The organism is Ruegeria sp. AP11 (assembly GCF_056535865.1).
The window spans coordinates 110392-336979 of record NZ_JBQFJB010000001.1; the positions used below are offsets into that span (position 1 = coordinate 110392).

Below are 226588 nucleotides of genomic sequence, written 5' to 3' on the forward strand. Positions count from 1 at the left end.
GGTCCAACTCATACGCGCGGCGTCCGTCGCGGGTGCGGAACACCAGCACACCATCGCGCTCAATCGCGTCGAACCCATAGCGCAGCATCAAAGGCTGCAAGGCCTGACGCGCGTTCATCACATCCTCGACCGCATAGCCGCGCACCATTCCATACAGAGCCGAAACATCGATCTCCGTCACCCCCGCCTCATGGCAGATCTCGGTCACCACAGAGGCCAGCGTCCGCGACCCGGACCGCCCGTTCAGCCAATGCCCGCGCGCATAGTTCTCACCATCCGTCCATTGCGAACGCAGGTTCGGAAAGGTCGGGTAAGGCCGTGCGTCCCAGGCCCAGACAAAGGCGTTCGACATATCAACCATCGGACCGTCATAGATATCCGACACCGGGTTGACCTGCGGATTGCTCCAATATCCCAGCATCGCCCTGAGATATTGGACCAGTATAAAATCGTCCCGCATCCCGCTGGAATACTTTGGCAACTCCGATTCCGACGATTTCGGATCCAGAAACTTGTTCGGCTGGTTGGTGCCCTTGTCGATGGCCGCGCAACCCAGCTCAGTAAACCAGATCGGCTTGGACCCCGGCACCCAGCCCGTCGGATTACCCTGCCTTACGCCCCCGATGCGCTCGTGATGCCGGTTGGCCCACCAGTTGCGCAGGTCCTTATAGCGCCAGACCCAGGGCTCGCCATGGGCGTCATCGGTGATCGGCGTCCGCACCTGCGCCTCGGCCTCTTCGGGCGAGGCATAATACCAGTCATAGCCCTCACCGCCCTCGATATTGCCGCGTAGATAATCCAGATCGTAGATCGATCCGGCTTCGGCATCCAGATGCGCCTCGCCATCCCGCCAGTCAGAAAGGGGCATGTAATTGTCGATGCCCACGAAATCGATGTTGTCATCGGCCCAAAGCGGGTCCAGATGGAAATAGCGATCACCGCTGCCATCCTGCGGCTGATAACCGAAATACTCGGTCCAGTCGGCAGCATAGCCGATCCTGGTGCGTGTTCCCAGAATATCGCGCACCTCTGCCGCCAGTGCGCGCAACTGCGCAACAGCCGCAAAGCCCGATGCGCCCCGGATCTGTGTCAGGCCACGCAACTCGGACCCGATGCAGAACGAGTCCACCCCGCCTGCCGCCTTGCACAGGGCGGCATAGTGCAAAATGAACCGGCGCAATCCCCATTCCTGCGGACCGCTATAGGTCACCTCGCCGCCACCCGTCGAAAAATGCGACGCGCGGGCGGTGCCGAAAAACGCCGCCACCTGAGCATCTGCGTCGGCAGTCTGATCCGGCGAGCCTTCGCGTCCGGGTGCCACGTCCAACGTGATCCGGCCCCGCCAAGGCAGATGAGGCTGATCCGCAGCATCCGACCATGGATCGGGCAGGCCGTTCGACTGTAGCTGTTCCATCAGAATGAACGGATAGAACATGACACGCTTTTCAGTGTCTTTCAGACGTTTGATCGCCTGGACCACCGACGCATCCGCTGGCGTGCCGCCATAGACCGGTCGCCCATCGACCTTTCGCACCGTACCGGCCTGCTCCCGCGAGACACCGGAAACGCTCCAGGGCATGTTCTTGCCGTCGGCGCTCTTGCGTTCGACCTTCGGGCGTATCTGACACTCACCACAGCGCAGATCATCCCCAAACCACGACACGATCAACGAGGCCGACTCGCACCCCGGCAGTTCACGTTGCAAAGCCCGCGTCGATGTCCACAGGTCGGACCGGCCGGATGGTGAGTTCACATTCGCCGCCCAGCTGCGCCCCTGCCCCTTGGAATAGTTCACCTGAGACGACGCCAACGCATATTCGCCCGTGCCCGGCATCAGCGCCACGCCCTTGATGATCCGCGACAGCGCGTCCTCGGCGTCGGGCATTCCATCCTGTTCCTGTCGCACCACCTCGAACGAGAATTGCGGTACGCGATTGCCATATGGACCCAGTTGCAGATCCTCGATCACCACATAGGCTGTACCGCGATAGGCGGGCACTTTGCCCGCACCTTCAATGGCTTCCATCAGTGGATCGGGCAGCTGCGAGTGGCTGCCGCGATAGATGCGCATATTCAGCGATCTGCGCTCAACTTCTTCCCCATCCGCCCAGACACGTGTGATATCGGCAACTTTGCCTGCCCCCACCGCAATCGCCAGAGAGATGGAATAGCTGTAGCTATGTGTCGTCGTTTCCACCTCGGATGGTTTCGGCGCGCTCCCTTTGCCGCCACCGCCGGTGGTCTGGGTCGTGGTCGAGGTGCTGCGCGTTTCCAGAAAGTCCGACGCCCAGATCACCTGACCGCCCACGCGCATCCGGCCGAATACCGTTGCAACTGGCGCACCCTCGCCGGTTTCGGTCAGGCGAAAGCGATCCAGACGACCGGTCTCGACCACTTCGCTGCCACCGCCCATGACGGATTGTCCCATCAGCCGGTTGTCGATCACCCGGCCCAGCGTGGCCCCCACCGCACGGCCGATAACAGCCGCTGACAGGCCCGCGACCGATCCACCGATCGAGCCACCAATCGCAGCCCCTGCCGCGGACAACAGAATAGTAGCCATCAGAGATCCTCCTGCGGGAATGCGAAGCAGGCAACGACACGGCGGCGCCAGGGCTCGCTCAGCGTGTTTTCGACAACGCCATGGCCGGAATAGGCGTGGATAAAGCGCGCCGGGCTGCACGCGCTGACAATGCCCAGATGCTTGGCCACCGCCGCATCGCGCATCCGGAACAGCAGCACATCGCCCGGAGCCATATCTTCGGGCGGTTTCTCGATCAGGTGGCGGCGGGCAGCGGCCCACATCCGCTCTTCGCCCTGCGGCTCGGACCAGTCCATGCTGTAGACCGGCACCGCCTCGGGCTCATGCCCTTTCACGGCGCGCCACACGCCGCGCAGCAGGCCCAGACAATCCGCACCCGCACCCCGGACCGAGGCTTGGTGCACATAAGGTGTCCCCAGCCAGCGCCGCGCCTCATCAACAATGTTCTGATGTGCCTGCATCACCGCCTGCTCCCCCCTTTGTTGCGATTGCTTCTCTTGGGTATGGCCATCACCCAGTCTTCGTGTGGAAGATCAGGAAAGCCTTGAAAGTTCATGATATTATTAAATTTTAACCGACAGGTGTTCATGCGCTTGTCACACCCCGCCGTCAGTTGGACGCGGTCGCCCACCGCCAACCCGCCTGCGATCGCAGACCACAACGTGACGCTGCGCCCGCCGCTCTCTCGCTGGTCCTGCTTGATCGTGGCCCAAAGCCCACTGGCCGCACCGGTCAGCACACCCAGCCTGCCTCGTTCGAACCATGCCTTGTCGGCACTCTCTGCCCCCCGCAAGCGCAAGACTGTACCTTCCAGACCGACAATCTCGGCCTCTGCACGATATCCCGGCGTATCCAGAGCGAACCGGCAGGCGCGATCCCCCAGAACGGCGGTGCAGGGCTTTTGATAGATCCGGCCCAAAGGACGGTTCAGCAGATCGGTCAGCCCGCGCAATTCCGCATGAAACGCTCCGCCTGCGCGGCGCAATTCCCCGATCGAGCCGCGAAATTGCAGCATCCGCTGCTCGGTCGCGGCCCAATTGACCAGCCAGGCCCGCACCTCGGCCCCGTCAAACCGCCCCGCCTCGATATCCTCTTCCCGAACCGAGGCATCAGACAGCGCGCCCATCGCCTCGGTGTTGTCGATGGACAGGCCCGTCGCCTGCTCGATCGCCGCAGCAGTCAGGCCGGTGCTGGCCTTGAAGGTCAGCCCGTCAAAACTCAGCTCCAAATCATGATCGGTAAAACCGAAAATCTGCCCGTCGCGGCGCGTTATCGCCCAACAACGGCAGGTCGTGGTCAAACCGCTTTGCAGATGCGCCTGCAGCGCCTGTTTGTCCCCGCTCATCAGACCCGCACCTCAACCACCGGCACGTTCGGCGCATCCCCCGCCTGAAAGCTGGCGACGCTGGTCTGGATCTTGTCCGTGTCGAACCGCACCGGCACATCGAATTCGAACCCTGCGGTAATCTCGACCTGCTCCAGCGGCGGCGTGGCGAAGGTCACCCTCCCCGAAGCAAGATCGACCTCAAAATCGACGCCCTCGCGCAGCGTGTCCTGATCCAGCCCCAGCGTAACGGTGCCCAGCACCGGCTTCAGGATCGGTCGGACATAGCTGAACCCGCCCGAGCTGTAGGTCTTGACCAGTTGAAACGAGACCGTCTCACCATCGCCGCGCGCAATCACCTGATCGCCCTTGTCCACCTCAGCTGTCGCCGCAGCGGATTTGAAATCCGACCAGTCCTTCCAGCGAAAGCCGAACATCTGACCCTGCCGCGCCTCGAAGAACGAAATCAGTGTCTCGATATCGTCCAAAGACCGCAGCCCCAGCCCAGCGTCATAGCGTCTGCGCGAATGCGCCCAAGGGGTGTTGCGTTCTTCAAACCCGTTGGCCAGCGTCACGATATCCGTGCGCCGTTCCGGTCCCCCGACTGAGCCGAAACTCAGGCTGGCCGGAAATCTCACCTCGTGGAAATTCATCACCTGCTCCCGTTATCTGTTGCGATTGCCGCGACCCAGCGCGCGGCTCATCTGCGCCGCGATCTGCCCCTGAGAGCGTCGGAATCCCTGCACGTCCGGCGTGGTGATATTCATCACCACATTCACCGCGCGCCCGCCGCCCTGCGTCCGCACGCCCAGCTTGCCGTCCGCGCCGCGCGCCAGCGGCATGATCGCCTCGGGGCCCGCCTCGCCCATCAACCCGGTGCCGCCGCGCATCGGGAACATGGTCGGGCTGCTGACGATGCCGCCATTGGCAAAAGGCATCACGCGGCCCTGAGAAAAACTGCCACCATCGGCGAACGGAAGAATGCCCTGCACAAGGCTGCCAACCCCATTGGCCAGCATGCCGCCGAAATGATCCGTCACCGGCTTGATCGCCGCCGAATAGGCGGTCTGGATCATCGAGTTCTTCAGTACATCCAGCGCACTGGACAGGTTCATCCCGTCCAGCACCACGCCATCAAACGCCTTGCGCAAGCCGCCGGACATGCCACGCTCCAGCGTCGCCACATCCTTGCTGGTTTCTTCAAACGCGGCGCTGATCCGCTTCATCTGGCCATCGAACGCCGATGCCATGGTGGCGGCGTCGCCCAGCGCATCGCCCAGCGCTTCTCCTCGCTCCTGCAGGTCATCAAACCCTTCATGATCCGCCATCGCACTCTCCTTGTGTCTTGTCCGGGTAGGCGGCCAAAAGCGCATCCAACCCGGCCCGGTTCATCGCCGGCATCCCCGCACCCTGCCCCAGCATCAGCCGCAGCTCGGCCGGGGTCAGACGCCAGAACTGCTCGGGCGTCAGGCGCAGGCCCAGAAACCCGGCCCGCATCAGCGCAGGCCAGTCGAACCCGCTCACCCCGGCACCATGAAGGCGCGCGCCAGCAGTTCTGCCGCCGCCTTGGCCCCGGCCATCGGTCCGCCCGCGATCTCGGCATGCAGCAGGTCAGCGCGGGTCACCTGAGACCCGCCGCCGCGCAGCCCCGCAACAAGCAAGGCCAGCACATCGCCGCTGGAATACCCGCCGCCTTCAAACCGCTGCACCAGTTCGACCAGAGACCCGGCCTGCAGCTCCTGCTCCAGTTCTGCCAAAGCACCCAATGTCAGCTTGAGCACCCGCTGCTCCCCATCGATGGTCAGCGCCACCTCGCCCGTCCACGGATTGACCATCAGAGCGCCGTAAAGCTCAGCGCACCGGCGCTTGCCATGCTCATCTCATAGGTCGCCTCACCGTTATGCGAGCCCGCATATTCGATGCTGCTGACCTGAAACGGCCCTTCGACAATGCCGAAATCGGGGATGATCACCTGAAACCCGGGCGTCTCGCCATCAAAGAACAGCTGACGCGCACGCTCGTCCGTGCCCGCGTCCTTGAACACGCCGGACCCTGAGATCGAGGCCGACTTGACCCCCGCCCCCGACAACAGCTCGCGCCACCCGCCCTGACTTTCCAGGCTGGTGACATCCACACTTTCCGCGTTGAAACTGATCCGCGTGGCGCGCAGGCCCGCGATGGTTTCGAACAGGCCCGTGCCGTTCATATCCACTTTGACCAACAGGTCTTTTCCGTTCTGGGCAGCCATATGCTCTCTCCGTTGATTGCTTAGTCGTCTTCCACGCGGGCGCGGAATTTCAGGTCGATCTGGCGGATCGCGCCGCCGGTTCCCGTGCGGCGGGCAGAGGCGCGTTCAAACCACAGCCCCACCAGATGGCCCCGGTCCAATGTCAGCGCCGCACCTTCCAGCGCATCACACACCGCGCCGGCCAGCGTCTTGGCCGCGCCGAAACCCGCCGCCTCCGACACCACCGAGACCGTGAAGCGATGTACCGCACCTGCGCCTGACCGGTCCGATGCCTCACGCACCTCCTCCGGCCCCAAGGTCACGTAAGTCTGAGGCAACACCCCCGAGGGCACCGCGTCATAGATTGCGCCGCCGGAAAGCGAGCCGACCTGCGCATCCCCCGAAAGCTGCTGAAACACCGCCGCCTGCAAAGCGGCTGAAACGCCATAGCTCATGGCGCCACCTCTTCATCTGCAAAACAGGTCAGGTACTGGCCACGCCCATCGCGTTCAGCCACTGCGCGGATCACGAAGCGCCGCGCGCCTTCGCGAAACCGCTGATCCGGCGCGGGGCGCATGGTTGATCCCTCGGGCGCACCCCGCACCACGATGCGATAGCCAACCCGCGACACCGAGGCGCCGCCCACAGCCCGTTCCGCCCCACTGCGCGCCGTCACCTCGGCCCAAAGCGTGCCCAGCGCGGCCCATGTCTCGGTATAGCCCCCTGCGCCATCGGCGCTACGTACCGGAGCCTCCAGCACCAGCCTGCGGTTCAATCGCGGCGCGCTCATTGCGTTACCCCTGCACCGAAGCGCACCGTGCGATAGCGCTGGATCAGGCTGGTCACGCCGAACGGCATACACCCCGCGCCCAGCGCCGTCTCATCGCGATATTCATAGTAATGCGCCGCCAACAGCAGCACTGCCTGCCACAGATCAGCGGGCAAGCCGCCCCAATCCGATGCCATTCCAGCCGTGAAGACAATCTTCACCGAACCACCTGTCTGCACCTTGGGCAAACATGAGCTCGCCGGACGCAACCGAGGGCGCTGCGCATCACGTTCCAGCCGATAAGCCGCCGCATCCATCACCGTCTCGGCCCCTGCCGCATCCGCCACCATCACCGCGTCAATCGCACCGACCGGGGCCACCGGCAGCACCTCACCCGCCGGGTCGCGCCAGCCGTTCAGGCTCCACGAAAATTCCCGCTCGATCAGCACCTTGCCGGTCCGCGCCTCGATCGCCGCAATGGCCGCGCGCAAAAAGCCGTTCAGCACCTCGTCCTGCACGGCATCTTCGGCAAACCCCGTGCCCAGCCGCAGATGCGCCTTGAACTGATCCACCGGCAGCGCCGCATCCGCGATGGCGGTTTCTTCGATCAACATCATCCATTCACTCCGCAATCTCGGACCCCTCCGGGGGCCTCACTCAAGAAAATGACGGGCACGCGCCGCCCCACGTTGCTCGGACGGAGGGGAGCAGCTAGACAACGCAGGGGATCTCACCCCGGCCCGCGCCCGCCGCCCGAGGGGCGCAAAGCCCCCCGGATTCAGCCCGCTTTAGGCGGTGCCGAATTTCACCAGCTTGATCGCAGCAAAATCGCTGACGTCGCCGCCCACGCGCTTGGTCGCGTAGAAAAGGACATGCGGCTTGGCGCTGAACGGATCGCGCAGCACGCGCAGATCGGGACGCTCGGCAATGGTGTAACCCGCCTGAAAGTCACCAAAGGCAATCGAGAAACTGTCGGTTGCCGCATCCGGCATATCCTCGGCAATCAGCACCGGATAGCCCATCAGACGCGCTGGCTCACCGGCGGCCAGACCGTCCGACCACAGGAATCGGCCATCGCTGTCCTTCAGCTTGCGGATCAGGCCGGCGGTTTTCGAATTTATCACGAAGGTTCCGTTGACCCGGTACTGCGCGCCCAGCGCATAGACCACATCTACAATCGCGTCCGCATCAACACCGCCGTCGACACCAGTCGGCACATAGCCCAGATTGCCCCAGGCCCAGACGTCATTGTCGACAGCCGGATGATCCAGAATACCCTTGGGCTTGTCCGCGCCGTCACCCCCGATAAACGCCGCCGCCTCGGCACGGGCGAACTTGTCCGCGATGCGACCCGCCAGCCAGCCCTCGACGTCAAAGGCACTGTCATCCAGCAACCGCTGCGAGGCCTTGGGCAGCGCGCTCAGCTCATGCAGCGCAATCGAAATTCGGTCAATCAACGGCGTCGCCGTCTCAGCCGTGGCCGAAGCTTCATCCGCCCAGCCCGCACCCACATCCGTATGGTCGATCAACACATCGAACGAATTCGCCTCGACATTCACCACCGACGCAATCGAACGGATCGAGGCGGTCGAATTCAGCACCGATTTGATCGTCTCGGCAGTCTGCGGATCGACCAGATAGCCGCCATCGCTGTTCACTGCGGTCGACAGCGATTTCGCCTCGATCTCAAGCCCGCGCAGCCCGTCATCCTCGCCCGAACGCACATAGGCGTCGAATGCCTTCTGATGCGGCGCGCCGTCCTCGATCGAGGCCGCAAGATGCGGGCGTGCCGCGATGGTTGATTTACGATCCAGCATGGTCAGTCGCTCTTCTGTCTGTTGCAGTTGGGTTTTAACTTCGGCCTTGAGGCCCTTGAATTCATTCACGAAGCCAGCCATCGCCTGCTTCACCTCCTGAACCAGGGGCGCACCCTCTCCGGTCAAGGCCGGGGTCTCGGTCTTGCTCATCAGCATGTCCTGTTTTTGGGTGGGTTTGAGGCGCGTTAGCTCCGCGCCAGCTCCTGCCGGGCGTCATTGAACACCTCGGCAATTCTGCGCCAGGTGTTCTCGGCCTCGGGGTCCGTCCCCTTTGCCGCCACCCGCGCACTGGGCAGCATCGGGAATGTCACCAGCGACACCTCCCACAGCTCCAGTTCGGTCAGGACCCGCTGGCCCTTGTCATTCTTCATGGCCCGTTTGGTGCGATAGCCAATCGACAGGCCATCCATCGCCCCCGCCCGGATCAGTTCCGCCGCCTCACGGCCCTTCTGCGTGCTTTCCAGCAGACGTCCCTTGACCCACAGGCCCCGGTCGTCCTCGCGCACCTCATCCCAGACGCCGATGGGCTGCGCCGGGTCGTGCTGCCACAGCATCTTGACGCGCTGACCCGCGGCCTTGAGCCCCTCAAGCGAGCCGCGATACGCCCCGCGCTGCACCACATCGCTGCCCTGATCGACCTGCCCGAACAGGCTGGCATAGCCTTCGATCACCGCATCCTCGGTCACCGACAAACCGTCGCCAAAGCGCGCGAATTTATGTTCCAAATCCATCAACTTCTCCATGTAACTCGCTGAACTCATGGCGTTACCACTAGAAACGACTGAAACGCCTGCGCCAGAATGACCGCCGCCACACCGTAGACCGTCAGCCACAACCGCCGTTCAAGCCGCTCCATCATCTCCTCGATCTGATCCAGCCGCCGACAAAGATGAGCATGCTGGATCTCGGCCACCCGCTCATGCGCGGCCAGACGCAGGCCCGGCGCGCAGTCGAACGGAGGATACCCGTCAGACATCCGCCCGCTCCGGCAGCCCCAGCAAAGCGCGCTTCTCGGCATCTGTCAGGAAATCGGCCCCGTTGACCCGCGCCCATTGCGCATCGCGTTCCGCCGACAACGCGGGCACCTGATCCAGATCGGGTTTCAGCACCAGATCCTCACCTGAGAACCCCGCAAGCCACTCCGACACCGCCGCCGCCACCCGCGTCACCAGGGGCAGCACGGTCAGGCGATAAAACGCCCGGTTGGCCTCCTGATAGTTCGAATAGGTCGCGTCGCCCTGAATTCCCAGCAGCATCGGCGGGACCCCAAAGGCCAGCGCGATCTCGCGGGCGGCGGCTTCCTTGGTCTTTTGAAACTCCATATCGGAAGGAGAGAACCCCATCGGCTTCCAATCCAGCCCCCCTTCCAGAACCATCGGTCGGCCTGCATTTCGCGCCCCGCGATAGTTCTGCTCGATCTCATCGGACAAACGCCGGAACTGATCCTCGGCCATCACCCCATGGCCATCACCTTTCCACACCAGCGCCCCCGAAGGCCGCGCCGCATTGTCCAGCAGCGATTTCGACCACCGAGACGCGCTGTTATGCACATCAATCGCCATCGCCGCCGCCTGCATCGGCGAGAACCCATAGTGATCATCCTGCGGGTGGAACGATTTGATATGACAGATATTTTCCGCCGCAAACCGGTGCTTTTTACCGCCGACCGCGTAATCATACGCCTTGGGCCAGCCATCCGTGCCCGGCACCACGCTCATCCGATCCGAGCGCAAGACATGCAGTTCAACCGGCAGGCCTTCCTCGGCCCGAACCGCCTCGACATATGCATTGCCCGACAGCAACAACTGCCCGAACAAGGCCTCCATCAACTCCGCCCGCCCCTGCGCCGCATTCGGACGACGCATCAAGCTCAGGATCGGATGCACATCAAACCGCTGCGCTTGATCCTGCAACACCAAAGGCAACGCCGCCGCCGCCTCGGCAATCAGCTTGACCGAGCGAAACCCCACCGGGTTCCCCGAAAACCCCGTCCGCGTCAGCGACACCGCATCCCGAGGGCTCCACGCCACGCGCCCGCCGGTCTGCCACGCCACCACAGGCCCCGCCGCGCTCGCCTTCGCCTCGGGCGCTTCCCCAGCCGATCCACGACGCAAGAAATCGAATACCATCTGTGCTCCTTTCTGCCGCCGCTCTGCCCGGCTTGTTGAAAGGAGTTATGACGGGAAGAGGTTTAAGCCTTGGAAATGTGGCGTGCGGGGGTTGGGCAACAGTTCAATCGTGCGAATTGTTTCGGTTCTCAAATCTGCCTTCGATCATGCCGAACATGAGAATGATATATATCCAGGGCAATGCAATTACGTAGTAAAGGACTGATCTTTGTTCGGACATAGACGCAATCAACAGAATTGCGACAAAGATCAATCGAACAAACAGACCTTTTTTCAGAAGAGAGAGCTCATCTCGAGATGGTATTCTCAGCACCTTTCCGATGAAATTCATGGCCCTACCTGTCAAGACAACACGATCGAATAGTCGCAACTAAGTGCTCAGCATCCGGAACATAGTCTAACAGTATTGGATAGTATGTCCTGCCAAAGAGCATCGGATGTCCGGGATGAGAGAGTCCAAGCCCGAATGGTTGCACCTGCTGTTCAGAAAGAAGAATGCCAACTTCCAGCGACGGATAGGGGCGGCTTTCAACTATAGAATACGGAAAGGTCGCTGAATGCTCACACGAAACGATGTAGAGTCGGACACCAAACCGCCAGTTTCGACCGCGCCGGCAAATTATTACGCGCCTGTTCGTAACAAAATATGCCAAGTTAAACAGGACGTAGTGACGTTGACTTGCGATGCTATACGAAAAGGCAATGAAAACGAACGTCATTGCGCCGTATATCCAATAAGCTTCAAAGCGGCCAAAATCGGCATTGGCATCGATGAATGGAAGCGTTGCCCACATGACCAGCGAAGCGATCAACAGGAATATATGAACCTTCCGCTCATCACCTACTGCCTGAAAGAACTTGCGCCCATAACCGGGCTCCCCTGACCAGAGCAACTTTTCGTTGGGGTCAAGAATGTCATTTAAATCAAATCTGTTAGAGCTGGTTACCGTGACCTTTTGCATAGCGAAGCCATTACACAGTCAATTCTCTCGAAACCAGTCGTTAACAGTCTATAGCAAACTTGTTTGAAGCTCTGTTGCCGTCATTCCTTCGCCATCGCTAAGTTTACAAACTCCGCACCCTAGGCCGCCGATACACCCCGCAGGCCCCACAACCAACTCATGCAACGCCCAGACCAGCGCGTCGACCCGATCGGGAGCCCTGCCCCTCGAACCCGCGCGCGGTCATCTGGCACATCCGCACCTCCCTCAACCAACCCGACCGTTGACCGACAGGCCATTCGGACATCAATATGGTCCTGCGCCAGCTCCGCCTGAAATCTCAGGCGGCGGAATGGCCGCAAAACGACCGGGGGGTGCATGACTGCCAGCGTGGAGACCCTTTTTACCGAAAGCGACGGGCTCTCCATCGCCTATCAGGTCTGGGGCGATGGGCCGCGTAATCTGGTGCTGGTGCCCGGCATGATCTCACATCTCGAAGCGTCAATGGAAAACCCGGGCTATCTGCAGTGGATGGCAGCGCTCAGCTCGGTGGGCAGGCTGGCCACTTTCGACAAACGCGGCAACGGCATGTCCGACCGCATTCAAGGCACCCCTACTCTCGAAGAACGCGTGATGGATATCGATGCGGTGATGGATGCTGCCGACATGACCTCGGCCACGATTATCGCTTTCTCCGAAGGGGCTTCTCTGGCCTGTGTCTACGCGGCGATGCGGCCCGAACGGGTTGAACGTCTGGCGCTCTGCGGCGGGTACGCGCAAGGTCGCCTGACCCGCGGTTATCTGACCCCTGAAAGCCTTGAAACCGCATTGACTCAGTTCCGCGAGAATTGGGGGAAGCCTTATAAACGTCACCCTTTCTCGGATTTCGGCCCAAGCCTGGACGATGCCGAGGCACAAGACGCCTGGGCGCATTTCCAAAGGATGAGCGCAACCCCGATCACCGTCGCCAACCTGTTCGAACTCGCGGCCTGGATCGATATCCGGGAATTGCTGCCTTCCATTTCTCAATCCACATTGGTCATTCATCGCGAAACCGAAGAGCCAAACGGGGCCGAATGCGCCCGGGATTTTCTGCGCCTGATGCCCTCGACCGAATACAAAACTGTACCCGGACATGAGCATGTGCCATGGGAAGGCGACGTGGAAAGCTATGCCGCCGCAATCGTCCAGTTCATCACCGGCGCGACCCCGGTGACGCTGCAGCCCACGCGCACGCTTGCCACCGTTCTGTTCTCGGACCTGGTCGAGTCCACCTCGCAACAGGCCCGGATCGGGGATGACCGCTGGCGCGATCTGATGAACCGCCATGACGATATCTGCACAAGCCAGATCTCCCGTCACGGCGGTCATCTGGTGAAATTCACCGGTGATGGCGTGCTGGCGACGTTCAGCTCTCCGACCAGCGCGCTGGCCTGCGCCGGTTCCGTACGCGACGCCTTGTCAGCCATCGATCTGAACGCGCGCTTCGGCGCGCATACGGGTGAGATTGAAATTCGCGGCGACGACATCAGTGGCCTCGGCGTGGTCGTGGCCGCGCGGGTGATGGGCCAGGCCAAAGACGGTCAGGTTCTGGCCTCCGACCTCACCCGGCAACTGATGCTGGGCGCACCGTTCCAGTTTCAGGACTGTGGCGAGCACGAGTTGAAAGGCGTCCCGAATACCTGGCGCCTGCACGCGGTCAGCCCGGCCTGACCTATCGAAACCAAATCAACGTACCAACTGTTTAAGCCAAAGCTCCGTCTTTCCGCCGCTCTGCTCGGCTGGTGGAAAGGCGATTAACTGGATGCAGTTCTAGCATTGGGAATTGGACGTACCATAGTGTGCGCAACGCGAGCGCGTCACCAACCAATCAGGGCTTCCTGCCGCTCACAATATAAGCTGACGCCTGAAATACGACCTCACCGTCAGCAGTACGGAACGCAGCCAGCGCGTCATCAGCACAGGCTAAGACACTCGCAATTTTCTCTTCGCTCAGATGAATGTCAAAAAGCGGAAGCCAGCCGCGCAAGTCAGCCTCAACCATCGTCCGTGCACTTGGAAAGCGCGCCGGTTCAGTGTCGCTCACCACCTCGATGTCCAGGAATCCAGCCTTTTCATAGACTGAAACAACCTCAGCAGGGTTCCCAAGCGAATAAGGCAATCTCAGAGCATCCCCCGCCGCGGTGCTGATCTCGGACTCCAAGAGCCTGATAATGGCGTGATAGGCCGGATTGTGATCCAGATCGTTCCAGACCGCTACGGCCAGCGCGCCGCCCGGTCTGATGACGCGATTCATTTCCCGCGCTGCCGCATCTCGGTCCCGAAAGAACATCATCCCGAACTGGGAAAGCACGGCATCGAAGGTCCCGCTCTCCAACCCGGTATCCTCTGCACCCGCCAAAACCCAGTCAATGCGTGGCTCAACTTCGCGCGCGGCCGCGATCATTCCGGGCGCTGGATCAAGCCCGGTTACGCGGCCTCCATCGCCCACCACTGACAGCAAGTGCCGCGCCAGAACACCGCTGCCGCATGCAATGTCCAAAACCTGCTGGCCAGTTCGGACTCCGGCGGATTTCACCAAATGTGGGGGCCACGGCGCAAACAACGCGGGCACAAACAGCTCCTCATAGCCACGCCCAGCGTCCAGTTCTTCTTGTGAAACAGTAGGTTCCATAGTGTCTCTCCGGCTCAGTCATAAGAACCCCGACACAAAAGACCCTACACCCTCTCTCGATTCGAAACGAGATGTGCGACCTTCTCGCTATTCCTAGCATGAATGGCTTTACAAATTCCGCACCCTAGATCGCCGATACGCCCCCGCAGGCCCTACCACCAACTCATGCAACGCCCAGACCAGTTCGTTGACCCGGTCGCGCGAGCCCTGCTCCTGACCCCAGCTTGGCCGATTGCAAGGTTTAGCAGCTCGCTGGACATTTAACCCAATTCCTTTGCAATCGCCGCCAAGTTCTTGTGATTTCGTGCCACGGCAATTGTTTGCGTTTCACATGCCCCCACGTGTGCTTCAGATTAAAGAGGCCACCCGATGAATGAAAACGAACCTGTGCCGTCCGGACACTCCGATACGAACAATAACTGGACCAAGGAACCTACTGCTGCCGACAAACACGTCTACGAGGTGTTTGCCTCCAACGTAGTCGTTCTTGTGCAGCTGCTTGATGACTACAAAACAATGATGTCGCCGGATGTCCATGCAAGGCTGTTTTCTTCGCTGCTGACGTTGTCGCGGTTGCTCGGTGAATACGAGGACAATTGGAATCAAGACTACCCAACGTCCTGAACCTGAATGCGCCCAGCGAAAGATCAGCCCTTTAGGCGAAATATGATTGTTTGTAGAGCACCCCTCAAAGTGCTCACAACGTCCTTACCCTCGGCCGCCGATACGCTCCCGCAGGCCCAACAACCAGCTCATGCAGCGCCCAGACCAGCGCGTCTACGCGATCGGGCGAGCCCTGCCCATCGAACCCGCGCGCGGTCATCTGGCACATCTGCTCCTCCAGCGCGTCCAACTCGGCCATATGGCTCACCCGCCCCTGCTCGTACAGGGCCGCCACGGGTTCGGCTCGCGCGACCTTGCCACGTGACGCCCGCACCGCGCGGAACGGGACCAGAGGGTCCACCTGCCGCACCACCTCTTCCACCAGTTGCCCGCCCTGATTGACTTCGGCCACCAGCCGCTCGGCCCCGAATTCTTCCATCGCGTGAATCGCCGCCTGCGCCCAGCCCGCGGGGCCGACGCCCTGCACCGTCCGGTCGGCCAACACAAAGGCGCGCCACTCCTCGGGCGGCCCCTGTAGCTGAGCGCCCACGACGACGATCCCGCAGGCATCCGCATCCGAGCCCGCCGTCACCGCCGGGTCCAGCGCCACCACCACCCGATCCAACTCGGGCACCCGCGCACAGCGCGCCGCCTCCAGCATCGAGCCCGTCCACAGCGCCCCTTCCGCATCCGACAGCAGCACCCCGTCCAATTCCTGCCGCCCCAGCCGCGTACCCGCATAACGCGCGCGCACCTCGTCCAGAAACGAGTCTGCCAGATTGGCCCGGTTCGCCTCGGTCGGCGCATGGGTCTGCACGGTCGAGGGCGATGCCAGCAATTCCTTCAAAACCTTCACATTGCGCGGCGTCGTGGTCACGCAGACCCGAGGCCGTTCCCCCAGCCGCAACGCAAATTGCAGCATATCCCAAGTCTCCCCGGCCTTCTTCCACTTGGCCAGCTCATCCACCCAGGCCGCATCGAACTGAGGGCCGCGCAACCCCTCGGGATCATGCGCCGAAAACGCCTGCGCCTCGGCCCCGTTGGGCCAGACCAGCTTGTGCTCTGATGCCTTCCACGTAGGCCTCCGATCCGGCGGCGAACATTGCAAAATACCGCTATCGCCGAAAATCATCACGTCGCGCACCTGATCAAAAGTCTCACCGACCAAGGCGACGCGACTGGCCTCGCCCTTGTCCAACGGCAAAGACCCCTCAACCATAGACCGCACCCATTCGGCCCCGGCCCGCGTCTTACCGGCCCCGCGCCCGCCCATGATCACCCATGACCGCCAGTCCCCCTCGGGCGGCAACTGATGCGGCAGCGCCCAGAACTCGAACAGGAAAGGGAGGGCACACAGCCCCCCCTCCCCGATCTCACTCAGAAATCTGTCCTGCACCGCAGCAGGCGCGGAGGCGAGCCAGCCTGCACCCGATCTCAGATCGTGCCCGATCAAGGTCGAGCGCATAGCCCCCTTGGGCAATTCCGGCTTGTCTGTGATGTTGTTCGACAAAGCTTGTCTCCACTTTCTGGCAACTTCGGATCAGCCCCTCTAGCTGACCCAGTTGCTTGCCTGTTCCGGCAAGGTCTGCATCCTCCCCGGCGCCGATCTGTTTTCGCAGTTCTTCCGCTGCCTGGCGCAGATCGCGAATGGATCTCTCAAGCGACTGCAACAAGTCGGCCGTTTGGGAAATCCGCTCTTCCGGGGTAATCAAAGTCATGTTTGCCTGTGACCTCATGCGTGAGTTTTTCCGCACGAGAGAAACGAAAAACGGCCACCGGGTCACCCCGGGACCGTTGCCCACCTCTTCTAGCATGAGATAAGTAGTACGGAATTAAGTTCGCAAAGTCAATGCGTTACGCAACATCGACGCAACACGCACCGTACGCAGCGTTAAGATCAGCCGCCCGTCAGATCCTGCGCCAGCATCATGGCGTTCTGGTCCGGATCATAGAATGTGGCCGTGCTGACCATGCCTTCGATCGTCTCTGTCGGGCCGTCAAACGCCACCCCGGCCGCCTCCAACGCGCCGCGCGCCACAGCAATATCGGCAACCTCATAGACCGGCACGCAATTGCCCGGCGACGGCTCTGCCTGTTCCCCCAGCCCCAAGGTCACACCGTCGACATTGGTACGCATTTCGCTCCACCCCGCTTCGTCGATGTGGTGGACCAGCTCGAAGCCAAGCATGTCGCGATACCAATCCGCGCTGGCGTGGCGATCCCTAACTGAAATCGCAAACGTGATGGTGTTCTTCAATGAAACAAGCGGCATCGAGCTTCCCTTATGTCTGTAAGTATAGTAACTATACTTTATGGACATTAAACTACTTGTCAAGCTCACCTCGCGCGCGTGGTCGCTGAACATTCTGGCGCTGATGCACACAGGCGTGCCCGGACGTCAGGCCCCTCTGCTCACCGCCTCCAGCGCCAGCCGAACAGCCTTCGCGGCCAGTCTCGAACACCTTGTCCAACTCAACCTGATCGAACGGAACCCCGGCCATGGCCATCCCCTGCGCCCCGAATTCCGCCTGACCCAGGCCGGGGCTCAAGCCGCCCTGACCGCCCACGAAATCCTCAAGATCACCCCCGAAGACAGCACCCGCAAGCTTCTCCGTAAATCATGGACCGTTCCGATCCTGGCCCTGACCGGCACCCCGCATCGCTTTTCGGCCATCAAATCGGACCTGCCCCCCATCACCGACCGCGCCTTGTCTTCCTCGCTGCATCAGCTCGAAGATCACGACTGGATAAGACGCGATATCGAAACCTCGGGGCGGATGCCCTTCCCGACTTATCGCGCGGTCAACACCGGATTTGCGATCCATCAGGCGGTTGGACTGGGCCAGTTGGCGCAGCAACACCCTCATTCAGAACGTAACAAACTCCAGCCTAAAGCTTGACATTCCCCCGCCCAACCCGCATGTGCCCCTCAAACAGCGCTGCCGCGTGAGCACCCGGGCCATCCAAAGCCCCCACAGCGCCCGATCCACCCATAGTTCCCCATCACGCAGGGTTCTTGACGCGACGACCGGACACCGCAGGAACCGCCTGCCTGTCCCGAGGTCTCGCACAACCCCTGCCGGTCGCGGATGCGGCCCATTGCGACTTGCCCGTGGTCCAACCACTCGGGCGACAAAGGATAGTTATTTGTTCGACTTCGACATGCTGGGCCTCGCGCCCGCCCTGAACGACGCGCTGCAACGCGCCAATTTCACCCAACCCACACCAATCCAGAACCAAGCGATCCCGCTGGCCTTGAATGGCCACGATATCCTTGGCCTGGCGCAAACCGGCACCGGCAAGACTCTGGCCTTCGGCCTGCCGCTGATCGATCACCTGCTGGCCCAACCCGGCAAGCCCGATCCCAAAACCGCCAAGGCACTGATCCTTGCGCCGACCCGCGAACTGGTCAACCAGATCGCCGACAGCCTGCGCACCCTCACCAACAAGACCAAGCTGCGCGTTGCCACCGTGGTCGGTGGCCAGTCGATCAACAAGCAGATCATGTTCCTGTCGCGCGGCACCGATATCCTTGTCGCGACCCCCGGTCGCCTGATCGACCTGATGGAGCGCCGCGCCGTCGACCTCAGCTCGGTCCGCCATCTGGTGCTGGATGAGGCCGACCAGATGCTCGACATGGGCTTCATCCACGCCCTGCGCCGCATCGCGCCGGAACTGGGTACGCCGCGCCAGACCATGCTGTTCTCGGCCACCATGCCGAAGCAGATGGAGGAACTCAGCCGCGCTTATCTGACCAACCCGCAGCGGGTACAGGTCTCGCCCCCGGGCAAAGCGGCTGACAAGATCACCCAGTCGATTCACTTCGTTGAGAAGCCTACAAAACCCGCCAAGCTGCGCCAGATTCTGTCTCAGGACACCGATTCCCTGACACTGGTCTTTTCCCGTACCAAACACGGGGCTGAAAAGCTGATGAAAGGCCTCGTCGCCGATGGCTACAACGCGGCCTCCATCCACGGCAACAAAAGCCAGGGCCAGCGCGACCGCGCCATCAAGGCCTTCCGCGCGGGTGAGATCAACATCCTCGTCGCCACAGATGTCGCCGCGCGCGGCATCGACATCCCCGGCGTGGCTTATGTGATCAACTACGACCTGCCCGAAGTGCCCGACAACTATGTCCACCGCATCGGCCGCACCGCCCGCGCCGGGCGCGAGGGCGAGGCCATCGCATTCTGCTCTGCCGAAGAAGTTGATCTGCTGCGTCAGATCCAAAAGCTGATGAAGATCGAAATTCCGGTGGCCAGCGGTGAGATGCCCGAGGCGATCACCCCGACAAAACCGGCGCGTCGTCAGGGCAACCGCCACCGAGGCCCAAAACCGCAGAGCAACAACGGGCCGAAACCCGCAGGCCAAAAACGCCGCCGCCCACGACGCCCCAAAGCGGCGTGATCGAAAGGGTCAGAGGGGTCTGCGCCCCTCTGATCAATGCAGGCTTGGCGGTGTCACGCTGGTTGTCAGGAATGCGGTCGCCAGCAGGATGACCGCCATCACCCCCGCTTCGGCCTTGATCGTGCGGGTCAGACCCCGCGCTGCCAAAGCGTCCCCGGCGCGCAAACCGGGCACAAAGCGCAGCTTGTTCAGCGCCGCCAGAAGCAGCAGCGCGGCAACCAGCGCCACCTTGATCAGCAACACCTGCCCATAGCCCGAGGTCAACAGCGCCGCGACCGATCCGGTCAGGCCATAACCCATATAGCCCCCGGCAATCAGCAGCAGCGGCACGAACACCATCGCGACCTGTCCAAATCTTTCACCAAGCCACGCGGCAGCCTCCAACTGATCCGGGGCCGAGGCCAAACGATGCAATGGCACCAATATCCCGATCCAAGTCGCCGCGCAAAGCAGATGCAGCACAAGGCTGTAAAGCAGGATAGGCGCGTCCCGGTCCTGCACATGGCCAACCGCCGCCAACCCGTACAGGGCAAGTACCCCGCCCACGATCTGCAAGATCATACCCAGACGCGTCGGGACAAGACCTGCTAGCATCAACGCCAGCCCGATCATCTGCCACCGAAGGGCCACACCGCTCTGCGTTTGCCAGAGCAGGCCAAGCATTTCGGGATCCGTCACCCCCGACAAATCTCCGGTCAACGCGCTGCCCTTCAACGCAAAGGACAGAACCGCACAAAATCCGCCACACACCGCGAACCCGGCAATCCGGCCTCGCCGGATTTCCACCCGAAACAGAGCGGCACAGAACACCGATCCGGCCGCGACCAGCACCCCGAAATAAAGCCCCCATTTGACGAGGATCGAGGCTATGCCAATCGGGTCATCCACCCGTCATTCGACCGAAAAGCCAAAGCTGCCTGTTTGCGGATGGCCGTCATCTGATAAGCCCCGCCATTCGATCTGATACACACCCGGCCCTGCCGCGTCGAAGGGCAGCACAATCTCCGTCGTGAAGTCATCAGCCGTACCCAGATCAACCGTACCCGTCTGATCCCCGTTCAACTGCCAGTCCACCCGGGTCAGACGAATATTGCGTCCGAAGACAAATAAAATTTCAGACGGCACCTGATCGATTACAGCCCCGTCCGGCGGAGCGGTTCGCTGCACCGGCGAATGCGCCACCGCGACCGTCGCCATCGCGAGCAAAGTGACAACTGTCAGGGCAATTCTTATCATGGCAGTTCTTTCCAAACCGTTGGCCGCTCACCGAAAACGGCGAAATGATGCGGAATTCCGGTTTGTACAACTCGGAAGACCCGCATCATGGTCGAGGTACAACACGGACACTTTACGCCGTGCCGATCAGTTCCCCGAATTCCGCTCCGCCTCGATCTCGCGCCACTTGGCGACGTTGCGATTGTGCTCATCCAGCGTCTCAGCGAAAGCATGGCCCCCGGTTCCATCCGCAACAAAGAATATGAAATCGGTGTTGTCAGGCGTGACTGCGGCCTCAAGGCTGGCCAGACCCGGATTGGCAATCGGGGTCGGCGGCAAACCTTCGATCACATAAGTATTCCAAGGCGTTACACCGCGCAACTCACTTCTACGCAGACCCCGGCCAAGCGTCCCTTGCCCCTTGGTGACACCATAAATCACGGTGGGGTCTGTCTGCAGTCGCATGCCCTGATTCAACCGGTTAACGAAAACGCTCGCCACCTGCCCGCGCTCTTCCGGCTGGCCGGTTTCCTTTTCGATGATCGAAGCCAGAATCAACATCTCCTCAGGACTGTTCAAAGGCAATCCGTCCTGACGATTCTCCCACGCAGCATTGATCCTAAGCTGTTGTTTTTCCTGCATGTCTGACAGGATAACGTTCCGATCCTCACCGGGCGCAACCTCATAGCTGTCGGGGGCAAGCATACCTTCGGCAGGCAGCTCAGCCACTTCACCGGTCAGCAAATCCATCGCCTTCAGCGACTCGACAACCTGCCAACTGGTGACACCTTCGGCCAGCGAAATACGATAGCGTGTATCAGACTCGCCCCGTTTTTCACCATAAATTTCAGGCGCTTCCTCTTCACCCACCACAAATGATGCAACCTCATCAAAGTTCAGGGTCGCAGGGTTCAGCTCACGTACACGGGTTTGCAAACGGGTCACGCCGATGCGGTATTCGATCTCGGTGCCGCAGGTGCTGGCACCGCTGCGGGTGATCTCGTCGACGATCTGCTCCATCGACGATCCTTCACGCACCAGAAAACTGCCTGCTTTCAGTTGCTGAGATTTGTCAGCATAATCAGCAGCTAAGCGAAAAATCAAACCGCTTCTGATCGCGCCCTGGTCTTCCAGATCGCGACTGACACGGGTCATGTTCGAGCCCGGTTTGACCTGCAGGCAGATCGCAGTTTCAAGCGGGCCTTCGGACGTGTATTTTGACTGCCCCCACAAGACGACACCGCCCAGCAGAAACATACCGACCACCAGAACGGTCAGCGCGTTCGACGCCAAAGCCCGCCACATTTAACTGACCTTTCCGAAGATCACACTTGCATTGGTGCCGCCAAAACCGAACGAGTTCGACAAGGCCACATTGATCTCACGCTCACGCTTGGCGTTCGGCGCCAGATCAATGGGTGTTTCAATCGCCGGGTTGTCCAGATTGATGGTCGGCGGTGCGACCTGATCGCGGATCGCCAGGATCGAAAAGATCGCTTCAATCGCGCCGGCAGCCCCCAACAGGTGACCGGTGGCCGACTTGGTCGAAGTCATGGTTGCCTTGCTTGCATGATCGCCCAGCAGGCGTTCCACCGCACCCAGTTCGATCGTATCGGCCATGGTCGAGGTGCCATGTGCGTTGATGTAGTCCAGATCCTTCGGCTCCAGCCCGGCGCTGCGCAGCGCGGCTTTCATCGAGCGCTCCGCCCCGTCGCCATCCTCGGACGGCGCGGTGATGTGATAGGCGTCGCCGGACATGCCATAGCCCAACACCTCGGCATAGATCTTGGCGCCACGCGCTTTGGCGTGTTCGTAATCCTCAAGCACAACGATGCCCGAGCCCTCGCCCATGACGAACCCGTCCCGGTCGATATCATATGGGCGGCTCGCCTTTTTTGGATCATCGGCATATTTGGTCGACAGCGCCTTGCAGGCGTTGAACCCGGCGATACCGATCTCGCAGATGCAGCCCTCACCGCCGCCTGCGATCATGACGTCGGCGTCGCCCGCACGAATGATGCGACTGGCATCGCCGATGGCATGGGCACCCGTCGAACAGGCGGTCACGACCGAATGGTTTGGCCCCTTGAACCCGTGACGGATCGAAACCTGCCCCGAGGCCAGGTTGATCAGAGCGCCCGGAATAAAGAACGGCGACACACGGCGCGGACCCTTGTCGCGGATCAGGTTCGCCGTATTGGCGATCGAGCCGAGCCCGCCGATCCCGGAACCGATCAGAACGCCCGTGCGCAGGCGGTCTTCTTCATCTTCAGGCAGCCAGTTTGCGTCCTTGCAGGCCATCTCGGCCGCAGCGATGGAATAGAGGATGAAGTCCTCGATCTTGCGCTGCTCTTTAGGCGGCATCCAATCGTCGGGGTTGAAGGTCCCATTGGTTCCGTCCCCGCGCGGCACTTCGCAGGCATAGGTCGTGGTGACCCCGCTTGCTTCGGCATCAAACAGCGTGATGGGGCCTGCGCCGGACTCACCGTCCAGCAGACGCGACCATGTTTCCTCGACCCCGCTGGCCAAAGGAGTGACCAATCCCAGACCGGTTACAACGACTCTGCGCATGAAGTGCCTCTTGCCTGCTTCCTGTTATGAGAACCGCTCATACCCCGGCCCGGGGTGCGGGGGCAAGAGCAACGGCGGATTCTGGCATAGCATCTGATTGCCTTGGGACTATGGGCCAGCCATCCGGCGGATGAAATCTCGTGATCGAACGAAAAATCCGCCCCGCTGTCCGGCAGCCGGGCGGATTCTCTTGTCCTATGACGCTTTACTGAAACTCGGCGACCGGCTCATGGGCCGACTGCGCAACCGCCAGCGCTTCGCCAAGATCGACGGTCTTGCGGAACAGTGCGCGCCCGACGATGGCACCCGAAATGTTCGAAATATAAGCCAGACGCGAGATATCGTCGGTTGTACGCACAACGCCGCTGGCGATGACAGGCGTCCGCGATTTGCTGGCCAGACCCGAGATCAGGCCCAGCTGCGCCTCGACATCTTCCATATCGCTATCGATATCGGTGACCAGAATGGCCGCGAAAGGCGTGTCGGCAAACGCCTCGATAAAGGCGTCGGGCGTAAAGGCGCTTTGACTGCGCCAGCCTTCGGTCATCACCTGACCCTGCCAGACATCCACGGCCAACACGATCTGGTCAGGGTAAAGCTTGGCCAGTTCCTTAACCAACTGAGGATCCCAGGCCGCAAGCGTGCCAATGACGATTCGACCCGCCCCCTTGTCGATCCAGTGCTCGACCTGCTCGCGGGTCCGCATGCCACCGGCCAACTGTACCGACATTTCGCTCGAGCGGATGATCTCTTCGACCAGTTCCGAATTGGTGTTACGACCTTCGATCGCGTCGAAATCGGTCAGTTGCATCCATTCGGCACCCGCCGCCGACCAGCCGCGTGCTGTTTCAACCGGGTCCACATGCCAAAGCATCGCGTCCTCAAGACGTCCCTTGTCCAGCGTAACGCATTTACCGTTTTGCAGTTCCATCGTGGGGTAAATCATCATGATTCATATCCTCCGCTGAATCACTCGTGAATTCCACGATAGCATAAAGTCTCAATTTGCCGTCTCATTTCACAAGATCGGCACTGTTCAGCTATTTTGCGGCACGGCAGCAGAGAATGCGTTTCACAACCGTGCCGGAGGGCCATCGCGGCGAAACAGATGCACCGGCGTGTCGCGATATTCAGCCGCGCGCAGCAGCTTGTACCCGAGCTTTTCGGCCAACCTGCACGAGGCCATATGATCGGCGTCAATCAACGCGACCAGCGGGCCGGGAATAACGCGGTCGAACCAATCATGGGCGGCCTGTGCAGCCTCTTGCCCATAGCCCTGCCCCTGCATCTCGGGGGCCAGAACCCATCCGGCCTCGGGGAAGCCGTCAAAATCCTCGCCCAATGAGCGGTTTCCATAGAAAAACCCGGCCTGACCTATCAATCTGCGATTCGACTGCAGCATCACGCCCCATTGCCCGAAGCCGGTCATCTGCCAGTGGCCAGCATTGCGCAGGAACGAATCCCAAGCCTCGCCACGCGTTTTGGGAGTACCGCCGATATGGCGCACGACCTCCGGATCACGCCAGATTTCGGCGAACCGGTTGAAATCTTCGGGACGCATCGCACACAGGGTCAGACGCGCCGTATTGATCATCGGGGTGGATCTTATCATGCCCTTGCCCGCTCGGAATTTTGCCTCGGATTTCAGAGTGACGAGCGCAAACCACTCAAAGCAAGGGCGAATTGTGGCAATGCATAAAAAAACGGCGCCTCCGTTGCCCGGAAGCGCCGCTTTTCTATCAGTCAGGCAGGCTTAGGAAGCTTCGCTGATAAATTTGACCGCGTCGCCAAAGGTCTGGATGGTTTCGGCTGCGTCATCAGGGATCTCGATGCCGAACTCTTCTTCGAAGGCCATTACCAGCTCAACAGTGTCCAGGCTGTCTGCGCCCAGATCGTCGATGAACGAGGCGTTTTCGGCAACCTTGTCCTCTTCAACACCCAGGTGCTCAACAACGATCTTCTTAACGCGATCTGCGACGTCGCTCATGTCTATTCCTCATTTCATTTCAGGGCGGTTTGCCCGGTTCTGCCCTTGCCCGTTCGGGATGGACTTGTTGTGCCCTTTTCCGGGCGGTTTAGGTCCCGGGTCCCCGGGAAATCAGAGAACCGGCCGTTGAGCCGGTTCCCGCGCATACGCGCCGCCTATAACACAGACAACGCACAAGGCAAACGCTTTCGCGTCTGCCCTGATTTGCGATTACAACATGGCCATACCGCCGTTCACATGCAAGGTGCTTCCGGTGACATAACCCGCTTCGGGGCTTGCCAGATACAGAACAGCCGCCGCAATTTCCTGCGGATCACCCATCCGACCGGCCGGAACCTTGACCAGAATGCCTTCTTTCTGCTGGTCAGTCAGCTTTTCGGTCATAGCAGTGGTGATAAAGCCCGGCGCCACGGCGTTCACGGTAATGCCCCGGGTTGCGACCTCATATGCCAGCGATTTGGAAAACCCGATCATGCCAGCTTTCGATGCGGCATAGTTGGTCTGTCCGGGGTTACCGGTCGCGCCGACCACGGACGAGATGTTCACGATCCGGCCCCAACGCGCCTTCATCATGCCACGGATCACGCCTTTGCACAGCTTCATGGTGGCGGTCATGTTCACGTCGATCACGCTCTGCCAGTCTTCATCCGACATACGCATGAACAGGTTGTCGCGTGTTATGCCCGCATTATTGACCAGAATATCGACCGATCCCATCGCCTCGGCTGCCTGTTTCGGCAGTGCCTCGACGGCTTCGGGGTCGCTCAGGTTACAGGGCAGGACATGGGCGCGCTCACCCAGGCTGTCGGCCAGCGCCTGCAGGGGCTCGACCCGCGTTCCGGACAATCCGACGCTGGCACCCGCTTCATAAAGCGCGCGCGCGATATCGCCGCCGATGCCACCCGAAGCACCGGTGATCAGCGCATTCTTACCTGTCAAATCAAACATCAATAGTCCCTCTCTGGCCACCGATACCGGCGGCATTCTCGCCTATTCTTCTGCGCCAACGGCCTTTTTCACATCATTGGGCGACCCGACCGCAGTACAGGCCAGGGCCCGGTCGATCTTGCGGATCATGCCCGACAGCGCCTTGCCTGCGCCGATCTCCCACGCCTCGGTCACGCCCTGCGCAACCATGTATTGCACGCTCTCGCGCCAGCGTACCGAACCGGTCACCTGCTCAATCAGCAGCTGACGGATCACGTCCGGATCACTCACGGCCTCGGCGCGCACATTGGCGACCAGCGGCACGGCAGGCGTGTTAATTTCGACAGCGGCCAGAGCCTCGGCCATGACGTCTGCGGCAGGTTGCATCAGCGCGCAATGAAACGGAGCACTTACCGGCAGCATCACCGCGCGTTTAGCACCCTTTTCCTTGGCAATCTCAGCGGCGCGTTCGACCGCAGCCTTCGCGCCCGACACCACGACCTGCGTCGGATCATTGTCATTGGCGGCCTGACAGACCTCGCCCTGCGCGGCCTCTTCGGCCACCGCCCGCACGGCATCCAGGTCGAGCCCCAGAATGGCGGCCATGGCCCCTTCACCCACCGGCACGGCGCTTTGCATCGCCTGCCCGCGCGTCCGCAACAGGCGCGCCGTATCGGCAACCGACAGCGCTCCGGCAGCGGCCAAAGCCGAATATTCACCCAGCGAATGCCCGGCCACATATGACGCCATCGAGATCGACGCCCCCTCGGCCTCGAGCGCGCGCATCGCTGCCATCGAGGTTGCCATCAGCGCCGGTTGCGCATTCTGGGTCAGGGTCAAATCCGCGATATCGCCTTCCCAGATGAGATCGCTCAGTTTTTCGCCCAGGGCCTCGTCAACTTCATCGAATACGGCGCGGGCGGCGGGATATGCTTCGGCCAGAGCCTTGCCCATTCCGATGGTCTGGGCGCCCTGCCCGGGGAAAACAAACGCGCGTGTCATAGGAGCCTCTTGCGTAACGTCAGGTTTCGGCGGGGTGTAAACCGACTGACGGCGCGGCACAAGCATTGCCTGCGTTCTGCATTTGGACACTTTAACTGTGCATTTCTCTGCCTTGTGTCCGCACGGCATCCCTTTAACTTACCCACAACTCAGCAACGCGGAGAGACCAGCAATGCCCCTGACAAACACCCGGTCCAGCTATGGTGGTGTAACCAAAGCGTTTCACTGGCTGACCGCCCTGCTGATACTGACAGCCTTGCCGCTGGGATGGTTCGCAAATGAATTGGCCCAGGCGATCTACGACCCGAACATCGCCACCACTGAGGACGACATCGCACGCGCGGCGCGGCTGTTCTCATTGCACAAAACCGTTGGGATCACCGTGTTTTTCGTGGCGCTGGCCCGAATCCTCTGGGCACTGACCCAGACCAAACCCGGCCTGCTGAACGCTGACAACAAGCCCGAGGCCTTTGCCGCCGAAACCGTGCACTGGCTACTCTATGGTTCATTGGTCCTGGTTCCTCTGACCGGATGGATCCACCACGCCGCCGCCGAGGGCTTTGCCCCGATCCTTTGGCCGTTTGGTCAGAATCTGCCTTTTGTTCCAAAGTCGGCCTTTCTGGCCGAGATCACCGCCAGCCTGCACTGGCTGTTCATCTGTATACTGGGCGGTTCACTGGTCCTGCATATTATGGGCGCGCTGAAGCACCATGTCGTGGACAAGGACAACACGCTGCGCCGCATGTTGCCCGGCAAGTCTGACGCGCCGGAACCGCCGGCACAGCATCATTCGGCCACGCCCGCCATTGCCGCGCTTGCCGTGTGGGCGTTGGTGCTTGTTGGCGGCTGGTCTACCGGTGTATTTGACGATCACTCGGACGCCTCAGTGGACACCGCTGAGCTTGAAGAGGTTCAATCGGAATGGGAGGTCGAGGACGGCACGCTGTCGATCACCATTTCCCAACTGGGCAGCCCTGTAACCGGCAGCTTTGAAGACTGGACCGCAGCAATTGCGTTCGAAGATCCCGCCGAACCGGGTCTGGCTGGCTCGGTCGATGTTACGATTGCCATCGGCTCGCTCAGCCTTGGTACGGTAACCGATCAAGCCCTGGGTGCCGATTTCTTCGACAGCACGCAATTTCCCACGGCCCAATTCAAAGCCGACCTGTTCAAAACAGACGCCGGTTATGAAGCGCGCGGGCCTCTGACCATCCGGGACAAATCCATCGATGTGGTGCTGCCCTTTACGCTGGAGTTGCAGGACGACGAGGCAACGATGTCCGGCAAACTGGAACTGAACCGCATGGATTTCGACGTCGGCACCTCACAGCCCACCGAAGACTCGTTGGGATTCACCGTCACAGTATCGGTCGAGCTGACCGCCGAACGCGACGAGGAATGAAAAAACCGCCGGGGTGATCAACCCCGGCGGTTTCTGTTTCGATGATCAAGTTGGCTTATTCAGCCTTTTGAGCTTCTACCGAAATCTTGATTTCGACCTCGTCGCCCACAAACGGAGCGAACTGGCCCAGATCGAAATCGCTGCGCACCAGCGTGGTGGTGGCGTCAAAACCGGCCCAGGGCTTGTTTGCCATCGGGTGATCGCCAACCTGATTCAGCTTTGCGTCCAGAACCACCGACTTGGTGACGCCGTTCATGGTCAGATCGCCGGTGATGTTGGCGGTGTTTTCACCGGTCACTTCGATACCGGTCGAGGTGAAGGTGACCAGATCGCCTTCGGCTGCGCCAAAGAAATCCTCGGTCATGAAGTGATCTTCACGCGGCTTCCAACCGGTGATCATCTCAACGACCGGCATTGAAACCGTCACGCTTGAAGCGGCAGGGTTTTCCTGATCGAACATGATCTCGCCCTCAAAGCCCGAGAACATGCCCGTCGTGGTTGAATATCCAAGGTGATTATAGCTGAAGACAACCTGACTATGGCTGGGGTCCAAAACGTATTTTTCAGCACTGGCGAAAGCAGCGGTGGCAGATACCGCCAGAGCAGCAGCAAGAAGGGTGGATTTCATAACAATCTCCGCAATGGTGTTGTTGCAAACCTGGTGGGTTGCTCACAAACAAAAATGTGCCGCCCAGGGGCAGCACACAAGTTTTTTTGATTCACAGATTCTGTTCCTATTTGAACAGAACTGAATTCAGGCAAAAATTGTCACGTTTTGGCTGAGTTGGCCCTTGAGCGCCCGGCTGACATCCGCCGATTCCAGCGGCAGTTTCATCAACAGGCTGCCGTCCACGTCGAACAATTCGACCTGATCATCAGCAAAACGCGCACCACCTAGCGACTCGTAGCTGCGGCGCAGAACCGTCTGAGGACGTCCATTTTCATTCTTCTGCAGGATACGCACTTCGCGACGGATCGGGTCGAAATATGCGTCGGGCCGCGCATCCATCACCTCGATCGTCAGCAGGCTGACCCCCACAACGATAATCATCAGCGACGCGACCAGTTTCAGCGGCCAGACCTCGGCACTCATGACCGATCCAGGCATCAGCCACATCGAGAATGCGGACATAATCAGGAAGGCCCCGACAACACGCAAAAGCACCATCCGGGCCCGCCAGTTCGGAGCGAAAGTGATCAGAACCGGGACCGAGTTTTCAAATACTGCGCCGGGCGCTGCTTTTTCAAAAGTGTTTGTGTTCATGACGGCCATTGTCTTGCCCTGTCTAAGTTTTTTCCGACTGTCCGGGTGTTTCCGGCTTCGAGAACAACCTCGTGGCGAAAAGAGTCAGGAATGGGGCGTCCCGGTGGAAATTGGAGGACTTCACAAGGGCATCTGTGGCAGGGCTTGCCCCGCCGCCACAAACGTGTATACGGGGCCATCCTTCGCAGGAGTTATGAATCGCGCAGCCTCTCGTGGCAGGGTCGCGAAGGACCATCTGGCCCCGCCTTTGAAATGCGCCTTGATATAAACAGGAGTGCACATGCCACTGTATGAGCATGTAATGATCGCGCGTCAGGATCTGTCCAACGCGCAGGCAGAAAGCCTTGTCGAACATTTCGGCACCGTTCTGGCTGACAACGGCGGCAACGTCGTCGAAAGCGAGTACTGGGGCGTCAAGACGATGGCTTACAAGATCAACAAGAACCGCAAAGGCCACTATGCCTTCCTGAAGACCGACGCCCCTGCTGGCGCCGTTCAGGAAATGGAGCGCCTGATGCGCCTGCACGAAGACGTCATGCGAGTTCTGACCATCAAGGTCGACGAACATGCCGAGGGCCCCTCGGTCCAGATGCAGAAGCGCGACGAGCGCGAAGGCCGCCGCGAGCGCCGTTGATCAACGCCTGAAGAAAGGACATAAACCATGGCCGCAAAACCATTTTTCCGCCGCCGCAAGGTCTGCCCGTTCTCGGGTGAGAACGCGCCGAAAATCGACTATAAAGACACCCGTCTGCTGCAGCGCTACATCTCTGAGCGTGGCAAGATCGTACCTTCGCGCATCACCGCCGTGTCGGCGAAAAAGCAGCGTGAACTGGCCCGTGCTATCAAGCGCGCCCGCTTCCTCGCCCTGCTGCCCTACGCCGTGAAGTAAGGAGAGACTGACATGCAAGTTATCCTGCTGGAACGCGTTGCGAAACTGGGTCAGATGGGCGACGTCGTTGACGTCAAGCCCGGCTACGCCCGCAACTTCCTGCTGCCCCAGGGCAAAGCGCTGAGCGCATCGAGCGCCAACATCGCGTCGTTCGAAGCCCAGAAAGCGCAGCTGGAAGCCCGCAACCTGGAAACCAAGAAAGAAGCTGAAGCACTGGCTGAAAAGCTGGACGGTCAGCAGTTCATCGTGATTCGCTCGGCATCGGATGCCGGTGCTCTGTACGGCTCGGTCACCCCGCGTGACGCTGCAGAGGCCGCGACCGAAGCAGGTTTCACCGTCGACAAGAAACAGATTGCCCTGATCGCGCCGATCAAGGAACTGGGTCTGCACTCGGTCGCAGTCAAACTGCACCCCGAGGTCGAAGTCGAGATCAAGATGAACGTCGCCCGTTCGGAAGAAGAAGCCGAACTGCAGGCATCGGGCAAATCGATCCAGGAACTGGCGGCCGAAGAAGAAGCCGCTGCTGAATTCGAGATCGCCGAACTGTTCGACGATATCGGCTCGGCCGCGTCCGATGACGACGATCTGGTTGCCGAAGAAGCACCGGCTGAAGAAGACGAAGCCAAAGCCTGATCAGGCTCAGCTTTTCATGATTAGGGGCCACGCAATCGCGTGGCCCTTTTTCGTACCGCCACGCAACAGCGGCAAATTTTGGCCAGACCGATTTCTTGACCTTGCGGTCAGTTCGGCGATCCATATCATCGGTCACTCATAACGGAGTACCGCCATGCCCCCCTTTGCCCGTCGTGCCGTACTGGCTTTGCTGGTCGCAGCACCGCTTGCTGCTTGTGGCGGCCCGGATACGCCCAGCCGCGGGGATACGTTTGATCCGCCGCTATACCCGAATGAAACACCGGAACTGCGCACGTCGATCAACAAATGGGCCGATCACTACGAACTGCCACGCGAGCTTGTGCACAAACTGGCAATCCGCGAGAGCACCCACCGCCCCTGGGCCGTGAACCGCCCCTATTACGGCCTGTTGCAGATCCTGCCCGCCACGGCGCGCTCGATGGGGTATACCGGCAACGCTCAGGGTCTTCTGGATGCTGACACAAATCTGGAATTTGCAGGGAAATACCTGCGCGGAGCCTGGCTGCTGTCGGACGGCGATCAAAAACGCGCAATCTTCCTCTATGCCAAAGGATACTACCCCGAGGCGAAAGCGCGTGGGATGCTGGTTGAAACCGGGCTTGTGTCAGAGTGACATGGGCGACTCGGCCTCTGATTGTAGTTGAACTGGCGAAGGGTAAGATAAAAGGATATGCATCTGTTGCTATTTGCACGCATTATGCATATGCGCCATGAACAAATAGCTTGCGCTATATACCCTGATTGACGCAACGTATGCTTGATGTGGACAGATACGGCGTTCTTGTGGGGAGAGAAACGTCACCGTAAAGGTTGGATAGGTGAAACTGATAGACTTGGCCGCGATCGACCACGAAGAAAAGTCGGCCGCTGACATAATAAACTCAGTCTGTACCGAGCTTGGCTTTGACTATGCGTCTTATGCCACTCTTAATCCTGTCAAAGGTGATGTTCAGGGCTATGCCAACTATCCTGACGAATGGAAAATCCATTACGGAAGCCAGGGCTTTCATCACTTCGACCCCACACTGTATAAATCCCTGCTCAGCATCGCTCCGGTGGACTGGGCGCGGTTCAACCAGGACGAGAAGTTCAATGCGGTCTTCAAGGACGCCCATGATTTCGGTATCAGCCACCGTGGGTTGACCGTTCCGGTGCGTGGCCCGTATGGAGAATGCGGGCTGCTGAACGTTACCCGCGACTGTTCGGACAGCGAATGGGAAAAACTCAAAGTCCATGTGATGGGTGATTTACAAATGGCTGCGGTTCAGGCACACGACACCGTGATGCAATCGGGGTTGCTTGCCAAAGCGCTTTATCTACCTTCCCTGTCAACGCGTGAAAAAGAGATTCTTCAGTGGGCGGCCGAAGGAAAATCACAGCAGGATATCGGTGACATCCTTTCGATCTCGCACCGGACAGTCGAAGTGCATATGCGGTCGGGTCGCGAAAAACTGGGTGCTTTGACCACTCCGCAGGCCGTTGGACGGGCCATCGGTCTTGGCCTAATTGCCCCAGGTTAACCAAAAAAAAGTCAAAATTACGGGAATCCCCCAATAGTTTCAGTCAAGAAACTGGTTAACTGTGATCTTACGGTAACCAGATTGTAGACTGTAGGGGGATGAAAATGATCATCGTAATTGATGGTATCAACCAGCATATGTTCACCGATGTACTGGATGAAATGTTCAAGTTGCGCGCCCGCGTGTTTGGCGATCGCCTTGGATGGGAAGTCAACATCAAAGATGGGCGCGAGCGTGACCACTTCGATGATCTGAATCCGGCACATGTAGTAAGCATCAACGACTCGGGGGACGTCGTTGGGTGCATGCGACTGTTGCAGACCACAGGCCCGCACATGCTGGCCGATGTTTTCCACTCGATCCTGGACGGTGATGCACCGATCCGCAGCGCCCAGGTCTGGGAAGCGACACGCTTTTGCGTCGATACCAAAAAGCTGGGCACGGGCCGCGGCGAAAACTCGGTATCCTACGTCACCAGTGAGGTCATGATCGGGTCTTTCGAATACGCCAAGAAGGCCGGTGTGCTGGACTCGATTGCTGTAATTGACCCGGTGATGAACCGTGTCCTGCAGCGGTCGGGCAATGCGCCATATGACTATCTGGGCAGCGCTAAACCCATGGGCAAAGTTGTCGCCATGGCCGCTTTGATGGATTGCTCGGACGAGAGGATATCCGGAATTCGCGACTATGCGAGTATCGACCACGATGTCTTTCTGACAGACGAACAGGCACTGGACTTGTTCGCAGGCGCCAAGGCCGCACCAATGTCCAGCCCGGCCAATCGCGACCACAAACCGCTCACCAATCTTGAGAAGTACTTTGTCGAACAGATGAGTGCGGCCAAGACGGAAGAGGAACGGCAGGCAGTTCTGAAACTGATCGAATCCCTGTCAGACACTTTCACCCCAGAGCAAAAGACCGCTCTGTTACAGACCCCCCGTGCTTTTGCTCATGAGGCCTGACCCCCTCACCTCATAGTACAAAGCCACCCACGCGGAGCCGTCAGTTACCAGACGGCTCCGCTTTTTTGTGGCCCCATGGATGGGGGAAGGAAGAGGATTACTCCTCTTCCAGTGCCTCAACGGCTTTCTGCAGGTCGTCCTTGCTGACGTCCTTGTCGGTGACCTGAGCCAGCTCAACAATGTAGTCCACAACCTTGTCTTCAAAGATCGGCGCGCGCAGTTGCTGCTGCATCTGAGCGTTCTGCTGAACGAATTCGAAGAACTGGCGTTCCTGACCCGGGTACTGACGCGCCTGGTTCATGATGGCCTGGGTCATCTCGGCGTCGGTCACTTCAACCTCGGCCTTCTGGCCCAGCTCGGCCAGCAGCAGGCCCAGACGCACGCGGCGCTCGGCCAGTTTGTTGTGCTCGTCTGTGGGCTCGATTGGATCGTGATCGTGGCCTTCAACCTCGGGGTTTTCTTCGTGCCACAACTGGTGTGCGATCTGCTTGGCCTCGGCCTCAACCAGAGACGGCGGCAGGTCGAACGAGACTTTCTCGTCCAGCACGTCCAGCAGCGCACGCTTCATCACCGCGCGCGAGGCACCGGCATATTCAGCTTCCAGACGCTCGGCGATCTGTGTCTTCAGCGCGGCCAGATCCTCGGCACCGAATTTCTTGGCCAGCTCATCGTCAACCTCGGCAGCAACCGGTTCCTTCACCTCTTTGACGGTGCAGGTGAAGACGGCGTCTTTGCCGGCCAGGTGTTCGGCGCCATATTCTTCGGGGAAGGTGACGTTGACGTCTTTTTCTTCCTCGGCCTTCACACCAACCAGCTGCTCTTCGAAGCCGGGGATGAAGCTGTTGGAACCCAGAACCAGCGGATAGTCTTCTGCCGAACCGCCTTCGAACTCTTCACCGTCGACCTTGCCAACGAAGTCGAACACGATCTGGTCGCCATCCTTGGCTTTCGAACCCTTACGACGTGCTTTGAAGTTCTGAGCGGTCTCGGCCAGGTTGTTCAGCGCTTCTTCAACGGCTGCGTCATCGGCTTTGACAACCAGCTTCTCCAGTTCGACCGATTTCAGGTCAACTTCGGGGATCGCGGGCAGCGCTTCATAGGACATCTCGACATGGACGTCGTCGCCTTCTTTCCAGTCCTCGTTGGTCATCTTGACCTCGGGCTGCAGCGCCGGGCGGTCACCGCTGTCTTCAAAGTGCTTATTCATCGCACCGTCGATGGTTTCCTGCATCGCTTCGCCCAGCAGGCGCTGACCGAACTGCTTCTTCAGCAGCGCCATCGGCACTTTGCCTTTGCGGAAACCCTTCATTTCAACCTCGGGCTGCGCTTCGGTCAGTTTTTCGTTGACCTTGTCGTCCAGCTCGGCTGCGGTCACAACGATGTTGTAGCCGCGTTTCAGACCTTCGTTCAGCGTCTCGGTAACCTGCATTATGGTAGTCCCCATAGGATTCGGGGCGCGCAAAACGGGCGCGCCAGGCAAATTTGACGCCTTCTATTTGCCCAGCCCACCGCGTGCAAGGGGGCAATGCCTTTATCGGTCTTGTTTTGCCACCGATTTGAACAAAAAAAGGCGCCCCGAACCCAGCCGGAGCGCCTGAACATCAAAGCATCAGGTTCAGAACTTCCAGAGCGCACCCAAAACCCAAGCTTCGTTCTTTTCGAAATCGACCGTGTCGTCGAAATCGTGGCTGCGATATTTCAGATAAGCATCCGTGTTGATGCTGTCGATCCGCTGAACCACCGCGATGCCCCAGGATTTGGTGCTTGAGCCCGAGTTCGCAAAATCTGACCCGTCGAAATAGTCGATACCGACGCCGGTTTTGCCCCAGGACACCCAGTCGCCTTCGTAGGCCAGCTTGGTGTACCAGTAATCCGGATCGCTGGCACCGCTCGCCGTGTCATCGCGCGAACCAAGCGCCGCAGTAAAGCTGAACCCGCTCGGCAGCAGAACCGAAGCCGACCCGATCGTGTCCCGCCGTTCGCCCGAATCGTCGTCGAAGTCGCGTACCGCATAAGCAAGGCTTGCGGCAAACTCGATACCATTGGCAAAAGTGTTCCCGTAGGAAAGCGCGATATCGTAGTAATCGTCATCATCGCTGCTGGACAGGATGTTCTGACCATAGGCAATCGCCGCCGAAAAACCGTTGAAATCCGGTGTATCATAGCGAATGCGTCCACGGCGCGCGCCGTCGAAGTTTCCAGCTGAGTCACCCACGGTGAGGTCGCTCAGAATGCCATCCGTGCCGCGATAGAAAAATGCACCGTTTTCATCGTTGGTGAAGGAATACAGCGCGGTCCCCACATAAGACAGATCGGTTTCCGCTGCGCCGTCCGAGGCCATGCTGCCTTGACCAGCCGAGAATTTACCGTACGACCCTTTCAGCGAGAAATCGACGTGCCGAATGTTCTCACGCGACCAGCCATCGTTGTTGGTTCCGTCCTGATTGGCCGTTGCGGTGCTTGGCAAGCCCAGACCGGTCTCAAAGCGGAACATGAACTCATTATTTCCGTAAGGCTGCATCAGCCGAAGACCTACGCGGCTGTTGGACAGATCGTTGTCCAGCAATCGGGTCTCGGTTTCCTCGCCATCATCAACCGATACGATGACCGGGTCGAATTGACCGTATAGCAGCACATAACCGCCGGAGTTGTTTTCATATTTCAGCTCAGCCGCAGCAGGTATTGCCGTTGTTGCGGCCAGAACCGCTGCAATCGAAGACAGTTTGAGGTTGTGGGTCATTTCAATCACCATCAGAAATTCCGGTTTCATGTGCTGTTTAAATGCGCCTGAAATCCGAAAGTTAAAACATACGCGGACCATTGCGGGCTGAGCATTGCATTTTTACTACAGATGACGTCGAAAGATTCCGCTAAAGCAACTTAATATCAATGCCTTAATTGGCACTTAGAAGCGCAACCGAAACACCTCCAAACAAATTCAGACGCCGCGCTATGCACCTTGCGAACACCCGCGATGCAGTCAATGCAAACCGGTGGGATATCTCTGCCGCCGATGCCACTGCCCAGCCATTATTTACCCATAGAAGTTAGATATCAAGTTGTTTGAATATTGAAGGTAACTGCTCTGGCAGGTCTTCTGCGATTAAACCGGGGCCGAAATACCGCGCGCATTCTGTATGTAACCAGGCGGCCGTTTCCGCGGCCTGCATCGGGCCCAGCCCCCGCGCCAACAACCCGGTGACGTAACCCGCAAGAACGTCGCCGGACCCGGCGGTCGCCAGCCAGGGGGCGGCCCGTTCATAGACCGAGGCATTGATCGAACACTTCCCGTTCGGTGCCGCAATCACTGTGTCCGGACCCTTGAACAGAACCACGCACCCGGCCCGCGCCGCCGCTTCGCGCGTGGCGTCTACTTTGGAATAAGCCGGGCCTTTGGTTGGCGCTGCTTTCAGCTTTTCAGCAAGGTCCGGAAACAGCCGGGCAAACTCACCCCCATGCGGGGTAAGCACGCAGGTCTCATGCAATTGCTCAATCAACGCGCCCGGATCGTCCGCAAAGGCTGAAAGAGCGTCCGCGTCAAGCACCGTCGCGCGCTTGGTTGCCAAAGCAGCTGGCACCAGCTCCCGTGCACGCTCTACCCCCAACCCGGGGCCAAGGCACAGCGCATTCAACCGCTCATCGCGCAGGACTTGGGTCAAACCCTCAGCCCCCTCCACCCGCTGCAGCATGATGGCCGTTACCTGTGCCGCCACCTCCATTTGGGCAGACGGAGGCACCCCCAGCGTCACCAGCCCGGCCCCAATCCTGAGCGCGCCTCGCGCCGCCAAGCGCGCAGCACCGGTTTTGCCAAAACCTCCTGAGAGGATCAGGGCGTGTCCGTGGGTGTATTTGTGATGCTGGTTGAATTTAGGCAAGCGATAGAGCGGCAACCCACCCCATGTTCGTTGGTCCTTCACGCGGCCCGGTGCCTCCGCAAGGGTTAGAAAAGCAGGGCGGCTCATTTTGCGAACAGGCTTGGGGCCGAATGTGAATGCATCGTCGTATGGGTCACCGTTAAAGCAGCAACGTTGTGTGGAAATGCCGATGTCTTTCACAACGAGTTTGCCACACAAATCCGGCCCTTGCGCCAAGAAATGACCGGGCTTTGGGCTGTCGAAACACACGGTCAACCGCGCAAAACGGTCATACAATGCACGTGCACCACCTGCTCCGGCAACCTTGCTCCGCATCTCTGCAGAAATATTGTCCAGCAACTCGCGAGGCCATAAGTGCAAAGGTTCTTGATGCAGCACGCGCCCGCTGTCCAAACACAAGCCGGATGGGGCGTCTATGCTGACCATACGGTCGGCGTAATGGTCCCCGTCCACACCAGAAAGGTGCCGAACGACCTTAAACAGCTCTCCGTCCAAACCGCGTTTTAGCCCCGTCCCGAACAGAGCGTCAACGTAAAGGTCGGCAGAACCACCCTTGCGAATGTCCCCTTCGGTCAGAGGTACAATCTCTCCTAGTTCCAGCCACCGGTCATAATTCACTCGGGCATCCGGCGGCAGTTTTTCCGGGTCGCCATTGAGAAAAACTTCAACCTCCCACCCTTGCTCCCGCAACATGCGCGCTACAACAAAGCCATCACCGCCATTGTTCCCCGGCCCACACAGGACCACAGCCCGACCGGGCGATTTTGCCAACTCCGGCCACTCTTCGAAAATCGCCTCGACAACGCCCTGCCCGGCCCGCTCCATCAGGTCCAGGCCGCTCACTTGCCCAGTCTCAATCGCGGCCTGCTCGATGGCACGCATCTGTGCTGCGGTCAGCAACTCGGTCATCTCATCCCTCTCACGCGATTCACTTTCGATTACTTTTTGTGCATGTCGATCAAAATTTAACCCAAAGCCTGCTTTCCACGCATCTGGCCCCCGGCAATACAGCAATCGGATTGCCGCACAATCTTAGACGTGATCAGTGCGGTCCAGACAACCATGCAAGGTGAACCGGAATGAAAAAGATCGAAGCGATCATCAAGCCGTTCAAACTGGACGAAGTGAAAGAGGCGCTGCAGGACGTGGGCGTTCAGGGCCTCAGCGTGATCGAGGTAAAAGGCTTCGGTCGCCAGAAAGGCCACACCGAGCTGTATCGCGGTGCCGAATATGTTGTCGACTTTCTGCCCAAGGTGAAAGTCGAGGTCGTGCTGGACGATGATCAGGTCGACGCGGCCATCGAAGCCATCGTAGGCGCCGCGAAAACCGACAAGATTGGCGACGGCAAGATCTTTGTCTCGCCCGTGGAACAAGCCATCCGCATCCGTACCGGCGAGACCGGCTCGGACGCGCTGTAACAGACACATCTTCAAATCAGAGGAAAAAGAGAATGAGCAAGGACGCAGTTCTTCAGCTGATCAAGGACGAAGGCGCCGAGTATGTCGACGTCCGTTTCACCGACCCGCGCGGCAAGCTGCAGCACGTTACCCTGATGGCCGATCAGGTTGACGAGGACTTTCTGGAAGAAGGTTTCATGTTCGACGGATCGTCCATCGCGGGCTGGAAGTCGATTGAAGCTTCGGACATGAAGCTGATGGTCGACACCGACAGCGCCTATGTCGATCCGTTCTACGCGGAAAAAACCATCTGCGTGCACTGCTCGGTGGTTGAGCCCGACACCGGCGAAGCCTATGAGCGTGACCCGCGCGGCACCGCGCAGAAAGCCGAGGCATACTTGAAAGCATCGGGTATCGGCGACGTTGCCTATATGGGCCCCGAGGCCGAGTTCTTCCTGTTCGATGACGTCCGTTTCTCGAACAGCATCAACAAGGTATCCTACGAAGTTGATGCGACCGACGCGTCGTGGAACACCGACACCGAATACGAGATGGGCAACATGGGCCATCGTCCGGGCGTCAAGGGCGGGTATTTCCCGGTCAACCCCATCGACGAAGCACAGGACCTGCGTTCGGAAATGCTGTCGACCATGAAGCGTCTGGGCATGAAGGTCGACAAGCACCACCACGAAGTCGCCTCGTGCCAGCACGAGCTTGGTCTGATCTTCGACAGCCTGACCAAACAGGCCGACGAGCTGCAGAAGTACAAGTACATCATCCACAACGTCGCGCACGCCTACGGCAAATCGGCCACCTTCATGCCGAAACCGATCGCAGGCGACAACGGCACCGGCATGCACGTAAACATGTCGATCTGGAAAGACGGCAAACCGCTGTTCGCAGGTGACAAATACGCTGATCTGTCGGATGAGGCGCTGTATTTCATCGGCGGCATCCTGAAGCACGCCAAAACGCTGAACGCCTTCACCAACCCGGCGACCAATAGCTACAAGCGTCTGATCCCCGGTTTCGAAGCCCCCGTTCTGCGCGCCTATTCGGCCCGCAACCGCTCGGGCTGTGTGCGTATTCCGTGGACCGAAAGCCCGAAAGCCAAGCGCGTCGAGGCCCGCTTCCCCGATCCGGCAGCGAACCCCTATCTGGCGTTTGCCGCACTGCTGATGGCCGGTCTGGACGGCATCAAGAACAAGATCGATCCGGGCGAAGCCATGGACAAGAACCTGTACGACCTGCCCGCCGAAGAACTGGCCGACATCCCGACCGTCTGCGGCAGCCTGCGCGAAGCGCTGGAAGCGCTGGCATCGGATCACGACTTCCTGCTGCAGGGCGATGTGTTCACCAAAGACCAGATCGACGGCTACATCGCACTGAAGATGGAAGAAGTTGAAACCTATGAGCACACGCCGCACCCTGTCGAATACGGCATGTACTATAGCTGCTGATCGATAGCATTCGGCGAAAATTCCCATAGGGGCGTCCATCGGGCGCCCCTTTTTCTTCAGGCAGGATTTGACGGATCACAGTTGATCTTTCACACTTGTTGCATTGCTCTCAGCGGAGAATGCACATGCCCGCCAGTGACGCCCCTTTTGCTGACTACTCTGATCTCGTGACCTCGACCGAGGACCTTGAACGCATTTGCGGACAAGCCCTGCCCCAGATCATCGCCAAAGAGCTGTCGGGACTGGATCAGATGTGTCGCGATTTCATCGCAACCTCGCCGTTCTGCCTGATTGCCTCGGCCAACCCCAATGGGCATCTTGATATTTCCCCCCGTGGCGACCCGTCCGGTTTTGTTCAGGTGCTGTCGGACACATTGATCGCAATCCCCGACCGGCCCGGAAACAAGCGGGTCGATACATTTCATAACGTGTTGCAGGACCCACGCGTCAGCGTGATTTTCTTTGTTCCAGGCAAAATGGAGACGCTGCGCCTGCGTGGCACGGCGCGCATATGTGCAGATCCCCAACTGTTGCAGTCGATGGCCGTGGACGCCCGCGTGCCCAAGCTTGCGCTTTTGATCCATGTCGAGACCGTTTTCGCGCATTGCCCCAAATGCGTCATCCGCGCAAATCTTTGGCAGCCCGAGAAATGGCCGGATTCCTCGGGTTTGCCCAACATGAACGCGATGATGGTCAAACATGCCAAGATCAACAAAACGCCGGACCAATGGTTTGAATGCCTGAAAGAGGCCGGAGAACTGGATTTGTATTAACCCTCCCACCAGCTTTATGGTTTCATTTCTTTCAAACGGATAATCCCTATGCTTCGCCCTCTTCTTCTGACACTCGCCCTGATCACTCCGAGCCTCGCCCTATCGGCCCCGTGCGGCAACACCAGCGCTGGCTTTGATGCCTGGAAACAGGATTTTGCCAAGCAGGCCAAACGCGCGGGCGTGAAAAAGAAGGGCCTGCAGGCGCTGGCCCAGACGCAGTACCAGACCAGAACGATTGCTGCTGACCGTAACCAGAAGAGCTTCAAATACTCGCTGGACAAGTTCATGCAGGTGCGTGGCGCGAACACGATCATTGCGCAAGGGCGCAAACGCAAAGCCCGGAACCCGCAATTCTACGCGGCGCTCGAGCGTCAATACGGCGTGCCCGCCGGCGTTCTGATCGCAATCCACGGCATGGAAACCGGGTTTGGCGGCTTTATGGGGGATAGCCCGGTTGTGTCATCAATCACCACCCTGGCCTTTGATTGTCGCCGTTCCGAATTCTTTATTCCTCATACCATCGGGGCGCTCAAACTGGTGGATCAGGGCAGTATCACGATGGCGACAAAAGGGGCAAAACATGGCGAGCTGGGGCATACGCAGTTTCTGCCGGGGAACGCCCTGACTTACGGCGTCGATGCAACCGGAGACGGCCAGGTCGACTTCTACAACCTCACAGACGCGTTGGCCTCGACCGCGAATTTTCTTCGTAAGAAAGGGTGGAAAGCCGGCAAAGGATATCAGCCGGGCGAGCCGAATTTCGCTGTGATCCAACAGTGGAATGCGGCCTCGGTCTATCAGCAGTCCATCGCGATCATGGCATGGCGAATCGACAGCTGAGCCTGCCCGATGATCGACTTGGCCAAAACCGATTTCGGCCACATTCCTGCCACAGACATTAACGTAACACCCTAATTTCTTGGTTTCCAAAGCGTAACCAATGCCCGATATTCCTGAGCTTTCTCCCATTTCGTCAAAATTTGCCCCATATCCGCGGATATACTGACGTGAGAATTATTACAGCGAAGGAATATGCTGTGACCGCAAAGCACATGTATCATGGTGGTCTGCAATTCAACGGATCATCAGACGGCGCGCTTGAGCGTTTCTGTGACGTCGTGTCGACCACGCTTGAGGATTATGGACATCTGATCGAGCGTCAGACGCTGCTGAGCGCCTCGGAAGCCAGCATCGTAACCAGCCAGTATCTCGTGCGCCTGTCTCTGGACGCCAAGCCGGTCAAGGCCGAGCATTCGCATCACGAACGTATGGACCGCGCTGCCGGGCTCAAAACCATGGCCCGTTCTGTTGTGACTTCGCCGAACAACCGGTTGACCATCACAATCTGTCCGGTCTCCGCCCTGCTGGACGATCGCGACATTTCCGAGCTGATGCTGGTCGTTATCCTGTATCGCATGGTGGATATCAGCTCGACCCGGCGTGTCGAGTGGCTGTCGCCAAAGACGGTATTGACGATCGAGCAGTTCATGGGCGCATTCGATTCAATAGCACCGCGCAAACCTCGGGACAGAAAGCAGATTTTCGAAAGCCTGAGCGGACGGTTCGCCGGGCTCGATTTGCCGGATCATGACGAACCCGTTTTTGAGCCACGGAAGCCGAACCCCCGCTCGATCCAGCTGAGCGACGAGCAACTGCTCAAGATCGCCTTCCGCACCGAGCCCGATACGCCGCAGACCACAGACGCCTCGCTTGAGGTCGCCGAGGAAGATGAACGCCCGAGTGATATCCTGAGGCTCACAAGCTGGGGCATGACGGGTGCTGTCGCCAGCCTCTCGGCCCCGTTGGCGATTTCGCTGGCGGCGGTCAACCTGATCCGGGGCGAGGATTTTCGTCTGAACACGCAGGTTCTGGCTTTTACCACGGCCATTTTTGGACTGCATTCGACCAATGCATTTGCCGGGGTTGCCACCGTCCTGGGACTGTAACCGAATTACCGAAGACCCTCCTTGGAAGCCCCGCCATCAGGCGGGGTTTTCCGTTTTTGCAAACCGGTCAGCCGACAGAACATACGTATGGATCGCGAACACCACCGCCTGGCTCTGCGGCAAACGCAGAAGGGTCTGACGCTCACTGCGCAGATACCGGGCGCTGTTGCGATCACGCGCAAGGCGAGGTGCGTTGACGCTGCGCGGCTGAAACAGCTCGGCATCGTGATACCACAATGTGTTGAAACGCCATAAGGGACGTCCGGGTCGGATGCCGTTGAACAGGCGCTGCACGCGGCGCGCTATGTTGGTGTCATAATCCGCGACGGGCGTGTGGATCGCGGTCAACGGACGCATGAATTTCTCGGACAAGGACCAGCTTGCGGGAAAGCACAGGATGGCGCCGGTCAGGACGTGCTCATCCCCTTGTTTCTGAAGGATGCAAAAATCCTCCTGCACCAGATGGCAGAGCGTTTCCAGCGGGCGCGATCTGTCTATCTCGATTAACGTCCCGTCAGGCCGGCATACCTGCCCCGACGCGCCCGGATAGGTCTGGGACAGGACAAGTTCCAGCAGCTCCTGTGCCGGGGCCAGCGCCTCGGGGCTTTGCGCCAGAACCTCGGACCTGTGATCCGACAGAAGTTCGCCGCGTCGTCGCATCTGACCCGCAAAGGCGTCATCGCGATGCAACCAACAATCCGGATCAGCCGGACGCATACCGGGCAAGGGAATCGGGGTCAGAGGATCATATGGGATTTCTTGCTGTAAAATTACCGTCATGCCCGAGGCATACCATCTCTTTTTCGCGCTGTCGGTCGGAAAGCGACCCGCATCCGGTCGCAAATTTTCAAGACGCGGCGGCGCTGAATTTGCAGGGTGCGCGGGCAAGCAGAAAGGTCCGCCAGTGAACCCTCCCTATCGCGACAACCGCAAGATCGACCCGACCAAAGGCGCCACCCTGGGCGATGGTACTCCCAACGACAACGACCGGATTGAGATCGGGCCGACGAAACTTGCCTTCGACGAATGGGAAGCCACGGGGCTGAGCCTGCCCAATCTCGAACGGATGCGTGAATATCGCTGGAAACGGCTGACCAAGGGGATCGTGGATCGCGATTGGGGCGGCGTTCTGATGTTCGACCCTCTCAATATCCGCTATGCCACCGACAGCACCAATATGCAGCTGTGGAACACTCATAACCCGTTCCGCGCCGTGCTGCTCTGTGCAGACGGCTATATGGTGATCTGGGACTACAAGAACTCACCCTTCCTGTCGGAATTCAACCCGCTGGTGCGCGAGCAACGCTCGGGTGCGGACCTGTTCTATTTCGACCGGGGCGACAAGATCGACGTTGCCGCCGATGTGTTCTCGAACGAGGTCCGAGCGCTGATCGAAGAACATGGCGGCGGTAACAAGCGGCTGGGCGTCGACAAGATCATGCTGCACGGCCTGCGCGCGCTTGAGGCGCAGGGATTCGAGATCATGGAAGGTGAAGAGCTCACCGAAAAGACCCGCGCAGTGAAAGGACCGGACGAGATCCTTGCCATGCGCTGCGCCAGCCATGCCTGCGAAACCGCAGTCGCGGAAATGGAGCGTTTTGCCCGCGCCAATGTGGGTGACGGAAAGACGTCAGAAGATGATATCTGGGCGGTTCTGCATGCCGAGAACATCCGGCGTGGCGGCGAATGGATCGAAACCCGCCTTCTGGCCTCGGGTCAGCGCACCAACCCATGGTTTCAGGAATGCGGCCCCCGGATCACACGCCAGAATGAGATCATCGCCTTTGATACCGACCTGATCGGCTCTTACGGTATCTGCATCGATATCTCGCGCACGTGGTGGATAGGGGATCAAAAGCCGCGACCCGACATGATCTATGCGATGCAGCATGCGCATGAGCACATCATGACCAATATGGAGATGCTGAAACCGGGCGTCACAATCCCCGAGTTGTCGGCCGGATGCCATAAACTGGATGACAAATTCCAGGCGCAGAAATACGGCTGCATGATGCATGGCGTCGGTCTGTGCGATGAATGGCCCTTGGTCGCCTATCCGGATCAGGCGGTTGCCGGATCCTACGACTATCCGCTCGAACCCGGCATGGTGCTGTGTGTCGAGGCCGCCCTGGGCGAGGTTGGCGGAGATTTCTCGATCAAGCTGGAAGATCAGGTTCTGATCACCGAGGATGGCTATGAGAACCTGACCAAATACCCGTTCGACGCGCAGTTGATGGGCCAGGGATAAAGGCTAGCGATCCTTTCTCCAATCTGACCGTTTGACATTGCCGTGCCAGTCTTCTGGCGCGGTAATGGCGTTTTGTTGAACGTCGACAAGGGGCCAGTTCTGCCCCAGCGCAAAGCTGACTGCGCCGGTCAGGATAAGCGCGAGTACGACTCCGGGGTGCAGTGTTGGTTTCAGCGGGACATTGGGTGCATGTGCCATGTTGGCCTCCGTTCCTTTTGTCTGGGATGCAGGTAACCTGGGGGCCATTCATTCATTAGTAAAATGAATGTTTAATGTATATAACTTCACAAAAATTGATTTCCTGATACTCTGAGATGGGCAAGCAGGTCGCCAGCCATATGCGGAATTGGGTATCAAATCCTCACCTTACCGTGACGCTTCTGACATAAGGGTTGAGAGAAGCGGCGCCAGAACACAGTATTGGCGGGATCCCAACACCAAGGAATACCCATGCCCACCGAACGCATTACCTTTGCCGGTCACGACGGCAGCCAACTGGCCGCGCGCCTCGATCTGCCGGATGGGCCGGTTCTGGCAACTGCGCTGTTTGCCCATTGCTTTACCTGCTCAAAGGACATTCCCGCAGCACGACGTATTTCGGCGCGACTGGCTGCCATGGGCATTGCGGTTCTGCGGTTTGACTTTACCGGTCTGGGCCACTCGGGCGGCGAGTTCGCGAACACCACTTTTACCTCGAATGTCGAAGACCTGATCGCGGCGGCGCAATACCTGGCCGGGCGGAACATGGCCCCGGCCCTGCTGATCGGCCATTCGCTTGGCGGGGCGGCCGTGTTGCGCGCTCGCACCGGTATTTCCTCCGTGAAGGCGGTGGTCACGCTGGGCGCACCTGCGGATCCCGGCCATGTCTCGCACCATTTCGAGGCCGCTCTGCCCGAGATTGAGGCTGAGGGCAGCGCCGAAGTATCGCTGGGCGGGCGGCCGTTTCGCATCGGCAAGGCCTTTGTCGATGATATCTCGGAAACCGCGCTGTCCCCGGCCATCGCCGAGTTGAAGGCGGCCCTGTTGATCCTGCATGCCCCGCGGGACGAAACGGTCAGCATCGATAATGCCAGTACGATTTTCCTGGCTGCCAAGCACCCCAAAAGCTTTGTCACCCTCGACGATGCCGACCACCTGATCACCCGCGCGTCCGATGCGGATTATGCCGCCGACGTGATTGCGGCCTGGGTGTCCCGGTACGTCAAGCTGTGCCCGCCTGCGCCCCCACCCGGTGCGCCAGAGGGCGTCGTGCGCGTGACCGAGGCCGACCCGTCGGGTTTTCTGCAGGACATCCAATCCGGTCCGCGTCATCACGCCGTCGCCGATGAGCCTGCCTCGTATGGCGGCACGGATCGCGGCATGTCGCCCTATGGCTTCGTATCCTCGGGGCTTGGGGCCTGCACGTCGATGACCATCCGCATGTATGCGCGCCGCAAGCGCTGGCCACTGACAGCCATCACCGTGGATGTGTGCCACAACAAGGTACACGCTCAGGACGCGGGTCTCGCCAGCGAGGGCAAGGTGGATCAGTTCCGCCGCAAAATCCGGCTTGAGGGGCCACTGGACGCCGAGCAAAGGGCAAAGCTGCTTGAGATCGCGGATAAGTGCCCTGTGCACCGCACTCTGGAGGGCAGCGCCCAAATCACAACCGAACTGCTCGCCTAGCATCAGGCCGGGCCACTGTCGGCGTGATGAAACCCAATCGTGCCAGAAACGTCAAAGGGGCTGCACCTGCAGCCCCTTTTTTGTTAACGCCGCCGCGGAGATGGGCGGTGGATCGGTGGCCGTGCCGTCGGAGGGCGCGCCACCGGCGGACGCGGGCGCGCGGGCGGTTTGGCGACCGGGGGTTTGGGTCGCTGCGGTGGTTTGGAGGTCGGAGGTCTGTTGGGGCGATCAGGCCGGTCGGGACGGTTGATATCAACATCCACATTGACATTGCGATCATGATAATAGTCGTTCCACAGCATCGAGTCATAGAACGGATCATATCCGTACCCGACCCCCACCGTGACGCCATCGCAGGCTGAAAGGGAAAGTGTCGCCACACCGAGGCCCAGCGCCAGAGCGGATCGTTTGATCAGTTTACGCATCATCCGCCCCCCTTCACTGCAAAGACCGGAACGACGCGAACACGTCGTTCAGATCGTCTACATAGGCCGGATCCGCCCCATCCCGCAGGATCGCAACCACAATGGCAACGCGGTTCTTCGGCAGATCGATGATTGTGGCGGTGAAGTTCACCCCGCGCCCGTCGCGTGTACCGGTGCCCCGGATGATCCGGGCAGGCAGCCCTCCAACCCTTGTGTCGCTGGTGCTGGTGACGGTTGGGTCCTTGACCAGAAACTTGTCGATATCATCCAGATACCGGATGCCGCCCTGAATGTCGGTCACTCCGGCGGGTGAGACGAAACCCATCCACACATTGTCATCCGTGAACGGCCTGATCCCCATAACCCGCGCGACGGCGCGGGGATCGCCCAGTTCAGTGTCCTCAATCTCACGCGGGCCACCGGTTCGGATGGTCCAGAAATCGGGCACATCAAAGCGAAACAACCCCTGCCCTTCGTCCGTATAGATGACCGGCGTTTCGGCCCCGGCAGCGCCCGCAAAGAACAACGCGGCACATAAGGCGGGCGTTGAAAGAAATGGAATACGCATATCTGATTAGCCTGATGGTTTCTCAGGTCTCAGGTTGAACCACCAATGCCCTCGTTGTCCAGCAGCACATTGGAGAGACAACAAAAAACCCGCATCCGAGTCCATCGGATGCGGGTTCGATTGTCGTCGACGGGTACGGGATCAGGTGCGGGCGTTGCTGACCAGTTTCCAAACCGCCGGGATCAGCAGCACGGCCAGGGCCAGCTTGATCGCATCCCCCACCAGGAACGGTGTCAGACCCCATTCCAAGATCGGCTTGTCCCAGCCATAAAGCTGACCCAGCCACAGCAGGCCGGGCACATAGATCAGCACGTTGGCCAGAACCAGCGCCAGCGCCAGTTTACCGACCGAACGATCCCAGCCGCGCGCCGCCAGAGCGCCCAGAGCCAGGGTCGCCAGCACATAACCGACCAGATAGCCGCCGGTGCCGCCCATCATGTAGGTCAGACCGAATTTCTCGGCCGAGGAGCCTGCGAAGACGTCAAAGCCCAGCGCGCCGACCAGCAGGTAACCCAGCATGGTCACCAAACCCAGGCGCGCGCCATATGCGGTGCCGATGGTCAGCACGGCAAAGGTGCCCATGGTGATCGGAACCGGCCACATCGGTACTTTGATCTTGGCGGCTACAGCCAGCGCAACGATGCCCAAAGCAACCAGTACGATCTGTTTTACGCGCAGCGCCGTCCCCTCGCGCGGGCCAAATGCATTGGCCAATACGTTCGCATTCATTTCGTTTTCTCCACTTGTGGATCTCTTTGCACATGCAGCAATGCCCGTTCCGGGCCGTTGCTGCAAGATGATTACGCTATCGGGGCGTATTTGGTCTCCATTTCATAGGATTTTCGCGGTCCGGACACTGTCCAGCGGACTGCCCAGCGCGGCCATCCCGAGAAATCGTATGATGCATCATAGCTGTCAGGCGGGCAATCGTGATGGTCTTCGGCCCGCACCTGGCCCAATGTCAACGCGTGGAAATAGCGATCATCGTCGAAATGGATCGCAATCCGCTCTCCTGCATCACGCCAAAGGTATCGCCGCGTCCCGGTCATCGCGGGCTGCCCCGGAATGCGCAGCGTAACGGTTTCATCATAAATCAGACCGTTCGCCTCGCGCCGCAGCACGGCGGTGCCGTCGGCTTGAACCAGTTGCCCCGCCCGGTCGTCCCGGATCAGGCGCTCAAGGCTCCAGCTTCCTTCGAAATCGGACAGGGTTTCGGGCAGCATCACTCGGCATATGTCCCGTCTGTTGTCCCGCCGGCCTGATCGACAAATCTGATCGTATCGCCCTTTTGCAGAACATCGTAGCAGGCCCACAGCTCGGACGGCGGCCAGATCGAGCAATACTGATCGCCACGCACTGCCCAACGCCCGGCACTGGGACGGCCCGAGAAATACTGTGTCACCATCGTATCCTCGAAAGTCTGCCAGACACCCTTGCCGTAATCGAGCTTCCGCTCGGTCAGGGCCTGCAGAATCTCGTCACCGGTCAGCGCGCGAAACTCTTGCGCGGCCAGAATACCCGGCCAGAGCAACAAAATCAGGGCAAACCGTCTCATCCCGGCACTCGCGTCTTGTTCCCTTGGGCATGCGCGGCTAAACCCCGCGCCAACGCCTCATCCCAATCACAAAAAGGTGCTGCCGCCAATGATTCCCCGCTATTCCCGCCCTGACATGGTCGCCATCTGGTCGCCCGAGAGCAAGTTCCGCATCTGGTACGAGATCGAAGCGCACGCTTGCGACGCCATGGCCGATCTGGGTGTGATCCCGCGTGAAAACGCCGAGGCCGTCTGGAAAGCCAAGGACGTGGAATTCGACGTCGCTCGCATTGATGAGATCGAGGCCGTCACCAAGCACGACGTCATCGCCTTCCTGACCCATCTGGCCGAGCATGTGGGCAGCGAGGAAGCCCGCTTCGTGCATCAGGGCATGACCTCTTCGGACGTGTTGGACACCTGCCTCAACGTGCAGCTGACCCGCGCCGCCGATATTCTGATTGCCGATCTCGAAGGCCTGCTGGCCGCGCTGAAGCGCCGCGCAATCGAACACAAGCACACCATCCGCATCGGTCGCAGCCACGGCATCCACGCCGAACCCACCACCATGGGTCTGACTTTTGCCCGGTTCTACGCCGAGATGGACCGCAACCTGTCCCGGATGCGCGATGCCCGTGCGGAAATCGCAACCGGCGCGATCAGCGGCGCGGTCGGTACTTTCGCCAATATCGACCCGCGCGTCGAAGAACATGTCTGCGATCAGCTAGGTCTGGTGCCCGAACCGATCAGCACGCAGGTCATCCCGCGCGACCGCCACGCGGCCTTCTTTGCAACGCTCGGTGTCATCGCCAGCAGCGTCGAAAACATCGCCATCGAAATCCGCCACATGCAGCGGACCGAAGTGCTGGAGGGGGCCGAGTTCTTCTCGATGGGTCAGAAAGGCTCGTCGGCCATGCCGCACAAGAAGAACCCGGTGTTGACCGAGAACCTCACCGGTCTGGCGCGCATGGTCCGCGCCGCCGTGATCCCGGCGATGGAGAACGTGGCGCTCTGGCATGAACGCGATATCTCGCATTCCTCGGTCGAACGTATGATCGGGCCGGACGCCACGATCACGTTGGATTTTGCACTGGCCCGTCTGACCGGCGTGATCGACAAGATGCTGATCTTCCCCGAGAACATGCTGGAGAACATGAACAAGTTCCCCGGTCTGGTGATGAGTCAGCGGGTTCTACTGGCGCTGACGCAGGCAGGGGTCAGCCGCGAGGACGCCTATGCCATGGTTCAGCGCAACGCGTTGAAGGTTTGGGAACACCGTACCGATTTCAAAGAAGAACTGCTGGCAGACGCGGACGTCACCGCCGCGCTGAGCCCTGCGGAAATCGAAGAGAAGTTCGACCTCGGCTATCACACCAAGCATGTCGACACGATTTTTGAGCGTGTATTCGGCGAATAAACGCCCAAAACCCTGTAACAAAGGCCCGGTCCGCTCAACTAGCAGGCCGGGCCTTTTTGCGAATGCAAGGAAATCGGTTAAGCTAAAGCCGTTGTTTCTGCGAGAGGGACAGATCATGATCCGCACCATTCTTTGCACAATTGCACTTGTCTGTATGGCGTCAACAAGCCTGGCCTGTAATTCACATTCCAAACAGACCCAATCCTGCGCCGAAGGCTCGGTCTGGGATCAGGAAACGTCGAGCTGCGTAAAAATCGTCAATAGCTGAGAAACTTCTTTCCTGATTGTGAATAAAACTACCGCGTCCGGTGTTAGCTTTTTTGAAGATCGCACTATTGTCTCACAAAGCAGCCCCGAGAACGGAGTATCATTATGCGCCTTGTATTAGCATCCGCAATTGCATTTCAGGCATTTGCCTTTGCCACCATGGTTCACGCCGCAGGCGGTGACAGCAACCCGCCCAAGCCGACCAACACCACCAAGAAATGCCTCTTTGGCCGCGTCTATGACGAAGCGGCGGGGCGTTGCGTAAAGCCCAACAAGACAAACTTCACTGAGGACCAGCTTTATGATGCCGTACGCGAACTGGCCTATGACGGACAGTACGAGAACGCTCAGGGCATTCTGCGCATCATGGATCAGGACGACGACCGGGTGCAGACCTATTGGGGTTTCACCTATCGCAAGATGGGTGAGTTGGAACTGGCCAACGCATTCTATCAGAAGGCCATCGCAACCAACCCAGACAATATTCTGGCCCGCAGCTACATGGGTCAGGGGTTTGTGGCCGAAGGCAAGACTGAACTGGCCATCGCCCAGTGGCGTGAGATCAAGGCGCGCGGTGGTGAAGGCACATGGGCCGAAGCATCCCTGCGCGAGGCCATCCGCACCGGGCTGACCTATAGCTACTAGGGTTCAGGGTTTCTTTACCCGACTCTCGTTATTCTGCCTGCAACGCGAACTTGGTATTGCAGGCAGATGCAGGACACACATGCATTGGTAGAAATGGCGCCGGGCGCTCAGCGCCCCGCTGCCGGTCAGGATGACGCAGCGCCACGGGTGGTGCCCCGGCAGCTCAGCAGCCGTGAGAAAGCCGCCGTCGTGGTGCGGTTGCTCTTGAACGAAGGTGCCGACATCCCGCTTGAGGAATTGCCCGACTCACTTCAGGAAAAGCTGACCCATCAGCTGGGTCAGATGGGCCTCGTTGACCGAGTGACGCTGGCGTCTGTGGCGCAGGAATTTGCTGACGCACTGGACGGTGTGGGCCTTTCCTTTCCGCACGGTCTGGCTGGGGCCTTGGATGCCGTGAATGGCAAGATCGCCCCGGCGACCGCCGCACGGCTGCGCAAGGTGGCTGGCGTGCGGCAGATTGGCGACCCTTGGCAACGCCTGCGTGAGGTTCCGCCGGAAGAGCTGGCTGAAATGGCCAAAGCAGAAAGCACCGAGGTGGCGGCGGTGATGCTGTCAAAGCTTGAAACGGCGACGGCAGCACAGATCCTCGGCCACCTGCCCGGCCCCACGGCGCGACGGATCACGTATGCGGTATCCAAGACCGCCAACGTGACGCCCGAAGCGGTCGAACGTATCGGGTGGTCACTGGCCGCACAACTGGACCAGCGCCCGACCCCCGCCTTTCGCGATGGCCCCGGGGCGCGGGTTGGCGCGATCCTCAACCAGTCCGCCGCGGCCACGCGCGATGGTCTTCTGACCGCGCTGGACGAGGAAGATGCCGATTTTGCCAGTGTCGTCCGGCAATCGATATTCCTGTTTTCTCATATCCCTGACCGCATTCAACCGCGTGATATTCCGGCAATTCTGCGCGGCGTGGATCAACCGGTCCTTGTGACCGCACTGGCCGGGGCAAGCAGCGAAGACGACTCGGCGGCGGTCGAGTATATCCTGTCGAACATCTCGTCACGTATGGCCGATAACCTGCGCGAAGAGGTGGCGGATCGCGGCAAAGTCAAGCAATCCGAAGCCGAAGACGCGATGTCGCAGATCGTCACCGCCATCCGCGCCTTACTGGACGAAGGCACGATCACCCAGGTCGATATTGATGAAGACGAAGCCTAGCCCCACTTGTGATAAAAGAACGGGGCCTGTATGTCTGTTCGCGCAAATCACAACACCCAGGTGTCCTTCCCCATGCCCGTCGAAAAGTCGGAACTGAGCCGATTTGAGCTTGGAAAATACTATGTCACCAACCTGTTTATGAAAGGTGTGATCGGCGGCATGCGTCTGCTGCCATACGAGCGGCGCATTGGTGCGATGGGCGCTTTGACCCGCTGGCTTGCGCCCGTGGTCGGATTCCGCACGCGGGTCCGGCGCAACCTGAAACTGACCTGTCCCGATCTGCCCGAGGATGAGGTCAATCGCATCTGTCGGGCGGTCCCCGACAATGCCGGGCGTGCGATTATGGAGCATTTCTCGGCCGATGGTTTCATCGACCGGCAAAGCAAAGCCAAGGTGACGGGCTCGGGCGTTGAAGCCTTTGACAAGGCCGTTGCCGAAGGCAAGCCGGTGATGATGATCACTGCGCATTTCGGCCATTATCTGGCGGCCCGTGTCGCGCTGCAGGCCCGCAGCGGCCAGCCCATCGGCTGCCTCTATCGCCGTATGGCCAACCCCTATTTCAACGAGATGTATGTGGACGCCTTTTATCAGACCGGCGCGCCCATGTTCGAACAAGGCCGCCGCGGCATGGTCGAGATGGTTCGCTCGCTCAAGAAAGGAGGCATCATCGCGATTGTGTCAGACCTGCACGCCCATGGCGGCGAAGAGCTGACCTTTTTCGGCAAGCCCGCCGTCACTTCGGTGCTGAATGCCGAACTGGCGATCAAATACAAGGCGGTGCTGATCCCATGCTATGCGGTGCGCGAGCCCAATGGCATCGATTTTGAGATCGTATTGCACGAACCCGTACCCCACACCGATCCCAAGACCATGACCCAGTTCACCAATGACGACCTTGAGACGATGGTGCGGCAGCATATGGGGCAATGGTTCTGGATTCACCGCCGTTGGAAAGCCTGGAAGAAACTGGGCGTTCAGCCACAGGATATGCCCTGATTACTTGACCTTTGTCGCCGCCACAATCGGCCCGTGCCCGGTGCGCTGTACCAGCACAACGGCAGGCAGGTCGGACGACAATGATGCGGTAAAGCTCTGCGGCACGACCCCATCCCAGTGCCCCGCGATCTGCCAGTTTTCGACCACGTTGGCATAGTCCAGCTCACGGCCCGCCAACTCTCCGCGCCGGATCGAAGCGTGGCGCAATGGTGAGTATTGTAAGATGCGCACCTCATAGGTTTGACCGGCGGGCAGTTCGACCGGGGCAACATCCACAACCACGTCATTGCCCGTGCGCGTGGCGCGCACCTCTGCCTCTGGTGCGGCGGTCAGGTGGGCGTTGATCAGGCGATTCAACTCACCCGCTTTGGCGCCCACAACATCCTGCTGCCCGTTAACGACCATCTGCGGCGTATAGATCATGGTCCGCCCACCTTCCCGCGCATAGGCGCGTTGACGCTCGGTATGGTCGGGGCGGGCATATTCATCCTTCCAGCCAATATAGTCCCAATAATCCACATGCAGCGCCAGTCCGATCACGTCGTCGCGCTTGGCAAGCTCTTCCATCATCCGATCCGCCGGCGGGCAAGAGGAGCAGCCCTGCGACGTGAACAGCTCAACCACAACCGGGTCGCTTTCCGCGTGGGCGGCGGTGGTCAGAAAGAATGAGGCTATCGCGGTCAGGGCGGCTGATCTGATCATGACTCTCTCGGTATGGCTGGGCTTTGGAAATGTCTAAACCGAATTCCCTTAAACCACCAATCAAGGTTTCTTGAGAGCCTGACGGCAGAATTTCGCAAAATGTGTGCAATGGTATACAAAAACCACCGCAAACGGTTTGTTGGTCCTTGAACCGTCAACAATCGTGATACAGATAAGCGTTAGCGAATCCCATATTCCAAGTCATTTGAGAGGGAGGCCAGTAGATGCCCATCAAAGTCGGACAGGATACCGCCAAGACACGCCGCAGTCTGAGCGTGAACGGCAAGTCCATTTCCTATTACTCAATCCCCGCCGCACAAGAGGCCGGTCTGGGTGATTTCTCGAATCTGCCCGCCGCGCTGAAAGTGGTGCTGGAAAACATGCTGCGGTTCGAAGACGCCGGTTTTTCCGTCTCGGTCGACGACATCAAGGCCTTCGCCGAATGGGGTGCAAATGGCGGCAACAACCCACGCGAGATCGCTTATCGCCCGGCCCGCGTGCTGATGCAGGACTTCACCGGTGTTCCCGCCGTCGTGGACCTGGCCGCAATGCGCGATGGGATCAAAGGGCTGGGCGGTGACGCGCAGAAAATCAACCCGCTGAACCCGGTCGATCTGGTCATCGACCACTCGGTCATGATCGACGAATTCGGCAACCCGCGCGCGTTCCAGATGAATGTCGATCGCGAATATGAACGCAATATGGAACGCTACCAGTTCCTGAAATGGGGCCAGAACGCCTTCAACAACTTCCGCGTTGTGCCCCCCGGCACCGGCATCTGCCATCAGGTGAACCTGGAATATCTGGCCCAGACCGTCTGGACCGACACCGACCAGAACGGCGATGAGGTCGCCTATCCCGACACGCTGGTTGGCACTGACAGCCACACCACCATGGTCAATGGCATGGCCGTTCTGGGCTGGGGCGTTGGCGGCATCGAGGCCGAGGCCGCGATGCTGGGTCAGCCGATCTCGATGCTGATCCCCGAGGTCGTGGGCTTTGAACTGACCGGTGCGATGGTCGAAGGCACCACCGGCACCGATCTGGTTCTGAAAGTCGTCGAGATGCTGCGCGAAAAGGGCGTTGTGGGCAAATTCGTCGAGTTCTTCGGCGAAGGTCTGGATCGCCTGCCGCTGGCCGACCGCGCAACCATTGCCAATATGGCCCCCGAATACGGCGCGACCTGTGGCTTCTTCCCGATCGACGGGGAAACCCTGCGGTATATGCGCAATACGGGCCGTGACGAAGACCGCATCGCGCTGGTCGAGGCCTATGCCAAGGAAAACGGCTTGTGGCGGGGGGCGGATTATGCGCCGATCTACACTGACACGCTCAGCCTCGATATGGGCACCATTGTTCCCGCCATCTCGGGTCCGAAACGCCCGCAGGACTATGTTGCGCTGACCGACGCCAAGGCCGCCTTCACCAAGGAAATGGAAGAAACTTTCAAGCGCCCGATGGGCAAAGAGGTTCTGGTCAAAGGCGAAAACTACGCGATGGAATCGGGCAAGGTTGTAATTGCCTCGATCACGTCCTGCACAAACACCTCGAACCCCTATGTGATGATCGGCGCGGGTCTGGTGGCGCGCAAGGCGGCCGCGTTGGGCCTGAACCGCAAACCGTGGGTCAAGACCTCGCTGGCACCGGGTTCACAGGTCGTCTCGGCCTATCTTGAGGCCGCCGGTCTGCAGGATGATCTGGACGCCATCGGTTTTAACCTCGTGGGCTATGGCTGCACGACCTGTATCGGAAACTCTGGTCCGATCCAGAGGGAAATCAGCGAAGCCATTGCCGAGGGCGATCTGGTCGCGACCTCGGTCCTGTCGGGCAACCGCAACTTCGAGGGCCGGATCTCGCCCGACGTGCGCGCCAACTATCTGGCGTCACCGCCGCTGGTCGTGGTCTATGCGCTGGCCGGGACGATGGATATCGACCTGACCTCGGAACCTGTTGGACAGGATAAGGACGGCAATGATGTCTTCATGAAAGACCTGTGGCCGTCGCAGAAGGAAATCGCCGATCTGGTCGAGGCCACAGTGACCCGCGAAGCGTTCCAGTCGAAATATGCCGATGTCTTCAAGGGCGACGAAAAGTGGCAGGCGGTCGAGGTTCCGCAGCAGGAAACCTATGACTGGCCGCCCACTTCGACCTATATCCAGAATCCACCCTATTTCCAGGGCATGGGCCCCGAGCCGGGCACCATTTCGAACATCGAAGGGGCCAAGGTGCTGGCTGTTCTGGGCGACATGGTCACCACCGACCATATCTCGCCCGCCGGGTCTTTTGCCACTACGACGCCTGCGGGCAAGTATCTGACCGACCGTCAGGTGCAACCGCGCGAGTTCAACTCGTATGGCTCACGCCGGGGCAACCACGAGGTGATGATGCGCGGCACTTTCGCCAATATCCGCATCAAAAACGAGATGCTTGAGGGTGTCGAGGGCGGTTATACCAAAGGGCCGAATGGCGAACAGACCTCGATCTATGACGCATCGATGGCCTATCAGGCTCAGGGCACGCCGCTGGTGGTGTTCGGCGGCGAGCAATATGGCGCGGGATCGTCACGCGACTGGGCGGCCAAAGGCACCGCGCTGCTGGGCGTCAAGGCGGTGATTGCCGAAAGCTTTGAACGCATCCACCGTTCGAACCTTGTTGGCATGGGTGTGATCCCGTTCGAATTCACGGGCGGCGACAACCGCAAGACGCTGGGTCTGACAGGGGACGAGACCGTCTCGATCCATGGGCTGGACACGATCCAACCGCTGCAGGACGTGCCCTGCACCATCGTTTACGGTGATGGTACCGAGAAGACGATCACATTGAAGTGCCGTATCGATACCGCGCCCGAGATCGAATACATCGAGAACGGTGGTGTGCTGCATTATGTGCTGCGCAACCTGGCCAAGGCAGCGTAACGCGCAGATAAAAACGTAACTCAGACCCCCGGCAATCGCCGGGGGTTTTTGTTTTCTGGTCATTTGTTCCAAAATCTGAAACTGTTTGGAAAAGATGATGCACGGAAACCAATCGCCATGGAAAAACCCAATGCCCTGATGGTCTGCTCGCTCAGCGTCATAGCAGTGATCGGGATATGGGGCGTCATCGATATCGAAAGCTTGGTGAGTTGGGCGAATGCAATTGTTCAGCAAACCTTTCACAGCCGCGGATGGTTCGTGATGCTGGCGGCCTCGGGAATGCTGATCGGTTGCCTTGTGCTGGCGTTTTCCCCTTATGGCAACATTCGTCTTGGCCGGGATGATGACAAGCCAGAGTTTTCCACCACGACCTGGATTTCCATGCTCTTTTCTGCAGGGATGGGTGTGGGGTTGCTGTTCTGGGCGGTGGCAGAGCCGTTGACCCATTTTAGTTTCATCTCGGGCATGGCGCCGGACTTCATTGCAGCGCAGCAAGCCATGTTGGCCGCGAACTTTCACTGGGGTTTACATGCCTGGGCCATTTACGGCTCGACCGCGCTTACGATTGCCTATTTCAGCTTTCGTCGCGGCACCGGGATGATGGTCAGCGCACCGATCAAAAACCTGTTTCCGGGCCAACGCTGGGCCGAGCGCGTTGGCTGGCTGTCTGACCTAATGGCCATCGTCGCGATTGCGATCGGCGTTGGTGGCTCTATGGCGATGGGTGTGTTTCAAGTCGCGGACGGCATCGCCGTCATGGGAAACAGCGACACGGTTGGAGCGATCCTGATCGGCGTGGTTTTCGTGGCAATGGTGGCCGCCTATGTACCTGCACTTCTGATCGACCTGGGACAAGGGATGGCGCGGCTGTCAAATGCGGCGATGTTGATTGCCATCAGTCTGGTGGCCTACACGGTGGTCCTTGGCCCCACCGAATACCTTTTGAACACTGTGGTTCAGGGTTTCGGCGACTACGTCCGTAATGTGATACCAAGAGGCTTTCAAACCTTTACGTTTTTTGGCGATGACGTAGCCCGATGGTTCAGCGACTGGACTCTCACCTATATGGTCTGGTGGATCGCGTGGGGGCCGTTCGTGGGTGTATTTGTTGCACGCATCTCGCGCGGCAGGACGATCCGGGAATTCGTGATCGGCGTACTGTTCGCGCCGACGCTGTTTTCGATTCTCTGGTTCGGAGCTTTCGGTGGCATTGGCCTGTTTGAAGCGCTCAATGGCGCAGGCGAATTGCTGGCCTATACACAATCCAATATCGAGCGTGTGACTTTTGCCCTGCTCGACCGCCTGCCGCTATCCCTGATTACCACAATAGCCACGGTACTTGCGGCCTTTCTTTTCATCGTCACAAGCGTCGTCAGCGCAGCGTTTGTGTTGGGAACATTCTCGACAGGCGGGGATGAAAACCCGCCCCCACGCGTGCGCCTGATCTGGGGGGCGCTGCTGGGTCTTTTGAGCGTCGCGATGATCCTGTCGGGATCGGTGGATTCGGTGAAAATCCTGATCTCTCTGGGGGCGTTACCCTTTGTGTTCATATCGGTGCTGTTGATGGTGTGCCTGATCCGAGGATTGCGAGAGGAGGGTCAAAATCATGCTGATCGGTGATCTGACTGATACCCTGATGAATCTGGTCACCTTCGCCTTCATCGCGGCGATGATCTGGATTCTCATTCGCGAGTAGCGAGGAGCCGCCGTTCTCGTTTGGTCGGAAGCCTGTTATAATAGAGACTTTAACCGCCTGCCGCCTTCTCCAGCGCGGGACGGATTGTGTTTTCGATCACCCGCTGCGTGATGGGCCCAGCCCAGCGCAGGATGATCGTGCCCTCACCGTCGATCACATAGGTTTCGGGCACACCGTAGACACCCCAGTCCAGTCCCATACGGCCCTGTTCATCCCGCCCGATACCGGCATAGGGATCGCCCAATTCGGCCAGGAACCCCTCGGCGTTGTCCAGTTGGTCTTTGTAATTGATGCCATAGACCGGAATACCCTCGTCCGACAGCGCCTGCAGGTTGGGGTGTTCGACGCGGCAGGGTGCGCACCAGCTGGCCCAGTAGTTGACCAGCTTGACCTCACCATCGCGCAGGGTCGCATCGTCAAAGCCCGGTTTGCCCGCGAATTCTGTCAGAACAACGGGCGGTGCCGGTTGGCCCTCGCGCGCGGACGGCAACGCGTTGGGATCGTCGCGGAACATGCCGATGCCTGCCAGCACGGCGAAGGCACCGAAAATCAGCGGGGGCGCAATCATCAGGGGCGATATCTTAGCCATTGCGCGACATCCTTTGTTCAACCTTCTCCATCTCGGCCCGCACCTTGCGGCCCCGGATCACGCTGAAACCCACCAGCGCGACCAGAAGCCCGATGGAGACCACATAGGACCAAAGCACGGTATCGGCATATTTTCCAAGATCAGGAATCATCCGTTCACCCTTTCCCGCGCCAGCAGAGCCTTGATCCGGCGGGCGCGGATTTCCGTGCCCGTGCGATAAAAGACCAGCGCGATGAATAGCAGCACAAAGCCGATGATACACAGCATCAGCGGATAGAAGTAGATATTGCTGACTTTCTCCTCGGTATCCGTTCCGGTAATCGCCCCGGCCCGCATTACCGAAGCCCCCTGATGCAGCCCCTGATTCCAGAAGTTCACCGCATAGCGGCTGAGCAGCGCAAAGACCGATCCCACAAGGCACAGGACCGAGGTCAGATCCGCCGCCGTATCGGGGTCCTCGATCGCTTCCCACAAAGCGACATAGCCCAGATAGAACAGGAACAAGATCAGGAACGAGGTCAGGCGCGGATCCCAGGCCCACCACGTCCCCCACATGGGTTGCCCCCAGATTGCGCCCGTGGCCAATGCGATCAGGGTCATCACGATACCGATGGGCGCTGCGGCACGGGCCGCCAGCGCACTGACATGGTGACGGCGTACCAGCCAGACCAGCGAAGTCGCCAGCATCATCAGCCAGCAATTGATCGCCATCAGCGCAGCGGGCACATGCAGGTAGATGATCTTGACGGTCGAGCCCTGTTTGTAATCATCAGGGGTGAAGAAGAAGCCCCAGACCAGTCCGACGACCAGGCAAACAGCCGAGGTGATCCAGAAGAATGGCAGGACACGCTCGCTGGTGGCAAGAAACTTGCGCGGATTGGCGTATTCCCACAGGGCGTTGGCTTTGGCTGCGATTGTCATGTGCCCTATCTAGTCCGAGTCGGTGTGGTTCTCAATTGACCTCGGTCAATCATCGTTCCGGTCATCTGAGATTGATACGCAGGACGGCGGCGCTGGCAAAGGGCAGCAGCGCAACCGTGGCGGCGGTGATCCCGGCCAGCATAAGCAGCGGGGTTTGTGTCTCCATTCCGGTGGCCCCGCGCCGGGCGACTTCGGCCCCGAAGATCAGCGTTGGGACGTAAAGCGGCAGGACCAGAAGCGACAACAGCAGTCCTCCGCGCTTCAGGCCGACGGTCAGGGCCGCGCCGAAAGTGCCGATGACGCTCATGGCCGGAGTGCCGATCAGCAGCGAGATGACCAGCCAAAAGAAACCGGGCACAGGCAGATTCAGCAACACACCCAGAAACGGCGCCGCCAGAACCAGCGGCAGGCCGGTTGTCAGCCAATGGGCCAGCGCCTTGATGGTGACCACGGATTCCAATGGCAGCGGCGCGGTGGCCAGCAGGTCGAGCGAGCCGTCCTCCCAATCCAATGCCAGCAAGCGGTCGAGGGACAGCAGGCACGCAAGCAGAGCGCCAAGCCACAGCACCCCCGGCGCGATGGTGGACAGCAGCGAAGATTGCGGACCGACCGAGAAAGGCACCAACACGGTCACGATCAGGAAGAAGGCCAGACCCAGGCCAAATCCTCCGCCCGCGCGGAAGGCCAGTTTCAGGTCGCGCAGCAGCAGGGCGATCACAGGAAGCCTCCGTCGAAATCGTCGATGGGTTTGGGCTTGGCCTTATTGGGGCCGACATCCAGAACCTCTCCGTCCAGGCCGAGGTCGATATGGGTGGCGATCAGCGCGGACCCTCCCTGCCCCAGATGCGTGCGAACAGCATCAGCGAACATCTGCACCGCGTTTTTATCCAGGGACACGGTCGGTTCGTCCAGCATCCATATCGGTCGTCCGGTGACCAGCATCCGCGCCAGCCCGAGGCGGCGTTTTTGTCCTGCCGACAGGTTTCCGGCGTGCCGGTCGGCCAGTTCGTTCAGGGCAAAAGCGTCGAGTGCGTTTTGGATCCCTCGTGTTCCGAAGACCGAGGCCCAGAAGCTGAGGTTTTCGACCACTGTCAGCGTTGGTTTCAGGCCATCAGAATGCGAAGCATAGGCGATCTGATCCTCGGCCCCTTCGATGTGACCGGCCAGCGGCGGCTGCAAGCCAGCTAGTGTGCGCAACAGGGTCGTCTTGCCGATCCCATTTGGCCCTCGCAGGATCAGCGCCTTTCCGGCGGAGAGCGAAAAGCTGAGCCCTTCAAGCACGGGAACGCCGCCTCGGGCGATGGCCAGATCGGTTACTGTCAGTGTCATGTCGCCCGCTTAGCGGATTGCGGGCGCGGGCAAAAGGTCGGAATTGCCGCAGAGTGGATGGGGGATGTTGTCTGGCAAGGTCGGAGCGAGGGGCCAGCCCCTCGCGCTCCCCGGGATATTTTCAGCCAGATGAAGAACGGATCCCTAGACCGGGATCAGCGCCAGCGCGACACGACGGCCTTCGGACAGAAGCACGTTATAGGTGCGGCAGGCGGCTGGGGAATTCATGATTTCGACGCCGATACCGGCCTCTTCCAGCGTCTTGCGCAGGTTGGCAGGTATGTGGGTCAGGTCTTTGCCGGTGCCGATGAACAGGACGTCGATCTGGTCGGACAAGGCCAGAAGCGTGTCTTCGTCCGCATAACCGCCCCATGGCGCCGTACCTGTGGGGCCAGTCAGGATTGGGCCTTCATGCACCTGTCCGCCAACGCGAAAAAAGCCGGGGCCGTAGCCGTCGACAGGCAGGGCATTGGTGTAGGTGATCTCATTCAGGCGCATGGCGGGGTTTTAACCCCAAAGCGGCAGTCCGGACAAGGCCGCGGACGCGATCACCAGATAGGCAGTGATGCGATAGAGCTTTTCCCGCTCGGGCCGGAACATCCAGCCGCCCAGCCAGTTGCCTGCAATGTTGGGAAGGGCGAGCAGCAATCCCATTCCCGCAGTCGCAAAGGTGACCCGCCCCATTCCGGTGAGATAGCCGAGGATCAGGAAATCGAAGGCGAAGAGGAACAGCAGGATCGTGGCGCGGATCACGGCAACTGGAAGCGGACGCGACATGTAGAACAGGATGACTGCCGGGCCCGGAAGACCCGCGATACCGCCAAGAAACCCCGCAGCACCCCCGATCCCTGCGACCATGCCCCGCCCCACCCCGCCACGATACCGCAAGCCCAGGATGAGCACAGTCAGCATCGACAGCGAGATCAGGCTGACGAGGTAACGAAACAGTTCCGGTTCGGAACGGGTGAGCAGCCACAGGCCAAGTGGCAGGATCACTGCACATCCCAGTACCAGGCGTGTCAGATCGGCCCTGTCGACCGCGCCCCAGGCGCGGCGCAGGTTCGGCAGCGGCCCGAAGATATCCATGATGGTCAGTGCGATAATCGCACCGAACGGGCCCAGATAGGGGCTGGCGAGCGGCAGGAAGATCAGGGCGGTGCCAAACCCGGAAAAGCCGCGCACGATCCCTCCGATCAGGGCGGCGGAAAGGATAACGGCCAGACCGGTTGGGGTCTGGCCGAAATATTCAGGCATCGATGTTGGCAAACTGGTTGCCCGCCGTATTCGACGGTTTCGACCAGTCGCGTTTGACCCCCAGCCACAACAGGATGGTCGAGGCCACAAAGACCGACGAATAGGTCCCGACGATCACGCCCCAGATCATCGCGAAGACGAAGCCTCGGATGACGTCTCCGCCCAGCACATAGAGCGAGATCAGCGCCAGCAGGGTGGTGACCGAGGTCATGACCGTTCGGCTGAGGGTTTCGTTGATCGAGATGTTCAGGACTTCTTTGAGGTCTTTCTTCTTGTACTTCCGCAGGTTCTCGCGCACCCGGTCAAAGACCACCACCGTGTCGTTCAGAGAATAGCCGACAATGGTCAGCAGGGCCGCGATGATGGCCAGATCGAAGCGGATTTGCAGTTCAGAGAAGATGCCGATGGTCAGAATCACGTCATGCACCAGTGCGGCCACGGCACCCAACGCGAATTGCCATTCAAAGCGCAGCCAGATGTACACAAGCACCGCGCCAATCGCCAAAGCGACCGCGATAACCGCGGTCTGGATCAGTTCGCCCGAGACCTTAGGGCCCACGGATTCGACCGAGACGAACTGGATTTCCGGGACCACCGTTTGCAGCGCTTGCTCCACTGCAGTGATCGTGCTGGCTGCCACCGCCTCGGCATCGTCCTGCGCCTGAATACGGATCATTGCCACGTTCTCGTCCGGCCCGAAGGTCGGATCGAAAATTTCGGTAATGGTCACATCACCCAGCTCCAGCGGCGCGATGGCATCGCGATAGGCACCCACGTCGATCTCTTGCACGCTTTGCGTGCGGATCGTGGTCCCGCCGCGGAAGTCGATGCCGAAGTTCAGGCCCTGCAGCAGGAAGGACCCGAAGCTGATCAACATCAACAGGGCCGAGATTCCCAGCCACAGCTTCCAGCGGCTGAAGAAATCGAACGAGGTCTCTTGCGGTACGAGTTTCAGTCTCATGTCAAACCTCGATCGTTTTCGGACGGCGGCGTTCGAACCACATGACGACCATCAGGCGCGTCACGAAGATCGCTGTGAAGGCCGAGGTCAGGATGCCCAGACCCAGCGTGATGGCAAAGCCGCGCACCGGACCGCTGCCCATGGCAAACAGGATCACGGCAGTGATGAAGGTGGTCACGTTGGCGTCGACAATAGCCGACAGCGCCTTTTCATAGCCCAACTCGATGGCACGCGCCGGGCCTTTGGCGGATTTCAGTTCTTCTCGGATGCGTTCGAAAATCAGCACGTTGGCGTCCACCGCCATACCCACGGTCAGAACGATACCCGCGATCCCCGGCAGGGTCAGCGTGGCCCCGATCAGTGACAACATGCCAAACAACAGGCCGACATTCAGCACCAGCGCGATATTGGCAAAGAGGCCGAACAGACCATAGCTGAGCGCCATGAAGGCCAGTACCGCGACAAAGGCCACAATGGTCGCCACCTTACCCGCGTCGATGCTGTCCTGCCCCAGTTCGGGACCAATGGTGCGCTCTTCAAGGAAATCCAACCCGGCGGGCAATGCGCCTGCGCGCAGCAGAACGGCCAGATTAGTGCTTTCCTCAACGGTGAAATTGCCGGTGATGATACCCGAGCCGCCGGGAATGTGGCTTTGGATCACGGGGGCCGAGATCACCTCGTCATCCAGAACAATAGCGAAGGGCGCGCCGATATTTTCCAGCGTGTAGTCGCCGAATTTGCGCGCGCCTGAGGTATTGAAGCGGAAACTGACAGCCGGGCGACCGTTCTGATCGAACGAGGGTTGGGCATCGACCAGTTCTTCACCGGTTACCACGGGGGCAGATTCCAGAGTGTAATAGACCCCGTCTTCATCCAACGAGGGAATGATCTTTTCACCAATGCCCGGAACCGCATCGGGATCAGTGCCGCGACCAACCACAGGGTTGAACGTCAGCTGAGCTGTGGTTCCGATGATCTCTTTCAATTCACCGGCGCTGCCGATGCCCGGCACCTGGATCAGGATACGGTCTGCGCCCTGGCGCTGAATGGTGGGTTCCCGGGTGCCGACCTCATCGATCCGGCGGCGGATGATTTCCAGCGACTGGCGCACGGTACGGTCATCCGAGGCCAGCTTCTCGGCCTCGGATAGTTGCACCACGATGGTGTCTCCATCGGCGAAAGCCTCGATATCAGTGGCCCCTGCCCCAGTCAGTGTCTGCACCTGACGGGCCAGGCCGCGCACAACCTCCAAAGCGCGGGACATGCCTTCGGGCTGGCTGATGCGCAGGCGAATCTGATCAGGAGCCGAGTCCTGACGGCGGATCGTGCCAACGGTCGCGCGTTCATCACGCAGCGCGTCGCGGATTTCGGGCCACATCGCCTCCATCCGGGATTCGTAGACATCGTCGACCTTGACCTCGGCCAGCAGATGCGCACCGCCGCGCAAATCAAGCCCGAGGTTGACCAGAGACGACGGCAGCCAGTTGGGCCATTGCCCGGCTTCAGCCTGCATCTCGGGCGTGTCGATGCCCAGCTCGATCGCGGTCTTGGCATCGTTGGATTGCTCAACGCGCGTGTAAAACGCATTCGGCAGGGCCAAGAGCAGGCCGATCACACAGACCGACCAGATCAGAACCCGCTTCCAGGTATCAATTTGCAGCATTACCCTGCCTTTTCAAGGAATTGTCGCGCGAAGTTACTTCGCAGGTTCGGTCTTGTTCAGAACCTGGGCGATGGTCGATTTGACCACACGCACCTTGACGTTTTCGGCAAGCTCGACCTCAATCTCGTTCTCGCCTTCCTTGACCTTCGACACTTTACCGATCAGCCCACCCTGGGTGACAACCTGATCGCCCCGGCGCACGGCCTCGACCATGGCCTGATGTTCCTTCATCTTTTTCTGCTGCGGACGGATCAGCAGGAAATACATGATCGCAAAGATCAGGATCAGCGGGAGAAACTGGGCGATTGCGCCACCTTCCATGGGATATTCCTTTGTTCTGATGATGCAGAGGACTCTCTGCAAAGTTTGCGGGAACCTATGCTTTGGATCGGGCGTTTGCAAGCAAAGGCGGCCCCCTTTGCCGGATCGGCGCGCAAGGTTTCCTGAACGGCGTTGCAGATATGTTCTAGGCAGGCGGTCCCCGTTCGATATAGTTGCCCCTCAGGAGGCCCAATGATTCAATCAATCCAAACCCTTGGCACACTTACCCGCCTGCTGGCTGCGGCTGTCTGGCTCAGCCTGCTTGCGCTGCCAACCTGGGCGCAGGACGCAGCCAATGAAGCGCCCGCCGCCGACGAGGCGCTGTCAGATGTGTTCAAGGCGCCTGTGATCGTGGATGGCGATACGCTGTTCCATCTGCGCGGCTCCAGCGCGCTACCGGCGCAGGAACGCGCCGAGCGGGTGCAGGACAAGATCATTGAGGTCGCCGAAGCCTCTGACGCCAAGGAAGTGTCCATAACTTTCGAAGATTCGGAATTCGGCACCCGGATTTTTGCCAACGGCGTACAGATATCCATCGTCACGGATGCGGATTCCGAACTTGATCAGATGGATCTGAGCGTTCTCAGCGTGTTGCACGGTGATGCGATCAAGCAGTCGATCGAAAGTTACCGCGCAAACCGCACCGAGCAGGCGCGCGTGTCGGGCGCGATTGAAGCAGCCGCGTGGACCCTTGGCTTTGCGTTGTTCATCGTGGTCATCCTGTGGCTGCACCGCAGGATCCGGCGGCGCACCTTGGAACTGGTCAAGCGCTATCTCAAAGACGTCGAAACCGCGACGGCCAAAAGCGTGCAGGCAGAAGCCATTGCGGCGCTGATCCGCTATGGCCTGAATTTCATCCTGCTGGTGATCTTTTTCCTCGGCTTCTACTACTATCTGTCCTTCGTGCTGCTGGCCTTTGCCGAAACACGGTATTTCGCCCAGCTGCTGCTGACCTATCTGACCGAACCGGTTCTGCTGATCTTCAAGGGCGTCCTAGCTATATTCCGAACCTGATCATGCTGGTGCTTATCACCTGGATAACGCTGTATATTATTCGCGGCATGCGCGTTTTCTTCGATGCGGTCGAAGCGGGCTCGTTCGAAATGGGTGATTTCGAAAAGCACTGGGTGAACCCCACTTTCAACATCGCGCGGGTCGTCGTGATCCTGATCGCTCTGGTCTTTGCAGTGCCCTATATTCCGGGCTCGGATTCTGCAGCCTTTCAGGGGCTGACCATCCTGGTCGGTGCCATGCTGTCGCTGGGCGCGAACTCGGTCGTATCGAACATGCTGGCGGGGCTCTTTGTGATCTACCGCCGCTCGACCTCGATCGGGGATCGCATCCAGATCGGAGAACATGTCGGCGACGTGGTGCGGATCAAGCTGATGGAGACGCATCTGAAATCGATCAAGAACGAGTTGATCTCGATCCCCAACGCCCAGTTGATGAATTCGGATGTGGTGAATTTCTCGAAGAAAACGGATGGCAATGGGCTGTTGTTACATACAACTGTCGGTATCGGATATGAGGAACCGCCCGAGAAAGTCGAGGCGATGCTGATCGAGGCCGCCCACCGCACCAAGGGCATCAAGGTCAAACCCGAACCCTTTGTTTTGTGGACCGCGTTGGCGGATTACGCAATCAACTATCAAATCAACGGCTTCACAACGCGGGGCAGCAGTATTCCCAAAATCCGCTCGGACCTGCATCGCAATATCGTGGCCGTATTCAACGAGAACAATGTGCAGATCATGACGCCGTCCTACATGGCTGACCCGCCCGAACCGAAAATTCCGACCGGCGAATGGGATGGCCATCTGGCACATGAAACCCACGAGGAACCGGATAAGTCGTAAGGTGCTACACCCCGCCTTTCAGATGGTGCATAAGCGGTTGCAGTGATTCACGCATTTAAGGATCTGAACCATGCACGACATCCGCGCCATTCGCGAAAACCCAGCCGCCTTCGACGCCGCCCTTGCGCGCCGTGGGGACGCGCCGGTGTCGTCAGATCTGCTGAGGCTGGACGAAAGCCGCCGGGCCAAGATTCTCGCCGCCGAAACCGCTCAGGCCGAACAGAACAAGGCCAGCAAAGAGGTCGGCGCCGCCAAAGGGCGCGGCGATGAGGCCGAATTCGAACGCCTGCGCGCTCTGGTCGCCGAGAAAAAGGCCGAGATAGCCCGGATGCAGACCGAAGCCAAAGATCTGGACGCGCTGCTGACCGACCAGTTGATCCGCATCGCCAACCTGCCCGCCGAGGATGTGCCCGAAGGTGCGGACGAGGACGATAATGTCGAAATCAGCCGCTGGGGCACGCCGCGCGAATTGGATTTCGCACCCAAAGAGCATTTCGAGATCGAAGCCGTGCAGAACGGGATGGATTTCGAAACCGCCGCGAAACTCTCCGGCTCGCGCTTCGTGCTGCTGTCCGGCGGTGTTGCCCGCATCCACCGCGCGCTGGCGCAGTTCATGCTGGACACGCATATCAACGAGAACGAACTGACCGAGGTGAACGGCCCGGTTCTGGTTCTCTCCGAGATGATGCAGGGCACCGGTCAATTGCCGAAATTCGGCGAAGACAGCTATCAGACCCGCGAAGGCTGGTGGTTGATCCCGACCTCTGAGGTCTCGCTGACCAATATCGTCAACGACACGATGATCGAGGAAAGCTATCTGCCCCGCCGCTATACCGCGCATTCGCTGTGCTTCCGTTCCGAGGCGGGCAGCGCGGGCAAGGACACGCGCGGCATGCTACGGCAGCACCAGTTCGAGAAAGTCGAAATGGTCTCGGTCACGCATCCGGACAAATCGGATGACGAACAAAAACGCATGCTGCGTTGCGCCGAAGGGATTCTGGAGAAGCTGGGCATTCCCTATCGCACCATCATCCTGTGCACCGGCGATATGGGCTTTGGCGCGCGTCGCACCTATGACATCGAGGCTTGGCTGCCCGGTCAGGACACCTATCGCGAGATCAGTTCGGTCTCGACCTGCGGCGATTTTCAGGCCCGTCGCATGAACGCCCGTTTCCGCCCCGAAGGTGGTGGCAAGCCGGAATACGTGCACACGCTGAACGGATCGGGCCTTGCGGTTGGTCGCTGCCTGATCGCAGTGCTGGAGAACGGACAGAACGCTGATGGCACGGTCAGCCTGCCCGAAGTTCTGGCCCCCTATCTGGGCGGCAAGCTGACCCTGCAGACCGATGGCACCCTGACATAATAAAACCGGCACTCAAATGGTGCCGGTTGGATAAACCAAGGCGGAGAAGGTATTACTTCTTCGCCTTTTTCTTGTTCTTCTTTTTGCTGGATTTCTTGTCGGTCTTCTTCTTGTCCGACTTCTTCTTATCGGCCTTCTTTTTGCCGTCGCCTTTGGACTTCTTGTCCTTCTTGGCTTTCTCTTTGACCTTTTCCTTGGCTTTGGAGAAGACGGCCTCCATCTCGGATTTCTTCCGGGCGGCCTTCTCGGCCTTGGCCTTGGCTTTCGCCTTCTTTTTCGCCTTGGCCTCAGCCGCTGCCAGCTCTGCCGCAGCGCGCTTTTCCGCAGCCTCTCGTTCAGCCTTGGCCTTACGCTCGGCATCGGCTTTCTTCACAGCTGCGGTACTGCGCACGGATGCACGACGCGCCGGGGGTTTTCGATTGGGTGCCCGGCGTGCAGGAGCCTTGGCCGGGGTCGGTTTAGCCACAGCCACTTTTGCGGCGGCAATCAGGACTGTCGCCCGCGCAGTGCCGATACGCGGTACCTTAGCCAAATCTTCGGGCTTGGCATTTGCAACAGCCTCAGCCGTCTTGAAGCCGTTTGCGCTCAGCGCTTGTGCCAGCGCCGGTCCCACACCGCGCACATCAGAAACTGCAGTCATTGCGGGTCCTTTCCTGTCGTCCCTTATGCTTGTACATACATGGCCTGCACACCCCGGCAAGAGCATCAGGCCGATTGCCTCAGGCCCCCATCAACCGGTCTGAACCAGCCCCTGCCCCTGTGGCCGTTTGGGGAACGGGACCAGACGTTTGGCCTCTTCATCCCACAGTTTAAGGTTCAGCGCCGCCACCGCCTCGGGGAATTTGATCCGGCGCGGGGTATATTCGGGCGGCAGATTATAGTGGCAAGCGCGCAGCCGGTAGGACGGGATACGCGCGTTGAAATGGTGGATGTCATGCAATGTGATGCACGCCACCGCATTGTCAAACCACCATCCGAAATCCAGCGCTGATGACCCCTGCAACGCCGCAAGCTGCGGGTCCAGATCGGGGCGACGATCCCAATAGGTGTCCTCGAAATTATGCTGCAGATACACCAGAAACACGCCCAGCATCCCGCCCAGCAGTGAAAACACCAGCCAAACCAGAATGCCCGTGCTGCCCGCGATCAGATAAAGCAGCCCCAGAAACACGATGATCGACAGGTTGTGCAGCAGCACGCCCATCACGCCGAAGCGAACGGTGTTCTTGGGCCAGCGATAGCGAATGAAATAAGTGAACAGCGCGCCCACGGGAACCAGAATGAACGGATTGCGGTAAAGCCGGTAGAACAAACGTTTTTTCCAATCCGAGGCGTTCCACTCGCGCAGCGTCATGGTATGAATTTCGCCGGTCTCACGATGTTCAAGATTGCCGATCCCGGCATGGTGCAGATTGTGATTCTGTTTCATCACTTCGAATGGCGCGAAGGTAAACGGCGACAGCCCGAGGCCCGCCCATTCGTTTTGCTGCCGCGTCTCGAACAGGGAATGATGCCCGCAATCATGCTGCAGCACGTAAAGACGCACAGCCGAGAAGGCAAAAACGATCCCCGCCGGGATCATGACATACCAACGGTCGACATTAACGATCGCCAGGGTCAGCGATGCGAAATACACTACGAATGTTCCGAAATAGCTGAGCGCGGCAAGCCGGTTGTCCTGCACCGCGTATTGTCTTGTATATTCCCTCAGATCCATCACGCCCGCTCCCCAGGGTGGTCCGGTTATTACCTGTTTCCAAAAATTATGTGCGGAAATCCCGCAGACAAGCTGCGCACGAAACAAATGCACGCTCGTGAATGCTAGCGCGCGAAAAAGGGGCTGTCACGCCCCCTGTCTGAAAACGCTGCAAATTAGCGCAGTTACGCGCGTCCCTTTAGATGCTTGGCCAGGGCGCCAGCGTTTTTCTTGCGGCGTCCCTTATAGGGGTTCTTGTCCCCCTGCCCGCGAAGCGTTAGCCGGATCGGGGTGCCCGGCATGTCGAAATCCTCGCGCAGGCCGTTGACCAGATAGCGGTTATAGCTTTCGGGCATCTTGTCGGGATGCGAGCACATGACCACGAAACCCGGCGGGCGGGTCTTGGCCTGTGTCATATAGCGCAGCTTGATCCGGCGGCCCTGCGGCGCTGGCGGCGGGTGCTGTTCCAGCATCGCGGTCAGCCAGCGGTTCAGCGCAGCCGTCGGAACACGGCGGTTCCAGACGTCATGGGCCCGCAGGATGGCCGCGCGCAGACGCTCCAACCCCCGGCCTGTTTTGGCAGAGACGGTGATCAAGGGCGCGCCACGCAGTTGTGGCAGCAGGCGCTCGAAAGACTCTTTCAGGTCACGCAGTTTTTCCTGCTTGTCCTCTTCGATGTCCCATTTGTTGACGGCGACAACCACGGCGCGGCCTTCACGCTCGGCCAGATCGGCAATGCGCAAGTCCTGCTGCTCAAACGGAATCGCCGCGTCCAGCAGGACCACCACCACTTCGGCGAATTTTACCGCACGCAAGCCGTCTGACACCGAGAGCTTTTCCAGCTTCTCCTGCACTTTCGCCTTCTTGCGCATACCCGCAGTGTCGAAAATCCGCATCGGAGTGCTGCCGCCATCCGGATCGGCCCAGTCGATCCGCAGGCTGATCGCATCGCGGGTGATGCCGGCTTCGGGACCGGTCAGCAGGCGGTCTTCGCCGATGATCTTGTTGATCAGGGTGGACTTGCCCGCATTCGGGCGACCAACCACAGCCACCTGCAAGGGTTTGTCAGCCGTGATCAGCGGGGCTTCGCCCTCACCGTCTTCATCCAGTTCGATATCGGTTTGCGGCGTTTCATCGGCCCGCGCTTGCTCGGCGGCATCGGCCAGAGGCATCAGTTGCGCGTAAAGGTCGGTCATCCCTTCGCCGTGTTCACCCGACAGGCGCACAGGCTCACCGAGACCGAGGTTATACGCTTCAAGAACCCCGGCATCCGCTGCCGAGCCTTCGGCCTTGTTGGCGGCAAGGATCACATGTTTGGACCGTTTGCGCAGAATCTCTGCAAACATCTCATCGGTGGGCGTCAGGCCCACACGCGCGTCGATCATGAACAGGCAGACATCGGCCATGTCCACCGCACGCTCGGTCAGGCGGCGCATCCGGCCCTGCAGGCTGTCATCGGTGGCATCCTCAAGACCCGCGGTATCGATCACGGTAAAGCGCAGATCACCCAGACGCCCTTCGCCTTCGCGCAGGTCACGCGTCACGCCGGGCTGGTCGTCGACCAACGCCAGACGTTTGCCCACGAGGCGATTGAACAGAGTGGATTTGCCCACATTCGGGCGCCCCACGATGGCGAGGGTCAGCGACATGATACTCAACTTTCAAGACTCAAGGTGCGCCCTTTAACGCATCTTGTCGTCAACGGAAAGCGTGCAGTTCACCCTTGGTCGACACGACATAGAGCGTCTGACCCGCCACAACCGGTGCTGTCGTCGCGCCACCCGGCACTTCAACCTGATGCACCAGCGCGCCGTCGACAGGATTGAAGAAGCGCAGATAACCGTCATTCGAGGCCACGACCAGCCGTCCGCCAGCCATGATCGGGCCGTAATGGGCAAAGATTGGTCCGCGGCGTCCCGGTCGGTCCTTGACAAAGCCGGGCAGGTCGATGGCCCAGACAATGGCCCCGTCCGCTGCGTTCAACCGCACCAACTGGCTGCGGTCGCTGATCAGAAAGACGCTGTTTCCGGCGGGCCAGACTGTATCGACGGCACCTTCGGGCGCGGTCCAGTTCCGCTCGCCGGAATCGACGTCGAACGAAACGGTGCGGCCCGAGTGGTTGCCGATCAGGATCGCGTTGCCAGACACCATCGGCCCTGCGGTCACATCCACGATCTGCGCCGATGCGCGACCACGGCGCCCGCCCGCGACCGACGCGTTCCAACGCAGGATGCCGCCACGGCGGAAGGTCGCCGCGACATCGCCAGAGCCAAAGGCGAAGACCGAAAACTCTGACGCGATGACCGGCGCAGGTGCGCCCAGAACGTTACCAACGCTTGGTGTGCCATCGATCTGCCAGATGATCCGGCCATCCTTGGTGTTCACCGCCCAGCCGGTTTCATCCCCGGCAACCAGATATAGGATACCACCATTGACCAAAGGCGCGCCGCTGCCGGTCGCGTTCAGGCGCTTTTGCCATCTCTGCGCCCCCGTTTTGGCGTCCAGCGCAGTCAGGCGGCCAAACCCGGATGAGACGTAAAGGACCCCATCTGCATAGGCGAGCCCGCCACCGGTGGCGTCCGCCTCTTTCTCGGTGGCCGGGATCAGATTCGTGCTCCAGGCGACCTGTCCCTGAGGCGTTACCGCCGAGACATTGGCACCGGAATCAAGCGTATAGATCAGCCCGCCCGCAACAACCGGATCGGCGGTGATGCGCTGTTTGCGGCTGTCGCCGCTGCCGATATTGGTCGACCAGATTCGCTGAGGCGTCGAACTGAGTGCCGCGTTTGTGGTCCGAAACGCCGGGGTGCCAGGGCTTTGCGCCCAGCTGGCGTTCCGGCTTTGGGCCGGAACACTGATCGGCTTGGCCCCGCGCGTCTCAACCGTTTCGTTGTCGATGGCAGGACGAATATCTTCCCGTTCGCCCGGCAGAATGACCTCGGGTTCCTGACAGGCGCTCAGCGCGGTCAGGGCAATCGCCGCAACCGGCAATCCAAAGCGTGAGAAGTAACGTGCAACCATGATCAAATGAACTCGCCTGTGATAGTCTGTTTCGCCGCCGCGTCAGCCTTGTTGTTGGGCAACGGGCTCGGGCTTACCGCCCAGCGCTACGATCAGCTGCGCCGCACGTTGCTGCAGATCAATGCCGGCTTCTGCGTCCTGACGCAGCGCTTGCAACCGATCCAGCGCAGCCTGTGTGTCGCCCTCGGAAACATCGATCAAAGCCAGCTGTTCTTCGGCCAACAGCCGCATGGGCGCGCCCGGCGTCGCAAGCGCTTCGAATTGCTGACGGCGGTCGGCAACCGGCATCGTGTCTGTCTGCAGCAGCAGCGCTTTGAAACTTGCAATAGCGCGATAGATTTCGGGCAGATCACCCTGCGTTGCGATGGCGTTCAGACTGTTCACGGCGTCCTGATCGGACCCGGCCTCGACCTGCGCGGCCGCCAGCAGCATGTTCAGAACCGCGTCTCCGCCAGCTGATTGCGTCCCGACCGATTGCAGGCTGGTCGCCCGTTCAGCCGAACCGTTTTCGGCCAGCGCAGACAGGATCGCATCCCCCAGCGCTTCGGCCTGGCTCGTGTCCCGGGCCTTGCGGTATTCGTTGAACGCTGCCCCGCCGACGATGGCAACAACGGCGACCACACCGACCCACCCCCAGCGACGCAAGAGCAGGAACATGCGATCCCGGCGCACCTCTTCGGTGACCTCATCAATAAAACTGTCGGTGTCGCTCATCCCTGCCTCTCAGGCTTCTGTCCGGTTTTCTAGCGCCATGTCATACCCCGGCCATCGGGCCAAGCCAAGTGCCCGAATTCACACATTTGCGCGGATGCCCCCGGGTCTTGCGTAAAAAACTAAACCGAACTATTCAGTTCAGTATGGAAAAGCCACGGACCCGACCCCATTTCAAGGCATAGACGCCGCACCCGGGTGGGCGATAAGATCTGGAGAAGACACCGCATGCGTTTGATTTCATTCATCAACGCCGTATTGGTTATCGTCGCATTGTATTTCCTTGTGTTTGAGCGCGACGCGCTGTTTGCCTTCGCCGGTCGTGGTGACGAGCAGACAGAGACATCGGTTGACGCGACGGAAGCGACTCCGGCGCAGGTTGCCGATGTCATCGGTGTCGTCGCCTTGCGGTCATCCGCGCGCGAGATTGGCAGCGCTGTGCAACTGCGCGGACAGACCAAGGCCAACCGTCAGGTCGAGGTGCTGGCCGAGACGATTTCGACCGTCGTGTCCGAACCCAAGCGCAAGGGTGCCTTCGTCGAAACCGGCGATCTGCTGTGTGAGCTTGATCCGGGCACCCGCCCCGCTAGCCTTGCCGAGGCGAAAGCCGCGAAGCTGGAGGCCCAAAGCCGTGTGCCCGAGGCCGAAGCGCGCCTGCAAGAGGCGCACGCAAGACTGGCCGAGGCCGAGATCAACCTGACCGCCGCGCGCAAACTGTCGGAAACCGGGTTCGGGTCGGAAACCCGCCGTATCTCGAGCGAAGCCGAGATGAGCTCGGCCAAAGCAGGTATCAAATCTGCCGAGGCCGGGCTGGAAGCAACGCAGGCCGGGATCGAGGCCGCCACCGCTGCGGTCGCCGCTGCCCAGCGCGAGATCGACCGCCTGACCATCGAAGCTCCGTTCAAGGGGCTGCTGGAAAGCGACACAGCCGAACTTGGCAGCCTGATGCAGCCCGGTTCGCTCTGCGCGACCGTAATCCAGCTGGACCCGATCAAGCTGGTCGGCTTCGTACCTGAGACCGAGGTCAACCGGATCATCGTCGGCTCGATGGCGTCGGCGCAACTGGTTACCGGATTACAGGTCGAAGGGCGCGTGACCTTCCTCAGCCGTTCGGCGGATGAAACGACACGGACCTTCGAGGTAGAAATCACCGTTCCCAACCCGGAGTTGCTGATCCGGGATGGCCAGACCGCAAACATCCAGATCGCCGCCGAGGGCGTCAAAGCGCATCTTCTGCCGCAATCAGCCCTGACGCTGAACAATGAAGGCCAGTTGGGTGTGCGCACCGTTGGCGCGGGCAATGTCGTGGACTTCGTACCCATCCGCTTGCTGCGCGACACCGCCGAAGGAGTCTGGGTCGGCGGCTTGCCGGAAACCGCTGATGTCATCGTGATCGGGCAGGAATTCGTCACTCGTGGCGTGACCGTCGCCCCGACCTACAGGGAAGCTTCGCAATGACGGGCATTGTCAGTTGGGCCGCTGGTCGGGCCAGAATGGTTCTGGCCTTCATCGCGATCTCGCTGGTTATCGGCGGATACGCATATGTCGGCCTGCCGAAAGAAGGTGAACCGGACATCGACATCCCGATGCTGTTCGTCTCGGTGCAGTTTCCGGGCATTTCAGCCGAGGACAGCGAAAGCCTGCTGATCAAGCCGATGGAAACCGAGATGGCCGATCTCGACGGGCTGGACAAGATGACCGCCACCGCCGCCGAGAGCTACGCGGGCATACTGCTGGAGTTCGAGTTCGGCTGGGACAAATCCGCCACCATCGCGGATGTGCGCGACGCCATGAACAGCGCACAGGCCGAATTCCCGGATGGGGCCGAGCAATACACGATTACCGAGGTCAATTTCTCGGAGTTCCCTATCGTCATCGTCAACCTGACTGGCCCGGTGCCTGAACGCACTATGGCGCGTGTTGCCAAAGACCTGCAGGACGAGCTTGAGGCGCTGGATGCGGTGCTTGAGGCGGGTATAGCCGGTAACCGCGACGAGATGCTTGAGGTCGTGATCGATCCGCTGCGGCTGGAGGCTTACAACGTCACCGCCGCCGAATTGATCAATGTGGTGAAGAACAACAACCAGTTGATTGCCGCCGGTGAGGTCGAGACTGAACAAGGGACATTTTCGGTCAAGATCCCCTCGTCCTTCAAAACCGCTCAGGACGTCTATGGCCTGCCGGTCAAGGTCAATGGCGACCGCGTGGTCACCCTGGGTGAACTGGCCGAGATCAACTATACCTTTGAGGACCGCGCAGGCACGGCCCGGTTCAACGGGGAACCCACCGTCGCGCTGCAGGTGGTCAAGCGCAAGGGCTACAACCTGATCGACACGGTCGCGCTGATCAAATCCACCGTCGCCGAGGCCCAGACCAAATGGCCTGCCGAGTTGCAGGCCGCTGTTGATGTCGGCACCTCGAACGACCAGAGCCGCATCGTCGATTCAATGGTGCGTCAACTTGAAGGCTCGGTCCTGACCGCCGTAGCACTGGTGATGATCGTGGTTCTTGCGTCGCTGGGGACGCGCGCCGCGTTGCTGGTGGGCTTTGCAATTCCCACGTCCTTCCTGCTGTGTTTTGCCTTTCTGGCGATGATCGGGGTCACAATCTCGAACATGGTGATGTTCGGTCTGATCCTTGCCGTGGGCATGCTGGTCGATGGTGCCATCGTTGTGGTGGAATACGCCGACAAGCGCATCAAAGAAGGCGTCGGTCCGATGCACGCCTATGTCGAGGCCGCGCAACGGATGTTCTGGCCGATTGTCTCGTCGACTGCCACGACCTTGTGCGCCTTCCTTCCGATGCTGTTCTGGCCCGGCATTCCCGGCGAGTTCATGAAGATGCTGCCGATCACGCTGATCTTCGTCCTGTCCGCGTCGCTGATCGTAGCACTGCTCTATCTTCCGGTCGTGGGCGGCGTATCGGGCCGGATGAGCCGCAGTTTCGAGCGCAGTTCCAACTGGCTGCGCGCACGCGCGCCTTGGTGGGTACGCGCGCTCTTGGTGCCGCCATCGCTCTATCTGATCTTCCTCGGCGCGATGCAGATGCTGAACCCCGGTTATCTGCTGCCCGGCGGCGCGATTGCCGGGGCGCTGATGTTCCTCTTCGGTGCCTTTGCGGGTTCGGTCACGCTGAGCGCGGCCAAGATCCAGCGCGCGCCGGATGATCATGTGCACACGGCCAAGGAACACACGACCTTTGGTTATGTGGTCAAATTCCTGGTCGGCAATCCGATCATGCCAATCGTGTCGATTGCTGTGGTCGGTTTCGCCGTCATCAGCGTCATGACCGCCTTTGGAGAGAACAACCGCGGTGTCGAGTTCTTTGTCGAAAGCGAACCCGAACAGGCCACAGCCTATGTGCGGGCACGGGGCAACCTGTCGCTGCGGGAAAAGGATGAAATGGTAATGGCCGCCGAGGACGTCATCGCGGCGCATCCTTCCGTTATCAACGTGTTTGCTTTTGCGGGCGAAGGTGGGCTCAATCAGAACAATGGCGGCGCCGAAGCCCCCGCGGACACCATCGGCCGGGTTCAGTTCGAGCTTATTCCCTGGGAAGATCGCCCAAACAGTTCCGAGCAAATCACCGGTTGGTTCTGGGGGCCGATTGCCGGCCTGCTCGGTTTTGAAAAGGAAGTGATCGCAGCAGAATATGACGGCAACTATGTTCTGGACGAGTTGACGGCAGAACTGGCAACCCTTCCTGGCTTCATCGTTGATATTCAGGCGCTGGAACAGGGTCCCGCATCGGCCAAACCTGTCCACCTGCGCATCAAGGGCGACGGATGGGAAGAGCTGACCACCTCCACTCTCGCCGCGCGTGAGGCGTTCGAACAGACCCCCGGATTGATCAAGATAGAAGACACCCTGCCCCTTCCGGGTATCGACTGGCAGATCGACGTGGATGTCGCCAAGGCCGGTCGATTTGGTGCCGACGTCGCCACCGTTGGCGCCATGGTACAGCTTGTGACACGCGGCATCCTGCTGGGTGAGATGCGCCCGGATTCGACCGATGAAGAGATCGAGATTCGCGTCCGCCTGCCCGATCAGGACCGGGTGCTGTCGACGCTTGATACACTCAAGGTCCGCACGCCGGACGGTCTGGTGCCGCTGTCAAACTTCGTGACCCGCCAGCCGGTCGCTAAACTGGCCGAGATCAACCGCGTCGATCAGGAGCGGTACTATGATGTGAAAGCCGATGTTGAGCCGGGTCTGAGCAAGGTTGTGACCGATGGTCCGGATGGCAGCCAAGAGCGGCTGGCCGTGGTGCGTCCGCTGGTTGAAGGCGCGACTGCGGACAATGCCGTTGTCACAGGCCCGGATGGCATCGACTATGAGTTGGTTCAACTGACTGGCGCCGAAAGTGTTGGTGAGTTGCGTGCAAGTATCGAGGATGGCAGCGCCAGTTTTGCCCTGATCAATCCCAACGAACGGATCGCTGTCCTGACAGAATGGCTACAAACCGATCCGTTTGGTCGTACCATCAGCTGGGAATGGACCGGCGATCAGGAAGATCAGGCCGAAAGCCAGGCCTTCCTGTCCAGCGCATTCCTTGCCGCTCTGGGCCTGATGTTCGTGATTCTGCTGGCCCAGTTCAACTCGTTCTACAACTCGGTGCTGGTGCTGTTGGCTGTTGTGCTTTCGACCACCGGAGTGCTGATCGGTATGATGGTGATGCAACAGCCGTTCTCGATCATCATGACCGGGACAGGCATCGTGGCGCTGGCCGGGATCGTGGTGAACAACAACATTGTTCTGATCGACACCTATCAGGAATACAGCCGCTACATGCCCCGGATCGAGGCCATCGTCCGCACCGCCGAAGCGCGCATTCGGCCCGTTCTGCTGACCACCCTGACCACCATGGCTGGCCTGACGCCGATGATGTTCGGGCTGTCGCTGGACTTCATCAATGGCGGCTATTCGATCGACAGTCCAACGGCGCTGTGGTGGAAGCAGTTGGCCACTGCGGTGGTGTTCGGTCTGGGCACCGCGACGGTGCTGACGCTGATCGTGACGCCCTCGCTGCTGGCGCTGCGGGTTTGGGTGACGACCTATGCGATCTGGGGCGGCAAGGCGCTAGCGCGGGCCACGCAGGGGCGCTCTGGCAAGATCGCGCAGGACATGGCCATTGGTCAAAGCGCGCGCGACATGCAGGCGACCGAGATTGTTTGGAATGAGAGCGCCGCGACCGAGGTCAAACAGGACCCGGATCAACCGCCGGGACCACCGCTTAAAGCAGCTGAATAACACGATAAGGGCCGGTTCCACCGGCCCTTTTTCTTAACCCTTCAGTCGTGACCAGGTCTGGTGTGCACAGACCAGATGTTCGCACCCTTTGACCTGCAGCGTATCGCCCTTCAGCGTCATTTGTGGGACCGCCTCGACGTCGATCAACGGCACCCAGAACTCACCGCCGCCATATTTGCCGCCACCTTCGCTGGCGACATCCCAGAACAGTTTTTTACCGATATTCGGGGTCTGCACCTCTTTGCCTGACGGATCATAGGCCGACAGAATCTGACCGCAGAACTTGTCACCGCACGCGGTGATTTTGATGTGAGAGGTCAGGTCCTTACGATCCGGCTCGGTCTTCCAGACACCTACAATGGGGTCAGCAAGGGCGATCCCGGGTAACAGGATCAGGGCGGCGACCATGGGGGGGCTTAGGCTTTTGAGAAATCCAAACATAGCAAATCCTTCGCCTGTCAAAGCCTCATAATAGCATATCGAGCGCGCGGGATCAGGCCGCCTGCGCATCCGATTGCTGACGGCTCCAAAGCTGAGCATAGCGGCCTTCGCGCGCCAGCAATTCGTCATGGGTGCCCTGTTCGATGATCTCGCCGCGTTCCAGAACGACGATCCGGTCGGCCTCGGCAATAGTGCTGAGGCGATGGGCGATGGTGATCACCGTGCGCCCCTCGCCCGCGCGGGCCAGCGCATCCTTGATGTCCTGTTCGGTGTCAGTATCCAGCGCCGAGGTTGCCTCATCCAGCAACAGGATCGGAGGGTTCTTGAGCAGCGTTCGTGCTATGCCGACCCGTTGCTTCTCACCCCCGGACAGTTTCAGACCACGCTCGCCCACCTTGGTGTCATAGCCCTCGGGCAGGCTGGCGATAAAATCATGGATCTGAGCCGCCTTGGCCGCTGCCTCGACATCTTCTTGCGTCGCTCCTTCCCGGCCATATGCGATATTGTAGCGGATCGTGTCGTTGAACAGCACCGTGTCCTGAGGCACGACACCAATGGCCGCGTGCAGGCTGTTCTGGCTGACATCACGCACGTCCTGCCCGTCGATCTTCAACGCGCCGCCGGTGACATCATAAAACCGAAACAGCAACCGCCCGATGGTGGACTTGCCCGACCCGGTGGCCCCCACGATGGCCACGGTCTGCCCTGCGGGAACCGTCAGGGACACACCCCTGAGGATCTCCCGATCCGCCTCATACCCAAAGCGCACATTGTCCAGCGTGACTTCGCCGCCGTTCACTTTCAGATTCGGCGCGCAGGGTTTCTCGGTGACCTCGGCAGGTTGCTCCAGCAGATCGAACATCTGGCCCATGTCCACCAAGGACTGGCGGATTTCGCGGTAAACTGTTCCCAGAAAGTTCAGCGGCACGGTGATCTGGATCATGTAGGCGTTGACCATCACGAAATCGCCCACCGTGAGCGACCCGTTCTGAACCCCAACCGCAGCCAGAACCATAACGCCGATCAGGCCACAGGTGATCAGGAAGGACTGGCCAAAATTCAGGAAAGCCAGTGAATAAGCGGTCTTCAACGCGGCCGTCGCATACCCCTTCATCGAGACATCATAACGTTCAGCTTCACGCGCTTCGGCGTTGAAATACTTGACAGTTTCGAAATTCAGCAGGCTGTCGATGGCGCGCTGGTTGGCCTCGGTGTCCTGATCGTTCATCTCGCGGCGCAGTTTCACACGCCACTCGGTCACGGCGAAAGTGAACCAGATATAAAGCGCGATGGTCGCCGCCACGACGACCAGATACCAGACGTCGAACAGCCACATCAGGATGATGGCAACCAGCAGCAGTTCCAGGATCAATGGCCCGATTGAGAACAACAGGAACCGCAGCAGGAACTCGACCCCTTTCACGCCACGCTCGATGATCCGGCTCAGCCCGCCGGTGCGGCGGGTGACGTGGTAGCGCATCGACAGCTGATGGATGTGCTTGAACGTCTCCAGCGCCAGTGCGCGCAGCGCCCGCTGCCCGACCGGGGCAAAGGACGCATCGCGCAATTGCTGGAAGCCCACCGTCATCATGCGCGCGACGCCATAGGCCACCGTCAAGCCGACTGCGCCCAACGCCAGAGGCGGCACGCCCTCGCCCGCCAGTCCGTCAACCGCGCCCTTGTAGAGGATCGGCGTATATACCGCGATCAGCTTGGCCACCACCAGCATCATCATCGCCAGCACGACGCGCCGCTTCACCCAAGGCTCATCATCGGGCCACAGATACGGCGCGACCTTGCGGATCGTGCGCCAGCCGGAACGATGTTCGTCGGTGTCGGATTGCAGGGCTGTGGATCGTCTCATCACGTACCTTGACTGCGGTCAGAGAAGCTCTGGCCCTGCGGGGCCCGAGCGAATTTTTACTCGGGGATTGTGAAAATCTGCCCCGGATAGATAAGGTCGGGATCGCGGATCGAATCCCGGTTGGCCTCGAACAGCCTGACATACAAGATACCGTCGCCAAACCGTTCACGAGAAATCGCCCAGAGCGTATCGCCCTGTTGCACAGTGACAGACCGGATCGGCGGCGCCTCTTGCGGTGTTTCACCCTGCTCGGTTTCTTCGGCGGCGCGCAACACTTCGACAGGTTCGCGTTTGAACGGTGTCTCAAGCCTGCTGACCACGGTGCCGTCAGGCGCAACCTCGTCCACGCGCAAAGTATAGACGCCCGGATCGATGCCTTCCACCTCGCCGCGCCACTGGCCGTCCGGGGCTGGTGGCAAGTCGGCGATCAGGCGGTTGTTGAGATAGAGCCGCACGGCCGATCCGTCCTGCGCGCGCCCGGTCAGTTCCACGTCGCCTGTATCAGAATAACCAATCGTATCCAGGGCAATCTGCTTGGGCGGAACATCCGCGACGGTGGGCGGCTGAACCAGCTCTACCCCCTCTTCGCCGGACCGGATGATTGCGACCTGCTGGTCCCGCGCTTCGACGGACTGCGGTGCGTCCGCTGCCGGCTGCGCCTCGGGTGTCGCTTCGGCCTGCTCGGTCACCTGCGGTTCGGTGCTGGCATCTTCGGACGGCTCCGCTTCGGCGGTCCGCGACTCAGGAGCCTCAGGCTCTGGCGTCGTCTCCGCCTCAGCGGTTTCCACATTTGGTTCATCGGCTTCGGGTGCGGCCTCGGCAATCTCAGTGCTTGGCTCTTCGACTGACGGGGCGGCTTGCTCAGGCGCAGGCGGCTTGGGCAACGCAGCGATCAGGTAATCATCCGAGCGTACAGGCTCACCTTCACCCTGCGCCTCAAGCACCAGCCCGCGCGCGGCATCCGCAAAGGGGATGGTGACGAATTCGGCAAACTGACCGCTGCTGTCGACGGTAAAGCTGTGCACGGATTCTCCGTCCAGCAGCACGTCGATCTCTGTCCCCGGCTCGGCATTGCCAGACAGAACGGCATTGCCGTCGGGTTCGACGAATATCTGATCCAGAACGGGGGTCTGCACGGCAGGCGATGCGACCTCTTCGCTTTCGGGTTCCGCTTCTGTCACTTCAGCCTCTGCCGCTTCGGCAGGTGCCTCATCAACCGGCGCTGCCTCGGGCTCTGGCGCGGCTTCGGTGGACTCATCGCTTGGCTGCGCCACTTCGGCGACCTCAGGTGCCTGTTGCTCTGGCGCAGGGCTAAAGAGACCCGACAGATACACCCCGCCCGCAGCCAGCACTGCAACGAGCCCGGCAATCAGCCCCCATATGAAGGTGCCCGAGCTTCCGCTTCCCGAATTGGCGTTCATTGTTTTCCTTTCACTCCGCCCCATAAACACCCTGAGTGCCAGGCATTCCAAGGAGCGGTTGAGCCAGCCTATCAATCCCGCTATCAGGGGTCAAAACCCCGAACACAAGAGCAGAGAGACCGACCCATGCCCCAGAAATCCGTGTGTGTGTATTGCGGGTCACGCAATGGTGCGAATCCGGCCTATTCCGAAGCGGCCCGATCTTTAGGCACCTTATTGGCCAATGAAGGCTGGCGTCTGGTCTATGGCGCAGGCGATGTGGGCTTGATGGGCGAGGTCGCACGCGCCGCGCAGTCCGCCGGTGGGGACACGTTCGGGGTCATTCCCGTCCACCTGTTACAGCGCGAAGTCGGCAAGACCGATCTCACGCGCTTTGTGGTCACCGAGACCATGCACGAGCGCAAGAAGGTCATGATCATGAACGCTGATGCGGTGATTGTGCTGCCCGGCGGCCCCGGATCGTTGGATGAGCTGTTCGAGGCGCTTACATGGCGGCAGTTGGGTCTGCATGACAAACCCATTCTGGTGCTGAATGTCGATGGCTACTGGGACGCACTGCATACGCTGCTGGATCAGGTCATCGATCAGGGCTTTGCCGATGCATCACTGGCCGAGTTTATCACCTGGGTCACATCGCCGGATGAGGCCATGACCCGGCTACGCGACTTTCTGAACTAAAAGACCGGCAACCGGGCGGTTTGAACCGCCCGTGCCGTCGCTGATGATCAGGCGGGCTTGGCAAGCCGCGATTTCAGAATCCGCTCGACCTTATGCAGCGGATGGTTGGTCAGCGTCTTGTCGACCTCGGCCACCACTTTCGCCAGCACTTCGCTGTGCAACCTGAGCCGCAGCAGCCCCAGCACAGGCGGGCTGGCGACCAGAACCAGTCCTTTGTAGGCCCCTTTCAGCCCCTTCCGGTTCAGCAGATTGGCCACGTCCTGAACGAACAAGGACTTGGCATGAGCCTTCCAGGTGTCTTCTTCCACGGCGGATTTCTGGTTGGGGCCGGTATCGGGCCTGCGCCCTGCCCTGTCGGAGGGTTTGGCCGGGGTCACATCTTGTTCTTCGACGGATACGACAACAAGATTGGGGTCCTGCGCATCGGTGATATTCTCCATCACCAACGCCTTCTCTCCATCGGCAATGATTACCCAAGTTCCCTGTTCAAGTGCGGCCATTATAGTCTCCTGCAAAGATTAACGTGGCTTTCCCGGTCCCTCGGGCACAACTTATCTTTCGCGCGGCCTTGGTGTTTCCGCGCGCTGCGTGATCAGTCCTGTATGTATTGGCGGCTCTCTCCCTCCGCCTACTATAGCTAGGGGTTATGCGGGCCGGTACAATAGGTCTTGGGTCGAAAGTCGACGTATCGGCAGGTTTTCTCCCGCAGCTGCGTCGCCGAGTTGGATCAGCACGTTCGCATGACACAATCTTTATAGTCAGCCAAGCGGGCTTACTGGCGGTTCGTCTAATCGCTCAGGCCTTTGAGTACGCCTTGATAGAACGCACCTTGTGCATCCGCATCAGCAGGTCCTGCGACCCATTCCCGATCCAAGTTCAGTGCCCCGGCGGGTACGATTTGCTGTACGATCTCGGACGGAGTGGTTTCGTCGGTCGTTCCATTCTTCCAGTCGTGAAAGGCCGATGAGTATCGAACGACCGCTCCGCTTGTCGGCAAATCGAGCAGCCCGCCCTCGGCAAAGAACGTCAACCCATCGCCCATTTCTTCCCCGATGAGTTTGAGCCTATCTCCCAAACGATGTTTAAGGATGGCCACAAACACGATCGCTGCGGAAAACGTGAATTTATCGACAAGCACAACAACTTGCTTACTCGCGCTTTGCGAGATCGCGTTGATCAAAGGCATCGTCAGAAGAAAGTCGCCGCCCGTATTTCCGCGAACGTCAATCAAGAGTGTTTTGCTTGAGCAGGCGCCTACGCGGTCCGCTGCATCTGAGATGGCTTTGGGCAGCGCACTTTCGGTCGGATCAAAAAAGCTTGGCAACGCGATTGATAGCCCAAGCTCTTGCCAGTCCATTATCTCCACAAAGGTCTCGGGTTCCCAGTCTGGATCAGCCTTGCCGTGCTCGTTTCTCGGATAAAGTGTCGATGCAGGAACGGTATTTACATTTTCCACTTTCAGATTGGTTATCCGCCCATTCTCGTCTTGCAAGCGATACTCGGTCGTATCGTCTTTTGAAGAAAACCCCAGATGCGCCAGGGCATACGGCCAAGCCAGAAGTATCGGTCCGATGACCCGTTTTCTTTGGCGCGTTCCCGCCAGAAACTTATGGGAGGTGGTTTCGATTTGGCTCAAATCTGCGCCGTTGACTGCAATCAACTCGCCTCGCGGCGCAGTTACACCTGGTGCCGCCCCTATGAGTTGCAGTGAACGCCCCACGCTCACGAACCTCAGCGGGAGCACCGAGATCGCATCATTCGGAATCAACCGTGTGTGCCCATTGTTGGGAAGTGCCAATAGGCGCATCGCGGAAAGCAGAAAGGCCTCTTTTGAGCCGTCCAAAGCACATCGTCGGCAGTCACTAATGCAGCTGTCTATCACGGCCTTTTCGACCCGCCGAAAACTGGGATCGGTTCGCAAGGCAGTTTCTAGAATTTGCTTCAGGTCTTCCGTCAGCGACATGGCTCACAGTGGGCATAGCGGCTTGTCAATGTCCAGATTAGGCTTGGAACTATCGTTCGACGCTGATCACGAGGCGCGGTGCTGACATCCTTCCAAACAAGTAGGGCCTGCCAGCGTCTCCACCAGCAGGCCCTTGTTCCCGAACGGGAAGCTCAGATCACATGCGCGACGCGACGTTTTCCCAGTTCACCAGATTGTCGAGGAAGTTCGACAGGTAAGCCGGGCGCTTGTTGCGGAAGTCGATGTAGTAGGAGTGTTCCCAAACGTCGCAGCCCAGCAGTGCGGTCTGACCAAAGCACAGCGGGTTCACGCCGTTCTCGGTCTTGGTCACGGCCAGCGAACCGTCTGCATTCTTGACCAGCCACGCCCAGCCCGAGCCGAACTGACCAGCGCCGGCAGCGCTGAACTGCGACTTGAATTCGTCAACCGAGCCAAAGCTTTCGGTCAGAGCCTTCTCCAGTTCACCGGGCATTGCGTTGCCACCGGGGCCCATCATCTCCCAGAACTGGTTGTGGTTCCACAGCTGGCTGATGTTGTTGAAAATACCGTTCTGGGCCACGGCGTTCGCGTCGTAGGTGCCGACGATGATGTCTTCCAACGACTTGCCGTCCCATTCGGTTCCGGCAATCAGCTTGTTGCCGTTGTCGACATAGGCCTTGTGGTGCAGGTCGTGGTGATATTCCAGCGTTTCCGCGGACATACCCTTGGCGGCCAGCGCGTCATGTGCATAAGGAAGATCAGGAAGTTCAAAAGCCATCTCGGCCCCCTGTTGAAAATGATTGTTGCGTTCCAAAGGTTAAATGCTTTGGCAAATGCCGCAGGTCAAGGGCAGAGATCACAAAACCCGGAGGTCCGCGATGCTGATTGAGGCGCGCAAGATGTTCTACCGCGCCCGCGGCTATTATAAGGGCAACCTGAACGGCGAGCCGTTTCGACTGGACCCCTATCATTCGAAATTCTGGCGCAAGGCTGCGGCTGGCCAGTGGGAGCCCGAGACATTTTCGGTGCTCGACAAGTATCTGACGCCCGACAGTGACTATCTGGACATCGGCGCCTGGATCGGCCCGACGGTACTCTATGCTGCCCGCCGTGCCCGCCATGTCTGGTGTTTCGAGCCCGATCCCACTGCATTTCGTCATCTGGCGTGGAATTTAGACCTGAACGACATTCGTAACGTTTCTGCCTTTGGTGTCGCGCTGTCTGACACATTCGGCGTCGCCCGGATGGCTTCGATCCGCGGCGAGCCCGGTGATTCCACCAGTTCCCTTCTGCATGATGGAGAGCATGGATCCGATGCGCTAACCATCGCGTGGGATCAATTTGAAGCGCTGAACGACCTATCCAATGTGGCCCTAGTCAAAATGGACATCGAAGGGGCAGAGTTTTTCGTTCTGCCAATGCTTATCCCGTTTCTTGCAAAACACCGTCCTGCATTCCTGCTCTCGACCCATGCGCCATTGCTGGCAGAGCATGAACGCCGAACAAGGATGCAATCCATAGCGGAACTGCTGGCATTTTATCGGTCCTGCCGCAGGAGCGACAGGACCGGAGCGGGGGTTGGGGACTTGACCGACGACACCGCGTTGTCCGGGTATCAGACATTCTTGTTTACCGATTGATGGGGCCAAGTCGCCCCAGAAACCCGTAAGATCAAAACAGACTTGGTGACGATACCGACTTGCATATACCAACTCCGCTGGGGCGATTGGAAACGTTGTCTTGTGGAAAGGACGCCGACATTTTGAACTTATTGTTCTTGGGATCAACAGTCGCCGTGTATGCCACCCGGAATTGACGCGTATTGTTGGAAGACAAGGTCACGCGCCATGACAAACGATACTCACCTTTGCGCGTCAGCTTGTATTTCGCACTGGCAGGGGTCTCAACCGGCGTATTCGCAAGTTCATTTGATGCCCGTATTGCCCCATCATAAGCCCGGGCGGTCTTGTTTTCGGGATCGACACTCAGCAGCACCCTGCTCGGAATCCAACCCTGCGCCTCCATGCTGTGAAGTTCACAATCGTAGTTTTTGATTTCAGCTTGGGCCACCCCTCCAGCAACAGCAAGGGTCAGCGCGGTAAGTAGTATTCTCATATTGAATCAACTTTCAAATAACTATTTTGGGGTCGGAATTGCCCGACAGTTTCCTTCTGCAAAACCGTCTCGTGGAAGATAACTGATAGTACTCTTCGATTTCGCGATGGCTTTCATCGTTTTGCGATCCAGCATTACCGAAAACTCCAGATTGAGCAGATCGATCGCGTCATAACGACTCTCGTTAGACGGATAGGTGCGACCCGTCGCAGAAAAGGTATAGTTGCTGCCAACCCAGGCAATCGACAGCAATTTGGGCGTATCTCGTCTAATTCGGCCCGAGCCGGAAGCTGTGTCGATTTTCGGAATCACGATATCGTGTATCAGTGCCGATCGACCGAATTGGTCAACTGAAAACACAAGGCGTTCCGGTGTCGGGCGATTGGTGAGCCCACGCGCAAACTCACACTCAAAGCTTTCTTTGTAAGTTTCTGAAACGGCAGCCACCGGTATCGTTGAAAGGGCTGCAAAACAAACCATTAAACTCTTATAAAAATTCATTTTTAGATATGATCTTCTACCAAAATACTATTGACCGTCAGACGATACCTCTCCTGTTTTCTTCACGCGATGCGAGAAAGAAGTATTTTAGGTTCTAGCTATGGCAATACCCAGATTTCAGCTGGAGATGCGCATTTTCACGCAGATTTATTGGGTAATTTGATCGGAATTCTAAAACAAAAAGACCGCCTCAAAACAGGCGGCCTTTTAAATTCTACCAGAGGGCTGGAGCTAGTAAACCCCAACCACACTGCCCGGCTGCGCCGCAACCTTGAGCAGTTTGAACACGTAATCCGCTGCCGAACGGAAGCAGACCACGCGGAAGGTTTCGGCGTCGTCCATCCAGAACGCTCCCGCCACCTGTGCAAGCCGCGAGCGGCGGATCTGGCCGGGCTGGAACGCCTCGGACGACAGCTCGACCGGGGCGACCTTGCCCAGCACTTCGCGCGCATTAGGCCCCGAGACGCTGAACACCGCGCGGGCATCCGACACGTTCACCGCCAACGTATGCGTGCCGCTGAGCGCGCCTGCCATATCGGCCAGTTTAGCCTCGACCTCGGCATAAGGCACCAGCACCAGCAATTCGTCGGTGGACATCCAGGCGACGCCGGTGTCGCCATTGACCAGAGCTTCGCGCTGGCCCGGTACCTTCTGGCCGGTGGCGTCCTTGACGGCCTTGGCCAGCACCTTGTCGGACAGATCGCCGCGCAGGGTGATCATGCCCTGCAGACCGCATTCGGCGATCTTGGCGATGCCCTCATAGCTGGCGTGGTTCAGTGCGCTGATGGGTTCAGACATTCTGCTTCTCCCCGTCCTTGTCATAGAAGATCGGGTCCACGATCTTGGCTTTGTAGATTTTGCCATCGGTGCCCGGGAACTCGATCACTTCGCCCATCCGGTCGGGGCCGTGCTTGATCAGGCCCATGGCGATGCCCTTACCCAGATTGGCCGAGTAATAGGTCGACGTCACACGCCCGATCATGTTGCGCTGACCGTTGGCATTCACACCGTCGGACACCGCATAGGCACCGTCCGGCAGAACAGAACCATCCACAGTCTCAAGCCCGACCAGTTTCCAGCGCTCGGGATCGGCCATATGGCTGCGCGAATGTGCGCGTTTTCCGAGGTAATCCTCTTTCTTCTTCGACAGCGCCCAGTGCAGCCCCAGATCCTGCGGGATCACGGTGCCGTCGGTCTCGTCGCCGATCATGATAAAGCCCTTCTCGGCCCGCAGGATGTGCAGACATTCGGTGCCGTAAGGCATCACGCCGAACTCCTGCCCCGCCGCGATCAGAGCGTCCCAAAACGCTTGACCCTGGCTTGCGGGAACCGCGATCTCATAAGACAGCTCGCCCGAGAACGAGATGCGATAGGCCCGTGCGTCGAACTCGCCGATCTTGCCGTCGCGCCACTCCATGAAGGGCAGTGCTTCTTTCGACAGGTCCATGCCACCGCCCGCTTGCGCGTTCAGCTTTTCCAGAACCTTGCGGGCGTTGGGACCCACAACGGCGACCTGAGCATATTGCTCGGTGACATTCGCGACATAGACTTTCCAATCCCACCATTCAGTCTGCAGCCACTCTTCCATATGGCCATGGATACGCTCGGCCCCACCGGTGGTGGTGTGGCACAGCCATGTGTCCTCATCGATACGGGCGACAACGCCGTCATCGATCAGGAAACCGTTTTCCGAACACATCAGGCCATAGCGGCATTTGCCGACCTTCAGCGTGGACATCATGTTGGTGTACAGCATGTCCAGGAACCTGCCCGCATCCGGGCCCTTGACGATCAGCTTGCCCAGCGTCGAGGCATCCAGCAGGCCGAGGTTCTCGCGGGTGTTCTTGACCTCGCGATTCACCGCGTCATGCACGGATTCACCGGGACGGACATAGGCATAGGTCCGACGCCAATGGCCCACCGGCTCCCAATCGGCGCCGTTCTTGTCATGCCAGTTGTGCATCGGGGTCTGACGGATCGGCTGGAACACCTCACCCCGCGCTTCGCCGCCGATCGCCCCCATCGAGATGGGGGTATAAGGCGGACGGAAGGTGGTGGTGCCGACCTTCGGAATTTCCGAATCCAGCGCATCAGCAAGGATCGCCAGGCCGTTGATATTGCTCAGCTTACCCTGATCTGTCGCCATACCCAGCGTGGTGTAACGCTTGGTGTGCTCAACACTCTCATAGCCCTCGCGCGCCGCCAGTTGTACGTCGGACACTTTGACGTCGTTCTGGAAGTCCAGCCAGGACTTCATGCGCAGCTGCACTTCGGCATTGGCGGGCATCAGCCAGACGGCCTGCATCGCAGCCTCGGCCGTGGTTTCACCCTTCGGCGCTTCTGCGGTTTTCGGCGTGAACCCGGCGCCATTGGCCGCGGCCTCGCCTGCGGTTTGCGCATCGGCCAGCACATCGCCCAAGGCCAATGGGCCGTTGGACGAACCAGCCGCAACAACGAAGCCCTCGCCATTCGCGCCCAGCGGCGGACGCTCGGGGTCGGGGCGGAAATGGGCGTTGGCTTCGTCCCAGATCAGCTTGCCACCGCAATGCGACCACATGTGCACGACCGGAGACCAGCCGCCCGACATCGCGACCGCGTCGGCCTCGATCTCTTCACGGGCACCGCCGACGCCTTCCTGATTGCAGATGGCAACTTTCTTGACGCGCTTGCCGCCTTTGACCTTGGCAATGGCCTTGCCGGGATCAACGCGAATACCCAGTTGGCGCGCCTCTTCGGCAAGCGGACCGGCAGATGCACGGGCATCCACTACGCGCAAAACATCCACACCCGCCTGTTTCAGGATGATCGCGGTGCGATATGCGTCGTCATTATTGGTGGCAACGATCACACGCTCGCCCGGGGTCACACCCCAGTTCACCACATAGTCGCGCATGGCCGAGGCCAGCATCACGCCCGGCACATCGTTGCCCGCAAAAGATAGTGGGCGTTCAATGGCTCCGGTGGCTGTGACAACCTGCTTGGCGCGGATGCGCCACAGGCGGTGACGTGGCCCCTGAGTGCCCGGTTTGTGGTCGGTCAGACGCTCATATCCCAGCACATAACCGTGGTCATAGACCCCCGCGCCCATGCAGCGATTGCGCATGGTGACGTTGTCCATTGTTTCGAGTTCGGAAACCAATTGTTCCACGAACTTATCCACAGGCTGCCCGTCAACGGTGCCACCATCAACCGGAGCGCGACCGCCCCAATGCGCTGTCTGCTCGATCAGCATGACCTTGGCACCGGATGCAGCAGCCGCTTTGGCCGCCTGCAAACCGGCGACACCGCCGCCGATCACCAGAACGTCGGTGAAGGCATAGAAGTGTTCATAGGTATCCGCGTCGCGATTGTCCTTGTCGGGCGCTTTGCCCAGACCCGCCGACTGACGAATGAACGGCTCGTAGACATGCTTCCAGAACGGTTTCGGATGAATGAACATCTTGTAGTAGAAACCGGCAGGCAGGAAGCGCGACAGATGGGTGTTGATCGCACCGATGTCGAATTCGAGGTTCGGCCAGTGGTTCTGCGACACGGATGTCAGACCGTTGAACAGCTCGGTCGTGGTGGCGCGCTGGTTCGGTTCAAACCGGTTGCCCTCGCCCAGACCGACCAGAGCGTTCGGCTCTTCCGCGCCGCTGGCGACAACGCCGCGCGGGCGGTGGTACTTGAACGACCGGCCCATCATCATCTGATCATTGGCCAGCAGCGCCGAGGCGAGCGTATCACCCTCGTACCCCTGCATCGAGGTGCCGTTGAAGGTAAAGGTGACCTGTTTCGACCGGTCAATCAGCCGGCCTTGTTGTGCGAGACGGGTGCTCATTGTGCGGACCTTTCGCAGATGGAGACGTCGGAGCCTCCGGCGGGAGTATTTTGGAAAAGATGAAGCATCAGGAGAACGCTCTCCACGTCCAGCCGGGGCGTTTGGCTGTGATCGCGTCCTTGATCTCTTGCGGCGGTTCGGTGGTTTGCGCCGAGTAGGTGCCGAACACCTCGAGCGTCTGCGTGCAGCGGGCGGCGTGGAACCACTTGCCGCAGCCATTGGCATGGCGCCAGCGCTCGAAATGCACGCCTTTGGGGTTTTCGCGCATGAACAGGTAGTCGTGGAATTCGTCATCCGACGAGCCGGGGCCGAAACGCTTCAGATGCGCCTCGCCGCCAGCGGCCAGTTCGGTTTCTTCTGCGTCCACGCCGCAACAGGGGCAATTCAGGATCAGCATGTGTTCATCCTTTTGACGGGTGGTCGGCACGGGGGCCAACCAGAATTCTATGAAGTGGCACGTTGGGCCCGGGCCCTTAGTGGGCCACCCCGGCGGCGACGCTCTCGTCGATGAAGCGGCCCTCTTTGAAGCGGTCCAGCGAGAAGGCTTCGGTCAGCGGCGAATGGCCGGTGGCCATCAGCTGCGCCATGCCCCAGCCCGAGCCCGGGATCGCCTTGAAACCACCAGTGCCCCAGCCGCCATTGATAAAGCAGCCCTGCAGCGGGGTTTTCGACAGGATGGGCGAGCGGTCGCCGGTCATGTCCACGATCCCGCCCCACTGGCGCAGCATCTTCAGGCGCGAGATCATCGGGAAAGTTTCGACCAACGCGCGCACGGTTTCCTCGATATGGTGGAAGCTGCCGCGCTGGGTGAAGTTGTTGAACCCGTCAGTGCCGCCGCCGATCACCATCTCGCCCTTGTCGGACTGAGACATATAGCCATGCACGGTGTTGGCCATCACGACCACGTCCATGCAGGGTTTGATCGGCTCGGACACCAGCGCTTGCAATGCGATGGCTTCAAGCGGCAGACGGAAGCCCGCCATCTCGGCCAGCTGGCCGGAATGGCCCGCAACCACAATGCCCAGCTTGTCGCAATCGATGGCGCCCTTGGTGGTATCGACACCCACAACGCGGCCGTTTTCCTGGCGCACGCCGGTCACTTCGCATTGCTGGATGATATCCATGCCCATGGCCGAACACGCACGCGCATAGCCCCACGCCACCGCGTCGTGGCGGGCAGTGCCGCCGCGTTCCTGCCACAGCGCGCCCAGAACCGGATAACGCGGGCCGTCCAGATTGATGATCGGCACCAGTTCCTTGACGCGCTCGGGCGTGATCCACTCGGTTTTCACGCCTTGCAGCGCGTTGGCGTGGGCCGTGCGCTGATAGCCGCGAATCTCGTGCTGAGTCTGGGCCAGCATCATCACGCCGCGCGGGCTGAACATGATGTTGTAGTTCAGGTCCTGGCTCAGGTCCTCATACAGGCTGCGCGCTTTTTCATAGATCGCTGCCGACGGGTCCTGCAGATAGTTCGACCGGATGATGGTCGTGTTCCGGCCGGTGTTGCCACCGCCCAGCCAGCCCTTTTCGATCACGGCGACATTCTGGATGCCATAGTTCTTGCCCAGGTAATACGCGGTCGCAAGACCGTGGCCACCCGCGCCGACAATGATGACGTCATAGCGCTTTTTGGGCTGGGGCGAACGCCAGGCGCGCTCCCATCCGGTGTGATAGCGCAGCGCTTCACGCGCCACAGCAAAGGCTGAGTAGTGTTTCATAAGCGAATCCATCCGGTCCGGTGATTGGCGCAGGTATGCCGCGCGGCGACATTTTACCCGTGCCATGCAACGTCGCAATATTGCGCTATTGCGACATGAGCGCGCTTCGCGGCCTTTTGTCCCTTTTGTCGCCGGGCTCAGGGGTCTAAATCAGGGCAACTGTTTCGGAGGGACCATGCCGTTCTGGGTTCTCATATTCCTGATCGCACTGCTGATTACCGCATTCCTGGGCTTCACGTTGCTACGCGGGCGACGCTCGGACGAGCCGACGGCGGCCTATGACCTTCGCGTTTATCGTGAACAGCTGGCCGGAGTCGACAAGGACCTGGCCCGAGGCGTGATCGCCGAAGCGGATGCCGAGCGTGTGCGCACCGAAATCTCACGCCGCATTCTGGCTGCGGATGCCCAGATGCGAGCCGAGGCCGGGGCGGCAGGACCGTCGCGCGCCGCGACGGCCATCACCTTGGGACTGATGGCTATTGTGCTGGTGGGGGGTGCTCTGGCCATGTACCGCCAGATGGGCGCTGCCGGGTTTCCGGATATGCCTTTGACCGCCCGGATGGAGATGGCGGATGAGCTGCGTACCAGCCGACCCGGCCAGACAGACGCCGAAGAGGGGGCGACGCCGATTCAGACGCCGCCGCTGGAAGAAAGCTATGCCACCTTGCTGAACCGCCTGCGCGAAACCGTGGCCGAACGTCCGGACGATCTGCAGGGACATATCCTGCTGGCGCAGCATGAAACCAATGCCGGGAACTTCAAGGCAGGATATGAGGCGCAATCGCGGGTCATCGAACTGTCCGGCACCAACGCCCCTGCCGAGGCTTATGCGGACCTGGCCGAGATGATGATTCTGGCTGCCGGGGGTTATGTCTCGCCCGAAGCTGAAACCGCCCTGCGGCAGGCGCTGGAACGCAACCCTAAACTGGGCCCTGCGCGGTATTACTGGGGTCAGATGCTGGCACAGATCGGACGACCGGACAGGGCCTACCGCGTTTGGGTTGAAACCCTGAATGATGCCCCGCCCGGCGCGCCCTGGGCAAACGCGATCCGTGCGCAAATCGATGAGCTGGCGTTTCGTGCCGGTGTGTTCAACGCGCCCGACTTCGCAGCCTCGGGGCCCAGTCCGGACGATGTAAGCGCAGCCGCCGAGATGTCGCCGGAAGAGCGGCAAGAGATGATCCGGGGTATGGTCGATGGCCTCTCGGACCGGCTGGCAACTGAAGGCGGCACGCCCGAGGAATGGGCCCGGCTGATCGCCGCGTTGGGCGTGTTGGGCGAAGGCCAGCGCGCCATCGACATCCGGGATGAGGCCATGGAGGTGTTTGCTGGCAACGACGAAGCGTTGCAAATGATCGATGCCGCCGCCCTGCAGGCCGGAATCGCGCAATGATCCACGACGCGTTTGAAGATTTCGCCACATCCCTGACCCCGATGTCCGCCCTGATGGGGCTGGATCTGGGGGAAAAGACCATCGGCGTTGCCGTCTCGGACCGGATGCGCGGCGTCGCCACCCCGCTTGAGACGGTGCGGCGCAAGAAATTCACCCTGGATTCGGCCCGGCTGATCGAGATCGTGACCGAGCGTGAGATTGGCGGCATTGTCCTGGGCCTGCCCCGGAATATGGACGGCAGCGAAGGTCCCCGCTGCCAATCCACCCGCGCTTTTGCACGGAATCTGTCGCGTCTGACCGATTTGCCCATAGGCTTCTGGGACGAGCGTCTGAGCACCGTGGCCGCAGAAAAGGCCCTGCTTGAGGCGGATACGACACGAAAGCGTCGCGGACAGGTTATTGATCACGTCGCAGCCGGTTATATCTTGCAAGGAGCGCTGGACAGATTGCGCTTTCTTTAACGGATCGGAAAACGCAGATGACAAACATGGTTTGGAAACGGAACGAGGTCGAAAGCCCGTGCGTCCAGATTTGCGTCGTGCATCCGACCGAACGCATCTGCACCGGCTGCTATCGCACCATCGACGAAATCTCTCGCTGGTCCAAGATGGACAGTTCCGAGCGTGCCGAAATCATGCAGGAATTGCCAGAGCGCAAACCGCGTCTGGCCAAGCGTCGCGGCGGGCGCGCGGCTCGGATGAGCCGCGACTGATCACCTGCGCGCCTCAGGTTCATGTTTCTGCCGGGTCTTCTGCAGGGTCGGTGTTGCGGACAGATCGTGTCGAAACAGGGCCATAATCTCGGCCTTCTCCATACGCTTGGCGCCACCCGACTTTTGAAGTTGATCGTGCAACATTTTGTTGCCCGCTGACGAAGGCAGAGTGTTTCCGTCGAAAACAGTGGAAAGCAATTTTCTCAAAGGCATTTTTCCCCTCCCACCAGGGTCCAGACAAAACGCCGTCGACTGTTCACCTTCCAAGGTCAACAGCGTTGCGCGGTCGCAAGTCTGGGTTGTTAGCAGCAATGCCGCGCATTTAGGGGGGATCGGATTCTGAATAAGGGGGAAAAACCGCGGCAATTTCGCAGAAATCCACCCCTTCCAAGCTTCTTTGTGACACTTCAGTATCTTGCCGGTTTCACAGGGCGCTTGGCCGCGTGTTTTATGACGCGGCGTCACTCTGAGCACTCATATTTGACAGAGCAGTTTCAACCCGCCGCCAACCAGGACTTGGCGTTTTCGTAATCCTCTGCCGGGAAATAGTCGGTGCGCGTGCCCAGCACGTGGCTGGCCATGCGTTGCGCCATCTTCTGCCAGGTCTTGTCCCCAACAATCGCGGCGCGGTCCAACACACCGATATGCCCGGCAGCAAGGCGGAAATGCGCCCCCATCGCCGACAGCCCCTGCCAGCCGTCAAACTCCCGCAGATCGATCAGCAGCCGGAACCCCTCGCGGTTTTGCAGCAACGCATCGAGATCGGATTGTGCCTGTTTGTACTCTTCGGAATCGAGCTTCCCCATCAGGCTGATCTGAACGCAGGGCCCACCCAGATCGGTCACGTGGATCGCGCCCAGAGACTCGCGCATCCAACGGCGCGCCTCCTCCAGCTCTTTCAGGCCAAACACATGCACCGGGCATGGCAGGATCGGCGCGGCCAGACGCACGCTGGTTTGCACCCACCCCTGATCGGCCACAACGCCGATCCGGTCGAACCCGCGCCAGTGACTGAGCCCCAGCTTGGTGTCCGACCAGGCCGCGCCCAGATCGTATCCCTTGAACTCGGACGTCACGATCGCCAGCAGGCGGATGGCGTCATGTTCTTCCAGCGCCGCCTCAATCGCGGGAACCAGCGTGGAGGCATAATCGGCGCTGGTGACCTCACCCGACAGCTCGACCTCGATCAGTGTGCCATCGGCGTTTGTGTGAACCGTAATCATCGAACCAACTCTCCAAAGCCAAATAATGGCAGGAGGTTACGGGGATTCGAGCCATTGCGCTACTCCGCCGGGCAACTCGGGGCGGAAATAAGCGATCATCCGTCCATCCGGCCCTGCGTTGGCATCCGGACCCCAAGGCGCAACACCATGCAGACAGTGGCGATGTAGCAGATAGGCCTCGCCGGGGCGCGCCGGCAGTTCGATCCGAGGGCAGGTTTCGAACACGTCGCGGCGGGCGGCCTGATAAATGTCGGTGATATCCGCGCTGGCCAGTTGGTCATTTGGCACATCCCTTAACGCGTCCCGGAAGGCATCACCCAGGATCTTGTGACTGCCGTCCCAAAGCACCATCGGCGCCGCATCTGCGCTGGCCTCGGTCAGCGGAATCCCCAGTATCCACGCATGCGGTTCATCGACCCGACGCCGCCGGTCAAGTCCCGTCGGCTTCAGCCCGTCCACATGCGCCGCATCCCGTCGCGCGCGATACCCTGCAGCAGCCTCGCTTTCGCCACGCCGGGGCTGCGGGTAGCCCGGATAAATCACCGAAACCTGCCCTTTGTGCAGATCAATCGGCCCGAATTGCTGATATGCCGACGCAATCGCAGCACCGCTCAAGACGGGCGATTCCGCAACCCTGCCCTGCGCGTCGTTATCCAGCGCGTCGACGCCGATAAACCATGTGCCCTCACAGTCATGCCATTCGGCATGCGCGGGATCGCGGACCGACGCCCGCGCCGCAGGCAAGGCATGAGCCACCCAATCCGCCAGCACCGGATCATAGGGAAACTTTACCCAGCCCCGGGCATGAAAGGTCTCTACCACCCCAATGCCTTTCTCAGCATGTTCAGCGCAATCAGTGTCAGAAAGACCGCAAACACCCGCCTCAGCGGCTTCGGGTCCATCGCATGGGCCAGTTTTACCCCCCAAGGGGCGGTAATCATGGTCATCGCCACGATGATCCCGAAAGCCACCAGATTGACCGCACCGATGGTCCATGGCGGGCGGTGTTCCGGGGCGATGTTCAGGAACAGAAACCCGATCACCGAGGGCACCGCGATGATCACGCCAAACCCCGCCGCCGTCGCCACGGCGCGGTGAATGGGTGTGTTATAAAGGCTCATCAGCGGCACGCCGAAGCTGCCCCCACCGATCCCCATCAGAACCGAAAGAAACCCCACCGAAGGCGAAAGCGCGGCGCGGCGCAGACCTTTCGGCATGGCATCCCCCAAGCGCCATTCGGATTTGCCCAAACCGAGATACAGGCCGATCACCACGCCCAGCGCACCGAACAGCGCCTGCAGAAACTCCGTTCGCAGCGCCGAGGCCACCAGAACGCCAACCACGGCGCCCACAGCAATACCCGGCCCCCAACTGCGCAGGATGTCCCAATCGACCGCGCCTTTCTTGTTGTGGCTCAGAACCGACCGGACCGAGGTGACAATGATTGTCGCCAGCGAGGTCGCCAGACACAGCTGCATCAATTGCGGCCCGCCATATCCAAGCGTCTGGAACGCATAGAAAAACGCAGGCACCAAAACGATGCCACCCCCGACGCCCAATAACCCGGCCAGCACCCCGGCCAGTGCGCCGATCACAAGCAGAAGGCCCAGCATCTGGGCCAGCAACATCATCTCGGGCATCGTTCCCCCATACCGGCCCGGGGCCGTCTCAAACCACCTGTTCCACCTGCGACAGTGACGCGACAGAGTCCAGCGCCTGCAAGATCACATCCGGGCCAGCCCCCTCGCGTACCGCGCCTTCGGACAGCATCCGCCGCCACCCCCGCGCGCCGGGACGACCCGCGAACAGGCCCAGCATATGCCGGGTGATCTGGTGCAAGCGCCCCCCTTCGGCAAGGTGCGCCTCGACATAGGGCAGCATTTTCTGCACCACCTCAATGGGATCGGCGACTTTACCCGTTCCGAAGATCAGCGGATCGGCAGCGGCCAGAATATCCGTCGGCTGATGATAGGCCGCGCGTCCAATCATGACACCATCCAATCCGGCCTCCAGATGCCGCTGCGCTTGCGCAAGCGAGGTGACGCCACCGTTGATCGAGATGTGCATGTCCGGAAACTCAGCCTTCATCCGGTGCACAAGATCATAGTCCAGAGGCGGAATATCCCTGTTTTCCTTAGGACTTAACCCTTGCAACCACGCTTTGCGCGCATGGATGGTGACGCGTTCGCACCCGGCCTTGCGAATCTGCTCCAGAAAAGCGGGCAGCACCTCGGCAGGCTCCTGCTCGTCGACGCCAATCCGGCATTTCACGGTGACTTCGACATCCACCGCCTCCCGCATCGCCGTAACACAGTCCGCAACCCGTTCAGGCTCGCGCATCAAAACTGCGCCGAATGTCCCGGACTGCACCCGATCGGATGGGCAGCCACAGTTCAGGTTGATCTCATCATACCCAGCCTCGGCACCCAGAGCCGCCGCCTGAGCCAGTTCCCGAGCATCCGAGCCCCCCAACTGCAATGCCACCGGGTGCTCTTGCGGGTTGTAATCCAACAGATGCAGTGCCCCGCCGCGCACCAATGCAGGGGCGGTGACCATTTCCGTATAAAGCAGAGTATCGGAACTGAGCAGACGATGCAGATACCGACAGTTCTTATCGGTCCAGTCCATCATTGGGGCAACGGACAGGCGCGCGCTTCTTCGGATATCTGTCAGGTTCTTGTCCGGCATATCTTTTCACGTCGTCAGGATGCGGTTTTCGCCAAGCACCGGATATACCTAAAGACCCACCAAGGGCAAACCGTTCCCGATCTTTGGAAAATGGTACCGCCTCCCTGGCTTGAACAGGGGACCTCTGGATCCACAATCCAGCGCTCTAACCAACTGAGCTAAGGCGGCACTCGTGAGGGGCGATTTAGCGAAGGCGTGCGGGGATTGCAAGGGGATTAAAGCCGAATTCGCCAGCTTTGTTCCACCAGATCGACTCCAAAAGAATGCACCGGCTTGCTATCGGTCAGCTCCCATCCAAACGCACGATACAGCGCGCAGGCAGCAGCGTGGCTTTCATGGGTCCACAGCACCATCTCGCGATATCCGACATCGCGCGCAAAGCTCATACAGGTGGTCAGCAATTGTTTGCCCAGCCCCTGCCCGCGTGCTTCGGGCACCAACAGAAACAGGCGCAACTTGGCCGTTTGGCCATCCTGTCTGACACAGAAGATGCTGCCCAGACGCTTGCCCGTACGTTCAGCGATCCAGCCCTGTTCGCACGCTGGATCGTGGTCGGCGACGAAATCCGCAAGGATACGGGCTACCAAAGCACCGAAACTGTCATCAAACCCTTCGTCACGGGAATAGAGGACGTCGTGTTGCGCGACCAGCCAAGGCGCATCCTTGGCGCGGAAGGGTCTGAGTATGATGCTCTCCATGCCTTATCTGACCTCAGAGTGCGCTTGATTCTCAACCCGCCGCGCGTTAGCACCAAGACGCATTTCCCGGAGGCACAGATGGGCATCAACACCGAACGCGACATCGAAGCGAATCTTCAGATCGGGCCAACCGATCAGGGCATGGTGCGCCTGTTCATCGAAGGTGCCGGCATCGAGATTCCGATGGATTTCGACCCCGAGGAGGCCGAAGAGATCGCCGAAGAAATCCGCGCCGCCGCTCAGGCTGCGCGGGCGGTCACAGGCTAAAGCCGGGGGTCACGTAGCGCCTGCAACCTGCGGGCCGCGTCCACCGCAAATTTTTGCACCATCTTCTTGCGCCGTGCCGGGGCCAGCTTGCTTTCAGGCCCCATACGGATGATTTCGGCGTCGTATGCATCGGCGATGATCAGGCCGGTTTCAGCCGGCAACAACTCGGTCGGGAAATCCGTATCTACGGCCCAAAAGAATCGGTCGCACCATTCCAGATAGCCCCGCCACTTGGAATCCGACTGATAATCGGCGCGGCTGGATTTGCATTCGACCACCCAAATCTCGCCCTTGGGTCCAAGGCCCATGACATCGACCCGCAGCCCTCGGGACGGGACGAATTCTTCAATCGAAACATAGCCATGGCTCGCCAAATGGCGCGAAACACCGCGCGCAAGTTTCTGTCCGGGTTGCAGATCCAGCGTCATGAGGTAAATGTGAACAATTCATGAACAAATTTCAAGAGGCTTGACATGATACCAATTAGTATCGCATTTATATGAAACCAAATGGTACTCCATCTGAGGTATCCGATGAACACGCAAACCCAAAACGCGTTCCGTGCGCTTGCGGACCCTACCCGCCGCGACATCGTTCAGATGCTGGCGGCGCAAAACATGACGATCGGGCAATTGACTGATCGCTTCGACATGACGCGCGCCGCCGTCAAAAAGCACCTGACGGTCCTGTCTGACGGAGGGTTGATCACTGTCGAGGCGCGCGGACGTGAACGCATCAATCGCCTTGAGCCCAAGGGGATGGCTCCGGTCCTCGACTGGCTCAGCTACTTTGACCGGTTCTGGGACGACCGCCTTGCAGACCTGAAAGAAGCAATTGAAAGGAAAGAGAAATGACGAATACCGTTTTGCAGAAAACTATCTTCCTGCGGGCCGAACCCGAGACCGTCTGGGCCTATCTCACACAGCCGGAACACCTGGCCGAGTGGTTTCACAAACCCAAACGTCCGCTTGCGCAAGGCGACAAGCTCGAGATGTTCGGCACCACCAGCGGCGACCTTCTGATCTGGGGCAAAGTGCGCGAGGCTCGCAAGCCGCATTACCTGGAATATACATTCACGGTGAAACCGATGGGTGACGCGGTCAGCGTGGTGAAATGGATGCTGGAACCTGTAGCAGGCGGCACCCGCCTGGGGCTGGTCCATGAAGGTCTGCCGCAGGGTGCTGACGCCTTTGGCCTGATCCTTGCGTTGGACAATGGCTGGGACGAGCATTTCGGCAAGATGCGCACCGCATTGCACGAAACTGTTGACGCCTGACCCCTTGTACGCGCCCGCCATACGCCCTAGTTAGGCCTTTGGCGGGTTCTGCCCTTCTTGTGACAGGTAGCATTCTGGTGGCCTTAAGCAATTCCGAGGGGGCTGGCTCTGTTCAGGTCCTGGCCTGATTACCCGGCGCCCACCTGTACATACAGGTCCTCGGGAATCAAACCGCACGGTTGACTGGTGGTCCCGCCACATTTTCCACGGAAATTCAGCGCTTTGCGCGGGATTCCTGTTTCGCCAGAGCAGGCTTGAACGTGTGAACGACCGGTGTTCCCCGCCGGGGGCCTTGCGGCTTTTCGGCCATGCTCATGATCTTATAGGCAAACTGAACGCCTGCGAACACGATGCCGTTCATGAACCAGATCATCGCCAAGGCGATCAGGCCGATCTCGGAACTCAGGATCAGATGCCGCAGGTTGGCCACGTTCAACGCCAGCAAAACGCCGACAAACACAGCCGAAATGGCAAATCCCCAGGCAACTTGTGTGATATATAGGCGGATCAGTTTGGGCATGGCGAACCTCATAGCGCTATAATATTCAGGTTAGCGCATATCTTGTCCGGGTAAAGGTGTCAGAATGCCTCGGGCTGCGCCTCGCGCGCCATGTGATCCAACACGGCGTTGACGAATTTCGGCTCTTTGCCTTCGGGGAAAAAGGCCCGGGCCACGTCGACAAACTCGGTGATAACCACCTTGGGCGGCGTGTCGCTTTGGGTCAGTTCAGCCCCCGCCGCACGGAACACAGCGCGCAAGGTCGGGTCGATGCGCGCGATGGGCCATTTGGCCACCAATGCCCGGTCGGTCATCTGGTCGATCGGGGCCTGATAGTTCACTGCATCGTCAACCAGTTTACGGAAAACGCTGATGTCGCCATCCAGCATTTCCTCGCCCTCGTAGACGGCTCCGAACCGGTGATCCAGAAACTCGGTCACAACCTGCTCGGTCGTCTGGCCCGATTGCTCCATCTGGAACAACGCCTGCACGGCATAAAGCCGGGCGGCAGATTTCATCAGGCGTTTCTGGTTGGCCGGTTTCGGCGCGTCTGTCTTGGTCATGCTGTCGTGGGTCCGTTGCTGTCGCCCGCCACAAGGATGGACTCGGACGGCGGCTTGAAGCCCACGCCCTTTTTGGAAGCGCCCCACTTACGGCTGAGCGCGATCAGATGCAAGGCCGCAGCGGCCGCTCCGCCACCTTTATTCATCTTTTCCGGATTCGCGCGCACTTCGGCCTGATCGTTGTTTTCCACGGTCAGGATGCCGTTGCCGATGCACAGCCCCTGAAGCCCCATCAACTGGATGGCCCGGCTGGAATCATTGCAGACGGTTTCATAATGCGTGGTCTCGCCGCGAATAACGCAGCCCAGCGCGACATAACCGTCGAAATTGCACTGACGGTCGGCCATGGCGATGGCGGTGGGGATTTCCAGCGCGCCGGGCACTTCGACGACTTCGCAGGTGCCGCCCGCCGCTTCGATTTCGGCCTTGGCACCGGAAATCAGATTGTCAGCGATGGCGCGATAGAACGGCGCCGCCACGATCAGCAACTTCACCGGCTTGTCGAATTCGGGTGTCGGCAGAACGCCATGTTCGTCTTGAGCAGCCATGATCAGTCTTCCTTCAGGATCGAGCGGGTGCCGACGATGGACAGACCAAACGCGTCGAGCCCCAGATATACGGTTTCCGGCGAGTCGGTCAGCAACACCAGTTCCTGAACGCCCATCTTGGACAGGATCTGCGCGCCCAGTCCGGTTTGCTTGATGGTCCGTGGGCCTTCGTCATCCGCCGCATAGAGCGAATTGCGCGGCTGGCGGAACAGGCAGACGACGCCGCGCCCCTCTTCCGCGATTTTCTCCATCGCGCGCGGCAGTTCCTGCGGCGATTTTGGACCGAGCCCCAGAATGTCGGGCGCTTCGTGCAAGGCATGGGTGCGGGTCAGGACCGGCTCGGGCGTGGTGATGTCGCCCTTGATCATCACCACATGTTCGATGCCGTGGGTCTGATCGGTGAAGATCCGCATCTCCCACTCGCCGCCATATTCTGAGTTTACGGTTTCGCGCGAGGTTTCGACCACCAGATTGTCATTGCGCGACCGGTACGCGATCAAGTCGCTGATCGTGCCGATCTTCATGTCATGCTGCTGCGCAAACTCCACCAGGTCAGGCAGCCGCGCCATGGTGCCGTCCGCTTTCATGATCTCGCAGATCACGCCGGAAGGGTTCAACCCGGCCAAACGCGAGATATCTACGGCAGCCTCGGTATGCCCCGCACGCACCAGCACCCCGCCCCGCTTGGCGCGCAGCGGGAAGATGTGACCGGGGGTGGCGATATGGGCCATTGTGTTCTGTTCGTTGATCGCCGTCGCCACGGTCAGCGCCCGGTCAGCGGCGGAAATCCCGGTGCTGACACCTTCGCGCGCCTCAATCGAAACGGTGAACGCAGTTTCGTGACGCGACGAGTTGTTCACGGCCATCATCGGCAGGCCCAGATTGTCGACCCGTTCCGCCGTCAACGGCAGACAGATCAGACCGCGCCCGTGGGTGGCCATGAAATTGATCGCCTCGGCATCGGCGAACTCGGCGGCGATGACCAGATCGCCTTCGTTTTCGCGATCCTCGTGATCGACCAGAATATACATCCGGCCCGCGCGCGCCTCGTCGATGATCTCTTCGATCGGGCTGATCGCGTCGCGCAGCTGGGCCTCGACCGGACCGGGGGTTTCAAAGCTCATGGGGCAGCCTTTCACAAGAGCATTTCTGCAAGGCGGGATAGACCACCCCGCGCCCAAAGGCCAGAGCGCAAACGGCGCGGGCGGGTTCGGACGCGACGTATTTGCCGGTCAGGACATCTCGGCCAGACGCGCAACATAGCGTGCCAGCGTGTCGATCTCGAGATTCACCTGATCTCCGACCGCCACATCGCCCCAGGTCGTGACCTCTTTGGTATGCGGGATGAAGTTGATGCCGAAATCGCAGTCATTTACATCGTTGACGGTCAGTGACGTGCCGTTCAGCGCAACCGAGCCTTTCGGCGCGATGAACCGCGCCAGATCCTTTGGCGCACGCAGGGTCACCCGGGTGCTGTCACCTTCGTCCTCTACCGCCACAACCTCGGCCACCCCGTCGACATGGCCCGAAACGATATGACCGCCCAGTTCATCGCCCACTTTCAGGGCGCGTTCCAGGTTGATCCGTTTACCAACCGCCCAGCTGGCCAGGTTGGTTTTCGAAACCGTCTCGGCGCTGATCTGCACGTCATACCAGCCGTCCCCCAGCGCGATCACGGTCAGACAAACCCCGTCGCTGGCAATCGAGGCGCCGATATCGATGCCCGCGGTGTCATAGGCGGTTTCGATCCGGGCCCGCAGGTCGCCCTGTTGGTCCAGTTCGGTGACAGTGCCGATATCGGTGACGATCCCTGTAAACATTTTGGCAACCCTCAAAGCCTAGCGTTAAGGGTGCAGGTAAAGACCGATGGGCGAACCGGCAAGCCCTCCTTGCCGCCAATGTGACAAAGAGGCATAGTTTTAACAATACGCACCACAAGACCAAGACACGAGCAGACGGAATGACATCCATCCCCCCTCGCCCTGACCGGCGCGTGTTCATGTTCCTGCAAGGACCTCACGGCCCGTTCTTCAACGCGTTGGGTCGGATGCTGCGCGCGGCGGGGGCGCAAGTCTGGCGGGTTGGTTTCAATGCCGGGGATCAGGTGTTCTGGCGTGATCGCGGCAGCTATATCCCCTATCTGAGCGAACCCGAGTATTGGCCGCAGACATTCCGCAACCTGGTGCACACGCATGATGTGACCGATATCGTGCTTTATGGTGACACCCGACCGGTACATGCCAAGGCTGTGTCCATCGCACAAGAGCTTGGCCTGACCGTTCATGTGTTCGAGGAAGGGTATCTGCGCCCCTGGTGGGTGACGTATGAGCGCGGAGGCTCGAACGGGAACTCTCGATTGATGGAGCTGGATGTGGCGGACATGCAGGCCGCCCTTGCGCGGTCCGAGGGGGCAACGCCTCCGCCGCCGACCCATTGGGGGGATATGCGCCAGCACATCTTCTATGGGGCCTTGTATCACTGGTTCGTTCTGTTCATGAACCGCCGCTACCGCAACTTCCGCAGGCATAGGGACCTGCCGGTTTCGAAAGAGTTTCGGCTGTATTTCAAACGTCTGACCCTGATGCCTTGTCATCGCCTTCAGCGCGCGCTTGCCACGGCAAAGGTTCGGTGGAACGGGTTTCCCTATCATCTGGTCCTGCTGCAGCTGGGACATGACAGCTCTGTCCGGTCGCATTCGGATTTCAACTGCATGAGCGCATTTCTTGAACAGGTGATCGCGGGTTTCGCCAAAGGGGCGCCCACCCATCATCACCTTGTCATCAAGGAACATCCGCTGGAAAACCATCGTGAGCCATTGCGGCAACTTGCCCGCGACTTCGCGCGTGCGCAGGGCCTCGAAGATCGGGTGCATTATGTCCCCGGCGGCAAATTGGCCGGGCTGCTTGCGGATGCCAGATCGGCGGTCACCGTGAACTCGACCGCGGGACAACAGGTGCTGTGGCGCGGCATCCCGCTGCGGATTTTCGGACGGTCCGTCTATGACAAACCAGAATTCGTTTCAGGGCAGAGCCTTGAGGCGTTCTTTGCTGCTCCAGACCTCCCCGATAGTAGCGCCTATCGGACCTATCGGCAGTTTTTGCTGGAAACCAGCCAGGTGCCGGGCGGTTTCTATTCGCGTCGCGGGCGGCGTCAGTTGCTGCGGCGGGCGGTCGATATGATGCTACACCCCCAGGACCCCTATCAGGCAGTTCTGAACCGCAACGCGACCCCTGCGCCACAGTTGCAGCTTGTTCGCTAGCTCCACTCAACTGTCGCTGGTAGTTTGAAAACCAACCGGGTAACCTGCCCAAAATCAAGACGACTGAGGTAAATCGGCAGTGCAGCGCTTTCCTACCCGATGGATACGGGGGGCTTCCCTTGTGGCAGCCCTTGGCCTGCTGGCAGCGTGCCAGCTTCCGAAATCCGGCCCGAACAAAACCGAAATCCTGTCCGGGTCTACCGTAAACGGTGGCAACGCCTTCGTCGTCGAGGTGGATGATCGCGTCACGCGCGCCACTGCAGCCGTTCCGCAATACGGATTTTCGCAGTCCTTCCGCAGCGCCCAAAGCGTGGCTTCGGACACGGTTCGTCCCGGCGACACGCTAAACCTGACCGTCTGGGAAAACGTTGAAGACGGCTTGCTGACCTCAGCGGCGGGCGGCGCCGCCAATCTGAGCGAATTGCAAGTCGACAGTGATGGCTACATCTTCGTGCCTTACGCGGGGCGTGTCCGTGCTGCGGGCAACACGCCCGAGCAGTTGCGCACCCTGATCGCCTCGAAGCTGGAAGAGCAGACACCGGACCCGCAGGTTCAGGTCAGCCGCACACCCGGCGATGGGTCGACGGTTTCTCTGACCGGCACCATCGGCGCGCCGGGGATTTATCCGATCGAACGTCCCACCGGCACCCTGTCGACCATGCTGGCCAGCGCGGGTGGCGTGGCCGTGGCCTCGGATATCGCATTGGTGACTGTCATTCGCGGCAAGCAACGCGGTACGATCTGGTATGACGATCTGTTCCGCAACCCGGAAACCGATATCGCTCTGCGTGGCGGCGACCGCATATTGGTTGAACAAGACAGCCGGTCCTATATCGCGTTGGGGGCCACAGGCGGGCAATCGCGCGTGGCCTTTGAAAGCCAGGACCTTTCAGCGCTCGAAGCGTTGGCGCAGGTGGGGGGGCTGCAATCACTGTCCTCGGACCCGACCGGCATCTTCATTCTGCGCAACGAGCGTCAGGACATCGCCCGCAACGTCATGGGCCGCGCTGATCTTCAGGGCGAACAGCGCATGATCTATCTGCTGAACCTGACCGCGCCCAACGGTCTTTTCATCGCACGGGATTTTGTCATCCGCGATGACGACACGATCTACGTGACCGAGGCCCCATATGCGCAATGGACAAAATCCATCTCGCTGATCGCCGGAGGGCTGACGCCGGTTGCGAATGTGGCGACGCTGACGGGCGGCTGATACATGCGACCCGATCCGGAACAATCGGCCGGGGGCGAACGCTCTCGGCTTTTTGTTTACAATGGCGGCTTCCTGACCCAACGGCGGGTGCGCCGCATTCTGTCGCTGGCCGGTTACGACATCCGGCTTGGCCTGCCGCAGGACGCTGATCTGATTGGTGTCTGGGGCAACAGTCCGACGGCGCATCGCGGGCTGTCCGTCGCCGAAAAGCGGGGCGTGCCGGTGCTGCGGGTCGAGGATGCGTTTCTACGCTCGCTCCACCCCGGACGGGCGGGCGAGCCGCCCATGGGGTTGCTGCTGGATCGATCCGGGCTGCATTTCGACCCAGCCACACCCTCGGACCTTGAAACCTTGCTGGCCACGCACCCATTGGACGATACCGCACTTCTGGACCGAGCGCGGGGTGGCATGGCCCGCCTGCGCGAACTGCATCTGAGCAAGTATTCCGCCTTTGATCTGGACCAAACGCCGCCCGATCCCGGATACGTTCTGGTCATTGATCAGACACAGGGTGACGCCTCGGTGACAGCAAGCCGCGCGGACCGAGCGCGTTTTCTTGAGATGCTGTTCGTCGCGCAAGAGGAGAACCCCGGTGCGCGCATCCTGATCAAATCCCACCCGGAAACCACATCGGGTTTTCGGGCCGGGCATTTCACGGATGAAGACCAGAATGACCGGGTGGAATTCCTCTCAGCCCCGATCAGCCCATGGTCGCTGTTCGAAGGGGCAATCGGTGTCTACACCGTGTCGTCACAAATGGGTTTCGAGGCCATTCTAGCCGGGCACAAACCCCGCGTCTTTGGCCAACCCTTCTATGCGGGCTGGGGTCTGACGCAGGATGAGTTTCCCGTACAGCGCCGACAGCGCAATCTGACACGTGCACAATTGTTTGCAGCAGCCATGATCCTGTACCCGCGCTGGTTCGATCCGTTCCATGACCAGTTATGTGACTTTGAAACCGCGCTGAACACGCTTGAGGCCACAACCCGAGCCTGGCGCGAGGATCACAGGGGGTGGACCGCCTCTGGCATGCGGGTCTGGAAACGTCGTCATCTGCAACGCATGTTTGGCCGATACGGCAAACTGCGCTTCGTGGCCGAGCCGCCCGCGACACAAACACAGCCACATATGAGCTGGGCCAGCCGGGCCGCAGACGCGACGGATATTGTCCGGGTCGAGGATGGCTTTCTGCGCTCGCGCGGACTGGGTGCGGAACTTGTCCCTCCGTTATCACTGGTGACCGATGATCTGGGCATCTATTACGATCCCACGCGCCCGAGCCGCCTTGAGGAATGGATCGCCACGCGTGAGGCCTTGCGCCCGGATCAACAGCTCCGTGCAGAACGGCTGATCGCGCGGCTGCTGGCCGAGGCGTTGAGTAAATATAACATTGGCACCCCCATGCCTGACCTGCCGCAAGGCCATCGCGTTTTGGTGCCGGGTCAGGTCGAGGATGACGCCTCGATCCGTCTGGGTACCAGTGCCGTTCGGACCAATCTCGACCTGCTGCAAGCGGCGCGCGCGGCACGGCCGGACGCCGTGCTGATCTACAAACCGCACCCGGATGTCGAAGCCAACCTGCGCGAGGGCAAGATACAGGCGGAAGGTCTGGCCGATGTGATCGCATCCGGCACCGATCCCGCAAATCTGCTGACGCAGGTGGACGAAGTCTGGACCATGACCTCTCTGATGGGGTTCGAGGCCCTGTTGCGCGGCGTGCAGGTCACCACTCTGGGCGCGCCGTTTTATGCCGGGTGGGGATTGACCACCGATCTGGGCGCGGTCCCGGCGCGGCGCGGCGCGCGGCCTTCGCTTTTGGGTTTGGTGCATGCCGCGCTGATCGACTATCCGCGCTATTTCGATCCGGTGACCGGTCAGCCCTGCCCGGTCGAGATCGCAATCGAACGATTGGCGCATGGCGAGCCAACCTTCAGCGGGCCGGTCAATCGCATTTTATCGAAACTGCAAGGTACATTGGCGACATACGTGCATTTGTGGCGCTGACCGTCAGCGGGTTGTCCGTGCCCAACGATGCAGGATATCTCCGCCCAAAGCCTGCGTTTCGATCAGATCGAAACGGGGGGCGGTCTCAAGCGTATCGAGCCCGAGCGCCCCGATCGCAGGCAGCCCCTCGGCTCCGATCATCAGGCCAGCGGTGAACCCGACAAGCTCATCCACCAGATCCGCCTTCAGCAGTGATCCGGCCAAAGCGGACCCGCCCTCGCAGAAGATGCGGGTCAGTCCAGCCTGTCCAAGCTGTTGCAGCAGGTCTGCCGGGTCAACATGATGGCCTTCCAGCGCACAGGGGATGAGCCGGGCGCCCAATCCTTCCCAGGCGCGGGCGCGTTCAGGGTCGGGATGCGGACCATGGCACAGCCAGACCGGAACCTCTTTCGCGGTGCGGGCCAGATGGCCCATAAGCGGCAGATCGAGGTAACGTGAGACGATCACACGCACGGGTTGCCGCGCGACACCAAGATCACGCACCGTCAGCGACGGATCATCCGCACGGGCCGTCCCTGCCCCGACCATCACCGCATCATTACGGGCCCGCATCGCGTGCACTGCACGCCGCGCCTCGGGGCCGGTAATCCATTGGCTGTGGCCGGTTTCAGTTGCGATCCGGCCATCAAAGCTGCTGGCCAGTTTAAGCGTTACGAACGGGCGGCCCTGCTCGTTTTTCAGGAAGAACCCGGCATGGGCCTGCTCGGCCTCATAGGCCATGATACCGGTCTGCACGTCGATCCCGGCAGCGCGCAACATGTCAAAGCCCTGCCCGGCCACACGCGGATCGCTGTCCTCGATGGCACAAACAACACGCGCCACCTTGGCGTCGATCAGCGCCTGCGCGCAGGGCGGTGTCTTTCCGTGATGCGCGCAAGGTTCAAGCGAGACATAAGCCGTTGCCCCCTGTGCCGCGGATCCGGCCTGCGCCAGCGCTTCGGTTTCAGCATGAGGGCGCCCGCCGGGCTGGGTCCAGCCGCGTCCGACGATCCGCCCATCGCGCACGACAACGCAGCCGACCGAGGGGTTGGGCCAGCACTGTCCCTGACCGCGCTGCCCCAAAGACAGGGCCAGCGCCATGAATCGCTTATCTGTTTCGGTCACTCATCGGTCGTGGGTTGCGGCGGGCGCAACTCGTGGACGAACTCCTCGAAATCATCAGCCGCCTGGAAATTCTTGTAGACACTTGCAAAGCGAACATACGCAACAGTGTCAATCCGGGCCAGCGCCTCCATGACGATTTCACCGATTTTGTTGGACGGGATGTCGGTCTCGCCCATGCTTTCCAGACGGCGCACGATACCCGAGATCATCTGATCAATCCGATCGGGTTCGATCGGGCGTTTCTGCATCGAGATGCGGATCGAGCGCTCAAGCTTGTCGCGGTCGAAATCCTCGCGTTTTCCGTTGGTTTTGATCACTACCAGATCGCGCAGCTGCACACGTTCATACGTGGTGAACCGGCCGCCGCAGGCCGGGCAAAACCGTCGCCTGCGGATCGCCACGTGATCCTCTGCCGGTCGTGAATCCTTGACCTGAGTATCGATATTTCCGCAAAACGGGCAGCGCATCCGCCGTCTCCTCGTCCCTAGTTCCGCCTCTTGTTGTAAGCACTTCGGCTCACTTATCCACAACTATAGGGCAGCCGCTAGGATTTGGGTAGTCGGAAATTTCCACCGCTAGATAAAGGGTCACGCGAAATGTGCCGCGACCTTGCGCAGATGCGGGGCGCGGCGATGCTCGAACAGATAAATGCCTTGCCATGTGCCCAAGGCAGGCTGGCCCGCCGTGACCGGGATCGACAGCGAAACGGGCATCATCGCCGCCTTGATGTGGGCGGGCATATCATCCGGCCCTTCATAGGTGTGGCGCAGATAGGCCATCGACGGATGATCCGACGACGGCACCAACCGGTCAAAGAACGCTTGCAAATCGGTCTGAACCTCAGGGTCGGCATTTTCCTGGATCAGCAGCGAACAAGAGGTATGGCGTATGAACAGGGTCAGCAATCCATCCGAGGCAGGCTTCAACCAAGATCGCACAGGGGCAGTGAACTCATAGAGCCCAACGCCCTGTGTCTGGATCGAAAACTCAGTTTGCAGCACGGATCAGCTGAAGACCTGACGACGATTGCACCGCCCGTTCGCACCCTGCACCGACATGCTTTCTCCTGTTCTGAATCCAGCAGAGAAACTGCTTTGCTGAGCCACATCCTTGGGCATCGTCAGCGAGAACGCAACAGACGTCTTGCGCCCGGTCGTCACGCTTTGGCCATAACCGCGCGTGACATAGATGCGATCCTGCCAACCGGCACCCAAGGTCCGGCGCGCAAAATCGGCGGCGGCGCACCAATATCCGTCGACATCGCGACGAGAGCGCGGGATGACTTCGAAATCAGTGTTGTTGATCGCTACGGTCTGAAAGCCTAGGCGCGCCGCACTTGCCGTGACGGGCGAGCTGAGCACCATCAGGGCGACAAAAGTGCCCGAGATAAACTGTTTCATCATTACTTTCTCTCTCTTACTTCCGAATTATAGTGTAGTTTGCCACAGTCTTCGAAACAGAGCATTTCACAATCATTTCAATCAGCGCCCCGATTTGCGTTATCAGGCATCAACCAGCCCCGATACCGGATCAACAGCCGACCCCCAGGCAAATGAGCCGAGATGTCGAAGCGAAAGCGTGCCTGCGTGTCCTCGCTTTCGGTTGAGCAGGATCGGGGCAGCAGGAACCGGGGGCACGGCACCCCGAACAGGCTGAGGCGCTGTATCTCGATGGCCAGCGCCGTTTCGGTTCGCATTGGTCGCATCCAAATCGTCAACGCTCCGATCTGTTCTCTGACACAGCCGCGGCGCACATCGAATATCAACCGCGACCGGGTTATGTGACCATCAAAGTCACGTTCCCAGTGCCAGCCGTCACTGTCGCGTTGAATGGTGAGGGTGACGGGCAAGTCACTGCCCTCAGGCGGAAAGCGACCGGCACGCAGCGCCAGCGCCACCAATGCACCCCCACCCCGCGTGATGCTGCAGCGACCTTGGTGACGACCTTCACCGCCATGCAAAGCCCGGACCGCAACGGGCAGATCCGGGTCACCCCCCAAAGCCTGCAGGAACGGGTCGCTCTCAGAAACCATCTGTTGCAAACCGTGACCGCAACGATGGATCGGGGACCAGACAGGTCTCTTGCCGGCCAAACAGAGCGTATCGGTTCCGGGCAATCGCGTGATATAGCGGGTCTTTTATAAACCGCGGCAGATATCGGCACAGCGCCAGAACCCGCCAGAACCCCGGCAAAGCCCGCATCGCGGCGGCAAAGGCATCCAGCCTTTGATGAACCCGCCCGTCGACGATCACCAGATTGGTCTCAAAATCCGAGGTGGGCAAATTGAGCCGCGCATAAAGCCGCTGCCCAAGCGGAGATTGCGCCGTGGCAAAGCGGAACCGCCGATCCTTGTCATGGCGCAGCATGAACCGAAAGAACCCCGAACACAGCACGCACTCACCGTCAAAGACGATCAGATCAGTTTCTGGGGCGTTCAGATCTTGCACGGGAAATCATATGGTTGCCACTGGCCTGACGGATGCTCTCATGGACGCGAAATGTCGGCAATGCGACATGGGCGACCATTGGTCGAGATGTCGGGGAACCCGGTAACACGGTTTGGTGGACCGTCCACTCAGGCTCAGCCCTCAATCCCCATTGGACGCTGACCCGACAACGATCCGACATTACCGCCGAGCAGGGTTGCAGGTCTTGACAAGTTCAGTCAATTTCTTGCGAATTTTTGTCATCGAACCAAAAGCTGGCGCCACGCGCGGATTTACCGCTAGGCTGCATTGCAGGTTCGCACTGAATTCAGACACGATAATGGACGTTGATATTTCCAGAATACGGCTGCTCTCCGGCAGGCTCGAAGATTACGCGGGCGCATCCGTCGTTGACCGCGTCTTGGACAGCAGCGCCTTGACGCGGACCGAGATTGCCCCTCCGGCCACGTCATACAGCGCCCATAAAGAGGCGCTGTTTGTCCGCCACGCCTGCGACGCGGTCGGGGATATCACCTTTGGCGCGCGCACCGGGCTGGACTTCAACTCATCCTCCAGCGTTACCGCCTATATCAGTAAATATTCGCGCGATCTGAAGCAGGTCTTGGAAAACTCGGCGCGGTTTCATGCGATCATCGACCCCGCGCTTGCCCTCAGTTTGCGGATCTCGGGGAATTCGGCCTCGTTTGAGGCGGATTGGAAAGATCCCGGATTCTCGCGCTATCACCGCCGTACCGAATTCCTGTTATTCGCCGCCATCGGCCGGATGCGCGCTTTGACACAGACCTGCCTGCATCCGATCGAGATGCGCTTTCAACACGAAGTCGGACAGCACGCCCGGTCGTTTGCAAGGATCGGCGGTTTTCCGGTCACGTTCGGGGCTGAGCGGCTTGAGATCATCCTGTCGCTGCCCTCGCTTGAAATCCCGATCCCGACCTATGATCCCAGCCTGCGCGCGCATCTGCTGGAATACGGCGAACGCCTGCTGGCCGAGCGCCGGTCTCCCAAACAAAAAACACGAGCGCTGGTTGAAGGCCTGATCACCCGGTCGATGCCCGGCAGGATCATCCCGGCCAACGACGCCGCCGCTCAACTGGGCCTTAGCCCGCGTACACTGGCGCGCCGCCTGACTGACGAGGGGGTCAGCTATCGCGAGATTGTAGAGGACCTGCGCTGTGATCTGGCACAGACCTTCATCAAGAACGGCATGACACTGGCCGAGATTGCCTATTCGCTGGGCTATTCCGATCAGGCCGCCTTTTCCACCGCCTTCAAACGCTGGACCGGACAGGCACCTTCCGCATTCCGAAAAAGAGTGGACCGCCCGCTGCGGTGACAGTGGCCGGGGGTCATCAGCGTTTCCACCTCGCCCCGGCCTGTCCCATGAGTGGACACCCGCGATGTAGAATTGACAGCCGCGCTTGCCTTGCGCGTTCTCGCCAATTTGAAGTGAAGTTTGGACAATGTGAGCAGCGCAAAGAAAAAGGCGCCCCAAGGCGCCTTTGACTTACTGATCCAGGAAGGACCGGAGTTTTCGTGATCGGCTGGGATGCTTCAGCTTCCGCAGCGCTTTCGCCTCGATCTGACGGATACGTTCGCGGGTCACACTGAACTGCTGACCGACCTCTTCCAGCGTGTGGTCGGTGTTCATGCCGATGCCAAAACGCATCCGCAGCACCCGTTCCTCGCGCGGGGTGAGCGAGGCCAGAACCCGCGTTGTGGTTTCCTTGAGGTTTTCCTGAATGGCGCTGTCCAGCGGCAGCACGGCATTCTTGTCCTCAATGAAATCGCCTAGCTGGCTGTCCTCCTCGTCGCCGATGGGCGTCTCAAGGCTGATCGGCTCTTTGGCGATCTTCATCACCTTGCGCACCTTCTCAAGCGGCATCTGCAGCTTTTCGGCCAGTTCTTCCGGCGTCGGCTCGCGGCCGATTTCGTGCAGCATCTGACGACCGGTGCGGACCAGCTTGTTGATGGTTTCGATCATATGGACCGGAATACGGATCGTGCGGGCCTGATCCGCGATGGAACGCGTGATCGCCTGACGAATCCACCATGTCGCGTAGGTCGAGAACTTATAGCCGCGGCGGTATTCGAACTTGTCCACCGCCTTCATCAGGCCGATGTTACCTTCCTGAATAAGATCAAGGAATTGCAGGCCACGGTTCGTGTACTTTTTGGCAATCGAGATCACCAGACGCAGGTTGGCCTCGACCATTTCTTTCTTGGCCTGACGCGCCTCTTTTTCACCCTTCTGAACCTGCTGCACGATGCGGCGGAATTCGGGGATGTCCAGACCGACATATTGCCCGACTTGGGCCATGTCGTTGCGCAGTTCCTCAACCTTCTCGGTCGAGCGTTCGATGAACATCTGCCAGCCCCGGCCCGGCTTTTCGGCCATCTCGGACAGCCAGTTCGGGTCAAGCTCACGCTCGCGATAGGCGTCAATGAATTCACGGCGGTTGATGCGGGCCTGGTCGGCCAGCTTTACCATCGAGCTGTCCAGCGACATGACGCGGCGATTGATGCCATAAAGCTGGTCAATCAGCGCTTCGATCCGGTTGTTGTGCAGGTGAAGACCGTTCACCAGTTCGACGATCTCGGCCCGCAGCTTCTGATAGGTCTCTTCATCCTTCTCGCTGAAGGTCCCGTCCTCGTTCAGGGTGGCCGAAATCCGGCTGTCCTGCATCTCGCTCAGCATCGCGAAGTCGGTCGAGATGCGTTCCAGCGTGGTCAGAACCTGATCTTTCAGCGCCGCTTCCATCGCGGCCAGCGACATATTGGCCTGATCGTCCTCGTCATCGTCATCATCGCTGCTTAGCGGGTTGCCATCGGCGTCAAGCTCCGGGCCTTCGTCTTTGGCAGGTTTAGCGGACTGAACCGCCGAAGTGTCAACGACCGGTTCCTGTACGTCGCCGTCTTCGTCCATCTGGTTGCCGAAGGTGGTTTCCAGATCGATGACGTCCCGCAGCAGAATGTCTTCGGACAGAAGTTCGTCATGCCAGATGGTGATCGCCTGGAAGGTCAGCGGGCTTTCGCACAGCCCTGCGATCATGGTGTTCCGGCCCGCCTCGATCCGTTTGGCGATGGCAATCTCGCCCTCGCGGCTCAGCAGTTCGACCGAACCCATCTCGCGCAGGTACATGCGCACCGGGTCGTCAGTGCGGTCCAGCTTTTCGGTTGCGGCACCGGCCAGTGCAACTTCACGCGGGCCTTCGGTGGTGACCAGTTCGGTCGAGCCTTTGTTCTCTTCTTCCTCGGCTTCTTCATCTTCGATGATGTTGATGCCCATTTCGGACAGCATCGACATAACATCTTCGATCTGTTCCGAACTGACCTGATCAGGCGGCAGAACCTGATTGAGCTGGTCGTAGGTGATGTAACCTTTCTCGCGGGCCTCGGCGATCATCTTCTTGACCTGGGCCTGGCTCATGTCCAGCGAGATTTCCTGTTCCTGCTCGTCGGATTTGCGGTCTTCGTTCGTATCCTTGGCGGCCATTCAATGCTCCTGCAGGGATGGGTGATTCGTCTGTGCCGAATCATTAGCGCGTGAAACTGATTCGGCCACCCGTTTACCTGTTTTTCTTTTCCAGTGCCTTATGAAAACACCAGTTTACCGGCGTTTCCGCTCGAAATTGATACCGGACATGATGGCCTCAAACGCGTCCTTCTCGTCGCGGTTGATTCGCGCACCGTTGTCGGCGATGTCGAAAATGGCCCTGTCCTCATTCTGGCTGCGGCTTGCGCGGTTGCGCTCTTCGGCGGCCTGACCCACCCGATACGTCAGTGACTCGTCAGCCAGCTCGGACAGTTCCTCCGTTGCTTCGGCAATCTCAGCATCCAACCCCCGGAGCGCTTTGATCTTTGCGAGTTCCTCGGCCAGCGTCATCTGGGCCTTTTCAACGTCGCCCGGTTTGTGCACACAGGGGATCACTGCGACATGGCGAAGGGCCAGCAGGTTTTCAAGGGGTTCCGGACCCAAAGTTTGAATGATGTGGTCTTGCAGATTGTCCGGATCGTCAATCGCATGGCGCAGGATCGCCCCCCGCAGCGCCGCGTGGTCGGGATCGCGGCAATCCATTTCCTCCAATTGATGTTCAAATTGCACGACAACCTGCGGATTCAGAATGGCAATTGCCAGAATGGCGGATTCACGCAATTGGATATCCGCGGTCTCGGATGACGCCAAAAACGACGCGCGGGCACCGGGCGAGGCAGGCTGCGCTTGTGGTTGCCACTTGCCACGAGGTTGCCATGGGCGATTTGGCGATTGTCGCTGCGGGCGAAACAATTGCCAGCGCAGGTCCTTAATTTCCTGCCCGTAATGAGACCGGATCGAGGGATCGCGGATCAGCTTGATCTTTTCACGCAGGGATTTATCCAAGGCCGCCTTACGCTCGGGGCTGTCGAATACCTTGCCTTCTGTCTCGCGCTGCCACAGCAGCTTGACCATGGGAATGGCACTGTCCAGTACCGTCTGAACGGCCCCTGCCCCTTCGGCGCGCAACAGGTCATCTGGGTCCTTGCCCTCGGGCATCAAAGCGAACCGCAGGGATTTCCCAGCCTCCAGCAGCGGCAGAGCAAGATCGACCGCCCGCATCGCCGCGCGCAAACCGGCCGTATCGCCATCCAGCGCGATGATCGGTTCATCGGAAATACGCCACAGCAGCTGTAGTTGATGTTCCGTAATGGCCGTTCCCAAAGGCGCAACCGAAGCGCCAAAGCCCGCCTCAGCCAGCGCGATCACGTCCATGTACCCTTCGGCCACGATCAGCGGCTGACCCTTCCCCGCCGCCTGCCGCGCAGGGCCATGGTGATAGAGACTGCGCCCCTTGTCGAACAATTCGGTCTCGGGCGAGTTCAGATATTTGGCGTTGTCATTCGGGTCCATGGCCCGTCCGCCAAACGCAATGCAGCGCCCGCGCGGGTCGCGGATCGGGTACATGATCCGGTTGCGGAAAGTGTCATAGGGCTTTTTGCCCTTGTTCGACGGCTTGGCCAGCCCAGCGCCAAGGATCAGATCCTCGGCCACGTTCTTGCCGGTCAGATGATCCCACAGCGCCTGCCAGCCATCGGGGGCAAAGCCGATCTCCCACCGGTCCAGCGCCTGTTGGTCCAGCCCGCGGCGGGTCAGATAATCGCGCGCCGCGGCCCCTGCCCCGGTCTTGAGCTGCAGGCGGAAGAACTGCACCGCCTGCTCCATCACCTCGGCGAGTTGCGAGCGCCGATCCTGTTTCTGCTGCGCCTTTGGATCGCGCGCAGGCATCGGCATCCCGGCCTCGCGCGCCAATATCTCGACCGCTTCGATGAACGAGACATTCTCGGTCTCTTTCACAAAGCTGATCGCGTCGCCTTTCGCGTGGCAGCCGAAGCAGTAATAAAACCCCTTCTGGTCATCGACATGGAAGGATGCCGTCTTCTCATGGTGAAACGGGCAAGGCGCCCACATGTCGCCCTTGCCCTGATTGGACTTGCGCTGATCCCACATGACCTTGCGCCCAACGACCTGAGACAGGCTGAGGCGGGTGCGCAGTTCATCCAGAAATCCGGGGGGCAAAGACATCGTTCAAACCTGCCAGAAATGAAATCGCGCGCCAAGGGGATGGCGCGCGGTTGTCCACAGGGAAATGCCGGGTCTGTGGATTATTGCTGCAAACACAGCTCCAGCCAGGCCGCTCCGAGGTCCTTTTTGCGCACGTCGCGCATCTTTTGCTCATAGACCCATGGCGCGATCAGCGGAATCGCCGCGTTGTAATTCTCGGGCCAGGTCGGGCTGCTATCCGCAACCGCTTGCGCCACATCGCGCTCTTTTACCCGGTCAAGACGTGCCTTCTGTATCGCGGCAACAACATCCGCTTGATACTGGCAGCTTTGTTCCTTGGTTTCCTGAGCCGCCACAGGGGTGGCAAGCAGGGCCGCGACGATGGCGATACGCAACATGGGGGTCTCCCGGATTCGTTTCATTCAATGCAGCTTAGCCGCGCGCGGCGATGCCTTCCATCACCCTTTTCAGATCGTGAACCAGCGACCCGGCCATGGACCGGAAGACCATGATCTGAAATGCGTTTTCACCGACACGAGTTATCGAAGCGGTCATGTGAAACAGCAGAGTCCGCGCTGTATGGCCCCGCTTGAACTGCGCACCACGCAGATCAACCGGCACCACACGCGCCAATACATCCTCGACCCCGGAGCCTTCCAGTCGGACAACCGTCCACGCATCCGATTGATCCACGATGGCAGCAAGCCCCGACAAAGCTTTGTCGGGCACCGGCCCCAGCAACATCGCATGCGCAGGCCCAAACCAGACCGCCCGCGCCCCTGCCTTGCCGGTGGCGCGATTGGCTGATGGATACGTCATTCCATGAGCCGCCTTGAGCGCGTCGGAAACAGCCTTCTGGTGCCCCTTGAAAGGAGAGATCGAGTGGATCGCCCCCGCGTCTTCTTCGCTAAGCGTCACAGCACCGTTGGTCAGCGGCAGCAGCCCGTCGCAGGGCGTTTTTGCAATCAGTTTATCCACGGACGCGCCCTCCCTCGGGGTCAAAGAAGACCGGGTTCACCACTTCGCACAGGGTCGTGACACCGCGCAGGTGGTCGACCATTTTCACCACCTCTCCGTACCTGTCCGGCCCGTCGGCAAGAAAGCCCAGCCCCAGCATGGTTTCCAGCGTGGGTGAATAACAGACCGAGGTCAGATAGCCCTGGTCATTCACGCGCACCGGATCAGCCTCTTCCTTGTAAAGATGCGCACCCGCCAGAAGTTCCTTGCTTTCGCCAATCGGTTTCAGCCCCACCAGCCGCTCGCGCCCGGGCTCTTCCAGACCCGGGCGTTGCGACATGGTTTTGCCGATACAATCCTTCTTCTGCGAAACCATCCGGCCCATGCCAATGTCATAGGCTGTCGTCCGTCCATGGATTTCGGAATGGGTAATGAACCCCTTCTCGATCCTCAGGGCGTTCATCGCCTCCATCCCGTAAAGCCCGCCGCCCAGCGCCACTGCCCGGTCCGCCATCATGTCGAACAGGCTCGCGCCATAGCGCGCGGGCACGGCGATTTCATAGGCATGTTCACCCGAGAACGAAATCCGGAACAGACGCCCCGGAACACCCAGAACCGATACCGGTCCGCAGGCCATGAAGGGCCAGCTTTCATCATCAAGAGGTGTGTCCAGCAGAGTGTTCAGCAACTCTCGCGATTTCGGCCCGGCAACAGCGAATTGCGCCCATTGCTCAGTGACCGAGGTGAAGGAAACATCCAGATCCGGGCGCAAGCCCTGATGCACGAATTCCAGATGCTTCATCACGTCGCCGGCACCTGCGGTGGTTGTGGTCATGACGAAATGCGTCTCGCCCAGCCGCGCGGTGGTGCCGTCGTCCATGACGAATCCATCCTCGCGCAGCATCAGACCATAGCGCGCGCGACCAACCTTCAGGGTCGAGAACATGTTGGAATAGACGAAATCCAGAAACGCACCCGCATCCGGCCCCTGAATGTCGATCTTGCCCAGGGTTGACACATCGCACACGCCAACTGCTTGACGCACCATATTGACCTCTCGGTCACAGGATTGCCGCCAGGTGGTCTCTCCATCCTTCGGGAAATAGCTGGGGCGATACCACAGGCCCACTTCGATCATCGGCGCCTTCCGTGCCACGGCTGCCTTGTGCGAAGTGGTAAAGCGTTGAGGCTTGAATCCGGCGCCTTCGCCCCCCGCACCGAGCGCTGCGATCGCGATCGGGGAATAGGGCGGACGGAACGTTGTAGTCCCCGTTTCAGGTATCCCGCGCCCGGTTGCGTCCGCCAGAACGGCCAGCGCCGCCACGTTCGAGTTCTTGCCCTGATCCGTCGCCATGCCCTGTGTGGTATAGCGCTTCATGTGCTCGACCGACCGGAAGTTCTCGGTCGCGGCCTGCTTGACGTCTTTCACCGTAACGTCGTTCTGGAAATCCAGCCACGCACGGCCTTTGCCCGGAACAGCCCAGAGCGGGGTTATCTCGTAAGACGTATCCTCGGCCTGTGGCAGGGTGGATTTGGGAGCTTTCAGTCCCAGTTCGCCCAGCGCGGTTTCTGCCGCTTCGACCCCTTCGCGCAGACAGGCTGCGGTCGAGAACGCCCCGTTGCACGCCCCTGCCGTCACCATGCCCGGCACGGCCCCGGGTGTCGGCACAAAAGCCTCTATCTCGCGCTTCCAGGTCGGGCGGCCATTCATATGGCAGGTCAGGTGAACCGACGGGTTCCAACCGCCAGTCATGGCAAGGCAGTCGGTTTGGATGCTCTCTTCGCCGCTGGCCCGGCGGATGGTGATCGACTCCAACCCTTTGCGGCCTGCGCTGCCACAGACCTGCGCGCCGCGCAACACCTCATAGTCATCCGACAACGGCGCATCGTGGCGGCTGTCGATCACGGCGGCCACGTGGACACCGGCGTCCAGCAGGTCGCGCGCGGTGCGGTGAATGTCGTCCGTATTGCCAAAGACAGTCACGTTCCGCCCCGGGCTGACGCCCCAGCGGTTCAGATAAGCCCGCACCGCCCCGGCGGTCATGATCCCCGGGCGGTCATTGTCGCGAAACGCCACCGGACGTTCCAACGCACCCGCCGCCAGAACCGAACGTTTCGCCACGATCCGCCAATAAGTCTCCAGCGGAGCGCCGTTCGGGCGGCGATCCGTGTGATGCAGCACCTTCTCCAACGCCGCAAAGGTGCCCTGATCATAAGCGCCCGCAACCGTGGTGCGGGTCATCAGGCGCACATTGTCCATGCCGCCGAGCTCAGCCAGAACCTCATCCGCCCAGACGTGGCCCGGCTTGCCATCAATCTCATAGGTTTCGGCCAACAGCCGCCCGCCCATCCGCGCGTTCTCGTCCGCCAGAATGACATCCGCTCCGGCACGCGCAGCGGTCAAAGCGGCCATCAATCCGGCAGGCCCCGCGCCGATGACCAGCAAATCACAGAAGGCAAAGGCGCTTTCGTACTTGTCGACATTATCCTCGCCCGACAAAGCGCCCAGCCCCGCCGCACGGCGGATCACCGGCTCATAGAGTTTTTCCCAAAAGCTCTTCGGCCACATGAAGGTCTTGTAATAGAACCCCGCCCCCAGAAATGGCGCGGCCAGATCATTGACCGCCATCACATCGAACCCAAGGCTGGGCCAGCGGTTCTGACTGCGCGCCTCAAGCCCCGGATAAATCTCCTGCATGGTAGCCCGCACATTGGGCTCTTGCGCGGCGCCCTGCCCGACCGTCACCAATGCGTTGGGCTCTTCACTGCCTGCCGTCAGAACACCGCGCGGGCGGTGATACTTGAACGACCGGCCCATGAGGCGAATGCCGTTGGCCAGCAGGGCCGAAGCCAGAGTATCGCCCTGAAACCCTTCGTAGCTGACACCATCAAAGACAAACGGTACCGTCTGTGCGCGATCAATCAGCCCTTTGCCCGCGATCCTCATGCGTTCACCTCTGAGGCCAATTGCGTTCCCGAAATCTCATGCGTGACCGTATCCCGCGTCACCACGACCCAGGCACCGCAGCCGCCTTCGTGATACCAAAGCTCGCGGGTCTCACCGGCCGGGTTGTCGCGCAGATAAACAAAGTCATCCCAGGCAGCTTCGCCCGCATCCGGCGCAGGACGCTCCAAATCGACCGCTGCTCCACGATAGTAAAACTCGCGGCGATCCCGCTCGCCGCAATGCGGACAGGTGATCCTCATACCCGTGCCCCCAGCTTCATCTTTTCAGAAATACTCAAATCCGACATCGCCATCCTCAATGCAGATTGTGTTGAGAGCCCTTGCCCTCTTCATCTAGAATTCCACGCCCGGTGCGGAATCGATCCAGCTGGAACCGGGTTGCATTCTCATGATACCGATCCGTCGCGATCAGATGGGCAAACACATTCCCCGAACCCGGAACTGCCTTGAACCCGCCGTAGTTCCAGCCGCAATTCAGATAGAGCCCGCCGATATCCGTCCGATCGATGATCGGAGAGCCATCAGGCGACATATCCATGATCCCGCCCCATGACCGCAGCACCCGCGCCTTGCCGATCATCGGCATCAGGGCCATCCCGGCCTCCATCACGCTTTCCACGGTCGGCAGGTTCCCCCGCGCCGCGTAGGAGGCGTAGAAATCCAGGTCTCCGCCAAAAACAAGCCCGCCCTTGTCGGACTGGCTGATATAGAAATGACCCATGCCAAAGGTCACGACGTGATCGAGACAAGGCTTCAGCCCTTCGGTCACAAAGGCCTGTAGGACATGGCTTTCGACCGGCAGGCGCATCCCGGCCATCGCCGCGACCTGACCCGAACGGCCCGCAACCACCACGGCCACTTTCTTGGCCCGGATCGAACCGCGCGTGGTCTGTACGCCGCGCACCGCACCGTTTTCGATATCAATGCCGGTCACTTCGCAGTTCTGGATCAGATCGACACCGCGTTGATCGGCGCCACGCGCATAGCCCCACGCCACCGCATCATGCCGCGCGGTGCCGCCGCGCGGGTGATAAAGCCCGCCATAGAGCGGAAACCGCAGGTCGTCGTAATTCAGATAAGGCAGCATCTCGCGCAGTTGATCCCGGTTCAGCAGGATCGCGTCATCCCCCTGACTGATCATCATGTTGCCCCGCCGCGCCGCCGCATCACGCTGCCCGTCCGAGTGGAACAGGTTGATGATCCCGCGTTGCGAATGCATGACGTTATAGTTCAGGTCCTCTTCCAGACCTTCCCATAGTTTCAGCGAATGCGAATAGAACTCGGAATTGCCCTGCAGGAAGTAGTTCGCGCGCACAATCGTCGTATTGCGCCCGATATTGCCGCCGCCGATATAGCCTTTTTCCAACACGGCCACGTTGGTCAGACCGTGTTCCTTGGCAAGGTAATACGCTGTGCTCAGCCCATGGCCACCACCGCCGATAATGATGATGTCATACTCGGCCTTCGGCTCGGGGTCGCGCCAATGCGGCGTCCAACCCTTGTTGCCAGTCAGCCCTTCCTTGAGAACTCTCAAGCCGGAAAAACGCATTCAGACCTCCGTGCAGTTCTGGTCGACATCAAATCAACTGCGGTCAGCAGTAACAATGCCACCGAAAAACGCCACCTCTGATTTCGACATGGACTTGCCTCTGGGCGACGAAACGTCGGTAGAACGCAAATTTCTTGGCTACCCGGGACCGGCGCCCGCACTTTCGTGTCTAGCGGCCTGCACCACAACGAATCCGGCGCAGCGATGCAAATACAATCAAATGAAGGACTTCATATGCCAGTCCCCCATGCGGCCCCGGGGCCCGCAGGAACCGGCGGGAACCGGACCAATGAAACTGGTCCGGTTCGTCTTTTTGTCTCGACCCTCAGAGCCCTTTGGCGCGGTAACTCTTCGAGACGCGGTCGATGGCAACGATATAGGCAGCGGTCCGCAGGTCATCCACATCGGACCGGCTATGCCAGACCTCACGCATCGCCTGATAGGCAATCCGCATCGTGTCATCGAGACCCGAGCGCACCAACTCCAGCTCTCCAGCACCCTTCAGATACTTGGCCTTGAAGTCCGGAGACATCGACCAGGCATCACCCAGATAGCGATCGAGCCGCTCCAGTTCGCTGACGATCAGTTCGTGCCGCGCCTCTTCCTGACGGCGCTGCATCCGGCCAAAGCGGATATGGCTGAGGTTCTTGACCCATTCGAAGTAAGACACCGTCACACCGCCCGCGTTGGCGTACATGTCAGGGATAATCACGGTGCCCTTCTGGCGCAGGATTTCGTCAGCACCCGCCGTGACCGGACCGTTCGCGGCCTCGATGATAAGCGGAGCCTTGATACGCTCGGCATTCGAAAGGTTGATTACACCTTCCAGCGCCGCGGGGATCAGGATGTCGCATTCCTCTTCCAGAACAGCCGCCCCTTCGGCGGTGTGCGTCGCATCCGGATAATCCTTGACGCCGCCATGCTTGACGATCCACTGGCGGACTGCTTCCACATCAATGCCGTCGGGATTATAGAGCGCGCCGTCCCATTCGATAATGCCGACAACGCGTGCGCCGTCATCTTCGCTCAGGAACTTGGCAGCGTGATAGCCCACATTCCCCAACCCCTGCACGATCACCCGTTTGCCGTCCAGCTTGCCGCTCAGACCGGCCTTTTTGATATCCTCAGGATGCCGGAAGAATTCGCGCAACGCATATTGCACACCGCGCCCGGTCGCTTCGACCCGGCCCTGAATGCCGCCCGCATTCAGCGGCTTGCCCGTCACACAGGCCCGCGCGTTGATATCCGTCGTGTTCATCCGCGCGTATTGGTCAGCCATCCAGGCCATCTCACGCTCGCCTGTCCCCATATCCGGGGCCGGTACGTTCTGGGACGGGTTGATCAGATCACGCTTGGCCAGCTCATAAGCAAAACGGCGCGTGATCTGCTCAAGTTCATGTTCTTCATATTGGCGCGGGTCGATGCACAGCCCGCCTTTTGAGCCGCCAAACGGGGTTTCGACCAGAGCGCATTTATAGGTCATCAGTGCCGCAAGCGCCTCAACCTCATCCTGGTTCACCGCCAGCGCATAGCGGATACCGCCCTTTACCGGCTCCATATGCTCAGAATGGACCGAGCGATATCCGGTGAATGTCTGGATCTTTCCACGAAGGCGAACGCCGAACCGCACGGTATAGGTGGCGTTGCAGACCCGTATCTTTTCTTCCAGCCCCGGCGGCAGATCCATCAGGGACGCGGCCCTGTTGAACATCAGGTCAACACTCTCACGAAAGCTGGGTTCTTTGATTCCGGTCATACAATCCTCCGTACCCGTAACAGACAAACGTCATGACGTTTTGTCGCACCACTGGCGCGGCGCTGCAATCACCATCTGCATATTTTTTGATCAATCCATATGTCTGCTCAAATCAGAATGAACTGAGTCGCCCATAACCTGCGTTCTGCTGAAATTGTCCACAAGCTGACAACAGAGCCGCCATAACCTAACGGATTATCTTCGCAATTTCTGCTAACCAGCCAAAACTAAGCCATTTTCGCCCAATTCCCGCCACGTTTGAAATTTAACGTAATACAGTAATTTTTTCCTTGGGGGCTTATTCGGCCTGCTCAGCGGAGTCACCAAATATGAAGAAAAATCTAGCAAATAATGGCTCTGCCAAGCCAGTGAACAAATTTAATGCCTTCCGGCAATTCGCCAAAAATGAGGAGGGCTCATTCACGATACTCACCGTATTCTTGTTTCTTGCGCTAATTGCAGCCACAGGTATCGGCGTGGACATGATGAAGTTCGAGCGTGACCGGGCTGCTCTGCAATCCACGCTTGACCGGGCTGTACTTGCCGCGGCGGATCTCGACCAGACTGCGGATCCGCAGACTGTCGTCGAAGCCTATCTCGACAAGGCAGGCCTTGGGGAGAAGCTGAAAGATGTCACGGTCGTAGAAGGCTTTGGTTCGCGGAAAGTGACCGCTACGGCAGAAACAGTCATCAAAACGCACTTCATGCGTCTTTCCGGCGTTAAGGAGTTGCTCGCCCCTGCCGCCAGCACCGCCGAGGAATCAATCGGCGCGGTGGAAATTTCGCTGGTTCTGGACATTTCAGGCTCGATGAGTGAACCGTCCGCCGATCCACGCTACAGCAAGATGACTGTTCTGAGAGACGCCGCATCACAGTTTGTAAACTTGATGCTGGATAAACCCGGGCAGAACGAGATTTCGATTTCGATTGTTCCATACGCCACTCAGGTCAACGCCGGCGAAGAACTTCTGAACAAGTTCACCAACGTCACTAACGAGCACAATTACTCGCACTGCGTGAACTTCATCCCTGAACAGTACAGCGATGCGGACCTGCACCGCGGCGATACGCTTGAACGTACCGCGCATTTTGATCCGTTCACCTATTCTGAAAACGGCATCAGAATCCCGGTTTGTCCGGTTCGCGCCGGCAGCGCAATCACTCCTGTAACCAATAATCGGGCGAAATTGCTGAAACATATCAGCCAGTTGACCCCGAACGGTAACACATCGATCGATGTCGGCATGAAATGGGGTGTCGCCCTGTTGGATCCCAGCATGCGCGATATCGTCGGCCTGTTGGCAGCGCAAACCGATCCGGATCCCGAATTTGCACCCGCAAAAATCGTTCCAGCGAATTTCAGCCAGCGTCCGACGAACTATAACACTGACGTTCTGAAAATCGCCATCGTCATGACCGATGGTAAGAACACCGATCAGTACATGCTGAACCCGTCGCTGCGGGAAGGCTATTCGGATGTCTGGTACAACCCCGATTCCGGTAACATCACCAACTGGGGAAGCTACAATACAATCGAAGGTGACTATTCCATCTATCATTCTCAGGGGAAGCCTAACTTCTTCTGGCCACAGCGCAATATCCGCGGCAGCAAGCCCTATGAGTGGAATGATCATCCCTATGGTACACCTGCCCCGGAAACTGCCCAGAATGAAGAGCCCGGTGAGGCGGTCCGCCTGACCTATCCTGAACTCTTCAACCGCGTTTCGTTGGCCTGGAATGCACAATACAACTATTACTGGCAGTCCAGTGCATGGGCCGAATGGTATAGCAGCGCATTCTCGAAGGTGGAGACCTCTGCAAAGAACCAGCACACGAAGCATATCTGCAACTCGGCCAAAGATCAGGGCATCGTTGTCTATGGTATCGCATTCGAAGCCCCGCGCAGCGGCTATAGCCTGCTGCAGAAGTGCGCGAGTTCGGATAGCCACGTCTACAATGTAAAAGGGTTGGACCTGGAAGATGCATTTGCATCAATCGCGTCCTCGATCCGCAAGCTGAGACTGACACAATGATCGGTAAGGTTGCTTCACTCACTCGGCGGTTTCGCCGATCAGAGAGCGGGAATGTCACCATTGAGTTTGCATTGCTCTTCCCGGCATTCATGCTCTTTAGCCTATCCGCAGCCGAACTGGCGCTGGTTACCTTGCAACAAACCATGCTGGAACGCTCAGTTGACATGACTGTTCGCGATATTCGCCTTGGAACAGGGCAAATCGTCGAGCATGATGACATCAAGGACACCATCTGCGAGCGCGCCCTGTTCATCAAAAACTGCTCGAACAATCTGCGCCTCGAAATGATTCAGCAAAGTGCCTTCGACGGTATCGTTCTGCCTGAAGACCCAGATTGCACCGACAATTCTGAAGAAGTGAAACCTGTTCGAAAGTTCATCAACGGCCAATCTAACGAACTGATGATACTGCGCGCTTGCGCGAGGATTGATCCGATTTTTCCGACTTCGAAGCTCGCAAAAGGGATAACAGATCAAACTGGTCAGTATTCTCTTACCTCGACTACCGCGTTTGTTCAGGAGCCGATTTAAGCGATGAAACATATAGCCAAAATCTTCAAACGCCTGAATGTCCTGAAACGCCGCGAATCCGGATCTATGTCGGTTGAGGCCGTCTTGATGTTTCCGATGCTGCTGTTTACCGCCACGGCAACATTTACGTGGTTTGATGGGTATCGCCAAAGCGCTGCAAACCTCAAGGCAGCCTACACAATTGGTGATCTCATCTCGCGTGAAACAGGCACAATCAACGATACCTATATTACCTCGCTGCATACGCTGATGGTGCGGATGGTTGATAACGGATCTCCAATGTCGATGCGCGTGTCACTGCTGGTATTTGACGAGGATGAAGATCGCCACTTTGTTCAGTGGTCGACTGCACGTGGATATCAGTCGATCTGGACTAACGACAATGTCGAAACAATCAGCGATTCACTTCCGCCAATGCCTAATCAGGACACTTTGATTTTGGTGGAGACGTCGAACAAATATGCACCGATCTTCAACGAAGACCTTGTAAAAAATGTAACATTTGACAACTTTGTCTTCACCCGACCGAGGTTCACAAATGAAATCGCGGCAGTTTTCAAGGAACTGATCATCGATCTTGAAGATGTCGACAATGATGAAGACGAGGCTGAAGAGTCAAGCGGTGCCTGAACGCAGCCGGTTAACCCCGCTCGGCAAGCATCCCCGTCAGCATCTCTGACATGAATTTGGTTTCGGCGGCAGCTGTCATGCCGCCGATTCCTATGCGGCGCCCCAGACGCCACCACAGACCAGGGGCCCATGCAAATGTGCCAGCGCTGCGGGTTTTGATCAGAAAGCCGTTTGACGGCTTGAAGGCAAACATGCCCCGGTCAACCGTTTCGATTTCGTCCACGCTGCATATCACCTGCCCGGATCCGGTGCGCAGGGTGGATCGGGTCAGTTCGATTCTGTCTGCGGTCGCGGTCCACATGTGATGAGACAGCCAGAAAGAGGCTGCTCCGGTCGCCAACAGGAACACCTGCCAGCTCAACTGAGGCGGGGTGGCCAATGCGACATAGATCACCAACCCTCCGATCGTGATCAGCATCCCTACCCCCATCCAGCGGCGCGGGGCCGAGGCCGCGATTGTGGCCAACACGTCTTCTTGCATGTATCTCTCCTGCTTTCCCGTCTGCTTTAGCGGCTTTGATCCACAAAGGACAGAGCCCTGCACAGGTCTGAGCACCCCTGCACAGGCAACGTGTTTCTGCGCGAATTGAATGATCGCGCGCCCAGCTTAAATTTCGGCCAGCTATGATGGAGGCTCCGATGTCGCTCAGACCCACTTTGGAAACCCGCAAGGCCGTGCCGACGATGGAAGGTGCGGGCGTCAAACTTCATCGGGCCTTTGGCTTTCAGGACCCGTCGGAACTGGACCCGTTCCTGCTGTTCGACGACTTTCGGAACGAACATCCGCAAGATTACATGGCCGGTTTCCCGTGGCACCCGCATCGCGGGATCGAGACGATCACTTATGTGCTGTCGGGTACTGTCGAACACAGCGACTCGTTGGGCAACAGCGGAACGCTGGGGGCTGGCGACGTGCAATGGATGACCGCCGGTTCGGGTATTCTGCATCAGGAGATGCCGAAAGGCGCCGCCAGCGGTCAGATGCACGGGTTCCAATTGTGGGGTAATCTGCCGTCAGATCAAAAGATGACCGCTCCGCGCTATCAGGACGTGCAAAGTGGCGACATTCCCGAAATCACCGATGATGACGGCACCATCGTGCGCGTGATCGTGGGCGAATTCTGGGGGCGCACCGGTCCGGTCGATGGCATCGCGGCTGATCCGCAATATCTGGACATCAGCGTTCCGGCGGGTGTGAAAAAGACCTTTCGCATCGACACCTATCGCCGTGCATTCGCCTATGTGTTTGAAGGGGAAGCCGCCTTTGCCGATGCCTCGCAACCCGCTGGCGTTCTGCTGGAAAAAGAGGTCGCGGGGCAAGAGGTCAATATCCGCGATATGTCCGGGGACAGGACCCTGATCCGCTTTGGCACGGGCGACGAGGTGACGGTTCAGGCCGGACCCAGCGGCGTGCGGTTCCTGCTGATTTCGGGCGCTCCGATCAATGAACCCGTCGCCTGGCACGGCCCGATTGTCATGAATACCCAGGCCGAGCTGCAACAGGCGTTCCGGGAATTGCGCAACGGCACGTTTATTCGCCCGGCGCACTAGGTCAGGCCGACACCGCCTTGCGCACCATGTCCCAATAGACCTGCTCGACCTCGTCCAGCGACAGCCGCCCGCCGCTGCGATACCAGGTGATAACACCGTTCAGCATCGCGATCACCGCCAGCGTGGCGATCTTCGTGTCCGACACCGCAAACTGCCCGGTCGCGTGGCCACGCTGCAGGATGCTCTCCAGCGAATCCTCGTACTGCCGGCGCAGGGCCTCGATCTCGGCAAAGTTCTCGGGCGTCAGATTGCGCAGTTCCATATAGGCGATGAACACCTCGTCCGGCCGCTCCAGATGAAAACGGATGTGAAAGCCGACGAACTGGCGCAGGGCGTCCTGCGGATCGCCAAACCGGGTAAGATCGTCATAGGCGGCCAGAAGGTCCTGCATATGCTCGCGCATCAGGCGATAAAGCAGGCTTTGCTTGTCAGGCGTGTAGTTGTACAGCGCACCGGCCTGCACCCCGACTTCGCCCGCGATCTGCCGCATGGAGACGGCGGCATAGCCATGACGGGCAAACAGCCCCAACGCCGCCTTGCGGATGCGGGGGCCGGTGATATCGGAATGAGAACCTTGTGTACGCGCCATGACCCGACAGTATCTGAACATTCGTTCAGATAGAAGCCCGCTTGAACCGGTCCGGCAAAAGGTGCATCACAGGGCTCATGCTGCAACCGATGGGATCGCAATGAAGCCTCTGCCGCTGATATTCCTGCTGCTGACCGCCGCCGCCTGTGTCGATATCCCCGAGTTGGAGGGCAGCGAAACAGACGCGTTGCTCAAGGCGCGCTATCCCAAGCTGATTCCGCTGGATACCGCGCTGGGCGCGCCCGTCGATCCGGTCAGTGAGGCAGCCGAGGTCGAAGAAGAGCTGACATACCGCGGCGAAGCACTGGCGAAACGCGCCGAGGCCCTTCAGAACGCCGAGATAAACTAGCCCGCCGGGTGCGCTGACGGATTGCACCCCTGCCCTGAACCCGATAAGGCAGCGCGCAAAGGATGGCCCGCCAATGGCGGAATTTCGAGCGAAAGGACCCATGGGAATGACACAGGCGCTGCGGCTTGGAATTGCGGGTTTGGGAACAGTCGGTGTGGGCGTGGTCAAGATCGTGCGCCGCCATGCGGACCTGCTGCAGGCGCGCACCGGGCGTCCGATTGAAATCACCGCTGTGTCGGCCCGCGACGCCAGTAAGGATCGTGGCGTGAACCTGTCGGATTACGCTTGGGAAACCGATCCGGTTGCTCTGGCCAAACGCGACGACATCGATGTGTTTGTCGAACTGATGGGTGGCGAAAACGGCCCGGCCAAAGCCTCGGTCGAGGCGGCGCTGGCCAGTGGTAAGGACGTCGTCACCGCCAACAAGGCGCTGCTGGCGATCCACGGGCAAGAGCTTGCCGAAAAGGCCGAAGCCGCCGGTCGCGTGATCCGGTTCGAGGCCGCTGTTGCCGGTGGCATTCCGGTCATCAAATCACTGACCGAAGGGCTGGCCGGAAACGAAATTACCCGTGTCATGGGTGTGATGAACGGCACCTGCAACTATATCCTGACCCGGATGCAATCGCAGAAGCAGGGCTATAACGCGCTGTTCGAAGAATGTGCGCAGCTGGGCTATCTGGAAGCGGATCCAAATCTGGATGTGGGCGGCATCGATGCGGCGCATAAGCTGGCGCTGCTGTCGTCGATCGCTTTCGGCACCAAGCCGAACTTCGACGGGATCGAGATCGAAGGCATTCAGCAGATCAGTCTGGACGATATCGATCAGGCTGACGACATGGGCTATCGGATCAAGCTGCTGGGCGTGGCACAACGCACGGCGCGCGGTCTGGAACAGCGGATGCAGCCGTGTCTGGTGCCCAGTGACTCACCGCTGGGTCAATTGGAAGGCGGTACCAACATGGTCGTGCTGGACGGCGACTCGGTCGAGCAGATCGTTCTGCGCGGACCCGGCGCGGGCGAAGGCCCGACCGCCAGCGCCGTGATGGGCGATGTCTGCGATCTGGCCCGTGGGCTGCACATTCCGACATTCGGACGCCCTGCCGCGTCGCTGCAGGATGCCAAACCTGCCGTAACCGGTCTGCCAGCAGCATATTATCTGCGGCTGGGCCTGCTGGACAAACCCGGCGCGCTGGCCAAAGTGGCCGCCATCCTGGGGGATGCCGGCGTCTCGATCGACCGGATGCGCCAGTATGGCCATGCCGAAAGCACCGCTCCGGTTCTGATCGTCACCCACAAGACCACCCGCGCGACACTTGACATCGCCCTTGAGGGTTTGCGCGATACGGATGTCATCGCGGGCGAGCCCGTTGCCCTGCGGATTGAAGAGGTTTGAGCTTGCGGCCTGCATGAAACGCAAGCTATGCCGGGTATAACGGCTTGATTGACCTGAGGATACGAACACATGAGTGCTGCCAAGATCGATTTTAACGACCGCCTCCTATCTTTGGGACTGGCAAGGGTTGCGGAACAGGCCGCACTGGCCTCGGCCTCGCTGGTTGGGCGGGGCGACGAAAAGGCAGCCGATCAGGCCGCCGTTAACGCCATGCGCGAGCAGCTGAACCTGCTGGATATCGCGGGCGTGGTTGTGATCGGCGAAGGTGAACGCGACGAAGCGCCGATGCTGTATATCGGTGAAGAGGTCGGCACCGGCAGCGGCCCGGGCGTGGACATCGCTCTGGATCCGCTGGAAGGCACCACCCTGACCGCCAAGGACATGCCCAACGCCCTGACCGTGATCGCCATGGGCCCGCGCGGTTCGATGCTGCATGCGCCGGATGTGTACATGGACAAGCTGGCGGTTGGCCCCGGCTATCCTGAGAATGTTGTCAATCTGGACATGACCCCGCGCGAACGGGTCGAAGCGCTTGCCAAGGCCAAAGGCTGTGAGCCTGCCGATATCACCGTTTGCATCCTTGAACGCCCCCGCCATGAGGCGATGATCGCCGAAGTGCGCGAGACCGGTGCCTCGATCCGCCTGATCACCGATGGCGACGTGGCCGGTGTCATGCATTGCGCCGAAAGCGAAGTGACCGGTATCGACATGTACATGGGTCAAGGCGGCGCGCCCGAGGGCGTACTGGCCGCTGCCGCTCTGAAATGCATGGGTGGTCAGATCTTTGGCCGCCTGCTGTTCCGCAACGATGACGAACGCGGCCGCGCCGCCAAGGCGGGCATCACCGATCTGGATCGTGTTTATGCGCGCGATGAAATGGTGACCGCAGATGTGATCTTTGCCGCCACCGGCGTGACCGGAGGGTCGCTGCTGCCGCGCATCAAGCGCGAGCCGGGCTGGGTCGAGACAACGACGCTGCTGATGCGGTCCAAGACGGGCTCGGTCCGGCGTATGTCTTACCGCACGCCCATGTGGTCGCATACCGACGCATAGCGGCTTGCGCCGCTGCCTTCGGCGAGAGTATTTGTGAAAAGATGAAGAGGCCGGGTCCGCAGGGGTCCGGCCTTGGTGCATGAGGTGAGATGTGGCGTTTCTGGGTGTTGAGCAATCGTTGACGGGGCGGCGCTGGGTTGGACCGGGGGTCGAGGTCGAGCGGTCGGCTGAGATGATGGCGCAGCAAACCGATCTGCCGCGCGCCCTGTGTCAGGTGCTGGCACGGCGCGGCGTGCCGGTGATGGAGGCCACCGGGTTTCTGGAGCCAAAGCTGAAGGAGCTGTTGCCCGATCCGCGTTCGATGAAAGACATGGAAGTTGCGGCCACCCGGTTTCTGGAGGCGGTAAGCAAGCGCCAGAAGATCGCGGTGTTCGCCGATTACGATGTGGATGGGGGCAGTTCGGCGGCGTTGTTGCTGGTGTGGCTGCGTCAGATGGGGCTAATCGCGACGCTCTATGTGCCTGACAGGATCGACGAAGGCTATGGGCCGAACGTGCCTGCCATGCGGGAGTTGGCAGCCAGCCATGATCTGATCATCTGCGTGGATTGCGGAACGCTCAGCCACGAACCGATTGCGGCGGCGACGGGTGCAGATGTGATCGTTCTGGACCACCATTTGGGCGGGGAAACCCTGCCGGACTGCGTCGCAGTGGTGAATCCGAACCGGCAGGACGAAAGCGGCGATCTGGGCTATTTCTGCGCTGCTGCCGTGGTGTTCCTGATGCTGGTCGAGGCGGGTCGCCAATTGCGGGCCGCCGGTGCCAAAGGGCCGGATCTGATGTCGATGCTGGATCTGGTGGCGCTGGCGACGGTGGCGGATGTCGCGCCGTTGATCGGGGCCAACCGGGCGTTGGTGCGGCAGGGGCTGAAAGTCATGGCCCAAAGGCAGAGGCCGGGGCTGGTGGCACTGTCGGATGTGGCGCGCATGGACACTGCCCCCAACAGCTATCATCTGGGGTTTCTGCTAGGTCCACGTGTGAATGCGGGTGGGCGGATAGGGCAGGCCGATCTGGGCGCACGGTTGCTGAGTACCGACTCGGTCACCGAAGCCGAAGCCCTGTCCGAACGGTTGGATGCTCTGAACGCGGAACGGCGCGACATCGAGAACGCGGTGCGCGCGGCAGCCATGGCACAGGCCGAGGAACGCGGGCTGGACACGCCACTGGTCTGGGCCGCAGGCGAGGGCTGGCATCCCGGCGTGGTGGGCATTGTCGCCTCGCGCCTGAAAGAAACCGCGAACCGCCCTGCCATCGTGATCGGCTTTGACGGTGACGAGGGCAAGGGCTCGGGCCGTTCGGTCTCGGGTGTGGATCTGGGCGCGTCGATCCAGCGACTGGCGACCGAGGGGCTGCTGGTCAAGGGCGGTGGTCACAAGATGGCGGCCGGCCTGACGGTGATGCGCGACCAGTTGGAGCCTGCGATGGCGCGGCTGTCCGAGTTGCTGGCGAAACAGGGCGCAGGGCAAGGCGGCCCAGCCGATCTGAAACTGGACGGGGCGCTGATGCCGGGGGCCGCGACGGTCGATCTGATCGAACAGATCGAAAAGGCAGGACCATTCGGGGCCGCGGCCCCTGCCCCACGCTATGCACTGCCCGACCTGCAGGTGCGCTTTGCCAAACGCGTGGGCGAGACGCATCTGAAGCTGTCTTTGTCCGACGGAATGTCCGGCGGGCTGGACGCCATCGCCTTCGGTGCGTTTGATGGTCCGCTGGGTGACAAGCTGTCAAATCACGGCGGCGCGCGGTTCCATTTTGCGGGCCGGCTTGAGGTTAACACATGGGGTGGGCGCCAATCTGTACAACTGAGGTTGGAGGACGCGGCAGAAGCTGGATAAAGCCTATCTGAAGCCCACCAAAAAACTTTCACATCCCTGCATTTTTCGGCTTGCGGGGGTCGGGGTGAAACCGTAAAAGGCCCTCCACAAGCCAGCGTGGCCCGTTCGTCTATCGGTTAGGACGCCAGGTTTTCAACCTGGAAAGAGGGGTTCGATTCCCCTACGGGCTGCCATTTTGCTTGTCTGGACCCAAGTGGCCCGTTCGTCTATCGGTTAGGACGCCAGGTTTTCAACCTGGAAAGAGGGGTTCGATTCCCCTACGGGCTGCCATTTATCCAATCCTCTCCGCTTCAGCCTTCGATCAGGCCTCATAGATGTTATATCGCGCGGCGCCGACCCGATCGTTCGAGTATTGCGTTTAACTGGATCGGACCGATCCGTTCAACGAGGCAACGCCGCAGCCTGAACAGAATATGCCGCCCAACGACCTCTACAGGTCGCTTTTTCATCCGCTTGATCACAGATCGGCGCGACTCGCTTGACAAGCGGCCTGCCGCTGCCGCATGAGCCTTTCGTTGGTGTCTGCAACAGCAGATGAAAAGGGAATGCGTCAACGGGTTATCCGCCAAACGCAGCCGCCCCCGCGACCGTGACCGGAGAGGGTGCCCAATGCCACTGGCCGCAAGGCCGGGAAGGCGGGACATCCGACAGGGCAGACGCTCTGATATCCGCAAGCCGGGAGACCTGCCAGCGCCCGAAGATGAAACCGGACGGGGTGTTCCGGTGTCGGGTCAAATGTGACCCGCATGAGACCCCGTCCCCCACGTATAGGATTGGGGGGATGAGAGACATGACCGAGACCGCACCGGTTGAGCTGCTGGTCTGCACCACCTGCCGTCGCGGCTTGCCCGTCGAGGATGACGCGCAGCGCCCGGGCACCCTGTTGCATCAGGCTCTGGAACAGGCAGACCTGCCCGATGGCGTCAACCTGAGAGCCGTCGAATGCCTGTCGAACTGCGATCAGGGCTGTTCCATCGTGCTGCGTGGCGGGCCGGATCGCTGGACATTCGTCTACGAGAACCTGAACGAGACCGATCATGTCGACGTCATCGTTGACGGCGCAACCAAATATCTGGCCACCGAGGACGGTCTGGTCAAATGGCGCGAGCGCCCCGAACATTTCCGCAAAAACTGCGCCTCGCGCATTCCCCCGATTGGAGCCTGAGATGAGCAACCTTGAGAAACTCCCCGTCACCGTGATCACAGGTTTTCTGGGCTCGGGTAAGACCACACTGGTGCGCCACCTGATGCAAAACCCGCAGGGCAAGCGTCTGGCCGTTGTGGTCAACGAATTCGGCGATGTCGGTGTCGATGGCGATATCCTGAAATCCTGCGCCATCCCGGATTGCCCGGCCGAGAACATCATGGAGCTGGCCAATGGTTGCATCTGCTGCACCGTGGCCGATGATTTCATCCCTACCATCGAGGCGCTGATGGCGCTGGAACCGCGCCCCGATCACATCCTGATCGAGACCTCCGGCCTTGCGCTACCCAAGCCGCTGCTGAAAGCGTTTGACTGGCCGGATATCCGCTCGAAAATCACCGTGGACGGCGTGATCGCGCTGGCCGATGCCGAGGCCGTCGCCGCCGGTCGTTTCGCCCCGAATGTCGAGGCAGTCGATGCCCAGCGCATGGCTGACGACTCCATCGACCACGAAACGCCGCTGTCCGAAGTGTTCGAGGACCAGATCTCCTGCGCCGATATCATCCTGCTGACCAAGCCCGATCTGGCCGGTCCCGAAGGCGTTGCCAAAGCCAAAGAGATCATCGCCGCCGAAGCCCCGCGCCCGCTGCCCGTGGTCGAGGTTGCCGAGGGTGTCGTGGATGTGCGCGTCGTATTGGGCCTTGAGGCCGCCGCCGAGGATGACATGGATGCCCGCCCGTCGCATCATGACGGCCATCACGACCATGAACATGACGATTTCGAAAGCATCATCGTCGAGCTGCCGGAACAGAGCGATCCGCTGGAACTGGTTGCCAGGATCGAACGTCTGGCCAAGGAGCTGAACATCCTGCGCGTCAAGGGCTATGCCGCTGTTCAGGGCAAGCCCATGCGCCTGCTGGTTCAGGCCGTTGGTGCCCGTGTGCGTCATCAGTACGACCGCCCGTGGGAACCCGGCGAAGAGCGCCGCTCGCGGCTTGTGGTGATCGCCGAGCATGATGACATCAACGAGGCCGCAATCCGCGATATCCTCGTGGGTGTGACCGAGGCCGCCGAGTAAGTCATGCACGTCGTCTTCCGCGAAAGCCACGGGCTCGAGGAAACCGAGACCCCGACCGATCTGGGCCAGAGCCCGGCGGACCTGGTGGTGCTTTCCTTTTCCGACAGTGACCTCGGCGCTTTTGCGGCGGGATGGCATCGTGGCGGCGGACCCGAGGGGCGGATGCCAACGATGCGGCTGGCCAACCTGACGGCGCTGAAACACCCTCTGTCCGTTGACACCTATGTGGAACAGACGCTGGAGGGCGCAAAGGGCATCCTGATCCGCCTGATCGGTGGCGTGCCCTACTGGTCCTACGGCTTGCAGCAGGTTCTGGCGCTGGCGCAGGCCAAGGGCATCGCGCTGGCCGTGCTGCCCGCCGACGGGCGCGAGGATACGCGGCTGGATGACTACTCCACCCTGCCCGTCTCGACCCTGCGACGGCTGGCGCATCTCTGCGACACCGGCGGAGAGGTCGCGGCGCAGGCCGCATTGGCACAGATGGCGCTGGCTGCGGGGCTTTATGCCGGGCCGGTGATGGGGGCCAAGACGCTGCCCGAATGCGGCGCGTGGTGCCCGGATCGCGGCGTGATCCCGGCTGATACGGCATTTGCGGGTGACGCGAAACGAATCGTTGTGACCTTCTACCGCGCCTACCTGACCTCGGCGGACACCGCCCCGGTTGCGGCCCTGATCCGCAGTCTGCGCGCGCGTGGATATCAGGCCGTGGGCCTGTTCGCCCCCTCACTGAAAGCGCCCGCCGCTGCTGACTGGCTCCGAGAAACGATTACGGCGATGCAGCCATCGGCGATCATCAATGCCACCTCATTCTCGGGCAAGGGCGCATCGGGCACGTCTCCTCTCGACGCCGCCAATGTGCCTGTATTCCAGGTCGCCCTCGCTACATCGCGCCGCAAGGCATGGGCCGAGGCGGAACGTGGCCTCTCCCCCGCCGATCTGGCCATGCACGTGGTGCTGCCCGAAGTGGACGGGCGAATTTCGGCGGGCATCGCCTCGTTCAAGGAACCGGGAAAGCGCGATCCGCATCTGGAATATTCCCGTTTCGCCCACCGGGCCGAACCCGAGCGGATCGAGGCCATCATCGACCGTGTCACTGGCTGGCTGGCGCTGAACGACAAACCCAAGGCAGAACAGGTTCCGGCGCTGGTGCTATCCACCTATCCCGGCAAGGATTGGCAGATGGCCCATGCGGTGGGCCTCGACGCGTTGACCTCGGCCGAGGCGATGTTGTCCGATCTGCAGGACGAAGGCTATGACACCGCACCTGCGGTACCGATTGCCGAAACTCTGCTCGACGCCTGGATTTCGTGGTCGCTCGAAGACTATCTCTCCGCGCTGACCGAACTGCCCGAACAACTGCGTACTGATCTGGAAACCGTCTGGGGCAAGCCCGAAGACGACCCAGCCTTCGCTGACGGGGCCTTCCACTTCACCGCCCTGCGTCGCGGCAAAGCGCTGGTCGCGCTGCAACCCGAGCGTGGCACGCCTGAGATGCGCGATGACGATTACCACGACCTCTCGCGCACCCCGCGCCATGGCTATGTTGCCTTCTACCTCTGGCTGCGCAAAGGGCTGGGTGCTGACGCCCTGATCCATATTGGCGCGCATGGCACGCTGGAATGGCTGCCCGGCAAATCCGTCGCCCTGTCCGCCGATTGCTGGCCCGAAGCGCTGATCCGCGATCTGCCGGTGATCTACCCCTTCATCGTCAACGACCCCGGCGAGGCCGCGCAGGCCAAGCGCCGCATCGGAGCCGTCACACTGGGGCATATCCCGCCCCCGATGAAGGAAAGCGGCACACCGGACCGGATGGTGCGGTTGGAAACGCTGCTGGACGAATTCTCGAACGCCGACGGGTTGGACCCCAAACGCCGCGACCGGCTGCAAGAGGATATCCGGGACGAGGCGCAGGCCATCGGGCTGGAGAGTGATCTGGGTCTGGATCAGGCCACCTGCACCGCCGAGGCGATCACCCGCATTGACCGCTTTGTCTGCGACATCAAAGAAAGCCAGTTCGGCGACGGGCTGCACATCTTTGGCCGCGTTCCCGAAGTGACCGGCAATTTCAACGCCGCCCCCTCGGCCCATGCCGAACGGCAGGCGCTGGTCGACGCGCTGGCTGGCAAACGGATCGAGGCCGGGCCGTCCGGTTCCCCCTATCGCGGTCGCTCGGACGTGCTGCCCACCGGGCGGAACCTCTACACCACCGATCCGCGTTCTGTGCCGACCCGTGCGGCCTATACCCAAGGTGTGAAACTGGCCGAAGAACTGGTGCGGCGACACCTGCAGGAGGAAGGCGATTACCCGAAGGGCCTGATCGTCGATCTGTGGGGCTCGGCCACCATGCGCACGGCGGGCGAGGAATTCGCTATGGCGCTGCATCTATTGGGCGTCAAACCGGTTTGGGACAAGGGTTCGGAGCGGGTCTCGGGCATCGAGGTTCTGCCGATCACCGACCTCAGCCGCCCGCGTCTGGATGTGACATTGCGGGTCTCGGGCCTGTTCCGGGATGTGTTCCCCACCCTTTCCACACTGTTCGGTCAGGCTGTCCGTGCGCTGTCGGCGCGCGATGAGGCGCCTGACTGGAACCCCTATGCCGGGCACGAACCGGCGGTTCGGGTCTTTGGACCAGCGCCGGGCAGCTATGGCGTCAACATGACCGAACTGTCCGAAATCTATACCGATGAGGCCCGCGCGCAGGCTGGGGAAGCGTGGCTTGAGGCAAGTTCATTTGCGCTGGAAGGCGAACATATCGCACAGGACAAGGCGGGCATCATCCAACGCGTCGCCAATGCCGACAGCTTTGTCCACCTGCAGGACCTGACCGAGACTGACCTTCTGCTGGCCAATGACTACGCCACGCATGAGGCCGGGTTTGCAGCCGCCAAGAAGATCACAGGCGGCGAAGCGCAGTTGTACCATCTGGACAATACCAACCCCGACAATCCTCGCGCCCGCACCCTGCCCGAGGAAATCAGCCGCGTCGTCCACGCCCGCGCCGCCAATCCCGGCTGGATCGCGGGGATGCAGCGACATGGCTTCCGAGGGGCTGCCGAGATCGCGGCGACGTTGGATCACATGGCGTCCTTCGCACATCTGTCCGGCACGGTCGCGCCGCATTTGTTCGATCTGTACCACGACGCCACTCTGGGCGATGCCGAGGTGGATGCCTTTCTGCAAGAGGCCAACCCGAAGGCGCATCAGGCCATGCAGGACCGCTTCCGCGCATTGTTGGAGGCCGGGTTGTGGAATACCCGCCGGAACTCTATCCGCGCCGAATTGGAGGGTTTGCGATGAGCGCTCCAATCGTCCAGGGCTGGTGTCCGGGTGCCCATCGTCCGATGATGTCGGGCGACGGGCTGGTGGTACGGGTGCGCCCCCGGCTGGCGCGGCTGAATGCCGAACAGACGCTGGGCCTGTGTGCGCTGGCCGAACGGTTCGGAAATGGCACCATCGACCTGACCAATCGCGCCAACCTGCAACTGCGCGGCGTGAGAGAGGCGGATCACAAGCCTCTGCTGGAAGAACTCGCCGCGCTGAACCTGCTGGACGCCGAGCCCGGCATCGAAGTGCGGCGCAATATTCTGGTCACCCCACTGTATCAACCAGGCGACCTGACCGCGCGTCTGACGCAAGAACTGATCGACAGGCTGGCAGAGCTGCCCTCCCTACCCGCCAAATTCGGCTTTGCCATCGACACAGGACCTGCGCGCCTGCTGGCCTCGGATTCCGCGGATATTCGCCTTGAGACCGGCGCCGAGGGTCTGATCCTGCGTGCCGATGGCTGCGACACCGGTCGCAATGTGACCGAGGCCGGCGCCATCGACTATCTGATCGCGCTGGCCCGCTGGTTCGCCGGGGCTTACACGCCCGAAACCCGCCGCATGGCCCGGATCGTCAAAGAACTGTCACCGGAATGGCAAGGCTGCGCCCATGGGCCTGTGGGGGCAACACTTCGGCCCGGGCCCTGTACGCTGGGCACCCTGTATGGTGCCGCGTTCGGATCGCTGCCTGCGCGCAAGCTGTATGATCTGATCAAGGACAGCGGCGCGCATGCCCTGCGCGTTACCCCGTGGCGGCTGATCCTGCTGGAAGGCGGGGCGGCGATATCCGCCCCGGAGTTCGTCACCGATGGCGCCGACCCGCTGATGACCACCGACGCCTGCCCCGGCGCACCGTTCTGCCCGCAGGCGCAGGTGGAAACCCGCGACATCGCCCGCGCTCTGGCCCCAAGCGTTCCCGGCAGCCTGCATGTCTCGGGCTGCGCCAAAGGATGCACCCGCATGGGCCCTGCCGATGTCACTTTGGTGGGCGCGGATGGACGATTTGATCTTGTCAAACAAGGCCGTGCAGGGGATGAGCCCTGCCAGCGCGGCCTCGACCCCGAAACACTTATGACCATGGACTTCACCTGATGCCCTATGAATACGAAACCGACGGCGCGGCGATCTACAAGGAAAGCTTTGCCACCATCCGGTCCGAAGCCGATCTGGCCCGGTTCGACGCCGACGAGGAACAGGTCGCCGTCCGCATGATCCACGCCGCAGGCATGGTCGGGCTGGAAGAGTTCGTGCATTTCTCGCCCGGTTTCGTGACCGCCGCCCGTACCGCACTGGAAGGCGGCGCGCCGATCCTGTGCGACGCGCGCATGGTTAGCGAAGGCGTCACCCGCTTCCGCCTACCCGCCGATAACGAGGTCATCTGCACTCTGCACGACGAGCGCGTGCGCCCGCTGGCTGCCGAGATGAGCAACACCCGCTCGGCCGCTGCGTTGGAGCTGTGGCGCCCGCATCTGCAGGGCGCTGTGGTCGCCATCGGCAACGCGCCGACCGCGCTGTTCCACCTGCTGAACATGCTGGAAGACCCGGACTGCCCGCGCCCTGCCGCCATCATCGGTTGCCCTGTCGGCTTTGTCGGCGCGGTCGAATCCAAGGACGCGCTATGGGCGGCACAACCGGTGCCGTCCTGCATCGTCAAAGGCCGTCTAGGCGGCAGCGCCATCACTGTGGCGGCGGTCAACGCCATCGCAAGCCGGGCGGAATGAGCATGGGCACCATATACGGCGTGGGTCTCGGCCCCGGTGACCCCGATCTGATGAGCGTGCGGGCCGACCGCCTGCTGCGAAACGCGCGTCACGTGGCGTTTTTCCGCAAGCCGGGCCGCAGCGGTCAGGCACGCAAGATCGTCAACGGAATGATCCCAGATGGCGCTGTCGAATTCCCGATGGAATACCCGGTGACCACCGAAATCCCGGTCACCGATCCGCGCTATAACGAACTGCTGGCAGAGTTCTATCAGGATTGCACCGCGCATCTGAAATCTTTGTCTGAACAGGGCGAGGACGTGGTTGTCCTGTGCGAGGGCGATCCGTTCTTCTACGGCTCTTTCATGCATCTTTACAGTCGGTTGCGCGATGAAGCTCCGGTAGAGGTTGTGCCCGCGATTACCGGCATGTCAGGCGCCTGGACCGCGACCGGAGACCCGATCACCTGGGGCGATGATGTGCTGACGGTTCTGGTAGGTACTCTGCCCGAGGATATGCTGGCCGAACGCATGGCGCAGACAGACGCGCTGGTTGTGATGAAAATCGGGCGCAACATCGACAAGGTGAAGCGAGCGCTGAAAACCGCTGACCTCTATGACCGGGCGTGGATCGTGGAATATGCGCAGATGCCGAACCAGACTGTAACCAAACTGTCTGAGGCTTGCGATAAGATCACCCCTTATTTCTCGATCATCGTGGTGCACGGTCAGGGACGCCGGCCATGAGTGGCTGGGTCAAGATCGCGGGGCTTGGGCCGGGCAATGAGGCTTTGGTAACCCCCGAAGTGACCGCGGCACTGGCCGAGGCGACCGATGTTGTGGGCTATATCCCCTATGTCGCACGCGTGGCCGAACGCGAAGGGCTGACGCTGCACGCCAGCGACAACCGGGTCGAGATCGACCGCTCGCAACATGCGCTGCAAATGGCGGCCGAGGGCAAGCGGGTGGTCGTGGTCTCCTCGGGCGATCCGGGTGTGTTTGCCATGGCGGCGGCGGTATTCGAAGCGCTGGAAAACGGCCCCGCAGAATGGCGCGATATTCAGATCGACGTTCTGCCGGGGATTACAGCGATGCTGGCAGCGTCGGCGCGCGCCGGTGCGCCGATGGGGCATGATTTCTGTGCCATCAACCTCAGCGACAACCTGAAACCGTGGTCCCTGATCAAAAAGCGCCTGCGTCTTGCGGCGCAGGCTGATTTCTCGATGGCCTTCTATAATCCGCGCTCGAAGTCCCGCCCGGAAGGGTTTGTAAAGACGCTGGAAATCCTGCGTGAGGAATGTGAACCGGAACGGCTGATCCTGTTTGCCCGCGCCGTGTCGCGCGCGGATGAGGCGATCCGGATCTCGACACTGGCCGAGGCCACGCCCGAGATGGCGGATATGCAAACCGTGGTGATCGTCGGATCGTCGCGCACCCGTCTGATCGAACGCGCAGGTACGCCCATCGTCTACACGCCGCGTTTCACCCCGGATGAGGATCAGGGATGAGCCAGCCAGTCCAGAACCTGAGCGACCTTGGTCAGTTCCGTCCGCTGCAGCAGAGCGGGACGGTCGATCATCAGCACCGGAACGCCCAGCGCCCGCGCGGCGTCCAGCTTGGCGCGCGCACCGGTGCCCCCCGCGTTCTTGGACACAACCAACTGCGTGCCGTGGTCGCGCATCAGCGCGATGTCACCCTCAACCGTGAACGGCCCGCGCGAGATCACGGCCTGACAATGCGGCAGAGGCAGCGCCTCGGGTTCATCCACCAGCCGCAGCAAATAGTGGTGCTGGGGCTGGGCCGCGAATTCTTCCAGATGCATCCGGCCCACGGCCAGAAACACGCGCTGCGGTTCACCGGCCAGCGCCCGAACGGCGGCGGCGATATCGGGCACGTGCTGCCAGCGGTCGCCCGGTTGCGCGGCCCATGCCGCGCGGGTCAGCGCCGCCAATGGCGTGCCGGTTTCGGCGCAGGCTTTGATCGCGTTACCGCTCATCTGTGCGGCAAAGGGATGGGTGGCGTCGATCACATGGGTCACCTCGTGATCACGGATGTATGCCGCCAATCCGTCCGCACCGCCAAAACCGCCCACGCGCAGCGGCAGGGGCTGCGGGCGCGGATTCTCCACCCGTCCGGCATAGGAATACACCGCCATAATCCCTTGTTCGGAAACGGCTTTGGCCAGAGCGTTGGCCTCGGTCGTGCCGCCAAGGATAAGGAGGTTGGTCATGTCTGATGCTCCGTGGCTGACCGTTCTGGGATTGGGCGAAGATGGGCTTGATGGCCTGTCGCCTGCCAGCCGTCAAGTGCTGGACCGGGCCGAGGTGATCATGGGACCGCCACGCCACCTGTCGCTGATCCCCGACACCGGGGCCGAGCGGGTGGAATGGCCAGTGCCCTTCTCGGACGGGCTGCCGCTGTTGCAGGGTTTGCGCGGGCGGCACACAGTGGTGCTGGCCTCGGGCGATCCGTTCTGGTTCGGTGCAGGCTCGGTGATTGCCCGCAATTTCGAGGCCGCCGAATGGACCGCCCTGCCCGGCCAGTCGACATTCTCGCTGGCTGCCGCGCGGCTGGGCTGGCCCTTGGAGAGTACGCAAACGTTCGGGTTGCACGCCGCCCCCCTGACCCGCCTGCGCCCACACCTGTCGCCGGGCCTGCGCGCTATTCTGTTGCTGCGCGACGGCAAGGCGGTGGCCGAGTTGGCAACCTATCTGACCGAGACCGGGTTTGCCGGCACGCAACTGCACGTGATGGAGGCCCTTGGCGGCCCCCGTGAACGCGCCCGCAGCATGTCGCTGACCGAGGCGCTGCTTGGATCGTTCGAACATCCCGTCTGTGTCGGGCTTGAAGTCGCAGGCGAAGGCCGTGCCTTTCCCAAGGCTTCGGGCAAACCGGATGAGATATTCGAGACCGACGGCCAGATCACCAAACGCCCGATCCGGGCCCTGACCCTGTCGGCACTGGCACCGCAACGGGGCGAGCATCTGTGGGATATCGGCGGCGGCACCGGCTCGATCAGCATCGAGTGGCTGATGTGTGACCCGACCCTGACTGCGACCGCCATCGAGCCGCGCGCCGACCGGGCCGAACGCATTCGTCGCAACGCAAACGCGCTGGGGCAAGATCGGCTGCAGGTGGTGCACGGCACCGCACCGGGCGCGCTTGGAGAGTTGTCGCGGCCAGATGTGGTGTTTATCGGCGGCGGCCTCAGCGCCGCGCTGCTGGACTGGCTACAAGCCGCGCTGCCCGCTGGCACACGACTGGTCGCCAACGCGGTGACGCTGGAGAGCGAGGCGATGCTGGCGCAATGGCATGACAAACTGGGCGGAGAGCTGTTGCGCATCGAACTGGCGCAGTCGGCCCCGCTCGGCCCCCGGCGCGGCTGGAAATCCGCTTACCCGGTCGTACAATGGAGCGTGACGCTATGATCGTTGCGGGGCTTGGCTTTTCTTCGGCCGCCACGGCAGACAGCCTGCGCGCCGCCTTCGATCTGGCCGCGACTGGTCAGCGTGTCGACGCATTGGCGACAGTGCGCGACAAGAAAGGTCACGCCGGGCTGACCCGGTTCGCAGAGACCGTTTCCCTGCCCATCCACTTCGTCGCGCCCGAGGACCTGGCCGGGCAGCGCACCCTCACCTGTTCGCCCCGCAGCCGCGCCACCTACGGCACCGGCAGCGTGGCCGAAGCATCCGCCCTTGCCGCCGCCGCAAAGCTATTTGGCTCGGGCGCGCGGCTGATCTCACCCAGACACATCTCGGACGACCGGCTGGCCACCTGCGCCATCGCCATCGGAGGACAATCATGACCGTTCATTTCATTGGCGCCGGACCGGGCGCCGCCGACCTGCTGACCCTGCGCGGCCGCGATATCATCGCGTCGTGCCCTGTGTGCCTTTATGCGGGCTCACTGGTGCCAGAAGAGATTCTGAGCCATTGCCCCGAAGGCGCAAAGATCGTCAACACCGCGCCGATGGATCTGGATCAGATCATGGCCGAGATTGAGGCGGCGCATAAAGCCGGACACGACGTGGCGCGCCTGCATTCGGGCGACCTGTCTGTCTGGTCGGCAATGGGCGAACAAATTCGTCGCCTGAAAGATATGGGCATTCCGGTCAGCGTGACGCCCGGCGTACCGTCCTTTGCCGCCGCCGCAGCCTCGCTGGGAACCGAACTGACCCTGCCCGGGCTGGCGCAATCGGTGGTGTTGACCCGCACACCGGGGCGTGCCTCGTCGATGCCCGCGGGCGAGACACTGGAAAACTTCGCCCGCACTGGTGCGACGCTGGCCATTCACCTGTCGATCGGCAATCTGGACAAGGTCATTGCCGACCTGACCCCGGCTTACGGTGCCGACTGCCCGGTGGCCGTCGTCTATCGCGCCAGTTGGCCGGATGAGCGGATCATCCGCGCGACGCTGGAAACTCTGAAGGATGCGCTGGACGAAAGCATCTCGCGCACTGCGCTGATCATGGTCGGCCCGGCGCTGGCGGGGGAAGGGTTTGACGAAAGCTGTCTGTATTCCAAGACCTATGACCGCCGCTATCGCCCGCAAAGCGCGGACAGCCCGTGGTCAAGCTGGAGCCATGGCGATGACTAACCCTCCGGGCATACTGATTTCGGCGCCATCGTCGGGCACCGGCAAGACCACGGTCATGCTGGGCTTGTTGCGGGCGCTGGCCGAAGACGGGCTGACCGTACAGCCGTTCAAGAGCGGACCGGACTATATCGACCCCGCCTTTCATCGGGCGGCGGCGGGGCGGGCCTCGTTCAACCTCGACAGTTGGGCGATGGGCGAGCCGCTGCTGAATGCCATTTCCACGCAGGCCGAGGGTGCGGATATCGTGGTGGCCGAAGGCTCGATGGGCCTGTTCGACGGCGTCGCCAAACCCGGCGAACTGGGCCATGGGTCCAGCGCCGAGACCGCGCAGCGCATGGGCTGGCCCGTCGTACTGGTGCTGGATGTGGGCGGTCAGGCGCAATCTGCGGCGGCCACGGCGCTGGGGTTCAAGATGTACAATCCCGACCTGCCCTTTGCCGGAGTGATCCTGAACCGCTGCGCCAGTCCGCGCCATGAGCGCCTGACCCGTCTGGGGATGGAGCGCGCGGGCCTGCCGGTTCTGGGCGTGTTGCCGCGTCGCGGTGACCTGACCCTGCCTGAACGGCATCTGGGCTTGATACAGGCGGTCGAGCATCCCGACCTGGAAAGCGCAATCGTCGGCTATGCCGCGTTTCTGCGCGAGCATGTGGATCTGGAGGCGATCAAGCGGGCGGCTTCCTCAGGCCCGGCTGGGCCATCGTCAGCCGCGCTGCCGCGGCCTCCGGCGCAACGGATCGCGCTGGCCCGGGATGCCGCGTTTTCGTTCACCTATCCGCACCTGCTGGAAGGCTGGCAGGCGGCGGGTGCTGAAATTCTGCCATTCTCGCCGCTTGCGGATGAGGCTCCGGCGGCAGATGCCGATCTGGTCTGGCTGCCCGGAGGGTATCCTGAATTGCACGCAGGCACCCTGGCTGCGGCGGACACCTTCCTGACCGGGCTGCGCAATCATGCCGAAACCAGACCGGTGCATGGCGAATGCGGGGGCTATATGGCGCTGGGACAGGCGCTGATCGACAAGGACGGGGTTCAGCACCAGATGGCCGGTCTGCTGGGGCTTGTGACCTCGTATCAGAAGCGCAAGTTCAACCTTGGCTATCGCAAGGCGGAACTGCTGGCCGAGATGCCGGGCTTTGCCAAGGGCACGGCATTGCGGGGGCATGAGTTCCACTATTCCTCGATCATCGAACAGCCCGACGCGCCACTGGCCCGGGTCTTTGACGCCGAAGGTGCCGAAGGGCCGCAGACAGGATCGGTCCGGGGCAACGTAACCGGCACGTTCTTTCACCTGATCGCGGAGGCCACGGCATGAGCGGGTTCGTCTCTTTCATCGGCTCGGGCCCAGGTGACCCTGATCTGCTGACACTGAAGGCGGTGGACCGGTTGCAAAAGGCCGACGCGGTGCTGTTTGACGACCTCAGCAGCGGCCCGATCCTGAGCCATGCGCGCGAGGATGCCGATCTTGTTGGCGTTGGCAAACGCGCAGGCCGCCCTTCGCCCAAGCAAGACCATGTGAGCCGTCTGTTGGTGGATTATGCCCTCAGCGGTCAGCATGTGGTGCGGTTGAAATCCGGCGATGGCGGCATGTTCGGACGGCTTGAGGAAGAACTGATTGCCTTGCGAGCCGCTGGAATTGAATACGAAATCATTCCCGGCATCCCCTCGGCCATCGCAGCGGCGGCAGCCGCGGGTATCCCGCTGACCCGGCGGCTGACCGCGCGGCGGGTGCAGTTCGTCACCGGCCACGATGTCAGCGGCAAGTTACCCGGCGACCTGAACCTGCCCGCTTTGGCCGATGCTGGCGCAACCACGGTTGTGTTCATGGGCAAACGCACATTCCCGTTGCTCGTCGAGGCGTTGCATGAGCGCGGCCTGCCTTTGGATACCCCGGCCCTGATGGCCGAATCCGTTTCAACCCCGGATCAGAAGCTGCACCGGTCGACCATCGGCGCGCTGGCCGAGACGCTGCGTGCCGAAATCGGCACCGCTCCGGCGTTGATCTTGTACGGGCCGCTGGCGGAGTTCGACGATGATTGAGCTGAGCCTGATCGGCATCGGAACCGGCAACCCGGATCATGTGACCTTTCAGGGCGCACGGGCGATCCGCGAGGCGGACCTGATCCTGATCCCCCGCAAGGGCGAGAACAAGGCCGATCTGGCCGGGCTGCGCGAAGACATCATCGCGCAGGTCACCGAAACCGCGCCGCGTATTGCCTATTTCGACATCCCCAAACGACGCTCGGATGATGGATATCTGCGCGGAGTGGATGAGTGGCACGATGCCATAGCCCTGCGCTGGCGCGAGGCGATGGAGGCCCATCCGGACGCGCGCAACGTGGCGCTGCTGATCTGGGGGGACCCGTCGCTGTATGACAGTTCACTGCGGATCGCGGCACGGTTGAAGCCACAACCGAAAACCAAGGTGATCCCCGGCGTCACCGCGCTGCAGGCGCTGACAGCGGCACATGCCATCCCGATCAACGATCTGGGCGCACCCTATGTGGTCACCACCGCGCGGCGTATCCGGGATGAGGGCTGGCCCGGGGCGGCGTCGACCGTTGCGGTGATGCTGGATGGCGAATGCTCGTTCCAGAGCCTTGATATGGCCGAGTATGACATCTGGTGGGGCGCTTATGTCGGCATGAAAGAGGAAATCCTGATCAAGGGCCCTCTGACCGAAGTGGCGCAGCAGATCATCGACACGCGCGCCAGCGCACGGGCCGATCATGGCTGGATCATGGATATCTATCTGCTGAGAAGACGTGCCGGTTGAGCGCGCCCCTTGACGGCCCACGCAATTGTGAGCACGGTTTCACCGCTTTTCTGCCATCACCGTCGTGACCGTCAAAGGAGCGCCAAGACATGAAAGCACTGTGGACTGCACTCATCCTGCTGGCCCTGCCTGCCTGGGCCGAAGACGTTCAACCGCGTTCGGGATGGGCAGTCTACCCCAGCGACAAAAGCTATGAGCAACTGGTCACGGACACCAAGGCCGCCGTCAAGGAAAACGGGCTGATCGTTGTCACGCAGGCCGGACCGACCAAGGCGGCGGCTGCGCGCGGCATCACTATACCGGGTAACCGGGTGATCGGGGTCTTCAACAACGACTATGCGGTGCGGGTGCTGGAAACCTCGACCAATGCGATGATCGAGGCGCCCATTCGGTTCTACGTAACCGAAAATGAAGACGGCACCGCGACGCTGTCCTACAAGACCCCCGGTTTTGTCTTTGCCCCGTATGCCGACGAGGGCGGCGAGGCATTGCGCGAGATCGCCGCTGAACTGGATGGCAAATTTCAGACGGTGGCGGAAAGCGCCGTCAAATAGTCACAGTGGCGTGAACCTGCTTGCGTCTGGGTCTGTCCTCCGCAATCTGCTGCATGACACGATGATCGGAGCTTGATTGATGCAGGACCTGTCCCCCCGCGCTGCGGACCTTCTGGCACAACGCCTCTATGAGGCCGGATGCCGTCACGCCTTTGGTATGCCGGGTGGCGAGGTGCTGACGCTGGTCGATGCGCTGGAACGCGCGGGTATCGCGTTTCATCTGACCAAGCACGAAAACGCGGCCGGGTTCATGGCCGAGGCCGTACATCACCGTGACGGTGCGCCTGCAATTCTGGTGGCCACGCTGGGCCCCGGCGCGATGAACGGGATCAATGTTGTCGCGAACGCCCTGCAGGACCGGGTCCCGATGATCGTGCTGACCGGCTGCGTCGACGCAGATGAGGCGCTGACCTATACCCATCAGGTTATGGATCATGCGCAGGTCTATCGCTCGATCACCAAGGGCACGTTCATGCTGACCGCAGAAGGGGCCGATATCATCGCCGACAAAGCGGTATCGCTGGCCAACCAGCCGCGGCCCGGTCCGGTGCATATCGACGTGCCGATCTCGGTGGCCGATACCCGCGTGGCGAACGTGAAACGCCGCCGTCTCGCTAAAATCGCCCCCGTTGCGCCCGAAGGGGAATGTCTGGAAAAAGCCCGCCGCTGGGTGGCCGAGGCCGAACGTCCCATCGCAATCATTGGTCTGGATGTCCTCTATGACGACTCGCGCTGCGTGGTGCGGGCGTTTCTGGAGCATTTCAGCATTCCCTTTGTCACCACCTACAAGGCCAAAGGTGTGGTGCCCGAAGATCACCCTCTGTGTCTGGGCGGGGCGGGCCTGTCTCCGCTGGCCGACAAACATCTGGTTCCGCTGGTCGAGAAGGCGGATCTAGTGTTGTGTCTGGGCTATGACCCGATCGAGATGCGCCCGGGATGGCGCGAGATCTGGGATCCCGAAACCACGCGGGTCATCGACATCTCGGCTGTGGTGAACGATCACTACATGCATCAGGCCGGGCTCAATCTGGTCGCCGATACCGGTGCCACGCTTGAAGCCATCGCCAAGGGCAACACCGCCCGCAAGACCTGGCCCGGTGAAGAACCCGCGCAGGTCAAGGCGGCGTTGGCCGAGGCGTTTCCGACGGATGCCGAATGGGGACCGGCGGCGATCATCGCCGAAACCCGCGCCGTGTTGCCGCCCGAGACGCTGACGACCGCCGACAGTGGTGCGCATCGTATTTTGCTCAGCCAGATGTGGGCGTGTTTCGAGGAACGCGGCCTGATCCAGTCCTCGGCGCTTTGCACCATGGGGTGCGCCGTTCCGATGGCAATCGGTCTGAAACTGGCCGAACCTGATCGCCCCGTAATCAGCTTTTCGGGCGATGCTGGGTTCCTCATGGTTGCCGGAGAGCTGTCGACCGCCGCCGAAATGGGCGGCAACCCGGTCTTTCTGGTTTTTGTCGACGCCAGCCTTGCCCTGATCGAATTGAAGCAACGCCAGCGCCAGATGGGCAATCGCGGCGTCGATTTCGACCGCCATGACTTTGCCGCCATGGGCCGCGCCTTTGGCGGCTATGGCCACACTGTGCGCAATCGTTCCGAGTTGCGCTCTGCGCTTGAAGATGCTGTAAAAGCGGACAAATTCACCGTGATTGCCGCTGAGATCGAGCGTGGAGGATACGATGGCCGCATCTGAGGGACCGCTGAAGGGCGTCAAGGTTCTGGATCTGTCGCGCATTCTGGCCGGACCGACCTGCACGCAGCTGCTGGGTGATCTGGGCGCCACTGTCATCAAGATCGAAAACCCCGCTACCGGAGGTGATGATACGCGGCAATGGGGACCGCCCTATGTGGCAGATGCCGAGGGCAACCGATCCGATCTGAGCGCCTATTTCATGTCGTCGAACCGCAACAAGAAATCGGTGGCGCTCGATATCGCGACGCCCGAAGGTCAGGCCGAAATCCGGCGGCTGGCGTCGCATGCGGATATTCTGATCGAGAATTTCAAACCCGGCGGGCTGGCGAAATACGGCCTGGATTACGCGACACTTTCCGAAGAGTTCCCCAGCCTCGTCTATTGCTCGATCTCGGGCTATGGGCAGACGGGTCCGAATGCCAGCAAACCCGGTTATGACCTGATGGCGCAGGGGTATGGCGGGATCATGTCGCTGACCGGCGATCCTGAAGGCGCGCCGATGAAGGTGGGCGTGGGCATCGCCGATGTCATGTGCGGCATGTATGCCTGTGTCGGTATCCTTGCCGCGCTGCGCCATCGCGACCTGACCGGTGAAGGCCAGCAGGTTGATCTGGCGCTGGTGGATGCGCAGATCGCGTGGCTGATCAATGAGGGTGTGAACTATCTGACCTCGGGCGAGATGCCCCAGCGGCGCGGCAATGGTCACCCCAATATCGTGCCTTACGAGGTCTATCAGACCGCCGATGGCCATGTGATTCTGGCGGTCGGAAATGACAGTCAGTTCAGAAGATTTTGCAGTTTCATCGAAAAACCCGACCTTGCCGACGATCCCCGCTTTGCCACCAACCCCGCACGGTTGGAACATCGCGACGCCCTGAATGCCGTGCTGCGCCCTGCCCTTCGGACATTGGACACCAAGGCCGTGATCGCCGGGCTGGAAGCGCAGAAGGTTCCGGTCGGACCGGTGCAAACGCTGGATCAGGTCTTTGCCACCGATCAGGTCGCTGCGCGGGGAATGCAGATCGCGATGCAGGCAGAACCGGGAGACGTGAAACTGATCGGGAATCCCCTCAACCTGTCGCGCACGCCCGTAACATATCGCAGCGCACCACCGGTCTGCGGAGCGGATACGGATGCGGTTCTGAGCGCCGAAAACCCGTTTGAAGATTGAAACACTGTGCCTGGTTCGGCGGCATGTTGCTGAAACATGCCGTTGAATCGGCGGTTTTTTTCGCGTTTTACACACACGGGCTTTCACCAATTCGAGAGCAGGGCCGATACTGTTACGACGCGCCCGCACACTCTGCTAAGTCGTAGAGTGTAATAATTGCAACCAGATTGGATCCGAGCATGAAACAAGACGTTTTTGGACAGATGAACACCCTGAGCCAGCCCGGCAGCGTCGAGGCGTGGAATGGTGTTCTGCTCGGGTTCATGGCGCATGCGGCGGTTACGCCTCAGCATCTGGGAAAGGTGCTGGAGCTTGAGCCGCATTTTGCATTGGGTCATGCGGTCAAGGGTCTGTTCATGGTTCTGCTGGGCCGGCGTGAAATGCTGCCCGTCGCGGTCGAGGCGCTGGCCGCTGCCAATGCGGCAATGGAGCAGCAGCCGGTCACCGCACGCGAACGCCTCTATGTCGATGCGCTGGGGATCTGGCTGGCGGGGCATCCCTCGCAATCGGCACAGAAATTTGAAGAAATCCTGCGCGCCCATCCGCAGGATTCGCTGGCGATGAAACTCAGCCACGCGACGCGCTTCGTTCTGGGCGATGCGGAAGGCATGCGCCGCTCGATCGAGCGGGTGATGCCTGCGTATGAGCCCGACCATCCGGGTCGCGGTTATCTGCTGGGCTGTCATTCTTTCGCGCTTGAAGAAACCGGCGCCTATGAAAAGGCCGAGATTGCAGGCCGTCAGGCGCTGTGGATGGTATCAGACGACGCCTGGGGCCTGCACGCGGTGGCGCATGTGCATGAAATGACCGGCAACGCGCAGCTGGGTCTGGACTGGCTGGCCGGGCGCGAGAACGCCTGGGCGCATTGCAACAACTTCCGCTATCATGTCTGGTGGCACAAAGCGCTGATGCATCTTGATCTGGGTCAGGTCGATCAGGTGATGGAGCTTTACGATCATCACATCCGCAAGGACAAGACCGACGATTACCGCGACATTTCAAACGGCACATCGCTGCTGATGCGGTTGGAGCTTGAGGGCGTAAATGTCGGCAACCGCTGGGAGGAGCTGGCAGATCTCAGCGCCGCCCGGACCGAGGATGGCTGTCTGATCTTTGCCGATCTGCACTATCTGCTGGCCCTGACGGGCGACAATCGTACCGACGCAACCACCAAGATGCTGGGCCGCATTCATAAGGATGCGGCACAGGTCAAGGACGACACCACGCGCCGAATGGCTGATCCGGGTGTCGCCGCCGCGCTGGGGCTTGAGGCCTTCGGCGACGGACAATATGGCACCGCCTTCGATCATCTGGCCGCCGCGCGCGGTTCGATGCAGCTGGCGGGTGGCAGCCATGCGCAACGTGATGTATTCGAGCGCATCACAATCGATTCCGGCCTGCGCGCCGGCCGTCTGGATGAGGTCGAGCACATTCTGGACGATCGCCGCGCCAAGCGTGCTGGCGGAGAGGACAACTATGCCCTCGCCCGCCGCGCTCTGATCGAGGCCGCACGCGACAGCGGCGACGCACAAAGCGTCCCCGCCGAATAACGACAAAAAAAGACCAAGAAGGACAGAAACTGTATGGCGACTGCATCGCCCGCTTCTGATTTTGCTCCGGTTGCAGCTACGGCTGCGGCCCCTGCCCGCACGCGCGATCCGCGGCTGGATTTCTACCGCGGCATCGCGATGTTCATCATCCTGATTGCCCATATTCCGAACGACCCCTGGGCCAAGTGGATTCCGGCGCGGTTCGGGTTTTCGGACGCGACCGAGATTTTCGTCTTCTGTTCGGGCATGGCATCGGCAATCGCCTTTGGCGGAGCGTTCATGCGCAGGGGCTGGTGGATGGGCACCGCGCGCGTGTCCTTCCGGATCTGGCAGGTCTATTGGGCCCATATCGGCCTGTTCTTCTTTGTTGCCATGACCATGGCTGCGCTGGATCAGTCGGGATTGTTCGAGAAAACCTATATCTCGTCGCTGAACCTGCAGCATTTCTTCAACGATCCCGCCCCGCAGATTGTGGGGCTGTTCACACTGACCTATGTGCCCAACTACTTTGACATCCTGCCGATGTATCTGGTGGTTCTGGCGATGATGCCGCTGTTCATGGGGCTGCACCGCATCGGGTTCTGGGCCGTTGCATTGGCCTCGGTCACGATCTGGCTGGTGGCACAATTCGACTATCTCGATCTTCCGGCTGAGCCCTGGTCCGATCGTCAGTGGTTCTTCAACCCGTTCGGCTGGCAATTGCTGTTCTTCACCGGCTTTGCCTTCATGCGTGGCTGGATTCCGGCGCCTCCGGTCTCGAAAACTCTGATCTGGGCGGCGGCGCTGTTCCTGATCTTCTCGATGCCGCTTGGATCCTGGAAAGTGTTCACATGGATCAATGCTGCGGCACCGGATTTAGCGGATGAAATCCGTAAAGTCTGGCCGGTGACGAAGGAATTTCGAGACAAGACCGACTTTGGCCTGTTCCGCTATATGCACTTCCTGTCGCTGGCCTATCTGGGCTGGGTGGTTGCGGGCGAACATGGCCACCGCCTGATCGCGACCGGCCATGGCGCCACGGCCAGGGTCTGGCAATTCCTGCTGACCGTCATCACCAAGGTCGGCCAACAATCGCTTGCGGTATTCGTGTTTTCCATGGCGGCAGCACGGCTTATCGGCGTCGGACTGGACCTGAGTGGGCGGGATGTCGCCAGTGTCTTTGTCGCTAACATGATTGGCTTTGCCATGATCATCGGCGTGGCCTATCTGGCCGCCTGGTTCAAGTCTCATCCCTGGAAATCGAAGAAATGAATTTTACACGTCGCGCATTTCTCGCCTCTTCAACGGCTTTGGCTTTTGCCCCTGCGGCCTATGCAACGGGTGGAGAGACCCCGTTCAGCCGTAACGACGTCATCGCCATGGCCCGCGATCTGGCCAGCCGTGACTATGCAGAACGTGAGATGGTTCCGCAGGAATGGCAGGACCTGACCTATCAGCAATACCGTTCGATCCGGTTCCGGCTGGACCGCGCGCTCTGGTACGAAACTGAGACCCCCTTCAACGTCGATTTCTTCACCCCGGGCCTGTATTTCCCGCGCACCGTGAAGGTTTCGACTGTCGAGGACGGCATGACCAAACCGGTCGCTTTCGATCTGTCCATGTTCGACAAATCCGAGGACGTACCGCAATTGCCTATCGACGATACTCTGGGTTTCTCAGGGCTTCGTTTGCGCACCGAGATGCATCGCCCCGGCAAAACCGATGAGTTCTGTGTCTGGCAGGGGGCAAGCTATTTCCGCGCTATCGGCTTGCATGAGGTTTATGGCCTGTCCGCACGCGGTCTGGCGTTGAAAACCGGCGACCCGGATGGCGAGGAGTTCCCCGAGTTCATCCGGTTCTGGCTGGAGCGCCCCAAACCGGGTCAGCGCAACATGGTCGTCCACGCCCTTATGGACAGCCCCAGCGTCACCGGCGCTTACCGTTTCAACGTTACCGCTGGCGCGGATTGCGTGATGGAGGTCGAGGCGACCCTGTTCCCGCGTACCGAACTGCCGCATGTCGGAATTGCGCCGGGCACGTCGATGTTCCTGTACGATCAGACCAACCACAGCCGTTTCGACGATTTCCGCCCCGCCGTACATGACAGCGACGGACTGCTGATCCGCAATGGCGCGGGCGAAGTGATCTGGCGACCGCTGGCAAATCCGACCCGTCTGCAAATCTCGTCCTTTGTCGATATGAACCCGCGCGGCTTTGGCCTGATGCAGCGCAAGCGTGAATTCTCGGACTATGCCGACCTGGAGGCGAACTATCACAAGCGTCCCGGCCTGTGGGTCGAGCCGAATGGCGATTGGGGCAAAGGCACGGTTACGCTGGTGGAAATCCCGGCGGATCAGGAGATTTACGACAATATCGTCGCCTATTGGCGTCCGATGGAGCCCTACGCGGCGGGCAGCCAGATCGACCTGTCCTATCGCCTGATCTGGGGTGAGGAGCCGCAGCGCACGCCGATGCCGCGCGTGATCAACACCGCGATGGGCGACAATACCTTTGGCGAAGGTCGTCTGGCCGTCATCGACTTTGAACCCAGCGAGTTGTTCGACGACCCCGAGGCCGTGACCATCTTCGTGAATTCACCCCATGCCGAAACCTCCGAAGGCGTGCTGCAACGCAACCCCGATACGGGCGGTCTGCGGCTGGCGTTCTCGTTCCAGCCGGGTGAACGCAACCACGTCGAATTGCGCGCGCAATTGCTGAAAGACAAACAGCCGGCCTCCGAGGTCTGGCTTTACCGTTGGACCACATGAACCACGACCTTCATATCATGCCGCCCGAGGCGCCTCTGGCGATGCCGGCGCAGAATTTTGCGCAGGGCTTCCGCGATGCACAGGTGCCTGAAGGCGGGCGTGGGCCGTCGGCCGGGTTCTGGCGCGCACTTGCCTTTTCTCCGGCGATGGCGGCCACGCTGGGCTTGCTATGGGTCATGTCCGACTGGTTCAGCGCCGAAGGGATCAATCTGATCGAAGGCATCCTGCTGACGCTGATCTCGTTCAACTTCTTCTGGATTTCCTTCACGGTCTGCACCGTGCTGCTGGGCATGGTTTCGCTGTCCCGGCAGGAACAGCCCAAACGCGAGGGCCGCCCGCAACCGCTGCGCGTGGCGCTGTTGACGCCTGTCTATAACGAGGTGCCGTGGAATGTGCTGGGCAACGCCCGCACGATGCTGGAAGACCTGCAGAATCGCAGCGGTCAGCATCACTATGCTATGTTCATTCTGTCCGACACGCGCGACCCTGAGATCGCCGCGCAGGAACAGGCCAGTGTCGAGGCGCTGCGCACCACGCTGGCACCGGGGCTTGATCTGTACTACCGCCGCCGCGAACAGAACACCGATCGTAAAGTGGGCAACATCGCCGATTGGGTCAGCCGTTGGGGCGCGGATTGGGATGCAATGCTGGTTCTGGATGCCGACAGCCTGATGACTGGCCGCGCAATCACCCGTTTGACGGACGCTCTGGCGCGTGATCCCGGCGCGGGTCTGATCCAAAGCTATCCGCAACTGATCGGCGCGCAATCGGTCTTTGCCCGGATGCAGCAGTTTGCCAATGGCGTCTATGGCATCGCCTTCGCCGAAGGCCTTGCGCGCTGGTGCGGTCAGGAAGGCAACTATTGGGGCCACAACGCCATCATTCGCACCCGTGCCTTCGCTTCAAGCGCGGGCCTGCCCAAGCTGCGCTCGTTCAGCGGGCAGGACAAGCTGATCATGAGCCACGATTTCGTCGAGGCCGGATTGCTGCGCCGCGCCGGATGGGCCGTGCGGTTCCTGCCGCGCATCCGCGGTTCGTATGAAGAGACACCACCCACCCTTATCGACCACGCCATGCGCGACCGCCGCTGGTGTCAGGGCAACCTGCAGCACCTGAAACTGCTGGGATCGACCGGGTTTCGCGCGGTTTCGCGGTTCCACATGTTCCATGGCGCGGTGGGCTATCTGATGTCGCCGCTGTGGTTTGCGCTGCTGGTGATGTGGGCGCTGATCGGTCAGGGCAAAGAAGCCTCGGTCCTGCACTATTTCAGCCCCGACAACCCGCTGTTCCCGCAATGGCCCGAGATGTCCGAGACCCGCCATGTGCTGATCATTCTGGTGATGTATGCGATGCTGCTGGCCCCCAAGGTTCTGGGTGTGGCCGCCCTGCCCCTCAGCGGTGTGCGTTATTCCGATTTTGGGGGGACACGCAAGTTCTTCACCTCGTTCCTGTCCGAAGTCGTCCTGTCGATCCTATATGCTCCGATCCTGATGGTGCAGCAGATGATCGCTGTTTTCCGCACCGCTCTGGGCGTTCAAAAGGGCTGGTCTCCGCAGGCGCGCGATGGCGGCAGCTATGGGCTGCGCACCCTGGTCCTGTGCCACACGCTTGAGACCGTTAGCGGCGTGGCGCTGAGCGTTGGTATTCTCGCCGGTCTGGTCTCGGTCTGGTTGGCACCGATTGCGGTCAGCCTGGCGATGGCAATACCGCTTTCAGCGCTCAGCGGTGTCTCGGCGGGCACCGCACGCCGGATGGTCGGGATGCGCGAAGATGTCCGCGAGCCCGCCATCACCCGCTCGGCCCGGCGCTATCGCGATGAGCTGAAACGCCTGATCGAAGGCAAGGGTATCGTCACCCCGGCAGAGTGATCAGCTGCCGGGTAACCCCTCGTACCAGTCCACCATCATATCGGCCCAGCCCTTGGGCACGGTATGACCGCCCGGAAACAGCGCCAATTCCAGCGCGCTGCCCTCGGCGCACCCCATCCAGTTCCGGCGCATGAACTGGCCCGTGGTCGAAAACCCGCTGGGCTTGGTGTCGACGCATCCATTGGCAACACGCCAGATTTCCAGCCCGGCAAAGATATCACCCTGATGAAATCTGCCACCCCCCAGAAGGCGACCTTCCAGCGGCACCACGTTGTCCGTCCAGCCATGGGTGTGGAACATCCGCACCGGCCCTTCGCAGGCCTCGGGATGCGGTCGCCAGAAGCCACCTGAAACGGGCACATAGGCCGAGAATGTCTCGGGCGCGTCACAGGCGAGATAGTTCACCATAAAAGCACCGGCCGAGAAACCGCCCAGAACCACGCGGTCGCTGTCGATGCCGAACCGCGCAGCCGCATCTTCGACCGCCTCGGTTAGAAACGCGGTTTCGTCGCGTTCCCCGAATCCCGGATAGAAGTTCCAGCTTTTCGTGCCGCCCCTGTCGGGACGTTCCAGCCCTTCGGGCGCCATAACGGCATATCCGCGATCAAGCAACGGATCGACCATGCTTCGGTTTTTCATAGTCCCGGCGCCGCTGCCGCCATAGCCGTGCAGGAAAACCACCAATGGTGGGTTTTCGGCGTCGGGAAGTTCGATGTGATAAGCGCCCGACTCCGTTTCGCAGGTGCCCGCATCCGGACCACAGGCGGCAAGGGCCGATTGCCCTGCAAATGCAAGACAGAAAGACATCCAGTATTGCGTTTTCATCACGTCCCCTCTGAGTAAGCTTTTACCGGCAACCCGGCGCGCACCCAGCCCGGCCCTGCGGCAGAGCCGAGCATCCCCTCGGGCACATCGATGACATTGGTAAACCCTGCTTCGGTCAGCCGGTTGCTCAGCCGTGCCGACCGGACGCCGCGGGCGCAGATCAACGCGACCGGGGCCGAGGTATCGCCCCCCGTCAGTTGCATCAGCGCCTGCACGAAATCCTCGCGCCGCATATCCAGCGGCTGCGCGCCCTGCCCTATGCCCGTCGCCCGCCATTCGCGCGGGGTGCGGATATCGACCAGAAGCACCTTACCCGAGACAGCTTGTTGATGGGCTTGCGCGACCTCCAGCCTTCCACCCGCATAATCTTGTGGAATCAGAAGGTATTCGCGGATCGCAAAGCCCGAGGCGATGGCGGCGCTGCCACCCAGCAAAACCCACCGTCGGGTCCGGTTTCTAGCGTCCGCCATGCGGTCCCTTTCGCGCAGTATCAGCTTGATTTTACCATAGGACAAAACGCTATGCTTTCAGGAAATCCGGGCCTCGGATCAAGTTCGCGTCATTGTCCTGCAGCTAAATCTCATCCAATATGCACCTTTTAAAGCCCTTCGGAACCTTGCAATTTCCGAGCAGTCAATAAATTATCCTTGGCAATTCAGTCATATTGACCGCCAAGACCGGAGTATCGCACTTGTCCCTATTCCTCATCGCGGCCCTTCCCTTCCTCGGAGCTGTTTTTCCAGCCCTCCTGATCCGGGCAGGACGAAACGCAGCAGCTTCGGCCGCAGGGTTGACCACTTTCCTCGCCCTTATGGGATTGCTGATCCATATCCCCAGCGTGATGCGCGGAGAGGTGGTGACAGCTCGGTTCGACTGGATACCGGGCCTGGGCCTGAACGCCAACTTCATGCTGGACGGGCTGGGTTTTCTGTTTGCGCTGCTGATTTTGGGTATCGGGCTGCTGATCATTCTCTATGCGCGGTTCTATCTGTCGCGCGAAGACCCGATGGGGCAGTTCTATACCTATCTGCTGCTGTTTCAGGGTGCGATGGTCGGAATTGTTCTGTCGGACAACATCCTTCTTCTGCTTATTTTCTGGGAGCTTACATCGCTTAGCTCATTCCTTCTGATCGGCTACTGGAAGCACCTTCCCGCGGGGCGGCAGGGTGCCCGAATGGCGCTGGCGGTCACGGGATCGGGTGGACTGGCGATGATCGCCGGGATGCTGATTCTGGGCAATATCGTGGGGTCTTATGACCTGAGCGTGATTCTTCAGAACAAGGACCTGATCCAAAGCTCGCCTTATTACATGCCTGCGCTGATCCTGATCCTGCTGGGGTGTTTCACCAAGTCGGCGCAGTTCCCGTTCCACTTCTGGCTGCCCCATGCGATGGCCGCGCCGACGCCGGTTTCGGCCTATCTGCACTCGGCCACGATGGTGAAGGCCGGGCTGTTCCTGATGGCCCGGATGTGGCCCGTATTGGCAGGCACCGACGCATGGTTCTATATCGTCGCCACCACCGGCCTGATCACCATGCTGCTGGGTGCTGTGATTGCGCTGTTCAAGGACGACCTCAAGGCGCTGCTGGCGTTCTCCACCGTGTCGCATCTGGGTCTGGTGACCATGCTGCTGGGGTTCGGCACCAAGATCGCCGTGGTCGCCGCCGTCTTTCACATCATCAACCACGCGACCTTCAAAGCAGCTTTGTTCATGACCGCCGGGATTGTCGACCACGAGACCGGAACGCGCGATGTCAAACGTCTGGGCGGCCTGCGCCACCTGATGCCGATCACCTTTACCATCGGCACCATCGCGGCCCTGTCGATGGCGGGCCTGCCGCCGCTGAACGGGTTCCTGTCAAAAGAGATGATGCTGGAGGAGACGGTTCACACCACCTGGCTGAACTCGCACTATCTGGTGCCCGGTCTGGCCCTGCTGGCGGCGCTGTTCTCGGCGGCCTATTCCTTCCGCTTTGTCAGCCATGTTTTTCTGGGCCCCGAACGCGAGGATTATCCGGCGCATCCGCATGACCCGCCTGTCGGGCTTTGGCTGGCCCCGGCATTCCTTGTGGTGCTGGTCGTCCTGATCGGCCTCTATTCCGCGGCCATCGTTGGCCCGCTTGTCGCGGTTGTGTCCAGCGCGGTGATCGGGGGCGAGAAGCTGCCCTATTACTCGCTGAAGCTGTGGCACGGTTTCACGCCCGCGCTTTACATGTCGGCTGTGGCGACGCTGGGCGGCCTGTTCCTGCTGTCGCTGCATAAACGCGGTGACCAGATCTGGAACGCCCTGCCCCGCCCCGAGGCGAAGGTCATTTTCGAGGCGATCATCGAGGCGCTGACCCGCCTCAGCCGCTGGATCACGGATGAGCTGCACAATGGCGTTCTCAGCCGTTATGCGATCATCTTCGTCGCCTTCACCGTTGGGCTTGGCTATTACGCCTATACCACCGGAACCATAGGCGTTCAGACGCGGGTGCCGCTGCCAGCGCAGATCATTCCCATCATCGGCTGGGTCTGTCTGGTGGGCGCGACGATTGCGATCATGTGGTTCCACCGCAATCGCCTGCTGTCGCTGGTACTGATCGGCGTAGTCGGCCTGATCGTATCAATGGCGTTCAACTATCTCTCGGCTCCTGATCTGGCGCTGACGCAGATTTCGGTCGAGGTGGTGACGATGATCCTGCTTCTGCTGTCGCTGAATTTCCTGCCGACCGAGACACCGTGGGACAGCAGCGCCGCCCGACGCTGGCGTGATGCGGCGATTTCGGTGGTCGCCGGGATTGGCACGGGCGCGTTGATCTACGCGCTGATGATGCGGGATTTCGCGTTTCCGACGATCTCGGATTTCCATCTGGCCAACTCGTACAAAGGCGGCGGCGGCACCAATGTGGTCAACGTGATCCTCGTCGACTTCCGGGGCTTTGATACGTTCGGCGAGATCATCGTGCTGGGTATCGCAGCATTGATCATCTTTGCGCTGACAGAATCCGTTCTGGGCAGCAACGTGCGCGCCTACCTGCTGAACCGCAAACCGCATTGGCCGCAATCGGGGGATTCGCACCCGCTGATGATGGTGGTCGTCACCCGCGTGATGATGCCGATTACCCTGATGGTCGGGGCCTATATCTTCTTCCGTGGCCATAACCAGCCCGGAGGCGGCTTTATCGCGGGCCTCATCGTCGCCATCGCCTATCTGATGCAGTACATGGCCAGCGGCTATACCTGGGCTGTTGAACGTCAGCGGTTCTACTATCACGGCACCATTGGCTGGGGCGTGCTGATCGCCGCGGCCACCGGTCTGGGTGCCTGGTTCAACGAGCGTCCGTTCCTGACCAGCGATTTCGGTTATATCCACTGGCCACCGCTGGAAGAGTTCGAGTGGGCCACTGCGATCCTGTTCGACACTGGTGTCTTCCTTGCCGTTCTGGGCGCAGTGATGCTGGCGCTGGAAAGCCTGTCGCGCTTTGCGTGGCAGCCGGGCATGGCCAAAGAGTTCCCGATGGATATCAACCCGCTGCGGGACGATCCTCCGGAAGAAGACAAAGAGAAGGAGCAGGCCTGATGGAAGCGCTCGTAGCCTCAGCAGTCGGTGTCATGACCGCCGCCGGGATTTTCCTGATCCTGCGCCGCCGGACATTCCCGGTGATCCTGGGCCTGTCCCTGATCACTTACGCGGTGAACGTGTTCCTGTTCGCCACCGGACGGCTGGCGCTGAACGCGCCTGCCGTGCTGAACAAGTACAAGGACGTCCCCTATACCGATCCGCTGCCGCAGGCGCTGGTACTGACGGCCATCGTGATCTCGTTCGGGATGACGGCGGTGATCGTGATGATTGCGCTTTCCGCTTATCTGTCCTCGAAGGATGACCATATCGACATGACCGCGCAGGACAGCGTGGACGCGCCGGGAGAAGACGCATGAATCACTGGATCGTTGCGCCGATCGTCCTGCCCGCGATCCTGGCCCCTTTTATCATCATGGTCCTGCGCTATCACCTGGACCTGCAGCGCATCTTCTCGGTCGCGGGTGTCGTGGGGTTGCTGGGCATCGCCCTGACCATCACCGCTCAGGCCACAAGCGGAGACATCCAGGTCTATGAGCTGGGCAACTGGCCCGCTCCGTTTGGCATCGTCATGGTGCTGGACAAACTGTCGGCCATGATGGTGCTGCTGACCGCGTTGCTGGCGCTGCCTATCGTCTTATACGCCATAGGTTCGGGCTGGGACGAGCGCGGCAAACATTTCCACGCCCTGTTCCATTTCCAGCTCATGGGTGTTTGCGGCGCCTTCCTGACCGGCGATGCTTTCAACCTGTTCGTTTTCTTCGAGGTCCTGCTGATCGCCTCCTACGGGCTGATGACCCATGGGGGCGGTGCGGTGCGTCTGAAGGCCGGTGTGCAATATGTCGCCTACAACCTGCTGGGCTCGACCCTGTTTCTGTTTGCGCTGGGCACCATCTATGCGGTGACCGGCACGCTGAATATGGCCGATCTGGCAGTCCGGGTGGCCGAAATCCCGCCCGAGGACACCGCCTTGCTGCGGGTCGGGGCAGTCCTGCTGTTGCTGGTCTTTTGTATCAAGGCGGCCGTGCTGCCGCTGCATTTCTGGCTGCCCGCCAGCTATGCCAATGCGCCGCTGCCTGTGGCGGCGCTGTTCGCGATCATGACCAAAATCGGGGCGTATTCGATCCTGCGGGTCTATACGCTGGTCTTCGGGCCGGATGTTGCCGCAACCGAAGGGCTGGTCGGCGCATGGTTGCAACCGGCGGCGCTGGCCACCCTGGCCGTGGGTGCCATCGGTATTCTGGGTTCACAGCACATCGCGCGCATGGTGGCCTTCTGCGCCATCGCCTCAATGGGTACATTGCTAATCGCAATCTCTTTGTTCAACGAGGCCGCGACGGCTGCGGCGCTTTATTACATCTTCCATTCTACGCTCGCAACGGCGCTGCTGTTCCTGGTGGCGGATATGGTGATGCAGCGCCGCGGAGGTGCCATCGCACCCACAGCACCGATGCCGCAAACCGGTCTGATCTCATCCCTGTTCTTTGTCGGGGCCATTGCAATGGCGGGAATGCCGCCGCTGTCGGGTTTCATCGGCAAGCTGCTGGTTCTGGACGCCTCGCGCGGGTCACCGGATGCCAATGCCGTTTGGGCCGTGATCCTGATCGGGTCCTTCGTCACCATCGTGGGTCTCGCGCGCGCCGGTACCATGATCTTCTGGAAATGCTACGATGCGCAGCAAATGGATGCCGTCGAACCTAGTGAGGAAGAGGCCAGCGCCCCGACCGCGCCCGAGCCCTATCCGGGTCTCGCCTTCGCTTCGGTGTTTGGCGCGCTTCTGGGCCTTGTCCTGCTGACGCTGTTTGCGGGTCCGGCGCTGGATTATGCCAGCAACACCGCCGTGCAACTGTATACGCCGGATGACTACATCTCGGCCGTGTTGGGAGGGGAAGAATGATGAAGCTTCTGCGCCGGGTATTTCCGCACCCCCATCTGACCGTCCTGCTGACCTTTGTCTGGGTTCTGCTGGCCAATAACGGATCGCTGAACTCGATCGTGTTTGGTCTGTTGCTGGGGATCATCATTCCGTTCATCACCCAACCCTACTGGCCGGATCGACCGAAGCTGCGCAATTGGCCCATGGTGGCGGAATATATGCTGGTGGTCCTGTGGGATATCGTGATGGCCAATATCGCGGTGGCCCGGATCATCCTGTTCAAACGCGACGCGGACCGTCAGCCCGCCTTTGTCAGCGTCCCGCTTGAGCTTCGCACGCCCGAGGCAATAACCGTACTGGCCGGGACCATCACCATGACCCCCGGCACCGTCAGTTGCGATCTGTCCGCGCAGGGGCATTGTCTGCTGGTCCATTGTCTGGACGCACCGCACCCCGAAGAGGTGCGCGACCAGATCAAGCAACGCTATGAACGCCGCCTGAAGGAGATTTTCGAATGATCACCTATGCGATCTACTTTGCCTTCGCGTGTTTCGGCGCGGCCATCATGCTGTGCCTGTACCGGATCATTTCGGCGGAAGGTGTCGGCACCCGTGTTCTGGCGCTGGATACGATGGTGATCAACACCATCGCCTTGCTGATCCTTTATGGCCTGAGTGTCGAAACCGAGATTTTCTTCGAATCCGCCATGATCATCGCCATGCTGGGCTTTGTCTCAACCGTGGCTTATGCGCGCTTCATGCTGCGCGGCAATATCATCGAGTGAGGGCGGCATGACATTCATCTTCGAACTGCTCATCACCTTCTTCCTGATCGTCTCGGGCATCTTCGGTTTTGTCGGCTCTTTCGGCATGATCAAACTGAAAGACCCCATGTCACGCCTGCACGCACCCACCAAGGCCACGACGCTGGGGGTGGGCGGCGTGCTGCTGGCCTCGATCGCGCATTCCGTTCTGCTTGAGGGCAAACTGTCCCTGCACGAGCTGCTGATCACCCTGTTCCTGTTCCTGACCGCCCCGATCACGGCCCTGTTCATTGCCAAATGGCACATACATCGCCATGAAAAGCCCAGCGATCTGCCAGACGCGGGCGAGGATGAGCTTTGGGCCACCCACGCGGTCGAACAGGTCGAGGACGTCCCTGACCACAGCACGAACTGAAACCCATGCACACACCTCCGCTGCCCCTGACCCGCGATCTGGTGCTAATTGGCGGAGGCCACACCCACGCGCTGCTTTTGCGCAAATGGGGTATGGACCCGCTGCCCGGCGCGCGGGTTACGGTGATCAATCCCGGCCCGACCGCACCCTATTCAGGAATGCTGCCGGGTTTTGTCGCCGGTCACTATGACCGGTGGGAGCTGGATATCGATCTGGTCAGGCTGGCGCGTTTTGCAGGTGCGCGTGTCATTTTGGGTGCAGTTCAGGGCGTCGACCCCGAGGCGCGTCTGGTCCACGTGCCCGGTCACCCTCCGGTGGCATTCGATGTCGCCTCGGTCAATGTAGGCATCACATCGGACATGCCCGCCCTGCCCGGTTTTGCTGAACACGCGGTTCCCGCCAAACCGCTGGGGCCGTTCGCCGCGCAATGGGCAACCTATCTGGCCAGATCCGGCCCCGCATCGGTGGCCGTGATTGGCGGGGGCGTTGCCGGTGTCGAGCTGGTGATGGCGATGGCCCATGCGTTGCGCAACAAAGGACGCACGGCGCAGGTCACCCTGATCGACAGTGCCACCGCCCTGACCGCGACGGTGCCGAAAGCCGGCGCGACGATCCGGCGGGCCTTGGAACAGCTCGGTGTCGAGTTGCTTGAAAACAGCGCGATCAAACAAATCTCTGCCGGACGGATCGAGCTGAATGATGGCCGCGCAATTCCGGCAGAGTTCATTACCGGCGCAGCTGGCGCACGCCCTTACGAATGGATGACCGATAGCGGTCTGGACCTTCACGATGGCTATATCCGCGTGAACGGCTATCTGCAGTCCAGCGACCCGGCAATTTTCGCCGCCGGAGATTGCGCCCATCTGGCCGAAAACCCGCGCCCCAAGGCAGGGGTCTATGCGGTGCGCGAAGCGCCGGTGCTGTTCGACAACCTCAGGGCGGCGCTGGGCGCTGGCCAGATGCGTCGTTACTCGCCGCAGAAGGACTATCTGAAGCTGATCTCGCTGGGCGGCAAATCTGCTCTGGCCGAGCGGTTGGGCACGTCGTTCAGCGGTCCGCTGATGTGGAAATGGAAGAACCACATCGATCAGACCTTTATGAACCGCTTTCGCGAGTTGCCGCAGATGCAGCCCCCGGCCCTGCCCCGGCTTCATGCCGATGGAGTCCAGGACGCTTTGGGAGAGAAACCCATGTGCGGCGGTTGCGGCGCCAAGGTAGGGCGCGGTGCGCTACAAAGCGCCCTGCAATCTCTGCCATCGCCCGAACGGTCGGATGTGACACCCCTGCCCGGAGATGATGCGGCGCTGATCACCCCGGGTGGCGTGCGGCAAGTGATGACCTCGGACCACCTGCGCAGCTTCACCAACGATCCCGCGCTGATGACCCGAATAGCTGCTGTCCATGCGCTTGGTGATATCTGGGCCATGGGGGCAAAGCCTCAGGCCGCAACCGCAACGATCATTCTGCCCCGAATGTCGGCAGAATTGCAGCAGCGGACCATGGCAGAAATCATGACCACCGCCAGTGACATCATGCGCCACGCCGGTGCCGAGATCGTCGGGGGCCACAGCTCGATGGGAGATGAGATGACGATCGGGTTCACACTGACCGGCCTGTGTGACGCTGAGCCCATCACCCTGAGTGGTGCGAAACCCGACGATGCGCTGATCCTGACCAAACCCCTTGGCAGCGGTGTGTTGATGGCGGCAGAGATGGACGGTCAGGCCGACGGGGCCTGGGTTGCGGCAGCCTATGCACATATGGTCCAGCCACAGGGAGATGCCTCTGATATCCTGCACGTCGCTCATGCGATGACGGATGTCACCGGCTTTGGTCTGGCAGGTCATCTGCAGGGAATATGCGATGCCTCCAGCTGCGGAGCGACACTGAATCTGAATGCGATCCCAGTGATGCAAGGCGCGCTGGAACTGAGCGAGCGGAACATCCGCTCGACCCTCTATGCCGACAACCGCGCGATTACGCCGGACCTGCCCGTTGGTGGCAAGGCAGACCTGCTTTACGACCCGCAAACCGCCGGAGGGTTGCTGGCCGCGGTTCCCGCCGATCAGGCTGACAATCTCTGCGCCGCTTTGATTGCTGCGGGCTACCCCGCCGCAATCATCGGGCAAATGGACCGGGAACCCGGTCTACGGCTTCAAAGCTGATCCAGCGCCTGCGCGATCCGCTCTGCTGTCGTCGCAAGGCCCGTGTTATCCAGCGCCGGGGCCTCGATTTCCGCAACAAGATCGACTGCCCGGCCACGTCGGGATTTGGCATAGGCCGGGTCATAATGCTGTTCCATCAGAGCCCGTGTCAGCCCCCGCTTATCACCCGCATCGATCAGGGTCATCCAGCCATCGACCACCTCATGGCCGCGATGCAAGCGCAGCGGCGATAGGCGATCTCGCAAACGTTGGCTATCTGACAGGATATCGTTATACGCCCCCACCAGATATGCCGTGCGCGCCGCGAGCGACGCCGTGATCTGAATGCGCGGCGCAGCCCTCAACGCCATCCACACGGAGGGCGGCAGGATCAGAGCGCCGATCTTGGACGACTCCGCCTCGACCACCACGGGCCGGTCCGTATCCAACCGGCACAAGGCGGCTGCCAGAGCGGATTCGAACGCCTTCTGGCTCGGCTGCCCGCCCGGCATTTCGCCCAGCAAAGACCCGCGATGATTGGCCAGCCCCTCAAGGTCCAGCACCTGCACGCACTGCGTCCGCAGATGCGCCAGAAGTTGGGTCTTGGCGGTGCCGGTATAGCCATCCAGCGCCACCAGTCGATGCGGCAGCGGATCGTCATAGAGATAGCGCTTCACCAGTCGGCGATAGGTGCGATAGCCGCCTTCGACCACTTCGGCCCGCCAGCCGATCTGCTGCAGCATCCACGCAAAAGACCCCGATCGCTGCCCGCCGCGCCAGCAATAGACCAGCGGCCGCCAGTTGCCCTCATGATGGCTCAGGCTGTTTTCGACATGGCTGGCCGCATTGCGGAACACCAGCGCGGCACCAAGCTTGCGTGCCAGAAACGGGCTTTGTTGGACATAAATCGTTCCGACCCGCGCCCGTTCTTCATTGTCGAGAACAGGCAGATTGATCGCACCGGGCAGATGGTCTTCGGCAAATTCCGCCGGGCTGCGTACGTCGATGATGTCGTCGAACGCATGAGCGTAAAGCTGCGCCAGATCAGGGAAATTCAGAGCCATGCACGTGGTCTATCCCGAGTACCCGGGAAAGGAAAGATCGTCGCCGATACAGCCAACCTGATGAGGAATGTTGCAAACTGCCCCTTCATGGGTAATGAACCAGTTGCATCGGTTTTTCACAGAGACAAAGGCAAGCGCGCCCAGATGGCACAACAACAAGTGAAATCCCTCAAAAGCAAAGCGCTGAGTGATCTTGATGCAGGCAAACTGCCCCAAGCCCTGAAGAAAGCGCAATTGGGTGTCAAAAAGTTCCCGAAAGACTCGGATTATCATGCGATTGCGGGATTCGTCCTGACCGAAATGAAACGCTATAAGCAGTCGATTCCGCACTTCGTCGAGGCATCACGCCTAAAACCTGACGATGTCCAATTCGTCGAAAACCTCGCAAACGCTTTGATGCAGACAGGTCAGATACCGCGCGCGCTGTCCTATGCCGAACAAAAGCTTGATCAGTTTCCAAACAATAAGGAACTCAATCGCGTCATCGACGAGATTCAGCTGAAAGGCCAGAACTGGCGCTTGATCATCGATCACGCTACGCAACGTCTGCAGAAAGACCCCGAGAACTCAAACTTTCTGGCTGTCCGCGCACGGGCTTATGAAAAAATTGGTTTTGTTGATCAAAGCTCGGCGGATATTGCGCGCGCCTACGCACTTGCACCAGAGATTGAAGATATTGCCTTAGGAATGGCCAACAACCTGCATCAGTCGGGTGACAAGGCAGCCGCGACTCGTATTTTCCGGTCTCTCCTTAAGGCCAATCCGCACTGTGCCGCAGCGCTTTATCAGTTGTCGATGTCCGTCGCAAAAGACGAAGCCGGACCGCTGGCCGAGGCCATCGACCATGCGATCGCTGAGAGCGATCACGTCAACTCTGTGCTGGAGTTTGCCAAAGCACAGGTAATCTCGCGCCGTGATGGAATGGCCGTAGCTTTGCCGCAGTTTGCGCATGCCAACGAGGCGCAGCATGAAACCAATCCGTATGACTTTGATCTGGAAGAGAAAAAGGTCGCAGATACCTGCAATGTTTTCCCATCCAGAGACGAAGTTATTTATGCGATAGAGGATGACGGCCCCAAGCCGATCTTCGTGATCGGGCAGCCCCGATCCGGCACGACTCTGATGGAGATGATGCTGAGTTCGCTGCCCAATATTGTCGGCTGCGGAGAGCTGACGCTGGGTGCTGATCTTTCTGTTCCCATTGTTGAAGAACAACAACCATTCGATGCGAAAGCCGCAACTGAATACGCAAGGGATTTCCGCAAGCTGATGCCGCCGATCCCGGAAGGTTCCGCCGCATTTGTCGACAAGATGCCTCATAATTATCAACGTGCTGGCTTCTTGCTTTCCGCGTTTCCTACTGCCCGCGTGATCAACATGATGCGCGATCCCCGAGATGTGGGGCTATCGAAGTGGATCAGGCGTTTCCCGGCTCCGGGTATGCGCTATGCGTCAAACCTGAAAGCAATCGCGCATTCGGCCAACCTCTACCGGCGGTACATGGCGCATTGGGACAAGGTGTTCGGCGACCGCATCCTGACGATCCCGTATGAACAGCTCGTCTCGGACCCCAGGACCTTTAGCCAGAAAGTCGCTGCGTTCTGCGACATCGCGTGGGATGAACGGATGATGCATCCCGAAGAGAATACCAAACAGGTCCTCACCGCCAGCATCGATCAGGTCCGCAAGAAAATCTCGACCAGTTCCATCGGCGGATGGCGCGAGGTGGCGGATCATATCCAGCCGATGCTTGACGGATTTGATCCCCAGCTTTGGCCGGAATACGATCTCGACTGAATGCAAAAGGCCGCCCGTACAGGCGGCCTTTGTTTTGTAAATCTTCAGAAGATCATTTCTGTTTGATTCGCCCGTCCAGATAGGGCTGATAAGGCGCGTTCTCGGCCAGGTATTCGGCCGTGACGTCCGCCAGATCTGGTCCGAAATCATAGGCGTTTTTGTCATCACCTGAGAAGACGCTGTACCCATCACCACCGTTGCGGACATAGTTGTTTGTGACAACCAGATAGGTGGCTGCAGGATCAATAGGCGCGAATCCATCGCCATTGGCGACCATCACCTCGACAATCCGGCCTTCGTTCGGGGCGACCGACGGGTCCCAGGTAAAGGTTATCCCTGCCACCTGCGGGAAGCGGCCTTTGACCTCTTCTACTTGACTCACGCCGTTTTCCAACGCGTCGATGACGCCTTGGCCGCTGATCTCGAAGGTCGAGAGCGTGTTCTGGAACGGCAGCACGGTCAGAACTTCGCCCATGGTCACCTCGCCCGGGTCGATCGATGCCCGCAGACCGCCCGAGTTCGCAATCGCAAGCTGGACGCCCTGTTCTGCGACCCGCGCCAGCATCGCGTCCGCGACAAGGTTGCCCATCTCGCATTCCTGCACACGGCAAATCGACCGGTCGCCTTCAATTGGCGCTGCCGCCTCGGCCACAACCTTGTTGCGAATTTCCTCAAGCGGAGCCGCCAGTTCGGCGATGCGGTCCAGCGAACCCTGATCTTCGGCTACGGAATTGTCCATGATCAGCGGTTCACCGACAGCTGAAACGACATTGCCATCATCGTCGAAAGTCACGTTCAGTTCACCCAGGAACTTGCCATAGGCATAGGCCTGCACGATCTGCACCCCATTCACCACGGTCGGGTACGGCCCCGCCGCTTTGTCTGACGTGTTCGACAGATAGGTGTTCGAATGGCCGCCAACGATCACGTCGACACCCGTGGTTTCCTGCGCCACGCGCTGATCGACCCCATAACCTGAATGGCTGAGGACGATGATCTTGTTGACGCCCTCTCCGGTCAGCCTGTCCACCTCGGCCTGAACCGCAGGTACCGGGTCCGAGAAGGTGATGTTCGGACCGGGCGAAGCAAGATCATGTGTGTCTTCCGGCGTCAGTCCAATCAGGCCGATCTTTTCACCGCCCACCTCGATTACGGCGGATTTCTTTATTTTGTCGGTCAAAAGCTCTTCGTCCGCGACATCCGCATTTGACATCAGGACAGGAAAATCGACCGAGTCGATGAAACCGCGCAACACCTCGGGGCCATCGTCAAATTCGTGGTTGCCCACGGTCATCGCGTTATAGCCCAGCTTGTTCATGAACTCGGCGGCTACCTTGCCCTTGTAGTAGGTATAGAACAAAGAACCCTGAAACTGATCTCCCCCATCCACGAGGATCGAATTTTCCGCCCGTCCCCGCGCCTCCTCCACCGCTGTCACCAGACGCGCCGATCCGCCAAAGCACTTGCCCTCGGCATTGTCTTCGGCACCGCATCCGCTGTCATATTTGTTGATCGGCTCAATGCGCGAGTGAAAATCATTGGTGTGTAGAATGGTCAGCTTATATTCGGCCGCCGCCATGCCAGCCGTTAGGCCGAGTACCGCAGCCGAAGCCAGAAATCGGGTGAACATCGTGAAACTCCCTGTGATTGTTTTGCGCGATGGTGCGCCTTGTGCGGCGAAGAGTCAAAGGGGGAAATCCGGCTTGATTCTACCCTTCGCGCGGGGCATCAGGGCTGCATGCTGATTTACAAGATACTTCGCGCCGATGAATGGGCGACGCTGCAGGCGCAAGGGTCCTCGAATGGTGCGCCGATTGATGTATCCGACGGGTTCGTCCATTTCTCGACCGCCACGCAGGCAACCGAAACTGCCGCCAAGCATTTTGCCGGTGTCGATGGCCTGACGCTGCTGGCCTGCGACACCGACACCATGGGCGACGACCTGAAATGGGAGGTTTCGCGTGGTGGTGCCCTGTTTCCGCATCTCTACCGCCAGCTTCGCATGTCGGACATGATATGGGCACGTCCGCTACCCTTTGACGGCCAGGTCCACCAGTTCCCGGCGGATATGCAATGACCGGTTTCGTCGACCCCGAGCGCGAACAGTTCGAGGCGTTCAAAGGCCTCGACCGGGACCACCCGATCGAAATGCTCAATCTGGTGAAATTCCGTGCTGTGGCGGAATATCCCTCTGACCATCCACTCGCTGGTGCCGGGCTGACCGGCGCGCAGGCCTATCGCAATTATGGGGCCGAGACCGCGCCCATCATCGCCCGTATCGGTGCATCGATCCTCTGGCGCGGCACATTCCAGACAACGCTGATCGGTCCGCAGGACGAGGCATGGGACGAGGTGTTCATCGCCCGCTATCCCACCGCCCATGCGTTTCTGGAAATGGTGACGGACCCGTCTTATCGCGCCGCCGTGATACATCGGCAGGCGGCTGTTGAAACCTCGCGCCTGATCCGCTGCGCGCCGACAGAAGGTGGAGCTTCCTTCGGATGAAACTGACCGAAAAACTTGGGCTGGCCGCCCTGCATCGTCTTGATCCCGAAACCGCGCATGGGTTGTCGATCAAGGCACTGACCTCGGGCCTTGCGCCCTCACCGGGTCCTGTCACGTCGGACCGTTTGAAAACCCGCGTCGCCAGTCTGGACCTGCCCAATCCGGTCGGTCTGGCCGCCGGGTTCGACAAGAACGGAGAGGCCCTGACCCCGCTGTCACAGGCGGGGTTCGGCTTTATCGAAGTGGGCGCGGTCACCCCACGCCCGCAACCCGGCAACCCAAAACCGCGCCTGTTCCGCCTGTCGGAAGATCGCGCGGCCATCAACCGCTTCGGGTTCAACAACGAAGGGATGGAAGTCATGGCAGGACGTCTGGCCCACCGTCCCCAGGACGCGGTGATCGGCCTGAACCTCGGCGCCAATAAAGACAGCGACGACCGGCCCGGAGATTTCGCCAAGGTGTTGGCCCACTGCGCGGCGCATCTGGACTTTGCCACCGTCAACGTTTCATCCCCCAACACCGAAAAGCTGCGCGACCTGCAGGGCAAGGCGGCGCTGAGCGCGCTGCTGAGCGGCGTGATCGATACACGCAACGGCCTGCCCCGCCCGATCCCGATCTTCCTGAAGATCGCCCCGGACCTGACCGAGGCCGAACTGCAGGACATCGCCGAAGTCGCCCATGAGACCGGCGTGGATGCCGTCATCGCCACCAACACCACCCTGTCGCGCGACGGGCTGCGCAGTGCGCATAAGGCCGAGGCAGGCGGGCTGTCGGGCGCGCCGCTGTTCGAGAAATCGACCCGTGTGCTGGCGCAGCTCAGCCAGTTGACCGGCGGTGACATCCCCTTGATTGGGGTTGGCGGCATCGGCACGGCAGAACAGGCTTATGCCAAGATCTGCGCCGGGGCCTCTGCCGTTCAGTTCTATACGGCCATGGTCTATGGCGGCATTTCACTGGCCGCCGAGATCGCCCACGGGCTGGACAAGCTGCTGGCCCGCGATGGGTTCTCATCGGTGGCGCAGGCGGTCGGCAGCAAGCGAGAGGATTGGTTATGATCGAATACTGGCACAACCCGCGCTGTTCCAAATCGCGCGCCGGATTGGCGTTGCTTGAGGAAAACGGCGCGCCGGTCGAGATACGCAAATACCTTGAGGACGCGCCCTCGGCAGATGAAATCCGCGCGGCTCTGGCCAAGCTGGGCCTTCCGGCGATCAGCATGATGCGGACCGGTGAAAAGCAGTTCAAAGAGCTTGGTCTGACCAAAGCTTCGCCCGATGAGGCATTGATTCAGGCCATGGCCGAACATCCGATCCTGATCGAACGCCCGCTGGCCATCGCGGGCGATAAGGCGGCCATAGGACGCCCGCCCGAGAATCTGTTGAGCCTTCTCTAGGCGATCTGTGCCTCAAGCCGCGGATAGCGCCAGCCCATCGTGACACCACGCGCGGTGTTCAGGATCATCAGCGCAGCCCAGAGCCCGTGATTGCCCATGGCGGGCACAAGCACGAACAGCGCCACCACGTAGATCGCAACCGACTGGATCATCGCGTTGCGCATGTCGCGGGTCCAGGTGGCACCGATATAGATACCGTCGAACATCCAGCTTGCCACGCCGATGACCGGCGCCAGCGCGGCCCAGAACAGATATTCACGCGCAGCATTTCGCACATCGGGTGAGGTGGTCATCAGATCTATCAGCGCGGGCCCAACCAGATAGAACACCAGCGCCAGCGCCACCGCGCCGCCCACGCCCCATTGCGACGCCATGACCGATGCGCGCCTGACCTGCAGGCGATCCCGCGCACCGACGGCTCCGCCGACCAGCGCCTCGGCGGAGAAAGCAAAGCCGTCCAAAGCAAAGGCTGTGATTTCCAGAAACTGCAGCAGCACCTGATTGGCCGCAAGGTTCACGTCGCCCAGATCGGAGCCCACGAACAGAAAGGTGGTGAATGCCCCGGTCAGCAGCACCGAGCGCACCATGATATCGCCATTCACCTGCATCATCCGTCGTAGGCGAACGGAGTCGAAGATGCGCGGCCAGTCCCGCCACTGATTGCCACCAAACGCCGCGCTGCACAGCCAGAGGCCAAGCGCCAGACCTGTCCATTCAGCGATCAGAGTAGCGATGGCGACGCCTTCTACGCCCCATCCCAGCCCCAGTACGAACCACAGGTCGAGAAGGATGTTCAGCCCGTTCATCCAGACCTGCAGGATGAACACACCACGCGTCCGCTCGACCGCGATCAGCCAACCCGTTACCGCGTATAAGGCAATGGTGGCCGGCGCACCCCAGATGCGAATCTCTAGATAGGATCGCGTCAGCGCCTCGACCTCGGGACTGGCAGGTGACAGGGCAAAGGCCCCAAGGAACACCCAGACCTGCACTGCGATGAAGATCAGCCCGGCAGTACCACCCAGCAGCAGCCCGCGCATCAGCAACGCTCCGGTTTCGGCAGTGTCTCCCGCCCCTCGGGCCTGCGCAGCCAGACCGGTGGTGCCCATACGCAGAAAGCCGAAAATCCAATAAATCGCCGACAGGATCACCGCGCCCATGCCCACCGCACCAATCGGAGCCGCCTGCCCCATCTGGCCGACAACGCCGGTATCAACCGCCCCGAGGATCGGCACGGTCGCATTCGACAACACGATCGGCAAAGCGATCTTCAGAACGCGCCGATGCGTGATGGGCGCGGTTGCGTCTTCCATCGCTAGTCTTTCGATGTCGGAGGCTGCGGCATCAGGAAATGTCCCGTACCTTGCGCGAACAATCTGGCGTGATTGTCCTGCCACGCCTCAACCCGCACCGAGGCATAGCGCCGCCCTGCCCTGTTGATGAAAGCGCGCGCATAAGCATCGCGCGGCAGGCCCGAGCGCAGATAGTCGACGGTAAAGTCGATGGTCTTGGGAAAACGGATATTCTCACCCGTCAGGATATCCTCAGCGGCGATCTCGCCGCTTTCAATCCTTGGGAACATATGCTCCCAGCTCAAAGTGATCACGGCGGTGACTTCCAGAAAGGCCGCCGTAACGCCGCCGTGGATGGCGGGCAGAAACGGGTTGCCGATCAGTTTCTCATCAAAATTCAGAACGCCGGTCAATTCATCGCCGCGACGGTCGAAGGTGATGTTGAGGAACCGGATATAAGGCACACCTTCGACCAGCGCATTCAGCGCGTCGTCACGGCGTTGCTTGACCACCTGCATCGGTTCGGGTCGAGGCCTTGCCATCTCAGCGACCCTCCACCGTGAAGGCACCCGACGCAGTGGCGACAGGCCGGTCACTGTCGTCATCCGTCGCCGTCGCCCGCACAAAGGCCACGTTGCGCGTGATGTGATAGCAGGTCGCGCGTGTACGGATGCTCTGCCCCGGTGTTGCGGCCCGCATATAGTCGATGCGCAAATCGATGGTGGCTGTCCCGCCGGGTGCTGACGGGTGGCTCATCACTGCTGCGCCGCAACAGGTATCCAGCATCGCCGAGACCGCGCCGCCATGGATCACGCCGGTCCGGGGATCACCGATCAGTTGTTCATTATTGGGCATCGAGATTTCGGCCTCGCCCTCTCCGATATGGGTCAAATCAAGCCCCAGGGCCTTGGCGTGCGGAATCGCCTCGATGAATTGCCGCGCTAAAACTGTCTTGTCGACCATGGGGTTGGGTCCTGTCCTTGTACTTGCCCCTTTATGGGCCTGCGTTTGCGCCAAGGGCAAGCCCGCCTGTTGCGCTTGCCGCGACGACGCCCTAGGTTGCTGCCAAGGAGACCCGGAATGTCCGACACCCGTTTGTCATTCAAAGAAATGTGCGCCGAGTTCGATGTCACTCCGCGCACCTTGCGCTACTACGAATATATCGAATTGCTGCAGCCCGACCGCGAAGGCCGGTCGCGGTTCTACGGCCCCCGTGAATGTGCACGCATGAAACTGATCCTGCGGGGGCGAAAGTTCGGGTTTCCTCTGGAAGAGATCCGGCAATGGCTGCTGATCTACGAAGATCAGGGCAATCAGGCGCAGATGGCGACCTTTATTGAAATGGCGGATCGCCAGATGGAAGAACTGCGCCAGCAACGTGCGCAGTTGGATGAGGCGATGGATGCGCTGCAGCAACTGCGCAACCAGACCGTTGAACTGCTGAAATAGACCTTCCCCTACGGCAAGAAAATTGCCGAAACCCCCGCTTTACGCGACCGGATGTTACGTCAACATATTTGTGACGCAGCGTCCGCATTACGTAAACGTCACTTGTGTGTTGTAAAACGCTCATCGACTGCGCAACTCAGATTGCATGACGCCAGTGATGAGAGTTTGAACCATGACCGAAGATCTGCTGACCATCCGTGAGATGTGCGAGACCTATGATGTCACGCCCCGCACCTTGCGGTTCTACGAGGCCAAAGAGCTTTTGTTTCCGATCCGCGAGGGCCAAAAGCGCCTGTTCACCAAACGGGACCGCGCACGCCTGAAACTGATCCTGCGCGGCAAGCGCTTTGGCTTCAGCCTCGAAGAAATCCGCCAGCTTCTGGACCTGTATCACGTGGGTGACCAGCAGCTGACCCAGATGTCCCGCACTTATGAAATCGCGTGCGAGCGTCTGGCAGACATGGAATCGCGCCGCGAAGAGCTGACGCAGGCCATCGACGAGTTGAAAGAGCAGTTGCGCTGGGGCGAGAAGGTTATCGCCTCGATGAAACAGGAAAAGAAGGCGGCTGAATAAGACCGACCTTTCGGACATATGAATTAAGGGAGCTTCACATGCCCGTCTACACCGCGCCAACCAAAGATATGCAGTTCATCCTACACGACGTTCTGAAAGTCTCGCAGTCGGATATTCCCGGCTACAACGAACTGGAGGCCGAGTTCACCGGCGCGGTTCTGGAAGAGGCAGGCAAGGTTGCCTCCAACGTATTGCACCCGCTGAACGTCGTGGGCGACACCGAAGGCTGCCGGTTGGAAAACGGCATTGTGTACACCCCCACAGGATTCAAAGATGCCTTCGAGCAGATGAAGGAAGGCGGCTGGACGGGCCTCGACATGCCGGAAGAGTATGGCGGCCAGAACATGCCCTATGTCATCGGCACTGCGGTGGGCGAGATGTTCTCGGGCTCAAACCAGGCGTTCACCATGTATCAGGGCCTGACCCACGGCGCGGCCTCGGCCATTCTGGCGCACGGAACCGACGAGCAGAAAGATAAATACCTACCCAACATGGTCAGCTGCGAATGGACCGGCACCATGAACCTGACCGAACCGCATTGCGGCACCGATCTGGGCCTGATGCGCACCAAGGCTGAACCGCAGGGCGACGGCAGCTACAAGATTTCCGGCCAGAAGATCTTTATCTCGGCTGGCGATCACGACATGGCCAACAACATCATCCATCTGGTGCTGGCCAAAATCCCCGGCGGCCCGGAGGGCATCAAAGGCGTGTCGCTGTTCATCGTGCCCAAGTTCATCGTCAACGAAGATGGCTCGCCGGGTGAACGCAACGGCGTATCGGTCGGCAAGATCGAAGAAAAGATGGGCATCCACGGCAACTCGACCTGCGTCATGAATTATGACGAGGCCACCGGGTGGCTGCTGGGTGAAGAACACAAAGGCATGCGCGCCATGTTCACCATGATGAACGAAGCGCGTCTGGGTGTGGGCATGCAGGGTCTGTCTCAGGCCGAAGCCGCGTACCAGAACGCTTTGGAATACGCCAAGGATCGCCTTCAGGGCCGCGATGTGACCGGTGTGAAGAACCCCGACGGCCCCGCCGACCCGCTGATCGTGCACCCGGATATCCGCCGCAACCTGATGGATCAGAAAAGCTTCACCGAGGGCGCACGCGCGTTCATCCTGTGGGGCGCGACCATGATCGACAAGGCGCACCGCTCGGGAGACAAAGACGCGGACGGGCTGATCTCGCTGTTGACCCCGGTCATCAAGGGCTTCCTGACGGACGAAGGCTACGACATGACCGTACAGGCGCAGCAGGTCTATGGCGGCCACGGCTACATCGAAGAATGGGGCATGTCGCAATACACCCGAGACGCCCGGATCGCGATGATCTACGAAGGCGCAAACGGCGTTCAGGCGCTGGACCTCGTGGGCCGCAAGCTGGCACAGGATGGCGGCAAACATGTCATGGCGTTCTTCGAGATGGTCAAAACCTTCTGCAAGGAGAACGGCGGCAAGGATGAAGCCTATGACAAAGCCTTCATCGAACCGCTGAAGGCCGCATCCAAGGATTTGCAAGCCGCAGGCATGTACTTCATGCAGGAAGGCATGAAGAATCCAAACAACGCTCTATCCGGGTCATATGACTTCATGCACATGTTTGGGCATGTCTGCCTGGGCCTGATGTGGGCGCAAATGGCGAAAGCGGCTCAGGAAGCGCTGGACGGTGGAGCCTCGGACAAAGAGTTCTACGAGACCAAGATTACAACCGGTCGTTTCTACATGGCCCGCCGCCTGCCCGCCACAGCCATGCATCTGGCGCGCATCCAGACCGGCGCGGACACGGTAATGGCACTGGACGCGGCGAATTTCTGATCTCAGTCTGGGTTCGGGCCTGACGGCCCGAGCCCACATCCGGAGGAGACACGATGCCTAAACGCTTTCGCCTGACCCGTCGATTTCCCGTCGCCATGACCGAGGATGGCTATCGCAAACTCCGTGGTTTCGCGCGCGAGGCGGGATTGGATGAAGGTGAGGCCCTGTCGTTTCTGTTCGAGAACTTCAACAGCGTGATTGATGAGGAAAACCTGACGCATAGGTTGCGCATCTTCAACTCCGAACTTGAGGCGCGCAAGCGATGAGCATCGCGCCCCCAAAAAACACTGCGCGCGCGGCAGTTGTACAATCCGCCTCCGGCGGCCGTATTTGGAACAAGAAGAAGACATGGAGGCGCGTCCACCCCGCCATCCGGGAACTGATCTCACTAGGTGGCACTCAGCCGGGACGGCGGGGCTTCTCCTCGTACGGTCATCGGCTCGGCAGCCTGTACCGCACTCACATCAAGCCCCCATTAACGTTAACGAACCGTTACGAAAACGAGAACTGTTCCACTCTTCTTCTCGTTTCAAATACGGAAATTCCGACCTAACCAGACACGCCACGGGAGGGGCGTTCGCATGACCATCAAACTGCACTGCTTCGGAGAAAGCGGAAACTCGTACAAAGCGGCGTTGGCGCTGGAAATGTCTGGCCTGGAGTGGGAGCCGGTCTTTGTCGACTTCTTCAACGGCGCGACCCGTACGCCCGAATACCGCACAGAAGTAAACGAGATGGGCGAAGCGCCGGTTCTGATTGACGGCGATTTCCGAACCAGCCAGTCGGGCGCGATTCAGGCCTATGTAACCGAAAGATCGGGTAAATTTGGCGGCGGTGACCGCGATGAGAACTATGAGATCTTCCGCTGGGTTCTGTGGGACAACCACAAGCTTAGCTCAATGGCCGGGATGACCCGTTTCCTAATCAATTTCCTGCCCGAGAAACACCGCAACCCGGATGTCATCGCCTTCAACCAAGGGCGTCTGAAGGCAGCCTACCAAATTCTGGACGCTCACCTTGAAGGCCGCGACTGGATTGTCGGCGACGGCGTGACCAACGCCGATATCAGCTGCTGCGGTTACCTTTATTACCCCGAACCCTTCGGCTTTGACCGCGCCGACTGGCCCCATATCGACGCCTGGCTGACCCGCCTCAGCGAACAGCCCGGCTGGAAACACCCCTATGACCTGATGCCCGGCAACCCGTCGGATCGAGCTTGAGGAGAAGACCCCATGACCGAAGCCTATATCTATGACGCCCTGCGCACCCCGCGCGGCAAGGGCCGCAAGGATGGCAGCCTGCACGAAGTAACCTCGGTGCGCCTGTCCGCCCTGACCCTGAACGCGATGAAAGAGCGCAACAATCTGGAAGGCCACGCCGTCGAGGATGTGATCTGGGGCAACGTCACGCAGGTGATGGAGCAAGGCGGCTGTCTGGCGCGCTCGGCAGTTCTGGCCTCGGATCTGGATCAGTCGATTCCCGGACTGGCAATCAACCGGTTTTGTGCCTCGGGCATGGAGGCCGTGAATCTTGCGGCCAATCAGGTCAAGGGCGGCGCGGGCGAAGCCTATATCGCGGGCGGTGTCGAGATGATGGGCCGCGTTGCCATGGGCAGCGACGGCGCAGCGATTGCCGTTGACCCATCGCTGGCGATGGAGACCTATTTTGTGCCGCAGGGCATTTCGGCTGACATCATCGCAACCGAATACGGCTTCAGCCGCGATGACGCGGATGCGCTGGCCGTTGAGTCTCAGAAACGCGCCGCAGCAGCATGGGAGGACAACAGGTTCGAGAAATCGGTGATTTCAATCAAGGATCAGAACGGCCTGACCATTCTGGACCGTGATGAATACATGCGTCCCGGCACTGATATGCAATCGCTTGGCGCGCTGAACCCCTCGTTCGCGATGATGGGTGAACAGATGCCGGGATTCGATAAGGTCGCGATGATCAAATATCCGCATCTTGAGCGGATCAATCACATCCACCATGCGGGTAACAGCTCGGGCATCGTGGACGGGGCTGCCGCTGTGCTGATCGGTAACAAGGAGTTCGGTGAGAAATACGGCCTGAAACCGCGCGCGCGCATCAAGGCGACCGCCAAGATCGGCACCGATCCGACCATCATGCTGACCGGCCCGGTTCCGGTGACCGAGAAAATCCTCGCCGACAACGGCATGAAGATCGGCGATCTGGACCTGTTTGAGGTGAACGAGGCCTTCGCCTCGGTCGTGCTGCGGTTCCAACAGGCGTTTGATGTCGACCCCGGGCTGGTCAACGTCAATGGCGGCTCAATCGCGATGGGGCACCCGCTGGGCGCGACCGGCGCGATGATCATCGGCACATTGCTGGATGAGCTGGAGCGTCAGGACAAGGAAACCGGTCTGGCCACGCTCTGCATCGCGTCCGGCATGGGTGCGGCAACGATTATCGAGCGTGTCTGATGCCCAAGCTGGACCTTTCGCAAATCCCTTTTAAGGGCGGTTCCTCTTATCCCGGCAAACTGGCCGAGGCGACCGCAGGTCGTTTCGTCCAGCGTGTGGGTGATGCCGGCGGGTTGACCCAATTCGGGGTCAACATCGTGCGGCTGGAACCGCAGGGCCAATCCTCGTTGCGCCATTACCACATGCAGCAGGACGAGTTTGCCATCATGCTCAGCGGCAAATGCGTGCTGATCGATGACGATGGCGAGCATGAAATGCTGCCCGGCGATTGCGCGGCATGGCCCGCGGGTGAGGCCAATGGTCATCACCTTGTGAACAAGACCGATGCGCCCGCGACCTTTCTGGTGGTGGGCACACGGACCCCGACCGAGACCGGCTATTACAGCGACATAGACATGATGGTGAAGTTCGAGGGCGACGACTTTCGCTTTACCCGCAAAGACGGCAGCCCGCTGACGGCTGACCAGATTGGAGATGACAATGACTGATTTCACCCTCAGCAAAGACGCAGACGGCGTCGCCTTCATCACCTGGGACGTACCGGGTAAATCCATGAACGTCCTGTCGCGCGAAGCGTTCGCTCTGGTCGGTGACCTGATCGATCAGGCGCTGGCCGATGATGAGATCAAGGGCATCGTCATTACCAGTGGCAAGGAAGGGTCGTTCGCGGGCGGCATGGATCTGAGCACGCTGGCCACGATCCGTCAGGAAGCCGGTGACGAACCCGCGCAGGCGCTGTTCGATTTCGTCATGAGCGGCCACAACATCCTGCGTCGACTTGAGCTGGCGGGCATGGACCCCAAGACCAAGAAAGGCGGCAAGCCGGTGGCCTGCGCCATCAACGGCACCTGCGCAGGGATCGGGACCGAGATCGCATTGGCCTGTCACCACCGCGTGATGACCAGCAACCCAAAATCCAAGATCGGCCTGCCCGAGATATTGCTCGGCATCTTCCCCGGTGGCGGCGGCACCATGCGCTATAGCCGCATGGTCGGCGCGATGGCGGCGGCCCCCGTCCTGCTGGAAGGCAAGATGATGGACCCGAAGAAGGCCAAAGGCGCACAGCTGATCGACGCCGTAGCGGATGATCCGGTGGCGGCGGCCAAGGAATGGGTTCTGAATGCATCGGATGCCGATCTGGTCAAACCGTGGGATGCCAAGGGCTATAAGATGCCCGGCGGCGCGCCCTACCACCCCGCCGGTTTCATGACTTTCGTGGGTGCAAGCACGATGGTGAACGGCAAGACCCAAGGCGCCTTCCCGGCAGCCAAGGCTCTGCTGAGTTCGATCTACGAAGGCGCGCTGGTCGATTTCGACACCGCCCTGAAGATCGAGGCGCGCTGGTTCACTAACGTGCTGATGAACCCGTCCTCGTCGGCGATGATCCGGTCGCTGTTCCTGAACAAAGAAGCGCTTGAGAAAGGCGCGGTGCGGCCCAAGGACGTGCCCGATCAGCGGGTCAAGAAGATCGGCGTTCTGGGCGCGGGCATGATGGGGGCAGGCATTGCGCTCGTCTCGGCTCAGGCCGGGATGGAGGTTGTTCTGATCGACCGTGATCAGGAAGCCGCCGACAAGGGCAAGGCCTATAGCGAAAGCTATATGGATAAGGGGATCAAACGCGGCAAAGCGACGGCTGAGAAGAAAGAGGCCTTGCTGTCCCGCATCACCGCCACGCCCGATCTGGAACACCTGAAAGGCTGCGACCTGATCATCGAGGCGGTGTTTGAAGACCCCGGCGTCAAGGCCGAGATGACCAAGAAGGTCGAGGCGATCATCTCCGAGGATTGCATCTTTGCCTCGAATACCTCGACCCTGCCGATCACTGACTTGGCGAAGGCGAGTGTTCGTCCGGATCAGTTCATCGGCATCCACTTCTTCTCACCTGTTGAAAAGATGTTCCTGGTCGAGATCATCAAGGGCCGCGAAACCGGGGATCGCGCGGTGGCCAAGGCTCTGGACTATGTGCGCCAGATCAGGAAGACGCCGATCGTGGTTAACGATGCGCGCTTTTTCTACGCCAACCGCTGCATCATCCCCTACATCAACGAAGGTGCGCGCATGATCACCGAGGGCGTCAGCCCCATTCTGATCGACAATGCCGCGCGGCAATTGGGTTTCCCCGTTGGGCCTGTCCAGTTGACGGATGAGACCTCGATTGATTTGGGCGCCAAGATCGCACGCGCGACAAAGGCGGCGATGGGCGATGCCTATCCCGAAAGCCCGTCGGACGATCTGATCTTCTGGATGGAGGAGCAGGGTCGTCTGGGCCGCAAGGCCAATGCCGGGTTCTTCGACTATGACGACAAAGGCAAGCGCGTCGAATACTGGAAGGGTCTGCAAGACAAATACCCGCTGGCCGCTGAGCAGCCCGACCTGATCGAAGTGCAGGAACGCCTGATGTTCGCGCAGGTTCTGGAAGCGGTCCGCGCGCTGGAAGAAGGCGTTCTGGAAGATATCCGCGAAGGCGACGTCGGCGCGATTCTTGGCTGGGGCTTTGCGCCTTGGTCCGGTGGCCCGCTCAGCTGGCTGGACATCATCGGCACGCCTTATGCAGCCGAGCGTTGCGATCAGTTGACCGAAGCCTATGGCGAGCGTTTCGCCTGCCCGCCGCTGCTGCGCGAGATGGCCGAAAAAGGTCAGAGCTTCTATGGCCGCTTCAACCCCGAGGCTCAGGCCGCGTAAACAAGGTGATGCAGGCGCATGAGGCCATGCGCCTGCATCTTTCTTTTGAAGTGTTTAGTTAGGTCTGCCATTCAGGCCGCAGAAACAAAGGTGGCACATTTGGCCGCCCTGGTCGCCCTGGACGGCGTATCCCCGAAGGGGGCCGGATCGGGAATATCGGTTCTTGCGGGATGGGTGCAGGCAGCGCACCCAACGGGTTTGCAAAGGCGGAAATGTCGCCCTTGATTGCAACCGCTTCGATCAGCAGTTCGGCATCCTCGGCATCGGCAACCTCATAGGTGTTCGATATTCCTGCCGAGGCGACCATCCGGCCCGACGGGCAATAGGCCTGAAAACCGCCTTCGATGAAGACAACCTCATCTTGATCGAAAAATAACGACGTGACATCAAAGGTCCGGGCCGGTGTCTGCGACTGCAGCCGCCCCACCCCGCTGAGCATCCGTGCGGGCACGATCGAGATCCCTTCGACCCCCAGCCCCAGCTTGCCCTGATCCAACGCCATACCCTGTTCCGGCATCAACCAGACAGCCCGCCCGTTATAGGCAGCGCGGGACGGGACGAGCACCGGAAGATGCTCGGCCCGCCGCTCATCACCGGGGACAACAATACGGTCTACGCAGACTCGTCTGAGCGCGCGAAAACCATGATCCAGCGTCCTCACCAGATCACCCGCGACCAGTCTTTCGACCGGCTTCCAACCGCTGGTTGTTGCCACTCTGGTTCCGTGCAGCAGGCCCCCACGACGTACTGACACAGCCTTCCCCGAAAAGGCCCCAAGGCCCCTGTCTTCTTGTTTCGATAACCCCGAAACACTCACTACTTCTAACACGTGCCTTCCCCCCTTTTGGCACCTTCATACATTTCCGAAGGGTTAAGCCTTTGTGCCTTAAGGAGACTTAGTTTTGCCACATTTAAGGCAAATTTGGGTCAGCTTTGCCGTATTTAGCCTGCATTCAATAAACAAAGCTGCAATTAAGACCTGCTTTGACCAGCTTTACGAAACGCGTAGCCAACAGCCACGCTGGTTCTTTGTTCCGAATCTATCCGGCACCTCAGGATGTTGCGCGCTGTCTGGACAACACACGACGCTCGCGCCAGCCCAGCAAAACTCCCGCTGAGGCGATCATACCGATCCCCACCACCTGCATCGGACCAACCGACTGGCCAAAGGCCACCCATGCGAACAAGGGACCGAAGATCATGACCGAGTATTCGAACACCGCCACATAAGACGGCTCGCCCAGTTGATAGGCCTTGATCAGCATGAATACCGCAATCGTAGAACCAACAGCCTGCACCGCGACCCATGGCAGCGCCCGATTCATCGGCCAGACCCAGCCACGCAGGACAAACCCATCCGGCCCCAGCGGCGCCTCGATCGGGGACAACGCCAGCATGATCAAACCTGTCGCACCAGCAAGGCCAAGCGTCACCACCATCGCTGCCAAAAGCGCAACGGTGCTTTCGCCCGAACAATGCGTGCGCGTCACCACCGCGCTGAGGGCATAGAAGAACCCCCCGGCAACCGGCAGCAGCGTTTTGACGTCAAATGCCAGCGGATCGGGCTGCAACACACACAGGATTCCGCTAAAACCCAGCAACACCGCGGCAATCCTCCACGGGCCGATATGTTGCTTGAGGAACAGGGCCGAAATCAGCAGCACAAAGATGGGAGAGGTAAACAACCCCGCAAGCGCCTGTGCAATCGGCATCAATGCCAAAGCGCTGAAGTAAAACAGCATCGCCAGAGTGATCAGGACGCTGCGCAATGCAACGATACCATAGCGCCAGGGTCTGAGCCCGCCCAATCCCAGCAGAGACAGGCAACCGATCAGCGGCAGCATCAGCAAGGCGCGGCTCAGATGAAACTGCCAAAGCCCGATGGTCTCGGCCAGACGAATCACGAAGTTGTCGATCACGCCGATGATCGCCATCGAGCAGACCATAAGCAGCGATGCCAGAACCGAAGATCTGTCTTGTTCCACCCGTGCTCCCACTCTCGCTGCACCCTCTGCTTCGGCACAGTCAGCATATTTTCTGAACCATGCGCAACAGGTTTGCGCCGTCGGTTTTCAACATGCTAGACTTGGAACAAAATAATACTCGAGCAGCATTACCCGATGACGGCACTCAAACAGTACCAGCGGATCGAAGCGACCGGTCTGTGGCGCCCCACGCCAGACGAACAACGGCGCGAGGTGGTTGTGTCCATTGGCGAGGCCACGCTGACCATCTCGGATTTCAATGACCGGGCGCTGACCCATTGGTCGCTGGCCGCGCTGGAGCGGCAAAATCCCGGTACTTATCCCGCGATCTTCAATCCTGATGGCGATCCGGGCGAAACGCTGGAGCTGGCCGAAACCGAAACCACCATGATCGAGGCCATCGACCGGCTGCAACGCGCCATCGACCGGACGCGTCCGCATCCCGGCCGGCTCCGCTGGCTCAGCGTGACAGGTGTCGTGCTGGCGGTTGTTGCGTTGCTGTTGTTCTGGCTGCCCGGCGCGCTGCAGCGCCACGTGGTCGCCGTGGTGCCCGAGATCAAGCGGCAGGAGATCGGCGACACCATCCTGCGCCGGATCGAACGTGTATCCGGCAAGGCGTGCACGTCGCCGGACGCGCAGGATTCGCTGGATCGGCTGGCCAGCAGAACCGGAGTACGTCAGATCGTGATCCTGCCTGCGGGTCTGCCCGACAGCCTCAGCCTGCCGGGGGGGACAGTGCTGTTGAACCGGGCTCTGGTCGAGGATCACGAAGACCCCGCCGTCGCCGCAGGCTATGTGATCGCGGCGCGCGCGCGTGCCGCGCAGCAAGATCCGCTGGACGAGTTGCTGGACCGGACCGGCACAGCCGCTGCTTTCCGTTTGCTGACCACGGGCGAACTGACGCCCGAGATCGTGGATACCTATACCGAGGAAATCTTGTCAGAACCCCGTCCCGCGATTACCGATGACGATTTGCTGGCCGTTTTTGCACAGGCCGCCCTGCCCTCGACCCCCTACGCCTATGCACGTGACATTACCGGTGAGACGGTTCTGGGCCTGATCGAGGCCGACCCGATGGCGGGCCGGGCATTGGAACAGGTGCTGCCGGACCGCGATTGGGTCCGGCTGCAGAATATCTGCGGGCAATAGCGCCTATTTTGTGCCGAACATCCGATCTCCGGCATCGCCCAGCCCCGGCATGATATAGCCTTTCGAGTTCAACTCGCGATCCAGCGCGGCCGTGACGATCTTCACATCTGGATGCGCCTCTTTCATGCGCGCCACACCTTCCGGGGCAGCCAGCAGGCAGAGGAAGCGGATATCCGTGGCACCCGCCTCTTTCAGCAGGTCAATCGCGGCGGCCGAGCTGTTGCCGGTGGCCAGCATTGGATCAACGGCGATCACCAGACGGTCCTTCAACCCTTCGGGTGCCTTGAAATAATACTGCACCGGCTTCAGCGTCTCTTCGTCGCGATAGAGCCCGACAAAGCCAACGCGCGCCGAGGGAACCAGTTCCAGCACCCCGTCCAGCATCCCGTTCCCGGCCCGCAGGATCGACACCAGCGCCAGCTTCTTGCCCGCCAGAATGGGCGCGTCCATCTCCTCCATCGGGGTTTCGATGTGGCGGGTGGTCAGCGGCATCTCGCGCGTGACCTCATAGGCCAGCAGCAAGGTGATTTCGCGCAGCAACTGCCGGAAGCTGGCGGTCGAGGTGCCCTTGTCCCGCATGAGCGTCAGCTTGTGCTGTACCAGTGGATGATCGACGACAGTCAGGTGTTCGCTCATGAGTTCTCCAGTCTTTTCTTGACCCGCGCGCGGGTGTCTTCGTCACAAAAGGCCGCGTTCAGGGCGGTTTCATTCAACGCCGCGAAGTCTTCCGCTTGCCAGCCGAAGGCCGCGGCCAACATTTCATATTCACGCCGCATTGTGGTATGGAAAAACGGCGGGTCATCGGTTGAGACCGTGACCTTGACGCCCGCATCGCGCAATTTGGCAATCGGGTGGGCCGCGAAATCGGGATACAATCCCAACACCACATTCGAGCCCGGACAGACCTCAAGCGTCACATCCCGGTAGATCAATTCACGGATCAAGTCCGGGTCTTCGATGGCGCGTACGCCATGGCCGACCCGCTCGACCCCCAGATCACGAATGGCGTCCCGCACGCTTTCGGGGCCACCAAACTCACCCGCATGTGTGGTTAGACGCAAACCGGCCTCGCGGGCGCAATCGAAGGCCCATGCAAAGTCGCCCTGAGTGCCGACAGATTCGTTGCCGCCCATACCAAAGCCGGTGATCCAGTCGCCTGCTGTCTCCGCCGCGCAAAAGGCGCTGCGCCTGGCCTGTTCCGGGCCGAAATGACGGACGCAGGTCACCACACCGCGCAAGGTGATGTTGAACTTGCGTTCGGCCTCGTCCGCCGCGTCCTGAATGGCGGTCAGATAGTCTTTCCACGCGTGCAGATCGCCACCGCCGCAGAAATCCGGGCTGAGGAAGGTCTCGGAATAGACCACACCATTTGCAGCGCTTTCTTCAAGGATCGCCAGCGTCAGACGGCGGAAGTCTTCGGGCGATTTCAGCACCTCGCAAGCAGCCTCATAGACGCTGAGGAAATGAGCGAAGTCGCGGAAGTCGTAGGAACCATCGGATTTGAAAATACCGCTCAGGTCCACGTGCTTTTCGTGCGCCAACTGGCGGATGAACGCGGGCGGGGCCGCCCCTTCGTGATGCAGGTGCAGTTCGATCTTTGGCAGGTCGGCTACGGTCATAGAAAGCTCCGCCCCGGTCCTTGTGCCGGGATGTCCAGATGATGTGCGATGCTGGCGGCGACATCGGCGAAATTGATCTGTCCAATCGCACCCGAACCCTGCCCGGCCACCAGTACCGGTACCTGCTCGCGCGTGTGATCGGTGCCGGTCCAGCTGGGGTCGTTGCCGTGATCTGCGGTCAGCAGCATCAGGTCGCCGGGGCGCAGCTTTTGCAGTACCGTCCCGATTTCGCGGTCGAACCATTCCAGTGCGCCGGCGTAACCGCTGATATCGCGGCGATGACCGTAGAGGCTGTCGAACTCGACGAAATTGGCGAATGTCAGGCTGCCCTCTTCGGCCTCATCCACCAGTTCCGAGAGATGCACCATCAGTTCGGCATCCGAGCCTTTGCGCAGCGTATCGATCCCCTGCATCGAGAAGATGTCGCCAATCTTACCCACCGCATGAACGCGACGGCCTGCGTCCTGCGCCCAGTTCGTCAACACGGGCGCGGGAGGCAGAATGGCAAAATCCTTGCGGTTGGTGGTGCGGGTGAAACCGTCCTCAGAGGACCCCACGAACGGTCGCGCGATCACACGGCCCACTTTCATCTCATGCAATTGCGGTGCAAGTGCGCGGCACATGTCCAGCAACCGATCGAGGCCGAAACTCTCCTCATGTGCGGCAATCTGGAACACACTGTCGGCAGAGGTATAGCAGATCGGCCAGCCGGTCCGCATATGCTCGGCCCCAAGATCGGCGATGATGGCTGTGCCAGAGGCGTGGCAATCGCCAAGAATACCCTCGGTGCCTGCGGCCGTGGCGGCGGCGCGGCTTAGATCGGCGGGAAATGCAGGCTTGGTGTCCGGGAAATAGTGCCAGTCCCACGGGACGGGCAAACCCGCCAGTTCCCAGTGACCCGACGGTGTATCCTTGCCGGGTGAATATTCACGCGCGCAGCCCCATAGACCCGTCGGCGCAGCCTGCAACCCCGGCGTTGCATCGCCTGAGGCCAGCCGCACCGCGGCCCCCAACCCCAGCGCGTCAAGGTTGGGCAGGCGCAAAGGGCCTGAGCGTCCGTCTTCGGCACGCCCCTCCGCGCACGCCTGCGCGATATGGGCCACGGTATTCGCGCCTGTATCCGGCGCGGTTCCGTTGAAGAACTGATCGGCATCCGGTGCGCCGCCGATCCCGACCGAATCCATCACCACAAGAAAAGCGCGGCTCATGCGCTGATCCTTTCATGCACATGGGGCGGTTGTTCCACGGGTGTATCGCCAAGCGTTATGGCGTTCAGCACCACCTGAGACGCCTGTCGCGCCGCATCTTCGCGCGCGGCATGGACCACGGCCAATGGAGCGCCTTTCTGAACCTTCTCGCCCAGCCGCAAGATGCCCGACAATCCAACTGCCGGATCGATCTCGTCACTTTCGACCTGACGTCCGCCGCCCAGTGCAACAACGGCAAGGCCCAGCGCCTCGCCATCAATGGCCGAGACATAGCCATCGCGCGGTGCGGGCACTTCCTGGATCACATTGGCCTCGGGCAGGAAGCGTGCCCAGGTGTGGACGAAATGCACCGGCCCGCCCACGGCTGCCATCATGCGGCCAAACCGTTCGGCGGCGCGGCCATCGCGGATCACTTCGGCGATCTGCGCCCGGCCCTCTTCAGCCGAGGCACACATCCCCGCATCCGCCATCAGCACGCCGCCCAGTTCGGCAGAGATGCGGGCCAAGGGCGAGTCCTGCCCGCTGGTCATGACCTGCATCACCTCGGCCACTTCCAGCGCATTGCCCAGCGCCGGGGCCAGCGGCTGGTTCATATCGGTAATCACAGCCGAAGTCCGGCATCCCGCCGCATTCGCGGTCTCGGTCAGCGCCTGCGCCAGCCTGCGTGCATCGTCGAGCGTCTTCATGAACGCACCGCTGCCCACCTTGACGTCCAGCACCAGCGCATCGGGGCTGGCTGCCAGTTTCTTGGACAGGATCGACGCCGTGATCAGATCGAGGCTTTCCACTGTCGCCGTCACATCACGTATCGCGTAGAGCCTTTTGTCCGCAGGTGCGATCTGCCCGGTTGCACCGACGATGGCGGCACCGGTTTCTTTCAGAACCTGTGCCAGACGGTTTTGCCCGATCTGGGTGGTCACACCGGGGATAGCCTCAAGCTTGTCCAGCGTGCCGCCCGTATGACCCAGCCCCCGGCCCGAAATCATTGGCACATAGGCCCCGCATTCCGCCAGCGCCGGGGCCAGTACAAGACTGACGCAATCCCCGACCCCGCCGGTCGAATGCTTGTCGATCACCGGACCATCCAGATCCCAGCGCAGCACCTCGCCGCTGTCGCGCATTGCAACCGTCAGATCGGCCCGCCCCTGCGCGCCCAGCCCGCCCATACAGACGGCCATGGCAAAGGCCCCCGCCTGTGCATCACTGACGCCGCCATCCGCCAATCCCTGCGCGAACCAGTGCAGTTCCTCGCCCGAGGGGACCTCATGCCGGCGCAGCTTGGCAATGATCGAACGCGCATCCATTCAGTTGTCTTCCATATGCGAAGCGTCAAAGGCACCCGGCAGCAGATCGGCGATGGTGGTGCGGGACTCGACCCCGTCAACCGTTGCCATCGTGACTACGACGTCTCCGTTACCGAACTCGGCCAGCTTCTGGCGGCAGCCGCCACAAGGCGGCACCGGTTGCGGGCTGCTGGCAACCACATAGACCTCGGTCAATTCCTTTTCACCCGCAGCAACCATGGCGGCAATCGCCCCGGCCTCGGCGCAGGTGCCTTCGGGATAGGCGACATTCTCGACATTACATCCGGAATACACTGTGCCCGAGCCCGACCTGATCGCCGCCCCAACCTTGAAGTTGGAATAAGGCGCATGGGCATTTTCCCGGACGGCGAGCGCGGCATCTTTCAAAGACATAGGCGATTCCCGTTTTTTGATCATTTGGTCAGAATACCGTACACTAAATGAAAGCACCCGGGGATTTGAAGCCCCCGGGCAGGTTTATCCACAGCCTTCTAGCCCAGCGTCGTATTGAAAGTGCCCGGCAGCGTAACCTCAAGCAGTTCGACATCGTCGGACGGGTCAGTCAGACGGGTCCGCATGCCGGGCGGGATGACAAAGGCGTCGCCCTGCTCCAACCGGTAGGGTTCGCGCCCTTCCCCTTCCAAGGTCACTTCGCCGTTCATAACAAAGGTAAAGTGAATATCCGTGTCGTGACTGGCCCATTCCGGAGCACCCTGCCCCCGGCGCACGACCTGTACGCCCGCCACACCTTTGGTGTTTTCGGCAATCGTGGTGTCCCGGCAGATATAGCCCGGCAGACGGAACGGACCCCAATCCGCGCCCTCGGCCTGATTGTAAACAAACCGCTGCCCCTGCCATTCCCGATCCGGGCGATAGTGCGGCGTGGGCAACTCCATCCGATGGTCGATTTCGGTGACATGCTCGGCGGGCACGCCAATCTCGATCACCTGGACATTATCCGAGGCTTCCAGAACCCGATGGCGGATTTCCGGCGGTTGGATAAAGCAGTCTCCAGCAGTCAGGCGCATCTTGTTGCCCTGATCTTCGTAAACCACATCCACCCAGCCGTGGATGCAGAAGATCAGCTGAAACCCGACCTTGTGGAAATGCACCATGTCAGGCACCGGCCCGCCATCGGGAATGCGGATATGACTGGCGATGATCGATCCGCCCAGCCGATCAGGCACCAGATCGCGATAGTGCATCCCTGCCCGCCCGATGATCCACGGCGCCTGATCCTTGAGCCTGCGCACCACAAAGGAATGCACGGTGTCAGGCATGACCAGCGGCGGATTCAGCTCTTCGATTTCAACGCGGGTGCCGTTCGGCGCAACAAGGCTGCGCTGGCCATCGGCAAACCCGTCCGGATCGTCCGTCAGGATGCGCAGCGTCCCTGCGGCCTCGGGCGCGTCCTTTTCGATCCGCAACCGCAGCCCGTGGCCCGAAAACACCGCGATCCGCGGGTCATCCGCCGGATAGATCATATCCATCCGCATCCCCAGAACCTTGGTATAAAAAGGAATATCGTCGCGCAGTTCCTGCGTCGACAGACGGATTTCAGCGCGCGTCTGGCTTTCGGTCGAGGTCATCAGGTATCTCTTCAGTCTTGGATTTCGGCCATCCGATCAGAACAGCGGCCAAAATGCCAACCGAAAAGTACATCTCGAGCGTTTCTTCCAAAACAAACAACCGCGTCTCCATGGTGGACGAAAGGCTGTCGTCGAAGAAACCGCTCACTTCCTCAAGCCCCTGCGCGATTACCGCAATCATGCCGGCCAGCAAAAACACCAACAAGAACGGCGCCCGTTGCTTAACGGCACGCCATCCATTGGGGATTCCATGCCAGACAACTCCTCCGAACACGATCACTGCCAATACGATCCGGACCGCCGTCGCATCCAAAGTCGTATCAAGGCCGCTATGAAATTCATACAGCAGGCTTCCCGGGGCATGGACATCAGCGTCCAACTCGCGTTCAGCCAGCAGCAGACAAACAAGTCCGATATAGGCCCGCGTGAGCCCGCGATACCGAACCAGCGCGACCAACCCTGCCGCAATCAAGGCAAGCGCCGACAGCGTTTCAATCAATCCGCCTTCCTGATTGTACACTGCGGCTTTATGCGGCCAGACTACGATTGCACACAGGAACAGAACCGCCACAGACAACACCACCCGGAGCAGCAACCGATCTGCGCCAGAGCTTATTGCCGGGGCCGCACCAGACGGCACGGTGTAGGGATCTTCCTCGTAAGTCATGCTCTGGGTCTTGTTGCCTGCCGGGTTTAGGGTGTCTTGCCGAATTGTTCGTTCATAAAAGTTCTGCAATAAAAAGCAATGAACATGTGTGTGAGGCCTTGAACTGACGCAGCGTAGCCAAGCCTGAAAAAATAGTTTAACCATCAAACGAATTCTGGAACGGAGTTGAAACGTCGATGTCTGACACACCCAGCCTGCGGCAGGCCGCCCTTGACTATCACGCGCATCCAAAACCCGGAAAGCTTGAGATCAAGGCCACCAAACCGATGGCCAACGGCCGTGATCTGGCGCGCGCCTATTCGCCCGGCGTGGCCGAAGCCAGCCTCGAGATCAAGGCCGATGCCGCGAATGCGGAAAAGTACACCGCGCGCGGAAACCTTGTTGCTGTGGTCTCGAACGGGACAGCGGTGCTGGGGCTTGGCAATATCGGCGCGCTGGCCTCAAAGCCGGTGATGGAAGGCAAGGCGGTGCTGTTCAAGAAGTTCGCCGGAATCGATTGTTTCGACATCGAAGTGGATCAGCCCGACCCGGAAAAGCTGGCTGACATCGTCTGCGCGCTGGAGCCGACTTTCGGCGCGATCAATCTGGAGGACATCAAGGCCCCGGATTGCTTCATCGTCGAAAAGCTCTGCCGCGAACGGATGAATATCCCCGTCTTCCACGATGATCAGCACGGTACTGCGATCGTCGTCGGTGCGGCGGCCAAGAACGCGCTGCATGTGGCGGGCAAAAAATTCGAGGATATCAAGATCGTCTCAACCGGGGGCGGTGCTGCGGGGATCGCCTGCCTCAGCATGCTGGTCAAGCTGGGCGTCAAGCGCGAGAATATCTGGCTGTGTGACATACACGGGCTGGTCTACGAAGGCCGCGCCGAGGATATGAACCCGCACAAGGATCAGTTCGCGCAGAAAACCGACCTGCGAACGCTGGACGATGTGATCGGCGGGGCTGATCTGTTTCTGGGGCTGAGCGGGCCAAATGTGCTGAAACCGGAAATGGTCGAGAAGATGGCCAAGACACCGATCATCTTCGCGCTGGCCAATCCGACGCCCGAGATTCTGCCGCAAGCCGCGCGCGAGGTTGCCCCGGATGCAATCATTGCCACCGGTCGCAGCGACTTTCCCAATCAGGTCAACAACGTCCTGTGCTTCCCCTTCATCTTCCGCGGTGCGCTCGACGTGGGCGCGACCGAGATCAATGACGAGATGCAGATCGCCTGCGTCGATGGCATCGCCGAAATGGCCCGCGCCACCACCAGTGCCGAGGCCGCAGCCGCCTATAAAGGCGAACAACTGACCTTTGGACCGGATTATTTGATTCCCAAACCCTTTGATCCGCGCCTCGTGGGCGTTGTGTCCTCTTCCGTTGCCAAGGCGGCAATGGAAAGCGGCGTGGCCAAACGCCCCATCGACGACCTTGAAGCCTATAAAGAGCGCCTGAACCAGACCGTGTTCAAATCGGCCCTGCTGATGCGTCCGGTCTTTGAAGCCGCCGCCGTCGCCTCGCGCCGGATCGTCTTTGCCGAGGGCGAGGACGAGCGCGTTCTGCGTGCGGCTCAGGCCATTCTGGAAGAGACCACCGAGACCCCGATCCTGATCGGACGCCCGGACGTCATCAGCGCACGCTGCGAGAAGCTGGGTCTGACGGTACGTCCGGGGCAGGATTTCCAGATCGTGAACCCTCAGGATGACCCGAGGTATTATGACTATTGGAACTCCTACCACCAGCTCATGCAGCGCCGTGGCGTGACGCCGGATCTGGCCAAGGCAATCATGCGCACCAACAACACGGCCATCGCAGCGATCATGGTTCAGCGGGGTGAGGCGGACAGTATGATCTGCGGCACATTTGGCGAATATCGCTGGCATCTGAACTATGTGGAACAGGTTCTGGGGCACAACGACCTGCGTCCGCATGGCGCTCTGTCGCTGATGATCCTTGAAGATGGTCCCCTGTTCATCGCCGATACCCATGTCCGGCAACTGCCCTCGCCTGAGGAACTGGCGGAATCCACCATCGGGGCGGCCCGTCACGTACGCCGGTTCGGGCTGGAGCCCAAGATCGCGTTCTGTTCGCAATCACAATTCGGCAATCAGGCCGAAGGTTCCGGCAAACGCCTGCGGGCGGCGCTGGACATTCTCGATTCCGAACCGCGCGATTTCACTTATGAAGGTGAGATGAACCTGGACGCGGCATTGGACCCCGAACTGCGGTCGCGGATTTTCCCCAATTCGCGCCTGCAAGGCTCCGCCAATGTACTGATCTTCGCCCACGCAGACGCAGCAAGTGGCGTGCGCAATATCCTGAAGATGAAGGCCGACGGGCTGGAGGTCGGACCGATCCTGATGGGGATGGGGAACAAGGCCCATATCGTGACCCCGTCGATCACCGCGCGCGGATTGTTGAACATGGCGGCCATCGCCGGTACGCCGGTGGCACATTACGGCTAGGCAATTACTGCCATCGCGATGGACAATTCCGGGCGCCTGATCGGGCGCCCGATTTGTTTCTGTCAGCCGAGTGGCAGTTACGCCCGAAATTTTGCTGATTTGCAAAACTCCTTACGAGATGCTGCAAAGCGTACAAAAAATAGGGCATTTGCAAAAATTTGCAGAGCAAGTTGTAAGATTCTGCAAAAATTTTGCGATAAACTGACGCGCAATCCTTCGCCTCACTTGCCGCTTGCGCGCCGGACACCTTACACACAGCCCAAGGAGATTAGGAGGAGGCCATCATGGCGTATAAGGACGTTTACGAAAGCTGGAAAACCGACCCCGAGGCTTTCTGGATGGAAGCTGCAAACGGGATCGACTGGGTTCAACCTCCCAGCAAGGCTCTGTTCGATGATAACGCGCCTTTGTACGAATGGTTCAGCGACGCCAAGGTTAACACTTGCTGGAATGCAGTTGACCGGCATGTCGAAAACGGCCGCGGTGAGCAGACAGCGATCATCTATGACAGCCCGATCACCCACACCAAGCGCGAAATCTCATATGTCGAGTTGCGCAACCGCGTCGCCAATCTGGCCGGTGCGCTGCGCGCCAAGGGCATCGAGAAAGGCGACCGTGTCATCATCTATATGCCGATGATCCCCGAAGCGCTGGAGGCCATGCTGGCCTGCGCGCGGCTGGGTGCGGTGCATTCGGTTGTGTTTGGTGGATTTGCCAGTAACGAGCTGGCGGTGCGCATCGACGACGCGAAACCCAAGGCGATCATCGCCGCCTCATGCGGGATGGAACCGGGTCGCGTCGTGCATTACAAACCGCTGCTGGACGGGGCCATCGATCTGGCCAGCCATAAGCCCGACTTCTGCGTGATCTTCCAGCGCGAACAGGAAGTTGCGCAATTGATCGAGGGGCGCGACGTGAACTGGCATGGCTTCCAATACGGAACCGAGCCCGCAGAATGTGTACCTGTCAGCGGCAATGATCCGGCCTATATCCTGTATACTTCGGGCACCACCGGAGCCCCAAAAGGCGTGGTGCGCCCGACGGCGGGCCATCTGGTTGCGCTGAACTGGACGATGAAGAACATCTACAATGTCGATCCCGGTGATGTTTTCTGGGCCGCCTCGGATGTCGGTTGGGTCGTGGGGCATTCCTATATCTGCTATGCCCCGCTGATCCACGGCAACACCACCATCGTGTTCGAGGGTAAACCCGTTGGTACCCCCGATGCGGGCACCTTCTGGCGGGTGATTTCCGAACATAAAGTCAAGAGCTTCTTCACCGCCCCGACCGCGATCCGCGCCGTCAAGCGCGAGGACCCCAAGGCCGAAATGATGGCGCAATACGACCTGTCGTGTCTGAAAGCATTGTATCTTGCCGGCGAGCGCGCCGATCCGGATACCATCATCTGGGCACAGGATGCGCTGAAAGTTCCGGTGGTCGATCACTGGTGGCAGACCGAAACCGGCTGGGCCATTGCCGGGAACCCGCTGGGGATCGAAGAACTGCCGATCAAGCTCGGATCACCGGCGAAACCGATGCCGGGCTATGATGTGCAAATCTTGGATGAAGGCGGCCACCCGATGAAACCCGGTGAGTTGGGCGCAATCGCAGTCAAGTTGCCGTTGCCTCCGGGCACCCTGCCAAATCTCTGGAACGCCGAGGCGCGGTTCAAGAAATCCTATCTTGAGCAATTCCCCGGTTATTATGAGACCGGAGACGCGGGCATGATTGATGAAGACGGGTATCTTTACATCATGGCGCGCACCGATGACGTGATCAACGTCGCGGGCCACCGCCTGTCAACGGGTGGGATGGAAGAGGTTCTGGCCGCCCACCCCGATGTCGCCGAATGCGCGGTGATCGGCGTCTCGGATCAGTTGAAAGGGCAGATGCCGGTCGGGTTCCTGTGCCTCAATGCAGGTTCTGACCGGGTCCACGAGGATGTGGTTGCCGATGTGGTGAAAATGGTCCGGGACAAGATCGGCCCTGTCGCCGCGTTCAAGAAAGCAGTTGTGGTGGATCGTTTGCCTAAAACGCGTTCGGGCAAGATTCTGCGTGGGACGATGGTGTCGATTGCCGATGGCAAAGAGTACAAGATGCCTGCCACAATTGATGATCCGGCCATTCTGGATGAAATCGCCTTGGCCCTGAGGACCATCGGCTACGCGCCGTAATTCACCGGTAAATCCAATGGTGCGCCTTGCGGCGCGCCTTGTTTGCGCTGACGCGCGGGTGCGAGGCTCTGCCTCGCGCTCCGAGATATTTTTGGCCAGATGAAGGGCGGACCCATTTTTTGGATGCGGGTCTTGTCATCCGTCGCTGCCCACCTCAGGTTGAGGCCGGGAGGACGAGCATGACAAACGGCGACATCTGGCGTCTTGGCGCGACGGAACTGACTGCTCTGACCCGTGCGGGTGATCTGAGCGCGGAAGAAGTCATCCGGGACGCGTTGGAACGGATGCATCAGGTAAATCCTGCCCTGAATGCAGTGGTAGAGGATCTGGGCGCGGACGCGCTGGAGCGGGCTTGCGCGCTTGATCGGGCGCGAAGTGGTGGGGCTCCGGTCGGGCCGCTGCATGGTGTTCCGGTTACCATCAAGGTCAATGTCGATCAGGCGGGGCACGCCACCACCAACGGGGTGGTTGCGTTGAAGGATGTGATTGCGCCGGACGATGCGCCGGTGGTTGCCAATCTTCAAAAGGCGGGGGCCATTGTCATCGGGCGGACCAACACGCCCGAATTTTCCTTTCGCGCCGACACGGACAACCCTCTCTATGGGCGTACGCACAATCCCTGGGGAAGGCATATTTCGCCGGGGGGATCGTCGGGCGGCGCCGGGGCCGCCGTAATGGCCGGGATCGGAGTGCTGGGCCATGGCAATGACATCGGCGGCAGCCTGCGTTTTCCTGCGGCGGCCAATGGTGCCGTCACTGTCAAACCCGGCCTTGGACGAGTACCTGCGTGGAACCCGAGTCAGACAGCGGAACGGGGATTGCTGGCCCAATCCATGTCGGTTCAGGGGGTGATCACGCGGTCGGCTGCGGATTTGCAGTTGTCGATGCCCTCACTGATTGCCGCTGATCCGCGTGATCCGTTTCACGTTCCGATGCCCTGGTTGGGCGCGCCGCTGGACGGGCCGGTTAAGGTTGCTTTCACCAAGAACACGTTTGGCTATGACCTGCATCCCGAGGTTGAGGCGGCGCTGGACACTGCTCGGGACGCCTTGAGCGATGCGGGATATGTGGTCACAGAGATTGATCCGCCTAACGTGTTCGAATGCGGTCGATTGGGGTATCGCGCGCTTATGGGCGAAGTGCTGACGCTGATGAAAGGCGATATCGAAGCTGCCGGCTCGCAAACCATCCGGGACATTTTTGAGGTCTATTTCCAGGAATTCCCGCCGATTGTGGGCACCGAGTTGATACAGGCGCTGGCGCAGCGCAGCCATCACGCGCGTGAATGGTCGCTGTTCCTGCAAGATTATCCGCTGATCCTGTCGCCGTTCCTGCCGCAGCCGTTCTTCAGACCCGACCGGGATACGGAAGGGGCCGAAGGGGTGCATGAGGTGCTGGGCTGTGCGGTTTATTCTTATGCGATGAACTTCCTGGGCCTGCCTGCGGCAAGTGTTCCGGCACGGCTGGCCGCGCTGCCGGGCGGGCCGCAGCCGATCAATATTCAGATCACAGCCCGGCGCTGGCGCGAGGATATGGCAATCGGTGCTGCAGCTGCCATCGAAGAGCGCGTTGGGCAAATGGCTCCGATTCTGTGGGAAAAGATGGCGTCACACCCATAGCAGTCGCCCGCAAAAAAATTGACCCCGGGATATTGTACCCGGGGTCCGCATGCTAAAATGTGCCCAGAAATCTGATGACGAGCGTAGCACCACCCACCCTCGCCAGCGCGTAAAATGCGCAATCATTCGAAAACACCGTTAGATGGCCACTCACTTCCACCTTGGCGTGATCTCCGGGTGACTTAACGTTAACAAAGTATGAAGCACGTTCCTGTGAACTGGTTCACATAAGGATCAGGAAATTTGCCCGTAAAGCCAGATTTATGTGAATTGCTCGGAAATTAGGCGTTCTTCCAGCCCATGGCCGGGGTCGAACAGGATGCGGTGCTGTACGCTGGGTTCGGACCTGATCTCGACCCAGTCGATATCGGGAAATGCGACCGAATCGGCCGCGACGATGACCGGACGCTTGTCCGCCTCGATCACTTCGAACCGGACGCTGGCCATCTTGGGCAGCAGCGCACCCCGCCAGCGGCGGGGGCGAAACGCAGCAATCGGGGTCAGTGCCAGAACATCCGCACCGATTGGTACGATCGGTCCGTGGGCCGAGTAATTATAGGCGGTCGATCCCGCAGGTGTCGACAGAAGCGCGCCGTCGCACACCAGCTCGGCCATGCGCACCCGACCATCGACGCTGATCCTGAGGCGGGCAGCCTGCGGGCCTGCGCGCAGCAGCGACACCTCGTTGATGGCCAGCGCCTCGTGCCGTTTGCCCGACTGGTCCATCGCGATCATGCTGAGGGGGTTGATGACCTCTTCCTCTGCCTCGGCCAGCCGCGCCATCAGATCGGTTTCGGCGTATTCATTCATCAGAAACCCGATGGTGCCGCGATTCATCCCGTAAACCGGTGTGCCGAGATGTTGAATCCCCTGCAGCGTGTGCAGCATGAACCCGTCCCCGCCAAGCGCCACGACAACGTCCGCATCCCGTGGCGCGGCATTGCCATAACGTGCCACCAAAGCCTCGCGCGCGGTTTGCGCCACTTTGGCATCGCTGGCCAGAAAGGCGATTCTCTTGGTCATGATTTGTGGTTTCCAGTGCTGCACATTTGGTTCCGAAACAAACATACCTTTCCGCATTACACCAGAGTTGACGCCGCAGCGGGCCAATTCGTCGCTTTATAGCCTTTTTCGACAGGATCGTTTCCGATAGGAAATCCGCGAAAGACACACCCCCAGCCATGTGGAGCGCCCATGAACGCCAATCTCCGTGATACCGGTTTTTTCACTCAGTCCCTTTCGGATCGTGACCCCGAGCTGTTCGGCTCGATCACGTCCGAGCTGGGCCGTCAGCGCGACGAGATCGAGCTGATCGCGTCCGAGAACATCGTCTCTGCCGCCGTCATGGAGGCGCAGGGCTCGGTTCTGACCAACAAATACGCCGAGGGCTATCCCGGCCGTCGCTACTATGGCGGCTGCCAGTATGTCGACATCGCCGAGAATCTGGCCATCGATCGCGCCAAACAGCTGTTCGGCTGTGAATTCGCCAACGTTCAGCCGAACTCGGGCAGCCAGGCCAACCAGGGTGTGTTTCAGGCGCTGATCCAGCCTGGTGACACCATTCTGGGCATGAGCCTGGATGCCGGCGGTCACCTGACCCACGGCGCGCGTCCGAACCAGTCGGGCAAGTGGTTCAACGCCGTGCAGTATGGCGTGCGCAAGCAGGACAACATGCTGGACTACGATCAGGTCGAGGCGCTGGCGAAAGAGCATAACCCCAAGCTGATCATCGCCGGTGGTTCCGCCATCCCGCGCCAGATCGACTTTGCTCGTATGCGCGAGATCGCGGACATGGTCGGCGCCTATCTGCATGTGGACATGGCGCACTTTGCCGGTCTGGTCGCAGCCGGTGAACATCCCAGTCCGTTCCCGCACGCGCATGTGGCGACGACCACCACGCACAAGACCCTGCGCGGTCCGCGTGGGGGCATGATCCTGACCAATGATGAAGATATCGCCAAGAAAGTGAATTCGGCCATCTTCCCCGGCATTCAGGGCGGCCCGCTGATGCATGTGATCGCAGGTAAGGCCGCGGCGTTTGGCGAGGCCCTGCGGCCCGAGTTCAAAGGCTATATTCAGCAGGTGATCACCAACGCGCAGGCGCTGTCGGATCAGCTGATCAAGGGCGGTCTGGACACGGTGACCCACGGCACTGACACCCATGTGGTTCTGGTCGACCTGCGTCCCAAAGGCGTCAAGGGCAACGCGACCGAAAAGGCCCTGGGCCGCGCGCATATCACCTGCAACAAGAACGGCGTGCCGTTTGACCCCGAGAAGCCGACCATCACCAGCGGCATCCGTCTGGGCTCACCCGCCGGTACCACCCGCGGCTTCGGCGAGACCGAATTCCGCCAGATCGCCGACTGGATCATCGAGGTTGTCGACGGTCTGGCCGCCAATGGCGAAGACGGCAACGCTGAGGTCGAGGCGAAGGTCCGGGCCGAGGTTGCCGAGCTCTGCGCGCGCTTCCCGCTCTACCCGAACCTCTGATCCAAGCCAGATCGAGAAACAGAAAACGGCGCCTCATCGGGCGCCGTTTTTCTTTTCGGGCCAGTCTGGCTCAGATGTATCCGCGCCACCGCAATACGACGAGCGTCATCGCCGACAGGGCAATCAGGCCCAATGCCAGCGAACCCAGAAAGCTTAAGAACCACCCCCAGCGCCGATCCGCCAGATTGATCGCATTCAAATGCTTCTGCACCTCGTCCGAGGCATTCTCGAGCCTTTGCATATCCAGAACCATCCGCAATTTCGGATGTTCCGCCATCGGCTCGGCCTGGGCCAGCACCATCGCCTGTTTGTAGACCTTTCGCGGCAAACGCCGTTTTGCACGCCGGACCGAGGCGATCAGGGTTTTATCCTTTACCCCAAGCTTTTTGCGCAGCAACAGAATGGTCTCTGCGATGCGGGTCTGGATATCGGTTTCCTGCGTCATCTGCGCCTCCTGACGGGGCAATGTAGCTTCGTGCTGCGCGGGCCACAATGGGGCTGGTTGTTCTGTGCGCTCGCGCGTATCACAAGAGCATGCTGAATACGATCATCCATGGCGAACCCACCGACCAACCACCCCTGCTGATTGCGCATGGCCTTTATGGCTCGGCGCGGAACTGGGGGGTTATCGCGCGGCGGCTGTCGGATGAACGGCAGGTCATCGCGGCGGATATGCGCAACCATGCCTACAGTTTCTGGGATGCACAGCATGGCTATCCGCAGCTTGCGCAGGATCTGGCCGAAGTCATTGAGAGCATTGGCGGCACCGCCGACGTGCTCGGGCACTCCATGGGCGGCAAGACATCGATGATGCTGGCGCTGGATCATGGCGATTTGGTGCGCAAGCTGGTCGTTGCCGACATCGCGCCCGTCACCTACGGCCACAGCCAGATGCCGTTTATCGAGGCGATGCGGGCCGTGGATATGTCCCGCGTCCAACGCCGCTCGGACGCCGAGGCGCAACTGGCCGGTCTGGGCGTCGAAAAGGCACTGCAGAGCTTTTTCACCCAGTCTCTGGACGTGGAGGGTGGGCGCTGGCGGCTCAATCTGGACGTTTTGGCCAGCGAAATGCCGAAGATCATGGGTTTTCCCGAGAAATCCGGCAGCTGGACCGGCCCTGCCCTGTTTCTGTCCGGCGCGGCGTCCGACTATGTTCTGCCAGAACACAGAGACCGGATTCGCGACCTGTTCCCGGCGGCTCGGTTCGCCAAGATTCCGGGCGCGGGCCACTGGCTGCACGCCGAGAAACCCCGCGAATTCGAGGCCGCCGTCAGGACCTTTCTGAACGCCTGATCAGGCGCCCGTATAAAGGCGTTTTGCGACCAACCAGGACACAGGTGCCGCCACAACCGCGCCCGCGACTGCTGCCGAGAAAATAGCCATCGCAGTCACCATTCCCGCCGCCAATACGGCGATCACAGCGCTGCCCGCAAGGGCGGTGGCGATCAGAGAATAAAGCGTGGTAGCGAGGCGTAGCATGGCCTGTCGTCCTGTCTGTGAGTATCGCCCTCACATTAAGGCAAGCGAATATATTCCGCTTTGACCTGTGTCAGATCAGGTGGCTACATCCCCGGATCAACCGGCTCGACCGTAGATCCGCCGCCATTCACCCAGTCTGCAAAGCCGCCCAGATTATAGACCTGCTGATACCCCATATCCTTCAGCAGTTTCCCCGCCAGCGCCGCACGACCGCCCGAGGCGCAATGCAGAATGATCACCCGATCCTTGCGCAATTCGGGGTCGTAAGACGGCAAGTCAGGATCGGCGCGGAATTCCAGCATGCCGCGCGGGATGTGATGCGATCCAATCGCGCGGCCCGCTTTTTCAAGCTCGGGCGCATCGCGGATATCCAGCAGCAGCGCGCCTTGCGCCAGCAACTCCTGCGCCCTGCCCGCGTCGATACGTTCGACCACGGCATTTGCAGCCTCCATCATCTCTTTGACTGTCAAAGGCATTCGCGCCCCTCCTGCAGACTCAATTTGCGGAAGGCTAACATGCAAAATCTGGAAGATGTAGTCGCTAAGCAGTCCCTGCCGTCAGTGTTCCCGGAAAGCGCGCGACATGCTGTCGACCACGGGCTTGGCGATATAGGCCGCAAAGGTGCGTTCCTCGGTCTGGATCATGATTTCAGCGGGCATGCCGGGTGTTGGCACAAAGCCCCGCACACGGCTCATCTCATCCGCGGTCAGCGAAATGCGCGCCAGATAGACTTCTTGCGGCATTCCGGCGGAATCTTCCAGCAGCGAATCGGCTGAGACATAAAAGACCTCACCGTTGAGCACCGGGGTTGTCCGCTGGTTGAGCGCCACCAGACGTACGGTCGCGATCTGCCCGGTCACGACACTGTCGATTTCGGTACGCGGAATTTGCGCCTCGATGATCAGCGGGGCATCGGCGGGCAGGATTTCGGCGATCTGTTCGCCGGTTTCGATCACACCCCCGGGCGTGTGGTAATGCAGACGCACCACCGTGCCGGTCACCGGCGCACGCACAACGGCGCGATCCAGAACGCTGCGGGCCTGCCGCGCCTTTTCGCGTACACTTTCCAGATCGGCCTCGATCACGCCAAGCTCGTCCAACGCGGCCTCGCGATAGGCCGAGCGGGTGCGCAGGATCTGCTCTTCATATTTCAGCAGCATCTGATTAACCTCGGCCGTTTCGGCTTGCAGGCGGGCCAGCTGACCCTCGGCCTCGGCCTGGACACGGCGGATTGTGTTCAGGTCGCCTTTTCGCACCAGCCCTTTCTCGAACAGCGCATATTTCGTGTCGTATTCTTCCTGAAGGATATCCGAGCGGCGCTGCATACTGGTCAACTGCGCCTCAAACCCGGTGGCCCGGATCTTCAGCGCCTCCATATTCCGTTGCAGCAGGGCGATGTCGTTCAGCAGCGTCTTGCGCGAAACATTGAAGCTGAGCTTTTGATTGTCGAGGATGGTCATGACCTCGACATCATCCGAGGCATTGACCAGTGCGGGGGAGAATACCAGATTTTCCTGCTCACTATGCTCGGCCAGCAGACGTTCGGTCATGGCCTGCAGTCGGATTTTGCGAATGAACAACTCCCGCTCATTGGCCGCCGCCGAGGTCTGGTCCAGCGTCATCATGATCTGACCGGCCTCGACCGCCTCGCCTTCGGCAACGAGGATGTTTTCGATAATCCCGCCCTCAAGGTGTTGCACGATCTTGTTGCGGCCCGTGGCGACAAAGCTGCCCTGCGCAATGACCGCCGCCGCAAGCGGGGCACGGAAGGACCAGACGCCAAAGCCACCGAAGCAGACAATCAGCATGATCAGACCGATTACGATGAACTTGGTGATCGAGCGCGGAACCTCGGCATACCACAGGCCGGGATCGTCTTTACGGACTACCAGTTCGTTCATGACTTATCCCCCATTGCCCTGAATTTCAGGCGGCTGCTGTCGCGAGTTGTTCAATTGCTGCAGGACCTGTTCGCGCTGACCAAACAGCGCCACGCGCCCGTCAGTCAGCAGCATGATCTTGTCGACCACGCTCAGCAGCGTCGGCTTTTGCGTGATGACGACAACGGTGATCTGGCTGTCCTTGGCCTGCTCAATCGCACGCGCCAATGCCTTGTCACCCGCCACGTCGAGGTTCGAGTTCGGCTCATCCAGTACCACCAGCCGTGGATTGCCGAAGAACGCGCGCGCCAATGCGATGCGCTGTTTCTGGCCACCCGACAGTGGCGAGCCATCTGCGGCCACCACGGTCTCATACCCCTGTGGCAGCGTCGCAATCATGTTGTGGACATCGGCTAGAACGGCGGCGTCGTGGATTTGCTCGTCGGTCGCATCGTCGCGCATCCGGCCGATATTGTCCTTGATGGTGCCCGGGAACAGTTGCACATCCTGCGGCAAATACCCGATACTCTCGCCAAATTGGCGCGGGTCCCAGTTGCGGATATCCATCAGGTCCAGCCGCACGCTGCCCGAGGTTGGCAGAATGGAACCCACCAGCGTTTTGCCCAGCGTGGTTTTGCCGGCACCGGAATTGCCGATGATCGCCAGCGTCTCTCCGGGGTTCAGAGCGAAAGTGATCCCGTTCAGCACAACGCGCTTGGTACCGCCGGGCACGTACAGCAGGCGTTCCACGTCCAACCGCCCCTCGGGGCGCGGCAGGCGCAGTTTTTCGTATTGCAGCGCCGAGTTCGACAACAGCGCCTTGATCCGGGCAAAGGCACCACGGGTCAGCAGGAAGGTGTTCCAGCCTTCGATCGAGCCTTCAATCGGGGCAAAGGCGCGGCCCGCGATGATCGAGGCCGCGATGACCATGCCGCCGGTAATCTCGCCCTGCAACGCAAGAAAGGCGCCCCAGCCCAGAATGCCGATCTGCGTCAGCAGACGCACAGCGCGCGAGATGGCGGCGAAGATCACGTTGCGATCCTGCGCCTTGACCTGCCATGTCAGTGACTGCGCAGTGTCCCGGCCCCAGATGCGAACCGCCTCGGGGATCATCGCCAATGCGTTGATGATCTGGCTGTTGCGCGACATTGAATCCAGATGCTGGTTGGCCAGCGACTGCGCCTGATTGGCTTTGGCAAAGGGTTTGGCGGTCATTTTCTGATTCACCAACGCGATCACCATCAGGATCACCGCAGTGGTCACGACGATCATGCCAAGCTGCGGGTGCACCAGAAAGATCATAAGGATGAACAATGGTGCAAATGGCACATCAAGGAAGGAAATCAGCGTGCCCGAAACCAGAAAACCCCGCACCTGCTGCAAATCGCCCAGCGTCTGATACTCACGCCCGTTGCCATGCAGCGAGGCATGCGCTGCCGCGCTCAGGACCGGGGCCCCAAGGCGGGCGGCGACCTCAACCGCGGTGCGCATCAGCATGAAACGACGTACCGCATCGAATGCCGCCTGAAACACCACGGCCCCAGCGACAATCACGGTCAGCATAACCAGCGTATCCAATGACCGGCTGGTAAGCACCCGGTCACTGATCTGGAACAGATAGATCGGGATCGCCAGGATCAGAAGGTTGGTGGCGCAGGTCAGCACCAGCACAAAGGACAGATTGCGCCAGATCGCCTTCAAAGAAGTACGCAGCGTTTTCTGGAAATCTTCGGGCGGGGTGCGTTTGTGGAAGGTTTGGGGTGGCCCCTTGCCGTCGCCGCCGCCCGTCCCCGAGCGCATCAACGGCTCGTTCGCCTTCGCCTCGATCGTGGTGCCCATGCGGTCTTTGCCGTCCGCTGGCGCAGAGGGGGTCATGCGCGCAGTCGATTGATCGGCTGTCTCACGATCCGGGGCCTCCGGCTTGGCCACCCCAGTATCGCCGCCCGTCGGATCCTGATCTTGTGCGGGCTGCGATGACGCACGCCGAAGGGGAGAGCCGGCGCGCGTTTGTGACGTAATATCTGACTGCTGCGCATGCCTCGGCCCGGATTCATCCGGTTTAGAAGTCTCTTGGGGCACCGCATCTTCTGGCGCCCGATCTGGTTGGGGGGCAACTTCGTCCACATCCCCTTCGGTTGCAAACGCGGGGGCAGGTTCGGCTTTGGACAAACGCATCTCCTCGGTCAGACGCAATCTGGCCTCTGCCTGTGACGCTTTGGCCTTTAAGGATTTCGCAATCCGCGCACTGTCACCTGACGCCAACGGGCCACCGCCTCCGTGTCTGTCCAGCGGGCTGGCAAAACGGGTTCGGCGTGACGAAAAAACGATCGACATATATAAACCTTCGGTTCACTCGCAATGTACAGAAAACTCAGGCCAGCATGGTTTGCAGGCCATCCGATGCAGTCGCCATCTCGCTTGGCGTCAGGTCATTTCCAGCCGGGCCAATTCCATTCGCGTGATCCGGCATACCAACCTCATCCATCAGCGCTGCAATCGCATCGTTGGTCATCTCGGTGATATCCTCGTTCGTGGGCATATCGATCAGGCTGGCCTGATGCAGCAGCAGATCGGAATAAGACCCGTCCTGCGCCATCACCACCGAGTCGACACCGGCCTTGGTGACACTCGCCGCATTCAGCAGCGCGTTGCTGCCTGCAATCACCTCGGTCTCATCGGCTTTCGGGCCATGCAGATGAACGTCATCCTGATCCGCTAGCAAGGTCGACTGTTCCACCACATTCAATTGCACCAGTGACCCATCGACCTTGAGGACCCGCATCTGTTCCATCCCGGCAAACATGGGATCGTTCATCAGCGCATCTTCCAGCGCTTCCATGTCCGATTGCTGCATCGCCATGGCGTCGGCCATCGACGCCTCCATCTCTTGATGCGTGTCTTCGCCTTCCGTGAGCAGCGATACCTCGTTCATCACGAGGTTCTCATCCTTCCCGTCGACCGGTTCAGGCAGTCCACCGGTTACGATGTCATCGTCCATCAGAACCAGTGTCTGGACAAACGCATCGACCGAGATCATGTCACCATCAATCATGACAAGGTCATAATAGCTGCCCAGCTGCAGGATATTGGTCACATCGACCATCTCATTGTCACCCATCGCATACAGCGTGGTCGAAGCGGAGACCTCGGTTTCGATGTGATCGATATCCGTGGCGTCGATCGTCTGTTTGACAAAGTTCGCCACGATCAGATCACCGTGAATCCAGTCGACATGCACCAGACCCGGCGCATCCTCGCCACCCTCACTGATCCAGTCGGCCGCGCTTCCTTCGACTTCGATCGTTGATGACTGGACGACTTTCGTACCGGAATCACCCTTGGTGCCCTCGTCCATGTCCGAGACGACCGCAACCTGGCTGACCATGGTCAATTCGATCGACTTGCCACCGACCGCGATATAGGGCGCATCGACCCAGGCGACCGTGGCGGACACCGCGTTGATGGCCAGATTGCCACCCACGATCACCTCATGACCGTCTGAATATTCCGGATCCGTGTCCCGATCCCACTCGACCGGGTAAGGATCGAAATAGCTCTCTTCGCTCTCCTCTTCATCCTCGGGCTGGTGATACGCGGGCAGAAGATCCTCCCAAACCGGAGCCTCATCGACGTATTCACCGTTGACGATCACGCCCATAGCATCTTCGCCGTGGAATTGATAAACGACCGCACCTTCGACCTCGGCATAGACCGGGTCCAGCATGTCGTCGGCCATCGCCTCGACATATTCGACCGACAGATAATCTGAGATCGAGAATGACAGGCCCGAGAACACATGCAGCGAGGTCGCGACCTCAAATGCCGCTTCAGCCATCGCCATCAGTTGTTCGGTGTCGCGAAAATCACCTTCGCCGACCACGTCGTTGTCGCGCATATAGATCGACTGGAACGTGTAGGTGATGGCCGAGCCAATCAGTTCGGTCACGATCTGGGGTTCAAGAATAATCACAAACTGGGTGGCTGCGCCTGCCGCGACGGCCTCAGGCAACGGCAGATCAGACTCCGGCGGCGGCGCAAGGGTCGCCCCGTTCAGCGGTGCCGGTCCCTCGGGTGCGGGTGTCAGTTCGGATGTGGCCGGGGGTGTTTCGAACAGATAGGACAGCTGTCCATATTTGCCGGGGTCCAGCTCCAAATCCGCTTTGACTTTGAAATTGATAGGGTCTTCCAGTTCTTCCAGCTCGGCCTTGCGGCGCATCGCCGAGAACTCTTCGTATTGATCCCTCAGTCGGGTTTGCTCAATCGTGAGATCAAAAGTTCCAATAAAGTGTGCAATCTTTTCGGTAACACTATCGAATGACATTTCGATGACCTCTAACTCCGTCACCGGCAGGAAATTTCCGGGTCTGGATTTGCTGGACCGAGGCCGCAGAATGCGGCCCCGGCATTTTCATTGAAACGGGGGCCCGTAATGCGGCCCCCGAGATTTTTGCGCCTTACACGTCGTTGTCGTCGCTCGAGTAGCTCGAAGTCATCGAGCCACCAACCATGGTCGTATCGACCGAGTTACCAAGCACGTGGGCACCCATGACGATCGACTGGTTGAACGCAGCTGTGTCGACAACGGCTGCTGCCGAAGCATAGGACTCGCCGTTGACGATACCGTCGCCACCGTTGTTCGAGCCCCACATGCCGCCGTCACCGCCAGCACCACCTGCACCAGAGTTGGCACCGGACGCTTCGCCACCGGTGTTCATCGCACCTGTGGTTGCACCGCCGGTCGACGAACCCATGACGTCACCGCTGGTTCCGCCGTTCGAGGCCGCTGCACCACCTGCGCCACCGGCGCCTGAGGTTGCAGTACCGGTCGCGTCACCAGAGGCCATCGAGTCGGCGTCATTGTCCGACGACGCCCGTCCGCCATATCCGGCAATCGCTTCGGCCAGGCTGTCAGCGTAACCATCGTTCTCGGAGCGGGCCCACGCATCTGCGTCGCCAGCGTTTCCGCCTTCGTTGGTTGCGTCAGCCGAACCTGCGCCACTTGCAGCCGAGCTGGACTCGGGGTTGGCTGTTCCGCCCGCACCACCGGTGCCTTCGGAGGTTGCCATACCATCACCGCTGGCGTCCGCAGAGCCGTTGGAGTTGTTGGTACCACCGTCACCACCAGAACCATCAACGTCCTGATCGTTATCGGCAGACCCGTCGATGTCGCCGGGCGACTGCGTGATCACCGGACCCGCGGCATCCTGGTCACCGACACCCTGCGCTGCCGCATCGGTATCGACATAACCACCACCGGCACCGCCAGAACCGGCACCACCGCCGCCCGCGCCACCGGCACCCGCGCCGCCAGAGCCTGCGCCACCGGCACCCGTACCACCAGAGCCTGCACCACCGGCACCTGTACCGCCAGAACCGGCACCGCCGCTTCCGTCGCCACCAGTACCATTGGCGTTGCCGCCGCCGGCATCATCATCGCCTTCGTCGCCTTCACCACCTTCACCGCCGCCGGGATCTTCCTCTACCAGACGGGCAAGGAACGGGAATCCGCCTTCCTGCGTGCCAGCGTTACCGCCGATGCCGTCGCCGCCGGGTCCGTCACCACCAGGGCCATCGCCGCCGGGTCCGTCACCGCCAGGGCCGTCACCGCCGGGTCCGTCACCACCGGGGCCGTCGCCGCCTGGGCCGTCACCACCAGTTCCGTCACCGCCAGGACCATTGCCACCATCAGCGTCATTGGCACCCAGAGCACCGGCACCTGCCAGACCCAGACCAATATTGCCGCCCGATGAGGACTCATTGGCTTCGTTGGTTCCTTCACTGGAATTGTCGGCCGAGCCATCGTTTTCGGCGTCACCGTCACCCCCATCGGCATCTCCGTTGGAGGCGTCAGTGCCTGCCAGACCAAGACCTGCAGCCAATGCGCCGGATGTGTTGTCGCCACCATCCGCATCGCCATCAGCGTTCGATCCGGACAGGCCCAGACCAAGACCAAGGCCGAAGGACTCGGCTGCACCGCCGTCACCGCCGGTCGAGTCGCTGTCAGCGCTCGATTCACCGTAGTTGTCCGCGGTGGAATCGCTGTCTGCGTCACCGCCGTCGCCGCCGGTGCTGTCACCGTCAGAGCTGGCGCTTGAATGGCCAAGACCCAGGCTTGCGTTGTAGGCATCGCCCGAAGATGCACCGTCGCCACCGGTTGCAGCACTGTCGGCACTTCCTGAATGACCACCGACGGCCATCGAATGGCTACCGTTAGTGTCGCCGTAGGCTTCACCACCATAGCTGCTGCCGCCATCACCCGAGTCGCCGCCATCGTTATTTACGTCGATGCCGTCCTCTGCATAGGCTTCACCACCATTGGCATCGCCATTTTGCGAGAATTCGCCTGAGTTCGAAACCGACGCACTCTCAAGCGTGTCATTGTCTTCCAGGTTTGCATACTGGCTGTTGATGGACGCGAAGTCGTTTCCGGGTCCGTCCAGCGAGATGTCAATGTTGATGTCATCGCCGGGATCGTAATCCAGATTGTCACCGGCCGTGATCACGTCACCAACATCACCTTCGACATCTTCGATATCGACATCGACCTTGTCATCGTCGCGCGGAATCCACTCGCCGCCGCCAAAGTCGATATCAACCGATGCGTTGTTGTTGTTGGTGTTACTATCGTCACCACCGTTCGACTGCGAGTTGCTGTCGTTGCCACCATTGGTGTTGCTGTCATTGCCGCCATTGGTGTTGCTGTCGTCGCCACCATTGGTGTTGCTGTCATCACCACCATTGGTGTTGCTGTCGTCGCCTTGCTGCTGCTGTTGTTGTTGCTGCTGTGCGTTCAGGTCATCAACAACCAGATCAATTTCTTCTTCCGATGAGGGTTCGTCTACGACAGGATCCTGGTCATCGATAACTTCCTGGACGTCTGCGATCGGAGCTAGTCTGCGTTCCATAATAAATTCCACTTTTACTGAAGCACCGGACCGCCATTCATCTACAAAGCGGTTACAGGCGCGGTTGAAACAGATTTTACGCACAGGCCGATAAAACGGTCGCTTGTGCGGCAGTTTGATCTTCTGTCTGGTCAGCCCCCCTTTCTCGGCCTAGCCGATTCCATGGCCGCAGAGTTTTCGCTGAAATAAGCGTGCTGCGGGCATGTCAGGTCAGTAAAACTTCGCCAATTGAAGCAGGGTCATGGTTGCAGCGATGCCGGGGCGTGCATAGCTGGCCGAAAGCATTAAATGTGGCAACTCTTTGTTAAAAAAATGGTTTTTTCAGAAAACACCTTTAGACAGAGTATTCTCGGCGCGAAACAACCGGTTTCCGATTTAGAAATAATATATGCAAATATTATCAACGCTTTATCGCGCAAAACCGGGCGAGAAACCTGACCAAAAGTTCTAGAACAGATCCTCAATCTTCCGCGTTCTATTGATGAAATTCGTACTTTCAGTTATGATGAGGTCATAATTTGAATGAATAAGTTACTGTTTCGCGCCGCCTGAATCTGTACCCGATTTGAATCTCAGTGGGTGGCATTTTTGTTAGTTGGGGGAAGGACAATGAATACTTCATTGCAAGATGACTCCCGTGGTCAAATCGAATACCCAGAAGACCTGACGATCGCCTTTATCGGCAAAGAACTGTTTTATTCCAACCAAACTCTCAGAAGCGTGCAAAACGAATTTGGCGTGCGCGCATATCGCTATGAAACTCTGGACGCGCTTTTGGCTGTAAGTGACCCCTCTGTGCCTGCCGAGCGCATCGTCGTTGTGGATCAGATGCTGATCGAGGATCTTCTGAACCGCCCCGCCGACTATGCCAGGCTGGCCGAAGATGGATGTCTGGCTTTTGCCTATCGCAAGCAAAGCTCTCCCCGTTTTCTTTTCGAACACTGGGATCGGGCGCAGTTCGGCAATATCGGATACCTGCCCATGAATGTGGCCCCGGACGTCTGGCGCGCCATATTGCGATTGCTGATGCACGAAGAACTCCACCTGCCCTGCTTTCTGGCCGACAGCGTCTCGGCCAGGCAGGCGGCAGCAGAAACGCCGGTTGAAAAGCAACCCGTCACCCGGACCCGGTCGCCCGAGAAACTGTTGCTCTACGCCAAACTGACGCGGCGTGAAAAACAGGTTCTGAGGCTGGTCGCCCGCGGAAAGAGCAACAAGGCAATCGCTGCCAAGCTGGGTATAACCGAGCACACTGTGAAACTGCACATGCACAATGTCTCGGGCAAGATCGATGTCAGCAACCGAACGGCAGCGGCTCATTTCTATTTCGAGGTTGCGCCCAATGAAGCGCGAAGTGCCTCTGTTGGATGAAACGTTCGAAACCCGGTTTGACCGGCTTATCCTTTTGGTGGGCCGGTTGAATTACATGTGGACGAACACCGAAAGCCTGCTGATCCATCTGATCGCCGGTTTAACCGGTGCGAACAAGGACGTGGCGGTCATTATCTTTCTGACCCTGAACACCACCCGCGCCCGCATAGATCTGGTCGAGCGTCTGGCCAAGATGGAGGGCCGGCCCGCCGAAATCCGCGATCCCATTCTCGAACACACCCAACGATTGTCCCGGCTGTCGTCGATACGGAACAAGTACAATCACTGCATCTATTCGTTTGATCAGAAAAGCGGGAACCCCAAAACCATCCTGATGCGGATCGCTGATCGCAAAACCGACATCAAGCTCGGACGTGAAGATACTGTGGACGATGAGGCCATGAAGGAGATCGAGGACGTGGTCGCGCAACTCTCGGCAGCGAACAAAGACATCTGGAAATTGATCGGGCAGCTTGGCTTTCCGGTCTGACTGCGGCCTCCTGTGCAAACGCCCGGCAAACCTGCCTCGACAAAAAGAAAGGCGCGCTTTTGAAAGCGCGCCCAATGAAAAAGGGTGATTATGAAAAACTCAACGCCTGAAACAAAAGAGACGCTCACTCGTTAACATCTCCTTTCTGAACGATTTTATTCAACCGATCAGTGATGCAGTTCACATGGGCGACACATTTTCCAAAAATCCTGTGGAGCGCTTTTACCTGCCTGCCGCAGCAATCAGACGGCACGGACCGGGATTATTCGCACAAGGACATGATCAATTGCCAAAGATAGGGCAGGCTCGGTAACTCCAAGGCTCTGTAGAGCACGATACCCAGCGCCAGTGCGATCAGGCTGAACGATGCAAGAAACATGGCCTGGATGACGGTCACCCAAGGATCGCCGGTCCGAAAGCACCGTTCCAGTTTTGGGCCTACGATTATGTAGTCTGTCAGCATCTGATCCGACGGCTCATGTGCATTGTGTGGTTGCTCTGATCCGAGAGGATTCATCAAGATTATGGCCCGACTGTGGCGGTGAGTTGGCGATTTGACCGTATATCCTGCACGCGTTTCGTCGAGGCCTGCAGCCTGGTGCGATGCTTCTTGGGCATGAAACTGCCCCAGAGAAAAAGCACCGGCAGCCCCCCGCCGATCACGGCAGAGAGCACTACGGGAAAGCCCCAATTTCAAAGATCAATCACAGATGTTAGTTTGATTTCAACGGACCACTTTCACCGTTCCGTAATCCCCCAAGAGAGAGGGGCTGGCCAAGACCCCCTCATCCAGCCCCTCACACCACCTTCACTCTCTATCATTTGTGAGACGGTGGGTTTCTCCCCTTGAGACGCCCGTACAGGGCGTGAAGGGAGTATATCACATCCTGAGCCGTTAGTCTTTCCACTAATTCTGGGGGGCTCAGGCTGCGGAAGCCGACTGAATGCTGAGGTAAAATAGGAAATCATCGGCATGAACACAACTCGGCAGAACCTAAAAAGGCTCTTCATCAGTAGCAACATGTCCTGATTTGAGAGGATGCACCGCACATGGAAACGCAGCCTACTCTGCTCGCCAACAAAGGCGTCTTGAAAATCCAAGATGCGATCGCACTATGAGTCACCGCACGTATAAGTGTAACCTGTATTGTTAGATTGCGATGACACCAAAGCGCGGGCGGCGACTACTTGAAGCGGAACGGAAACCTGGATTTTTTTCGGCGCGGTTTTACAGGTGCGATCTTGGGTTCCTGAGGCTCATTCCCCCATTCACCCTTATAGCGTTTGCGACAACAAGCTTGGATATATGAGCGAACAGCCTCGGTCGTATATTCCTGAATTTCCTGACTCTGGCTTTCCGCAAACAGCAGCGCTGCCCCTGGCCGCTTACCCTTAAGCAAAGCATCGATCATACCTCGGGAATCCTTACTTTGCGCTGAGTTTTGATGAGGAACCTCCCCAGCAAATTCCAATCCGAGAAATTCCGCGAGACGCTCTTTGGCATCTGCGTCCTTCCAACAGATCTCAATGAAATTGTCAGATCCCGCAAAATACTCTCGTACGCTCTTGATGTGGGATTGATAGAACTCTTTCAACTCCGCTGCGTTCTGCGATGGCAAATAACCGTTCAGAGACATCAACTGATTGTCTTTGGGGCCTTGCCTAAGATTGTGGGTGTTCAGCGATTTCCACCAGACCTCCTGATTTTCTCTCTTGGTGAGAACGAATTTGGCGTCCGGATATCTCTCGTGCATTTCCTTGTAGAGGAATGGCCAAGGGTAGTCATCAAAACTGTCGAACATCTCGGTAACCTTGAACAGGGTGTCCATATCACGAATCCTGTAGGCGGCGAGTCCGATATGAACGGGGCCTTCGGAATGCCTGTATCCGCTACGGAGCATGATCTCGCCGAATGTGGAAGTTCCCGTCTTTCCGAGGCCGATGCAAAACACCTTTGTTTTGCTCTTGCATTCCGATTGAACGCTCGTGTTCATTCCGCTCTATCCTATTCGCAGTCACGCTTTGCTGGCATACCCACTCCGGGTTCCTCAGCGGAACTATTAGTTCATTGCCGCAAAGTGGTCTATCCCGTTTGAATACAAACCAACTGTAATGCAGGCAGGTTGAATTTCGCACGTTTCACTTTACTCTGGCGAAGTACGCTTGATTTCTTAAGAATTCCATGTTTCACACGCCGAAGAGGACTGGCATCTCAGAGGTCGATCAAGATAGAACCGAAGCTCGATTTGCGGATATGGTCCATCTAATACGAACACTCCTGCTAGAGGGCCGGATCGAATTGGCGGTTGGGTGCTATGATGGGCCGCCCCTACTTTCGAGGCGCGATCATGCTCTGCCACAATCGACAGCCCCTCAAATCTCAATGGGATTCGACAGGCTCGAATACGATTGCGCATGGACCCTAGAGAAGAAATAAATTAGGGATCGTTTTCGCTTCTAGATTGATACTTGGCGACTATTGGGACTCGGCAGACAGAGCTGAAAATTACAAGATGAGAACCTTAGACTTACCTGCTCACTATATTGCTCTCGACGATTTCGGAGGTCTGCAAACCCTATACACTGGCTTTGCCGAGGCTGTCGCCGCCAAGGGACACCAGATATACACCGTTAACCGGGCAAAGAAGCGGCCTTTACCACATTTCTCAACGACTCTGGAACAGCTAGGTGGAAAGATACAATCTCCGCAAAGCTATCGCGTGGCTAACATACTGCCAGACTCGATGCCAAAGACGCGCAACCGTGTCCAACGTGCGCTGCTGAACCAGCTGATCGGGCGCACAAATCTCAAGCATGTCGTGTGTTGGAACGCCCCACCCGATTCATACATGCGGTCAAGAAATCGTAAATTTGCTTTCTACGATCACGGCTTTTCATCCATAAGAAAAGTGAACAAGTGGCGACAGCAACAGCTGGCCCGAATGAATGGGATAATCAGCGTTTCCGAAGCCAACAAGCATCTGCTTGAAAATTTATGGCAATACAAAGGCGCAGTTCATGTGGTCTGCAATCCCCTTCGTCAGGCCATCGCCCATCGCCCCCTGAACAAGCGGAGAGTGCCAAACAACAAGATCCGGATCACGTGTGCGGCGCGCCTGATATCATTCAAAGGGATCGCGAGTGTAATTCATGCGACAGCCCATCTGTTGGATCGAGGATACTCCGTTAAGCTCGCTATCGCCGGAGAAGGGCCCGAGGCTGAAATCCTCAAAGAGACTGCGGAAAAATTGTTGCCAAACGGCGCCGTAACATTTCTTGGCCTGGTCAGTGACATGGGCGCCTTGTTCGATGAGACCGATATTTTCGTCGCACCATCACTTCGTGAGCCATTTGGGCTTTCTCCCCTTGAGGCGCTGGCATCAGGCATCCCGACCGTTCTATCGAACATTGACGGCCACCCTGAAATATTGCCTTTTGAAGGCGCCGCAACATTGATCGAGCCAGAGTTGACCGTCAGCGAATACGCTCTGTTGGGCTCGACCAAAGCAAAACTGCCAAAATACGTCTATTATCCATCAAGCCAAACAATCGCGGAGCCAAAGGCCCTTGCGCCGGATTCTCTGGCAGACGCCATATCTCAGGTTATCGATTCATACGCTGATCACGCCGATATTGCCTTCGAGGCCGGGCAACAGGTACGCAACAAGTGCAGCATAGAGAATTATACCGATAAACTGTTGAACGTTTTTGGAGACGTGTTTTGAGCCTCATATCAAGACGCCGCAGTTTGCTTGTAAGAGTGCTCAAAGCTATATGCACAACTTTTCCAGCCTGCATTGAGGCAGTTCGGAAATCTGTCTGGAGCAATCAACGCGTGTATGTTGTGGGCGGGCATTCCGGCACCACGTTCGATGACAACGGTCGCGCAATTGCCCTTCATCTTGCGCGCAACAAGAAGAACCGGGTCTATTGGGTCAGCAGAACCGGAGAACTGCCCGGGTCCAATCACAGTGAAATTCTGCCGCTGAAACGGGGATCTCTAAAGGCGCAATTCGCTCTAGAGTTCTGCCATGCCTGTCTATTTTCACACGGTTGGACCGATGTGTCCATCAACAGCCACCGCCCCAGACCGTGGCGTGTCGACATGTTTCTGAGCCATGGTGTTTACGGATTAAAATTTGCGGGACGCTTTTTGAATCGCGCTCCTACTAATCCGTTTGATGTCATATTGTGTAGCTCTGACTGGGAACGAAAGATCAGGGCGCAATTATTCCAGATTGATGAACAACGGGTATTGCCAATGGGCATACCAAAACACGATTCCTATTTCGAAACGCCCCTGAACGATCTGGATGCGTCTGTTCATCAAGTTTTGTATGTTCCGACTTGGCGGGATTGGCTGCAAAGCAAGCCGACGGAGCGGGCGCTGGACAGCCATATTTCCGGCCTCGCGGATCTCATAAATTCCATGCCAGAAACAGACGCCATCGGTCGCAACTTTGAACTTACCCTGGTCATCCACAAAAACCTGATGTCCACGATGCCGCGTTTCCTTGAAGCATTCACAAATGATAAGGTGCGCGTCGTACAGAGTGATGTGGTCGATATACGAGAGCTTCTGACCTCGTCAGACACGCTTATTACGGATTATTCCTCCGTCATCTGGGATTTTTCCTTTACTGGACGAAAGGTGGCAAGATACCTATTCGACAAAGAAGTATACGATTGGATTACAGGCGAATACTCTGAAGCCTCTGATCTTACGGCGCCAATTACGTTTGTTGACCCTTCGCAGCTGTGGAAATTCGTACAAAGCACCGATCAGCCGCACGCAACCAAAGAAATGGCGCAGGAATGGGCACATTATGCACGGGGCGATGCCTGCGCTCAGATTGAAGAGTTCTTGCTGAAAGAAAGCTGTCGCATAATCAAAGACCGATCGCTTCAAAAAGAGATTAAACATAGCCGTCCTTGATGCAGAACCGATGTACGGTCGACCGATTGTTCGGGCTCATAATGGTCCAAGAAGCAGCCAAGAATTCGATGATGCTGACCTGAGCACCTGAATCTTCTCCAGTTTTGTGTAGAGTCTATCCAACACAAGAATGGACCAATGAAGACGAGATTCACCGACGAACAGTTCATCCAGATGATCAGGGATCAGAAAGCAGGCGAGAAGACTACGGATGTGTGCCGACGCTATGGGATTAGCCAAGGCACCTTTTACAAATACAAGTCGAAGTATGGTGGCATGGAGCCGTCAGATGCCAAGAAGCTGCGTGCGCTTGAGACTGAGAACGCGAAGCTGAAGAAGCTGCTGGCCGAACAGATGTTGGACAACGCCATGCTTCGGGATGTGAACTCAAAAAAGTGGATCGTCGTAGGTTTCCTGGGTCTCAGCCCGGCTGACTTCAGGTCCTTGCTAAAGCGTTGGTCATGCCCACAGAAACCATGTTCCCGCGCGTTCGAGAGCAGCGACTTGCGTTGCACGATGTACCGGCCATGCTCGAACAACGCTGCGCCTGAAAAGAACTTCGCGTCATCTAACCCGCGATCCAGATGGTTCTGGTGACAGTAATCGAGAGCCCAGTTGCGGGTCGCGCGCCATTGACCAGTCACAGGGCACCGTGTCTCGGCGTTGCGCAGCAGCGGTTCGACCAGCGCCTTGTGATCACCGCGATACGTCCAAACGCGGTTCGTCTGTTGCGTATATGCGCGCTCGAACCGGGTTTTGGCTCGAGCAGCGGCGACTCTCATTGAAACGACAAAGCCATCTTCCGTGTGAACGTCACAGCTCTCACCATCTTCGTGCAATTCAATCTTGGTGATCATCAGCCCTGCTCCCGCATCCATGCGACCACATCATCGCGCAGGTAGCGAACTACCCGGCTAGTCGGCTGCGAATAGGGCGGACCAAAGGCATCTTTGCGCCAGCGGAACAAAGTCTCTGTAGTGACGCCAAGAAACGTCGCCGCTTCTTCTGGGTTCATTACTTGGGGCGGGTTTGCGCGGATCAAATCAACACGCAGGTCAGCCAACTGCTGACCGAGTTCTTCGATAGTCATGATAACCTCAACGGTAGGCAATTGCAGGAAAGCCCTATCTGGGCATTTCATTTCTCTGAGTGCTGTCGCGTGCCTATCTGCCCCGCAGGTCACAGTTCAGCGCTGCCGCATCGCTACTCCGTTGATGTTTTTAAATTAAGTGCCCGTCCGACCAATTTCAACAACATTGCAAGGTGCATCCTCAAGCTGCTTATTGATCGCCTTGGCAATGGCATCCGCGCCACGCTTCTGCTCATCAAAGCTCGGCTCACCATAGTGGCCAAGCATCCGCAGGTCGTTGTCGGTTAGCGTCTGCTGAGCGAGCCAGCGGTGCACATGGCGCGGACAAACCTCGCGCGCCGCTGTCATCCAGAAATGCCGCAGGTCGCCGGGATTGGTCAGCTCAAGCCCATCCATCTGGCCGAGGTGTTTGCGCTTGTCTCCGATGATGCGCCGGGACGGGAACACCCAATCGCAATCCTCATACCTGATCTTTTTTAGGCGTTTGAGCATCCGCACCGCATCATCCGACACGGCGATCCTGCGGTCATAGGTGTGCTTGCTGCGCCGGAACGTGATTGCCCCGTTCTCAACATCAACCTGATCCCATTCCAAAGCCCGAAACGTCTCTTGGCGAAACCCTGTGTACCAAGTCAGCATCCACCACAGGCGGATATGCTCGTTCGGTATCTGCTCAATCTCGGCCCAGCGGTCCGCCCACGGCACGGACAAATCAAGTTTGCCGGTTTCGACGCGGCTCTTGATCGTGGTGTTGTCCAGCAGCGATGGAATCGGCAACGCCAAGGCGCACGGGCGATTGACGAAACGAACCACTGCCCCGGCCAGTACAGATGCTGTCCGCGCGCCATGCGGGCGCGTCAGTTGCAGTGAATTCAGGTACTGATTGATTTCGAGGATCGGCAGTTCATCGACATGGACATCTGCCCAGCCCGAAAAACGCAGCTTGAATGTATTGCGGTAATCCTTGGCGGTTTTCTCAACCATTGGAGCCTTGCCCGATGCTCGCTCACTCGTGCGGTGTTCGATGTACTGTTCCAGAGCCTCGGCGAATGTCGGGATGCCAAGAGCCGCCTTCTGAGTTTCGCGCTCATCCTTTGTCAGCACATTGCCCTCGTGGATGTCGAGCAGCGTCGCGCCCATCTGCTTCTTGGCCCAAGCGCAATGCGCGCCTTTGCTCGCCCACTGCGCCAGCTTGACCGACCGCGTTTTTTGCGCGCCAGAATCCCACTTGGTCACGTACCAAGTTTTGACGCCGCTCTTGGTTACGCAGAGGCGCAACCCCTTGCAGGATGGATCTGAGAACCATGTTGTCTTGGTTGTGGACAGCGACTTGAGCGTCGAATCCGTAAACTTAATCTGCGGCATACCATGTCCTTGTAATGACCGTTTCGTTACAAGGTTCATGATACGTTCTAACCACAATCAAACCCAACCGAAGATTAAGAATGAACCTCAAGCAGTTGAGGAAACATCTTATTTTACCGGTGTTTGACTGGTATTTAAGTGGTGCCCCCACACGGACTCGAACCGCGGACCTACTGATTACAAATCAGAAGCACTTCAAATTCTGGAACGAGTCGCACTCTACCTCACTCAGTCGCACACTAACGCAGTTTTCCTAATTTTTGTTGATGTATTAGCCGTCCCTCCTATTGTCCCCTGCGTAAAATGTGTCTAAGTTAGTCGCATGTGACATCACTCAATCTCAGTGTTTTTGTCCCCCACAAGTCCCCCAGAGGCCAAACTGTGAAGAAAGAGCTTACCAACGCCTACCTTATGAAGCTCAAGCCCCCAGCCGATGGGCGGGAGGA

At 60.0% G+C, this 226588-nt stretch carries 225 protein-coding genes, 3 tRNA genes, 2 pseudogenes and 1 riboswitch (2 of these 231 running past the window's edge); of the genes and pseudogenes, 103 read left to right on the forward strand and 127 right to left on the reverse strand.

Annotation, left to right across the window (positions count from 1 at the left end; all coding sequences use genetic code 11):
• From ACR3E4_RS00590 to ACR3E4_RS00670, 17 genes and pseudogenes are all read right to left on the reverse strand, one after another.
• Positions 1 to 2563, reverse strand: the 5' portion of a protein-coding gene (locus tag ACR3E4_RS00590; RefSeq protein ID WP_480531793.1) for a baseplate multidomain protein megatron. It extends 1406 nt beyond the left edge of the window; the window shows 2563 of its 3969 coding nt (coding positions 1–2563); the start codon lies at positions 2561 to 2563; its stop codon lies off the left edge, out of view.
• The gene (locus ACR3E4_RS00595) at positions 2563 to 3003 is read right to left on the reverse strand and encodes an NlpC/P60 family protein (RefSeq protein ID WP_480531791.1); all 441 of its coding nucleotides are present in this window, start codon (positions 3001 to 3003) and stop codon (positions 2563 to 2565) included. The genes ACR3E4_RS00590 and ACR3E4_RS00595 overlap by 1 nt, the downstream gene beginning before the upstream one ends.
• On the reverse strand, positions 3003 to 3887 hold the full coding sequence (locus tag ACR3E4_RS00600; protein ID WP_480531789.1) for a DUF2163 domain-containing protein: 885 nt from the start codon (positions 3885 to 3887) through the stop codon (positions 3003 to 3005). The genes ACR3E4_RS00595 and ACR3E4_RS00600 overlap by 1 nt, the downstream gene beginning before the upstream one ends.
• Entirely contained in the window at positions 3887 to 4519 is a 633-nt protein-coding gene (locus ACR3E4_RS00605; RefSeq protein ID WP_480531787.1) for a phage distal tail protein, Rcc01695 family, read from the reverse strand. The genes ACR3E4_RS00600 and ACR3E4_RS00605 overlap by 1 nt, the downstream gene beginning before the upstream one ends.
• A gap of 12 nt (positions 4520 to 4531) precedes the next feature.
• Positions 4532 to 5194, reverse strand: a complete 663-nt coding sequence (locus ACR3E4_RS00610) for a phage tail tape measure protein (RefSeq protein WP_480531785.1) — start codon at positions 5192 to 5194, stop codon at positions 4532 to 4534.
• Positions 5181 to 5390 carry a rcc01693 family protein gene (locus ACR3E4_RS00615; RefSeq protein ID WP_480531783.1) on the reverse strand — a complete coding sequence of 70 codons (210 nt, stop codon included), beginning with the start codon at positions 5388 to 5390 and terminating at the stop codon, positions 5181 to 5183. Before ACR3E4_RS00615 ends, ACR3E4_RS00610 begins: the two co-directional genes overlap by 14 nt.
• Positions 5387 to 5701, reverse strand: a complete 315-nt coding sequence (locus ACR3E4_RS00620; RefSeq protein ID WP_480531781.1) for a gene transfer agent family protein — start codon at positions 5699 to 5701, stop codon at positions 5387 to 5389. The genes ACR3E4_RS00615 and ACR3E4_RS00620 overlap by 4 nt, the downstream gene beginning before the upstream one ends.
• A complete protein-coding gene (locus ACR3E4_RS00625) occupies positions 5701 to 6114 on the reverse strand; it encodes a phage major tail protein, TP901-1 family (protein WP_170779913.1) in 414 nt (137 codons plus the stop codon). The genes ACR3E4_RS00620 and ACR3E4_RS00625 overlap by 1 nt, the downstream gene beginning before the upstream one ends.
• A 20-nt stretch (positions 6115 to 6134) precedes the next feature.
• Positions 6135 to 6548 carry a DUF3168 domain-containing protein gene (locus ACR3E4_RS00630; RefSeq protein WP_480531779.1) on the reverse strand — a complete coding sequence of 138 codons (414 nt, stop codon included), beginning with the start codon at positions 6546 to 6548 and terminating at the stop codon, positions 6135 to 6137.
• Positions 6545 to 6883 (reverse strand): phage head closure protein, encoded by a 339-nt coding sequence (locus tag ACR3E4_RS00635; protein WP_480531777.1) that lies wholly within the window; start codon positions 6881 to 6883, stop codon positions 6545 to 6547. Before ACR3E4_RS00635 ends, ACR3E4_RS00630 begins: the two co-directional genes overlap by 4 nt.
• The gene (locus tag ACR3E4_RS00640) at positions 6880 to 7479 is read right to left on the reverse strand and encodes a head-tail connector protein (RefSeq protein WP_480531775.1); all 600 of its coding nucleotides are present in this window, start codon (positions 7477 to 7479) and stop codon (positions 6880 to 6882) included. The genes ACR3E4_RS00635 and ACR3E4_RS00640 overlap by 4 nt, the downstream gene beginning before the upstream one ends.
• 171 nt (positions 7480 to 7650) lie before the next feature.
• Positions 7651 to 8829 carry a phage major capsid protein gene (locus ACR3E4_RS00645; RefSeq protein ID WP_480531773.1) on the reverse strand — a complete coding sequence of 393 codons (1179 nt, stop codon included), beginning with the start codon at positions 8827 to 8829 and terminating at the stop codon, positions 7651 to 7653.
• Between the two features lie 35 nt (positions 8830 to 8864).
• A complete protein-coding gene (locus ACR3E4_RS00650) occupies positions 8865 to 9410 on the reverse strand; it encodes an HK97 family phage prohead protease (protein WP_480531771.1) in 546 nt (181 codons plus the stop codon).
• A gap of 26 nt (positions 9411 to 9436) precedes the next feature.
• The gene (locus tag ACR3E4_RS00655) at positions 9437 to 9655 is read right to left on the reverse strand and encodes a GTA head formation protein, RCAP_rcc01685 family (protein ID WP_480531769.1); all 219 of its coding nucleotides are present in this window, start codon (positions 9653 to 9655) and stop codon (positions 9437 to 9439) included.
• Positions 9648 to 10808, reverse strand: coding sequence for a phage portal protein (locus tag ACR3E4_RS00660; RefSeq protein ID WP_480531767.1), 1161 nt, complete (start codon positions 10806 to 10808; stop codon positions 9648 to 9650). Before ACR3E4_RS00660 ends, ACR3E4_RS00655 begins: the two co-directional genes overlap by 8 nt.
• 335 nt (positions 10809 to 11143) lie before the next feature.
• Positions 11144 to 11770 carry a hypothetical protein gene (locus tag ACR3E4_RS00665; protein WP_480531765.1) on the reverse strand — a complete coding sequence of 209 codons (627 nt, stop codon included), beginning with the start codon at positions 11768 to 11770 and terminating at the stop codon, positions 11144 to 11146.
• Between the two features lie 103 nt (positions 11771 to 11873).
• Positions 11874 to 12014 (reverse strand): annotated as a pseudogene (locus ACR3E4_RS00670) (ATP-binding protein); the annotation flags it as partial.
• A 113-nt stretch (positions 12015 to 12127) separates the two neighbouring features.
• On the opposite strand from ACR3E4_RS00670, the gene ACR3E4_RS00675 reads away from it, so the two are divergent.
• Complete coding sequence (locus ACR3E4_RS00675) at positions 12128 to 13462, forward strand: adenylate/guanylate cyclase domain-containing protein (protein ID WP_480531763.1); 1335 nt, start codon at positions 12128 to 12130, stop codon at positions 13460 to 13462.
• A gap of 157 nt (positions 13463 to 13619) precedes the next feature.
• Here the strand turns inward: ACR3E4_RS00675 and ACR3E4_RS00680 are convergent, their stop codons facing one another.
• A complete protein-coding gene (locus ACR3E4_RS00680) occupies positions 13620 to 14423 on the reverse strand; it encodes a class I SAM-dependent methyltransferase (RefSeq protein ID WP_480531761.1) in 804 nt (267 codons plus the stop codon).
• Between the two features lie 369 nt (positions 14424 to 14792).
• Here ACR3E4_RS00680 and ACR3E4_RS00685 point away from each other — a divergent pair, with 369 nt between their 5' ends.
• Positions 14793 to 15047, forward strand: coding sequence for a hypothetical protein (locus ACR3E4_RS00685; protein ID WP_480531759.1), 255 nt, complete (start codon positions 14793 to 14795; stop codon positions 15045 to 15047).
• Positions 15048 to 15120: 73 nt separating this feature from the next.
• On the opposite strand, the gene ACR3E4_RS00690 is transcribed toward ACR3E4_RS00685, so the two are convergent.
• Positions 15121 to 16491 carry a DNA-packaging protein gene (locus ACR3E4_RS00690; protein ID WP_480532348.1) on the reverse strand — a complete coding sequence of 457 codons (1371 nt, stop codon included), beginning with the start codon at positions 16489 to 16491 and terminating at the stop codon, positions 15121 to 15123.
• 432 nt (positions 16492 to 16923) lie between these two features.
• Entirely contained in the window at positions 16924 to 17298 is a 375-nt protein-coding gene (locus ACR3E4_RS00695) for a VOC family protein (protein ID WP_480531757.1), read from the reverse strand.
• Positions 17299 to 17338: 40 nt separating this feature from the next.
• On the opposite strand from ACR3E4_RS00695, the gene ACR3E4_RS00700 reads away from it, so the two are divergent.
• Both ACR3E4_RS00700 and ACR3E4_RS00705 read left to right on the forward strand, forming a co-directional pair.
• On the forward strand, positions 17339 to 17926 hold the full coding sequence (locus ACR3E4_RS00700; RefSeq protein ID WP_480531755.1) for a winged helix-turn-helix transcriptional regulator: 588 nt from the start codon (positions 17339 to 17341) through the stop codon (positions 17924 to 17926).
• Between the two features lie 247 nt (positions 17927 to 18173).
• Positions 18174 to 19433, forward strand: a complete 1260-nt coding sequence (locus tag ACR3E4_RS00705) for a DEAD/DEAH box helicase (protein ID WP_480531753.1) — start codon at positions 18174 to 18176, stop codon at positions 19431 to 19433.
• A 33-nt stretch (positions 19434 to 19466) separates the two neighbouring features.
• On the opposite strand, the gene ACR3E4_RS00710 is transcribed toward ACR3E4_RS00705, so the two are convergent.
• The 9 genes from ACR3E4_RS00710 to fabD form a co-directional block, all read right to left on the reverse strand.
• Positions 19467 to 20321, reverse strand: a complete 855-nt coding sequence (locus ACR3E4_RS00710; protein ID WP_480531751.1) for a copper resistance D family protein — start codon at positions 20319 to 20321, stop codon at positions 19467 to 19469.
• A 3-nt stretch (positions 20322 to 20324) separates the two neighbouring features.
• Positions 20325 to 20669 (reverse strand): copper resistance CopC family protein, encoded by a 345-nt coding sequence (locus ACR3E4_RS00715; RefSeq protein ID WP_480531749.1) that lies wholly within the window; start codon positions 20667 to 20669, stop codon positions 20325 to 20327.
• Between the two features lie 126 nt (positions 20670 to 20795).
• Positions 20796 to 21953, reverse strand: a complete 1158-nt coding sequence (mltG, locus tag ACR3E4_RS00720) for an endolytic transglycosylase MltG (protein ID WP_480531747.1) — start codon at positions 21951 to 21953, stop codon at positions 20796 to 20798.
• The gene (gene fabF, locus ACR3E4_RS00725; RefSeq protein WP_480531745.1) at positions 21954 to 23219 is read right to left on the reverse strand and encodes a beta-ketoacyl-ACP synthase II; all 1266 of its coding nucleotides are present in this window, start codon (positions 23217 to 23219) and stop codon (positions 21954 to 21956) included.
• Positions 23220 to 23424: 205 nt separating this feature from the next.
• Positions 23425 to 24168: a 1-(5-phosphoribosyl)-5-[(5-phosphoribosylamino)methylideneamino]imidazole-4-carboxamide isomerase gene (locus ACR3E4_RS00730; RefSeq protein ID WP_480531743.1), complete on the reverse strand. Its 744-nt coding sequence runs from the start codon at positions 24166 to 24168 to the stop codon at positions 23425 to 23427.
• 123 nt (positions 24169 to 24291) lie between these two features.
• Positions 24292 to 24831 (reverse strand): GNAT family N-acetyltransferase, encoded by a 540-nt coding sequence (locus ACR3E4_RS00735; RefSeq protein ID WP_480531741.1) that lies wholly within the window; start codon positions 24829 to 24831, stop codon positions 24292 to 24294.
• 141 nt (positions 24832 to 24972) lie between these two features.
• A complete protein-coding gene (locus ACR3E4_RS00740; protein WP_008756330.1) occupies positions 24973 to 25206 on the reverse strand; it encodes an acyl carrier protein in 234 nt (77 codons plus the stop codon).
• Between the two features lie 210 nt (positions 25207 to 25416).
• On the reverse strand, positions 25417 to 26154 hold the full coding sequence (fabG, locus tag ACR3E4_RS00745) for a 3-oxoacyl-[acyl-carrier-protein] reductase (RefSeq protein ID WP_480531739.1): 738 nt from the start codon (positions 26152 to 26154) through the stop codon (positions 25417 to 25419).
• Positions 26155 to 26196: 42 nt separating this feature from the next.
• Positions 26197 to 27135, reverse strand: a complete 939-nt coding sequence (gene fabD, locus ACR3E4_RS00750; protein ID WP_480531737.1) for an ACP S-malonyltransferase — start codon at positions 27133 to 27135, stop codon at positions 26197 to 26199.
• 172 nt (positions 27136 to 27307) lie between these two features.
• Here fabD and ACR3E4_RS00755 point away from each other — a divergent pair, with 172 nt between their 5' ends.
• Positions 27308 to 28537 carry a cytochrome b/b6 domain-containing protein gene (locus ACR3E4_RS00755; protein WP_480531735.1) on the forward strand — a complete coding sequence of 410 codons (1230 nt, stop codon included), beginning with the start codon at positions 27308 to 27310 and terminating at the stop codon, positions 28535 to 28537.
• Between the two features lie 55 nt (positions 28538 to 28592).
• Here ACR3E4_RS00755 and ACR3E4_RS00760 read toward each other — a convergent pair whose 3' ends face one another.
• Positions 28593 to 29165, reverse strand: a complete 573-nt coding sequence (locus ACR3E4_RS00760; protein WP_480531733.1) for a YceI family protein — start codon at positions 29163 to 29165, stop codon at positions 28593 to 28595.
• A 126-nt stretch (positions 29166 to 29291) separates the two neighbouring features.
• The gene (locus ACR3E4_RS00765) at positions 29292 to 29801 is read right to left on the reverse strand and encodes a hypothetical protein (protein WP_480531731.1); all 510 of its coding nucleotides are present in this window, start codon (positions 29799 to 29801) and stop codon (positions 29292 to 29294) included.
• A 280-nt stretch (positions 29802 to 30081) separates the two neighbouring features.
• On the opposite strand from ACR3E4_RS00765, the gene rpsF reads away from it, so the two are divergent.
• The 6 genes from rpsF (at position 30082) to ACR3E4_RS00795 (ending at position 33826) form a co-directional block, all read left to right on the forward strand.
• Positions 30082 to 30435: a 30S ribosomal protein S6 gene (gene rpsF, locus ACR3E4_RS00770; protein ID WP_170325294.1), complete on the forward strand. Its 354-nt coding sequence runs from the start codon at positions 30082 to 30084 to the stop codon at positions 30433 to 30435.
• Between the two features lie 27 nt (positions 30436 to 30462).
• On the forward strand, positions 30463 to 30690 hold the full coding sequence (gene rpsR / locus ACR3E4_RS00775) for a 30S ribosomal protein S18 (RefSeq protein ID WP_005608650.1): 228 nt from the start codon (positions 30463 to 30465) through the stop codon (positions 30688 to 30690).
• A gap of 12 nt (positions 30691 to 30702) precedes the next feature.
• A complete protein-coding gene (gene rplI, locus ACR3E4_RS00780) occupies positions 30703 to 31323 on the forward strand; it encodes a 50S ribosomal protein L9 (RefSeq protein ID WP_480531729.1) in 621 nt (206 codons plus the stop codon).
• A 154-nt stretch (positions 31324 to 31477) separates the two neighbouring features.
• Positions 31478 to 31957, forward strand: a complete 480-nt coding sequence (locus ACR3E4_RS00785) for a transglycosylase SLT domain-containing protein (protein ID WP_480531727.1) — start codon at positions 31478 to 31480, stop codon at positions 31955 to 31957.
• Positions 31958 to 32162: 205 nt separating this feature from the next.
• Positions 32163 to 32864 (forward strand): LuxR family transcriptional regulator, encoded by a 702-nt coding sequence (locus ACR3E4_RS00790; RefSeq protein WP_480531725.1) that lies wholly within the window; start codon positions 32163 to 32165, stop codon positions 32862 to 32864.
• Between the two features lie 104 nt (positions 32865 to 32968).
• Entirely contained in the window at positions 32969 to 33826 is an 858-nt protein-coding gene (locus ACR3E4_RS00795; protein ID WP_480531723.1) for an acyl-homoserine-lactone synthase, read from the forward strand.
• Between the two features lie 97 nt (positions 33827 to 33923).
• Here the strand turns inward: ACR3E4_RS00795 and tig are convergent, their stop codons facing one another.
• The 3 genes from tig to ACR3E4_RS00810 form a co-directional block, all read right to left on the reverse strand.
• The gene (tig, locus tag ACR3E4_RS00800) at positions 33924 to 35255 is read right to left on the reverse strand and encodes a trigger factor (RefSeq protein WP_480531721.1); all 1332 of its coding nucleotides are present in this window, start codon (positions 35253 to 35255) and stop codon (positions 33924 to 33926) included.
• A gap of 186 nt (positions 35256 to 35441) precedes the next feature.
• Entirely contained in the window at positions 35442 to 36566 is a 1125-nt protein-coding gene (locus ACR3E4_RS00805; protein ID WP_480567038.1) for a porin, read from the reverse strand.
• 307 nt (positions 36567 to 36873) lie between these two features.
• On the reverse strand, positions 36874 to 38610 hold the full coding sequence (locus ACR3E4_RS00810) for an NAD(P)H-hydrate dehydratase (protein ID WP_480531717.1): 1737 nt from the start codon (positions 38608 to 38610) through the stop codon (positions 36874 to 36876).
• A 170-nt stretch (positions 38611 to 38780) separates the two neighbouring features.
• Here ACR3E4_RS00810 and ACR3E4_RS00815 point away from each other — a divergent pair, with 170 nt between their 5' ends.
• The 5 genes from ACR3E4_RS00815 to ACR3E4_RS00835 all read left to right on the forward strand — a co-directional run bounded on the left by ACR3E4_RS00815 (position 38781) and on the right by ACR3E4_RS00835 (position 43277).
• Complete coding sequence (locus ACR3E4_RS00815) at positions 38781 to 39119, forward strand: P-II family nitrogen regulator (protein ID WP_074734010.1); 339 nt, start codon at positions 38781 to 38783, stop codon at positions 39117 to 39119.
• A gap of 32 nt (positions 39120 to 39151) precedes the next feature.
• Positions 39152 to 40558, forward strand: a complete 1407-nt coding sequence (glnA, locus tag ACR3E4_RS00820) for a type I glutamate--ammonia ligase (RefSeq protein WP_170443331.1) — start codon at positions 39152 to 39154, stop codon at positions 40556 to 40558.
• 125 nt (positions 40559 to 40683) lie between these two features.
• Positions 40684 to 41331, forward strand: a complete 648-nt coding sequence (locus ACR3E4_RS00825; RefSeq protein ID WP_480531714.1) for an MSMEG_1061 family FMN-dependent PPOX-type flavoprotein — start codon at positions 40684 to 40686, stop codon at positions 41329 to 41331.
• Positions 41332 to 41379: 48 nt separating this feature from the next.
• The gene (locus tag ACR3E4_RS00830; RefSeq protein ID WP_480531712.1) at positions 41380 to 42171 is read left to right on the forward strand and encodes a lytic murein transglycosylase; all 792 of its coding nucleotides are present in this window, start codon (positions 41380 to 41382) and stop codon (positions 42169 to 42171) included.
• A 197-nt stretch (positions 42172 to 42368) separates the two neighbouring features.
• Entirely contained in the window at positions 42369 to 43277 is a 909-nt protein-coding gene (locus ACR3E4_RS00835; RefSeq protein WP_480531710.1) for a hypothetical protein, read from the forward strand.
• Between the two features lie 36 nt (positions 43278 to 43313).
• On the opposite strand, the gene ACR3E4_RS00840 is transcribed toward ACR3E4_RS00835, so the two are convergent.
• Entirely contained in the window at positions 43314 to 44057 is a 744-nt protein-coding gene (locus ACR3E4_RS00840; RefSeq protein ID WP_480531708.1) for a heme-dependent oxidative N-demethylase family protein, read from the reverse strand.
• Positions 44058 to 44181: 124 nt separating this feature from the next.
• On the opposite strand from ACR3E4_RS00840, the gene dddP reads away from it, so the two are divergent.
• A complete protein-coding gene (dddP, locus tag ACR3E4_RS00845; RefSeq protein ID WP_480531706.1) occupies positions 44182 to 45525 on the forward strand; it encodes a dimethylsulfonioproprionate lyase DddP in 1344 nt (447 codons plus the stop codon).
• Between the two features lie 3 nt (positions 45526 to 45528).
• On the opposite strand, the gene ACR3E4_RS00850 is transcribed toward dddP, so the two are convergent.
• Positions 45529 to 45723, reverse strand: coding sequence for a hypothetical protein (locus ACR3E4_RS00850; RefSeq protein WP_480531704.1), 195 nt, complete (start codon positions 45721 to 45723; stop codon positions 45529 to 45531).
• Positions 45724 to 45975: 252 nt separating this feature from the next.
• On the opposite strand from ACR3E4_RS00850, the gene ACR3E4_RS00855 reads away from it, so the two are divergent.
• Positions 45976 to 47190 (forward strand): bifunctional alpha/beta hydrolase/OsmC family protein, encoded by a 1215-nt coding sequence (locus ACR3E4_RS00855; RefSeq protein WP_480531702.1) that lies wholly within the window; start codon positions 45976 to 45978, stop codon positions 47188 to 47190.
• Positions 47191 to 47273: 83 nt separating this feature from the next.
• On the opposite strand, the gene ACR3E4_RS00860 is transcribed toward ACR3E4_RS00855, so the two are convergent.
• From ACR3E4_RS00860 to ACR3E4_RS00880, 5 genes are all read right to left on the reverse strand, one after another.
• On the reverse strand, positions 47274 to 47618 hold the full coding sequence (locus ACR3E4_RS00860; protein WP_480531700.1) for a hypothetical protein: 345 nt from the start codon (positions 47616 to 47618) through the stop codon (positions 47274 to 47276).
• 10 nt (positions 47619 to 47628) lie between these two features.
• The gene (locus ACR3E4_RS00865) at positions 47629 to 48183 is read right to left on the reverse strand and encodes a hypothetical protein (RefSeq protein WP_480531698.1); all 555 of its coding nucleotides are present in this window, start codon (positions 48181 to 48183) and stop codon (positions 47629 to 47631) included.
• Between the two features lie 141 nt (positions 48184 to 48324).
• Positions 48325 to 48912, reverse strand: coding sequence for a biotin transporter BioY (locus tag ACR3E4_RS00870; protein WP_480531696.1), 588 nt, complete (start codon positions 48910 to 48912; stop codon positions 48325 to 48327).
• A gap of 71 nt (positions 48913 to 48983) precedes the next feature.
• The gene (locus ACR3E4_RS00875) at positions 48984 to 49406 is read right to left on the reverse strand and encodes a DUF6314 family protein (RefSeq protein ID WP_480531694.1); all 423 of its coding nucleotides are present in this window, start codon (positions 49404 to 49406) and stop codon (positions 48984 to 48986) included.
• Positions 49406 to 49738, reverse strand: coding sequence for a hypothetical protein (locus ACR3E4_RS00880; RefSeq protein WP_480531692.1), 333 nt, complete (start codon positions 49736 to 49738; stop codon positions 49406 to 49408). The genes ACR3E4_RS00875 and ACR3E4_RS00880 overlap by 1 nt, the downstream gene beginning before the upstream one ends.
• Positions 49739 to 49826: 88 nt before the next feature.
• On the opposite strand from ACR3E4_RS00880, the gene purB reads away from it, so the two are divergent.
• The 4 genes from purB to ACR3E4_RS00900 all read left to right on the forward strand — a co-directional run bounded on the left by purB (position 49827) and on the right by ACR3E4_RS00900 (position 54200).
• A complete protein-coding gene (gene purB / locus ACR3E4_RS00885; protein ID WP_480531690.1) occupies positions 49827 to 51131 on the forward strand; it encodes an adenylosuccinate lyase in 1305 nt (434 codons plus the stop codon).
• Positions 51132 to 51503: 372 nt separating this feature from the next.
• Positions 51504 to 52043, forward strand: a complete 540-nt coding sequence (locus tag ACR3E4_RS00890; protein ID WP_480531688.1) for a tetratricopeptide repeat protein — start codon at positions 51504 to 51506, stop codon at positions 52041 to 52043.
• A 66-nt stretch (positions 52044 to 52109) separates the two neighbouring features.
• Positions 52110 to 53204 (forward strand): flagellar motor switch protein FliG, encoded by a 1095-nt coding sequence (locus ACR3E4_RS00895; RefSeq protein WP_480531686.1) that lies wholly within the window; start codon positions 52110 to 52112, stop codon positions 53202 to 53204.
• Between the two features lie 72 nt (positions 53205 to 53276).
• Complete coding sequence (locus tag ACR3E4_RS00900; RefSeq protein ID WP_480531683.1) at positions 53277 to 54200, forward strand: lysophospholipid acyltransferase family protein; 924 nt, start codon at positions 53277 to 53279, stop codon at positions 54198 to 54200.
• On the opposite strand, the gene ACR3E4_RS00905 is transcribed toward ACR3E4_RS00900, so the two are convergent.
• Entirely contained in the window at positions 54201 to 54902 is a 702-nt protein-coding gene (locus ACR3E4_RS00905) for a DUF1223 domain-containing protein (RefSeq protein WP_480531681.1), read from the reverse strand.
• Positions 54903 to 55126: 224 nt separating this feature from the next.
• Between ACR3E4_RS00905 and acnA the strand changes: the two genes are divergently transcribed.
• Positions 55127 to 57817, forward strand: a complete 2691-nt coding sequence (gene acnA, locus ACR3E4_RS00910) for an aconitate hydratase AcnA (protein WP_480531679.1) — start codon at positions 55127 to 55129, stop codon at positions 57815 to 57817.
• Between the two features lie 117 nt (positions 57818 to 57934).
• The gene (locus ACR3E4_RS00915; protein ID WP_480531677.1) at positions 57935 to 59437 is read left to right on the forward strand and encodes a BCCT family transporter; all 1503 of its coding nucleotides are present in this window, start codon (positions 57935 to 57937) and stop codon (positions 59435 to 59437) included.
• Positions 59438 to 59562: 125 nt separating this feature from the next.
• Here the strand turns inward: ACR3E4_RS00915 and ACR3E4_RS00920 are convergent, their stop codons facing one another.
• From ACR3E4_RS00920 to yajC, 10 genes are all read right to left on the reverse strand, one after another.
• A complete protein-coding gene (locus ACR3E4_RS00920; RefSeq protein ID WP_480531675.1) occupies positions 59563 to 60102 on the reverse strand; it encodes a DsbE family thiol:disulfide interchange protein in 540 nt (179 codons plus the stop codon).
• Complete coding sequence (gene ccmD, locus ACR3E4_RS00925) at positions 60095 to 60253, reverse strand: heme exporter protein CcmD (protein WP_480531673.1); 159 nt, start codon at positions 60251 to 60253, stop codon at positions 60095 to 60097. Before ccmD ends, ACR3E4_RS00920 begins: the two co-directional genes overlap by 8 nt.
• Complete coding sequence (locus tag ACR3E4_RS00930; RefSeq protein WP_480531671.1) at positions 60250 to 61023, reverse strand: heme ABC transporter permease; 774 nt, start codon at positions 61021 to 61023, stop codon at positions 60250 to 60252. The genes ccmD and ACR3E4_RS00930 overlap by 4 nt, the downstream gene beginning before the upstream one ends.
• A 61-nt stretch (positions 61024 to 61084) precedes the next feature.
• Complete coding sequence (gene ccmB / locus ACR3E4_RS00935) at positions 61085 to 61741, reverse strand: heme exporter protein CcmB (protein WP_480531669.1); 657 nt, start codon at positions 61739 to 61741, stop codon at positions 61085 to 61087.
• Positions 61738 to 62352, reverse strand: coding sequence for a heme ABC exporter ATP-binding protein CcmA (ccmA, locus tag ACR3E4_RS00940; RefSeq protein ID WP_480531667.1), 615 nt, complete (start codon positions 62350 to 62352; stop codon positions 61738 to 61740). The genes ccmB and ccmA overlap by 4 nt, the downstream gene beginning before the upstream one ends.
• Positions 62353 to 62496: 144 nt before the next feature.
• The gene (locus ACR3E4_RS00945; RefSeq protein ID WP_480531665.1) at positions 62497 to 62850 is read right to left on the reverse strand and encodes an Mth938-like domain-containing protein; all 354 of its coding nucleotides are present in this window, start codon (positions 62848 to 62850) and stop codon (positions 62497 to 62499) included.
• Between the two features lie 9 nt (positions 62851 to 62859).
• Positions 62860 to 63606, reverse strand: a complete 747-nt coding sequence (locus ACR3E4_RS00950; protein WP_480531663.1) for a sulfite exporter TauE/SafE family protein — start codon at positions 63604 to 63606, stop codon at positions 62860 to 62862.
• Complete coding sequence (gene secF / locus ACR3E4_RS00955) at positions 63599 to 64567, reverse strand: protein translocase subunit SecF (RefSeq protein WP_480531661.1); 969 nt, start codon at positions 64565 to 64567, stop codon at positions 63599 to 63601. The genes ACR3E4_RS00950 and secF overlap by 8 nt, the downstream gene beginning before the upstream one ends.
• Before the next feature lies 1 nt (position 64568).
• The gene (secD, locus tag ACR3E4_RS00960) at positions 64569 to 66230 is read right to left on the reverse strand and encodes a protein translocase subunit SecD (protein WP_480531659.1); all 1662 of its coding nucleotides are present in this window, start codon (positions 66228 to 66230) and stop codon (positions 64569 to 64571) included.
• 33 nt (positions 66231 to 66263) lie between these two features.
• Positions 66264 to 66551 carry a preprotein translocase subunit YajC gene (gene yajC / locus ACR3E4_RS00965; RefSeq protein ID WP_170325331.1) on the reverse strand — a complete coding sequence of 96 codons (288 nt, stop codon included), beginning with the start codon at positions 66549 to 66551 and terminating at the stop codon, positions 66264 to 66266.
• A 192-nt stretch (positions 66552 to 66743) separates the two neighbouring features.
• Here yajC and ACR3E4_RS00970 point away from each other — a divergent pair, with 192 nt between their 5' ends.
• From ACR3E4_RS00970 to serS, 3 genes are all read left to right on the forward strand, one after another.
• On the forward strand, positions 66744 to 67565 hold the full coding sequence (locus tag ACR3E4_RS00970; RefSeq protein WP_480567039.1) for a hypothetical protein: 822 nt from the start codon (positions 66744 to 66746) through the stop codon (positions 67563 to 67565).
• Between the two features lie 2 nt (positions 67566 to 67567).
• A complete protein-coding gene (locus ACR3E4_RS00975) occupies positions 67568 to 68407 on the forward strand; it encodes a mechanosensitive ion channel family protein (RefSeq protein ID WP_480567040.1) in 840 nt (279 codons plus the stop codon).
• A gap of 70 nt (positions 68408 to 68477) precedes the next feature.
• Positions 68478 to 69770: a serine--tRNA ligase gene (gene serS, locus ACR3E4_RS00980; RefSeq protein ID WP_480531655.1), complete on the forward strand. Its 1293-nt coding sequence runs from the start codon at positions 68478 to 68480 to the stop codon at positions 69768 to 69770.
• 52 nt (positions 69771 to 69822) lie between these two features.
• Here the strand turns inward: serS and ACR3E4_RS00985 are convergent, their stop codons facing one another.
• The 5 genes from ACR3E4_RS00985 to ACR3E4_RS01005 form a co-directional block, all read right to left on the reverse strand.
• Positions 69823 to 70410: a helix-hairpin-helix domain-containing protein gene (locus tag ACR3E4_RS00985; RefSeq protein ID WP_480531653.1), complete on the reverse strand. Its 588-nt coding sequence runs from the start codon at positions 70408 to 70410 to the stop codon at positions 69823 to 69825.
• Between the two features lie 90 nt (positions 70411 to 70500).
• Positions 70501 to 71487, reverse strand: a complete 987-nt coding sequence (locus tag ACR3E4_RS00990; RefSeq protein ID WP_480531651.1) for a fatty acid desaturase — start codon at positions 71485 to 71487, stop codon at positions 70501 to 70503.
• 164 nt (positions 71488 to 71651) lie between these two features.
• Positions 71652 to 73115: a ribosome biogenesis GTPase Der gene (der, locus tag ACR3E4_RS00995; RefSeq protein ID WP_480531649.1), complete on the reverse strand. Its 1464-nt coding sequence runs from the start codon at positions 73113 to 73115 to the stop codon at positions 71652 to 71654.
• A 49-nt stretch (positions 73116 to 73164) separates the two neighbouring features.
• Complete coding sequence (locus tag ACR3E4_RS01000; protein ID WP_480531648.1) at positions 73165 to 74487, reverse strand: PQQ-like beta-propeller repeat protein; 1323 nt, start codon at positions 74485 to 74487, stop codon at positions 73165 to 73167.
• 42 nt (positions 74488 to 74529) lie between these two features.
• A complete protein-coding gene (locus tag ACR3E4_RS01005) occupies positions 74530 to 75201 on the reverse strand; it encodes a hypothetical protein (protein WP_480531646.1) in 672 nt (223 codons plus the stop codon).
• Between the two features lie 225 nt (positions 75202 to 75426).
• Between ACR3E4_RS01005 and ACR3E4_RS01010 the strand changes: the two genes are divergently transcribed.
• Positions 75427 to 76656 carry an efflux RND transporter periplasmic adaptor subunit gene (locus tag ACR3E4_RS01010; RefSeq protein ID WP_480531644.1) on the forward strand — a complete coding sequence of 410 codons (1230 nt, stop codon included), beginning with the start codon at positions 75427 to 75429 and terminating at the stop codon, positions 76654 to 76656.
• Positions 76653 to 80447, forward strand: coding sequence for an efflux RND transporter permease subunit (locus ACR3E4_RS01015; RefSeq protein ID WP_480531642.1), 3795 nt, complete (start codon positions 76653 to 76655; stop codon positions 80445 to 80447). Before ACR3E4_RS01010 ends, ACR3E4_RS01015 begins: the two co-directional genes overlap by 4 nt.
• 33 nt (positions 80448 to 80480) lie before the next feature.
• On the opposite strand, the gene ACR3E4_RS01020 is transcribed toward ACR3E4_RS01015, so the two are convergent.
• Genes ACR3E4_RS01020 through ACR3E4_RS01030 form a run of 3 tightly spaced genes read right to left on the reverse strand, consistent with a single transcriptional unit; the run spans position 80481 to position 84173 of the window.
• A complete protein-coding gene (locus ACR3E4_RS01020) occupies positions 80481 to 80888 on the reverse strand; it encodes a DUF2147 domain-containing protein (RefSeq protein WP_480531640.1) in 408 nt (135 codons plus the stop codon).
• A 52-nt stretch (positions 80889 to 80940) separates the two neighbouring features.
• Positions 80941 to 82752, reverse strand: coding sequence for an ABCB family ABC transporter ATP-binding protein/permease (locus tag ACR3E4_RS01025; protein ID WP_480531638.1), 1812 nt, complete (start codon positions 82750 to 82752; stop codon positions 80941 to 80943).
• 56 nt (positions 82753 to 82808) lie between these two features.
• Entirely contained in the window at positions 82809 to 84173 is a 1365-nt protein-coding gene (locus ACR3E4_RS01030) for a LysM peptidoglycan-binding domain-containing protein (protein ID WP_480531636.1), read from the reverse strand.
• A 126-nt stretch (positions 84174 to 84299) separates the two neighbouring features.
• Between ACR3E4_RS01030 and ACR3E4_RS01035 the strand changes: the two genes are divergently transcribed.
• Positions 84300 to 84851, forward strand: coding sequence for an LOG family protein (locus ACR3E4_RS01035; protein WP_480531634.1), 552 nt, complete (start codon positions 84300 to 84302; stop codon positions 84849 to 84851).
• A 47-nt stretch (positions 84852 to 84898) separates the two neighbouring features.
• Here ACR3E4_RS01035 and ACR3E4_RS01040 read toward each other — a convergent pair whose 3' ends face one another.
• The 3 genes from ACR3E4_RS01040 to ACR3E4_RS01050 form a co-directional block, all read right to left on the reverse strand.
• Complete coding sequence (locus tag ACR3E4_RS01040) at positions 84899 to 85351, reverse strand: host attachment family protein (protein ID WP_480531633.1); 453 nt, start codon at positions 85349 to 85351, stop codon at positions 84899 to 84901.
• Positions 85352 to 85638: 287 nt separating this feature from the next.
• Positions 85639 to 86814, reverse strand: coding sequence for a S41 family peptidase (locus ACR3E4_RS01045; RefSeq protein ID WP_480531631.1), 1176 nt, complete (start codon positions 86812 to 86814; stop codon positions 85639 to 85641).
• A gap of 157 nt (positions 86815 to 86971) precedes the next feature.
• A complete protein-coding gene (locus ACR3E4_RS01050; protein ID WP_170564764.1) occupies positions 86972 to 87571 on the reverse strand; it encodes a superoxide dismutase in 600 nt (199 codons plus the stop codon).
• Positions 87572 to 87671: 100 nt separating this feature from the next.
• On the opposite strand from ACR3E4_RS01050, the gene ACR3E4_RS01055 reads away from it, so the two are divergent.
• Entirely contained in the window at positions 87672 to 88433 is a 762-nt protein-coding gene (locus tag ACR3E4_RS01055) for an FkbM family methyltransferase (RefSeq protein WP_480531629.1), read from the forward strand.
• A 31-nt stretch (positions 88434 to 88464) separates the two neighbouring features.
• On the opposite strand, the gene ACR3E4_RS01060 is transcribed toward ACR3E4_RS01055, so the two are convergent.
• From ACR3E4_RS01060 to ACR3E4_RS01085, 6 genes are all read right to left on the reverse strand, one after another.
• The gene (locus tag ACR3E4_RS01060; RefSeq protein ID WP_480531627.1) at positions 88465 to 88908 is read right to left on the reverse strand and encodes a hypothetical protein; all 444 of its coding nucleotides are present in this window, start codon (positions 88906 to 88908) and stop codon (positions 88465 to 88467) included.
• Positions 88909 to 88929: 21 nt separating this feature from the next.
• Entirely contained in the window at positions 88930 to 89409 is a 480-nt protein-coding gene (locus ACR3E4_RS01065) for a hypothetical protein (RefSeq protein WP_480531625.1), read from the reverse strand.
• 231 nt (positions 89410 to 89640) lie between these two features.
• On the reverse strand, positions 89641 to 90207 hold the full coding sequence (locus tag ACR3E4_RS01070) for a sarcosine oxidase subunit gamma (protein WP_480531623.1): 567 nt from the start codon (positions 90205 to 90207) through the stop codon (positions 89641 to 89643).
• Positions 90200 to 93229: a sarcosine oxidase subunit alpha family protein gene (locus tag ACR3E4_RS01075; protein WP_480531621.1), complete on the reverse strand. Its 3030-nt coding sequence runs from the start codon at positions 93227 to 93229 to the stop codon at positions 90200 to 90202. The genes ACR3E4_RS01070 and ACR3E4_RS01075 overlap by 8 nt, the downstream gene beginning before the upstream one ends.
• A gap of 67 nt (positions 93230 to 93296) precedes the next feature.
• On the reverse strand, positions 93297 to 93626 hold the full coding sequence (locus tag ACR3E4_RS01080) for a sarcosine oxidase subunit delta (RefSeq protein ID WP_480531619.1): 330 nt from the start codon (positions 93624 to 93626) through the stop codon (positions 93297 to 93299).
• Positions 93627 to 93702: 76 nt separating this feature from the next.
• Positions 93703 to 94947, reverse strand: a complete 1245-nt coding sequence (locus tag ACR3E4_RS01085) for a sarcosine oxidase subunit beta family protein (RefSeq protein ID WP_480531617.1) — start codon at positions 94945 to 94947, stop codon at positions 93703 to 93705.
• A gap of 175 nt (positions 94948 to 95122) precedes the next feature.
• Between ACR3E4_RS01085 and ccmI the strand changes: the two genes are divergently transcribed.
• Genes ccmI through ACR3E4_RS01100 form a run of 3 tightly spaced genes read left to right on the forward strand, consistent with a single transcriptional unit; the run spans position 95123 to position 97052 of the window.
• Positions 95123 to 96340, forward strand: a complete 1218-nt coding sequence (gene ccmI, locus ACR3E4_RS01090) for a c-type cytochrome biogenesis protein CcmI (RefSeq protein ID WP_480531615.1) — start codon at positions 95123 to 95125, stop codon at positions 96338 to 96340.
• Positions 96337 to 96801 carry a Holliday junction resolvase RuvX gene (ruvX, locus tag ACR3E4_RS01095; RefSeq protein WP_480531613.1) on the forward strand — a complete coding sequence of 155 codons (465 nt, stop codon included), beginning with the start codon at positions 96337 to 96339 and terminating at the stop codon, positions 96799 to 96801. Before ccmI ends, ruvX begins: the two co-directional genes overlap by 4 nt.
• 17 nt (positions 96802 to 96818) lie before the next feature.
• Complete coding sequence (locus ACR3E4_RS01100; protein ID WP_480531611.1) at positions 96819 to 97052, forward strand: DUF1289 domain-containing protein; 234 nt, start codon at positions 96819 to 96821, stop codon at positions 97050 to 97052.
• Here ACR3E4_RS01100 and ACR3E4_RS01105 read toward each other — a convergent pair whose 3' ends face one another.
• From ACR3E4_RS01105 to ACR3E4_RS01135, 7 genes are all read right to left on the reverse strand, one after another.
• Complete coding sequence (locus tag ACR3E4_RS01105; protein ID WP_480531609.1) at positions 97053 to 97517, reverse strand: hypothetical protein; 465 nt, start codon at positions 97515 to 97517, stop codon at positions 97053 to 97055. It lies immediately after the preceding gene.
• A gap of 29 nt (positions 97518 to 97546) precedes the next feature.
• Positions 97547 to 98275 (reverse strand): SpoIIAA family protein, encoded by a 729-nt coding sequence (locus ACR3E4_RS01110; protein WP_480531607.1) that lies wholly within the window; start codon positions 98273 to 98275, stop codon positions 97547 to 97549.
• A gap of 36 nt (positions 98276 to 98311) precedes the next feature.
• On the reverse strand, positions 98312 to 99097 hold the full coding sequence (locus ACR3E4_RS01115) for a hypothetical protein (RefSeq protein ID WP_480531605.1): 786 nt from the start codon (positions 99095 to 99097) through the stop codon (positions 98312 to 98314).
• Positions 99091 to 99915 (reverse strand): sulfite exporter TauE/SafE family protein, encoded by an 825-nt coding sequence (locus ACR3E4_RS01120; protein WP_480531603.1) that lies wholly within the window; start codon positions 99913 to 99915, stop codon positions 99091 to 99093. The genes ACR3E4_RS01115 and ACR3E4_RS01120 overlap by 7 nt, the downstream gene beginning before the upstream one ends.
• 28 nt (positions 99916 to 99943) lie before the next feature.
• Complete coding sequence (gene dusA, locus ACR3E4_RS01125) at positions 99944 to 100963, reverse strand: tRNA dihydrouridine(20/20a) synthase DusA (RefSeq protein ID WP_480531601.1); 1020 nt, start codon at positions 100961 to 100963, stop codon at positions 99944 to 99946.
• Positions 100964 to 101054: 91 nt separating this feature from the next.
• A tRNA-His gene (locus tag ACR3E4_RS01130) sits at positions 101055 to 101131 on the reverse strand.
• Positions 101132 to 101178: 47 nt separating this feature from the next.
• Positions 101179 to 101661 (reverse strand): N-acetyltransferase family protein, encoded by a 483-nt coding sequence (locus ACR3E4_RS01135; protein WP_480531599.1) that lies wholly within the window; start codon positions 101659 to 101661, stop codon positions 101179 to 101181.
• A gap of 78 nt (positions 101662 to 101739) precedes the next feature.
• On the opposite strand from ACR3E4_RS01135, the gene ACR3E4_RS01140 reads away from it, so the two are divergent.
• Positions 101740 to 101928, forward strand: a complete 189-nt coding sequence (locus tag ACR3E4_RS01140) for a DUF6324 family protein (protein ID WP_480531597.1) — start codon at positions 101740 to 101742, stop codon at positions 101926 to 101928.
• On the opposite strand, the gene ACR3E4_RS01145 is transcribed toward ACR3E4_RS01140, so the two are convergent.
• Positions 101925 to 102356 (reverse strand): MmcB family DNA repair protein, encoded by a 432-nt coding sequence (locus ACR3E4_RS01145; RefSeq protein WP_480531595.1) that lies wholly within the window; start codon positions 102354 to 102356, stop codon positions 101925 to 101927. The two genes, ACR3E4_RS01140 and ACR3E4_RS01145, sit on opposite strands and share 4 nt — an antisense overlap.
• Positions 102357 to 102461: 105 nt before the next feature.
• Here ACR3E4_RS01145 and ACR3E4_RS01150 point away from each other — a divergent pair, with 105 nt between their 5' ends.
• Both ACR3E4_RS01150 and ACR3E4_RS01155 read left to right on the forward strand, forming a co-directional pair.
• Positions 102462 to 102782 (forward strand): ArsR/SmtB family transcription factor, encoded by a 321-nt coding sequence (locus ACR3E4_RS01150; protein WP_480531593.1) that lies wholly within the window; start codon positions 102462 to 102464, stop codon positions 102780 to 102782.
• Positions 102779 to 103204, forward strand: coding sequence for an SRPBCC family protein (locus ACR3E4_RS01155; RefSeq protein WP_480531591.1), 426 nt, complete (start codon positions 102779 to 102781; stop codon positions 103202 to 103204). The genes ACR3E4_RS01150 and ACR3E4_RS01155 overlap by 4 nt, the downstream gene beginning before the upstream one ends.
• Positions 103205 to 103418: 214 nt before the next feature.
• Here the strand turns inward: ACR3E4_RS01155 and ACR3E4_RS01160 are convergent, their stop codons facing one another.
• The 5 genes from ACR3E4_RS01160 to ACR3E4_RS01180 all read right to left on the reverse strand — a co-directional run bounded on the left by ACR3E4_RS01160 (position 103419) and on the right by ACR3E4_RS01180 (position 106634).
• Complete coding sequence (locus ACR3E4_RS01160) at positions 103419 to 103724, reverse strand: hypothetical protein (RefSeq protein WP_480531589.1); 306 nt, start codon at positions 103722 to 103724, stop codon at positions 103419 to 103421.
• A gap of 59 nt (positions 103725 to 103783) precedes the next feature.
• Positions 103784 to 104266 carry a transcription antitermination factor NusB gene (nusB, locus tag ACR3E4_RS01165; protein WP_480531587.1) on the reverse strand — a complete coding sequence of 161 codons (483 nt, stop codon included), beginning with the start codon at positions 104264 to 104266 and terminating at the stop codon, positions 103784 to 103786.
• On the reverse strand, positions 104263 to 104814 hold the full coding sequence (locus ACR3E4_RS01170; RefSeq protein WP_480531585.1) for a 6,7-dimethyl-8-ribityllumazine synthase: 552 nt from the start codon (positions 104812 to 104814) through the stop codon (positions 104263 to 104265). The genes nusB and ACR3E4_RS01170 overlap by 4 nt, the downstream gene beginning before the upstream one ends.
• A 2-nt stretch (positions 104815 to 104816) precedes the next feature.
• Positions 104817 to 105938 (reverse strand): 3,4-dihydroxy-2-butanone-4-phosphate synthase, encoded by a 1122-nt coding sequence (ribB, locus tag ACR3E4_RS01175; RefSeq protein WP_480531583.1) that lies wholly within the window; start codon positions 105936 to 105938, stop codon positions 104817 to 104819.
• A 108-nt stretch (positions 105939 to 106046) separates the two neighbouring features.
• A complete protein-coding gene (locus ACR3E4_RS01180; RefSeq protein ID WP_480531581.1) occupies positions 106047 to 106634 on the reverse strand; it encodes a riboflavin synthase in 588 nt (195 codons plus the stop codon).
• Between the two features lie 140 nt (positions 106635 to 106774).
• Here ACR3E4_RS01180 and ACR3E4_RS01185 point away from each other — a divergent pair, with 140 nt between their 5' ends.
• The 3 genes from ACR3E4_RS01185 to ACR3E4_RS01195 all read left to right on the forward strand — a co-directional run bounded on the left by ACR3E4_RS01185 (position 106775) and on the right by ACR3E4_RS01195 (position 111290).
• Positions 106775 to 108073, forward strand: a complete 1299-nt coding sequence (locus ACR3E4_RS01185; protein WP_480531579.1) for a capsule biosynthesis protein — start codon at positions 106775 to 106777, stop codon at positions 108071 to 108073.
• Positions 108074 to 108152: 79 nt separating this feature from the next.
• Positions 108153 to 109286 (forward strand): polysaccharide biosynthesis/export family protein, encoded by a 1134-nt coding sequence (locus ACR3E4_RS01190; protein ID WP_480531577.1) that lies wholly within the window; start codon positions 108153 to 108155, stop codon positions 109284 to 109286.
• Between the two features lie 3 nt (positions 109287 to 109289).
• Positions 109290 to 111290: a capsular polysaccharide biosynthesis protein gene (locus ACR3E4_RS01195; protein WP_480531575.1), complete on the forward strand. Its 2001-nt coding sequence runs from the start codon at positions 109290 to 109292 to the stop codon at positions 111288 to 111290.
• Positions 111291 to 111293: 3 nt separating this feature from the next.
• Here the strand turns inward: ACR3E4_RS01195 and ribD are convergent, their stop codons facing one another.
• The 6 genes from ribD to ACR3E4_RS01225 form a co-directional block, all read right to left on the reverse strand.
• The gene (gene ribD / locus ACR3E4_RS01200) at positions 111294 to 112394 is read right to left on the reverse strand and encodes a bifunctional diaminohydroxyphosphoribosylaminopyrimidine deaminase/5-amino-6-(5-phosphoribosylamino)uracil reductase RibD (protein ID WP_480531573.1); all 1101 of its coding nucleotides are present in this window, start codon (positions 112392 to 112394) and stop codon (positions 111294 to 111296) included.
• On the reverse strand, positions 112391 to 112861 hold the full coding sequence (gene nrdR / locus ACR3E4_RS01205) for a transcriptional regulator NrdR (protein ID WP_480469369.1): 471 nt from the start codon (positions 112859 to 112861) through the stop codon (positions 112391 to 112393). The genes ribD and nrdR overlap by 4 nt, the downstream gene beginning before the upstream one ends.
• A 120-nt stretch (positions 112862 to 112981) precedes the next feature.
• A complete protein-coding gene (locus ACR3E4_RS01210; protein ID WP_480532346.1) occupies positions 112982 to 113392 on the reverse strand; it encodes a secondary thiamine-phosphate synthase enzyme YjbQ in 411 nt (136 codons plus the stop codon).
• Between the two features lie 6 nt (positions 113393 to 113398).
• Positions 113399 to 113797: a hypothetical protein gene (locus ACR3E4_RS01215; protein WP_480531571.1), complete on the reverse strand. Its 399-nt coding sequence runs from the start codon at positions 113795 to 113797 to the stop codon at positions 113399 to 113401.
• A gap of 74 nt (positions 113798 to 113871) precedes the next feature.
• Positions 113872 to 114426 (reverse strand): DUF4166 domain-containing protein, encoded by a 555-nt coding sequence (locus ACR3E4_RS01220; protein ID WP_480531569.1) that lies wholly within the window; start codon positions 114424 to 114426, stop codon positions 113872 to 113874.
• Positions 114416 to 114841 (reverse strand): thiol-disulfide oxidoreductase DCC family protein, encoded by a 426-nt coding sequence (locus tag ACR3E4_RS01225; RefSeq protein ID WP_480531567.1) that lies wholly within the window; start codon positions 114839 to 114841, stop codon positions 114416 to 114418. The genes ACR3E4_RS01220 and ACR3E4_RS01225 overlap by 11 nt, the downstream gene beginning before the upstream one ends.
• A gap of 319 nt (positions 114842 to 115160) precedes the next feature.
• Between ACR3E4_RS01225 and ACR3E4_RS01230 the strand changes: the two genes are divergently transcribed.
• Positions 115161 to 116174: a helix-turn-helix domain-containing protein gene (locus ACR3E4_RS01230; RefSeq protein WP_480531565.1), complete on the forward strand. Its 1014-nt coding sequence runs from the start codon at positions 115161 to 115163 to the stop codon at positions 116172 to 116174.
• A gap of 171 nt (positions 116175 to 116345) precedes the next feature.
• On the opposite strand, the gene rpoD is transcribed toward ACR3E4_RS01230, so the two are convergent.
• From rpoD to ACR3E4_RS01270, 8 genes are all read right to left on the reverse strand, one after another.
• Positions 116346 to 118334 carry an RNA polymerase sigma factor RpoD gene (rpoD, locus tag ACR3E4_RS01235; protein WP_480531563.1) on the reverse strand — a complete coding sequence of 663 codons (1989 nt, stop codon included), beginning with the start codon at positions 118332 to 118334 and terminating at the stop codon, positions 116346 to 116348.
• A 114-nt stretch (positions 118335 to 118448) separates the two neighbouring features.
• The gene (gene dnaG / locus ACR3E4_RS01240) at positions 118449 to 120398 is read right to left on the reverse strand and encodes a DNA primase (protein WP_480531561.1); all 1950 of its coding nucleotides are present in this window, start codon (positions 120396 to 120398) and stop codon (positions 118449 to 118451) included.
• Between the two features lie 80 nt (positions 120399 to 120478).
• On the reverse strand, positions 120479 to 120775 hold the full coding sequence (locus tag ACR3E4_RS01245; protein WP_480531559.1) for a hypothetical protein: 297 nt from the start codon (positions 120773 to 120775) through the stop codon (positions 120479 to 120481).
• Positions 120776 to 120809: 34 nt separating this feature from the next.
• Positions 120810 to 121355, reverse strand: a complete 546-nt coding sequence (locus ACR3E4_RS01250; RefSeq protein ID WP_480531557.1) for a sarcosine oxidase subunit gamma — start codon at positions 121353 to 121355, stop codon at positions 120810 to 120812.
• Positions 121348 to 124281: a sarcosine oxidase subunit alpha family protein gene (locus ACR3E4_RS01255; protein ID WP_480531555.1), complete on the reverse strand. Its 2934-nt coding sequence runs from the start codon at positions 124279 to 124281 to the stop codon at positions 121348 to 121350. The genes ACR3E4_RS01250 and ACR3E4_RS01255 overlap by 8 nt, the downstream gene beginning before the upstream one ends.
• Positions 124278 to 124541 carry a sarcosine oxidase subunit delta gene (locus tag ACR3E4_RS01260; RefSeq protein ID WP_480531553.1) on the reverse strand — a complete coding sequence of 88 codons (264 nt, stop codon included), beginning with the start codon at positions 124539 to 124541 and terminating at the stop codon, positions 124278 to 124280. Before ACR3E4_RS01260 ends, ACR3E4_RS01255 begins: the two co-directional genes overlap by 4 nt.
• Positions 124542 to 124596: 55 nt before the next feature.
• A complete protein-coding gene (locus ACR3E4_RS01265; RefSeq protein ID WP_480531551.1) occupies positions 124597 to 125850 on the reverse strand; it encodes a sarcosine oxidase subunit beta family protein in 1254 nt (417 codons plus the stop codon).
• A 325-nt stretch (positions 125851 to 126175) separates the two neighbouring features.
• On the reverse strand, positions 126176 to 127606 hold the full coding sequence (locus tag ACR3E4_RS01270; protein WP_480531549.1) for a Glu/Leu/Phe/Val family dehydrogenase: 1431 nt from the start codon (positions 127604 to 127606) through the stop codon (positions 126176 to 126178).
• Positions 127607 to 127935: 329 nt separating this feature from the next.
• Here ACR3E4_RS01270 and ACR3E4_RS01275 point away from each other — a divergent pair, with 329 nt between their 5' ends.
• From ACR3E4_RS01275 to ACR3E4_RS01285, 3 genes are read left to right on the forward strand one after another with little or no spacing between them, the layout of a single operon-like run.
• Entirely contained in the window at positions 127936 to 129639 is a 1704-nt protein-coding gene (locus ACR3E4_RS01275; protein ID WP_480531547.1) for a Tad domain-containing protein, read from the forward strand.
• Positions 129636 to 130169, forward strand: a complete 534-nt coding sequence (locus ACR3E4_RS01280; RefSeq protein WP_480531545.1) for a TadE/TadG family type IV pilus assembly protein — start codon at positions 129636 to 129638, stop codon at positions 130167 to 130169. Before ACR3E4_RS01275 ends, ACR3E4_RS01280 begins: the two co-directional genes overlap by 4 nt.
• A gap of 3 nt (positions 130170 to 130172) precedes the next feature.
• Positions 130173 to 130799 (forward strand): TadE/TadG family type IV pilus assembly protein, encoded by a 627-nt coding sequence (locus ACR3E4_RS01285; protein WP_480531543.1) that lies wholly within the window; start codon positions 130173 to 130175, stop codon positions 130797 to 130799.
• Between the two features lie 10 nt (positions 130800 to 130809).
• Here the strand turns inward: ACR3E4_RS01285 and ACR3E4_RS01290 are convergent, their stop codons facing one another.
• The gene (locus ACR3E4_RS01290; protein WP_480531541.1) at positions 130810 to 131280 is read right to left on the reverse strand and encodes a hypothetical protein; all 471 of its coding nucleotides are present in this window, start codon (positions 131278 to 131280) and stop codon (positions 130810 to 130812) included.
• Between the two features lie 158 nt (positions 131281 to 131438).
• On the opposite strand from ACR3E4_RS01290, the gene ACR3E4_RS01295 reads away from it, so the two are divergent.
• Positions 131439 to 132350 (forward strand): pirin family protein, encoded by a 912-nt coding sequence (locus tag ACR3E4_RS01295; protein ID WP_480531539.1) that lies wholly within the window; start codon positions 131439 to 131441, stop codon positions 132348 to 132350.
• 1 nt (position 132351) lies between these two features.
• On the opposite strand, the gene ACR3E4_RS01300 is transcribed toward ACR3E4_RS01295, so the two are convergent.
• A complete protein-coding gene (locus ACR3E4_RS01300; RefSeq protein WP_480531537.1) occupies positions 132352 to 132939 on the reverse strand; it encodes a TetR/AcrR family transcriptional regulator in 588 nt (195 codons plus the stop codon).
• Positions 132940 to 133039: 100 nt separating this feature from the next.
• On the opposite strand from ACR3E4_RS01300, the gene ACR3E4_RS01305 reads away from it, so the two are divergent.
• The 13 genes from ACR3E4_RS01305 to cobJ all read left to right on the forward strand — a co-directional run bounded on the left by ACR3E4_RS01305 (position 133040) and on the right by cobJ (position 146320).
• Entirely contained in the window at positions 133040 to 133288 is a 249-nt protein-coding gene (locus ACR3E4_RS01305) for a hypothetical protein (protein ID WP_480531535.1), read from the forward strand.
• 106 nt (positions 133289 to 133394) lie between these two features.
• The gene (locus tag ACR3E4_RS01310) at positions 133395 to 134681 is read left to right on the forward strand and encodes a homoserine dehydrogenase (RefSeq protein WP_480531533.1); all 1287 of its coding nucleotides are present in this window, start codon (positions 133395 to 133397) and stop codon (positions 134679 to 134681) included.
• Between the two features lie 69 nt (positions 134682 to 134750).
• Complete coding sequence (gene glpX, locus ACR3E4_RS01315) at positions 134751 to 135734, forward strand: class II fructose-bisphosphatase (RefSeq protein ID WP_480531531.1); 984 nt, start codon at positions 134751 to 134753, stop codon at positions 135732 to 135734.
• A gap of 91 nt (positions 135735 to 135825) precedes the next feature.
• Positions 135826 to 137568 (forward strand): single-stranded-DNA-specific exonuclease RecJ, encoded by a 1743-nt coding sequence (recJ, locus tag ACR3E4_RS01320; RefSeq protein WP_480531529.1) that lies wholly within the window; start codon positions 135826 to 135828, stop codon positions 137566 to 137568.
• A 98-nt stretch (positions 137569 to 137666) separates the two neighbouring features.
• Positions 137667 to 137741 (forward strand) — tRNA-Glu (locus tag ACR3E4_RS01325).
• A gap of 22 nt (positions 137742 to 137763) precedes the next feature.
• Positions 137764 to 137838: transfer RNA gene (locus tag ACR3E4_RS01330), tRNA-Glu, on the forward strand.
• A 229-nt stretch (positions 137839 to 138067) separates the two neighbouring features.
• A riboswitch (cobalamin riboswitch) is annotated at positions 138068 to 138274 on the forward strand.
• Between the two features lie 84 nt (positions 138275 to 138358).
• On the forward strand, positions 138359 to 138733 hold the full coding sequence (locus tag ACR3E4_RS01335; RefSeq protein ID WP_480531527.1) for a DUF1636 family protein: 375 nt from the start codon (positions 138359 to 138361) through the stop codon (positions 138731 to 138733).
• Between the two features lies 1 nt (position 138734).
• Positions 138735 to 139790, forward strand: a complete 1056-nt coding sequence (gene cobW, locus ACR3E4_RS01340; protein WP_480531525.1) for a cobalamin biosynthesis protein CobW — start codon at positions 138735 to 138737, stop codon at positions 139788 to 139790.
• A gap of 3 nt (positions 139791 to 139793) precedes the next feature.
• Complete coding sequence (cobN, locus tag ACR3E4_RS01345; RefSeq protein ID WP_480531523.1) at positions 139794 to 143087, forward strand: cobaltochelatase subunit CobN; 3294 nt, start codon at positions 139794 to 139796, stop codon at positions 143085 to 143087.
• Positions 143084 to 144205 carry a cobalamin biosynthesis protein CobG gene (locus ACR3E4_RS01350; RefSeq protein WP_480531521.1) on the forward strand — a complete coding sequence of 374 codons (1122 nt, stop codon included), beginning with the start codon at positions 143084 to 143086 and terminating at the stop codon, positions 144203 to 144205. Before cobN ends, ACR3E4_RS01350 begins: the two co-directional genes overlap by 4 nt.
• A complete protein-coding gene (locus ACR3E4_RS01355) occupies positions 144205 to 144834 on the forward strand; it encodes a precorrin-8X methylmutase (protein ID WP_480531519.1) in 630 nt (209 codons plus the stop codon). The genes ACR3E4_RS01350 and ACR3E4_RS01355 overlap by 1 nt, the downstream gene beginning before the upstream one ends.
• Positions 144831 to 145559, forward strand: coding sequence for a precorrin-2 C(20)-methyltransferase (locus ACR3E4_RS01360; protein WP_480531517.1), 729 nt, complete (start codon positions 144831 to 144833; stop codon positions 145557 to 145559). Before ACR3E4_RS01355 ends, ACR3E4_RS01360 begins: the two co-directional genes overlap by 4 nt.
• A complete protein-coding gene (gene cobJ / locus ACR3E4_RS01365; RefSeq protein WP_480531515.1) occupies positions 145556 to 146320 on the forward strand; it encodes a precorrin-3B C(17)-methyltransferase in 765 nt (254 codons plus the stop codon). Before ACR3E4_RS01360 ends, cobJ begins: the two co-directional genes overlap by 4 nt.
• Here the strand turns inward: cobJ and ACR3E4_RS01370 are convergent.
• Positions 146311 to 147042: a cobalt-precorrin-6A reductase gene (locus ACR3E4_RS01370; RefSeq protein WP_480531513.1), complete on the reverse strand. Its 732-nt coding sequence runs from the start codon at positions 147040 to 147042 to the stop codon at positions 146311 to 146313. The genes cobJ and ACR3E4_RS01370 overlap by 10 nt on opposite strands.
• Between ACR3E4_RS01370 and cbiE the strand changes: the two genes are divergently transcribed.
• From cbiE to mdoH, 13 genes are all read left to right on the forward strand, one after another.
• Positions 147041 to 148240 (forward strand): precorrin-6y C5,15-methyltransferase (decarboxylating) subunit CbiE, encoded by a 1200-nt coding sequence (gene cbiE, locus ACR3E4_RS01375; protein ID WP_480531511.1) that lies wholly within the window; start codon positions 147041 to 147043, stop codon positions 148238 to 148240. The genes ACR3E4_RS01370 and cbiE overlap by 2 nt on opposite strands.
• Positions 148237 to 148617, forward strand: coding sequence for a cobalamin biosynthesis protein (locus tag ACR3E4_RS01380; protein WP_480532344.1), 381 nt, complete (start codon positions 148237 to 148239; stop codon positions 148615 to 148617). The genes cbiE and ACR3E4_RS01380 overlap by 4 nt, the downstream gene beginning before the upstream one ends.
• The gene (cobM, locus tag ACR3E4_RS01385) at positions 148614 to 149408 is read left to right on the forward strand and encodes a precorrin-4 C(11)-methyltransferase (protein WP_480531509.1); all 795 of its coding nucleotides are present in this window, start codon (positions 148614 to 148616) and stop codon (positions 149406 to 149408) included. The genes ACR3E4_RS01380 and cobM overlap by 4 nt, the downstream gene beginning before the upstream one ends.
• Positions 149395 to 150717 carry a cobyrinic acid a,c-diamide synthase CobB gene (locus ACR3E4_RS01390; RefSeq protein WP_480531508.1) on the forward strand — a complete coding sequence of 441 codons (1323 nt, stop codon included), beginning with the start codon at positions 149395 to 149397 and terminating at the stop codon, positions 150715 to 150717. The genes cobM and ACR3E4_RS01390 overlap by 14 nt, the downstream gene beginning before the upstream one ends.
• Positions 150714 to 151442 carry a uroporphyrinogen-III C-methyltransferase gene (gene cobA / locus ACR3E4_RS01395; protein WP_480531507.1) on the forward strand — a complete coding sequence of 243 codons (729 nt, stop codon included), beginning with the start codon at positions 150714 to 150716 and terminating at the stop codon, positions 151440 to 151442. Before ACR3E4_RS01390 ends, cobA begins: the two co-directional genes overlap by 4 nt.
• Complete coding sequence (cobF, locus tag ACR3E4_RS01400; RefSeq protein WP_480531506.1) at positions 151435 to 152178, forward strand: precorrin-6A synthase (deacetylating); 744 nt, start codon at positions 151435 to 151437, stop codon at positions 152176 to 152178. The genes cobA and cobF overlap by 8 nt, the downstream gene beginning before the upstream one ends.
• Positions 152179 to 152267: 89 nt before the next feature.
• Positions 152268 to 152732, forward strand: coding sequence for a DUF302 domain-containing protein (locus ACR3E4_RS01405; RefSeq protein WP_480531505.1), 465 nt, complete (start codon positions 152268 to 152270; stop codon positions 152730 to 152732).
• A 79-nt stretch (positions 152733 to 152811) separates the two neighbouring features.
• Complete coding sequence (locus tag ACR3E4_RS01410; RefSeq protein ID WP_480531504.1) at positions 152812 to 154431, forward strand: thiamine pyrophosphate-binding protein; 1620 nt, start codon at positions 152812 to 152814, stop codon at positions 154429 to 154431.
• Entirely contained in the window at positions 154418 to 155602 is a 1185-nt protein-coding gene (locus ACR3E4_RS01415; RefSeq protein WP_480531502.1) for a CaiB/BaiF CoA transferase family protein, read from the forward strand. Before ACR3E4_RS01410 ends, ACR3E4_RS01415 begins: the two co-directional genes overlap by 14 nt.
• A gap of 179 nt (positions 155603 to 155781) precedes the next feature.
• Positions 155782 to 157152, forward strand: a complete 1371-nt coding sequence (locus tag ACR3E4_RS01420) for a tetratricopeptide repeat protein (protein WP_480531500.1) — start codon at positions 155782 to 155784, stop codon at positions 157150 to 157152.
• Positions 157153 to 157185: 33 nt separating this feature from the next.
• Positions 157186 to 158403 (forward strand): OpgC family protein, encoded by a 1218-nt coding sequence (locus ACR3E4_RS01425; RefSeq protein ID WP_480531498.1) that lies wholly within the window; start codon positions 157186 to 157188, stop codon positions 158401 to 158403.
• Positions 158400 to 159899, forward strand: a complete 1500-nt coding sequence (locus ACR3E4_RS01430; protein WP_480531496.1) for an OpgD/OpgG family glucan biosynthesis protein — start codon at positions 158400 to 158402, stop codon at positions 159897 to 159899. The genes ACR3E4_RS01425 and ACR3E4_RS01430 overlap by 4 nt, the downstream gene beginning before the upstream one ends.
• On the forward strand, positions 159896 to 161767 hold the full coding sequence (mdoH, locus tag ACR3E4_RS01435; protein ID WP_480531494.1) for a glucans biosynthesis glucosyltransferase MdoH: 1872 nt from the start codon (positions 159896 to 159898) through the stop codon (positions 161765 to 161767). The genes ACR3E4_RS01430 and mdoH overlap by 4 nt, the downstream gene beginning before the upstream one ends.
• Here the strand turns inward: mdoH and ACR3E4_RS01440 are convergent, their stop codons facing one another.
• Positions 161768 to 162592, reverse strand: coding sequence for a CE1 family esterase (locus tag ACR3E4_RS01440; protein ID WP_480531492.1), 825 nt, complete (start codon positions 162590 to 162592; stop codon positions 161768 to 161770).
• A complete protein-coding gene (locus ACR3E4_RS01445) occupies positions 162592 to 163062 on the reverse strand; it encodes a rhodanese-like domain-containing protein (RefSeq protein ID WP_480531490.1) in 471 nt (156 codons plus the stop codon). Before ACR3E4_RS01445 ends, ACR3E4_RS01440 begins: the two co-directional genes overlap by 1 nt.
• Before the next feature lie 221 nt (positions 163063 to 163283).
• Between ACR3E4_RS01445 and ACR3E4_RS01450 the strand changes: the two genes are divergently transcribed.
• Genes ACR3E4_RS01450 through selD form a run of 7 tightly spaced genes read left to right on the forward strand, consistent with a single transcriptional unit; the run spans position 163284 to position 171373 of the window.
• The gene (locus ACR3E4_RS01450) at positions 163284 to 166154 is read left to right on the forward strand and encodes a monovalent cation/H+ antiporter subunit A (protein WP_480531488.1); all 2871 of its coding nucleotides are present in this window, start codon (positions 163284 to 163286) and stop codon (positions 166152 to 166154) included.
• Entirely contained in the window at positions 166154 to 166513 is a 360-nt protein-coding gene (locus ACR3E4_RS01455) for a Na+/H+ antiporter subunit C (RefSeq protein WP_480531486.1), read from the forward strand. The genes ACR3E4_RS01450 and ACR3E4_RS01455 overlap by 1 nt, the downstream gene beginning before the upstream one ends.
• A complete protein-coding gene (locus tag ACR3E4_RS01460; protein ID WP_480531484.1) occupies positions 166510 to 168051 on the forward strand; it encodes a monovalent cation/H+ antiporter subunit D in 1542 nt (513 codons plus the stop codon). Before ACR3E4_RS01455 ends, ACR3E4_RS01460 begins: the two co-directional genes overlap by 4 nt.
• Positions 168051 to 168548: a Na+/H+ antiporter subunit E gene (locus ACR3E4_RS01465; protein WP_480532342.1), complete on the forward strand. Its 498-nt coding sequence runs from the start codon at positions 168051 to 168053 to the stop codon at positions 168546 to 168548. The genes ACR3E4_RS01460 and ACR3E4_RS01465 overlap by 1 nt, the downstream gene beginning before the upstream one ends.
• Positions 168545 to 168814, forward strand: a complete 270-nt coding sequence (locus ACR3E4_RS01470; RefSeq protein WP_480531482.1) for a K+/H+ antiporter subunit F — start codon at positions 168545 to 168547, stop codon at positions 168812 to 168814. Before ACR3E4_RS01465 ends, ACR3E4_RS01470 begins: the two co-directional genes overlap by 4 nt.
• A 7-nt stretch (positions 168815 to 168821) precedes the next feature.
• Positions 168822 to 169208, forward strand: a complete 387-nt coding sequence (locus tag ACR3E4_RS01475) for a Na+/H+ antiporter subunit G (RefSeq protein WP_480531480.1) — start codon at positions 168822 to 168824, stop codon at positions 169206 to 169208.
• A gap of 5 nt (positions 169209 to 169213) precedes the next feature.
• Complete coding sequence (selD, locus tag ACR3E4_RS01480) at positions 169214 to 171373, forward strand: selenide, water dikinase SelD (RefSeq protein WP_480567041.1); 2160 nt, start codon at positions 169214 to 169216, stop codon at positions 171371 to 171373.
• Here selD and mnmH read toward each other — a convergent pair.
• Positions 171364 to 172416, reverse strand: a complete 1053-nt coding sequence (gene mnmH, locus ACR3E4_RS01485) for a tRNA 2-selenouridine(34) synthase MnmH (protein WP_480531478.1) — start codon at positions 172414 to 172416, stop codon at positions 171364 to 171366. The two genes, selD and mnmH, sit on opposite strands and share 10 nt — an antisense overlap.
• Between mnmH and ACR3E4_RS01490 the strand changes: the two genes are divergently transcribed.
• Positions 172321 to 174213 (forward strand): tetratricopeptide repeat-containing sulfotransferase family protein, encoded by a 1893-nt coding sequence (locus ACR3E4_RS01490; protein ID WP_480567042.1) that lies wholly within the window; start codon positions 172321 to 172323, stop codon positions 174211 to 174213. The two genes, mnmH and ACR3E4_RS01490, sit on opposite strands and share 96 nt — an antisense overlap.
• Positions 174214 to 174265: 52 nt before the next feature.
• On the opposite strand, the gene ACR3E4_RS01495 is transcribed toward ACR3E4_RS01490, so the two are convergent.
• Entirely contained in the window at positions 174266 to 175843 is a 1578-nt protein-coding gene (locus ACR3E4_RS01495) for a bifunctional metallophosphatase/5'-nucleotidase (protein WP_480531476.1), read from the reverse strand.
• Positions 175844 to 175951: 108 nt separating this feature from the next.
• Between ACR3E4_RS01495 and ACR3E4_RS01500 the strand changes: the two genes are divergently transcribed.
• From ACR3E4_RS01500 to arsC, 4 genes are read left to right on the forward strand one after another with little or no spacing between them, the layout of a single operon-like run.
• On the forward strand, positions 175952 to 176290 hold the full coding sequence (locus ACR3E4_RS01500; RefSeq protein ID WP_480531475.1) for a DUF952 domain-containing protein: 339 nt from the start codon (positions 175952 to 175954) through the stop codon (positions 176288 to 176290).
• Positions 176287 to 176718 (forward strand): DUF1330 domain-containing protein, encoded by a 432-nt coding sequence (locus ACR3E4_RS01505; protein WP_480531474.1) that lies wholly within the window; start codon positions 176287 to 176289, stop codon positions 176716 to 176718. The genes ACR3E4_RS01500 and ACR3E4_RS01505 overlap by 4 nt, the downstream gene beginning before the upstream one ends.
• Entirely contained in the window at positions 176715 to 177773 is a 1059-nt protein-coding gene (locus tag ACR3E4_RS01510) for a quinone-dependent dihydroorotate dehydrogenase (protein ID WP_480531473.1), read from the forward strand. Before ACR3E4_RS01505 ends, ACR3E4_RS01510 begins: the two co-directional genes overlap by 4 nt.
• Positions 177770 to 178111, forward strand: a complete 342-nt coding sequence (gene arsC / locus ACR3E4_RS01515; protein WP_480531472.1) for an arsenate reductase (glutaredoxin) — start codon at positions 177770 to 177772, stop codon at positions 178109 to 178111. Before ACR3E4_RS01510 ends, arsC begins: the two co-directional genes overlap by 4 nt.
• Here the strand turns inward: arsC and ACR3E4_RS01520 are convergent.
• The 3 genes from ACR3E4_RS01520 to ACR3E4_RS01530 are packed head-to-tail and all read right to left on the reverse strand — an operon-like array spanning position 178108 to position 180366.
• On the reverse strand, positions 178108 to 179424 hold the full coding sequence (locus ACR3E4_RS01520) for an MATE family efflux transporter (RefSeq protein ID WP_480531470.1): 1317 nt from the start codon (positions 179422 to 179424) through the stop codon (positions 178108 to 178110). The genes arsC and ACR3E4_RS01520 overlap by 4 nt on opposite strands.
• A gap of 2 nt (positions 179425 to 179426) precedes the next feature.
• The gene (locus tag ACR3E4_RS01525; RefSeq protein WP_480531468.1) at positions 179427 to 179945 is read right to left on the reverse strand and encodes a PaaI family thioesterase; all 519 of its coding nucleotides are present in this window, start codon (positions 179943 to 179945) and stop codon (positions 179427 to 179429) included.
• 1 nt (position 179946) lies between these two features.
• Positions 179947 to 180366, reverse strand: coding sequence for a PaaI family thioesterase (locus tag ACR3E4_RS01530; RefSeq protein WP_480531466.1), 420 nt, complete (start codon positions 180364 to 180366; stop codon positions 179947 to 179949).
• Positions 180367 to 180483: 117 nt separating this feature from the next.
• Between ACR3E4_RS01530 and ACR3E4_RS01535 the strand changes: the two genes are divergently transcribed.
• The 8 genes from ACR3E4_RS01535 to ACR3E4_RS01570 all read left to right on the forward strand — a co-directional run bounded on the left by ACR3E4_RS01535 (position 180484) and on the right by ACR3E4_RS01570 (position 188372).
• Positions 180484 to 180852: a MerR family transcriptional regulator gene (locus ACR3E4_RS01535; protein ID WP_480531464.1), complete on the forward strand. Its 369-nt coding sequence runs from the start codon at positions 180484 to 180486 to the stop codon at positions 180850 to 180852.
• A 172-nt stretch (positions 180853 to 181024) separates the two neighbouring features.
• A complete protein-coding gene (locus ACR3E4_RS01540; RefSeq protein ID WP_039536426.1) occupies positions 181025 to 181426 on the forward strand; it encodes a MerR family transcriptional regulator in 402 nt (133 codons plus the stop codon).
• 38 nt (positions 181427 to 181464) lie between these two features.
• On the forward strand, positions 181465 to 183246 hold the full coding sequence (locus ACR3E4_RS01545; RefSeq protein WP_480531462.1) for an acyl-CoA dehydrogenase C-terminal domain-containing protein: 1782 nt from the start codon (positions 181465 to 181467) through the stop codon (positions 183244 to 183246).
• 53 nt (positions 183247 to 183299) lie between these two features.
• Positions 183300 to 183512 (forward strand): hypothetical protein, encoded by a 213-nt coding sequence (locus ACR3E4_RS01550; protein WP_037310407.1) that lies wholly within the window; start codon positions 183300 to 183302, stop codon positions 183510 to 183512.
• Positions 183513 to 183827: 315 nt separating this feature from the next.
• Positions 183828 to 184466 (forward strand): glutathione S-transferase family protein, encoded by a 639-nt coding sequence (locus ACR3E4_RS01555; RefSeq protein WP_480531459.1) that lies wholly within the window; start codon positions 183828 to 183830, stop codon positions 184464 to 184466.
• A 12-nt stretch (positions 184467 to 184478) separates the two neighbouring features.
• Positions 184479 to 185690 (forward strand): acetyl-CoA C-acetyltransferase, encoded by a 1212-nt coding sequence (locus tag ACR3E4_RS01560; protein WP_480531457.1) that lies wholly within the window; start codon positions 184479 to 184481, stop codon positions 185688 to 185690.
• The gene (locus tag ACR3E4_RS01565) at positions 185690 to 186178 is read left to right on the forward strand and encodes a cupin domain-containing protein (RefSeq protein WP_480531455.1); all 489 of its coding nucleotides are present in this window, start codon (positions 185690 to 185692) and stop codon (positions 186176 to 186178) included. The genes ACR3E4_RS01560 and ACR3E4_RS01565 overlap by 1 nt, the downstream gene beginning before the upstream one ends.
• Positions 186171 to 188372 (forward strand): 3-hydroxyacyl-CoA dehydrogenase NAD-binding domain-containing protein, encoded by a 2202-nt coding sequence (locus tag ACR3E4_RS01570; protein WP_480531454.1) that lies wholly within the window; start codon positions 186171 to 186173, stop codon positions 188370 to 188372. The genes ACR3E4_RS01565 and ACR3E4_RS01570 overlap by 8 nt, the downstream gene beginning before the upstream one ends.
• Before the next feature lie 58 nt (positions 188373 to 188430).
• On the opposite strand, the gene ACR3E4_RS01575 is transcribed toward ACR3E4_RS01570, so the two are convergent.
• Together ACR3E4_RS01575 and ACR3E4_RS01580 are read right to left on the reverse strand one after the other, a co-directional pair.
• Positions 188431 to 189201 (reverse strand): Hint domain-containing protein, encoded by a 771-nt coding sequence (locus tag ACR3E4_RS01575; RefSeq protein WP_480567043.1) that lies wholly within the window; start codon positions 189199 to 189201, stop codon positions 188431 to 188433.
• A 223-nt stretch (positions 189202 to 189424) separates the two neighbouring features.
• On the reverse strand, positions 189425 to 190357 hold the full coding sequence (locus tag ACR3E4_RS01580) for a DMT family transporter (protein WP_480531450.1): 933 nt from the start codon (positions 190355 to 190357) through the stop codon (positions 189425 to 189427).
• A 135-nt stretch (positions 190358 to 190492) separates the two neighbouring features.
• On the opposite strand from ACR3E4_RS01580, the gene ACR3E4_RS01585 reads away from it, so the two are divergent.
• Positions 190493 to 191506, forward strand: coding sequence for a hypothetical protein (locus tag ACR3E4_RS01585; protein ID WP_480531448.1), 1014 nt, complete (start codon positions 190493 to 190495; stop codon positions 191504 to 191506).
• 3 nt (positions 191507 to 191509) lie between these two features.
• On the opposite strand, the gene upp is transcribed toward ACR3E4_RS01585, so the two are convergent.
• The 7 genes from upp to ACR3E4_RS01620 form a co-directional block, all read right to left on the reverse strand.
• Positions 191510 to 192142, reverse strand: a complete 633-nt coding sequence (upp, locus tag ACR3E4_RS01590; RefSeq protein ID WP_480531446.1) for a uracil phosphoribosyltransferase — start codon at positions 192140 to 192142, stop codon at positions 191510 to 191512.
• Complete coding sequence (locus ACR3E4_RS01595; protein ID WP_480531444.1) at positions 192139 to 193125, reverse strand: adenosine deaminase; 987 nt, start codon at positions 193123 to 193125, stop codon at positions 192139 to 192141. Before ACR3E4_RS01595 ends, upp begins: the two co-directional genes overlap by 4 nt.
• Positions 193122 to 194333, reverse strand: a complete 1212-nt coding sequence (locus ACR3E4_RS01600) for a phosphopentomutase (RefSeq protein WP_480531442.1) — start codon at positions 194331 to 194333, stop codon at positions 193122 to 193124. Before ACR3E4_RS01600 ends, ACR3E4_RS01595 begins: the two co-directional genes overlap by 4 nt.
• Positions 194330 to 195637 (reverse strand): thymidine phosphorylase, encoded by a 1308-nt coding sequence (locus ACR3E4_RS01605; protein ID WP_480531440.1) that lies wholly within the window; start codon positions 195635 to 195637, stop codon positions 194330 to 194332. The genes ACR3E4_RS01600 and ACR3E4_RS01605 overlap by 4 nt, the downstream gene beginning before the upstream one ends.
• A complete protein-coding gene (locus ACR3E4_RS01610) occupies positions 195638 to 196054 on the reverse strand; it encodes a cytidine deaminase (protein WP_480531438.1) in 417 nt (138 codons plus the stop codon). It abuts the gene before it with no gap.
• A 74-nt stretch (positions 196055 to 196128) separates the two neighbouring features.
• On the reverse strand, positions 196129 to 197226 hold the full coding sequence (locus tag ACR3E4_RS01615) for a cupin domain-containing protein (RefSeq protein ID WP_480531436.1): 1098 nt from the start codon (positions 197224 to 197226) through the stop codon (positions 196129 to 196131).
• Positions 197195 to 198040 carry a hypothetical protein gene (locus ACR3E4_RS01620; protein ID WP_480531434.1) on the reverse strand — a complete coding sequence of 282 codons (846 nt, stop codon included), beginning with the start codon at positions 198038 to 198040 and terminating at the stop codon, positions 197195 to 197197. Before ACR3E4_RS01620 ends, ACR3E4_RS01615 begins: the two co-directional genes overlap by 32 nt.
• A 29-nt stretch (positions 198041 to 198069) precedes the next feature.
• Between ACR3E4_RS01620 and ACR3E4_RS01625 the strand changes: the two genes are divergently transcribed.
• The 3 genes from ACR3E4_RS01625 (at position 198070) to ACR3E4_RS01635 (ending at position 204136) form a co-directional block, all read left to right on the forward strand.
• The gene (locus ACR3E4_RS01625; protein WP_480531433.1) at positions 198070 to 200343 is read left to right on the forward strand and encodes an NADP-dependent malic enzyme; all 2274 of its coding nucleotides are present in this window, start codon (positions 198070 to 198072) and stop codon (positions 200341 to 200343) included.
• Positions 200344 to 200627: 284 nt separating this feature from the next.
• Positions 200628 to 202517 carry a propionate-CoA ligase PrpE gene (gene prpE, locus ACR3E4_RS01630; RefSeq protein WP_480531431.1) on the forward strand — a complete coding sequence of 630 codons (1890 nt, stop codon included), beginning with the start codon at positions 200628 to 200630 and terminating at the stop codon, positions 202515 to 202517.
• Positions 202518 to 202696: 179 nt separating this feature from the next.
• The gene (locus ACR3E4_RS01635) at positions 202697 to 204136 is read left to right on the forward strand and encodes an amidase family protein (RefSeq protein ID WP_480531429.1); all 1440 of its coding nucleotides are present in this window, start codon (positions 202697 to 202699) and stop codon (positions 204134 to 204136) included.
• A 261-nt stretch (positions 204137 to 204397) separates the two neighbouring features.
• Here the strand turns inward: ACR3E4_RS01635 and ACR3E4_RS01640 are convergent, their stop codons facing one another.
• A complete protein-coding gene (locus ACR3E4_RS01640) occupies positions 204398 to 205159 on the reverse strand; it encodes an NAD kinase (RefSeq protein ID WP_480531427.1) in 762 nt (253 codons plus the stop codon).
• 171 nt (positions 205160 to 205330) lie between these two features.
• Between ACR3E4_RS01640 and glyA the strand changes: the two genes are divergently transcribed.
• Positions 205331 to 206626 carry a serine hydroxymethyltransferase gene (glyA, locus tag ACR3E4_RS01645; RefSeq protein ID WP_480567044.1) on the forward strand — a complete coding sequence of 432 codons (1296 nt, stop codon included), beginning with the start codon at positions 205331 to 205333 and terminating at the stop codon, positions 206624 to 206626.
• A gap of 70 nt (positions 206627 to 206696) precedes the next feature.
• Here the strand turns inward: glyA and ACR3E4_RS01650 are convergent, their stop codons facing one another.
• Entirely contained in the window at positions 206697 to 207071 is a 375-nt protein-coding gene (locus ACR3E4_RS01650; protein ID WP_480536034.1) for a hypothetical protein, read from the reverse strand.
• Positions 207072 to 207160: 89 nt separating this feature from the next.
• On the opposite strand from ACR3E4_RS01650, the gene ACR3E4_RS01655 reads away from it, so the two are divergent.
• On the forward strand, positions 207161 to 207919 hold the full coding sequence (locus ACR3E4_RS01655) for an alpha/beta fold hydrolase (RefSeq protein WP_480536035.1): 759 nt from the start codon (positions 207161 to 207163) through the stop codon (positions 207917 to 207919).
• Here ACR3E4_RS01655 and ACR3E4_RS01660 read toward each other — a convergent pair whose 3' ends face one another.
• The 6 genes from ACR3E4_RS01660 to ACR3E4_RS01685 all read right to left on the reverse strand — a co-directional run bounded on the left by ACR3E4_RS01660 (position 207920) and on the right by ACR3E4_RS01685 (position 216890).
• Positions 207920 to 208105: a hypothetical protein gene (locus ACR3E4_RS01660; protein ID WP_480536036.1), complete on the reverse strand. Its 186-nt coding sequence runs from the start codon at positions 208103 to 208105 to the stop codon at positions 207920 to 207922.
• 83 nt (positions 208106 to 208188) lie between these two features.
• Positions 208189 to 208581, reverse strand: a complete 393-nt coding sequence (locus tag ACR3E4_RS01665) for a rhodanese-like domain-containing protein (RefSeq protein WP_480536038.1) — start codon at positions 208579 to 208581, stop codon at positions 208189 to 208191.
• An 81-nt stretch (positions 208582 to 208662) separates the two neighbouring features.
• The gene (locus ACR3E4_RS01670) at positions 208663 to 210006 is read right to left on the reverse strand and encodes an HlyD family type I secretion periplasmic adaptor subunit (RefSeq protein WP_480536039.1); all 1344 of its coding nucleotides are present in this window, start codon (positions 210004 to 210006) and stop codon (positions 208663 to 208665) included.
• Between the two features lie 3 nt (positions 210007 to 210009).
• A complete protein-coding gene (locus ACR3E4_RS01675) occupies positions 210010 to 212319 on the reverse strand; it encodes a type I secretion system permease/ATPase (RefSeq protein WP_480536041.1) in 2310 nt (769 codons plus the stop codon).
• Between the two features lie 37 nt (positions 212320 to 212356).
• Entirely contained in the window at positions 212357 to 214306 is a 1950-nt protein-coding gene (locus ACR3E4_RS01680; protein WP_480536042.1) for a type I secretion protein, read from the reverse strand.
• 133 nt (positions 214307 to 214439) lie between these two features.
• The gene (locus ACR3E4_RS01685) at positions 214440 to 216890 is read right to left on the reverse strand and encodes a hypothetical protein (RefSeq protein ID WP_480536043.1); all 2451 of its coding nucleotides are present in this window, start codon (positions 216888 to 216890) and stop codon (positions 214440 to 214442) included.
• Positions 216891 to 217511: 621 nt separating this feature from the next.
• On the opposite strand from ACR3E4_RS01685, the gene ACR3E4_RS01690 reads away from it, so the two are divergent.
• Both ACR3E4_RS01690 and ACR3E4_RS01695 read left to right on the forward strand, forming a co-directional pair.
• A complete protein-coding gene (locus tag ACR3E4_RS01690) occupies positions 217512 to 218261 on the forward strand; it encodes a helix-turn-helix transcriptional regulator (RefSeq protein ID WP_480536044.1) in 750 nt (249 codons plus the stop codon).
• A complete protein-coding gene (locus ACR3E4_RS01695; RefSeq protein ID WP_480536045.1) occupies positions 218233 to 218751 on the forward strand; it encodes a hypothetical protein in 519 nt (172 codons plus the stop codon). The genes ACR3E4_RS01690 and ACR3E4_RS01695 overlap by 29 nt, the downstream gene beginning before the upstream one ends.
• Positions 218752 to 219013: 262 nt before the next feature.
• Here ACR3E4_RS01695 and ACR3E4_RS01700 read toward each other — a convergent pair whose 3' ends face one another.
• Positions 219014 to 219214 carry a hypothetical protein gene (locus ACR3E4_RS01700; RefSeq protein WP_480536047.1) on the reverse strand — a complete coding sequence of 67 codons (201 nt, stop codon included), beginning with the start codon at positions 219212 to 219214 and terminating at the stop codon, positions 219014 to 219016.
• Positions 219215 to 219935: 721 nt separating this feature from the next.
• Positions 219936 to 220745, reverse strand: a complete 810-nt coding sequence (locus tag ACR3E4_RS01705; RefSeq protein ID WP_480536048.1) for a sulfotransferase — start codon at positions 220743 to 220745, stop codon at positions 219936 to 219938.
• Between the two features lie 519 nt (positions 220746 to 221264).
• Between ACR3E4_RS01705 and ACR3E4_RS01710 the strand changes: the two genes are divergently transcribed.
• The 3 genes and pseudogenes from ACR3E4_RS01710 to ACR3E4_RS01720 all read left to right on the forward strand — a co-directional run.
• The gene (locus tag ACR3E4_RS01710) at positions 221265 to 222476 is read left to right on the forward strand and encodes a glycosyltransferase family 4 protein (RefSeq protein WP_480536050.1); all 1212 of its coding nucleotides are present in this window, start codon (positions 221265 to 221267) and stop codon (positions 222474 to 222476) included.
• 110 nt (positions 222477 to 222586) lie between these two features.
• A complete protein-coding gene (locus ACR3E4_RS01715) occupies positions 222587 to 223687 on the forward strand; it encodes a CDP-glycerol glycerophosphotransferase family protein (RefSeq protein WP_480536051.1) in 1101 nt (366 codons plus the stop codon).
• Positions 223688 to 223825: 138 nt separating this feature from the next.
• Positions 223826 to 224089: pseudogene (locus tag ACR3E4_RS01720) on the forward strand (transposase); the annotation flags it as partial.
• A gap of 454 nt (positions 224090 to 224543) precedes the next feature.
• Here ACR3E4_RS01720 and ACR3E4_RS01725 read toward each other — a convergent pair.
• The gene (locus ACR3E4_RS01725; RefSeq protein ID WP_480536052.1) at positions 224544 to 224777 is read right to left on the reverse strand and encodes a helix-turn-helix transcriptional regulator; all 234 of its coding nucleotides are present in this window, start codon (positions 224775 to 224777) and stop codon (positions 224544 to 224546) included.
• A gap of 135 nt (positions 224778 to 224912) precedes the next feature.
• Positions 224913 to 226142 carry a tyrosine-type recombinase/integrase gene (locus ACR3E4_RS01730; protein WP_480536053.1) on the reverse strand — a complete coding sequence of 410 codons (1230 nt, stop codon included), beginning with the start codon at positions 226140 to 226142 and terminating at the stop codon, positions 224913 to 224915.
• A gap of 381 nt (positions 226143 to 226523) precedes the next feature.
• On the opposite strand from ACR3E4_RS01730, the gene ACR3E4_RS01735 reads away from it, so the two are divergent.
• Positions 226524 to 226588, forward strand: the 5' end (the start) of a protein-coding gene (locus ACR3E4_RS01735; protein WP_480536054.1) for a tyrosine-type recombinase/integrase. It continues 1264 nt past the right edge of the window; only the first 65 of its 1329 coding nucleotides appear in the window; the start codon lies at positions 226524 to 226526; its stop codon lies off the right edge, out of view.

Bases quoted from the DNA above. Each gene is read 5' to 3' on its own strand.
- ACR3E4_RS00595 (WP_480531791.1), bottom strand. From the start codon at position 3,003: ATGCAGGCACATCAGAACATTGTTGATGAGGCGCGGCGCTGGCTGGGG.
- ACR3E4_RS00600 (WP_480531789.1), bottom strand. From the start codon at position 3,887: ATGAGCGGGGACAAACAGGCGCTGCAGGCGCATCTGCAAAGCGGTTTG.
- ACR3E4_RS00605 (WP_480531787.1), bottom strand. From the start codon at position 4,519: ATGAATTTCCACGAGGTGAGATTTCCGGCCAGCCTGAGTTTCGGCTCA.
- ACR3E4_RS00610 (WP_480531785.1), bottom strand. From the start codon at position 5,194: ATGGCGGATCATGAAGGGTTTGATGACCTGCAGGAGCGAGGAGAAGCG.
- ACR3E4_RS00620 (WP_480531781.1), bottom strand. From the start codon at position 5,701: ATGGTCAATCCGTGGACGGGCGAGGTGGCGCTGACCATCGATGGGGAG.
- ACR3E4_RS00625 (WP_170779913.1), bottom strand. From the start codon at position 6,114: ATGGCTGCCCAGAACGGAAAAGACCTGTTGGTCAAAGTGGATATGAAC.
- ACR3E4_RS00630 (WP_480531779.1), bottom strand. From the start codon at position 6,548: ATGAGCTATGGCGTTTCAGCCGCTTTGCAGGCGGCGGTGTTTCAGCAG.
- ACR3E4_RS00635 (WP_480531777.1), bottom strand. From the start codon at position 6,883: ATGAGCGCGCCGCGATTGAACCGCAGGCTGGTGCTGGAGGCTCCGGTA.
- ACR3E4_RS00640 (WP_480531775.1), bottom strand. From the start codon at position 7,479: ATGATGTTGATCGAAGAAACCGCCATCGCGGATGCGGCGCTGCCGGTG.
- ACR3E4_RS00645 (WP_480531773.1), bottom strand. From the start codon at position 8,829: ATGAGCAAGACCGAGACCCCGGCCTTGACCGGAGAGGGTGCGCCCCTG.
- ACR3E4_RS00650 (WP_480531771.1), bottom strand. From the start codon at position 9,410: ATGGATTTGGAACATAAATTCGCGCGCTTTGGCGACGGTTTGTCGGTG.
- ACR3E4_RS00655 (WP_480531769.1), bottom strand. From the start codon at position 9,655: ATGTCTGACGGGTATCCTCCGTTCGACTGCGCGCCGGGCCTGCGTCTG.
- ACR3E4_RS00660 (WP_480531767.1), bottom strand. From the start codon at position 10,808: ATGGTATTCGATTTCTTGCGTCGTGGATCGGCTGGGGAAGCGCCCGAG.
- ACR3E4_RS00665 (WP_480531765.1), bottom strand. From the start codon at position 11,770: ATGCAAAAGGTCACGGTAACCAGCTCTAACAGATTTGATTTAAATGAC.
- ACR3E4_RS00675 (WP_480531763.1), top strand. From the start codon at position 12,128: ATGACTGCCAGCGTGGAGACCCTTTTTACCGAAAGCGACGGGCTCTCC.
- ACR3E4_RS00680 (WP_480531761.1), bottom strand. From the start codon at position 14,423: ATGGAACCTACTGTTTCACAAGAAGAACTGGACGCTGGGCGTGGCTAT.
- ACR3E4_RS00685 (WP_480531759.1), top strand. From the start codon at position 14,793: ATGAATGAAAACGAACCTGTGCCGTCCGGACACTCCGATACGAACAAT.
- ACR3E4_RS00690 (WP_480532348.1), bottom strand. From the start codon at position 16,491: ATGCGCTCGACCTTGATCGGGCACGATCTGAGATCGGGTGCAGGCTGG.
- ACR3E4_RS00695 (WP_480531757.1), bottom strand. From the start codon at position 17,298: ATGCCGCTTGTTTCATTGAAGAACACCATCACGTTTGCGATTTCAGTT.
- ACR3E4_RS00700 (WP_480531755.1), top strand. From the start codon at position 17,339: ATGGACATTAAACTACTTGTCAAGCTCACCTCGCGCGCGTGGTCGCTG.
- ACR3E4_RS00715 (WP_480531749.1), bottom strand. From the start codon at position 20,669: ATGATAAGAATTGCCCTGACAGTTGTCACTTTGCTCGCGATGGCGACG.
- mltG (WP_480531747.1), bottom strand. From the start codon at position 21,953: ATGTGGCGGGCTTTGGCGTCGAACGCGCTGACCGTTCTGGTGGTCGGT.
- fabF (WP_480531745.1), bottom strand. From the start codon at position 23,219: ATGCGCAGAGTCGTTGTAACCGGTCTGGGATTGGTCACTCCTTTGGCC.
- ACR3E4_RS00730 (WP_480531743.1), bottom strand. From the start codon at position 24,168: ATGATGATTTACCCCACGATGGAACTGCAAAACGGTAAATGCGTTACG.
- ACR3E4_RS00735 (WP_480531741.1), bottom strand. From the start codon at position 24,831: ATGATAAGATCCACCCCGATGATCAATACGGCGCGTCTGACCCTGTGT.
- ACR3E4_RS00740 (WP_008756330.1), bottom strand. From the start codon at position 25,206: ATGAGCGACGTCGCAGATCGCGTTAAGAAGATCGTTGTTGAGCACCTG.
- fabG (WP_480531739.1), bottom strand. From the start codon at position 26,154: ATGTTTGATTTGACAGGTAAGAATGCGCTGATCACCGGTGCTTCGGGT.
- fabD (WP_480531737.1), bottom strand. From the start codon at position 27,135: ATGACACGCGCGTTTGTTTTCCCCGGGCAGGGCGCCCAGACCATCGGA.
- ACR3E4_RS00755 (WP_480531735.1), top strand. From the start codon at position 27,308: ATGCCCCTGACAAACACCCGGTCCAGCTATGGTGGTGTAACCAAAGCG.
- ACR3E4_RS00760 (WP_480531733.1), bottom strand. From the start codon at position 29,165: ATGAAATCCACCCTTCTTGCTGCTGCTCTGGCGGTATCTGCCACCGCT.
- ACR3E4_RS00765 (WP_480531731.1), bottom strand. From the start codon at position 29,801: ATGAACACAAACACTTTTGAAAAAGCAGCGCCCGGCGCAGTATTTGAA.
- rpsF (WP_170325294.1), top strand. From the start codon at position 30,082: ATGCCACTGTATGAGCATGTAATGATCGCGCGTCAGGATCTGTCCAAC.
- rpsR (WP_005608650.1), top strand. From the start codon at position 30,463: ATGGCCGCAAAACCATTTTTCCGCCGCCGCAAGGTCTGCCCGTTCTCG.
- rplI (WP_480531729.1), top strand. From the start codon at position 30,703: ATGCAAGTTATCCTGCTGGAACGCGTTGCGAAACTGGGTCAGATGGGC.
- ACR3E4_RS00785 (WP_480531727.1), top strand. From the start codon at position 31,478: ATGCCCCCCTTTGCCCGTCGTGCCGTACTGGCTTTGCTGGTCGCAGCA.
- ACR3E4_RS00795 (WP_480531723.1), top strand. From the start codon at position 32,969: ATGATCATCGTAATTGATGGTATCAACCAGCATATGTTCACCGATGTA.
- tig (WP_480531721.1), bottom strand. From the start codon at position 35,255: ATGCAGGTTACCGAGACGCTGAACGAAGGTCTGAAACGCGGCTACAAC.
- ACR3E4_RS00805 (WP_480567038.1), bottom strand. From the start codon at position 36,566: ATGACCCACAACCTCAAACTGTCTTCGATTGCAGCGGTTCTGGCCGCA.
- ACR3E4_RS00810 (WP_480531717.1), bottom strand. From the start codon at position 38,610: ATGACCGAGTTGCTGACCGCAGCACAGATGCGTGCCATCGAGCAGGCC.
- ACR3E4_RS00815 (WP_074734010.1), top strand. From the start codon at position 38,781: ATGAAAAAGATCGAAGCGATCATCAAGCCGTTCAAACTGGACGAAGTG.
- glnA (WP_170443331.1), top strand. From the start codon at position 39,152: ATGAGCAAGGACGCAGTTCTTCAGCTGATCAAGGACGAAGGCGCCGAG.
- ACR3E4_RS00825 (WP_480531714.1), top strand. From the start codon at position 40,684: ATGCCCGCCAGTGACGCCCCTTTTGCTGACTACTCTGATCTCGTGACC.
- ACR3E4_RS00830 (WP_480531712.1), top strand. From the start codon at position 41,380: ATGCTTCGCCCTCTTCTTCTGACACTCGCCCTGATCACTCCGAGCCTC.
- ACR3E4_RS00840 (WP_480531708.1), bottom strand. From the start codon at position 44,057: ATGACGGTAATTTTACAGCAAGAAATCCCATATGATCCTCTGACCCCG.
- ACR3E4_RS00850 (WP_480531704.1), bottom strand. From the start codon at position 45,723: ATGGCACATGCACCCAATGTCCCGCTGAAACCAACACTGCACCCCGGA.
- ACR3E4_RS00855 (WP_480531702.1), top strand. From the start codon at position 45,976: ATGCCCACCGAACGCATTACCTTTGCCGGTCACGACGGCAGCCAACTG.
- ACR3E4_RS00860 (WP_480531700.1), bottom strand. From the start codon at position 47,618: ATGATGCGTAAACTGATCAAACGATCCGCTCTGGCGCTGGGCCTCGGT.
- ACR3E4_RS00865 (WP_480531698.1), bottom strand. From the start codon at position 48,183: ATGCGTATTCCATTTCTTTCAACGCCCGCCTTATGTGCCGCGTTGTTC.
- ACR3E4_RS00870 (WP_480531696.1), bottom strand. From the start codon at position 48,912: ATGAATGCGAACGTATTGGCCAATGCATTTGGCCCGCGCGAGGGGACG.
- ACR3E4_RS00875 (WP_480531694.1), bottom strand. From the start codon at position 49,406: ATGCTGCCCGAAACCCTGTCCGATTTCGAAGGAAGCTGGAGCCTTGAG.
- ACR3E4_RS00880 (WP_480531692.1), bottom strand. From the start codon at position 49,738: ATGAGACGGTTTGCCCTGATTTTGTTGCTCTGGCCGGGTATTCTGGCC.
- purB (WP_480531690.1), top strand. From the start codon at position 49,827: ATGATTCCCCGCTATTCCCGCCCTGACATGGTCGCCATCTGGTCGCCC.
- ACR3E4_RS00890 (WP_480531688.1), top strand. From the start codon at position 51,504: ATGCGCCTTGTATTAGCATCCGCAATTGCATTTCAGGCATTTGCCTTT.
- ACR3E4_RS00895 (WP_480531686.1), top strand. From the start codon at position 52,110: ATGCAGGACACACATGCATTGGTAGAAATGGCGCCGGGCGCTCAGCGC.
- ACR3E4_RS00900 (WP_480531683.1), top strand. From the start codon at position 53,277: ATGCCCGTCGAAAAGTCGGAACTGAGCCGATTTGAGCTTGGAAAATAC.
- ACR3E4_RS00905 (WP_480531681.1), bottom strand. From the start codon at position 54,902: ATGATCAGATCAGCCGCCCTGACCGCGATAGCCTCATTCTTTCTGACC.
- acnA (WP_480531679.1), top strand. From the start codon at position 55,127: ATGCCCATCAAAGTCGGACAGGATACCGCCAAGACACGCCGCAGTCTG.
- ACR3E4_RS00915 (WP_480531677.1), top strand. From the start codon at position 57,935: ATGGAAAAACCCAATGCCCTGATGGTCTGCTCGCTCAGCGTCATAGCA.
- ACR3E4_RS00920 (WP_480531675.1), bottom strand. From the start codon at position 60,102: ATGGCTAAGATATCGCCCCTGATGATTGCGCCCCCGCTGATTTTCGGT.
- ccmD (WP_480531673.1), bottom strand. From the start codon at position 60,253: ATGATTCCTGATCTTGGAAAATATGCCGATACCGTGCTTTGGTCCTAT.
- ACR3E4_RS00930 (WP_480531671.1), bottom strand. From the start codon at position 61,023: ATGACAATCGCAGCCAAAGCCAACGCCCTGTGGGAATACGCCAATCCG.
- ccmA (WP_480531667.1), bottom strand. From the start codon at position 62,352: ATGACACTGACAGTAACCGATCTGGCCATCGCCCGAGGCGGCGTTCCC.
- ACR3E4_RS00945 (WP_480531665.1), bottom strand. From the start codon at position 62,850: ATGCGCCTGAATGAGATCACCTACACCAATGCCCTGCCTGTCGACGGC.
- ACR3E4_RS00950 (WP_480531663.1), bottom strand. From the start codon at position 63,606: ATGCCTGAATATTTCGGCCAGACCCCAACCGGTCTGGCCGTTATCCTT.
- secF (WP_480531661.1), bottom strand. From the start codon at position 64,567: ATGAGACTGAAACTCGTACCGCAAGAGACCTCGTTCGATTTCTTCAGC.
- secD (WP_480531659.1), bottom strand. From the start codon at position 66,230: ATGCTGCAAATTGATACCTGGAAGCGGGTTCTGATCTGGTCGGTCTGT.
- yajC (WP_170325331.1), bottom strand. From the start codon at position 66,551: ATGGAAGGTGGCGCAATCGCCCAGTTTCTCCCGCTGATCCTGATCTTT.
- ACR3E4_RS00970 (WP_480567039.1), top strand. From the start codon at position 66,744: ATGATTCAATCAATCCAAACCCTTGGCACACTTACCCGCCTGCTGGCT.
- ACR3E4_RS00975 (WP_480567040.1), top strand. From the start codon at position 67,568: ATGCTGGTGCTTATCACCTGGATAACGCTGTATATTATTCGCGGCATG.
- serS (WP_480531655.1), top strand. From the start codon at position 68,478: ATGCACGACATCCGCGCCATTCGCGAAAACCCAGCCGCCTTCGACGCC.
- ACR3E4_RS00985 (WP_480531653.1), bottom strand. From the start codon at position 70,410: ATGACTGCAGTTTCTGATGTGCGCGGTGTGGGACCGGCGCTGGCACAA.
- ACR3E4_RS00990 (WP_480531651.1), bottom strand. From the start codon at position 71,487: ATGGATCTGAGGGAATATACAAGACAATACGCGGTGCAGGACAACCGG.
- der (WP_480531649.1), bottom strand. From the start codon at position 73,115: ATGTCGCTGACCCTCGCCATCGTGGGGCGCCCGAATGTGGGCAAATCC.
- ACR3E4_RS01000 (WP_480531648.1), bottom strand. From the start codon at position 74,487: ATGGTTGCACGTTACTTCTCACGCTTTGGATTGCCGGTTGCGGCGATT.
- ACR3E4_RS01005 (WP_480531646.1), bottom strand. From the start codon at position 75,201: ATGAGCGACACCGACAGTTTTATTGATGAGGTCACCGAAGAGGTGCGC.
- ACR3E4_RS01010 (WP_480531644.1), top strand. From the start codon at position 75,427: ATGCGTTTGATTTCATTCATCAACGCCGTATTGGTTATCGTCGCATTG.
- ACR3E4_RS01015 (WP_480531642.1), top strand. From the start codon at position 76,653: ATGACGGGCATTGTCAGTTGGGCCGCTGGTCGGGCCAGAATGGTTCTG.
- ACR3E4_RS01020 (WP_480531640.1), bottom strand. From the start codon at position 80,888: ATGTTTGGATTTCTCAAAAGCCTAAGCCCCCCCATGGTCGCCGCCCTG.
- ACR3E4_RS01025 (WP_480531638.1), bottom strand. From the start codon at position 82,752: ATGAGACGATCCACAGCCCTGCAATCCGACACCGACGAACATCGTTCC.
- ACR3E4_RS01030 (WP_480531636.1), bottom strand. From the start codon at position 84,173: ATGAACGCCAATTCGGGAAGCGGAAGCTCGGGCACCTTCATATGGGGG.
- ACR3E4_RS01035 (WP_480531634.1), top strand. From the start codon at position 84,300: ATGCCCCAGAAATCCGTGTGTGTGTATTGCGGGTCACGCAATGGTGCG.
- ACR3E4_RS01040 (WP_480531633.1), bottom strand. From the start codon at position 85,351: ATGGCCGCACTTGAACAGGGAACTTGGGTAATCATTGCCGATGGAGAG.
- ACR3E4_RS01045 (WP_480531631.1), bottom strand. From the start codon at position 86,814: ATGTCGCTGACGGAAGACCTGAAGCAAATTCTAGAAACTGCCTTGCGA.
- ACR3E4_RS01050 (WP_170564764.1), bottom strand. From the start codon at position 87,571: ATGGCTTTTGAACTTCCTGATCTTCCTTATGCACATGACGCGCTGGCC.
- ACR3E4_RS01055 (WP_480531629.1), top strand. From the start codon at position 87,672: ATGCTGATTGAGGCGCGCAAGATGTTCTACCGCGCCCGCGGCTATTAT.
- ACR3E4_RS01060 (WP_480531627.1), bottom strand. From the start codon at position 88,908: ATGAGAATACTACTTACCGCGCTGACCCTTGCTGTTGCTGGAGGGGTG.
- ACR3E4_RS01065 (WP_480531625.1), bottom strand. From the start codon at position 89,409: ATGAATTTTTATAAGAGTTTAATGGTTTGTTTTGCAGCCCTTTCAACG.
- ACR3E4_RS01070 (WP_480531623.1), bottom strand. From the start codon at position 90,207: ATGTCTGAACCCATCAGCGCACTGAACCACGCCAGCTATGAGGGCATC.
- ACR3E4_RS01075 (WP_480531621.1), bottom strand. From the start codon at position 93,229: ATGAGCACCCGTCTCGCACAACAAGGCCGGCTGATTGACCGGTCGAAA.
- ACR3E4_RS01080 (WP_480531619.1), bottom strand. From the start codon at position 93,626: ATGCTGATCCTGAATTGCCCCTGTTGCGGCGTGGACGCAGAAGAAACC.
- ACR3E4_RS01085 (WP_480531617.1), bottom strand. From the start codon at position 94,947: ATGAAACACTACTCAGCCTTTGCTGTGGCGCGTGAAGCGCTGCGCTAT.
- ccmI (WP_480531615.1), top strand. From the start codon at position 95,123: ATGCCGTTCTGGGTTCTCATATTCCTGATCGCACTGCTGATTACCGCA.
- ruvX (WP_480531613.1), top strand. From the start codon at position 96,337: ATGATCCACGACGCGTTTGAAGATTTCGCCACATCCCTGACCCCGATG.
- ACR3E4_RS01100 (WP_480531611.1), top strand. From the start codon at position 96,819: ATGACAAACATGGTTTGGAAACGGAACGAGGTCGAAAGCCCGTGCGTC.
- ACR3E4_RS01110 (WP_480531607.1), bottom strand. From the start codon at position 98,275: ATGATTACGGTTCACACAAACGCCGATGGCACACTGATCGAGGTCGAG.
- ACR3E4_RS01120 (WP_480531603.1), bottom strand. From the start codon at position 99,915: ATGCCCGAGATGATGTTGCTGGCCCAGATGCTGGGCCTTCTGCTTGTG.
- dusA (WP_480531601.1), bottom strand. From the start codon at position 100,963: ATGCCGGACAAGAACCTGACAGATATCCGAAGAAGCGCGCGCCTGTCC.
- ACR3E4_RS01135 (WP_480531599.1), bottom strand. From the start codon at position 101,661: ATGGAGAGCATCATACTCAGACCCTTCCGCGCCAAGGATGCGCCTTGG.
- ACR3E4_RS01140 (WP_480531597.1), top strand. From the start codon at position 101,740: ATGGGCATCAACACCGAACGCGACATCGAAGCGAATCTTCAGATCGGG.
- ACR3E4_RS01145 (WP_480531595.1), bottom strand. From the start codon at position 102,356: ATGACGCTGGATCTGCAACCCGGACAGAAACTTGCGCGCGGTGTTTCG.
- ACR3E4_RS01150 (WP_480531593.1), top strand. From the start codon at position 102,462: ATGAACACGCAAACCCAAAACGCGTTCCGTGCGCTTGCGGACCCTACC.
- ACR3E4_RS01155 (WP_480531591.1), top strand. From the start codon at position 102,779: ATGACGAATACCGTTTTGCAGAAAACTATCTTCCTGCGGGCCGAACCC.
- ACR3E4_RS01160 (WP_480531589.1), bottom strand. From the start codon at position 103,724: ATGCCCAAACTGATCCGCCTATATATCACACAAGTTGCCTGGGGATTT.
- nusB (WP_480531587.1), bottom strand. From the start codon at position 104,266: ATGACCAAGACAGACGCGCCGAAACCGGCCAACCAGAAACGCCTGATG.
- ACR3E4_RS01170 (WP_480531585.1), bottom strand. From the start codon at position 104,814: ATGGCTGCTCAAGACGAACATGGCGTTCTGCCGACACCCGAATTCGAC.
- ribB (WP_480531583.1), bottom strand. From the start codon at position 105,938: ATGAGCTTTGAAACCCCCGGTCCGGTCGAGGCCCAGCTGCGCGACGCG.
- ACR3E4_RS01180 (WP_480531581.1), bottom strand. From the start codon at position 106,634: ATGTTTACAGGGATCGTCACCGATATCGGCACTGTCACCGAACTGGAC.
- ACR3E4_RS01185 (WP_480531579.1), top strand. From the start codon at position 106,775: ATGACATCCATCCCCCCTCGCCCTGACCGGCGCGTGTTCATGTTCCTG.
- ACR3E4_RS01195 (WP_480531575.1), top strand. From the start codon at position 109,290: ATGCGACCCGATCCGGAACAATCGGCCGGGGGCGAACGCTCTCGGCTT.
- nrdR (WP_480469369.1), bottom strand. From the start codon at position 112,861: ATGCGCTGCCCGTTTTGCGGAAATATCGATACTCAGGTCAAGGATTCA.
- ACR3E4_RS01215 (WP_480531571.1), bottom strand. From the start codon at position 113,797: ATGATGAAACAGTTTATCTCGGGCACTTTTGTCGCCCTGATGGTGCTC.
- ACR3E4_RS01220 (WP_480531569.1), bottom strand. From the start codon at position 114,426: ATGGTTTCTGAGAGCGACCCGTTCCTGCAGGCTTTGGGGGGTGACCCG.
- ACR3E4_RS01230 (WP_480531565.1), top strand. From the start codon at position 115,161: ATGGACGTTGATATTTCCAGAATACGGCTGCTCTCCGGCAGGCTCGAA.
- rpoD (WP_480531563.1), bottom strand. From the start codon at position 118,334: ATGGCCGCCAAGGATACGAACGAAGACCGCAAATCCGACGAGCAGGAA.
- dnaG (WP_480531561.1), bottom strand. From the start codon at position 120,398: ATGTCTTTGCCCCCCGGATTTCTGGATGAACTGCGCACCCGCCTCAGC.
- ACR3E4_RS01245 (WP_480531559.1), bottom strand. From the start codon at position 120,775: ATGTTGCGTATCGCCATCGTCGCGGCCCTGCTTGCCACCCCTGTGGCG.
- ACR3E4_RS01255 (WP_480531555.1), bottom strand. From the start codon at position 124,281: ATGAGGATCGCGGGCAAAGGGCTGATTGATCGCGCACAGACGGTACCG.
- ACR3E4_RS01260 (WP_480531553.1), bottom strand. From the start codon at position 124,541: ATGAGGATCACCTGTCCGCATTGCGGCGAGCGGGATCGCCGCGAGTTT.
- ACR3E4_RS01265 (WP_480531551.1), bottom strand. From the start codon at position 125,850: ATGCGTTTTTCCGGCTTGAGAGTTCTCAAGGAAGGGCTGACTGGCAAC.
- ACR3E4_RS01270 (WP_480531549.1), bottom strand. From the start codon at position 127,606: ATGACCGGAATCAAAGAACCCAGCTTTCGTGAGAGTGTTGACCTGATG.
- ACR3E4_RS01275 (WP_480531547.1), top strand. From the start codon at position 127,936: ATGAAGAAAAATCTAGCAAATAATGGCTCTGCCAAGCCAGTGAACAAA.
- ACR3E4_RS01280 (WP_480531545.1), top strand. From the start codon at position 129,636: ATGATCGGTAAGGTTGCTTCACTCACTCGGCGGTTTCGCCGATCAGAG.
- ACR3E4_RS01285 (WP_480531543.1), top strand. From the start codon at position 130,173: ATGAAACATATAGCCAAAATCTTCAAACGCCTGAATGTCCTGAAACGC.
- ACR3E4_RS01290 (WP_480531541.1), bottom strand. From the start codon at position 131,280: ATGCAAGAAGACGTGTTGGCCACAATCGCGGCCTCGGCCCCGCGCCGC.
- ACR3E4_RS01295 (WP_480531539.1), top strand. From the start codon at position 131,439: ATGTCGCTCAGACCCACTTTGGAAACCCGCAAGGCCGTGCCGACGATG.
- ACR3E4_RS01300 (WP_480531537.1), bottom strand. From the start codon at position 132,939: ATGGCGCGTACACAAGGTTCTCATTCCGATATCACCGGCCCCCGCATC.
- ACR3E4_RS01305 (WP_480531535.1), top strand. From the start codon at position 133,040: ATGAAGCCTCTGCCGCTGATATTCCTGCTGCTGACCGCCGCCGCCTGT.
- ACR3E4_RS01310 (WP_480531533.1), top strand. From the start codon at position 133,395: ATGACACAGGCGCTGCGGCTTGGAATTGCGGGTTTGGGAACAGTCGGT.
- glpX (WP_480531531.1), top strand. From the start codon at position 134,751: ATGAGTGCTGCCAAGATCGATTTTAACGACCGCCTCCTATCTTTGGGA.
- ACR3E4_RS01335 (WP_480531527.1), top strand. From the start codon at position 138,359: ATGACCGAGACCGCACCGGTTGAGCTGCTGGTCTGCACCACCTGCCGT.
- cobW (WP_480531525.1), top strand. From the start codon at position 138,735: ATGAGCAACCTTGAGAAACTCCCCGTCACCGTGATCACAGGTTTTCTG.
- cobN (WP_480531523.1), top strand. From the start codon at position 139,794: ATGCACGTCGTCTTCCGCGAAAGCCACGGGCTCGAGGAAACCGAGACC.
- ACR3E4_RS01350 (WP_480531521.1), top strand. From the start codon at position 143,084: ATGAGCGCTCCAATCGTCCAGGGCTGGTGTCCGGGTGCCCATCGTCCG.
- ACR3E4_RS01355 (WP_480531519.1), top strand. From the start codon at position 144,205: ATGCCCTATGAATACGAAACCGACGGCGCGGCGATCTACAAGGAAAGC.
- ACR3E4_RS01360 (WP_480531517.1), top strand. From the start codon at position 144,831: ATGAGCATGGGCACCATATACGGCGTGGGTCTCGGCCCCGGTGACCCC.
- cobJ (WP_480531515.1), top strand. From the start codon at position 145,556: ATGAGTGGCTGGGTCAAGATCGCGGGGCTTGGGCCGGGCAATGAGGCT.
- cbiE (WP_480531511.1), top strand. From the start codon at position 147,041: ATGTCTGATGCTCCGTGGCTGACCGTTCTGGGATTGGGCGAAGATGGG.
- ACR3E4_RS01370 (WP_480531513.1), bottom strand. From the start codon at position 147,042: ATGACCAACCTCCTTATCCTTGGCGGCACGACCGAGGCCAACGCTCTG.
- ACR3E4_RS01380 (WP_480532344.1), top strand. From the start codon at position 148,237: ATGATCGTTGCGGGGCTTGGCTTTTCTTCGGCCGCCACGGCAGACAGC.
- cobM (WP_480531509.1), top strand. From the start codon at position 148,614: ATGACCGTTCATTTCATTGGCGCCGGACCGGGCGCCGCCGACCTGCTG.
- ACR3E4_RS01390 (WP_480531508.1), top strand. From the start codon at position 149,395: ATGGCGATGACTAACCCTCCGGGCATACTGATTTCGGCGCCATCGTCG.
- cobA (WP_480531507.1), top strand. From the start codon at position 150,714: ATGAGCGGGTTCGTCTCTTTCATCGGCTCGGGCCCAGGTGACCCTGAT.
- cobF (WP_480531506.1), top strand. From the start codon at position 151,435: ATGATTGAGCTGAGCCTGATCGGCATCGGAACCGGCAACCCGGATCAT.
- ACR3E4_RS01405 (WP_480531505.1), top strand. From the start codon at position 152,268: ATGAAAGCACTGTGGACTGCACTCATCCTGCTGGCCCTGCCTGCCTGG.
- ACR3E4_RS01410 (WP_480531504.1), top strand. From the start codon at position 152,812: ATGCAGGACCTGTCCCCCCGCGCTGCGGACCTTCTGGCACAACGCCTC.
- ACR3E4_RS01415 (WP_480531502.1), top strand. From the start codon at position 154,418: ATGGCCGCATCTGAGGGACCGCTGAAGGGCGTCAAGGTTCTGGATCTG.
- ACR3E4_RS01420 (WP_480531500.1), top strand. From the start codon at position 155,782: ATGAAACAAGACGTTTTTGGACAGATGAACACCCTGAGCCAGCCCGGC.
- ACR3E4_RS01425 (WP_480531498.1), top strand. From the start codon at position 157,186: ATGGCGACTGCATCGCCCGCTTCTGATTTTGCTCCGGTTGCAGCTACG.
- ACR3E4_RS01430 (WP_480531496.1), top strand. From the start codon at position 158,400: ATGAATTTTACACGTCGCGCATTTCTCGCCTCTTCAACGGCTTTGGCT.
- mdoH (WP_480531494.1), top strand. From the start codon at position 159,896: ATGAACCACGACCTTCATATCATGCCGCCCGAGGCGCCTCTGGCGATG.
- ACR3E4_RS01440 (WP_480531492.1), bottom strand. From the start codon at position 162,592: ATGAAAACGCAATACTGGATGTCTTTCTGTCTTGCATTTGCAGGGCAA.
- ACR3E4_RS01445 (WP_480531490.1), bottom strand. From the start codon at position 163,062: ATGGCGGACGCTAGAAACCGGACCCGACGGTGGGTTTTGCTGGGTGGC.
- ACR3E4_RS01455 (WP_480531486.1), top strand. From the start codon at position 166,154: ATGGAAGCGCTCGTAGCCTCAGCAGTCGGTGTCATGACCGCCGCCGGG.
- ACR3E4_RS01460 (WP_480531484.1), top strand. From the start codon at position 166,510: ATGAATCACTGGATCGTTGCGCCGATCGTCCTGCCCGCGATCCTGGCC.
- ACR3E4_RS01465 (WP_480532342.1), top strand. From the start codon at position 168,051: ATGAAGCTTCTGCGCCGGGTATTTCCGCACCCCCATCTGACCGTCCTG.
- ACR3E4_RS01470 (WP_480531482.1), top strand. From the start codon at position 168,545: ATGATCACCTATGCGATCTACTTTGCCTTCGCGTGTTTCGGCGCGGCC.
- ACR3E4_RS01475 (WP_480531480.1), top strand. From the start codon at position 168,822: ATGACATTCATCTTCGAACTGCTCATCACCTTCTTCCTGATCGTCTCG.
- selD (WP_480567041.1), top strand. From the start codon at position 169,214: ATGCACACACCTCCGCTGCCCCTGACCCGCGATCTGGTGCTAATTGGC.
- ACR3E4_RS01490 (WP_480567042.1), top strand. From the start codon at position 172,321: ATGGTCTTCGGCAAATTCCGCCGGGCTGCGTACGTCGATGATGTCGTC.
- mnmH (WP_480531478.1), bottom strand. From the start codon at position 172,416: ATGGCTCTGAATTTCCCTGATCTGGCGCAGCTTTACGCTCATGCGTTC.
- ACR3E4_RS01495 (WP_480531476.1), bottom strand. From the start codon at position 175,843: ATGTTCACCCGATTTCTGGCTTCGGCTGCGGTACTCGGCCTAACGGCT.
- ACR3E4_RS01500 (WP_480531475.1), top strand. From the start codon at position 175,952: ATGCTGATTTACAAGATACTTCGCGCCGATGAATGGGCGACGCTGCAG.
- ACR3E4_RS01505 (WP_480531474.1), top strand. From the start codon at position 176,287: ATGACCGGTTTCGTCGACCCCGAGCGCGAACAGTTCGAGGCGTTCAAA.
- ACR3E4_RS01510 (WP_480531473.1), top strand. From the start codon at position 176,715: ATGAAACTGACCGAAAAACTTGGGCTGGCCGCCCTGCATCGTCTTGAT.
- arsC (WP_480531472.1), top strand. From the start codon at position 177,770: ATGATCGAATACTGGCACAACCCGCGCTGTTCCAAATCGCGCGCCGGA.
- ACR3E4_RS01520 (WP_480531470.1), bottom strand. From the start codon at position 179,424: ATGGAAGACGCAACCGCGCCCATCACGCATCGGCGCGTTCTGAAGATC.
- ACR3E4_RS01525 (WP_480531468.1), bottom strand. From the start codon at position 179,945: ATGGCAAGGCCTCGACCCGAACCGATGCAGGTGGTCAAGCAACGCCGT.
- ACR3E4_RS01530 (WP_480531466.1), bottom strand. From the start codon at position 180,366: ATGGTCGACAAGACAGTTTTAGCGCGGCAATTCATCGAGGCGATTCCG.
- ACR3E4_RS01535 (WP_480531464.1), top strand. From the start codon at position 180,484: ATGTCCGACACCCGTTTGTCATTCAAAGAAATGTGCGCCGAGTTCGAT.
- ACR3E4_RS01540 (WP_039536426.1), top strand. From the start codon at position 181,025: ATGACCGAAGATCTGCTGACCATCCGTGAGATGTGCGAGACCTATGAT.
- ACR3E4_RS01545 (WP_480531462.1), top strand. From the start codon at position 181,465: ATGCCCGTCTACACCGCGCCAACCAAAGATATGCAGTTCATCCTACAC.
- ACR3E4_RS01550 (WP_037310407.1), top strand. From the start codon at position 183,300: ATGCCTAAACGCTTTCGCCTGACCCGTCGATTTCCCGTCGCCATGACC.
- ACR3E4_RS01555 (WP_480531459.1), top strand. From the start codon at position 183,828: ATGACCATCAAACTGCACTGCTTCGGAGAAAGCGGAAACTCGTACAAA.
- ACR3E4_RS01560 (WP_480531457.1), top strand. From the start codon at position 184,479: ATGACCGAAGCCTATATCTATGACGCCCTGCGCACCCCGCGCGGCAAG.
- ACR3E4_RS01565 (WP_480531455.1), top strand. From the start codon at position 185,690: ATGCCCAAGCTGGACCTTTCGCAAATCCCTTTTAAGGGCGGTTCCTCT.
- ACR3E4_RS01570 (WP_480531454.1), top strand. From the start codon at position 186,171: ATGACTGATTTCACCCTCAGCAAAGACGCAGACGGCGTCGCCTTCATC.
- ACR3E4_RS01585 (WP_480531448.1), top strand. From the start codon at position 190,493: ATGACGGCACTCAAACAGTACCAGCGGATCGAAGCGACCGGTCTGTGG.
- upp (WP_480531446.1), bottom strand. From the start codon at position 192,142: ATGAGCGAACACCTGACTGTCGTCGATCATCCACTGGTACAGCACAAG.
- ACR3E4_RS01595 (WP_480531444.1), bottom strand. From the start codon at position 193,125: ATGACCGTAGCCGACCTGCCAAAGATCGAACTGCACCTGCATCACGAA.
- ACR3E4_RS01600 (WP_480531442.1), bottom strand. From the start codon at position 194,333: ATGAGCCGCGCTTTTCTTGTGGTGATGGATTCGGTCGGGATCGGCGGC.
- ACR3E4_RS01605 (WP_480531440.1), bottom strand. From the start codon at position 195,637: ATGGATGCGCGTTCGATCATTGCCAAGCTGCGCCGGCATGAGGTCCCC.
- ACR3E4_RS01610 (WP_480531438.1), bottom strand. From the start codon at position 196,054: ATGATCAAAAAACGGGAATCGCCTATGTCTTTGAAAGATGCCGCGCTC.
- ACR3E4_RS01615 (WP_480531436.1), bottom strand. From the start codon at position 197,226: ATGACCTCGACCGAAAGCCAGACGCGCGCTGAAATCCGTCTGTCGACG.
- ACR3E4_RS01625 (WP_480531433.1), top strand. From the start codon at position 198,070: ATGTCTGACACACCCAGCCTGCGGCAGGCCGCCCTTGACTATCACGCG.
- prpE (WP_480531431.1), top strand. From the start codon at position 200,628: ATGGCGTATAAGGACGTTTACGAAAGCTGGAAAACCGACCCCGAGGCT.
- ACR3E4_RS01635 (WP_480531429.1), top strand. From the start codon at position 202,697: ATGACAAACGGCGACATCTGGCGTCTTGGCGCGACGGAACTGACTGCT.
- ACR3E4_RS01640 (WP_480531427.1), bottom strand. From the start codon at position 205,159: ATGACCAAGAGAATCGCCTTTCTGGCCAGCGATGCCAAAGTGGCGCAA.
- glyA (WP_480567044.1), top strand. From the start codon at position 205,331: ATGAACGCCAATCTCCGTGATACCGGTTTTTTCACTCAGTCCCTTTCG.
- ACR3E4_RS01650 (WP_480536034.1), bottom strand. From the start codon at position 207,071: ATGACGCAGGAAACCGATATCCAGACCCGCATCGCAGAGACCATTCTG.
- ACR3E4_RS01655 (WP_480536035.1), top strand. From the start codon at position 207,161: ATGCTGAATACGATCATCCATGGCGAACCCACCGACCAACCACCCCTG.
- ACR3E4_RS01660 (WP_480536036.1), bottom strand. From the start codon at position 208,105: ATGCTACGCCTCGCTACCACGCTTTATTCTCTGATCGCCACCGCCCTT.
- ACR3E4_RS01665 (WP_480536038.1), bottom strand. From the start codon at position 208,581: ATGCCTTTGACAGTCAAAGAGATGATGGAGGCTGCAAATGCCGTGGTC.
- ACR3E4_RS01670 (WP_480536039.1), bottom strand. From the start codon at position 210,006: ATGAACGAACTGGTAGTCCGTAAAGACGATCCCGGCCTGTGGTATGCC.
- ACR3E4_RS01675 (WP_480536041.1), bottom strand. From the start codon at position 212,319: ATGTCGATCGTTTTTTCGTCACGCCGAACCCGTTTTGCCAGCCCGCTG.
- ACR3E4_RS01680 (WP_480536042.1), bottom strand. From the start codon at position 214,306: ATGTCATTCGATAGTGTTACCGAAAAGATTGCACACTTTATTGGAACT.
- ACR3E4_RS01685 (WP_480536043.1), bottom strand. From the start codon at position 216,890: ATGGAACGCAGACTAGCTCCGATCGCAGACGTCCAGGAAGTTATCGAT.
- ACR3E4_RS01695 (WP_480536045.1), top strand. From the start codon at position 218,233: ATGAAGCGCGAAGTGCCTCTGTTGGATGAAACGTTCGAAACCCGGTTT.
- ACR3E4_RS01700 (WP_480536047.1), bottom strand. From the start codon at position 219,214: ATGCTGACAGACTACATAATCGTAGGCCCAAAACTGGAACGGTGCTTT.
- ACR3E4_RS01705 (WP_480536048.1), bottom strand. From the start codon at position 220,745: ATGAACACGAGCGTTCAATCGGAATGCAAGAGCAAAACAAAGGTGTTT.
- ACR3E4_RS01710 (WP_480536050.1), top strand. From the start codon at position 221,265: ATGAGAACCTTAGACTTACCTGCTCACTATATTGCTCTCGACGATTTC.
- ACR3E4_RS01725 (WP_480536052.1), bottom strand. From the start codon at position 224,777: ATGACTATCGAAGAACTCGGTCAGCAGTTGGCTGACCTGCGTGTTGAT.
- ACR3E4_RS01730 (WP_480536053.1), bottom strand. From the start codon at position 226,142: ATGCCGCAGATTAAGTTTACGGATTCGACGCTCAAGTCGCTGTCCACA.